Below are 230,686 nucleotides of genomic sequence, written 5' to 3' on the forward strand. Positions count from 1 at the left end.
CGGGACACCACCACCCCCCCGCCCACCCCCCGCCCGGTGCCCCGCAGCCACCGCCGGGGGCCGCGCCCCGGCCCCCCCCCGCGGGCGGCGTCCGGCGCGCGGTCGGTGGCGACCGCCGTCACTTGACCTTGCCGGCGGCGTCGGCGAGCGCCTTGACGTAGTCCTCCAGCACCCACGAGATCGCCAGCGGGGTCGGGTTCGCGGCCGTGCCGAGCGGCTTGGTCTCGGGCAGCAGGTAGACCGAGCCGCGCTCGACGGCGGGGATCTTCGACAGCAGCGGGTCGCCGCTGATCTTCTTCAGCAGCTTGTCGTCGCCGTACCCCACGATGACGTCCACGTCGTCGAACACGTCGATCTGCTCGGCGCTGCGGGTCAGGACGAACTTGTCGGTGCCCTTGGACGCCTCGGCGATGCTGCCCGGGGTCGTCATCCCGAGGTCGGTGAAGAACTGGGTGCGGGTGTCGTGCGTGGTGTAGAAGCCGATCTGGCTGACGTCGCTGGGGTCGACGTGCGTCAGGAACATGACCGACTTGCCCTTGAGCGCCGGGTGCTTGGCGACGGCCGCCGTGACATCGCCCTCGATGTCCTTGATGAGCTTCTCGCCCTCGTCGGCGAGGCCGATGGCCTTGCTGTTGATCCGGATGATCTCGCGCCACGGGGTGGCCCAGGGGGCGTCCGGGTAGGCGACGACGGGGGCGATCTGGCTGAGGGTGTCGTAGTCCTGCTTGGTCAGGCCCGAGTAGCCGGCGAGGATGACGTCCGGCTTGGTGTCGGCGACCGCCTCGAAGTCGATGCCGTCGTTCTCGTCGAACAGGACGGGCGTCTTGGCGCCCAGCTCCTTCAGGCGCTTGTCGACCCACGGCAGGACGCCGTCGCCGTTGTCGTCGCCGAAGTTCGCGGCGGCCATCCCGACCGGGACGACGCCGAGGGCCAGCGGCACCTCGTGGTTGGCCCAGTTGACCGTGGCCACCCGCTCCGGCTTCGCCTTGATGGTCGCGGTCCCGAGCGCATGCTCGATCGTCACCGGGAAGGCGCCCGACGCGCTGCCGCCCGCCTTCGCCTCCTGGGTCTCGGAGGAGTCACCGCATGCCATGAGGCCGCCGAGCAGGACGGCCAGTACGGCGATGACCCGGAGGCCATGTGGACGTTTCACTTCGTACTCCACTGTCAGAAATCCGCTGGTGCCGGGCCTCGCACGACCGGATCGCGGCTCTGCGTCCGTGGAGCGGTGCACCGTACTGCCAAGGCGAGCCTTGCTTAGGTAAGGCTTGCCTTGGTTGGACTGTAGGAGGAAGCACCGTCACGTCGCAATCGAGCGTTTGGGACGTCCGTTATCGAGATCGGGACATTTAGGGTGATTCACCGCATCCGGAACGCGCCGGGAGTGAGCCCCGTCGCCCGCCGGAAGGCCACCCCGAACGCGCTCACCGACCGGTACCCGACCTCCTCGGCGACGGCGTCGATCTCCCACCCGCGGCCGAGCAGCGCGACCGCGTGCTGGGCGCGGACCGCCGCGACCCAGCGCGCGAAACTGGTGCCCGTCTCGGCGTTGAAGGCGCGGGTGACCGTGCGCGCGCTCACGCCGAGCGCGGACGCCCAGTCCGCCAGCGTCCGCTGGTCGCCCGGGTCGGCGCGGACCGCGTCCGCGATCGGGCGCAGCAGCCCGGAGGCGGGCATGTGCACGAGCAGTTCGCGCGGGGACGGGGTGAGCACGTCCAGCACCATGGCCTCGGTCACCGTCCGCGAACCGGACGGCAGCCCGGGGTCGGCGAGCCGCTCCAGCAGCAGCCGGAGCAGCGGGGTGATCTCCACGGCGACCGGCGCCGCGGAGATCGAGGACGTCGCGCCGAAGCCGAAGAACCCGGCGCGGCACCGGGTGCCGGCGGTCGCCGAGCCGGAGTGGAGCGTGCCGGCGGGCATCCACAGGCCGAGCGCGGGCGTGACCGTCCAGACCCGCGACCCGACGACGGCGGTCGACGCGCCCCGCTCGTTCCAGAGCAGTTCGTGGAAGGGGTGGGAGTGCTCGTTCCAGGTGGTGTCGCGGCCGAAGTCCTCGCGCCAGCTCATGATCGCGAACGGCATCTCGACCGCGCCCGCCGCGAGCGCGGGCAGCGTGCGGGTCTCCCTGTCCATGGGGCTTCCGGGCCTCGTTCCCTCTCTTCGGTAAGGCTTACCTTATAGTTCGGCCATGCCCCCTACTGAGACGCGTACCTCCGAAACGCCCACGTCAGAGATGCGCACCGTGCGGACCGAGGCCGAACTGCGCGAGATCGTCCGGGAACCGTCCCAGCGCAGCTGGGACAAGGACATCGGCCGGATCGACGCGCACGCGCGCACCCTCATCGCGCACTCGCCGTTCGTGCTGGTGGCGACCTCGAACCCGGACGGGACCTGCGACGTCTCCCCCAAGGGCGACCCGGCCGGGTCGGTGCTCGTGCTGGACGACCACCGGCTGGCGATCGCCGACCGGCCCGGCAACCACCGGGTCGACGGCTTCCGCAACATCCTGCGCAACCCGCGGGTCGGGCTGCTGTTCCTCGTGCCGGGGATGAGCGAGACGCTGCGGGTGAACGGCCGCGCCGCACTCGTCTCGGAGGCGCCGTTCTTCGACGGCCTGACCGTCCAGGGCAAGCGGCCGCGGCTCGCGCTCCTCGTCGAGGTCGAGGAGCTGTACCTGCACTGCGCGAAGGCCCTGCTGCGCTCGTCGCTGTGGCGGCCCGAGACCTGGCCGGACCGCGGCGCCCTGCCCACGGCGGGCCAGGTCTTCAAGGACCACATCGGCATCGGGGCCTCCGCCGAGCAGATCGACGAGGACCTCGACCGGGACGCCGAGACGAACCGGTACTGAGCCGGGCCGGGTCTGAGCCCGGCCGGTGCTGAAGCCCGGTCAGGCGTCGAGTTCGCGGCCGAGCCGGTGCAGCCGCAGGGCCAGCTGCACCTCGAGCGTGTGGTCCGGGCTGCTCCAGTCGACGCCGAGGAGGCGCTTCACCCGGTCGAGGCGCTGCGTGACGGTGTTCGGGTGGATGTGCAGCCGCTTCGCGCTGGCGACGAGGCTCTGCCCGGTCGCGAAGTAGGTGTCGAGCGTCTCCATCAGCAGGGTCGACCGCTGCTCGTCGTGCCGGATGACCGGGCCCAGCGTCCGCAGCACGTACCGGGTCGCGGACGCGCCGTCGCCGAGGAGCAGCCCGGCGTACCCGAGGTCGTCGGCCGTGGCGGAGGCGCCCTCGCGTTCGAGCCGCAGCAGCGCCCGCGCGCAGGCCAGCGCCTCGGCGTAGGCGGCGGGCAGGTCGGCCGGGTCGTCCACCGGCCCGGCCGCGCCGACGGTCACCGGCGACCGCAGCCGCACGGTCATCGACCGGGACACCTGCCGCCCCGTCAGCGACGGGTCGTCGGAGGGGACGACCAGGACCGCCAGGCCGTCCCGCACGGTGCTCAGCCCGTCGCGGGCGGCGGCGAGGTCGGACGCCACGGACGCCAGGCCGCGCCGTTTCTCCGCGCGGATGTGCGCGACGACGACGGCATGCCGCTTCTGCGGCTGGTACCCGATCCGCAGCGCGCGCTCGGCGAGCGAGGTGTAGGTGCGGGCGTCGGGGGTGAGCAGGTCGTCCAGCAGCTCGCCGCGCACCCTGGCCTCCGCGGCGGCGAGGTTGCGGCCGAACAGCTGGAGCAGGGAGGCGACGACGGCGGCCCGTTCGAGCAGGCGCCGGTCCAGGTCGCCGACACCGGAGGACGTCGCCGGCGGCGCCCAGACCAGGGTGCCGAGGTTCTCGCTGCCGGCGACGAGGTCGGTGGCCCAGTACGTCCCGCCGGGCTCGCGGCCGGCGAGATCCGCGGCGGCGGACATGCCCTTCAGGACCTCCCCGGGCGCCCCCGGCGTCCATGCGACGGCCGTCCGGAACTCGTCGAAGATGGCGAGCACGCCGCCGAGCCTGCCGCCGGTCGCGGTCACGACCTCCTGCACGCCGCCGCCGCGCAGCACGATGTCCATGCTCTGGTCGTGCGCCGCGACGGCCCGCTCCTCCTCGACCGTGTGCCGCCTCAGCGCCTCGTTCGCCTGCCGCAGCGCCGCGAGCGCCCGCTCCTGGCGGTGCCGCAGCCGCGCCTGGTCCAGCGCGGACGCGGCCAGGGCGGCGAACGAGCCGAGCAGGGCGATGGCGTCGTGGGAGAACGGCCCCGGCGTGCGGTTGGAGGCGAACAGCACCCCGATGATCTTCCCGTTGCGCAGCGGCACGCCGACGATCGACACCTGCCGCTCCGCCCGGACCGAGGCGTCCACGGCGGGGTCGTGCGCGAGCCGCTCGTCGCCGAAGTAGTCGGGCGTCGAGAACGGCGTGCCGGTGGCGGCGACCCGCCCCCCGATGCCGACGCCGAACGGGATCCGGACGTCCTTCCAGGCGGAGGACGTCGCGCCGACCATCACCCGCATGCGGGTCGCGCGGTCCTCGTCGTCGTTGAGGCTCAGATAGGCCATGTCGCAGCCGAGCAGCCGCTGCGCCTGGCTCACGATCAGGGTCAGGATCGCCTCGGGGCCGCCGCGGTCCTCCGCCAGCTCCTTCGCGCACTCGACCAGCGCGCGCTGCTGCTCCTGGCGGGTGCGCTGCTTCTCCAGCAGGTCGCGCAGCCGGAGGGCGAGCGTGTGCTCGGCCTGCAGCTCCTCCAGCTCGGCGGGCGAGGCGGCGTCCGCCGCCATGCCGCGCAGGACGTCGTCGTAGTGCGGCAGCGGTGCCCCGTCGACGAGGAGCCGGAGATAGCCGTGCTCGTTCCCGTCGTGCTCGTCCCCGTCGTGCTCGTTCACACCGGGCTCGTTCACACCGTTCACACCGCCGTCGGCCCTTCTCCCTCGCGAGCCTTCTATAGTGAGTAAGCGCATAGTCATCGCTGCGGGCGCCCCTGTCAAGAGCGTCGACAGCATGCCCCCCGGACGCGAAGGAGGCGAGGATCGCCGATGGCCAGACGGCAGGCCCGGTTCACCGCACAGGACCTCGCGGACGACCCCCGGCTGCACGACCACTCCCCCGACCTGTGGCGGGAGGACCTCGGCGCGGTGCAGCGCGGCCTGCTGACGTCGGCGGTGCGCTGCTTCGCCGCGAACGGCTTCCACGCCACGACCACCCGCGACATCGCCGAGGGCGTGGGGCTGAGCCCGGCGGCCCTCTACGTCCACTTCCCGTCGAAGGAACTGGTCCTGTACGAGATCATCCGGGTCGGCCACGAGCGGGTCCTGGAGCACCTGCGGACGCCGGCCATCACGGCGGTGGAGGGTGCCGCGGACCGGCTGCGCGCCATCGTCTCGGCGTACACCGCCTGGCATGCCCGCCACCACGTGGCCGCCCGCGTCTGCCAGCTGGAGCTGACCGGCCTCACGGCCGAGCACTACGACGAGATCGTCGAGGTGCGCCGCCGGACCAACGCGTTCTTCCGCGACGCGGTCGCGCGGGGCGTCGCCGACGGGTCGTTCGCGCCGGTCGACGTCAACCGGGTCACGCGCGCGATGCTGTCGCTGAGCATCGACCTCGTCCGCTGGTACCGGCTCGACGGCCCGGACTCCCCGGAGCGGCTCGGCGAGTTCTACGCCGACCTCGCACTGAAGCTGGTCGCCCCGTGCACGGCCTGATGCAGGACCGGCCTCTCGACGTCTCGATGCTCATGCGCCGCGTCGAGCGGCTGTTCGCGCACAAGCGGGTCGTCACCGCGACGGCGGACGGCGAGGTCTCCGCGACCTGGCGGGAGGTCGCCGCGCGTGCGCGCCGGCTCACCGCCGCCCTCGACCTGCTCGGCGTCCCGCGCCACGCCCGCGTGGGGACGTTCGGCTGGAACTCCCAGCGCCACGTCGAGCTGTACCTCGCGGTGCCGAGCGGCGGTCGCGTGCTGCACACCCTCAACCACCGGCTGTTCGCGGACGAGCTGGCCTACATCCTCACCGACGCCGAGGACGACGTCCTGTTCGTCGACCGCTCCCTCATCGCGACCGTGTGGCCCCTGATGGAGCGGGCCCCGGCCGTGCGCCACATCGTGGTCATGGACGACGGCGGCAAGGACGAACCGCCCGACGACCCCCGGGTCATCGACTACGAGGCGCTGCTCGCGCAGGTCGCGGCCACCACGGAGTCCGCCCCGGTGGACGAGACCGACGCCGCGAGCCTCTGCTACACCTCGGGCACGACCGGCCGTCCCAAGGGCGTCCTGTACAGCCACCGGTCGATCGTCCTGCACGCGCTCATGCTGCTCGGCGCGGACACCTTCGCCATCAGCGAGCGCGACGTCGTGATGCCGATCGTGCCGATGTTCCACGTGAACGCGTGGGGGCTGCCCTACGCGGCGATGCTCGCCGGCGCCGACCTCGTCCTGCCCGGCCCGGCGATGAACCCGGCGGCGCTCGCCCGCCAGCTGTCGCGGCACCGGGTGACGTTCACGGCCGGGGTCCCGGCGATCTGGCGCTCGGTCCTGCCCCTGCTCCCGGAGGTCGACGTCGCGTCGCTGCGCATGGTCCTGTCGGGCGGCAGCCCGGTGCCGGACGCGCTGGCGCGGGCGTGGCGGGAGGCCGCCGGCGTCCCGCTGACCAGTTCGTGGGGCATGACCGAGACCAGCCCGGTGGTGGCCGCCTCCCGGCTCGGGACGGTGCACGACGGGCTCGACGCCGACGCCCGGCGCGCGATCCTCGCCAGCCCCGGCCCGTACCTCCCGCTCACCGAGCTGCGGCTGGTGGACGACGACGGGAACATCGTCGACCACGACGGCGCGACCCCCGGCGAGCTGCAGGTGGCGGGGCCGACGATCGCGTCCGGCTACTTCGGCGCCGACCCCGGCGGGGCGGGGTTCACCGAGGACGGCTGGCTGCGCACCGGCGACGTCGCGACCATCGACCGGTACGGCTACATCCGCATCGTCGACCGCACCAAGGACCTCGTGAAGTCCGGCGGCGAGTGGATCTCCTCCGGCGTCCTGGAGAACGAGATCATGGCGCACCCGTCCGTGGCCGAGGCGGCGGTCATCGGCGTACCGGACGACCGGTGGGGCGAGCGCCCGCTCGCCTGCGTCGTCCTCGCCCCCGGGGGCGGGCTCGATGAGGCGGGCCTGCGCGCGCACCTGACCGGCCGCGTCGCCTCCTGGTGGATCCCCGAGCGGATCTGGATCCTGCCGGAGATCCCGAAGACGGCGACCGGCAAGTTCTCCAAGGTGGCGCTCCGGGAGCGGTTCGCCGCCCTGCGCGCCGATGGCGGCATCTCACCCTGACCGGTTACGGTCGGTCATCCAGCACCCTGGGAGGGCATCATGGCTGCGACGGCGAGCACGGTGATCAGCGGCTTCCGCTTCCTGGAGGCGCCGCGCTGGCGTGACGGGCGCGTCTGGGTCTCCGACTTCTACACCCACGAGGTGGTCTCGGCGCGCGAGGACGGGTCCGGCCTCCGGGTCGAGGCCGAGGTCCCCGGGCAGCCGTCCGGGCTCGGCTGGCTGCCGGACGGCCGGCTGCTCGTCGTCTCCATGCGCGACCGCAGGATCCTGCGCCGGGAGCGGGACGGCACGCTCGCCGTCCACGCCGACCTGGGCGGGCACGCGACCGGCCACCTCAACGACATGGTGGTCGACGCCGAGGGGCGGGCCTACGTGGGCAACTTCGGGTTCGACCTGATGGCCGGCGCGCCGCTGGAGCCGGCCGCGCTGCACCGGGTCGATCCGGACGGGACGGTCACCGAGGTGGCGTCCGGCCTCTGGTTCCCCAACGGGAGCGCGATCACCGCGGGGAACGTCCTGCTGGTGAACGAGACGTTCGGCGACCGGGTCACCGCGTTCGACGTGTCCGGTGACGGGCGGCTCGTGAACCGGCGGGTGTGGGCCGAGTTCGGCCCGCTGCCGGCGGAGCGGTCCGTCGAGCGGATCCTGGCCGGGGTGTCGGTCGCCGGCGACGGCGGCTGCCTGGACGCCGAGGGCGGGTGGTGGATCGCCGACGCCCTCAACGGCCGGGTGATCCGGGTCGTCGAGGGCGGCGGCATCACCGACGAGGTCGGTCTCGGGACCGGCGTCTACGCCTGCGGGCTCGGCGGCTCCGACGGCCGGACGCTCTTCGCGTGTACCGCGCCCGACTTCGACGAGACGGCCCGCACGTCGGCCAGGGAGGGCGCGCTGGTCGCCGTCCCGGTCGCCGTCCCCGCGGCCTGAGCCCCGCCGGGCGGGGCGGCCCGCCGCCGGGCGGTCAGCAGGTGGCGGGCCGTCCCCCAGATGCCCCGGCGGAACAGCAGCACGATCACGATGAAGATCGAGCCGGTGACGATCCCCGTCTCCTGGAACCCGGCGGTCGCCAGGTAGTCCTGGAGCTGGACGACCAGGGCCGCGCCGATGGCCCCGCCCCACAGCGTGCCGATGCCGCCGAGGATCACCATCATCACGGCCTGCCCGGAGGTCGTCCAGTAGACGCCTTCGAGCGAGGCGAAGCCGTGGCCGATCGCGAACACGCCGCCGGCCAGCCCGGACAGCCCCGCCGACAGGACGAAGGCCAGCAGCCTGTACCGGTCGACAGGGTAGCCGAGCGCCCGGGCGCGGGCGGGGTTGTCGCGGATGGACACGAGCACCCGGCCGAACGGCGAGCGGACGATCCGCCAGGCGGCCAGCAGCCCGGCCAGCACGAACGGCAGGCCCGCGTAGTAGAAGTAGAACGGCTCGGACAGGTCGAGGCCGAACAGGTCGCGCGGGATGCCCTGCAGGCCGTTCTCGCCGCCCGTGGCGTCCCGCCACTGGTTGGCGATGAAGTACACCATCTGGGCGAAGGCCAGGGTGACCATGGCGAAGTAGATGCCGGTCAGCCGGACCGACAGGTAGCCGATCGGCAGCGCGAGCAGCGCCGCGAACGCCGCGCCGCCGAGGATCGCGACCGGGAACGGCAGGCCGCTGTGCAGCGCGATCAGACCGGTGCAGTAGGCCGACCCGCCCCAGAAGGCGGCGTGCCCGAACGACAGGAGCCCGGTGAAGCCGAGCAGCAGGTCGACGGCGGCGGCGAACAGCGCCCAGCAGGCGATGTCCATCGCGACCGGCGGGTAGACCAGCCAGGGCAGGGCGAGCGCGGCGACGAGCCCGGCCGTGAGGAGCAGCGGCCCGCTCCGGCCGGAGCGGGCCAGCCTGGACAGGATCACCGGAACGCCTCCTCGCGTCCGAACAGGCCGGCGGGCCGCCACAGCAGGACGGCGGCCATGAGGATGAACACCAGGGTCTGGGACAGCGACGGGATGTACAGGTTGCCCAGCGCCGACACCACTCCCACCGCGAAGCCCGCCGCGACCGAGCCGAACACGGAGCCGAGCCCGCCGATCACCACCACCGCGAAGACCGTGATGATGAGGTCGGAGCCCATCAGCGGGTTGACGGCCCGCATCGGCGCGGCGAGGACGCCGGCGAGCGCGGCGAGCGCGATCCCGAAGCCGAACACGGGGGTCACCCACCGCCCGACGTCGATGCCCAGCGCCCGGGTCAGCTCCGGGCGCTCGGTCGCCGCCCGGACGATCATGCCGACGCGGGTGCGGGTGAGGATCAGCCACACCGCCGCGCACACCACGGCCGAGACCGCCAGCACGAACACCTGGTAGGCGGGATAGGTGAACAGGCCCAGGTCGAACGTCCGGTCCAGCTGCGACGGCCGGGGGTACGGCTGGGAGTTGACCCCGTACTGCCGCTTCACCAGGTCCTGCAGGATGAGCGCCAGGCCGAAGGTGAACAGGAAGTTGTAGAGCGGGTCCAGCGGCGCGAGCCGCCGGACGAACAGCCGCTCCAGCACGATCCCGGCGGCGCCGAGCAGCGGCGGCACCAGGACCAGGGCCAGCCAGAAGTTCAGGCCGAACGAGTCGAGCGCGATGAAGGCGCCGAACGCGCCGAGCATGTAGAAGGCGCCGTGCGCGAGGTTGACCACGCCCAGCATCCCGAAGATGACGGACAGGCCGAGGGCGAGCAGGGCGTAGAACGCCCCGCCCACCAGCCCGTTGAACGCCTGCTGAAGCACGCCCGCCGCCTACAGGTCGCAGGCGGGGTCGGGCTGCGGCTGGAACGCCTCCGCAGCCGGGATGGTCTTCAGGACCTTGACGTAGTCCCAGTCCTCCTTGACCTCGCTCGCCGGCTTCACCTCGCCGAGGTAGGCGTCGTGCAGCAGCAGGTGGTCCTTCGCGCGGATGGTGGCGTTGCGGGCGAAGGCGTCGTCGAACTTGTAGCCCTCCAGCTGCTTCACCACGTCGTCGGACTTGTCGGTGCCGCCGCGCTGCACGGCCTCCAGGTACTGCAGGGCGGCCGAGTAGTTGCCGGCCATGTTCGAGGTTGGACGCTGCCCCGCCTTGGCCTGGAACTTGTCGGACCAGGCGCGGGCCTTCGCGTCGAGGTTCCAGTACCACATGTCGGTGTAGCGGGTCCCGGCCAGGGCGTCCGCGCCGAGCGAGTGGATGTCGGTGATGACCAGCAGCCCGACCGCCAGCCCCACGCCCTTGTCCTTGAGCTTGTACTCGTTGTACTGCTTCACCAGGTTGATCAGGTCACCGCCGGCGTGCATGGTGCCGATGACCTGCGGCTTGGGGTCGAGGTTGGGCGCCTTCAGCAGGAACGTGGAGAAGTTGTCGTTGGGGAACGGCGTCGGGTCGGTCTTGACGACGGTGCCGCCGGCCTCCTTGATCGCCGCGCTGAAGGTCTTCTGCATGTCCTGCCCGAACGCGTAGTCCGGGTAGATGATGTACCAGCTCTTCGCGCCGTCCTTGGTCACCTCGGCACCGGTGCCGTGCGCGAGCATGTAGCTGTTGTAGCCGTAGTGGAAGGTGTACTTGTTGCACTGCTTGCCCTCCATCTCGGTACTCGCGGCGCCGACGTCGATGAACACCTTCTTCTTGTTCTTGGCGATGGTGGCGACGGCGAACGCGGCGGACGAGGTGGGCACGTCCAGGATCACGTCGGCGTGCTGCCGGTCGTAGAGCTCCTGCGCCTTGGAGTTGGCGATCTCCGGCTTGTTCTGGTGGTCGGCGGAGAGCACCTCGATGTTCGTGCTGACCGCCTTGTCGCCGTACTTGGCCTTGAAGTCGGCGACCGCCATCTTCACCGCCTCGACCGTCTTGCGGCCGGAGGTGTCGGCGTAGATGCCCGACTGGTCGTTCAGCACCGCCAGGACGATCTTGTCGTCGCTGATCTTCCCTCCGCCGCCGCCCGGCCCGCCCCCGCACGCGGCCAGCAGCAGCCCCGCGGCGACCAGGCCACCGCTCCACCCCATCATTCTCATTCCGGCGTCTCCTTCGGTCTCCACGGTTCTTGGTTCCACGGGCTCGGCCCCCGTGGCGGTGCGAGGTCGTCAGATGCCGAGGTATTCGAGCAGCTCGTGCTCGCGTTCACGGACCTGGTCGTTGTCCAGCGCGTCGACGATCCGGCCCTCGGCGAGGAGGTAGTGGCGGTCGGCGACGGTCGCGGCGAAGTGGACGTTCTGCTCGATGAGCAGGACGGTCACCCCGGCCGCCTTGACCTCGCGGAGGATCGCGCCGATCTGCTGGACGATCAGCGGCGACAGGCCCTCGGTCGGCTCGTCGCACAGCAGCAGCCGGGCCCCCGTCCGCAGCACCCGGGCCAGGGCGAGCATCTGCTGCTCACCGCCCGACAGCTTCGTCCCGGGAAACCGGCGCCGTTCCCTGAGGCGAGGGAACGTTTCGTACACCCGGTCCAAAGACCACGGGTCCGGGCCCATGCGCGGCGGAAGCGTCAGGTTCTCCTCCACCGACAGCGTCGCGAAGATCCCGCGGTCGTCCGGGACGTAGCCGAGACCGCGGCGGGCACGCTTGTGCGAGCTCATCGCGGAGATGTCCGCGGCGGACAGCGAGACCGTGCCGGTCGTCCTGCCGTGCGCCGCGTGCAAGCCCATCAGGCAGCGCAGCAGCGTGGTCTTGCCGGCGCCGTTGCGGCCGACGAGCGTGACGATCTCGCCCTCGTCCACCCGCAGGGACACCTCGCGCAGGGCCTGCGCCTCGCCGTACCAGGCGGACAGCCCGTCAACGCGCAGCATGGGAGTCCCCCAGGTAGGCGGTGATGACGCGCGGGTCATGGCGGATCTCGGCGTAGGGGCCCTCGGCCAGCACCTTGCCGTGCTGCAGGACGGTCACCCGGTCGGCGAGGCTCGCGACCACGTTCATGTTGTGCTCGACCAGGACCACGGTGCGGCCGGCGCGGATCCCGCGGATCAGCTCGATGGTGCGCTCCACGTCCTCGACGCCCATGCCGGCGGTCGGCTCGTCCAGCAGCAGCACTCCGGGGTCGAGGGCCAGCGCGAGCGCCAGTTCGAGGGCGCGCTTGCTCCCGTACGACAGCGAGCCCGCCGGGACGTCGCCGTGGCCGGACAGCCCGACCTCGTCGAGCAGCTCCCCGGCGCGGGCGGCGAAGCGGGTCAGCGTCCGGTCCGAGCGCCAGAACCGCCAGCCGAGGCCGGTGCCGCTCGCCAGCGCCAGCTCCAGGTGCCGCAGCGGGGTCAGCTCGGCGAACAGGCTGGTGATCTGGAACGAGCGCGCCACCCCGAGGCGGGTGATCGCCTCGGGGCTGCGCCCGGCCAGCTCGCCGCGGCCCGCCAGCAGCACGCTGCCCGCGGTCGGCTTCAGGAAGCCGGTGAGCAGGTTGAACAGCGTCGTCTTGCCGGCGCCGTTCGGGCCCACCAGCGCGTGGACGCTGCCCTCCCCGATGTCGAGGTCCACGCCGTCCACGGCCCGGAAGCCGCGGAACTCCCGCACCAGGCCCCGTGCTCGGAGAACCGGGGCCTCCGGTATCAGCGCCGCCGGGATCGGCGCCTCCGGGACGGGAGACTTCGGGTCCGGGGCCTCCGGGGCGGATGCGCCCATGCGCCCTCCTCATGCGTTCATGCGGTGACCCGCGCCACACCGGGCCGCCGTGGTCGTGAACGCTAGGCGGCGGCCGCACCGGCGAACCAGGTGATCCGGCACATATTCGGGCCCCCGGCTATGAGGCGGCGCACACCGCAGGGGGCCGCCACCACTGGACGCGCGCGAAGAGTGTGCCCGGCGACGTGGCACCGCCCGCGACCGCTCGCGCAGCATGGCCTCTCGCACGGGGCGGACCGAGCCCCGTCCCCACCCCCGGAGGCCGCTTATGCCCTTTCTCCGCAGATCCTCCGTCCTCTCGGTCCTGCTGGGGTCGCTGCTGGCGGTCCCCCTGGTCGCGGTGGCCGGTGCGCCCGCGCAGGCGGACGGCCGCTGCGCCCGCATGGACCGGGTCCACGTCCCGGGAGCGGAACGGCAGGTCGCCGCCTGCCTGGACGACCTGACCACCGCCGGCACGGTCGCGTCCGGCCACACCGTCCAGGCTCAGTGGACGGGGCTGAACGCCGCCGCCACCCGGAACCCGAGCGGCGTGCCGGGGATCCAGATCGACGGCTACTTCCACGACACGTCGACGTTCAACACCACCCACGGCTGGAACCACGACGCGCAGTTCGTGATCCGGCTCCCGGAGAACTGGAACGGCGGCCTGGTGGTGTCCGGGGCACCGGGGACGCGCCTGCAGTACGCCAACGACTTCACCATCTCCGACTGGGTGCTGGCGAAGGGGTACGCGTTCGCCTCGACCGACAAGGGAAACAGCGGCAACACGTTCTACAAGGACGGCAGGCGCCCCGGCGACGCCATCGCCGAGTGGTACCGCCGGATGACCCAGCTCACCGTCGCCGCCAAGGTCGCGGTGGCCCGCCACTACCGCAGGCCGCTGCGCAGGACGTACGCGGCGGGCATCTCCAACGGGGGCCAGCTCGTGCGCTGGGCGCTGGAGAACCACCCCGAGCTGTACGACGGCGGCATCGACGCCGAAGGCACGTACTGGCCGCGGGACGACGCGAGCAACGCGCTCGTCTACCTGCCCGTCGCGCTGCGGAACTACCCCGAGTACGCGGCGACCGGCGACCCGAAGGCGCACGCCGCGATGCTGAAGGCCGGCTTCGCCCCCGGCTCGGAGTTCCTCTGGGACTTCAACTACACCGTCCTCTGGGACAACACGCAGCGCATCTACCGGGAGGAGGTCGACCCGGCCTACGACGGCGACCTTGAGGCGGGCATCCCGTACTGCGAGAGCGGGACGCCCGGCTGCGACACCGACTACAACTTCTATACGCGCCCGAGGAGCGTCCACCAGACGGTGAAGCGGCTGGGCATGACCGGCCGCATCGGCAAGCCGATGATCACCGTGCAGGGGACGCTGGACACCCTCCTGCCGATCAGGGTCCACGGCGACGCCTACGACCGGAAGATCCGGGAGCAGGGCAGGGGCTACCTGCACCGCTACTACCGGATCGAGGGCGCCTCCCACCTCGACCTCGAATACGACATGTTCCCGGACCGGATGCGGCCGCTGCTGCCCTGCATGCGGACGGCGTTCGACGACCTCGAACGCTGGACGGCCCCGCGCGGCGGCCACGCGCCGCCGCGCAGCACCACCGTCCCGCGCCAGACCACCGGCGACGTGGTCAACACCTGCTCCATCGGCTGACCGCAACGCCGCGTCCGGTCCTTGAGCCCCCCTGGCGGGTCACCGCCACTCACCGGCTTCCCGGTGGCCCGTCAGGGGACGCGGCCCTGCCGGTCCCGTCCGGCCAGTTCGTCGGCCTTCGCCCGGACGAGCCGCTGGACGATGACCGCCGACCGCGAAGGCCGCCCCTCCCGCCGCTGCGTCAGGCACAGGTGGACGGACGGCGCGTCGCGCAGCGGCAGCCAGACCAGGTCGGTGATGTCGGCCGAGGTCTCGAACCGGGCGAGCACGCCGAGCCCGGTGCCCTGCGCGACCATCACCTTCACCGTGCGCGCCGACATGGCCTGGACGACGACGTCCGGATCGGGCACGTACCGGTGCAGCGCCTCCCACAGGACCGTGCCCGCCCGCATCGTGACGATGGGCCAGGTCTCCAGGTCGCGCCAGTGGACGTCGTCGCGTCCCGCCAGCGGATGGTCGGTGCGCACGCAGATCCCGAGCGGGGCCGAGACGAGCGGGGTCCGGCGCAGCTCCGGCGCGGCCGGGCGGTCCGGCATCGTGACGACCCCGAAGTCCAGCGCGCCGTCGAGCACGGCGTCCTCGATGGCGGACGAGGCGCCCTCGCGGACGGTGAACCGCAGCCCCGGATGCCGCTCCCGCAGCCGCCCCACGACCGGCGCGATGATCGTCTCCGCGGTCACCGAGACCCCGCCGATCTGGACCCGGCCCCGGTAGGCGCCGCTGGACTCCATCGCCGCCTCGCGCACCGCGTCCTCCGCCGCGACGAGCCGGCCGAGCGGCTCGAGCAGGGCCTGGCCGGCCGGTGTCGGCCGCACGCCGTGCCGGCTGCGGGTCAGCAGGACGACGTCGAGCTCCTCCTCCAGCAGCGCGATCTGCTGCCCGATGGTCGGCTGGCTGACGCCGCACCGGCCGGCCGCCGCGCGCAGCGACCCGGTCTCGACGGCGGCCAGGAAGTACCGCGCCCGCTCCACACGCACCGGGCAACCATAAAGGAAAAACCTTTCACTGGTGAACGGCGCCCGCGTCTTCCCCGGCAGGCCGCGGACGGTGCATCTTGCCGTAGGCCGGACTTTCCGGCCCGCCCGACCATCGCCTATGAAAGGAATACCCGGTGCCCGACGGTCCGCTGAGCGGAGTGCGCGTCCTGGACGTGTCGACGATCCTGGCCGGTCCCCTGGCGTCCTCGCTGCTCGGCGAGTTCGGCGCCGAGATCATCAAGATCGAGCATCCGGCCGAGGGCGACCCGGCGCGCCGCTACCCGCCGCTGGACGGCGGCGAGTCGGTCACCTGGACGATGCTGGCCCGCGCCAAGCGCAGCGCCACGGTCGATCTGCACCACCCGGAGGCGGCCGGCCTGGTCGGCCGGCTGGCCGCGGCCGCCGACATCGTCGTGACGAACTTCCGGCCGGCGACGCTGCGCCGGTTCCGCATCGACTTCGACGACCTGCGGGCGTACCGGCCGGACCTGGTGATGGTCCACGTGAGCGCGTTCGGGCGCACCGGCCCCTACGCCGACCGTCCCGGCTTCGCCCGCGTCGCGGAGGCGTTCGCGGGCCTCACCTACCGCACCGGCGACCCGGACCGGCCGCCCGTCTTCGCCGGATACCCGGTCGCCGACGGCGTCACCGGCATCTACGCGGCGTTCGCGGCCATGCTCGCGCTGCGCCAGCGGGACCTCACCGGCGAGGCCCAGCTCGCCGACATCCCCCTCTACGAGCCGCTGCTGCGGATGATGGAGGACTTCGTCGTCGAGTACGGCGCGACCGGCGCGAGCCGCGAACGCCAGGGCAACCAGAACCCCCACATCAGCCCGAACAGCCTCTACCGCACCCGCGACGGCCGCTGGCTGGCGCTGCCCGCCTCGACCGAGCAGATGTGGCGACGCCTCGTCACGGTCATGGACGCCGCGGACCTCGCCGTCCACGACACCATGACGGCCCGGCTGGAGCACCGCGAGGAGATCGAGGCGCGCGTCGCCGCGTTCGTCGCGTCCCACGACCTCGAACCGCTGATGGCGCTGCTGCTCGACGCGGGGGTGGCGGCCGGGCCGGTGAACTCGGCCGCCGACATCTGCGCCGACCCGCACATCCGCGCCCGCGGATCGGTCGTGGAGGTGGTGGACGGGGGGACCGGCCGCCGGCGGCTGATGCAGGCCCCCGCCGGCCGCTTCTCCGGCTTCGACGCCACGATCGGCGGCACCGCCCCGGTCCTCGGCGAGCACACCGCCGAAGTACTGCGCGACCTGGCCGGGCTCACCGAACCCGAGATCAAGGAGCTACGCCACCGAGGAGTGGTCTAATGGCAACGCTGTCCATCTTCATCCTGGTCGCCCTCTTCGCGGCGACCCTGATCCCCGCGTTCGACCTCGGGCTCGGCGCCCTCGCCGCCGCGTTCCTCCTCGCCCTCGCCGCCGACGTGGCCACCGACGACGTGACGGGCTTCTTCCCCGCCGACTTCTTCGTGCTGATCGTCGGCGTGACGGCCCTGTTCGCCGTCGCGCACCTCAACGGGACCCTCGACTGGCTGCTCGACCTGCTGCTGCGGCTGGTCCGCGGCCGGCTGGTGCTGATCGTGCTCGTCCCGTTCGTGATCGGCGCCGTGCTCACCGCGGTCGGCACCCTGCCCGCCGCCGCGACGGCGATCGTCTCCCCGATCGCGCTGGGCTTCGCCGCCCGGTACCGGATCTCGCCGCTGATCGCCGCCGTCCTCGGCATCACCGGGATCATCAGCGGGCTGCTCTCGCCGCTGGCCGTCTACGGCGTCACGGCGCGGGAGATGAGCGAGAAGCAGGGCATCGGGCTGCCCGGCTCGGCCCCGCTGACCTTCCTGCTCGGCGGCCTGGTCACCGGGCTGGTCGTGTGCGCGGCCCTGCTGGCCGTCGGCACCCGCACCGGCGCGATCCCACCCGGCCGGATCACCACCGCCCCGGACGGCACCGCCCCGGACGGCCCGGCCCCGGACGGCACGGCCCCGGAGCCCCCGGGAGCGGCCGCCGTGGCCCCCACCGGCGGAACGGCGCCGGGCGGCACGGCGACGCTCGTCCCCACGGCACCGGCGGGAACGCAGGAGCAGCTCCGGGCCCGCGTCCTCACGATCGTCGCCCTGCTGGCGGTCGTCGTCCTCTCGGTCGGCTTCGATATGAACGTGGGCTACCTCGGCCTCACCGCCGCGCTGATCCTGCAGCTGGTGCTCCGGCTGCCGTCCGGCGACATCATCTCCCGGATCCCGTGGAACGTCGTCCTGCTGATCGGCGGTCTGCTGACCTACGTGGGCCTGATGCAGCACCTGGGCGCGTTCAAGAAGATCAGCGACCTGCTCAGCGTCGAGGGATCGCCCCTGCTCAGTCTCCTAGTGCTCTGCTACATCGCCGGCGTCACGTCCTTCGCCGCCAGCTCCATCGCGGTCTTCGTGACGACGATGCCGCTGCTCCCCCCGCTGGTCGCCGATGGCGTCTCCCCGGTAGGCGGCGTGCTGGCCCTCGCCCTCGCCTCCGTCCTGGTGGACATCAACCCGCTGGGCATCACCGGCGGCCTGATCCTCGGCGCCGCCGAACCCGCCGTCCGCCCCCGCCTGTTCCGCCAGCTCCTCATCTACGGCCTGATCTCGATCCCCGTAGCCCCCTTCCTCACCTGGCTCGCCTTCGGCTGGTGGTGAGGCCGCCGGGCTCAGACGCGGACGGGGAGGGTGGTGAGGCCGCGGACGATGGAGCCGGTGCGGTGGTGGCGCAGGTCGGCGGGCGGGACGGCGAGGGCCAGGTCGGGGAAGCGGGCCAGCAGGCCGCCGATGGCGATCTGGCCCTCCAGGCAGGCCAGTGGCGCGCCGAGGCAGAAGTGGAGGCCGTGGCCGAAGGCGACGTGCCGTTTGGGGGCGCGGGTCACATCGAGGCGGTCGGGGTCGTCGAACGCGGCGGGGTCGCGGTCGGCGGCGCCGAGCGCGACGTGTACCCAGGCGCCCTTGGGGACCGGGGTTCCGGCGATCTCCATGTCCGCCAGGGCGATGCGCTGGCTCGCCCGCTCCACCGGGCCGTCGTAGCGGAGCAGTTCCTCGATGGCGGACGGCAGCAGGTCGGGGCGCGTTCGCAGTAAATCGAGCTGGTCGGGGGCTTGGAGCAGCGCGAGGACGCCGTTGCCGATGAGGTTGACCGTGGTCTCGTGCCCGGCGATGAGGAGCAGCGCGATGCCGCTCAGGAGTTCGGGCTCGGTGAGGGCGGCATCGCCGTCGCGCGCCGCGATCAGGGCGCTGACCAGGTCGTCCTCGGGGCGGGCACGGCGTTCGGCGATGACCTCGACCAGGTAGTCGTTGAACTCGCGGGCCGCGTCGCGGCGGCGGGCGCGGGCCTCGGCGGTCAGCGCCGGGACGGTCAGCACCGCCGTCCAGGCGCGGAACCGGGCCCGGTCGGACGCCGGCACGCCGAGCAGCTCGCAGATGACCTGGACCGGGAGCGGGACGGCGAGATCCTCGATCAGGTCGGCGCCGCCGCGTGCCGCGATGCCGTCCAGCAGCCCGCCGGCGATCTCCTGGACGCGGGGCCGCAGCCGCTCGACGCGTCCGGCCGTGAACGCCTTGGCCATCAGCCCGCGCAGCCGGGTGTGGCCGGGCGGGTCCATGGCGAGCATCGTCCCGCCGAAGAACTGCTCGCCGTCGATGGGCACGGAGCTGTGCCCGACGTCCTTGGACAGGCGCGGATCGCTGAGCGCCGCGCGCCCGTGCTCATGGTCGACCACCAGGAAGGCCGTGACCCCGCGCGGGAAATCGATCGGATGGACCGGGCCCCGCTCGCGCAGTTCCGCGTACGCGGTGTACGGGTCCTCGCTGAACGTGCGGCTGAACAGGAATTCCAGCGGCAGCATCAAGGCGTCCTTCCCGACTGACCGCGCGGGTGGCCGATCGCATGATTGTAAGGGCGTGCCCCGTGCGGTTTCCGATCGGCTCGGTGGGAAGATGGGCGGCATGGGACAGGTCGTGGTCACCGCGGAGAAGACGCTCAGTGCGAGCCCGGAACGGGTGCTCGCCGCACTCGGCGATTACACCGGCGTGCGATCCCGCATGCTGACCGAGCACTTCAGCAAGTACGAGGTGCGCGAGGGCGGTCAGGGCGAGGGCACGGTCGTGCACTGGAAGCTGGCGGCCACCAGCAAGCGGGTGCGCGACTGCCTGTTCACCGTGAGCGCCCCCGGCAGCGACCGGCTGGTGGAGCGGGACGCCAACTCGTCCATGGTCACCACCTGGACGGTCACCCCGGCCGGTGAGGGCGCCCGTGTCCAGGTCCGGACGGCCTGGGACGGGGCGGGCGGCATCGGCGGCTTCTTCGAGCGGACGTTCGCCCCCAAGGGACTCCAACGCATCTACGACGCCCAGCTGGCGAAACTGGGTTCCGAACTGACCGCGTGACCGCCGTCGAGGACGGCGCGGTGCCCGCCGAGGGCTACCGGCGGCGCACCGCCCGCGTGCTGCTGGTGGACGACGCCGACCGCGTCCTGCTGTTCCGCTGGCCGCTCCGCGAGCCCGGCGCGGGCCACTGCTGGATCACGCCGGGCGGCGGCGTCGAGGAGGGCGAGACCCTGCGCGCGGCGGCGGCCCGCGAGCTGCGCGAGGAGACCGGCCTGCTCATCTCCCCGGACGCCCTCGGCCCGCGGGTCGCCGTGACCTCCGGCCACGCCGACCTCGGCTGGGCCAAGGGCCTGTTCCGGGACGACTTCTTCCTGCTCCGCACGGCCGCCTACGACATCGACACCACGGGCTTCACGCCCATCGAACGCGAACACGTCGGCGCCCACCGCTGGTGGCCGCTCGACGAACTGGCGCGCGCCGAAGAGCCGGTGTACCCGCTCACGCTGGCGCACCTGCTCACCGGCCTGCTCTCCGGCACCGTCCCCGCCGAACCCGTCCGGCTGCCCTGGCACCACTGAGCGGTCAGCGGCGGCCGCCGAACTCCCAGGGGTGGACTTCGATGGCGGCGTAGCGGTCCTCGGTCAGCAGGGCGCGGGCCGACCGCTCGTCGGGGGCGCGGAGCAGGGCCGCCGTGCCGAGCCAGGCGGTGCCGTCGTCGGACAGCAGCGGCCCGTACGCGATGAGGTCGTCCTCGCGGGGCGGGACGGCGGTGTCGGCGGGCTCGCCCGAGCCGAGCCCGAGGACGAGCCACCGGTCGCCGCCGGTCCGGCCGCCGGGGAAGTCCCACATGGTGCGGCCCAGCGCGTTGCGCCAGCGGCGCAGCAGGACGTCCCGGTACGCGCCGGCCTGATAGTTGGGCTCGTCGAAGGCGAACGCGCGGGCGGCGGCGGGGTCCGGCAGGTCGGCGATGTGCAGGCTGCCGGTGACGGTGTCGCCGTCGAACGTCGGACCGCGGGCGATCAGCTGCGCGTCATAGCGGTCCATGTAGGACCAGTGCTCCTCGCCCAGTTCTTCGCGCAGCGGCAGGGAGCCGGGCCGGTCGCGGTGATAGCAGAGGAACTCCATGGGCGCCCAGGTTAGAGGTCGTTGCCCGCGTAGGAGAGATTGAAGCTCTTGTTGACGAGCGGGAAGTCGGGGACGATCGCGCCGGTCAGCGCCACCGGGAGGGCCGGCCAGTTGAAGAAGGACGGGTCGACGATCTTCAGTCGGGTCAGCGTGCCGTCCGGAGCGAGTTCGACGCGGTGGACGATGGTGCCGCGCCAGCCCTCGACGATGCCGACGCCGGACGTCGGGGCGGTGGGGGCGGTCGGCGGCCAGGCGGTGACCAGGCCCGGGTTCATGGCGTAGGTCAGATCGCGGATGATCTCGATGGACGCGGCCGTCTCGCGGACACGGATCTGGAAGCGGGCCAGCACGTCGCCGGTCGTGGCGGTGGGGACGGTCAGGGCCGGGCGCAGGTCGGTGAACGGGTGGTCGCGGCGGGCGTCGGCGTCCAGGCCGCTGGCGCGGGCGGCCGGGCCGAGGACGCCGAGGTCGCGGGCGGCGTCGGCGGGCAGCGGCGCGGTGCCGGTGAAGCGGTCGGCGACGACGGTGTGGCCGAGGGCGAGTTCGGCGAGGTCGGCGATGTCCGCGCCGATGGCCGTGAGCGCGGCCGGGTCGGGCAGGGTGCGCAGGACGGCGCCGCCGAGGATGACGCCGCCGCGCAGCAGCCGGTGGCCGGTGACGCCCGCGTTGAGGCGCAGGAGCTGCTCGCGGACGCGGCCGAACTGGGCGTTGAGGACGGAGTGGCCGGCGTCGTTGCAGAGCGCGCCGAGGTCGGTGACGTGGTTGTAGAGGCGTTCGAGTTCCAGGAGCACGGCCCGCATCCGCTGCGCGCCGGGCGACACGACGCAGCCGGCGGCGTCCTCGACGGCGAGGCAGTAGGCGAGGGCGTGGCCGACGGTGGTGTCGCCGCTGACGCGTTCGGCCACCGGGAGCGCGTCGAGCGGCAGGCGCCCCTGGACCAGTTTCTCCAGGCCCTTGTGGACGAACCAGAGCCGCGCCTTCAGCTTGAGGATGCTCTCCCCGACGACGGAGAACCGGAAATGCCCCGGTTCGATCATGCCCGCGTGCACCGGCCCGACCGGGATCTCGTACACGCCGGGCCCGTCGACCTGGACGAACGGGTAGGGGCCCTCGGGGTCGCCGAACGGCGGCGGCGCCCCGGCGTCGGCGCGCATCGGGTACCAGCCGCGCGGCCAGTGGTGGTGCCGGACGAGCCGGCGCGGCAGCGGATGCCCGTCCGGGACGATCCCGTACAGGTCGCGCATCTCGCGTTCGAACCGCCCGGCGGGGAAGCTGAGCGCGGCCAGGCTCGGCACGTGCGGGGCGTCCCGGTCGAGGCGGACGTGCAGTTCGGTGCGGCGGTCGGTGTCCGGCGCGGTGAACAGGTAGACGACGCGGGGCCCGGCCGGGTCCTCGTGCGCGGCAGCCAGGGCGAGGCGGTGCCCGTCCGCCAGCAGCGCGGCGGCGTGCTCGGGCAGGCGGGCGGCGTCGGTGTCGATCACGGTGGTCATCAGTGTGCTCCGAGAACGGCGGAGGCGTCGAGCAGGAGGGTGTGCAGGGGCCACAGCGAGATGCCCAGCGCGGCGCACGCCAGCAGCCCGAGCAGCAGCCCGGTCGCCGCCGCGCGCGGGAGGCGGGGCGGGAACGTCGCGGCGCCGGGCCCGGTGCGCGGGCCGCCGAGCAGCATCCGGGCCGTCCCGGCGGCGACGGCGGCGGTGGCGACGAGCAGCAGGGCGAGCGCGGCGGCGACGGCCCAGCCGAGCCCGGCGGCGAATCCGGCGCGGAAGATGGCGATCTCGCTGGCGAACAGGCTGAACGGCGGGAGGCCGAGGAGGGCGAGCACGGCGGCGCCGAACGCGCCGCCGACCAGCGGCGACCGGGCCGCGAACCCGCGCACGGCGCCGATCCGGCTGCTGCCGGCGGCCTGCTGGATGTGCCCGGACGCGAGGAACGCGACCGACTTGGCGAGGCCGTGCCCGAGCACGTGCAGCAGGACGGCGGCCATCGCGAGCCTCGTCCCGATCGCGGCGCCGAGCGCGAGCAGGCCCATGTGCTCGATGCTGGAGTAGGCGAGCATCCGCTTGTAGTCGCGCTGGCCGAGCAGCAGCGCCGCCGCGAGCGCCAGCGAGGCCAGCGCGATCGTCAGCAGCAGCACCCGGACGAACCCGGTGCCGAGCGCCGCGTCCGCGATCACCTTGACGCGCAGCACGGCGTAGAAGGCGACCGACAGCAGCACGCCGGACATGAGCGCGGACACCGGTGCCGGGGCCTGGCTGTGGGCGTCGGGCAGCCAGGCGTGCAGCGGCGCCAGCCCGGCCTTCGCGCCGAACCCGAGGACGAGCAGCGCGACGGCGAGGCGCGTCACGTCCGGGTCGAGGCGCCCGGCGTGGGCGGCGAGTTCCGCCCAGTCCAGCGAGCCGGACGAGGGGACGTGGGCGTGCTGGGCGGCGAAGTGCAGCAGCGTGACGCCGAGGAACGCCAGCGCGATCCCCGCCGAGCAGATCACGACGTACTTCCAGGCGGCCTCCGTCGCGTTGCGGGTGCGGCGGTGCCCGACGAGGAACGCGGTGACGATCGTGGTGGCCTCGATCGCGACCCACAGCGTCCCGAGGCTCGCGGCCAGCACGGCGAGGGCCATCGCGGCGACGAACGCCTGGGTGAGGACGCCGTAGCGGCGCCGGTCGCGGTCGGAGGCGTCCGCGGCGGCCAGGTGGGCGGGGCTCGCGAGCATCGCGGGCAGCGCCACCGCGCCGATCACGATGAGCATGAACGCGCTGAGCGCGTCGGCGCGCAGCAGGCCGTCCAGCCCGGTGCGGGGGCCGGCGGCGGCCAGCGCGATCCCGGACGCGAGCACCCCGGCGGCGGCCGCGGCGCCCAGCCAGGGCGTCCCGCGCCGCCGGCCGAGGACGGCGGAGGCGGCGCAGGCCAGGAGCGGCACCCCGATCGGGGCGATCAGCAGCAGGCTCATCAGTCGCGCAACTCCCGCAGGTCGTCCAGGTCGGTGTCGCCGAAGGAGGCCCGCATCCGCGCGGTGAGGACCTGCAGCACCAGCACCGCGAGCAGCACGTCGAGGGAGACGCCCAGCTCCACGATGAGCGGCACCCCGGACGTGGTCAGGAACGCCACCGCGGTGATGCCGTTGTCCATCAGCAGGAACCCCACGATCTGGGACAGGGCCCGGCGCCGCGTCACCAGGACGAACATCCCGATGAGCACCACGGTCAGCGCGATCGGGACGGCGTGGGTCGCGGGCGAGGGGTCCAGCCGGACGACCGGGCGGGTGACCGCGTAGGCGAGCAGCCCGAGCAGCGCCGCGACCGTGAGCGAGGACGCCACGTTGACCAGCGGCTGCGTCTCCCGGCCCGGCCCGTCCCCGGCCATGGCGCGGCGCAGCAGCCACGGCAGGACGAGCACGCGCAGCACCCCGATCCCGGCGGCCAGCGCGACGACCTCGGCGTCCCTCTCGTGGACGCCGAGGACCGCGATGAGCATCGCCAGCGCGGCGCCCTGCAGCGCGAACAGCCGCACGATCGCGGCGAGGTCGCGGCGCCACAGCACCAGCACCCCCGCGAGCAGGAAGGCGCCGCAGGACACGTCGAGCAGCTGGACGTAGAGGGTGTGGTTCACGGCGCCACCAGGAAGAAGGAGGAGGCGACGGCGAACAACGCCAGCACGAACGAGCCGGCCAGCAGCTCCGGCACCCGGAACATGCGGAGCTTCGCCATGAAGACCTCGCCCGCGGCCAGCGCGGCGCCCGCGACCGCGACCTTGGCGGCGATCGCCGCGGCGCCGACCGGCAGCAGGGCGAGCGAGTCCCCGGCGATGCCCCACGGGACGAACAGGTTCGACAGCAGGGCGAGCAGCACCGTCAGCCGCATCGCCGACGCCCACTCGACCAGTGCGAGGTCGGGCCCCGCGTACTCCAGCACCATCGCCTCATGGATCATCGTCAGCTCCAGGTGCGTGGACGGGTTGTCCACCGGCATGCGGCCCGCCTCGGCGATGACGACGACCACGAGTGCCACGAGAGCGAGCAGGCTCGCGGGGAACACGACCTGCTGGGGGTCGTCCAGCGTGGAGCCGACGATCGCGCCGAGGTTCGTGGAGCCGACCCGCACCGACAGCGCGAACGTCGACAGCAGGATGGTCGGCTCCACCAGCGCGAGCACGACCATCTCGCGGCTCGCGCCCATGCCGCCGAACGCGGTGCCGGTGTCGAGCCCGGCGAGCGCGAGGGCGACGGTGCCGAGCGCGAGCAGCGCGGTCACGGCGAACAGGTCGGCGGCGCCGTCCAGCGGCGAGTGCGTGGTGACGATCGGGACCACGGCCGCGACCACGAGCGTCGTGCCCGCGAGGACGAGCGGCGCCGTCCGGAACAGCGGCCCGGTGCCGTGCGGGGTGATCGGCTCCTTGCGCAGGAGTTTGCGCAGGTCCCGCCAGGGCTGCAGGACGCCGGCGCCGGCCCGTCCCTCGGCCCTGGCGCGGATCTGCCGCATCAGCCCGACCAGCAGCGGCGCGCCCGCCGCGACGAGCACGACCTGCAGGGCCGTCCCGAGGATCCCGGTCACCGGATCACCGCCAGGGCGATCAGCAGGCCGGTGAAGGCGTAGAAGCCGTACCCGACGTAGCGGTGCACGCTGCCGTTGGCCAGGCCGCGCGCCGCCTCGCCCGCCCGCGCCGCCGCGGTGAGGACGGGCAGGTAGAGCCGGTGCTCGACCCGGTCGCCGATCCGCGTCCGGTAGGTCACGCTGTCCACGAGATAGGCCGACTCCTTCACCGGGGTGACGTCCAGGTCGGTCTCGGGGGCGAGCACGTCGTCGAACACGCGCTGGAGGGGTTCGGCGAACGAGGTCGCCGTGTACTCCATGCGCGGCGACATGGGGCCGGCGCCGCAGTCCCAGAGCCGGGCCCGGCGGCGGGCCGTCCGGCGCGTCGCGGCGGCGCGCGTCACGGCGAGCAGCCCGACGGCGGCGGCCAGCAGGCACGCGGCGATGAGCAGCGGCGACACGGTCCCGGACAGGCCGGCGAGGCGCAGGGTCACCGCCCCGGTCACGGCCTCCGGGCCCGGCACGGCGACGGCGACCGGCCGGGTGATCGCGGGCAGCACGAGGCCGGGCGAGAGCGCCAGGACGACGCAGCACGCGGCGGCCATGGCCATCCCGGCGAGCATCGGCGGCGGCGCCTCCCGGGCCCGCTCGGCCGCGGCGCTGCGCGCCCGCGCCAGGAACCCGACGCCGAACGCCTTCACGAACGTGGCGATCGCGAGGCCCGCCGACAGCGCCACGACGGCGACGGCGAGCGGCATCGTGACGGCCGTCGCCGTCCCGCCGGACGGGAGGGCGTGGACGAGGCTCTGCAGGAGCAGCCATTCGCTGACGAACGCGTTGCCGAGCGGGAGCGCGGACGCCATCAGCGCGCCGATCCCGAAGAGCGCCGTGGTGGCCGGCATCCGGGTGCGCAGGCCGCCGAGGGCGTCCAGGTCGCGGGTGCCGGTGGCGTGCAGGACCGATCCCGCCGCGAGGAAGAGCAGCGTCTTGAACCCGGCGTGGTTGACGACGTGCAGCAGGGCCGCGGTCAGCGCCAGCGCGGCGAGCGCGCCCGCGCCCGACACCGCGAACAGCCCGGACGCCCCCACGCCGACCAGGACCAGGCCCATGTTCTCGCAGGTCGAATAGGCCAGCAGCCGTTTGAGGTCGACCGCCACGGCCGCCTGGAGGATGCCGTAGAGGGCCGACGCGCCGCCCGCCGCGAGGACGAGCAGCCACCACCAGGCCGTCCCGCCGCCCAGCAGGTCGAACCCGACCCGGACGATCCCGTACACGCCGAGGTTCACCATCGCCGCGCTCATCAGCGCCGACACGTGGCTCGGCGCCTCCGGATGGGCGCGCGGCAGCCACACGTGCAGCGGGGCGATCCCGGCCTTGGACGCGAAACCGGCGAAGACCGCGAGGAACACGGCGGCGCTCCCCCATGCCGGGAGCCCGTCCGCCGCCGCGCGGAGCCGCTCGAACGACTCGCCGTGCGCGGCCGCCGCGAACCCGGCCAGCCCGGCGAGGATCACCAGCAGGCCGGCGTGCGTCATGACCGCGTACCACAGGCCCGCCGTCCGGACCTCGTCCCGGCTCCGGTGCTCGGCCACGACCAGCAGCAGCGACGCCAGCGCCATCAGCTCCCACGCCAGCAGGAACGTGCTCACGCTCGCCGCCGCCGGGACGAGCAGCATCGACGCCGCGAAGACCGGCGCCATCACCTGCGGGACGCGCCCGTCCAGGCCGCCGTGCCGGGTGTAGCCGACCCCGTAGACGGCCGCGCACACCACCACCGCTCCGGTGACGGCGAGGAAGAGGCCGCCGAGCGGGTCCAGGGCCAGCCGGACGCCCGCGAGCGGCAGCAGGTCCGGCAGCCGGACGCCCCACTCCGCGCCGCGCATCGCCGCGATCCCGGCGGCGGCGGCCGCCGCTCCCCCGGCCGCCGTCAGCGCCCCGGCCGCCACCCGCCGGGCCCGGCGCGGCAGGACGAGCCCGGCGAGCGCCGCGGCCAGGTTCAGCGCGAGGGCGGCGGAGAACGCGGCGGAGGTCATCGCCCCGACAATCCGCGCAGCGCCGCGACGATCGCCCCGGGCTCGGGCGGGCAGCCGGGGACCTCGACGTCCACCGGCACGACGTCGCCGACCGCGCCCGCGACCCCGTACGCCTCGGCGAAGACGCCGCAGTTCCGCGCGCAGTCGCCCAGCGCGACGACGACCTTCGGCGCGGGGACGGCCTCATGGGTGCGCCGGAGCGCCACCTCCATGTTGCGCGTGACCGGCCCGGTCACCAGGAGCGCGTCCGCGTGCCGGGGCGAGGCGACCAGCCGCACGCCGTACCGCTCCGCGTCGTACACGGGACCGAACGCCGAGGCGATCTCGACCTCGCAGCCGTTGCAGGAGCCCGCGTCGACGTGCCGGATCTGGACCGATCCGGCGAGGTCGCGGGCGTGCTCGGGAAGCGTCGGCTCGGGCGGCTCCGGCGCGTCCTCGGCGGCGCGGCCGGTCGTGCGGATCTTGCGGAACAGGTCTCTCACTCGGGTCCTCGGGGGGTCGGATACTGACATGCGCAATTGCCAATTTTAGCAACTCATAAGCGTGGAAAAGCCGCATGCGCGGGTGCGGCCGCTCAGCCCCGCCCGCGCCCGCCGCCGGACGGCCGCCCGGAGGCCCGCATCTCGTCCAGGAGCTCGGCCTGCCCGGACAGCACCCCGGTCAGGATCTCCCGCGCCACCGCGAGCAGCTCCGCGACGCGGGGGCTGGTCAGCGAGTAGACGACCGCCGCCCCCTCCTTGCGCGACGCGACGAGGCCCGCCCGGCGCAGCACGGCGAGCTGCTGCGACAGGTGCGCCGGCTCTATGCCCACCTCCGGCAGCATCTCCGCCACCGCGTGGTCGCGCTCGCTCAGCAGCTCCAGCACGCGGATCCGCGCGGGATGGCCCAGCGTCTTGAAGAACTCCGCCTTCAGCTTGTAGAGCGGCGTGCTCACCGCGCGCGCCCGCTCGCCGTCCGTGGCAGCATCGTCCCGGTACTCCTTCGCCGGATTGGCAACATTAGCAATTGCTAAGACTAGCAACTGCCGCACCGCGGCCGTCCGGCGCCCGCATCGACCACCTGGGCCTTCGCTCCGGAGTCGCCCGTTTACCGACGGTGCCCTGCGGAATGGTCCGCCACGGAAGCATGGGAGGCTGCCGTGGCCATCTACCAGTACCGCTGCGCGGAGTGCGGACCGTTCGACGTCGCCCGTCCGATCGGCACGGCCGGGGACGGCGAGCCCTGCGCGTCCTGCGGCCGGGAGGCGTTCCGCGTCTTCACCCCGCCGCTCGTCGCGCGCACGTCCCGGCCGCTCGGCCGGGCTCTCGGCGCTCAGGAGGCGAGCGCCCACGAGCCCCGCGTGGCCCGCCGGATCCCCGATGCCCCGCGCCGGCCCGCACCGCCCGCCGACCCCCGGCACGCGCGGCTTCCCCGCCCCTGACCCGGGACGGACACCAGCAGAAACCGGAGGAAGACATGCCCGATGTCGTGTTCAGCGTCGACCAGTCGAAGTCCATGCGCGACCAGCAGGTGCCCGGCCACAACCGGTGGCATCCCGACATCCCGCCGGCGGTCACGGTGCGGCCGGGGGCGCAGATCCGCGTCGAGTCGCGCGAGTGGATGGACGGGCAGGTCGGCAACAACGACTCCGCCAACGACATCCGGGACCTCGACCTCAATGTCAACCACATGCTGAGCGGGCCGATCGCGGTGGAGGGCGCCGAGCCCGGCGACCTGCTCATCGTGGACGTCCTCGACATCGGGCCCGTCCCCCAGGAGACGGGGAACATCGCCGGTCAGGGCTGGGGCTACACCGGCATCTTCGACCGGAACAACGGCGGCGGCTTCCTCACCGACTGGTTCCCCAACGCCTGCAAGGCCATCTGGGACTTCCACGGGCAGATGGCCTCGTCCCGGCACATTCCCGGTGTCCGGTTCACCGGCATCACGCATCCCGGGCTGTTCGGCACCGCGCCGTCCGCCGACATGCTGGGCCGCTGGAACGCCCGCGAGCAGGCGCTCATCGACACCGACCCCGGCCGGGTGCCGCCGCTCGCCCTGCCGCCCGAGCCGCGGGAGGTCCTCGCGGGGCCGCTCGGCGGCGCCGACCTGGAGCGCATCGGACGCGAGGGCGCCCGGACCGTCCCGCCGCGCGAGAACGGCGGGAACCAGGACATCAAGAACTTCAGCCGCGGTTCACGGGTGTTCATGCCCGTGTTCGTCCCGGGCGGGCTGCTGTCCACCGGCGACCTGCACTTCAGCCAGGGCGACGGCGAGATCACCTTCTGCGGCGCCATCGAGATGGGCGGGTTCATCGACCTGCACCTCGACCTGATCAAGGGCGGAATGGAGAAGTACGGGGTCACGACGAACCCCATCTTCATCCCCGGGAACGTCGAACCGCGCTACGACGAGTACATCTCCTTCATCGGCATCTCCGTCGACCACGCCAATGACACCAACCATTTCATCGACGCCACCCTCGCCTACCGGAACGCGTGCCTGAACGCCATCGAATACCTGAAGAAGTTCGGTTACACGGGCGAGCAGGCGTACCTGATCCTGTGCGCGGCGCCGATCGAGGGACGGGTCAGCGGCATCGTGGACGTTCCCAACGCCTGCTGCTCGCTCTACGTGCCGACCGCCATCTTCGACTTCGACGTCCGCCCCACCGCCGACGGCCCGCAGCGCGCGGACCGCGGCCAGTGCGCCGTCACGTCCTAGGAGGGCGTCTTTTTTCGCGGGCGCCCGGGGCCGGTTCGGGCCGCCAACTGGGGTGGTTGAGCGGCCGACGAGATGACGGCGCGCGCGGTCCCGTCAGGGGGTTGCGAGAGCGCGCCAGGCCGGTTACCGTTCAGTCGATTTATAGGAAAGTTTCCTATTAGAAAGTCGATCACATGCCGCGCCCGCCGCCACACCGCTGAGGAAGAGTACGCAGCACGACCCGCTCGGGGTTCGGGGGATTCCCGCTCAGTCCGCATCTCCTACCCGGGAGTGACCTTGCGAAGAACACTTCTTCCCGGCTTCCTCTTCACCGCCCTCTGCTCCCTCGTCCTCGCCCTGCTCGTCCCCGCGCCGGCCAGCGCCGCGTCGGTGACGGCGACGTTCACCAAGTCGTCCGACTGGGGTTCGGGCTACGAGGGCAAGTACACGATCAAGAACGAGACCGGTTCGGCGATCTCGTCCTGGAAGATCGAGTTCGACCTCCCGTCCGGCTCCTCCGTCGGGACGTACTGGGACGCGCTGCTCACCACGTCCGGGCAGCACGCCACGTTCGCCAACCGCAACTACAACGGGACCGTCGCCGCCGGCTCGTCCGTCTCGTTCGGCTTCATCGTCGGCGGCGCCGGGACGCCCCAGGGCTGCCTGCTCAACGGCGCGTCCTGCGACGGCGGGGGCGGCCCCACCGAACCCGGCACGCCGTCGGCGCCCGGTACCCCGACCGTGACCGGCCGTACGGACACGTCGCTGACGCTGTCGTGGTCCGCCGCGTCCGGCGGGCCCACCGGCTACCGCGTCTACGAGGGCTCCGCCGTCCGCGCGACCGTGTCCGGGACGAGCACCACGATCAGCGGCCTGACCAAGTGCTCGAACCACACCTACACGGTGAAGGCGTACAACGACGCCGGCGAGTCCGCCGCGAGCGCCTCGGTCTCGGCGACCACCACCGGCTGCACGACACCGCCCGTCTCCCGGCACGCCGCGCCCTACCTGTACCTGGGCTGGGGCAACCCACCGGACCCGACGACGGTCATGAACGCGACCGGCATCAAGTGGTTCACGATGGCGTTCATCCTGTCCGGCGGCGGCTGCACGCCGTCGTGGGACAGCCAGCGTCCGCTCAAGGGCGGCGTGGACGAGCAGGCGATCGCCAAGATCCGCGCGGCCGGCGGTGACGTCATGCCGTCCATCGGCGGCTGGTCGGGCAACAAGCTCGGCCCGAACTGCTCCTCGCCGCAGGCGCTCGCCGGCGCCTACCAGCAGGTCATCGACGCCTACGGCCTCAAGGCCATCGACGTCGACATCGAGAACAGCGACGAGTTCGAGAACGCGGCCGTGCAGGACCGCATCCTCGGCGCGCTGGAGATCATCGAGCAGAACAACCCCGGCATCCAGACGATCCTGACGATGCCGACCCTCAACACCGGACCGAACTACTGGGGCAAGCGCCTCATCGACCGCGCGGCCGAGCTCCAGGTCCCGGTGGACATCTTCTCGATCATGCCGTTCAACTTCGGCGGCGGCGCGGACATGTACGGCAGCACCGTGCAGGCGTCCGAGGGCCTCAAGACCGAGTTGATGTCGGCCTTCGGCTGGTCGGACGCCGTCGCCTACGCCCACATGGGCATCTCCGGCATGAACGGCCGCTCCGACCAGGGAGAGATCACGACCACGGCCATCTGGACGCAGATCCGCGACTGGGCCAAATCCCACGGCCTGGCCAGGTTCACGTTCTGGTCGGTCAACCGGGACCGCCCCGGTAGCGGCACCGACCAGACCGACTGGCAGTTCACCGAGATCGCCGCCGGCTTCTGACCCACTCCCTCCGCGGCCCGCGTCCCACCTCCCGGGGCGCGGGCCGCCCCATGCCCGCCGGGTCAGCCGACCCGGGGCAGCGGCGCTCCGGACGCGCCCGCGCGCTTCAGCGGCTCCCACCACCAGCGGTTCCCGGCGTACCACCGGACGGTCGCGGCCAGCCCGTGCTCGAAGTCGACGGCCGGGGCGTAGCCGAGCGCGCGCAGCTTCGCGTCCGACAGCGAGTAGCGCCGGTCGTGCCCCTTGCGGTCGGCCACATGCCGGACCCGGTCCCGGCCGTGGCCGAGCACCCCGAGGATCCGGTCGGCGAGTTCCAGGTTGGTCAGCTCCGCGGTGCCCGCGACGTTGTAGACCTCCCCCGGGACGCCGCGCTCGGCGACCAGCCGGATCGCGCGGCAGTGGTCGTCCACGTGGATCCAGTCGCGGACGTTGCGCCCGTCGCCGTACAGCGGCAGGTCGCGGCCGTCGAGGAGGTTGGTCGCGAACAGCGGGACGACCTTCTCCGGATGCTGGTGCGGCCCGTAGTTGTTGCCGCACCGGGTCACGCACACCGGCAGCCCGTGCGTCCGGCGGAAGGCGAGCGCGACCAGGTCGCCGCCGGCCTTCGCGGCGGAGTACGGCGAGTTCGGGTCCAGCGGGCTGCGCTCGTCCCACGATCCGGAGGCGATGCTCCCGTAGACCTCGTCGGTGGAGACGTGCACGACCTTGCCGACCCCGGCGTCCAGGCACGCCTGGAGCAGCGTCTGCGTGCCGAGGACGTTCGTGCGGACGAACTCCCCGGCGGACCGGATCGAGCGGTCCACATGCGACTCGGCCGCGAAGTTCACCACCAGGTCGTGGCCGGGGACGAGGCCGGCCAGCAGCGCGGCGTCGCAGATGTCCCCCCGGACGAACCGGAACCGCCCGGCGACGGAATCGAGATTGCGCAGATCACCCGCGTAGGTGAGCTTGTCGAGCACCGTCACGCCGGGGCGCGGCCCGGAGGCGTCCAGCCCGCCGGGGCCGCCCAGCAGAGACCGCACGTACTGCGACCCGATGAAGCCGGCGCCGCCGGTGACCAGGACCCGCATCCGAGCCGCCGTCAGACCCGGACCACTTCGAAGGCGATCGCGGGCACGCCCCCGAACCGCTCGCCGAAGCGCCGGGTCTTCCGCTCCAGGAACTCGCGGGCGTCGCCCATCGGATGCCCGGCGCCGAGGTGCGCCAGGTACTCGCGGTGCGCGTCCAGCGCGGCGACGCCCGCGTCGATCGTCCCGGTGACGTCGACGGCGTGGCCGGAGTACGGCGAGCCGCCGACCGCGACGAAGCGCACGCCCGGCCACGGCTCCAGCCCCCGGTCGAGGAGTTCGGGGAAGATCCACCGGTTGCCGGCGTCACCGGCGGCGTCCAGCGCGGCGATGCCGACGTTGCGGTGGTCCGGGGAGTTCCAGTCGCCGCCGCGCCACCGCTCGTGGTAGTTCAGCGTGACCAGGACGTCCGGGCGGTGGCGGCGGATCGCCGCGGCGATGTCGCGGCGCAGCGGCAGGCCGTACTCGACCATGCCGTCGCGGTGGTCCAGGAACTCGACGTCGTGCACGCCGACGATCTCGGCCGCCTTGATCTGCTCGGCCTCCCGGATCCGTCCCGCCTCCTCGGGCGGCACGGAGTCGATCCCCGCCTGGCCCCGGGTGGCGAGCAGGTAGGCGACCTCGCGGCCCGCCGCGGTCCACGCCGCGACCGCGCACGCGGGCCCGTACTCCAGATCGTCCGGGTGCGCCACGACGGCGAGCGCGCGCCGCCAGTCGCCGGGCATCGGAGCGTAGTCGTCGGCCATCCCTCACTCGTCCTCACTCGGTCGCCCGGACGGCGGCGTAGAGCATGCTCGTCGCGCAGCCGCGGGACCGCTTCGCATCGATCGTGCCGATCCCGTAGCCGATGGTCGCGACACCGGCGGCGGGGGCCAGTTCGGCCGGGCGGTAGAACATCGTCTCGAAGTAGGTGAACGACGCGTCCGGGTGATCGTAGTCGGTGCCGGTCATCAGCACCGTCCAGGCGCCCGCGTCGGCGATGAACATGCTGAACCCGAGCAGCCGGCCGGCCTTGCGCGCCTCGATGACCAGCAGGTCGTCCGCGCCGAAGTGGTCGCGCAGGTAGCGCAGCGAGAACGCCTCGCGCTCGGGGTCCGGGGAGCCGCCGTACTTGGCGATCAGGTTGCAGCGCAGCCGCAGCAGCTCGGGCTCGTCCGCGGCGATCTTCCGCTCGGTGACGGTGATGCCGCGCTCCCCGATCTCGCGCCGCTCCCGCCGGACGGACGTGCGCCGGTTCCTCGGCAGCGTGGCGAGGTACCCGTCGAAGTCGCTCCAGCGGACGTCCAGGTCGCACCGCTCGATCATCGGGACGAGGGTGAACCCGTGCGCGACGAGCGCGTCGACGAACTCCCCGTGGTCGGAGCGCAGGTACAGGCAGGCCGTGCTGCGGACGCCGTCGCGCCGCGACCAGCGGTCCAGCTCGGCGACGAACGCGTCGTTCGCGGCGCGGTCGCGGGCGTCCCGGCCGGCGGGGGCCGTCTCGTAGTTGGGGAACATCAGCAGGCAGCAGGGGAACAGCTCCGCCGGGTCCGCGCCCCGCCACGGGTGCGGGCCGTCCGGTGCCAGCGGGACGTCGGTGTCCGCCGACGCGCCGCTGAGCACCAGGTACGGATCGAACCGGGGGTGCTCGCCGGGCTCGGGCAGGACGCCCCCGCACAGGCCCACCGACAGCGCGCCCGCGCCGTCGTACAGCCCGAAGGTGCGCAGTCCGCCCGCGATCCGCTGCTCCGCCAGGTTGATCCACCGGGAGCTGAGCGTCGCCAGGACGTCGCCGGCCTGCTCGTCCCAGTCGTCCGGCAGTCCCTCCCGCACGGCGAAGCCGCCGCCCGCGGGCGGCGCGGCGTGCGCGGAGGATTCGGTGTCGGTCATCGGTGCCCCACCCGCTTCCCGGTGCGCCCGCGCCGTCAGCGGACGGGCCGGTAGTCCCGGTGGTCGGTCGCGCGTTCCCACACCGCCTCGAACGCCGCCGCGCACGCCTTCACCAGGGCCGGGTCGTCGCTCAGTTCGTGCGGGCCGTAGGAGCCGTCCCCGGCGAAGTGCGTGAACCGGACGAGGCGGTCGTCGAACACCCAGAAGTCGTTGCCCGGCAGCAGGAGGTCGGAGGCCAGCCGGCGGGGCAGCCAGCGGACCTTCTCCCCGCACGGCTCGTTGACGATCGTCGTCGTCTCGTACTCGTACTGGATGAAGTCGGTCACCGGCTCGGACACGATGCGGGCGCGCCGCCACTCCAGGCCCCGGCCGGCCGACTCGCCGACCAGCTTCACCCAGTCCCCGTGCCGGTCGTACTCGATCGGCTTGCCGGCCTGCCAGTCGACGTAGACCGGGCCCTTCGGCGTGTACATGTCGCGCATCTCCAGATGCACGGCCGAGGACCGGGTCTGGGCGATGAGTTCCTTGAACTCGGGGACATCCGTCATGGTTACCTCCGGGAGGCGGTCATCGGGTCATCGGTGCTCGGACGGCGGACCGGGCGGCTCGGGCGGCGGCTCGGACGGCGCCGCGGCGGCGCGGGCCGGGGACCTGCGCGCGGCCCGCAGCGCGCGGGCCACGGTCAGCGGCCGGAACAGCGCCGTGGGCGGCGCCATCAGGTGCTGGACGTCGAGGATCACCCGGTGCACGTCCGGCGAGACGTGGCTGGCCAGCATGATCTGCCGGACGTAGCGGTTGACCAGGCCGGTGCTCACCGGGCGCGGCCCGGCGGTCTCGGGGTACATGAAGTCGCTGCCGGTGGACATCTGCCACGGCACGTCGATGATCTTGCCGGCGGCCCGGTAGTAGTCGCGGGCCATCCCCGCCGGTGCGCCGCGGTGCCGGTCGAGGGCCCCGCCGAGTTCGATCGCCTCCAGCGCGGCGACCGTCATGCCCTGCCCGTAGAGCGGGTTGAAGCTGCAGATGGCGTCGCCGAGCGCGACATAGCCGGCGGGCAGCGTGCGCAGCCGCTCGAAGTACCGGCGGCGCGCCATCGGGTAGTGGAACTTGCGGGCGTCGGCGTCGTCCACCGGCTTCGCCGTGCCGACCAGCTCCGCCAGGTACGGGAAGGGCAGCGCGTCGGCGAACTCGGCGAAGCCGGCCGGGTCGACCGGCGCGTGGCGGCGGTGCCAGCCGCCGAGCGTGACCACCCAGCGGTCCCCCTCCACCGCGAACGCCGCGGCGGCCCGCTTGTCGTGCGGCGGCGTCGCGGAGCACAGGTAGAGCAGCGCGTCACCGGGAAGGTCGCCGGGTTCGCGGTGGTACAGCCGGGTCGTGTACCCGACGTCGATCTTGACGGTGACGGCGTCCGGGGCGGGGCAGCCGAACTCCGCCAGCCACGGGTCGCTCCGAGTGCCGCTGCGCCCGGTCGCGTCGACGACGAGATCGGCGGGGACGGTCTCGCCGCCGTGGAGTCCGACGCCGGTCACGTGTCCGGGCCGGCCGGTCAGCCCGGACGCGGAGGTCCGGTCGCGGATCTCCACGTTGGGCAGCGCGGCCACCCGCCGCCGGACGGCCGCCTCCAGGAACGCGCGGGTGAGGCTGGTGCCGAGCATTCCGCTCGGAAAGCGGACGCGCAGCCCTCCCATCTGATGGAACAGCAGGTCGTCACCGGGGTCGAAAGGAACGGCCCCGGCCCGGACCAGTTCGTCGAACAGGCCGGGGAAAAGCTCTTCCAGCGCCATTCGCCCGCGGATGAGGAGAGCGTGCGCGTGCGGGCTCTGCGGTACGCCGCGCCGGTCCTGCGCGCCGGTGGGCAGCCCGTCGCGGTCGACGACCGTCACGCGCTTATATCTGCGGGCGAGCACCTGGGCGGCCGCGAGTCCGCCCATGGAGGCGCCGATGACGACGGCGTGCCCACCGATGTTTCCCACGGCTTCTCCTCGGATTCCCGATGCCCCCGTATGGGGCGCACCCAGGTCGAGTCTGCGGTGGCCGGCGCCGATCGTCTTCTCCCGTGTTGCTCGATGCGCCGGCGGCCGCATTCACCGGGGAAAACCCGATTACTTGACGCCTCAATTACCTGAACACCGCGCTTGACGGGCCGTCGGGGCTCTGTTTCAATGTGGCTGAGTTGATCGTCTCGATGTAGATCCTGCGCCAGTGGGCCCGCGTTGGCCACCCGGGGGAACGGCCCCAGCGAGCACGTGTCGCCAAGCAGACGGAGAAAACGATGCGTTCTGAAATAGAACGCGTGGTCGAGGGAATCAGGGAACGTTACAACGAAGAACTGTCCCTCGACGACCTGGCCGAGATGGCGCGGCTGAGCCCGTTCCACATGGCCCGGCTGTTCCGGCAGGAGACGGGGCTGCCGCCGGTGCGCTTCCTCGCGACCGTCCGGCTCGAGCAGGCGAAGAAGCTCCTGCTGTCGACCCGGGAGAGCGTCGCCGACATCTCCTCCGACGTCGGGTACGCGAGCCTCGGGACCTTCACCACCCGGTTCACCCGGTCCGTGGGCGTGTCCCCCGGCCGGTACCGCCGGCTCGGCCTGCTCAACACCATCCACGGGTTCGTGCCCGCCGCCGACGACGCCGCCTACGCCTACGGCTCGATCTTCGGGAAGATCCGCCGGTGCGACGGGATGCCGGACGAGGAGGTGTTCATCGGCGCCTTCTCCGGGTCGCTGAACAACGACCGCCCCGTCCGCTGCTGCCGGGTGGAGAAGTCCACCGACCTCTGGTGCATCGGCAATGTGCCGATCGGAAAGTGGTTCATCGAGGGGGCCTCGCGCAGCGCCGGCAAGGGCGAGGACTCCGTCGTGATGGGAAGCGTGGGGCCGCTCTGGATCGGCGCGGGCACCGAGCTCCACGTCGAACTCGATCTGATCACCGCGCGGCGGGCGCGGCTGGCCGACAACAACCGCCGCCCCCTCGCCTTCGCCCTCCCCACCATCTTCACCCCCTGAAAGCCCGAACGTCACCCGGCGCCGGGGAACTCGCCCGTCTCGATCCACATCTCGATGCCCGGGCGCAGCGCCGCGTCGAAGTACTCGTAGCGGACGCCGAACGCGTTCGGCTCGGTGATGACCCAGTGCGGGACCGCGTCCTCCATCAGTCCGGGCCGGCCGCTCAGCCCGAGACCGCTGGCCATGACCGCGACATCGTTCTCACGCAGCAGCTTGACCCGGCCCGCCATGTCGTCCTCCCACACCCCGACGTGGTGGACGGGGCCGCCGGACGCGTCGCCGAAGACACTGCCCGGTAGCGCCTCGATGAACTCGTAGTACGGCGGCCCGTTCTTGGTGTAAACGACGCGAATGGACTCCTCGCCGGACCCGTCCGCCTTGGCGAATGTTATGGCCGCCGGTTTCGGAAAAGCCAATCCGTGCTGCCGGGTGAATTCAGCCATTGCGCGCTCCAGATCGGGCACGAGAACGCCGATATGGAAGTACGGGGAATCTTTCACGGCAGCTCCAATCGCGTGTCGGCGGTCCGGCACATGGGGCCCAATGTTGACGAGAAACGACCCGCTGTCAAGTGTTCGGGGAGCGCAATATCGGAGATGTCGGCGCACTGCGCGATGGGCAGAATTGCCGGTCAGGGGAACTGACGCGTGCCACTCGCCATTGGGCGGGAGCGGCCGGCCGGCCTCGGTTCGGAGGTATGGAGGATGTACCGATTCGCGGGAGACGCGGGGGCGGCGCAGGTCCCCGGCCCGGACGAGCCCGTCGCGGTCGTCGGGATCGCCTGCCGGCTCCCCCACGCCCCGGATCCGGAGTCGTTCTGGCGGCTCCTGGACCGCGGGGAGAGCGCGATCGGCGAGGCCCCCGCGGACCGTCCGGTCCCCGCCCGGACGGTCGGCGGGTTCATCGACGGGATCGACCGGTTCGACGCGGAGTTCTTCGAGATGTCGCCCCGCGAGGCGGCGGCGGCCGACCCGCAGCAGCGGCTCATGCTGGAGCTGGGCTGGGAGGCCCTGGAGGACGCGCGCATCGTCCCGGCGTCCCTGTCCGGCAGCCGCACGGGCGTGTTCGTCGGGGCGATGGCCGACGACTACGCCAAGCTGGCGGCGCGGTACGCGATCGGCCGCCACACGCTGACCGGCACGCACCGCGGCATCATCGCGAACCGGGTGTCGTACGCGCTGGGGCTGCGCGGCCCCAGCCTGGTCGTCGACACCGGCCAGTCGTCCTCGCTGCTCGCGGTGCACATGGCCTGCGAGAGCCTGCGCTCGGGCGAGTCCGAGCTGGCCCTGGCGGCCGGGGTCAACCTCACCATCACCCCGGAGAGCACCGTCACCGTCGCCGAGTTCGGCGGGCTGTCCCCGGACGGACGCTGCCACACCTTCGACGCGCGCGCGAACGGCTACGTCCGCGGCGAGGGCGGCGGCGCGGTGCTGCTCAAACCCCTCGCGCAGGCCCTCGACGACGGTGATTCCGTCTACTGCGTCATTCGCGGCGGCGCGTTCAACAACGACGGCGCGACGGAGGCGCTCACGGTTCCCAGCGCCCGCGCGCAGGAGGAGGTCGTGCGGCGCGCGTGCGCGCGGGCGGGCGTCGACCCGGCCGACGTCCAGTACGTGGAGCTGCACGGCACCGGCACGAAGGTCGGCGACCCGGTGGAGGCCGCCGCCCTGGGCGCCGCCCTGGGCACGGGACGCGCCCCGGACGCCCCGCTGCGGGTCGGCTCGGTGAAGACGAACATCGGCCACCTGGAAGGCGCCGCCGGCATAGCCGGCCTGCTCAAGCTGGCACTGAGCATCCGGCACAACCGGATCCCGGCCAGCCTCAACTTCGCCACCCCCAACCCCCGAATCGACTTCGCCGCCCTGCGCCTACGCGTCCAAGACCGCCCCGGCTCATGGCCCGGCAACACCCCCCGCCTCGCCGGCATCAGCTCCTTCGGCCTAGGCGGCACAAACTGCCACCTGATCCTCACCCCACCCCCCACCACAACAACCAGCGACGTAGTGCCCAGCGGCACGGCGGCCGACGACGTGACGGCAGGCGGGCCGGCGGCGGGCGGCACGGCGGCCGACGACGTGACGGTCGCGGCGGCAGGCGAGGTGACGGTCGGCGACGTTACGGCAAGCGGCGTGGTGGGTGACGGCGCGGCGGCGGGCGGGGCGGCGGGCGGGGGTTGGGGTGGGTTGGGGGTGGGGGTTCCGTGGGTTGTTTCGGGGCGGTCTGAGGAGGCGTTGCGGGGGCAGGGCGCGCGGTTGCGGGCGCGTGTTGTGGAGGGTGGCGGGGCGCGGTTGGAGGACGTTGGTTGGTCGCTCGCCACTACGCGGACGTCGTTCGAGCATCGGGCCGTTGTGCTTGCGGAGGACCTCGGGGGCGGCGTGCGCGGGCTCGATGCCCTTGCCGGGGGGCGGGACGCGGCGGGGGTGGTGCGGGGCGTAGCGGGCGAAGTGGGCGGGACCGTGTTCGTCTTCCCCGGTCAGGGCTCCCAGTGGGCCGGCATGGGACGCGAGCTCATGGACTCCTCCCCCGTCTTCCGCGCCCACGTCGAAGCCTGCGCCGCCGCGTTCGCGCCCTATCTCGACCACCCGCTGGAGGACGTCCTCCGCGACCCGGAGGCGGCGCCGCTGCTGGACCGCGACGACATGGTGCAGCCCGCCCTGTTCACCATGATGACGGGGCTGGCCCGGGTCTGGGAGTCGCTCGGCGTCCGGCCCGACGCCGTCGTCGGGCACTCGCAGGGCGAGATCGCCGCCGCCCACATCGCGGGGGCGCTGTCCCTGCCGGACGCGGTCCGCGTGGTCGCCGTCCGCGGCAGGGCGCTCGCGGGGCTCGCGGGCAGCGGCGGCATGGTGTCGGTGCGGCTGCCCCGGGACCGGGCGGAGGCGCTGGCGTCCCGCTGGGACGGGGCCCTGGTGCTCGCGGCGGTCAACGACGCGGAGACGACGCTCCTGTCGGGGGAGGCCGCGGCGGTCGAGGAGCTGCTCGCCGCCTGCGCGGCCGAGGACGTCCAGGCCCGCCGGATCCCGGTCGACTACGCCTCGCACTCCCCCGCCGTCGAGGCGGTGCGCGCGGAACTGCTCGGCGCGCTCGCCGGCATCGCCCCGCGCCCGCCGGAGATCCCGCTGTGCTCGGCGGTCGTCGGCGGGCCCCTGGACACCGAGCTGGACGCCGGCTACTGGTACCGCAACCTGCGGCGGCCGGTGCGGTTCGCGGCGGCGGTCGCCGCGCTCGCGGCGTCCGGGCATGAGACCTTCGTCGAGATGAGCCCGCGGCCGCAGCTGACGGCCGGTGTCCGGCAGGTGGCCGGGGACGCGGGCGCGCGGCGGCCGCTCGCCGTCGGTTCCCTGCGCAAGGACGGCGGCGCCTGGTCATCGCTGCTCCTGTCGCTGGCCGCCCTGTACGTGCACGGCGTCGACGTCCCGTGGGGCGACCTGCTCGCCGGACGCGAACCGCGCGGCATCGCGCTGCCGACCTACGCCTTCCAGCGGCGCCGCCACTGGCTCGCCGTGCCGGAGACCCGCGAGGCCGACCCTCCGCCCGCACCGGACATGGACGATCCGGCGGAGGACGGTGCGGGGGGCTCCCGGCTGGAGCGGCGGCTCGCCGGGCTCGGTGACGCGGCGCGCCGGAGGGAGTTGCTGGACGTCGTGCGGACCGCGGCGGCGGCCGTCCTGGGCCACACGGCGCCGGACGCGGTCAAGCCGGCCCGGACGTTCAAGCAGCTGGGCTTCGACTCGCTGACCGCGGTGGAGTTCCGCGAACGGCTCCGCGAGGCGACCGGCCTGCCACTGCCTCCGGGGCTGGTCTTCGACCATCCGACGCCGGCGGCCGTCGGCGACCATCTGCACGCCGTCGTCACCCGCTCCGGCGAGGGCAGCGGGCAGACCGCGCGGCGGACCGCCTCGGACGAGCCGGTCGCGGTGGTCGGGATCGGGTGCCGTTTCCCCGGCGGGATCGACTCCCCCGAGTCCCTGTGGCGGCTGGTCGCCGACGGCGTCGATGCCATCGGTGACTTCCCCACCGACCGGGGCTGGGATTTGGACGCCCTCTACCACCCCGACCCCGACCATCCCGGCACCAGCTACACCCGCCAAGGCGGCTTCCTCGACGACGCCGCGGGCTTCGACGCCGCCTTCTTCGGCATCTCCCCCCGCGAGGCCACCGCCATGGATCCCCAGCAACGTCTCCTCCTGGAAACCGCCTGGGAGGCCATCGAACGCGCCGGCATCGACCCCACCGTCCTGCGCGACACCACCACCGGCGTCTACACGGGTGTCACGTACGGGTACTACGGCACGAATCTGCACGAGGGGCCGCCGGAGGCCGAGGGGTACCTCCTCACGGGAGGCACCCCCAGCGTCGCGTCCGGTCGGATCGCCTACTCCCTGGGACTGCGCGGTCCCGCCATCACCATCGATACCGCGTGCTCCTCATCCCTCGTCGCCCTCCACCTGGCCTGTCAAGCCCTCCGCAACGGTGAATGCGACATGGCACTCGCGGGGGGCGCGACGGTGACGGCCACGCCTGGGCTGTTCGTCGAGCTGAGCCGGCAGCGGGGCCTCGCCGCGGACGGCCGCGCCAAGCCGTTCTCGGCGGACGCGGACGGCACGAGCTGGGGCGAGGGCGCCGGGATCGTGCTCATCGAGCGCCTCAGCGACGCCCAGGCCAACGGCCATCCCGTCCTGGCCGTCGTTCCAGGCTCGGCCATCAACCAGGACGGCGCCAGCAACGGCCTCACCGCACCCAACGGCCCCGCCCAGGAAAGCGTCATCCAAGCCGCCCTGGCCAACGCCGGACTCACCCCGGACGAGATCGACGCCATCGAAGCCCACGGCACCGGCACCACCCTCGGCGACCCCATCGAGGCCCAAGCCCTCCACAACGCCTACGGTCGCGACCGCGCCGCCGGGCATCCCCTTCACCTCGGCTCGCTCAAATCCAACATCGGCCACACCCAGTCCGCCGCGGGCATCGCCGGCCTGATCAAAATGATCATGGCCCTGCGGCACCGCCGGCTGCCCCCCACTCTCCACATCACCGAGCCCACACCCCACATCGACTGGGCCACCACACCCCTCGTCCCCACCACCGAATCCACCCCTTGGCCCACCACCGAACGACCCCGGCGCGCCGCCATCTCCTCCTTCGGCATCAGCGGCACCAACGCCCACCTCATCGTCCAGGAACCGCCGCCAACCCAGACCCGCGTCGAGGTTCCCGCGAACACGGGGCCCTGGCTCGTGTCCGGCGCGACACCTGACGCCATGCGCGCCCACGCTCGGCGGATCGCCGGGTTCGCGGCGGCCGGGCCGGACATCGCCGCAGCGGGCCGCACCCTGGCGCTGGGACGGGCGCAGCACGAGTACCGCGCGGCGGTCGTCGCGGAGAACCGGGACGAGCTCGTCGCGGGCCTCACCTCGATCGCGGACGGGACCGCGGCGGCCGGCGCCGTCACCGGCAGGGCGGGCGACGGCGGCACCGTGTTCGTCTTCCCCGGACAGGGCTCCCAGTGGCCCGGGATGGCCGACGGGCCGATGGCGCATTCGGCGGCGTTCCGGGAGAGCGCGCGGGCCTGCGACGAGGCGCTGCGGGACCATCTGGACTGGTCGGTCCTTGACGTGCTGCACCGCGAACCCGGGGCGCCGCCGCTCGACCGGGTCGACGTCGTGCAGCCGGTGCTGTTCACGATGATGGTGTCGCTCGCCGCGATGTGGCGCGCGCACGGCGTCCGGCCGGCGGCCGTGGTGGGCCACTCGCAGGGCGAGATCGCCGCGGCGTGCGTGGCGGGCGGGCTGGACCTCGGCGACGCGGCGCGGGTCGTGGCGCTGCGCAGCCGGGCGTGGCTGCGGCTCGCGGGCCGCGGCGGCATGGCGGCCGTCGCGCTGGGCGCCGGCGCGCTGCGCGACCGCCTGGAGCGGTGGGGCGACGCGCTGTCGGTCGCGGCGGTCAACGGCCCGGCCACGACCACCGTCGCGGGCGACCCCGCCGCGCTCGCCGAACTCGTCGCGGAGCTCAAGGCGGAGGGTGCCCGCGCCCGCGTCATCCCCGGCATCGACACGGCCGGGCACACCGCCCAGGTGGACGTCTTCCACGACCACCTGCTGGACGTCCTCGGCCCGGTGGCCCCCCGGTCCTGCGACGTGCCGTTCTACTCGACCGTCACCGGGGGCCTCCTCGACACCGCCGCGCTCGACGCCGCGTACTGGTACCGCAACATGCGCGAACCGGTGGAGCTGGAGCGCGCCACCCGGGCGATGCTCGACGCCGGGCACGACCTGTTCGTCGAGGTGGGCCCGCATCCGATGCTGGCGGCGTCGCTGGAGGAGACCGTCGCGGACGGCGGGACGGACGCCGCCGTGATCGGCACGCTGCGCCGGGACGAGGGCGGCGCGGCCCGGATCCTGTTCTCGCTCGCCGCCGCGCACGTGCACGGCGCACCGGTCGACTGGGCCACCGTGTTCCCCGGCGGGGGCGCGGCCCCGGCGCCACTGCCGACCTACCCGTTCCAGCACGAGCGGTACTGGATGGAGGCGGGGCAGCGGTCGGGCGACGTCGCCGGTGCGGGCCTGCGGGCCGCCGGCCATCCGCTGCTCGGCGCGGAGGTGGCGCCGGAGTGCGGCGGCCTCGTCCTCACCGGACGGCTGTCCGCGCGGACCGCCCCCCTCTCCGCCGACCGCACCCCGCACGGCGCCACGGTGCTGCCGCCGAGCGCGATCGCCGACATGGTCCTGCACGCCGGGGAGCGGGCCGGCGCGTCGTGTGTCGGCGAACTCGTCCTCGACACGCCGCTGGTCCTGCACCCCGGCCATGACCTGGACGTGCAGGTGATGGTGCGGGACGGCGACGGTTCCGGCCGCCGCCCGGTCACCGTCCGCGCCCGTCCCGCCGCCGACTCCGGCGACGCAGCCGGAGCGGGCTGGACGCGGCACGCCGCCGGCACTCTCATCGCGGACTCCGCCGCCGAACCGCCGTCCTCCGGGCTGGACGGCGCCTGGCCGCCGCCCGGCGGGACACCGGTCGCCCTGCCCGATCACGACGAGGGGCCGGCGCTGCAGGGGCTGCGCGGTCTCTGGCGGCTCGGCGACGACCTCTACGCCGACGTGGCACTACCGGACGACAGCGAGCGGGACGCCGCGGGCTGGGGCGTCCACCCGGCGCTGCCCGAGACGGCGCTGCGGGCCTTCGCGGCCGCCGCCCCCGGCGGCGAGGCCCGGCGCCCGGCGGGCTGGAGCGATCTGCGGCTGTACGCGTCGGGCGCCACGGCGGTGCGCGCCAGGCTCCGCCCCCGCGCACCGGACGAGGCCGAACTGACCCTGGCCGACCCCGCCGGCGGCATCGTGGCGACCGCCCGGTCCGTGCGGCTCCAGCCCGTTCCGGCCGAGGGCGCCGCGCCCGCGCCGGGCCGTCCCGAGCGGGATCTGTACCGGGTGGAATGGGTCCCCCCGGCCGTCCCGGCCCGCGCCCCGCACGGCCGCCGATGGGCCGTCATCGGCGATGCCGCGCTCGCGGGCGCGCTGGCCGCCGCGGGAGCGGGCGTCCGGCACCACCAGGACCTCGGCGCGCTGGCCGCCGACTCGGCGGCCGAACCGCCGGACATCGTCATCGCCCCCGTCTCCGGCGGCTCCGCCGACCCCGCCGCGGCGACGCACGACGCGGCCGTCGCCGCACTCCGGCTCGTCCGGACCTGGCTGGCCGGCGACCGGGCCGGCTCGGCACGGCTGGTGGTGCTCACCCGGGGCGCGGTCTCCGTGCATCCACTCGAAGACGTCCCCGACCTCGCCGGGGCCGCCGCGCGGGGCCTGGTCCGCGCCGCCCAGAGCGAGAACCCCGGGCGGATCACCCTGCTCGACGTCACCGGCGGCGCCGCCGGGTACGCGGCGATCCCCCGCGCCCTCTCCGGCGACGAGACCGAACTCGCCGTCCGCGGCGACCGGATCCTCGCGCCGCGCCTCGCGCGGGTGACCGCGGCGGAGAGCGCCCGGCCGGGCCGCCCCCTCGACCCGGACGGCACGGTGCTGATCACCGGCGGTACCGGAACGCTCGGCGGCCTGGTCGCCCGGCACCTCGTCACCCGGCACGGCGTCCGCCACCTGCTGCTGGCGAGCCGGCGCGGCCCGGCCGCCGAGGGGGCCGACGCGCTCCGCGCGGAGCTGGCCGCACTCGGCGCGGACGTGCGCGTCCACGCCTGCGACGCCGCCGACCCCGCCGCCCTCGCGGCCGTGCTGGCGGCCGTGCCGGCGGAGCATCCGCTGACCGGGGTCGTGCACGCCGCCGGGGTGCTGGACGACGGCACCGTCGAGAGCCTGACGGACGAGCAGGCGCACCGCGTGCTGAGGCCGAAGGCCGACGCCGCGTGGCACCTGCACCGGCTCACCGCGGACCGCGACCTGCCGGTGTTCGTCCTGTTCTCCTCGGTCGCCGGGGTGGCCGGCCTGCCCGGGCAGGCGAACTACGCCGCCGCGAACGCCTTCCTGGACGGCCTGGCCGCCCACCGGCGCGCCGCCGGGCTGTCCGCCACCAGCCTCGCCTGGGGGTACTGGGCGCAGCGGAGCGCGATGTCGCGCCACCTGAGCGAGCACGACGTCGCGCGGCTCGCCGGCGCGGGCATCCCGCCGCTGCCCACCGACCGGGCGCTGGAACTGCTCGACGCGTCCCTGGCCCGCACCGACTCCCTGCTCGTCCCCGTGCCGCTGGACGCGGGCGCGTTCGGCGGGTCCCTCGGCGACGGTCCGGTGCCGTCCCTCCTGCGCGGGCTGGTGCGCGCCCCGATGCGCCGCGCGGCGGCGGGCACGGCGGACGGCGGATCGCTGCAGCGGCGGCTGGCGGCGCTGCCCCCGCCGGAGCAGCGCAGCCTGCTGCTCGATCTCGTCCGCGGCCACGCCGCCGCCGTCCTCGGCCGCGCCGGGGCGGACGCGGTCCGGCCGGAGCGCCCGTTCAAGGAGGTCGGCTTCGACTCCCTCACCTCGGTGGAGCTGCGCAACCGGCTGAGCGCGGCGGCCGGGCTGCGCCTTCCCGCGACGCTCGTGTTCGACCACCCCACGCCGGACGCGATCGCGGCGTTCCTGCACCGGCGGATCGCGCCCGGGACAGGGCCCGGGGACCGGACGGCCCTCACCGAACTCGACCGGCTGGAGGCGGCACTGTCCACGGCGCTGTCCGCGGCGCGCCCGGACGGCCCGGACGGCGCGGACCTCCGGGCGGAGCTGTCCGCACGGCTGCGCGGCCTGCTGCGGCGGCTGGACGGCGACGACCTGCCAGCGGCGCCGAAGGACGATCTCACCGACACGATCATGGCGGCCTCCACCGAGGAGATCTTCGCCCTTCTCGACACCCGAACCCGTTGAGAGCCTCATGGACGGCTCGGCCGATCAGGCGGTCAGGAAATGACGAACGAAGAGAGACTTGCCCAGTACCTCAAGCAGGTGACGGTCGATCTGTACCAGGCCGAGAAGCGTCTGCACGAGGTCGAGGAGCGGGCCCGCGAGCCGATCGCGGTGGTCGGGATCGGATGCCGCTATCCCGGCGGGATCGACTCCCCCGAAACCCTGTGGCGGCTGGTCGCCGAGGGCGTCGACGCCATCGGCGACTTCCCCACCGACCGGGGCTGGGACCTCAACGCCCTCTACCACCCCGACCCCGATCACCCCGGCACCAGCTACACCCGCCAAGGCGGCTTCCTCCACGACGCCGCCGGCTTCGACGCCGCCTTCTTCGGCATCTCCCCCCGCGAAGCCACCGCCATGGACCCCCAGCAGCGCCTCCTCCTCGAAACGACCTGGGAGGCCATCGAACGCGCGGGCATCGACCCCGCCACCCTCCGCGACACCACCACCGGTGTCTACACGGGCCTGACGCACGACTACTACGGCCCGGCGTTCCACGAGGGACCGGAATCGGCGCAGGGCCACCTGCTGACCGGCAATTCCACGAGCGTCGCGTCCGGGCGGATCGCCTACACCCTCGGACTGCGCGGCCCCGCCATCACGATCGACACCGCGTGCTCCTCCTCGCTCGTCGCCCTCCACCTGGCCTGCCGAGCCCTCCGCAACGGTGAATGCGACATGGCACTCGCGGGAGGCGCGACGGTCATGCCGACGCCCGCCCTGTTCGTGGAGTTCAGCCGGCAGGGCGGGCTGGCCTCCGACGGCCGCAGCAAGTCGTTCTCGGCTGACGCGGACGGGACGAGCTGGGCCGAAGGCGCCGGGATCGTCCTCGTCGAACGCCTCAGCGACGCCCAAGCCAACGGCCACCCCGTCTGGGCCGTCATCCCCGGCTCCGCCATCAACCAGGACGGCGCCAGCAACGGCCTCACCGCACCCAACGGCCCCGCCCAGGAAAGCGTCATCCAGGCCGCTTTGGCCAACGCCGGACTCACTCCCGATGAGATCGACGCCATCGAAGCCCACGGCACCGGCACCACCCTCGGCGACCCCATCGAGGCCCAAGCCCTCCACAACACCTACGCCCCCAACCGCACTCGCCCACTTCACCTCGGCTCCATCAAATCCAACATCGGCCACCCGCAAGCCGCCGCGGGCATCGCCGGCCTCATCAAAATGATCATGGCCCTGCGCCACCGGCACCTGCCCCCCACCCTCCACATCACCGACCCGACACCCCACATCGACTGGGCCACCACACCCCTCACCCCCACCACCGAACCCACCCCCTGGCCCACCACCGACCAGCCCCGGCGCGCCGCCATCTCCTCGTTCGGCATCAGCGGCACCAACGCCCACCTCATCGTCCAGGAAGCTCCACCCGCCCAGCCCCGGGACGAGCCGCGCACCGACGCCCCCGACCTCGTGCCCCTGCCGCTCTCGGCCAGGAGTCCCGCCGCCCTGGGCGCGGTCGCGGAGCGGATGCACGCGCACATGGAGGACCGGCCGGACCAGCCGCTCGCCGACCTCGGCCTGTCCCTCGCCACGACCCGGGCGGCCCTGGAGCACCGCGCGGTGATCCTCGCCGGGAGCCGCACGGAACTCACCGCCGGTCTGCGCGCGCTGGCCACCGGTGCGGACGCGCCGGGCCTCGTCCGGGGCACTCCGGGGCCGCCCGCGAAGGTCGCGTTCATGTTCAGCGGCCAGGGCGCCCAGCGCCCCGGCGCGGGCCGGGAACTGTACGCCGGGTACCCGGTGTTCGCCGAGGCCCTCGACGCGGCGTGCGCGGAACTGGACCGGTACCTGGACCGGCCGCTGCGCGACCTGATGTTCGCCGAGCCCGGCTCGCCCGAAGCGGCGGCGCTCGACCGGACCGAGTACGCCCAGCCCGCGCTGTTCGCCCTCGAAACCGCCATCTACCGGCTGGTGCGCTCCTTCGGGGTGGTCCCGGACCAGCTGATCGGCCACTCGATCGGCGAGCTGACCGCGGCGCACGCCGCCGGGGTGCTGTCCCTGCCGGACGCGTGCACGCTCGTGGCCGCGCGGGCCCGGCTCATGCAGGCCGCCCCGGCGACCGGCGCGATGATCGCGATCGAGGCCGGCGAGGCGGAGCTGCGCGAGTGCATCGGCGACGACGGCCAGGCCGACATCGCCGCGGTCAACGCGCCCGCCGCCACGGTGATCTCCGGGGCCGACGACGTCGTGTCCAAGATCGCCACCTTCTGGCGGGCCGAGGGCCGCCGGACCACCCGCCTGCGGGTGAGCCACGCCTTCCACTCCCGCGACATGGACGGCGCCCTCGACGACTTCCGGCGGGTCGCCCGCACGGTGGCGTTCGCGCCGCCGCGGATCCCCGTCGTCTCCAACGTCACCGGCCGGCCGGCCACCGCCGAGCAGCTGTGCTCGCCCGGCTACTGGGCCGATCACCTGCGCGGCCCCGTCCGGTTCATGGACGGCGTCCGGCACCTGGCGGACGCCGGCGTCACGACCTACCTCGAACTCGGCCCCGACTCCACCCTCACCCCCCTCGCACACGCATGCCTGGCCGAGCGCGACACCGCCAAGGCCGACACCGCCGAGCCCGACACCACCGAGGCGGGCGGCGTCGTGGCTGTGCTTCGGGCGAAGCGGCCGGAGCGGCGCTCGCTGCTCGGCGCGCTCGCCGGGATCCATGTGCGCGGCGCGACCGTCCGGTGGCCGGAGTCCGCGTTCGGCGAGGGGGCGCGGCGGGTGGCCCTGCCGACCTATCCGTTCCGGCACCGGCGGCACTGGCTCGACACCGGCTCGTCCACCCGGCCCGGCGGCGCCGCGGGAGGCCACCCGCTCGCGGGCGCGCCGCTGGACCTCGCCGGGGAGGCCGGCCACTGGTCCGCCGGCACGCTCACCGGGGACGACCCCTGGTTCGCCTCCGGGCACCGGATCCTCGGAACCCCCGTCCTGCCCGCCTGCGCGATGGTCGAGTGGGCGCTGGCGGCGGCGCGGTCCGCGGCCGGTACCGCCGCACGGGAGTGGACGCTGGCCGGCGTCGCGTTCCGCCGCTTCCTGGCGCTTCCCGAAGGCCGCCGCGTGGACGTGCAGGCCCACGCCGAGCCCGGCGGGCAGACGCGCCGGGTGCGGTGTTTCGGCCGGCCCGCCGGCGGCTCCGCGGACTGGGCCGAGCACGCGACCGTCGAGGCCGCAGGGCCCGCGGTCGCCCCGCGCCCGGCGCGCACGGATCTGGAGGCCCTGCGGCACCGGCTGCCCGAGCAGGACACCCGGCCGATGTACGAGCAGTTCGGGCGGGCGGGGCTCGACTGCGGGCCGGAGTTCCGGGGCGTCCGGCGGCTGTGGTCCGACGGCGCCGAGGCGCTCGGCCTCGTCGAGGTCGCGGACGCCGCGCAGGACGAGGGAAGGTACACGCTGCATCCGGTCGTCCTGGACGCCTGCCTGCAGATCCTCGTCGCCTTCGCTCCCTACGGCGAGGTGCTGTGGGTGCCGTCCGCGCTCGACCGGATCAGCGTCCACGACCGGCTGCCGGGCCGCGTGTGGTGCCATGCGCGTCGCCGGGAGGTGACCGCCACCGAAGCGGTGCTCGACGCCCGGGTGCTGTCGGAGTCGGGGGAGACGCTCGCCGTCGTCGAGGGGATGCGGTACCGCGCGGTCGAGCGCGGCGCGCTGCCGGAACTGGTCGGGGCGCCGCCGCAGCGGTACGAGCTGGCCTGGCGGCCGGCCGACCCGTCCGGCGACCCGGAAAGGTCCGGGACGTGGCTCGTGTACGGCGCCGACCCGGCGCTCGCCGCCGACTGGCGGACGCAACTGGCCCGGTCGGGCGCGACCGCGATCGCGCTGAGCCCCGGTGGCGACGCGACCGGCGAGACCCGGCCCGTCGACCCGGATGCGGAGGACGACGTCCGGCGGGTGATGGAGGAGCTGCGCGAGGAGGGCGCCCGCGTCGTGGGCCTGATCCTGCACATGGGCCCGGGGGCACCGACCGGCCCGGACGACGACGCCGCCGTCGACACCGCCTACCGGCTCTCCCGCCACGGGCTCGCACTGCTCAAGCACTTCCTCGCCGTGCATGCCGCCGGGCGGCCCGAGGTCATCGTCTGCTCGACCGGCGCCGCCGCACCCCGGCTGGGGCAGGACGTCCCCGACCTGGGCCACACCGTGCTGACCGGCCTGGTCAAGGCCGTCGTCTGCGAGTACCCCGACCTCGCGTGCGTGCAGGCCGACCTGGACCCGGCGGCGGAGCCGCCGCCGCTGCGGTCCGTGCTCGGCCAGTCCGCCGGACTGGCCGGCTCCGGGCACCTGGCGCTGCGCGACGGCCGCTGGTACGAGGCGCGGCTGCGCGAGCACGAGCCGGCGGCGGAGGCGGAGGCGGCCGGCTCCCCGGCCGGCCCGGTGCCGGTGCGGCCGGACGCCGCCTACCTGATCACCGGCGGCCTCGGCGGCCTCGGCCTGGCGACCGCCGGATGGCTCGCCGACCGGGGCGCCCGCACTCTGCTGCTCGCCGGCCGGACCGTCCCCGAGGACGAGCCGCCGGCCGTCGCGGCGCTGCGCGCCCGCGGCGTGCGGGTCGAGATGCGCCGCGCCGACATGGCCGACGCCGCCGACGTCGCGGCACTGCTCGACCACGCGCGGCGGGAGCTGCCGCCGCTGCGCGGGATCGTGCACGCCGCCGGTGTGACGGCCGACGCGATCCTGCAGGACACCGGCTGGGACGCCGTCGCCGGCGCCCTCGGCCCGAAGGTGCGCGGCGCCTGGGAACTGCACCGGCGCACCGCCGGCCTCGACCTGGACTTCTTCGTGCTGTACTCGGCGTTCGCGTCGCTCATCGGGCTTCCGGGCGAGGCGGGGTACCTGGCCGCCAACGCGTTCCTGGACGGCTTCGCGGTGTTCCGCCGCCGGCACGGCCGCCCCGCCCTGGGCGTCAACTGGGGCGCTTGGGCCGGAGTCGGCATGGCGGCGCGCGCCGGTGCGCTCGGCAGGGCCCACGCGCTCGGGATCGGCGCGGTCACGCCCGGCCGGGCGCTCGCCGCGCTCGGCGCGCTGCCCGCCGCGGCGCCGCCCCAGGTGGGCCTGGCCGCCATGGACTGGCACCGCCACCTGACCGCGGTCCCCCGCCGCCTCCCGTACACGCTGCTGGCGGACGTGGCACCGGCGCAGGTCCCGGCGCCCGCGTCCCCGGCCGCGGACCCGGGGCACGTCCACGACCTGGCCGAACTCGCCGTCACCGACCCCGAGGAGGCGCGCGAGGTCCTGCTGGACGAGCTGCTGGACCGCGTCGCGGCGCTGCTCGGCCTGAGCGCGGACGAACGGGCGGAGCTGCGTCCGGGCTTCCGGCACCGCCGGCTGAACGAGCTCGGCTTCGACTCGCTCACCACCGTCCAGCTCCGCAACCGGCTGCTCGCCGACTTCTCCGCCGACGCGTCCCCCGACTTCCTGTTCGGCGGCGGCACGGCGCTGGAGGTCGTGGAGCTGATCTCCCGGCACCTCACCGCGATGTCGGTGCTCGCGACGGCCGACGACCTTCCGGACGGCGACGGCGAGACGGAGGTCCTCACGCTGTGAGCCTCCGCTCCCCCGTCCCACCGCCGGCGCCCGACGCACAAGGAGACACCCCCGTGAGCGAACGCGGCACCACGACCACCCCGCCCCTGCTGGCCGAGCTGGCGCGGGCCGGGATCAAGCTGAAGCTCGCCGGCGCGGACCGGCTGGAGGTCTCCGCGCCGCGCGGCCGGCTGTCCGGCGAGCTGCGCGGCCGGATCGAGCGGGACAAGCCGGAGCTGATCCGGTGGCTGTCCGGCCTGGACGCGGCGCGCCCCCCGGAGGACGAGCCGCCCGCGGTCGTCCACGACGCGGCGAACCTGTACGAGCCGTTCGCGCCCTCGGACCTGCAGATGTCGTTCCTCATCGGCAGCCGCGAAGGGGTGGAGCACCACGTGCGCCCCCACTCCTACCTGGAGTTCGAGGTCGGCGAGCTCGACCCCGGGCGCCTGCAGGCCGCGCTGGACGCCGAACTGGAGTACCAGCGCGACAACATCGTCGTCGTCCGGGACGACATGCGGCTGCAGACGGTGCGCGACCCGGGGCAGGCGCGGATCCAGGTGTACGACCTGCGCGGCCGTCCGGAGCCCGAGCAGCGCGCGCACGTGGACCGCGTCCGCGCGGAGCTGGAGCGCAAGGAGCCGCCGGCCGACCGCTGGCCCTGGCTGGAGATGCGGCTCACCCTGCTCGGCGAGGGCCGCGGCCTGCTGCACTACAACAACAACAACCTGTTCAACGACGCGCCGGGGACGCTGCGGTTCATCCAGACGGTCCTGCGGCGCTACGACCGCCCGGACGAGCCGCGCCCCCCGCTGGAGATCGCCTACCGGGACTGCGTGCTGGCGCTGGCCGACCTTGAGGAGTCGCCGTCCGGCCAGCGGTCCAGGAAGTACTGGCTGGACCGCGTCCCCGGGCTGCCGGGCGCGCCCGCGATCCCGCAGGCGGCGGGCGCCGACCCGCGCCGGCGGTCCCGGCTGCACCGCCGGGAGCTGCTGTTCCCCGCGGCGGTGTGGGGGGAGCTCAAGGCGCGGCTCGGCGCGCGGGGGCTGACAGCCACGACCGCGCTCACCGCCGTCCACGCGGAGGTGCTCGCGTACTGGAGCGGGTCCCGGCATTTCCTGCTGAACAACATGATCACCCATCGGCTGCCGCTGCACCCGCAGCTGAAGGAGCTGATCGGCAACTTCGCCTCGCTCTATCCGCTGGAGGTCGACTGGCGCCCCGACGAGCCCTTCCACGCGCGGGTGCGGCGGCTCCAGGCGCAGGTCCTGCGGGACGTCGAGCACGTCCACTGGAGCGGCGTGAAGGTCCTGCAGGCGCTGAACCGCGAGCACGGGACGCCCGGACGGGCCGTCTGCCCGTTCGCGGTGGGCAGCGCGCTGTTCGTCGGGCGCAGCGACCGGCCGGCCCACAGCACGCTGGAGACGCCCCAGACGACGCTGGACTGCGAGTTCTGGGAGCTGCCCGACGGCCGGCTGTGGGTGGTGTGGGACGTCATCGAGGAGATGTTCCCCGACGGGCTCATCGACGCGATGCAGGAGGGCTACCGCTCCATCGTGACGGCGCTAGCGCACGACCCCGCGGCGTGGGAGACCAGGGCGTTCCCGCTGCTGCCCGCCGGGCAGCGCGAGCGCCGGATGGAGCTGAACCGCTTCCGCGGCGGCATCCCGGTCGACCTCCTGCACGAGAACCTCGCCCGGGTCGCGGCCGACCGTCCGGACGCCACGGCGGTGGTCGCGGCCGGCACCACCCTCGGCTACGGGGAGCTGCACCGCCGGGCCGCGGGCGTCGCCGGGGCACTGCTCGGCGCCGGGGTGCGGCGCGGCGGCCTGGTGGCCGTCGCGCTGCCGAAGGGCTGGGAGCAGGTCGCCGCGGTGTTCGGCGTCCTGACGGCGGGCGCGGCGTACGTGCCGGTGGACCCGTCCTGGCCGGAGGACCGCATCCGGTACGTCCTGGCCGACACCGGCGCGCGCGCCGTGCTCACCACCGAGGAGCTGCGCGGGCGGATCGGCGGCCTGACCGGCGCCCCCGTCCTGCCGATCGGCGCGGACATCGCGGACGCCGCCCCCGCCGACCCGGTGCTGACGACCCGGGACCCCACGGACCTCGCCTACGTCATCTACACCTCCGGCTCCACCGGCCGCCCCAAGGGCGCGATGCTCGACCACTGCGGGCCGCTGAACACGATCCGGGACGTCAACGGGCGGTTCGGCATCGGCGCCGGCGACGTCCTGTTCGGGGTGTCGTCCCTCTGCTTCGACCTGTCGGTCTACGACGTGTTCGGGGCCGTCGAGGCGGGCGCCCGGCTGGTGCTGCCGCCGCCCGGACCTCCCGACCCCGCGTCCTGGCTCGACCTCGTCCGCGCGCAGGGCGTCACCGTGTGGAACTCCGTCCCGGCGCTCATGCAGTTGCTCGTCGAGGAGGCCGAAGCGGCCGGAGCGACGCTCCCGGCGCTCCGCACGGTGCTGCTCAGCGGGGACTGGATCCCGCTCGACCTGCCGGACCGGATCCGGCGGATCGCCCCCGGCGCCCAGGTGGTCGGCCTGGGCGGCGCGACGGAGGCCGCCATCTGGTCGATCTTCTTCCCGGTCGGCGAGGTCGCGCCCGACTGGGTCAGCATCCCCTACGGCAGGCCGCTGTCCCGCCAGACCTGGTACGTGCTGGACGCCTGCGGCCGGGACGCCCCCATCTGGACCGCCGGGGACCTCTACATCGGCGGCCTCGGCGTCGCCCGCGGCTACCTCAACGACCCCGCCAGGACGAACGCGGCGTTCGTCATCCATCCGCGCACCGGCGAACGGCTCTACCGGACGGGCGACCTCGGCCGGTACCTGCCCGGCGGGGACATCGAGTTCCTCGGCCGGTCCGACTTCCAGGTGAAGGTCCAGGGCTTCCGCGTCGAACCCGGCGAGATCGAGCACGCGCTGGCCGAGCATCCCTCGGTCGGGCGCGCCGTGGTGGTGGCGCACCGGTCCGGCTCCGGCAGCCGGCTCGCGGCGTTCGTGACGGGCGCGGACGGCAGTGCCGCCCCGGACGCCGGGGTCCTGCGCGACGCGCTCGCCGGACGCCTGCCCGCCTACATGGTGCCCGGCCGCATCACCGTGCTGGACCGGCTGCCGCTGACCGGCAACGGCAAGCTCGACCGGAGCGCGCTGGAGGCGGCCGGGTCCGCCGCCGAGCCCGCGGAGCGCGCGTACACGGCCGCCCGCACGGCGACGGAGCGGCGCCTGGTGGAGGTCTGGGAATCGGTCCTGGACACCGCGCCGATCGGCGTCGAGGACGACTTCTTCGACCTCGGCGGGCAGTCGTACACGGCGCTGCGGGTGATCGGGCAGATCACCCGCCGGACGGGCCGCCGGGTGCCGCTCGGCGTGCTGATGGAACGCCGCACGATCGCCGCGCTGGCCCGGTACATCGACGGCGGGGGCGGCTCCTGGTCGCCGCTCGTCCGGCTGCGGCGGGACCCCGAGCACGAGGCCCCGTGGTTCTTCGTCCACCCGGCCGGCGGGAACGTGCTGTGCTACGAGTCGCTCGCCGCGGCCTCGGACCGGCCCTTCCACGCCTTCCAGGCGCCCGGCCCGGCCACCGGCCAGGAGCCGCTCACCGGCGTCGCGGACCTGGCCGGGCTGTACGTGCGGGCACTGGCGGAGGCGCGGCCGGACGGCCCGTACCTGCTCGGCGGCTGGTCCTCCGGCGCGGTCATCGCGGCGGAGATGGCCCGCGTGCTGGAGCGGAGCGGCGCGCCCGTCGACCGGCTCGTGGTGGTCGACGCCCCCGCGCCCGTGACCGCGCGGCCGGTCGACGACGCCCGGCTGCTGCTGTGGTTCCTGGAGGACCTGGACGTCGGCCTCAACGCCACCGACGACCGGCTGCGGGAGCTCACCGCCCGTCCCGAGGACGAGCGGCTCGACCTCGCCCTCGGCTGGCTGGCGGACCTCGGCGCGCCCGGAACCCGGCTGGACGCGGCCGACCTCGCCGCGACCTTCGCGGTCTTCCGCGGCGTCGTCGGCGGCTGCAACGCCTACCGGTGCCCCGGCATCGGCGCCCGCGTCAGCGTCGTGCGGGCGCGGGACGGCCTGGTCGGGGAGTTCGCCGGGCACCCGCACGCGCAGGACCCCGACTGGGGGTGGTCGTCGCTGACCACCGGGACGGTGGACGTCACCGCGCTCCCCGGCACCCACCACACGCTGCTCACCGGCGCGTCCGCGGCGCGCGTCGCCGGCGTGCTCAACGACGTCCGGCCGTCCGGGTGACCGGCCCGCGACCCGAGGAGGCCCCCATGATGGCCCAGGAACTGCTCGTCGAGCTGAAGCGGCGCGGTATCAAGCTCCGCCTCACCGCCGGCGACCGCCTCGACGTCGTCGCGCCCGCCGGCTCGCTGACCCCGGAGCTGCGCGACGACCTGCGGCGGCGGCGCGACAACCTGATCGCCCTGCTGCGCGGCGTGGAGGCCGGCGCCGGCCCCGCCGCGCTCACGCCGCGGCCCGAGCTGCGGCACGAGCCGTTCCCGCTGACCGACATCCAGCACGCCTACTGGGTCGGCCGCAGCCCGGCGCTGGAACTCGGCGGGGTGTCCACGCACGTCTACTTCGAGCTGGACAGCGACGGGCTCGACCTGGACCGCGCGCAGGACGGCCTGCGCAAGGTCATCGACCGGCACGACATGCTGCGGGCCGTCATCGGCGCGGACGGCGTGCAACGCGTCCTGCCGGAGGTGCCGCCCTACGCCATCGCGACGGCGGACCTGCGCGGGCTTCCGGCGGCGGAGCGCGACGAGCGGCTGGCCGCGACCCGGCGGGAGATGGACCACCAGGTCCTCCCGGCCGACCGGTGGCCGCTGTTCGACATCCGGGCGTCGCGGATCGGCGCCGGCCGGGTGCGCCTGCACGTCGGCCTCGACACCCTGATCCTGGACGGGTACAGCCTCTACCTGCTGTTCCAGGACTGGCGCCGCTTCTACGAGGACCCCGGCTGGACCCCGGAGCCGCTCGCGGTCAGCTACCGCGACCACGTCCTGGCCGAGCAGGCCGAGCAGGACGGCCCCGCGTTCGCCCGGGCGCGCGACTACTGGCTGGACCGGCTGGCGGACCTGCCGGGCGCACCGGCGCTGCCGCTCGCGGCCCAGCCGTCCCGGCTGTCGCGGACCCGGTTCTCGCACCGGGGCGCCCGGATGGACGCCGCCGCGTGGCGGGCCGTCAAGCGGCGCGCCCAGCGGCACGGGCTCACCCCGTCCGCGGTGCTCATGACGGCCTACGCCGACGTGCTCCGGCACTGGTCCGACCAGCCGGACTTCACCCTCGACCTCACGCTGTTCAACCGTCCGCAGAGCCATCCGGAGATCGGCCGGCTCATCGGCGACTTCACGTCGGTGACGCTGCTCGCCGTCACGGCGCCGGAGCGGGACGAGCCGTTCGCCGGCCGCGCCCGGCTGCTGCAGGGCCGGCTGCTGCGCGATCTCGAACACTCCTCGTTCAGCGGCGTCCGGGTGATGCGCGAGCGCAACCGGCGGCTCGGCGGCGGCCCCGGCGCGAGCATGCCGGTGGTGTTCACCAGCGCCCTCGTCCTCGGCTCGCGGGCCGACGACCCGTCCGACGGCCTGCGCTTCTTCGGCGAGCAGGTGTACGGGATCACCCAGACCCCGCAGGTCTGGCTCGACCACCAGGTCAGCGAGGAGCAGGGCGATCTGATCTACAACTGGGACGCCGTCGAGGAGCTGTTCCCCGCCGGCCTGCTGGACGACATGTTCGGCGCCTACCGGGACCTGATCGAACGGCTCGCCCGGGACGAGGACGCGTGGGAGCGGCGCGGCGCGCCGATCGGGCTGCCCGCCGGGCAGGAGCGGGAGCGGGCCGAGGCCAACGCCACGGCCGTCGACCCGCCGGACCGCACGCTCTGCGACCTGGTGGAGGAGCAGGCCCGGCGGCGGCCGGACGCCCCGGCCGTGATCTGCGGGGACGCGACCGTGTCCTACCGGGAGGTGCTCGCGGACGCCTACCGGCTGGCGGGCCGGCTCCGCGCGCTCGGCGCCGGACGCGGCACGCTCGTGGCCGTCGTCCTGCCGAAGGGGGCCGAGCAGGTCGCCGCCGTGCTCGGCGTGACCCGGTCCGGCGCCGCGTACCTGCCCATCGACCCGCAGTGGCCGCAGGCCAGGCGCGAACAGCTCATCGACCTCGGGCGGGTGCGGGTCGTGCTGACCTCACCGCGGCTGCGCGACGAGCTGGCCTGGCCCTCCGGCGTCACCGTCGTGACCCCGGACGACCCGGAGACCCGCGCATGCGCCGCCGCGCCGCCCGACACCTCCCCCGCGCCCGGCGACCTCGCCTACGTCATCTTCACGTCGGGGTCGACGGGCACGCCGAAGGGCGTCATGATCGACCACCGCGGCGCGGTCAACACCGTCCTCGACATCAACCGCCGGTTCGCGGTCGGCCCGGACGACCGGGTCCTGGCGCTGTCCGCGCTGACCTTCGACCTGTCGGTCTACGACGTCTTCGGGATGCTGGCGGCCGGCGGCACCGTCGTCATGCCGTCGCCCGCCGGGCTGCACGACCCCGAGCACTGGTCCGCGCTCGCCGACCGCCACCGGGTCACGGTCTGGAACACCGTGCCGGCGCTGATGCAGGCGTGGACCGACGCGCCCGCCGCCACCGCCCCCGGCGCGCCCGCGCTGCGGCTGGTGCTGCTCAGCGGCGACTGGATCCCGGTGTCGCTGCCCGCCCTCGTCCGCGCCCGGCACGGTGCCGAACACGGTACCGGCCAGCACGGTACGCCCCGGATCGTGAGCCTGGGCGGCGCCACCGAGGCGTCGATCTGGTCGGTGTGGTACCCGATCGGCGAGGTCCCCCCGGAGTGGACCCGGATCCCCTACGGCAAGCCGCTGGACGGCCAGACGCTGCACGTGTACGGGCCCGGCTTCGTCCCGCGTCCCGTGTGGGCCGCCGGGGAGATCTACATCGGCGGGACGGGCGTCGCCCAGGGGTACTGGGCGGACCCGGACCGGACCGCCGCCCAGTTCGTGACCCACCCGCGGACCGGTGCGCGGCTGTACCGCACCGGCGACCGGGGCCGCTACCTGCCCGGCGGCGACATCGAGTTCCTCGGCCGGGAGGACCACCAGGTCAAGGTCAACGGCTACCGCATCGAGCTCGGCGAGATCGAGGCGGCGCTGCGCCGCCTGGACGGGGTCGGGGAGGCCCTGGTGATGGCCGCCGACAACCCGCGGACCGGCGGGCGGCAGCTCGTCGCGCACGTGCTGCCCGCACCCGGCGCGGCGCGGGAACCGGCCCCGGCGGCGCTGCGCGCGGCGCTCGACGAGCTCCTCCCGGCCTACCTGGTGCCGCGCCACTACGTGCGGATCGACGCCGTGCCGCTCAGCGCCAACGGCAAGGTCGACCGCGCCGCCCTCCCGCTGCCGTGGGACGACGGCGCGCCCGCGGCGCCTGCCGCGCCGCGCGGCGACCTGGAGCGGACGCTGCTCGGCATGTGGCACGACGCGCTCGGCCGGGACGACTTCGGCGTCGACGACAACTTCTTCGAGCTCGGCGGCGACTCCCTGCACGCCGTCCGCATCCTCACCCGCATCCGGCAGGACCTCCGCATCGAGCAGGAGGCCGAGGAGGACCTGGAGATGCTGTTCGACAACCCCACGATCGCCGAGCTCGCCACGACCCTGCGCGAGCGGACGGGGCGCTGACCGCGATGACGTGGACCACGTCCCGGGGATGGGACGACGTGATCGTCGGCGCCGGGTCCGCCGGCGCCGCGCTCGCCGCGCGGCTCTCCGAGCGCCCGGACCGCCGGGTGCTGCTGCTGGAGGCGGGGGTGGACCGGGCGTACCCGGAACGCGCCGCCGACGTGCCGCTGATGGACGGCTTCCACTGGGACTACTCGGCGCACATCGCGGGCCCCGGGGCCGGCCGCGAGTACCCCTACCGGGTCGGCCGGCTGGTGGGCGGTTCGTCCGCGGTGAACGGCGCGCTCGCGCTGCGCGGCCTGCCCGCCGACTTCGACTCCTGGGCGGCGGCGGGCAACCCCGACTGGGCGTGGGAGCGCGTGCTGCCGTTCTACGCGGCGCTGGAGGCCGACGCCGACTTCGGCGGCGGGCCCGGGCACGGCGCCGCGGGGCCGGTGCCCATCCGGCGCGACGCGGAGCTCGCACCGGTCGCGGCCGGGTTCCTGCGCGCCTGCGCCGCGCTGGGCCTGCCGGAGGTCGCCGACCTGAACGGCGCGGACACCGGAGCCGGCGCGGGCCGGATCCCCCGCAACGCGGTACACGGCCGGCGCATGTCGACGACCGAGGCCTACCTCGCGTCCGCGCGCGACCGGCCCAACCTGGCGGTGTGGCCGGGATGCCAGGTCGCCCGCGTCGTCGTCGAGGGCGGACGCGCCCGGGGCGTGGAGGTCGTCCAGGACGGCCGGGTCGCCACGGTCGGGTGCGACCGGGTGACCCTCTCGGCCGGCGCGATCGGCACACCGGCGATCCTGCAGCGCTCGGGCATCGGCCCGGCCGGCCGGCTGTCGGCCCTCGGCGTCCGCCCGGTCGCCGACCTCGCGGGGGTCGGCGCCGGCCTCGTCGACCACCCGTTCATCGCGCTGTGGGCCGAGGCCGCGGAGGGGGCGTGCCGTCCGGGCGACCCGCTGCACCAGGTGCTCGCCCGGCTGCCCGGCGCCGGCGGCGCGCCGGAGCTCAGCGTGACCCTGCTGAACAACGTCACCGACCTCGCCGTCCCGATGATCGGCGGGCTGCTGCGCGGCCGGACCGGGGTGTCGCTGTCGGCCGCGCTGCTGCGCCCGGAGTCGCGCGGCTCCGTCGCGCTGCGCGACGCCGATCCCGGCACGCCGCCGGTGATCGCGCTGCGGCTGGCGTCCGCGGACCGCGACGTCGAAGGACTGATGGCCGGCGTGCGGGCCGTCTGGTCGCTCGCCCGCGACGGCGCGCTCGCGCCGCTGCTGCGGCGGGTGTTCCTGTGGACGGCCCGGATGGTGGAGGACGAGGCGATGCTGCGCGCGTCCGTGCCCCGCTTCGTCTGCCCCTCCTGGCACCCGGCCGGGACCGCCCGGATGGGCCCCGCGCACGACGCCGGCGCCGTGGTCGACGAGCGGCTCCGCGTCCACGGCGTCGCGGACCTGCAGGTGGTGGACGCCTCCGTGATGCCCGCGATCCCGAGCGCCCCCACCAACCTCACCTGCATGATGCTCGCCGAAAGGGCGGCCGAATGGATGAAATGACCGTCACCCCGGCCCGAACCGCCAGGGCCGCCCGGCCCCGCGCCGCCGCGCCCGGAGCGTGGACGGTGACCTGGCGCCCCGCTCCGCGGGCGGCGACCCGGCTGTTCTGCCTGCCGCACACGGGCGCCGGCGCCGCCGCCTACCGGGACTGGGCCGCCCGCCTGCACCCGGACGTCGAGCTGGTCGCGGTCCGGCTGCCGGGCCGCGAGACCCGGTTCCGCGAGCGCCCCTACGCCCGGATGGACGACCTCGTCCCGGCGCTGCTGGACGCGCTCGCCCCGCTCCTGGACCGCCCGCACGCCTGGTTCGGGCACAGCATGGGCGCGCTGGTGGCCTACGAGGCGTGCCGCGCCCTCCGGGACCGGGGGGCGCCCGCGCCGGTGCGGCTGCTGGTGTCCGGCCGCCGCGCCCCGCACCTGCCCGAGCGCGACCGCCCGGTGCACGACGCGCCCGTCGCGGACCTGGTGGCACGGCTGGTGGAACTGGACGGGACGCCCCGCGAGGTCCTCGACGACCGGGCCGCGCTGACCTCCCTCCTGCCGATGCTGCGCGCGGACTTCGCGGTCGTGGAGACCTACGACCGGCGGCCGGCCGCACCGCTCACCGTGCCGATCTCGGTCCTCGGCGGGAACCGCGATCCGATGGCGACGGAGGCGGAGCTGCGCGCCTGGGAGCGGCACACCACCGGCGGATGCGACGTGCGGACGTTCGACGGCGCCCACTTCTTCCTGCACGAGGACAGCGAACCGGTCCTCGCCGCCATCGCCGCCGACCTGTCCCCGCGGCGTCCGCCCGCGCCGGCCGGGAGGCTGCGGTGACCGGCGCGCCGTTCCCGCTGACCGACCTGCAGGCCGGCTACCTGGTCGGCGCGACCCCGCTCATCGAGCTCGGCGGGTTCCGGCCGAACCTGTACACCGAGCTCGACGTCGCCGGGCTCGACCCGGCCCGTGCGGAGCGCGCGATCGACCTGCTCGTCCGCCGGCACGAGCACCTGCGGACGGTGATGCTCCCCGACGGGCGGCAGCAGGTGCTCGGCCCCGGCCGCGCCACCGCGTTCCGGCTCCCCGTCGCCGACCTCTCCGGGCTCCCCCCGGACCGGCAGGAGGAGGTCGTCCGCGAGACCCGGGAGCGCATGCTGGAGGAGGGACCCGACCCGACCGGCTGGCCGCTGTTCGAGGTCGTCGTCCACCGGATCCGGCCGCACCGGCACCGCGTCCAGTTCGCGATGAGCCTGCTGCTGCTCGACTCGGGCAGCACGCTGGCGCTCCAGCGGGAGCTGCTGCGGCTCTACCACGACCCGGACGCGGAGCTGCCCCCGGTCGAGCGCACCTTCCGCGAATGCGTGCTGGCGCGCGCCGCCCGGGAGGACACCGCGTCCTACCGGGAGCAGTGGCGGTACTGGGAGGAGCGTCTGGACTCCCTGCCCGGCCCGCCGCAGCCACCGCTGGCGCGCCGGCCCGCCGCGGTGTCGCCGGTGCGCCTCACCCGCCGCACGTGCGCCCTGTCTGCGGAGCAGTGGACGCGGCTGCGCGCGGCCTTCCGGCGGCACCGCGTCCTGCCGACCACCGCGCTGCTGCACGTGTTCGCCGAGACGCTCGGCGCGTGGTCGGCCGCCCCGCGGTTCTCCCTCAACGTCCTGCACCAGAACTGGGTGCTGCGCGACCCCGCGGCGGAGGGCGTCGTCGGGCAGTTCAGCGCCACGCTGCCGCTGGAGGTCGACCTGACCGCCGGCGCGGACTTCTGGGCGCGGGCGCGCACCCTCCAGGCCCGGCTCTGGACGGACCTGAAGAACGCCGACGTGACCGGCGTGCGGATCACCCGGGAGCTGGCCGCCCGGCGCGGCTGGACGTCCGGCGCCGCGATGCCGTACGTCTTCAACAGCATGCTGGCCTCCGGCGGCGGGCACGCGGCGCCCGCCGCCCGGCCCGCGTTCCGCCGCGTCACCACCGCCCTGCGCACGCCCCAGGTCCTGATCGACAACCAGGTGCTCGACGCCCCAGGCGGCGGTGTCGAATGCGTGTGGGACGTCGTCGACGAGGTGTACCCGCCCGGCCTGCCGGACGCCATGTTCGCGGCGTACCGGGCGATGCTGGAGACGCTCGCCGGGCCGGACGGCCACGCGGCCGTCCCGGACCCCGTGCCGGCGCGGCACCGTGCGCGCGTCGAGGAGCTGAACGCCCCGGCGCCCCCGCCCGCCGGCCGGCTGGAGGACGGCTTCCTGCGGAACGCGCACGCCGACCCGGACGCCGCCGCGGTCATCACCCCCGCGCGCACCCTGACCTACGGGCGGCTCGACGGCGTCTCCCGTGCCGTCACCGCCTGGCTCGCCGGCCGGGGCGTCGGGCCGGGCGACGTCGTCCCCGTCGTCATGGCCAAGGGCTGGGAGCAGGTCGCCGCGGTGCTGGGCGTGCTCCGGGCGGGCGCCGCCTACTGCCCGGTCGACGCGGGCCTGCCCGCCGACCGGATCCGGCACCTGGTCCGGGAGTGCTCGGCCCGCGCCGTGCTCGGCCAGTCGCACCGGCCGCCCGCCGGCCCCCTGGACGTTCCGGTACTGGACGTCGACGGGCTCGCGGATGCCGCCGGCCCGCCGGTCGCCGCGCGGACCGGGGACGGGGACCCGGCGTACGTGATCTACACGTCCGGTTCGACCGGGCGGCCCAAGGGCGTGGTGATCGAGCACCGCGCCGCGCTGAACACCGTCGCGGAGGTCAACCGGATCGCCGGGCTCGGGCCCGCCGACCGGGTCTTCGGCATCTCGTCGCTGAGCTTCGACCTGTCGGTGTGGGACGTGTTCGGCGCGCTCGCCGCCGGCGCTGCCGTGATCCTCCCGGACCCGACGCCGAGGCCCGACCCGGCGGGCTGGGCGGAGACCGCGCGGGCCCACGGCGCGACCGTGTGGAACTCGGTGCCGGCCCTGGCCGAGATGCTCGGCGAGGTCATGGAGGCGGGCGCCGGTCCCGGCCGGCCCCCGCTCCGGGCGTTCCTGCTCAGCGGCGACTGGGTACCGCCGGCGCTGCCGGACCGGCTGCGCCGGCTCTGGCCGGACGCGCGCGTCATCGCGATGGGCGGCGCGACGGAGGCGTCCATCTGGTCGAACGTGTACGAGGTCGGCCGGGTCGACCCGGCGTGGCGCGGCGTCCCGTACGGCAGGCCGCTGCGCGGCCAGAGCATGCGGATCCTCGACCACCGGATGGAGGTGCGCCCGCCCTGGGCGGCCGGCCGGATCTACATCGGCGGCGCCGGCCTCGCCCGCGGCTACGCCGGCGACGCGGCGCGCACCGCCGAGCGGTTCGTGCGGCATCCGCGCACCGGCGAGCGCCTCTACTGGACCGGCGACCTCGGCCGCTACCTGCCGGACGGCGACATCGAGTTCCTCGGCCGCGAGGACCGGCAGCTCAAGATCCACGGCTTCCGGGTGGAGCCCGGCGAGATCGAGTCGGCGATCCGCGGCCTTCCCGGCGTGCGCGAGTGCGCGGTCGGCGCCGTCGCCGGAGCGGGCGGCGCGCCGCGGCTGGTGGCGCTGGTGGTACCGGATGACGGCGGCACGGGCGAGGGCGGCACGGGCGACGTCGCGGCGATCACCCGCCGCCTGCGCGACCGGCTGCCCGGATACATGGTCCCTGGGCAGATCCGGCTGCTGGACCGGCTGCCGCTGTCGGCGAACGGGAAGGTCGACATCGCGCGGGCGCTCGCGACCGCGGCGCCCGCCGAGACCGCCGAGACAGCGGCGGCGGGCACGCCCGGCGACGCGCTCACCCGCCGGCTGACCGCGCTGTGGGAGGACGTCCTGCAGGTCCCGGAGGCCGGGCCCGACGGCGACTTCTTCGCGCTGGGCGGCAACTCGCTACTCGCCCTCCGCCTGGTCAACCGGGTCCGCGCGGAGCTGGGCGGCGACCCGCAGTTCGGGGCGATCTTCGAGGCGCCGACGCCGCGCACCCTCGCGGCGCGGCTGCGGGACGGCGCGCCACCGGAATGCGCCGTCACGCTGTCGTCCGGCGCGGGCACCGGGCTGTTCCTGTTCCATCCGGTCGGCGGATCCGTCCGGGCCTACTACGGCCTCGCCCGCCGGTGGCCCGGCCCGGTCCGCGCCTTCCAGAGCCGGGCGCTCGCGGGCGGCGACACCGAAGCACCCGACCTGGCGGCCATGGCCGCGGCCTACGGCGACGAACTGCTGCGGCACGACCCGCACGGGCCGTACATCCTCGGCGGCTGGTCGATGGGCGGCGTGCTGGCCCACGAGGTCGCCCGCCGGCTCGCGGCCGAGGGCCGCCGGGCAGCCGTCTTCATGATCGACAGCACCGTGCACTGCGACCGGCTGCCGGACACCGCCGCCGCCCGGCACCTGGAGTTCCTGCGCGACCTGGCCGGCGGGCGGACGCCCGGCACGGCGGACGCGGCACTGCCCAGCGCCGGCCCGGCCGAACTGGAGCGGACGGCCCGCGACATCGCCGTCGCGCACGGCCTGCTGCCGGCCGAGATCGACGTCCCCGGCTACGCACGGCTGGCCCGGACGCACGCCGGCAACCTGGCGCTGCTCGCCGCGCACCGGGTGGCGGCGTCGGACGTCCCGACGCTGCTGTTCGTCGCCGGGAAGGCCGGCCGCGCGGACCCGGTCCCGGCCTGGCGGGCGCTGTGCCCCGGCATCGCGGTGGAGGTCCTCCCCGCCGACCACCACTCGATCATGGACGACGAGCAGGTCGCGGGCATCGCCGACCGCGTCGCCGCGTGGCTGCCGGAGACCGCGGTCCCCCCGCCCGGCCGCCTCCGCTCAGCGGGGGACCCGACAGTACTCCCGGCGGTGTAGTCGTACCGCGGCTACACCGTGCCGGGCAGCCCCGAACCCTTCCCCTGCACGACGAGGACGGGCGATCGGGAGGCGAGCATCGAGCAAGAGCAACGAGACGAGGAGAACGGACCCATGACCGAGCAAGGAGAGGCCGCGCGGGCACTGCGCGGCGCGTTCACCGGCGCCGTCCACCTGCCGGGGGACGCCGGCTACGAGGAGATGCGGCTGCCCTGGAACCGCCGGATCGACCCGCACCCGGCCATCGTCGCCGAGGCGTCCGGCCCCGCGGACGTGCAGGCCGCGGTGCGGACGGCGCGGGAGCACGCGCTGTCCTTCGCCGTCCAGGCCACCGGGCACGGCAACCTGGCCCTCACCGACGGCGGGCTGCTCGTCCGTACCGCCGGGCTGTCGGGCGTCGAGGTCGACCCCGAGCGGGGCGTCGCGCGGGCCGGCACCGGCGCCCTGTGGTCGGACGTGATCGCCGCCGCGGCGCCGCACGGGCTGGCCCCGCTGTCGGGCACGCCCTGCGTCGGCGTGACCGGGTACACGCTCGGCGGCGGCATCGGCTGGCTGTCCCGCAAGTACGGGCTGGCCTGCGACAGCCTGCTGCGCGCCGACGTCGTGACGGCCGACGGCGAGCTGCGCACCGTGGACGCCGGGCAGCACCCCGACCTGTTCTGGGCGCTGCGCGGCGGCAGCGGCAACTTCGGCGTCGCGACGTCCCTGGAGTTCAAGCTCTACCCGGTCGGGCAGGTGTACGCGGGCACGTCCCTGCACCCGCTGGACCGCGCCCGGGAGACGCTCGCGCTGTACCGGGAGTGGGCGCGCGACGAGCCGGACGAGATGAACAGCGGCATCACGCTGATGAGCCTGCCGGACGTGCCGATGATCCCCGAGCCGATGCGCGGCAAGCAGTTCCTGTCGCTGCGCACCTTCCACGTCGGGACGGCGGACGAGGGCGAGCGGCTGTTCAAGCCGCTGCTGGACGCCGCCGGCCCGGTCCTCATGGGCGACTACGGGATGATGGACTTCGCGTCCGCGAGCCTGGCGATCGCCGGCCCGCCCCCGCCGCCCGTCCTCGCCCGCCAGCGGATCGAGCTGTGCCACGACCTGTCCGACGGCCTGCTCGACGTGATGCTGGACGCGATGTCGCCGGGCACGCCGCTGACGGCGATCGAGATCCGGCACTGGGGCGGCGCCATCGAGCACGCCGGGCCGGACGCCGGACCGGCCGGCCACCGCGACGTCCCCTACTCGGTCATCGCGACCGCGATGTACCCGCAGCCGGAGATGGACGCCTCCGTCGCCACCGCCATCGGCGGGCTGGCGGAGCGGTTCCGCCCGTTCTCCACCGGCGGCTCGTTCCTGAACTTCCTCGGCGACCCCACCAAGGCCGAGACCGCGTTCACCCCGGACAACTACGCGCGGCTCCGCGAGGTCAAGCGCGCCTGGGACCCGGACAACTTCTTCCGCGTCAACCACAACATCCCGCCCGCCTGATCGGCGCGGCACCGCATTTTCGGAGATGAACAACGCAATTCCCAAAGGGAGGATGGGGGTGAATATCACCGGTGCCGGAAGGGGCGCTCGATGAACGGTGGAAAAGCAGGCGCGAAAAAGCGGGCGCTCCAGATCGGCATCGGACTCGTCCTGGTATTCGGCGTGGCCGTGCACCTGTGGGTGAGCAAGCAGTTCGGCATGTGGCTGGTCATCATCGTGGCCGCGCTGCTGGTCCTGCACCTACCGGTGGCCATGTACATGCGCCGCTCCGTCCGCCGGCGCCGCGCCGCCGCGACCCGCCTGAGCCGCTAGGCGCTCAGGCGCGGTCGTGGCCGCCGACGACGGCCAGGACCGGGATGGCCAGCAGCACCGACGCCCCCGCCGCGGCGAAGGCCGGCGCGGGGGCGCCGTGGTAGAGGGGCAGCCAGATGATGGGCGCGAGCGCCGCGCCGGCGAAGCGGAACGCCGACACCGCCGACAGCGCCCCGCCCCGGTTGCCCGGCACGGCGCGGACGGTGAGGTTCTGCAGCGCGACGGTGAGCATGGACGCCGCGGCCCCGGCCGCCGTCCAGCACAGCGCGAGCGACCAGGCGGAGCCGGTCAGGCCGACCGACCCGACGAACACGGCCGCCACCACCGCCGCGACCGCGCCGCACGTCCGGGCGCCGAACCGCTGGTTGAGCCGGCCCCAGGCGGGTCCGAGCAGCAGGCCGGCGACCCCGAAGCCGAGCAGCGCGGCGCCGGTGAGGTCGGGCCCGGCGTGCAGGCTGTCGTTCAGGTAGAGGGCGACCATGAACGGCAGCGCCGCCGCGCCCAGGTAGGACACGAACGCGCCGCCGGCGAGCAGCCCCATGTCGCGGCCGAGCAGCGACCGCCAGGACGGGGCGACGACGCCGGGCCGCGGCCCCCCGGGCGGTGGCGCGAGGCTGAGCAGGCCCGCCACGGCCGCGACGATGAGGAACCCGATCCGCCACGAGGCGGCCGCCGCCAGCCCGCCGACGAACGGCGCGATCGACTGGCCGGCCGCCATCCAGCTGGAGATCACGCCGACCGACCGGCTGAGCCGCTCCCGCGAGACCAGGTCGGCGAGCCCGGCCACCAGCAGCGGCCCGGTGAAGGCGTTCGCGGCCCCCATGGCGGCGCGCGCCACCAGCAGCACCGCGAGGGACGGGGCGGCGGCGCAGGCCACCGCCCCGGCCGCGTACACGAGGTAGCCGATCCGGACGGTGCGGCGGCGGCCCCAGCGCTCGCCCAGCGTGCCGGACACGAGCTGGACGAGCGCGAACGGCACGAAGTAGGCGGTGATGGCCGCGGCGACGGCGCCGCTGGAGACGTGCAGGGACCGGCCGATCTGCGGGAGCATCGGCGCGATGACGCCGCCGCCGAGCGGGCCGAGCAGCGCCCCGGCGTACACCGCCCGCACGGCGATCCCGGACCCGGGCGCCGCCGGGTCCGCCGCGCGGGTCTTCACCGGAGCGCGCCCTCGCCCTCGCGCTCGCCGAGGTGGGCGAGGATCTCGTCGGCGGCGCGGGCCTTGCCGCCCGCCGCGCGGACGTGCGCCCGCATGTCCGCGACCCGGCCGGCCACGCCGTCGTCGCCGGCCAGGCCGAGCACGGCGGCCCGGATGTTGGCGGCGGTCTCCTCGCCGCGCGCGATCGCGCGGCCCACGCCGAACCCGGCCAGCTGCGCGGCGAGCCCGTCGGCGGCGGCGACCTGCGGCATCGCGACCACGGGGACGCCGGCGTGCAGCGAGTGCATCACGGTGCCGGTCCCGCCGGTGCAGACGGTGACGGCGGCGTGCCGCAGCACGGCCTGCAGCGGGATCCACTCGTGGATCTCGACGTTCGGCGGGACGGGCCCGATCTCGGCGGCGCCGGTGCCCGGCCCGGTGGTGAGCACGACGTGCCAGGGCAGGCCGGCGAACGCGTCGATGCAGGCGCGGAAGAGCTCCGGCTGCTGGTTGAAGCTGGTGCCGAGCGAGATCAGCGCGACCGGCGCGCCGCCGGCGGGCGGCGTCCAGTCCCCGTCGAGTTCGCGCTGCCGGAAGCACGGGCCGACGAAGACGAACTTGTCGTCGCTCGCCGCGTCGGTATAGCCGAATCTGCTCGGGTAGAACACGAGCTTGAGCGCCTCGGGGTCGCCGCGCAGCTGGTGGAACGCCGTCTCCGGGTCGACGCCGTTCATGTCGCCGAGCTTGCCCAGCTCCGTCTTCAGCTCCGCGTACTTCGCCGCGCCGATCGCGTCCGGGGTGACGTGGGAGCTGACGCAGCCGACCGGGAAGACCCGGACGGTGGGCCGGTTCCACCGGGCCGACAGCGCCTCCCCGACGAACCGCACGAAGCCGTCGTAGACCACGATGTCGGGGACGTCGTCCTGGAAGTGGGCGGCGAACATCCGGGTGGTCGCGAGGCCCTCGCGCGCTCCGCCGAGCAGGACGCGGGACAGCCAGTCGTCGACGCCGGGCGGGAAGTCCCGCTGCACGTCGATCGTCGACTCGTAGGTCAGCACGGCGGCGCCGGTCGAGGCGACCTCCTCCGCGTACGCCTCGGTCGCCGGATAGGTGACGCGGTGCCCGCGGCGGACGAGTTCCTCCACCACCGCGAGGGTCGGCATCAGGTGCCCGGCCGCGGGGATGTTGAAGAAGGCCAGATGTGCCATGGCTGCTCTCTCCTCTACTCGGCCTGTGGTTGATCCGGCCCGCCGCTACTCCGGCCGGCGACCGCGAATGGAGACGAACTGGTGGCCGCGGATGACGACCGCGGGGTCGTGCATGATGTCGTTGAGGAAGACGTCGACGTCCTCGGCGGGGACGCCCGACGCCTCGATCGCGTCCCGCTTCTGCAGGATGTTGTTGTGCAGGAGCTTGCAGCCGTGGTCGCCGCCGGTCCACGTCTCGGCGTGCCAGCGCGTCCGCACCGGGGTGAGCCCGGCCGCCAGCATGGTGGCGTGCACCTGCTCGCCCCAGTAGCCGTCGATGCCCTTGGCCTCCATGATGTCGTGGAAGCCGTCCACGACCCGCGTGAAGATGTCGCGCCTGGCCGCGTCCGGCATGGCGAGCGCGCGGGGCTCGGACCGGATGAACTCGCCGAGCAGCAGCCACCCGCCCGGCCGGAGGGCTTCGGCGAACCGGTGCACGACCTCCCGGCGGTTCGGCAGGTGGTGGGTCAGCAGCCGGGCGTGGACCAGGTCCCACGGCCCCTCCCCCGGCAGCGGCCGGTCCTCGCTCATGTCCCGGGTGTGGACGTCCACGTTGGGCAGCGAGGGCACCATGTGGACGTCCTGGTCGACGGCCGTGACCCGGCCTTCCGGGCCGACCCGCTCGGCCAGCATCCGGGTGACCGAGCCGCCCCCGGCGCCGAGGTCCATGCAGCGCCAGCCCTTCGCCACCCCGATCTCGTCGAGCTCGCCGCCGGTGAACGGGTCCAGGAACGCCTCCAGCGGCACGAGCTGGTCGGGGACGTTGTGGAAGACGTAGTCGGCCGTGTTCGTCATGGGGCTCCTCAGTGGCTCGTCGGTGCGGTGGCCCGGGGTCAGGGCCGGTAGCTGAACAGCTCGTTGTCCCGGTACACCTCGTCGCGCCGGTGCAGCGCCCGGATGGCGAGGTCCCGCGCCTTCGCGACGACCGGGTTGCGGGTGTGGCCGAGCCGGGCGATCAGCCGCGAATGGTGGACGATCTTGTTGGCGCGCTTCCCGCGCGCCCGCTGGTAGGCGCGCAGCGCGGCGGGCACCGGACCGCCCTCGGCGATGAGGTCCGCGAGCCGGGCGGCGTCCTCCAGCGCCATGTTGGCGCCCTGCCCGAGGACCGGGCCGATGGGGTGCGCGGCGTCGCCGAGGAGGGCGACCCGGCCGGAGTACCAGCGCTTGAGCGGGTCGCAGTCGTGGACGTCGGTCACGACGATGTCCGCCGGGGCGCACGACTTCACCGTCTCGGGCAGGGGGTCGGCCCAGCCGCCCCACAGCTCCAGCAGGTCGGCCTGCGCCACCGCGGCCGGCTTGGCGGGCCAGCTGCCCTCCGGTCCGTTGACGGTCGCCGTCCAGAACATCCGCTCGTCGTCGCACGCCTCCGCGAAGAAGTGGCCGCCGGGGCCGACGAGCACGAAGCCGTCGCCGTGCAGCGGCGGGCGCGGGGAGATGCCGCGCACCGAGGTGAACCCCAGGTACCGGGGACGGGCCGCGCCGGACACCGTCTCGCGCAGTACGGAGCGGACCCCGTCCGCGCCGACGACCAGGTCGCCGGTGACCTCGTCGCCGTCCGCCAGCCGCAGGACCGCGCGGTCGCCCACCGTCCCGGCGGAGGCGACGGCGCGGCCGTGGTGGATCGTGACGGTGCCCGCGCCGGGTTCGGCGGCGGCCTCGGCGAGCAGCCGGTGCAGGTCGGCGCGCAGGATGCCGACCAGCGGGACGTCCCACCGGCCGGAGAAGGCGAGCACGTCGCGGCTCTTCAGCAGCCGGCCCTCGGACGACATGATCGGCATGGCGTCCGCGTGCTGGTCGCTCGACCAGCCCGCGCCGCGCACGGCGGCCCCGAACCGCGCGCTGATGTGGTCGGCGGACTTGACGCCGTTGGGGGTCAGCTCGATGCCCGAACCGCGGTTGCCGTAGCCGTCGGCGCGCTCGAAGACGGTGCTGTCGATGCCGCGCTCGCGCAGCGCCACGGCGAGCGCCAGCCCGCCGATCCCGCCGCCCGCGATCAGCACTTCGATCGGCGTCATGCCGGCCCTCCTGTTCGCGGATCCACGCGGCGCTCCGGTACGTCCTCCCCATGATTCGAGGGCGGCCCGGCACTGTCTTCTCCGAGGTTGCTCGACTCCGAGATTGCGCACTTGTCTTTTCGCCGCGCTACTGCTGGAAACACCTGTTCTCGTTGTTTAACATCGCGACCACGGAGGAGCATGAAATGACGAATACGGCCAATTTCAGCAGTGCCGGAGAACAGTCGGCGGACACCTGGCGGGCGCTGCGCGTGACCGTCCCCGCGGACCGGCTGGAACCGCTGCTCACCACCGCGGTCGACGCCTGGGCGGCCGAGGCGCGCGGCACCGGCGGGCTCGGCGGCTGGTACTTCGAGCGGCCCGGCGCGGACGGCACCGTCCTGGACCTGCGGCTGCGCGGCGCGGGAGGGCACGCGATCGACGACCTGCGCCGCCGCGTCGCCGCGTTCGGCGCCGGCGCCCCCGGCGCGATCACGGTCGAGGAGCACGCCCCCGGACCGGATGCCGCCCGGTTCGGGGGCGTCCACGGCATGGCCGCGTGCGCGCCGCATCTCGCCGCCGCCGGTGCGCTCGCCGTCGAGACGCTCCGGGAGACCCCGTCGCCCGCGACGCGGCTGCTCGCGGCGGGCGAACTCCTGCTCGCGTCCGCGTGGGCGATGGGCGCCGACTGGCTCACCACCATCGGCTGGCTGCGCGGGTACACCTGCGGCCGGGCCCGGACCGCCGAGGCCGCGCGGGCGCGCGACGCGGCCGAGACGGCGTACTTCCGCGACGAGGCGACCTGGCGCCACCACCACGACCGGGTCCGCGCCGAGATCTCCGCGCCGAACTCCCGGGCCGGCGCGTGGTACGTCCCGCAGTGCGCCGCCTGGGCGGCGCTGCGGCGGCTGCACCGGGCGGGCCGCCTGGACGGGACGCCCGAGGCCGCCTTCCGGGCGCTGGCCCGGTCGGCGTGCAACCGGCTCGGCCTGACCCCGGAGGAGGAGATCCGGGTCGCGTGGCTCTGGTCGATGACGCTGGTCGCCCCCGGACCGCGGCGGCCCTTCTTCGCCGACACCGCGGCGTCCCCCGACCGGCGGCTGCACGAGGAGAGCAAGTACTTCGCCGACCGCCTGCCGGTCCAGGTCCCGGACATGGCGGCCGGGTCGGCCGGCGGCCGGCAGGACGTCGGAACGCCGCAGGAGGTCGTCCGGCTGCCGGAGCCAGCCGCGCCGGACGCGGCGGCGCCGCTGGAGGAGGTGCTGCTCGCCCGGCGCAGCGCCTACGGGCGCTATCGCGGGCCGTTCACCTCGGCCGAGCTAGGCACGCTGCTGTACTACTCCGCCGCCGAAACGGCGGGCAAGACGATGGCGGGGGCGGAGTCCGCCCAGCGGGTGCGGACCTATCCGAGCGGCGGCACCCGGTATCCGCTGCGGCTGCTGGCGTACTGCCACGACGTCGAGGGCCTGCGGCGCGGCATGTACCTGTACGACCCCGCCGCGCACGCGCTGGGCCGGCTCGTGGACGGCGACCTCTCCGCCGGCCTCATGCGGATGGCGCCCGCCACCGACCCGCGGGTGCCCTCGCCGCCCAAGGCGGGCGGCAACATCGACGCCGCGGACTGCCCGCTGTGGATCCTGATGGTCGCCGACCTGACCTACCAGCGCCGCCACTACGGGCTGCGCTCCTACCGGCTGGTGATGCAGGAGAGCGGGCACCTCGGGCAGAACATCGCGCTGGTCGCGACCTGGCTGGGCAAGGCGTCGGTCGGGCTGGGCGGGTTCTACGACGACACGGTGAACCAGGTGCTCGGCCTCGACGGCGTCAACTCCGCGGTGGTGTACGTCCACCTCGTGGGGACGGTGGAGCCGGACGCCTGAGCCGCCCGCCCCGAGCCGCCCGCCCGCTACCGGACGGCCTGGTCGTCCCCGCCGAGCTGCCGGACGAACTCGGTCAGCTCCATCTCGAAGAACGCCTCGGGGTCGCTGACCGCCCAGTCCATGTGGCCGAAGATCTCCATGGCGATGATGCCGTACAGCCGGGTCCACGCGGACAGGAAGGCGAACACGACGGGCAGCTCGATGCCGTCGCTCCCGGCCACGTAGTCGCCGAGCGAGGGCACCAGCCGGTGCCCCTGCGCCACGTCGGCGCGGGGGGCGCGCAGTTCGCCGCGCCGCCACAGCTCCGCGAACTCCTCCAGGAAGGCCACGCCGAGGCAGGCGGCCGCGCTGTCGCGCTCGGCCGGCTCGTCGGCCTCGCCGAGCCCGTGCACGGGCGGGCCGAGCATCAGCCCGAACTCCTGCCGGTGCGCCAGGCCCCAGCGCCGGAACGCCCGGGCCATCGCGGCGACCCGCGGGATCGGGTCGTCCCCGCCGGCCTCGCCGCGCGCCGCCTGGGTGACCCCGCCCACCTCCTCGAACAGGTCCACGCGCAGCGCCGCGACGAGCGCGTCGAGGCTCGGGTAGTAGCGGTACAGCGCGGAGGTCGTCATGCCCATCTCGCGGGAGATCGCGCGCAGCGACACCGCCGTCGGACCGCCCGCGACGAGCAGCCGCCGCGCGACGTCCTTGATCTCCGCGACGGCCTCCGCGCGCCGCCTCTCGCGCCAGGTCAGAGCTACCAAGTCAACCGCCCTCTACTTCGTGGAAGGCACTTGACATCAGCGTACAGCATAGAGAGAGTGAACATCATTCACTGTTAGTACGGTGTTGACGTTCGATGTAGCCTTTCACTTAGAGGTTCCATGTCACCAGCGGCCCGCGACGGGCGAAGAAGGAATCGAGGTGTCATGCCGTGACACGTACGGACGTGATCGACGACATCGGCCGCTCCCGCGACCCGGCCGGGGTGCCCGCGATCGAGATCCGCGGGCTGACCAAGGTGTACGGCGGCGCGGAGCAGAAGGCCGTCGACGACGTCTCGCTGTCGGTCCCGGCCGGCTCGGTGTTCGGGTTCCTCGGCCCGAACGGGGCCGGGAAGACCACCACCATCAAGGTCCTGGCCGGCCTGCTCTCGGCGACCGCCGGCGAGGCGCTGCTGAACGGCTTCGACGTCGCCCGCAGGCGGGCCGCGGCGATGGAGCAGTTCGGCGCCGTCCTCGAAGGCTCCCGCAACGTCTACTGGACGCTGTCGGCCATGCAGAACCTGGTCTACTTCGGCCGCCTGAAGGGCATGCGCACCGCCGCGGCGCGGGACCGGGCCGGCGAGCTGCTCACCGGCCTGGACCTGTGGGACCGCCGGGACGAGAAGGTCGGCGGGTACTCGCGCGGCATGCAGCAGAAGGTCGCGATCGCCGCGGCGCTCATGGCCGACCCGCCGATCGTCCTGCTGGACGAGCCGACGATCGGCCTCGACGTCGAGGCCACCCGCACGGTCAAGGAGTGGGTGCACGCGCTGGCCGCCGAGCAGGGCAAGACGATCCTGCTGACGACGCACCAGATGGACGTCGTCGAGCGGCTGTGCGACCGCGTCGCCGTCATCCGCAAGGGCAGGGTCATCACCGACCTGCCGACCGAGCAGCTGCTCGCCGGCGCCCGCCAGCGCGACCGGTACGAGATCACGATCGAGGGCGACGGCGCGGGCCTCGGCCTGCCCGACGGCTTCGTCCCCGAACCGGGCGAGGAGACCACGGTCATCACCGGGCGCCTCGACGACCCGCAGGACCTCTACCCACTGGTCGACCGGCTGCGCGCGCAGGGCGTCGTGCTGCGGTCGCTCGCCCAGGTCCAGCCGACCCTCGAAGACGTCTTCCTCGACCTGATCAAGGAGCGGCCCCATGGGTAGCGCCGTGTCCGCGGCGACCGCGCCCGTGCGGGCGCGGCCGAGGGCCCGCTGGCGGCTCACGCCCCGCACCGGGGCGGCCGTGCTGGGCGCCGAGGTCCGCAAGGGGCTGACCAACCAGATGGCCCACCCCATCGCGCACCTGGTGATGGTCGTCTTCACCGCGACGGTGTACCTCGGCCTCCAGTACGTCATGGGCCAGGGCCATCTCCAGCGCGACCTGCTCCCGCAGACGCTCATCGGCATCAGCGGCTACTGGCTCCTGCAGTTCGCGAGCATGGTGATGGTCGCCGACCTGGTGGCGGAGAAGCGCGGTGGCACGTTCGGCGCCGCGCAGATGGCGCCCGCGCCGCTGTGGCTCATCATGGCGGGCCGGCTGCTCACCGCGTCGATCATGGGGCTGGTGGTCGCCGTCGTCGCCACGCTGGTGCCGATGCTGGTCGCCCAGGTGACGATCCCGCTGGAGTGGGCCGCGCTCGTCCCCTACTCGCTGGTGCTGGTCAACGTGCTCGCGTTCACGTTCCTGCTGGCCGCGCTCGCGCTGAGCTCACCGATGATCGGCGTCCTCCAGACGATGCTGACCTCGATGGTGATCCTGCTGAACGGCGCGGTGCTGCCGCTGTCGTTCTTCCCCGACTGGCTGGCGGTGCTCGCCCGGCTGGTGCCGACCACGCTGGGCGTGGAGGCGACCACGAAGGTCCTCTTCGAGGACGAGTCGCTGGCCGACATCTGGTCGGACGGCACCCTGCCCTGGCTGCTCGCCTACACGGCCGCCCTGGCGCTGCTCGGCTGGTGGATCTTCGTCCGTAACCACCGCAGGGCGCTGGCCGAGGGCCGGCTCGGCCAGTACTGACACGCGGAGACGATCATGAGTACGCTCACCACGTCCACCCGGCCCGCCGCACCGGCCGCCCCGTCCCGCTCCCGCGCCGCCGTCTTCGTCAACGGCTTCGGCAACGAGGTCCACAAGGGCCTGCTCGGCCTGCGCGCCGAGTGGCGCGGAACCGCAGTCCAGATGGTGATGTTCGGGCTGTTCTACCTGCTCGTCGTCATGTTCATGGGGCGCGGCCAGATGCGCGCCGACCTGCTCGTCACCGGGCTGCTCGGCATGGTGCCGCTGACCTTCATCCACGAGCAGGTCAACCGGTCGTTCTGGAGCTACCTCGGCGACATCCAGTCCGGCACGCTGGAGCAGACCTACCTCACCGCGCTGCCCTCCTGGGTGGTCCTGCTCGGCCGCCAGGCGGCCTCGATCATCGGGGCGCTGCCGTACGCGCTCGCGGTCTTCGTGACCGGCCTCATCGCCGTCGAGGCCAACGGCGCCGACCTGCCGTTCGACGCGCAGGCGCTGGTGCCGATGGCCGCGATCGTCGTCGGCACGTGCGGCCTCGCGCTGATCCTCAGCGGGCTGACCCTGGTGTACAAGCGCGTCGAGGTCGCCACGCAGATCTCGATCGCGCTGTGGTTCGTCGCCGGCGGCACCTTCGTGCCGCTGGTGAACATGCCCGACTGGGCGGCGACGCTCAGCCGCACGTTCATCCCGATCGCGCCCGGCATCGAGGCGATGCGCGAGATCCTGCTGAAGGGCCGCTCGCTCACCACCCTGCAGGACGGCTGGGGCCTGGCCTGGCTGCTGATCCAGCCGGTGCTGCTGCTGCTCACCGGCATCGTGCTGTTCGTCGCGCTGGAGCGCCTGGCGAAGCGGCGCGGCACGCTCGGCCGCTACTGACCCCGCCCGCCCGCCTCCCGCACTGCGGGAGGCGGGCACGGAACCGCCCCGCCTCCCGGAGGAGACGGGGCGGTGCCGTGTCCGTGCCCTTTCCGTGCCGTGCCGTGTCCGGCCGGCTATCCGCGGGCCGTCCGGGGCGCCCGGCCGTACACCAGCCGCCGGATCAGGGCGTCGAGCGGACCGCGCCGCCCGGCCCGCTCCAGCAGCGAGGCGAGCGTGACGCCGGCGAGCCAGACACCGAGCGCGAACAGCGCCGCGCCGGTGGCGTGGATCTTGTCGCCGAGGTTCAGCGTGTAGCCGGCCAGGAACACCGTCAGCAGCGACGTCTGCAGGATGTAGCAGGTCAGCGAGCGGCGCCCCACCGCGGAGACCGCGCGGAACGCCGGGCCCGGCCGGCCGCCGCGCTCCTTGCGGCGGGCGCCGATCAGCCCGAACACCGCCACGTACGCCAGCCCGCCGAAGAAGCCGGTGATGATGTCGAGCGTGGTGATCAGCCCGGTGGTGAGGTCGCCCGGATCCCACAGCTGCGCGCCGACGAGCGCCACCGGGACCGCGCCCGCGGCCGAGACCGGCAGCCCGATCAGGGCCGCCCGCCGCAGCACCGCGCGGTGCCGGACGGGGTCGTCGAGGTAGCCGCGCCGCGCGGCGATGGCGCCGACGAGGATCGCCGGCAGGACGGGCCAGCCGATCATCACGTGGACGTCGGCGAACGGCGCCTCGTGCAGCCGGGTGAGGACCGCGTCGCCGTAGTCCCGCGCCCACAGCGTGCCGCGGAAGCTGTTGCCGTGCGGATCGTCGGCGACCGCGAGCGCGATCGACAGCAGCGTCGCCGCGACCACCGCGATCCCGGCGGTCACGGCCGCGGCGACGTGCAGCGTCCGTCCGCCGCGCACGATCACCCACCCGATCACGATCGCGGAGAGGCCGTACGGGCCGAGGATGTCGGAGGGGAAGATGAAGCAGAAGTGGACGTAGCCGAACAGCAGGAGGAACAGGCCGCGGCGGCGCAGCAGCCGCGACGCCTCCTTCGGCCGGGTGCCCGCGGCCAGCTGCCGCGCGACCATCATCGCCATGCCGTAGCCGAACAGCGCCGCGAACATCGGGTAGGCGCGGTCGTCCATGACGATGATGCCGGCGAAGGTGACCGCCCGGTCGAGCGCGGAGCCCCCGACCGGGTGGTTCATCAGCACGGAGTCGCCGGTCCGCACGTACAGCGAGGCGTGCGCGAGCGCGATCAGCAGCAGCATGAAGCCGCGCGCGACGTCGGGGGCGGCCGCGCGCTCGGTCGCGGTCACCGATCCCCGGCGCATGGTGCCGGGGGTCTCCGGCGTCTCCAGCGGTGTCGGTCGGACGGCCATCGCTACGACACCGCGTCCCGCGCGCCCGGCCCCTGCGGCGGCCGGCGGCGCCCGCGGAGGGACCTGCCGCCCAGCCCGGCGGCGCCGAGCAGGAGCGCCCCGCCGAACGCGCCGGCGTACAGCGGGCCGTGCGAGGCGCCGGGTCCGGCGGCCTCATCGGTGGCGGCCCGGCCGGTGGAGCCGGGCTTCAGCACGGCCGCGGCGGGCGCGGCGGCCGTGCCGCTCGGCGGCACCAGCGTGAGCGACGGCGCGGGGTGCGCCGGCTTGGGGTCGGAGTCGCTGGGGATCTCCACCCACGGGATGACCGTTCCGTCGGCGTAGGTCTGCACGGCCTTGAAGTACATGCGGTCGATCGTGGGCAGGTATCCGGCCAGGACCTTGAAGTCGTCGTACTGGTCGGGTCCGACGCCGTGCGAGCGGCCGCGGACGCTCCAGGTGACCGACCGGACGACCTCGCTCACCGTGCGGCCGCCGCCGACGTCGATCGGCGTGTCCAGCTTGACCTTGCGGATCCTGATCGACCAGTCCGGGTGCGGCTTGACCAGGACGTACGGCAGCGGGTGGGCCTCGGGGAAGGTCACCGTCAGCTTGACCGAGGTGTCGTCCCGTTCGGTGGGCATCCGGAACGCGATCTCGGTCATGCTGCCCTGGACGGCCTGCCCCGGGGTGACCACGACGTGCGCGGACGCCGGCAGCGCGCCGGCGGCCACCAGCGCGCCGAACCCGGTGGCCACCGTCAGCAGCCGGACAAGTGTGCGAAGCATCGTTCCTCCTTGGAAGCCGCGGTCTCGCGGATGGCCGCGCCTCTGGGCGCGGGGGTCGGGGGTCAGAGGGTCAGGGGCGGGGCGGTGGGCCGGTGCGGGGCCGCTACCGGCCCTTCGCGTCGAGTTCGCGGCACACGTCGTAGTCCGGGAGGACGCCCGCGGCCGCCGCCTCGGCGAGGGTGGGCGCCGCGCGGTCCCGGTCGGACAGGACCACCTCGGCGCCCGCGGGGATCGGCAGCCCCAGTGCTGGGTCCAGCGGCGACACGGCCAGCTCGTGCTCGGCGACGTAGCTCTCCGACATCAGGTACGACATCACCGTGTCGTCGGCGAGCGCGACGAACGCGTGCCCGACCCCGACGGGGAGGTACATGGCCCGGAAGTCCTCCTGGTCGAGGCGGGTCGCGTCCCACCGTCCGAACGTCGGCGACCCCACCCGGATGTCGACGACGATGTCGAGGGACTCGCCGCGCGCGCAGTACACGTACTTCGCCGAGCCGGGCGGCGTCACCGTGAAGTGCACGCCGCGCACCACGCCGCGCCTCGACCGGCTGTGGTTGGTCTGCGTCACCGGGAACAGCGGCCGTCCCACCGCCTCGGTGAAGGCGGCCTCCTGGAACGGGGAGACGAACAGTCCGCGGTCGTCGGGAAAGACGTCGGGTGTGAACTCCCACGCGCCGGTGACGGCCAGCCTGCGTGACTTCATGTCTCCTCCGGGGGGTGCGGGGTCAGACGGTGGCCAGGACCTCGCGCAGCGCGTCGATGACCCTGTCCTGGACGTCGCGCGGCAGCGACGGGTACATGGGAAGGGAGAAGATCTCGCCGGCGAGCGACTCGGTGACGGGCAGCGAGCCCTCGCGGTACCCGAGGTGGGCGAAGCCCGTCATCGTGTGGACCGGCCACGGGTAGCTGACGTTCAGCAGGATGTCGTGGGCCTTCAGCGCCTCGATGACGGCGTCGCGGCGCGGGTGGCGGACGACGTACAGGTAGTAGACGTGGTCGTTGCCGCCGGCGACCCGGGGCAGGACGAGGCCCGTGCCGGCGAGCCCCTCGGCGTAGCGCGCGGCGACCGCCCGGCGGCCCGCGATGTACTCCTCCAGCCGGGTGAGCTTGCGCCGCAGGATCTCCGCCTGGACCTCGTCGAGCCGGCTGTTGTGCCCGGGGGTCTCGACGACGTAGTACCGCTCCTCCATGCCGTAGTACCGCGCCCGGCGCAGCCGCCGCGCGACCTCCTCGTCGGAGGTGGTCACCGCGCCGCCGTCGCCGTACGCGCCGAGGACCTTGGTCGGGTAGAAGGAGAACGCGCCGGCGGCGCCGGTCGCACCGGCGATCCGGCCGTTGCGGCGGGCGCCGTGCGCCTGCGCGCAGTCCTCCAGGAGCACCAGGCCGTGCGCGGCGGCGAGCCGTTCCAGCGGCGCGAGGTCGACGCACTGCCCGTACAGGTGCACCGGCAGCAGGCAGCGGGTCCGCTCGGTGATCGCGGCGGCCACCTGGGCGGTGTCCATGAGGTAGGTGTCGGGGTCCACGTCGACGAACACCGGCCTGGCCCCCACGGCGTCGATCGCGACGACCGTGGGCGCGGCGGTGTTCGACACGGTGACGACCTCGTCGCCGGGCCCGACCCCGAGCGCCTGGAGCGCCAGCTTCAGGGCGTTGGTGCCGTTGTCGACGGACACGCAGTGCCCGGTGCCGTGGAAGGCCGCGAACTCCCGCTCGAACCCGCGCATGCTCTCGCCGAACACCAGCCGGCCCGACCTGAAGACGCCGTCGACGGCGTCCAGGATGTCCTTGCGCTCGTTCTCGTACTCGAGCCGATAGTCCCAGACCAGAGTGGTCACGGCCGCCCCGCCCTTTCGAGTGTGCCGACGAAGAGGCCCCTGCCGGACGGCGCGGCCTCGATGAACTCGGCCGCGAATCCGGCCGCGCGCAGCGCGCCCTCGTAGGCGGCGCGGGTGAACAGCCTGTGCGTGTACGTCTCGGTGAAGTGCCGGGCGCCGGCGGCGTCGGCGACGACGTAGTGGACGGTCATCAGCGAGGCGTCGGCCCCGTCCCGGGCCGTGTGCGACACCCGCGCGATCGTCCGGTGGTCGGGCTTGAGGACGTCCGCCGCGACGTACCCGTCCAGGAACGTCTCGGGGAACCACCAGGGGTCGATCACGGTGATCCCGCCCGGCTCCAGGTGCCGCGCGAAGCAGCGCAGCGTGGCGGCCAGCCCGGCGGCCGACTCCTGGTGCGCGATGGCGGTGAACAGGCAGGTCACCGCGCCGAACCGGCGGCCGAGGTCGAACCCGCGCATGTCCCCGAGGTGCAGCCCGGTGCCTGGGTTGCGCGCCCGCGCCACCTCCAGCATGGGCGCCGAGACGTCCACGCCCTCGACGTGGCCGAACGCCGCGCCGAAGTGGGCGAGGTGCGCCCCGGTCCCGCAGGCGACGTCGAGCAGGGACGCCGTGCCGGGACGGCGGGCCAGGATCACCTCGGTCACCTGCGCCGCCTCGGCGGCGTAGTCCTTGCCGCGCAGCGTGTAGACCGGGTCGTAGATCTCGGCGAAGTCCGGTCCGTACATCGAGGCGCCCTTTCGACGGTGGCCGGCGTCAGTGGTGGTCGACCCGTTCCGCGGCGAGGGCGGCGGCGGTGCGCTCCAGCGCCTCGCGCAGCGGGGTCCGCGGACGCCATCCGGTGGCCGCGTGGAACGGTGCGGGGTCGATGACGAGGTCGGCGAAGTCGGTCACCGGGGAGCCGGGCGGCGGATCGACGGACACGACGGGCACCGGGGGCAGGCCCCGGCGCGCGGCCACGATCGCGGCGACGGTGCGGAACACCTCGCCGAGCGGTTCCCCGCGTCCGGTGCCGATCGGCCAGTGCCGGCCGACGAGCCCGTCGGGACGGTCCAGGGCGGCGGCGAAGGCGTCCGCGATGTCGGCGACGTACACCAGGTCGCGCCGGACGGTGCCGTCGTGCCAGAGCGTGATCGGCTCGCCGTCGAGCGCGCGGCGCGTCATGGCGGCGACAACGCCGCGGTCGGGCACCGGCCCGTGCCCGAACACCGTCGGCAGCCGCAGGCTGATCCCGCGCAGGACGCCTTCGGCGGTGGCGCGCTCCAGCAGGTCCTCGGCCGCCAGTTTCTGCCGGTCGTACTCGGTGCGCGGGTGGTCCGGGTCGTCGCCGTCGATCGGCCGGTCGGGCGGCACGCCGATCTGCGACGCGGCGCCCGCGTACAGGACCAGCGGCGGCCGCCCGTCCGGTCCGGGGACGGCCGCGCCGTCGCGGACGGCCCGGACGAGGCTCGCCATCACCCCGACGTTGACCCGTTCGCTGTCCGGGTCCCGCTCCGCCGCGCGCCAGCCGCCCTCGTGCGTCACCAGGTGGACGACCGCCGCCGAGCCGGCGACGGCCCGGCCGACCGCGCCGGGAACGGTCAGGTCGGCGGTCGCGACCTCGACGTCGGCGGCCGGGTCGGCGGGCACGGCCGCGGCCGTCCGCGCCACCGCGCGCAGCCGGACGGGACGGCGGGCGAGCGCGGCGACGACGGCGGAGCCGACGAAGCCGGAGGCGCCGAGCACGGTGATCAGCGGCCGCGCGGGGCCGGCCTGCGGCGCCGTCATCGGTCCGCTCCCATCAGCAGGGCGTTGACGCAGGCCAGCACGCTGCGGGCCTGGACGTTGACGTAATGGCTGTGCGCCAGCAGCCGGGCGAGCTGGCCGAATGTCACCCAGCGGTGCCCGGGGGGCTCGGATCTTTCGTCGGTCTCCACGACGACGTGCCGGTGCAGCGAGTGCAGGAACCGGCCGCCCTCGTCGGAGAGCATCACGTCGGCGCGGATCCGCTCCGGCGGTGCCGCCGTCACCTCGTCGAGGAGGACCGGCCGCGCGCTCGCGGGGAGGTGGTCGTAGTTGCCGGGGGTGCACTGCACGGTCGGCGCCAGTTCGGCCACGTCCACCAGGCCGGGCTCGACGCGGAGGTTCATCAGCGCGTGCAGGACGCCGTCGATGCGGGTCACCAGCAGGGCGATCAGCCCGGGGCCGCGCGGCTCGATCATCGGCTGGTCCCAGCCGCCGACCTCGCGCCCCGACGCCTCCACCCGGACCCCGACGACGTCGAAGAACCGGCCGGTCTCGTGCGCGATCCGGTCCGGTCCGGCGCGCCAGCCCGCCAGCCCGCCGAGCGGGACCGGTTCGACGCGCACGCCGGCGCGGCTGCGCACCTGGGTGATCCAGCTCAGCAGGTCGCCGGTCGGGTGGACGCCGGCGGCCGTGTAGGAGCGGGCGAGCGCGGCGGTGAAGCCGTCCGGTGCGTCCCGCAGCCGTGCGACGGTGGCGCAGCGGTGCAGGGGAAGGCAGGCCAGGACGGTGCGCGCGTCCATGTTGACCAGGTCGTCGACGGCGAGGGCCCGGTGGACCTCGGCGGCGGGCATCCAGCGGAAGCCGTCCTCGGCGGCGACCTCGGCATCGTCCTCGACCCGCACGACCATGTTGCGGTTGCGCTTGCGGAGGTTCCACGCCCCCTGCTCGGACTGCCGGACGTCGACGACCACGCGGGCCGGGCCGGGATCGGTGAAGTGGCGCAGGTACGGCACGGGCCGGCCGCGGTGCACGCCGGTGAAGTTGCTCCGGGTCGCCTGGACCGTCGGCGCCAGCTGCACGCCGCCGCGGTTGCCCGGCTCGGCCTTCGCCTGCATCAGGAAGTGGAGGACCCCGTCGATCCGCTTGGCGAGGATGCCGAGGATGCCGACCTCGGGCTGGTCGATGATCGGCTGGTCCCAGCGCGGCACCGCCGCGTCCGGGATGTCGGCGCGCAGGCCCGCGACCCGGAAGAAGCCTCCGGTGCGGTGCACGATCGCGCCGGTCGCCGGGTCGGTGCCCCAATCGCGCAGTTTCGCCAGCGGGACGCGCTCGATGTTCGTATAAATGCGGCCGCGCACCGATTGCAGCCAATCACCGGGAACCGGAGAAACGATCGAATGGTCTGTCATGGCAGCTCTCGCTTCGGCCGATCGGCGACGTCCGGCGACGAATCCCCAGGGCCGGCGGCGGGCACCGCGGCGATCACCGCCGACAGTGAGCCACGTTCGCACAGGTAAAGGCGGTGCGGCGTCTCCCAAATTGCTCACTTTCGCCGCATGTTCGCCATCCGGCGGCCGCTCCTGCCAGACTTGGCGACTACCTTGACGCTATTTATCGCCGCGTGAAACTTTGTCAGTTCTACGACCTTTGGGAGGCAGCGATGTCGCAGACGGCGCGCCGGTCGCGGGCGGGCGGGAGCGAGGGTCCGGAGCCCGCCGCACACGGCCGTCCCTGGCTGTCGCTCACGGCCGTGGCGCTCGGCGTCATGACGGTCGGCCTCGACGCGACGGCGGTGACCCTCGCCAATCCGGCGATCGCCGCCGACCTGGGCGCCGACCTCACCGGGCTGCAGTGGGTGACCAACGGCTACCTGCTCGCGCTGGCCGTGGCGCTCATCCCGTCCGGCAAGGCGGCCGACCGGTTCGGCCGCAAGAAGATCTTCCTCGCCGGGGTGATCGGCTTCTTCCTCGCGTCACTGATGGTGGGCCTGTCCGGCAGCATCGGCATGGTCGTCTTCTGGCGGGTCGTGCAGGGCGTCGCCGGTGCGATGCTGCAGCCCGCCGGCCTCGCGATCATCCGGAATGCGTTCCCGCCGCACCGGCTCGCGACCGCCATCGGCATCTGGGGCGCGGCGGTCGGCGTCTCCACGGCGGGCGGCCCGATCATCGGCGGGCTGCTCGTCGAGCACATCGGCTGGGAGTGGGTGTTCTACGTGAACGTCCCGCTCGGCATCGCCGCCGCGCTGCTCGGCCTCGCCGTGATCCGCGAGTCCCGGGACGGCGAGTCCGGGACCTCGCTCGACCCGCCCGGCGTCCTGCTGCTGTCCGGCGCGCTGTTCGCCCTCGTGTTCGGCCTGATCAGGGCCGGTTCGCACGGGTTCGACGGGCGGCTGCCGCTGGCCTCGTTCGCGGCGTTCGCCGTGCTCGGCGCCGCGTTCCTGGCCCGCGAGTCCAGGACCGCGCAGCCGCTGCTGCCGCTGCGGCTGTTCCGCTCCCGGGCGCTGTCGGCCGCGACGGTCCTGATGATCGTGGGGATCTTCGGGCTGTTCGGCTCGATCTTCTTCGTCCAGCTCTACCTGCAGCAGGTCCGCGGCCTCGGCCCCATCGACGCGGGCGTGCACATCCTGCCGATGACCGGCATCTTCATCGTGTCCGCGCCGCTCGGCAGCCTGCTGGCCGAGCGGGCCGGCCCGCGGACGCCGCTGCTGATCGGAATGCTCTGCAACGCCGTCGCCCTCTACGGCCTGTCCAGGATGGGGATGGACGCCCCGTACGCGCACCAGTGGCCGTGGTACCTGCTGATCGGGTTCGCCTTCGGGCTCGTCCTGACGGCGGCCACCGACGCGATCGTCGGCAACGCCCCCGAGCAGCTCGCGGGCGTCGCGGGCGGCCTCCAGCAGACCGCCTTCCAGGTCGGCGGCATGCTCGGCACGTCCGTCCTCGGCGCGGTGGTCTCCATGCGGGTCGGCGACGTGCTGGTCGACCGGCTGACCGAGGCCGGGCTGGCGGCGCCGATGGCGCGGCAGCTGCTCGCCGCGAAGGAGTACGTCGCGCAGGGCGGCGCGCCGGCGCCGCCCGGCACCCCCGAGCCCGCCGCCCAGATGATCGCCACCGGCAGCCACCTCGCGTTCATGGACGGGTTCCATACGGCGATGCTGGTCGGCGCCCTCGTCTCGGTCGCCGGAACCCTCGTGGCACTGATCGTGCGCAAGGGCGGGAACAGCGTGCCCACGGGCGAGAACGTCCCCGCCAAGGGCCGCGAGGGAGCGCTGTGAAAGGTCTCGTGCTGTCCGGCGGAACGGGCTCCCGGCTGCGGCCGTTCAGCCATTCGATGGCCAAGCAGCTCATCCCGATGGCGAACAGGCCCGTGCTCGCGCACATCGTGGAGAACCTCCGCGCCATCGGGATCCGCCAGGTGGGCGTGGTCGTCGGCGACCGGGCGGACGAGATCGGCGCGGCCCTCGGGGACGGCTCGGCGCTGGGCGTGGAGATCACCTACATCCGCCAGGACGCGCCGCGGGGCCTGGCGGACTGCGTCAAGGTGGCGCGGGACTTCCTCGGCCCGGACGACTTCGTCGTCTACCTCGGCGACAACATGCTGCCCGACGGCATCGCGGCGGCCGCCGCGGAGTTCCGCGCGGGCGGGGCGGCCGCGCACCTGCTGGTCCGGCCGGTGGCCGACCCGCGGCAGTTCGGCGTCGCGGAGCTGGGCCCGGACCGCCGCGTCGTCCGGGTGACCGAGAAGCCGGACGTGCCGGCCAGCGACCTCGCCGTCCTCGGCGTGTACTTCTTCACCCCGGCCGTGCACCGGGCGGTGGCGGCGATCGGGCCGAGCCCGCGCGGCGAGCTGGAGATCACCGACGCGGTCCAGTGGCTGGTGGAGCACGGCGCCGACGTGCGCGCCGGCCGCTACACCGCCTTCCACGCCGACACCGGCACGGTCGAGGAGGCGCTGCGCTGCAACGCCGAGCTGCTGTCCCGGCTGGCGCCGCAGGCGGCGGGCAAGGTCGACGACGACAGCGAGCTCGTCGGCCCGGTCGTGATCGAGCCGGGCGCGCACGTCACCGGGTCCCGGATCACCGGCCCGGCGATCATCGGCGCCGGCACGGTGGTGGAGGACTCCGCCATCGGCCCCGGCACGTCCATCGGCGCCGGGTGCACGCTGGTGTCGGCGGAGCTGGAGGGCTGCATCGTGCTGGACGGCGCCACCATCACCGGGATCCGCGGCATCCGCGACTCCATCATCGGACGGGCCGCGTCGGTCGCGCCCGCCGAGGGCCACCACCGGCTGCTGGTGGGCGACCACGCCCATGTCCGGCTCGCCGTGGTCTGAGCGCGCGCGTCCGCCCGGCCCCCGCGTCGGCTACTGGCAGCCGGACCCGTCTGGCCCGTCCTCGTCGGGCCCGTCCTCGTCGGGCCCGTCCTCGTCGGGAACCGGCAGGTCGTGGGGGTCGTCGGCGGCGTCGAGGAACATCCGGCCCATGCTGGCCCGGCCGTAGGCGAAGGCGACGACCGCCACCTCCGCGAGGGACAGTTCGGCGAGGGCGAGCGCGGCGGACTCCGGGTCGCCGACATGGGCCACCAGCACCGCGGGGTCGCTCTCGGCGTCCACGCGCACGCCGAGCGTCTCGAACAGCAGCCGCTCCGCGCGGAACCGGTCGCCGGGGTCGCGCAGCCGGAGCCGGATCGCGTCCGAGCCCGAGTCGGCGCGCAGCTCCGCCGCGCTGCCCTCGGCGACGACGCGGCCGTGGTCGAGGACGGCGATCCGGTCGGCGAGCCCGCTGGCCTCGTCGAGGTACCGGGTGGCGAGCAGGACGGTCACGCCCTCCGCCGCGATGGTGCGGACGGCGTCCCAGACCCGCTGCCGGGCGGCGGAGCTCAGCCCGACGGTCGGCTCGTCCAGGAGCAGCAGGTCGGCGCCCGACACCAGGACGAGCGCGAGGTCCAGGCAGTGCAGCACGCGGGGCGAGCACTCGCCCGCCCTGCGGTCGGCCTTGTCCGCGCCGAAGGTGTCGAGGAACTCCGCCGCCCGCGCCCGCGACCCCGCGGAGCGGCCGGTCCGCCGGGTGAGGTTCTCCCGGACGGTGAGGTCCGCGTCGACCAGGTCCGCCTGCCCGGTCACCCCGGTGCGGGCGCGCACCCGGCCGGCGTCCCGGACGACGTCATGCCCGAAAACCAGCGCTCTGCCCGCACTGGGAGCCAATTGAGCAGCCAGGATTCGGAGCAATGTCGTTTTCCCGGCGCCCTCTCGTCCCAGCAGCCCATAGACCGCCCCTGGGCGCACATTGAGGTCCACGCCGTCGACCGCTCGCGCGGACCCGAATACCATCACCAGGCCTCGCGCCTGGACCGCCAAGTCCGAATGCGACTTCAAGTCCGGCTCCTCATTATTTCGACCACGCTCATGACCATCCTGACAGAAGGTGATAATCTCGGCGTCGTCTTTCGGACTACTGTTCTTCATCAACCCGGGATGCAAGGATCGGCGGTGTACCACGCAGGGAGTAGCAGCGTTTTCCTCTCGCCGTCGGAGGCGGGCGCGGCGGGTCGTGTCTAGAGTGCGCTCATGAGCATCCAGACGGGTCTGCGCCGGGCCGCTCCGGACGCCGCGCTCGCCGCCGGGGTGGCGGTCGTCGCGCTGTCGAGCGCCGCCATCGCCCCGCCCGGCCGGACGGCCCTCGACCTGCCCGGCTACCTCCTGCTCCTCGCCGGGCCGCTCGCCCTCGTCGCGTGCCGTCGCGCCCCGGTCCCGGCGCTGTGCGCCACCACCGCGTGCGTCCTCGCGTACCTGCTGCGCGGGTATCCGGGCGTCGCCGCCGCGCTCCCGGTGATGGTGGCGCTGGTGTTCGCGGTGCGCACCGGGCACCGGCGCAGCGCGCTGATCCCCGCCGCGGCCGTCGTCGCCGTGCTGGTCGCCGACATCGCCGTCATCGCCGGCCAGGACGTCCGCCAGGTCGTCGAGGACCGCTTCCTGCTCACCGGGTGGCTGGTGGCGAGCGGGATCCTCGGCGAGACGTTCCGGCAGTGGGAGGCCTACACCCGGCAGGTCGAGGAGCGCGCCGCCGAGGCCGAGCGCACCCGCGAGGAGGCCGCCCTGCGCCGGGCCGGCGAGGAGCGGCTGCGGATCGCCCGGGAACTGCACGACTCCCTCACCCACTGCATCTCGATCATCAAGGTGCAGGCCGGTGTCGCGATCCACCTCGCCCGCAAGCGGGGCGAGGACGTGCCGGAGGCGCTGCTGGCCGTCGAGGAGGCGGGCGCGGACGCCATGGCCGAGCTGCGCGCCACCCTGGAGGTGCTGCGCGACACCGGCGACGGGAACGGGGCCGAGAACGGCTCCGACCGGCTCGACCGGCTGGTCGAGCGCATCCGCGCGGCCGGCCTGCCCACCGAGCTGGCGATCACCGGTGCCGCGCGCCCGCTGCCCGGCGACCTCGACCGCGCGGTGTACCGCATCGTCCAGGAGGCGCTGACCAACGTCACGCGGCACGCCGGGCCCGCGACCGCCGTCGCCGCCATCGACTACGGCGCCGGGACGGTGACCGTGCGCGTCGACGACGACGGCCTCGGCGCGCCGGACTCGTCCTTCGAGCCGGGCGTGGGGCTGCGCGGCATGCGCGAGCGCGTCGCCGCGCTCGGCGGCGAGCTGCGCGCGGGGCCCGGCGCGGAGGGCGGCTTCTCGGTGCGCGCCGAGTTCCCCGTCCCGCCGCCGGACCCGCCGGCGGCCGGCCATCGCGGCGGCGCAGATCACGGGGCGGCCGATCACGGGGCGGCCGATCACGGGGCGGCCGATCACGAGGTGAAGGAGCGAGCGTGATCCGCGTACTTCTCGCCGACGACCAGATCCTCATCCGGGCGGGCTTCCGCGCGCTGCTGGAGGCCGAGGACGACATCGAGGTCGTCGCCGAGGCGGCGGACGGGCGGCGGGCGGTCGAGCTCGCGGTCGAGCACCTGCCCGACGTCGCCCTCGTCGACGTCCAGATGCCGGCGATGGACGGCATCGAGGCGACGCGGCGGATCGCCGGCGATCCCCGGCTGCCGGAGGTGCATGTCGTCATCCTGACGAACTACGGCCTGGACGAGTACGTCTACGACGCGCTCCGGGCCGGGGCGAGCGGGTTCCTCCTCAAGGACACCGAGCCGGCCGACCTGCTGCACGGCGTCCGGGTCGCCGCGCGGGGCGACGCGCTGCTGTCCCCCGCCATCACGCGCCGGCTCATCGGCGAGTTCGTCGCCCGCCGGCCGGGCGCCTGCCCCGCGGAGCTGGACGTCCTCACCAAGCGCGAGCGCGGGGTGGTGGCGATGGCCGCCCAGGGCCTGTCCAACGGCGAGATCGCGGCGCAGATGGTCATCAGCCCGGCCACCGCGAAGACCCACATCAGCCGGGCCATGTCCAAGCTCGGTGCCCGCGACCGCGCGCAACTCGTCGTGCTGGCCTACGAGACCGGGCTCGTGACGGCGCGGGGGCCGGGCCGTCCGCCGGCGGGGGAAGCCCCCGAGGCCGGCGCCGACGGCCGCTGAGGCGGCCGCGCCGCCGCGGCCGCCTCGTCCCGGGCGCGCGCGGATCGCGGCCGCCACGGACGGCTACGCCGGGACCGCTTCGACGATGGCCGGGGCGCCCGGCGCGAGCGGCACCACCCGTTCGAGCCGCAGCCCCGCCCGCTCGCACAGCCCGGCGAACTCCGCCTCGGTGCGCTCGCGCCCGCCGTAGGCGAGCATGACGAGGTCGAGGAACACCGGCAGGTCGGGGCCCGACCCCGGCGTCAGCACGAACTCCACGATCAGCAGCCGCGCGTGCGCGGGCATGGACTCCCGCACCGTGCGCAGGATCCGCACGGCGTTCTTGTCGTCCCAGTCGTGCAGGACGTGCTTGAGCAGGTAGCCGTCGGCGTCGGCGGGGACCGTCTCGAAGAAGTCGCCGCTCACCGTCTCGGACCGGTCCGCCAGCGCGGACAGGTACCGGCCGGAGCGTGCGATGACCTCCGCCCTGTCCTGCAGGACGCCGTGCAGGTGCGGGTGGGCGCCGAGCACGTCCGCGAGCAGGCTGCCCTCGCCGCCGCCGACGTCGGCGACGCGCTTCCAGGACGAGAAGTCGTAGGCCTGCGCGACCATCGGGTTGATCAGCGCGGAGAAGTTGGTCATCGCCGCGTCGAACGTCGACGCCGACTCCGGGCCGTGCTCGGTGAAGAAGTCGAACAGCCCCGTCCCCGAGGTCGGGTCGAACGCCGGGACCCCGTCCTTGATGACCTGCGGGAACGCCTTCCAGGTCTCCAGCATCCAGTCCTCGGCGAAGCACAGCACGAAGTCGCGGACGGTGCCGGGGACGCCGGTCCGCAGCGCCTCCGACAGCGGGGTGTTGGCGTAGGCGCCGTCGTCCTGCGCGCGGAACACCCCGATCGAGGCGAGCGCGCGCAGCAGGCGCTCCAGCGCGGCCGCGTCCATGCCGGTCGGGGCGGCGAGCGCGGCCGCGGTCCGGGGGCCGGCGGCGAGGTGGTCGGCGAGTTCCAGCCGGGCGGCGATATGCAGAGCGCGCGCCCGCCACATGCCGAACAGGATTTCAAGAATCGTTTGCGGCGGAGGCTGTTCCACGGTCACGCTCCTTCTTCCGGGGCCGATCCCGGCCGTGGTGGTCGTCTGCGGTAATTGTGCACGTGCCCGGCCCCGGGCGTATCTCTCAGATTGCTCGGCAATCTCGGCGATGACAGCGCGGCGGGGCGCGCCCATCGTTGGCTGTGCCGGCCATGGGCGATACGGAAGAGGCGTGAGTGAACATGCAGAATTTCCGCGAGGCGCTACTCGGCGATGTCGCACCGAAAGAACTGGCCGCGCTGCCGCTCCCGGATTCCCATCGGGCCCTCACCATTCACCGCGAGGAGATCGGCATATTCGACGGGCTGCCCACCGGGGAGCGGGATCCGCGGCGCACCCTGCACCTGGACGAGGTGCCGGTGCCGGAGCCGGACGTCGGCGAGGCCCTCGTCGCGGTCATGGCGAGCTCGGTCAACTACAACACCGTCTGGTCCTCGATCTTCGAGCCGGTGCCCACGTTCCTGTTCCTGGAGCGCTACGGCCGCAGGTCGCCGGCCGCCCGGCGGCACGACCTGCCGTACCACGTCCTCGGGTCGGACCTGGCGGGCGTCGTCCTGCGCGTCGGCCCGGGCGTGCAGCGCTGGCGGCCCGGGGACGTCGTGGTCGCGCACTGCCTGTCGGTCGAGCTGGAGAGCCCGCAGGGCCACGACGACACGATGCTCGACCCGGAGCAGCGCATCTGGGGCTACGAGACCAACTTCGGCGGGCTGGCGGAACTGGCGCTGGTCAAGGCGAACCAGCTGATGCCCAAGCCCGCGCACCTGACGTGGGAGGAGGCCGCCTCCCCCGGGCTGGTGCACTCCACCGCCTACCGGCAGCTCGTGTCGCGCAACGGCGCGAACCTGAAGCAGGGCGACATCGTGCTGATCTGGGGCGCCTGCGGCGGGCTCGGCTCGTACGCCGTGCAGCTCGCCCTCAACGGCGGCGCGATCCCCGTCTGCGTGGTGTCCTCGGCGGACAAGGCCGACCTGTGCCGCGCGATGGGCGCCGACCTCGTCATCGACCGCGCCGCCGAGGGTTTCCGCTTCTGGGACGGCGACGTCCCCGACAAGAAGGAATGGCGCAGGTTCAGGCAGCGCGTCCGGGAGCTGACCGGAGGCGAGGACCCCGACATCGTGTTCGAGCACCCGGGCCGGGAGACGTTCGGCGCGAGCGTCTTCACCGCGGCGCGCGGCGGCACGATCGTCACCTGCGCGTCCACGAGCGGGTACGAGCACCACTTCGACAACCGGTACCTGTGGATGCACCTGAAGAAGGTCGTCGGCACGCACTTCGCGAACTACCGGGAGGCGTGGGCGGCGAACCGCCTCGTCGGCCGGGGACTGATCCATCCGACGCTGTCGGCGGCCTTTCCGCTGGAGCAGGCCGCGGAGGCCGTGCGGATGGTGCACCAGAACCGGCACATCGGCAAGATCGGCGTGCGCTGCCTCGCCCCCCGGGACGGGATGGGGGTGAGCGATCCGGAGCTGCGGGACGGGGTCGCCGGCGAGATCGAGCTGTTCCGGCGGTGGACCGCCGGGCCGGCCGGGCGGCCCGGCGGGGCCGCGGCCACTCCCGGCCACGATTCCTTTCCAGCGTCCTAAATGCCGCCCCCCGGATTGTCCGCTACAGAATGCAACGGATGATCACGCTGCGCCACGATTCGCATTCGATCGGCATTGAGCAAGGACGAAGAAGACACAATTTGCCGGTTACGTAAGCATGGCATGGCACGGACACGGAAGGGGGCATCGTGGTGACCATCCGCGAGCAGCGGCAAATAACCGGCAAAAACCACAGGTCAGGCCATGCGGACCGACTTTGGCAGTGTATCGGCCTGCCGCTCTTTACGGCTCTTTGTTGATTTAACGGACCCGCCGAAATGGGACCGAAAATCGGCGGCGCAACTCATTCGCACCGTCACGAATCGCCGGTTCTTCTCCCGAACCACGCCAGCGGACTCCCGAAAGCGCTCGCCCCCGGCGCGTCGTGACCCCCCTGTTCACCAGGACCCACGTCCCCCCGCCCAGTCCCCCGCCGCCGCACCCGCCGCCCGCAGGGCCGGGGTGCCCCGGTGCCGGGCCGTGGCGGACGCCGACCTCCGCCACACCGTCCGGCGCCATCGACACCGGGAGCGCCACGCCGATGCATCTCTACCGGGAGCAGACATGGAACACCTGATCGAGCGCGCCGTGCTGGCGATCCACGAGCGGTACGGCGAACCGCTCCGCCTGGAGGAGCTCGCGCAGACGGCGATGCTGAGCAAGTACCACTTCCTCCGGGTGTTCCGCCGCGTGACCGGGGTGACGCCCGGCCGCTACCTCAGCGCCGTCCGCCTCCAGGAGGCCAAGCGGCTGCTGCTCACCACCTCGTTCAACGTCGCCCACATCTCCGCACAGGTCGGCTACAGCGGTACCGGGACGTTCACCCGCAGGTTCAGCGAGTCGGTCGGCATGTCGCCCACGCAGTACCGGCGGATGGGCCACAGCGGTGCGGCCGTCCGGCGGGAGACCGCCGCGCCGCACCCGCCGTCCAGGGCGCGCGGGGCGCTGGCCGGCACGATCGAGGTGGTCGAGCCGCCCCGGTCGCCGGTCTACGTCGGCGTGTTCGACAGCCCGATCCTGCAGGGCCGGCCGTCCGCCTGCGACCTGTTCGCCGCCCCCGGCCTGTTCCGGCTCCCCGCCATACCGGTGGGCACCTGGTACCTGCACGCGGTGGCGCACGGGGCGCATCCGCCGGTCACCCCCTACTGCGACCAGCCGCTGCTCGTCGACACGGTGGGGCCGATCGTGGTCCGGCCGAACCGGGAGCTGCGGCTCGACCTGACGATCCGGCCGCTCGACTGGACCCGTCCCCCGGTACTGCTCGCCCTGCCCGGCCTGGCCCCCGTCCCCAGCGCCGCCTGACCCCACCGGCCGGATCCTCCCCGTCCGGTGGGGCCGGCGCGGGGATCGTCAGCCGGCCAGGCCGGCGCCCTCGCCGCCGGTCGCCGCGCGGGCCCGCCCGGCGGCTCCGGCGACGTGGTCGGCGGCGACGAAACCGAACACCAGCGCGGGGCCGAGCGAGCAGCCGCCGCCCGGGTACACCCGGCCCATCACCGACGCCGACGTCGCGCCCGCCGCGTACAGGCCGCCGATCGGCGCGCCGTTCCGGGCGAGGACGCGGGCGTGCGCGTCGGTGAGCAGGCCGCCGCAGGTGCCGGCGTCGCCCGGGTACAGCTCGATGGCGTAGAACGGGGCCTTCTCGAGGGCGCCGAGGCACGGGTTGGGCTTGTGCGACCGGTCGCCGCCCGCCCGGTCGACCTCGCTGGCGCCGCGGGCGAAGTCCGCGTCGACGCCGGCGTCGGCCATCCGGTTGAACCGCTCGACGGTGCGGGCCAGCCCGTCCGCGTCGATGCCGCAGGCCCGCGCCAGCTCCTGCACCGTGCCGGCCTTCTTCAGGTAACCGCTGGTCAGCCACTCCTTCGGGGTCATCCGGGGCATGGCGTCACCGAACGGGTAGCGGTTGCGGTGCCGGGCGTCGAACACGATCCAGGACGGCACCGCGCCCCGCTCGTACATCCGCTGGCCGATCTCCATGTAGCTGCCCGCCTCGTTGCAGAACCGCTCGCCGCGCGCGTCGACCATGATCGAGAACGGGGTCATGCGCTCCCACAGCGGCGCCGAGGGCGTGCCGTCGGGCAGCAGCGTCGTCGGCGACCAGGTGGCCTCGTCCATCAGGTCGGTGGCGGCGCCGATCTCCATCGCGGCGCGGATCGCGTCGCCGGTGTCGTGGACGCTCACCGACGTCCAGTCCGCCGACGAGGGGTGCGGGCCGTACTCGCGGCGCATCCCCGCGTTGCGGGCGAACCCGCCCGCCGCGAGGAGCACCCCGTGCCGGGCGCGGACGGCGACGTCCGCGCCGCCGCGCGCCACCGTCGCACCGGTCACCGCGCCGTCCGCGACCATGAGCCCGGTGAGCGGGGCCTCCCGCCAGACGCGGACGCCGAGCCGCTGCGCGGCGAGCAGCAGCTGCCCGACGAGCGCCTGCCCGAGGCTGACCTTGCGCTGCCGGCGCAGCCTGCCGAGCACGGTCCGGCCGGCCACGGCGGCGAGCGCGCGCCGTCCCGCGCCGGTGGTCACGACGTACGGGACGTCCATGATCTCGCGCGCGTCCTTGATCAGGATCTGCATCTTGAATCCGACGTCCCGGCGCATCCAGGCGTCCCACTCGCCCAGCCGGCGGCGGTCGAAGATCTCCGCCATGATGCTGCGGCCGCGCACGTGGCCGCCGGGCAGCTCGGGATAGTAGTCGGGGTAGCCGTCGGAGTAGCTGAACGTGAGTCCCTGCCCGCGCAGGAAGTCCACGAGCCGCGGCCCCTCCCGGACGTAGGCCTCCTTGCGCGCGCGGGAGGCCGCGGGGCCCGGCTCGCCGACGCACGCGTCCAGGTAGGTCATGGACCGCTCGAACGAGTCGTCGGCCCCCGCCTCCTTGATCAGCGGGTTGTCCGGCAGCCAGATGGCGCCGCCGGACATCGCGGCGGTCCCGCCGAGGAACTCGCCCTTCTCCACGACGAGGACGTCGAGGCCGAGCGCCGCGGCCCGCACGGCCGCCGACAGGCCCGCCGCCCCGGACCCGATGACGACGAGGTCCGCGGTCGCGTTCTCCAAGGCTTGGTCTTGTTCCGGGTTCACCGGCCTGCTCCCCTCACGAGATGAAGTCGTACGCGGAATGGACGCGGTCGCCGGCCACCGCGTCCCGCCAGGTCGCGTACCGGCGCAACCCGTACAGCAGCGGCCGGTGCACGCCGACCCGGGTGACCGCGCGGATCCCGCCCATGATCACCGCGTGGTCGCCGACGACGCTGGCGTCGACGACCGCGCAGTCGGCGATGGTGTGCGCGGAGTTCGGCAGGTGCGGCCCGGCGGCGTGCTCCCCGAGCTCCCAGCCGATGTGCGCGAACCGGTCCGCGGCCCCGGAGGCGAACAGCTCCGCCGACGCCTCGGCCTCGTCGTGCAGCAGGTTGACCGCGAACAGGCCGCGCTCCCGGACGGCCCGCAGCGTCGGGCTGCCGCAGCGCAGGCAGACCAGCAGGATCGGCGGATCGAGCGACACGCTGCACAGCGACGTGCACGTCATGCCCCAGGGCCGGCCGTCGCCGTCCAGCGCCGTGACGATCGCGACGCCCGTCGGGAAGCCCGCCCACAGGGGCCGGATGTCGACGGGCCGCTCCACCTCGGCCGGGGCGGAATCCGGCCTGGCCTCGTGCTCCGACGTCATGATCGTTGTACCTCCTGCGGAAGGGCCTCCTGCGGACGGGCGGCCGCGGGCGTCCGGGCGAGCGCGCCGGCGGGGACGCCCGGGCGGTGCTCCAGCGAGCGCCGGATCTCCTGCCGGACCGCCGCCCCGAAGCGCGGGAAGGCGGCGCCGAGGAAGTGGAAGTGCGCCCCGGGGAACAGCAGCCGGCGGAAGGGACCCGTCGTCTCCCGCGCCCAGGGCGGCAGGGAGTCGGGCGGCGCCAGCGGATCGTCGGTCCCGCCGAACGCCGTCACCGGGGCGGTCAGCGGCGCCCGGCCCGGCACCGGGCGGTACGTCCCGAGTGCCCGCAGGTCGGCGCGGACCACGCGGAGGAACCGGTCGCGGAACTCCGGCACCTCGTCGATCCGGTCGGGGACGCTGCCGATGCGCGCCAGCTCCGCCATCAGCTCCCGGTCCGGCAGGTCCGGCCGGTCCAGCGCCGTCGGCACCGCCCGGCCCGGCGCGGGACGTGCGGACACCCCGACCCAGGCCAGGTCGACGCGGCCGGTCACGGCGCGGGCGGCCTCGGCGGCGACGGTGGCGCCGAGGCTGTGCCCGAGCAGCGCGATCGGCGGGCCGGCCCAGCCGAGGACGTCCGCGGCGGCGCCGGCGACGAGCCGCGCCATGTCCGGGACCGGGGGCGACCGGTGCCGCTTGCCCCGGCCGGGCAGGTCGACCAGGACCAGGTCCCAGGTGCGCGGCAGGCAGTGCAGGAGCGGGTAGTAGGCCGCGGCCGACCCGCCCGCGTGGTGGAACACCAGGAGCCGCAGCTCGGGGTCGCGCACCGGCCGCGGCCGCAGCACGCCGGCCGGCCCGCCCATCACGCCCGGCTCCCGGCCGGCGCCGCCGCCGTCTCGGCGATGTGGCCGGCGAGGCGGTCGACGAGTTCGGCCACCGGGATGTCGACGGGCACGTCCTCCGGCGGCACGCCCGTCTGGAAGTGCTCCTCGACCTTCGTCAGGTACAGGGTGAAGATGAACGAGTCGCCGCCCGCGTCGAGCAGGGACGCCTCCGGGTCGACGTCCTCCGGTGCGTCCAGGACGTCCTTCAGCACGGCCATCAGGTATGCCCGCATGCCGTCCCGGTCCTGCGGGTCCGGGCGCTCCGGCGAGGCGTCCGGCGCGGTGTCCGGCACGGCGGGCGCGCCGGTCGCGGTCGCCTCCGGCTCGTCGATCCAGAACCGGACGCGGCGGAACGGATGGGTCGGCAGGTCGCCGACCAGCCGCGCGCCCGGTGCGCGCAGCGCGTCCAGCCGCGGGTCGCCGCCGCTGGTGAACAGATCGGCGAGCGCGTCGGCGAACAGGTCCGGAGCGCTCTGCGGGGAGTCGCCCACCAGCGGCACCGAGCGGGCCGGGGCGCCGCGCCCGGACTCCCACTCCAGTCGCGCGGGCTCGGTGTCGCGCGACCCGTCGGACCGCGTCCGCACGCGCAGCCCCAGCCGGCCCAGGACGTGCGCGAGCCGCTCGGCCGGTGCGTCGGGCGCACCGTCGAGGGCCTCCGCCAGCTCCGGGAAGGCGTCGGTGAGGGCCGTGACCGCGTCGGCCAGCAGTCTGGTGTCCGCGTCGCCTCGGCGGAGCCGCAGCGTCAGCGAGCGCACCGGCGCCGTGGCGCCCGGGGCCGCCTCCGCGAGGCGCGCGGCGGCCTCCGCGGGCGTCGCGGCGGTCACCGCCAGGCGGTGGGCGAAGGCGGCCCGTCCCGCCCGCAGCGTGTGGCAGATGGACGGGAACTCCGCCGGATCGGCCTTCTCCAGCCGGGCGCGGACGGCCGCGGCGACGTCGGCCAGTGCCTCCGGGGTCTTCGCCGACAGCGTCAGCAGTTCCGGCCGCGTGCCCGCGGCCGGCGGCTCGGTCTCCTCGGGCTCGTACGCCTCCAGGACGGCGTGGACGTTGGTGCCGCTCATCCCGAACGAGTTGATGCCCGCGACGCGGCGGGGCAGCGAGCGCGGCCACGGCTGGTTGCGGCGCGGCACCGTGAAGTTCAGCCGCTCCCAGGGGATGTGCGGGTTGAGGTCGCCGTCCGCGTCGTCCACGGCGGCCGGGATCTCCGCGTGCCGGAGCATCAGCACGGTCTTCATCAGCGCCGCGATGCCCGACGCGGCCTCCATGTGGTTCAGCCGGGACTTCACGCTGCCGAGCGCCAGCGGCGTGCGCCGCCTCCGGATCGCGTCGCCGACGGCGCCGTCGAGCGCGCCGACCTCGACGGGGTCGCCGAGCACCGTCCCGGTGCCGTGCGCCTCGATCCAGCCGAGGTCGGACGGGTCGACGCCCGCGTCGGCGAGCGCCGCGCGGACGACCTCCCGCTGCGCGGGCCCGTTCGGCGCGGTCAGCCCGGACGCCGCGCCGTCGTGGTTGGCGGCGGTCCCCCGGACGACGGCGAGGATCGGGTGCCGCCCGCGCTCGGCGTCCGCCAGGCGCATCAGCACGACCGTCCCGACGCCCTCGGCCCGCCCGTAGCCGTCCGCCGACGCCAGGAACGATCTGGACCGCCCCGTCGGCGACACCGCCCGGGTCTGGCACAGCGACACCATGAGGTTCGCCGACAGCAGCAGGTTCGACCCGCACACGAGGGCGTACCGGCAGTCGCCGTTCCGCAGCCCGCGCACGGCGAGGTGCAGCGCGGTGAGCGAGGACGAGCACGCCGTGTCGACGCTCACCGCCGGGCCCGACAAGCCCATGACGTAGCCGATCCGCCCGGCGCCGAAGCACAGCCCGCCGCCCGTCGTGTAGTACGGGTCGATGCGGCTCCGCGTCGCGTCCTCCAGCCGCTCGCTGTACTCCGAGGCCATCATGCCCAGGTAGACGCCGGCGTTCAGCCGGTCGGAGCGGCGGACGGCGACGCCCGCCCGTTCCAGCGCCTCCCACGCGGTCTCCAGCAGCATCCGCTGCTGCGGGTCCAGCAGCTTCGCCTCCCGGTGGGAGATGCCGAAGAACTCCGCGTCGAAGTGCGCGATGTCGGACAGGAACCCGGCGCGGTCGACGTAGGAGCGGCCCGGCCTGCCCGCGACCGGGTCGTACACCGCGCGCAGACCGGGGCGGTCGGCGGGGATCTCCGACAGCGCCGTGCCCTCGCCGCGCAGGAAGTCCCAGTAGCCGTCGGGCGAGTCGATGTCGCGCGGGAACCGCAGGCCCATGCCCACCACGGCGATCGGTGCGCGCGCGGCCTCCTCCAGCTCCCGGATCCGTGCCCTCAGCCGCTTCGACAGCCGGAGCTGGTCCTCCAGCAGCCCGCGTATCTCCGGGGAGTCCACCATGTCCACTCTCATTTCCTCGGCTGCAGATCGGCCCGCACGGCCTCGATCAGCTCGTCGAACGACAGATCGGCGGGATCGGCCTCGGACGGCGCCCCGGGGACGTCGGCCTCGGTCTCGGCCCCCGTCTCGGCGTCCGGTGGGAACAGGAGGCCGGTGACGTGCGCGGCCAGCCGCTCCGCGGTGGGGTGGTCGAGCGCCACGGTGGCGTCCAGGTCCAGGCCGACCGCGTGCGACAGCCGGGTCCGCAGGTCGATCACCATGATCGAGTCCAGCCCGAGGTCGCCGAAGCCGAGCTCGCCGCCGGCCGGGGCCGGCGCGCCGAGTACCTCGGTCACCATGTCCTCCACCGCGTCGCGGAGCCGCTCCTCGCGGTCCTGCGGATCGGCGCCGGCGACGTCCTCGGCCAGCCACCCGCGCGGCCGCTCCGGCACCCGCGCGGCGGCCCGGGGACCGGCCGGACGTGCGAGCAGCGCGGCCCGGGGGTGGCCCGCCGCGCCGTCGAGGTAGCGGTCCGGGTCGAGGGCCACGGCCGCGAGCCGGGCGTGCCCGCCGTCGACCGCGAGCCACAGGAGCTCCTCGGCCTCCTCGTCGGACAGGGCGCGCACGCCGCCGCGGGCCGCCGCGCGCTCCGCCGCCGCGGACGCGGCCATGCCGCCCTTCGCGCGCGGGATCCACGCGCCCCAGTCGATGGCCGTCGCGGGGACGCCGGCCGCGCGCAGCGACTCGGCAAGGCCGCCGAGGTAGCCGTTCGCCGCCGCGTAGTTGGCCTGCCCGGCGGTGCCCAGCACGGCGGACGCGGAGGAGAAGAGCACGAACGCGTCCAGCTCGTGCCCCGCGAGCGCCGCCGCCAGGTTGGCGGCGCCACGGGCCTTCGCCGCGAACACCGTCTCGAACGACGCCTCCGTCAGGCCCTCGAACGCGTGGTCGTCACTGACCCCGGCCAGGTGCAGGACGGTGCGGAGCGGGAGGTCGCGCGCCGCCTCCGCCACCGCCCGCCGGCACGCCTGCGGCTCCGTCACGTCACCGTGCACGACGTGGACGCGGACACCGCGCGCGGTCAGCTCGTCGATGACCCGCCGCGCGGCCTCGTCGGGCGCCGACCGTCCCATCAGCGCGATCGACCGCACACCCCGCCCGGCGAGAAAGCCGGCGACACTGAGCCCGAGCGCACCAAGCCCACCCGTGACCAGCGCCGCACCCGTGGTGGGGGCTGGCGTAGCGAGGGGGCTGGATTGGCCGGCCGGGGTCAGGCGGGCCACCTGGACGTCTCCTGGTCCGATCTTCAGTCGGGTCTCGGGGATGTTCTCGTTGAGGGAGCGGGTCAGTGCGCCGGCGAGGGTGGCGTCGTCCCAGCCGGCGGCGAGTGTGATGCGCAGGAGCCGGCGGTCCGGCTGCTCGGCCTCCAGCGCGGCCAGCAGGCCGTACAGCGACTCGCGTACCGGTGCCGTGGCCTCGTCCTCCTCGCATAGGAGGGCGTACGGGACGTCGCGCGGGGCGGTGCGCAGTTGTTCGGTGAGGGCGAGGGCCGAAGCGAGGGCGTCGCCGGGCCCGGTGTCGGCCACCGCGAGGAAGCGGGCGTCTACGACGAGGTCGGGGACGGCGCCGTCCGCCATGTCCGCGACCCGGTGGCCGAGGGATTCGAGCTCTGCCCGTAGGCCGGCGGTGCGGCCGTCGGGGTCGGTGACCGCGACGTGCCATCGCTGTTCGGCCGCGTCGGCCGCCGGGGCCTCCCGCTCCGCCCACGTCAATGTGTACGCGTGGTCGGCGGACTCCCGCAGGGAGCGCTCGAGCAGTGCGCGAGGGGCGCGGCGGAACCGGAATCCGTCCACCGCGAGGACGGTCGCGCCGCCCCGGTAGAACAGGTGGAGGTCGGCGGCCTCGACGTGCGCGAGGTCGGCGGATCCCCGGTCGCGGCGGGTGGCCCGCACGTGCCCCCACAGTTCGCGGCCGGGCACGGGACGGCCGGGGAACGCCAGCCGCGCCGCCGCGAACGGGATGCCGAGCGCCGGCTGCTCGGCCGGGTCGCCGCCCGGCAGCCCGACCGCGAAGGCGACCGTGCTCTGCAGCACCGAGTCCAGCAGGCCCGGATGGATCTCGTAGCCGGCCGGGTCCTCGCTCGGCTCGGCGGGCTCGGCGTACCGGACGAGCGCCTCGTCGCCGCTGATCCAGATGTCGCGGATCCAGCGGAACGACGGGCCGAGATGGTAGCCGAGCGCCCACAGGTGCCGGTAGAAGTCGTCGCCGGACAGCCGGCGCTCCGCGCCCGCGACGAACGCGTCCGCGTCCGGCACGGGCCGGGCCTCGGTCCCGTCCGCCGGGACGATCCGCGCGGCGAGGTGCTCCTGCCAGCGGTCCCGGTCGGGGTCGACGAGGCTCTGCACGCTGACGGTGCGCGTCCCGTGGTCCTGCACCGCGTCGATGATCTGCATCTCGTACCGCTCGCCGTCCCGCAGCACGAGGGCGCGCGGGAAGTGCAGGTCCGCGAGGACGAGCGGGGACCCGTCCGCGCCGAGCGCCGACAGCACGGTCGCGGTCTGCGACGCCCCCGGCACCGACACGGTGCCGAAGAGGCGGTGGTCGGTGAGGTGCGCGGGGAAGGCGGTGCTGCGCTCGGTGGCGAAGACGCGGCCGCGCAGACCGGGCGAGCGCAGTTCGGTGCCCCAGGCCGCGGCGTGCAGTCCCGGGCCGGACGCCGCGTGTCCCGGGACGTCCGCCCAGTGCCGGGTGCGCGCGAACGGGTAGCGCGGGGCCGGTGGCCGGTCGCCGCCGTGCGGCGGGAGGATCCGGGCCCAGGTCAGGTCCTGGCCGAGCCGGTAGAGCGCCGCGGCGGCGGTGCGCATCGCGGCCCGGTCGCCCGACCGGCGGCGCAGCGAGGCGTGGGCGCCGCCGGACGGCGCCAGCCCGGCGGCCTTCACCAGGTTGGCGAGGGTCCGGTCGGGGCCGATCTCCAGGCAGGCGTCGACGCCGAGTTCGGCGAGCCGCCGCGCCCCGGCGTGGAACCGCACCGGGTCGCGGGCGTGCCGCGCCCAGTAGCCGGCGTCGTACGCGCCGGGGCCGGCGAGCCGGCCGGTCAGGTTCGAGATGATCGGCACCTGCGGGGCGCGCGTCTCCAGGCGCTCGGCGGCGGCGGTGAACTCCGCCAGCACCGGGTCGAGCAGCCGGGAGTGGAAGGCGTGCGACACGCTGAGCCGCCGGTGCCGGACGCCCCGCTCGGCCAGGCTCGCCACGAACGCGTCCGCCGCCGCCGGCGCGCCGGACACGACGACCGATTCGGGGCCGTTCACCGCGGCGAGGTCGAGGCCGTGGTCGGCGGCCCAGCCGGCGGCGTCGGTCTCGGCGGCGACGACGGACACCATCGCGCCGCGTTCGGTGCCCTGCATCAGCCGCGCCCGTTCGGCGATCAGCGTGAGCCCCGCCTCCAGGTCGAGGACGCCCGCGTGGATCGCCGCGGCGATCTCGCCGACGCTGTGCCCCATGACGACCGCCGGGGCGACGCCCCACGACTCCCAGAGGGCGGCGAGCGCGAGCTCCAGCGTGACCAGCGCGGGCTGCGTCACCCGGGTCTCGTCGATCGCCTTCGGGTCGTCGCCGTACAGCGCCAGCTCGGCCTGCGACGCGCCGAGCAGCGGTTCCAGGACGCGGTCGCAGCGGTCGAAGACGTCCCGGAAGACGGGCTCGGTCTCGTACAGCTCCCTGGCCATGCCGAGGTACTGGCTGCCCTGGCCGGCGAAGAGGAACGCGACGCGCGGGGAGCGGGGCGCGGGGTCCCGGGGGGCCGGTGCGCGCAGCGCGGCCAGTAGCGCGTCCCGGTCGGCGCCGAGCAGGGCGCGCCGGTACGGGAAGTGGGCGCGGCCGGTCGCCGCGACGGCGGCGAGCCCGCCGAGCTCGTCCTCGGTGGCGCTCTCCAGGCGCTCGGCCCAGGCGTCCGACAGCCGGGCGAGGCCGTCCGCGTCGGGCGCCGACAGCGGGACGAGGTAGGGGGCGCCGCCCGCCGCCGCGCCGGGGCCGGGCGGGGCGTCCGCCGGGTCGGCGAGGACGATGTGGGCGTTGGTCCCGGTGAACCCGAAACCGGACACGCCCGCGACGCGCGGCCGGTCGCCCCGCGGCCACGGCGCCGGCGCCGCGACGACCTCGACGTTCATGGCGGACCAGTCGACGTGCGGGTTCGGCTCCCGGAAGTGCAGGTTCGCGGGGATCACCCCGTCCCGCAGCGCGAGGACCGTCTTGATCAGCGCCACCGCGCCCGCCGCGGACTCGCAGTGCCCGACGTTGCTCTTCACCGAGCCGACGCGCAGCGGCTCGTCCGGCCGCCGCCCCTCACCGAGGACCCGCCACGCCGCGCCGATCTCGACCGGGTCGCCAAGGGAGGTCCCGGTGCCGTGCGCCTCCAAGTAGGACACCCGCGCGCCGGGCACGCCGGCGTCGGCGAGCGCCGTGCGGAGCATCGCCTCCTGCGCGGTGCCGCTCGGCGCGGTCAGGCCGGAGGAGGCGCCGTCCTGGTTGACGCCGCTGCCGAGGATCACCGCCAGCACCCGGTCGCCGTCGCGCCGGGCGTCGCTCAGCCGCTTGAGGACGAGCACGCCGCAGCCCTCCGCGCGGACGAACCCGTTCGCGTCGGCGGAGAAGGCCCGGCAGCGTCCGGTGGGGGACAGCATGTGGGCGCGGCTCACCGCCACCGTCGACATCGGGTCGAGGATGACGTTGACGCCGCCCGCGAGCACGGCGTCGGTCTCGCCGCCGCGCAGCGACCGGACGGCGAGGTGCACGGCCACCAGCGAGGACGAGCACGCGGTGTCCACCGCGACGGCCGGGCCGGCGAGGCCGAGCAGGTAGGCGATCCGGCCGGCGGCGGCGTTCAGCGCGGTGCCCGTGCTGTAGTAGGCGTCGATGTGCTCGGGGCCGCCGCGGGCGAGGACGCGCGCGTAGTCGCCGTAGCTCACCCCGGTGAAGACGCCGGTCCGCGTGCCGCGCAGGCCGTGCGGGCCGATGCCGGCGTCCTCCAGGGCGTGCCAGGCCGACTCCAGCAGCAGCCGCTGCTGCGGGTCGAGGTTGTCGGCCTCGCGGACCGGGATGTCGAAGAACGCGGCGTCGAAGCGGTCGATGTCGCGCAGGAAGCCGCCCTGGTCGGTGGTGATCCGGCCGGCCCGCCGGACGTCGCCGGTGAAGGACGCCGCGTCCCAGCGGTCCCGCGGCACGGTCGTGACGCCGTCCCCGCCGGTGCGCAGCAGGTCGCGCAGCTCCTCGACGGAGTCCGCGCCGGGGAACCGGCCGGCCATGCCGACGATCGCGATGGGCTCTCCCCCGGCGGCGGCGGCGTGCGGCACCGCCGCGCCCGTGGGCCGCGCCACCGGCAGCGGGGCGCCCCGCCCAGGCGCCTCCTCCAGCACACCGGTCGTGGGCCCGGCGACCGGCAGCGGGGTGCCCCACCCCGGCGGCTCCTCCGGCGCGCCGGTCGTGGGCCCGGCGGCCGGCGGCGGGGCGCCCCGGCCCGGCTGCTCTTGCGGCGGGGCGGTCGTGGGCCGCGCCAGGATGTGGGCCGCCAGCTCGGCGACGGTGGGGTGGTCGAAGACGTCCGCCGACTGCAGGTCCGTGCCGAACTCGGCGGACAGCCGGGCCACCAGGTCCAGCGCCATGATCGAGTCGACGCCGAGCTCGAAGAACCCGGTGTCGTCGGCCACCGCGGCGGGGTCGGCGTGGCCGAGCTGCTCGGCGACCAGCCTGCGCACGTGCGCGGTCGCGGCGGCGGGACGGCTGCGCTCCGGCAGCGCCGCCAGCTCCGCGAGCAGCGCCGATCCACCCGGTGCGGCGCCCGGCGCGGCGTCCGGTGCGCCGGGGACCATCCCGGTGTACAGGCCGCGCGGCCGCAGCCCCGACATGACCTCGGCGAAGCGGGGCGGGTCCAGCGGGCAGGCCAGCACGTGCCCGGCCGGTCCGGCCGCCCGGCCGGTCAGCGCGGCGCGGCCCTGCTCGGCGGTCAGCGCGCCGACCCCGATCCGGCCGTAGCGGCGCAGCGCCGCCTCGTCCGCCATCCCGGTGCCGGCCAGCGCCCACGGGCCGTAGGCGATGCTCGCCGCCGGCCGCCCGAGCGACAGCCGGTGCGCCGCGAGCGCGTCGAGCGCGCCGTTCGCGGCGGAGTAGGCGCCGTACCCCTCGGTTCCCCACACCGCCGAGACGGAGGAGACGAGGACGAAGAAGTCCAGCGGCCAGTCGCGGGCGGCCTCGTGCAGCCGCCACGCGCCGGCGAGCTTGCCGAGCAGCGCGGTCTCGAAGCCGGCGGTGTCCAGCCGGGCCAGCGGCAGCCGGTCGGCGCTCCCGGCGGCGTGCACGACGCCGCGGACCGGCGGCAGGCCCTGCAGGCCGGCGCAGGCCGCGGCGAGCGCGTCCGGGGTCTCGCAGCCGCCGCCCCGGTAGGCGATCCGAGCGCCGGCCTCGCGCAGCCCGGCGAGGAACGCGGCGTCGCCGGCGTCCAGCGCGTCCGGGTCCCGGCGGCCGATGAGCAGCAGGGAGCGGGCGCCGCGACGCACCAGGTCGGCGGTGATCTCCCGGCCGACCGCGCCCAGCCCGCCGGTGACGAGGTAGGTCGCGTCGTCCCGCACGGGCAGGTCCGGGACGTGGCCGGGGGCGGCGCGCAGCCGGGCCGCGCGCACCCGGCCGCCGCGCACGGCCGCCAGGTCCTCGATGACCGCCGGCGGGTTCGGGCCGGCCTGCGCGGCGACGAGGGCGAGCAGCGCCCGCGCGTCCCCGGCGCCCGGCTCCGCCGGCAGGTCGACGACCCCGCCCCAGGCACCGCCCGTCTCCAGCCCGAGCACCGGCGCCAGACCGTGCAGCGCCCCATGCGCGACCGAGACCACCTGGTCGTCGCCGTCGACGCGGCGGGCGGCACGGGTGACCAGAAAAACCCGCGCGCGCACCCCGCCCTCACCCCCGCCCGCCGCGCCCACCGCCACGGTCACACCAGAGCAGAGCACCGCAGCAGCAGCGGCCGGGCCAGCATCACCTGGGAAGGGCGTCGCCGTGGCGGTGTCGGGTGCCGCGGCCGGGTCAGGGTCACCCGGGAGGGGGGTCTTGGGGGCGAGGATTAGTACGGCTGGTTGGGAGGCTGGTCGGGTGGTCCAGAACTCGCGCCAGGTGTCTGCGTTCGTGGGCAGGTCGGCCTGCGTCCAGCCTGGTGGGACGTCGGTGGGGGCGGGGGCGAGGATCGTGCCGTCTCGTCCGTGCTCGGCGGCCTCTCGGGCCAGCAGGCCGAGCAGGTCGGCGTCGTCTCCCGCCAGGACGAGGGCGGCGGTGTCCAGCGGCGTCTCGTCCGGGTCGGCCGCGTCCCAGGCCAGCTCGTAGGCGGCGGGTGGGGGCGGTTCCGGCGTGTCGTGCGCGGGGGCGTGCCGGGTGCGCTGCCAGGGGTAGGGCGGCAGGTCGATGACGCGGCGGGGCAGGGTGTCGGGCGGGTCGGCGCCTTCGTCGTCCCCTGCGGACGGCTCACCGGTTGCGATGGCTCGCAGCGCGGTGGCGGCGGCGGCCGGGTCCGGTGCCGTGACCCGGGCGCGCACCTCGTGCCGGGTGCGCCCGTGCGTGGCCGTGTAGGCGAAGGCGGGGTAGTCGGCCGGGTCGAGGCCCTCGACCCGGTCGGCGTAGGAGCCGGCCAGCGCGCGCAGGGCCCCGGGGGTTTTGGCGGAGATCTCGAATTCGTCCACCCTGGCGGGTTCGGCTGCCGGGGCCTGTCCGGCGGGCGCGGCGAGGATCACGTGCGCGTTGGTCCCGCTCATGCCGAAGGAGCTGACGCCCGCGTACGCCCCGCTCGCCGGGTCGAGGCCGGCGAGTTCCGTGGGGACGGTGATCGCGGTGCCGGACAGGTCGATGCGGGGGTTCAGCGTCCGGAGGTGCACCACGGGCGGCGCCGCGCGGTGCCGCAGGCACAGGACGGCCTTGAGCAGCCCGGCGATGCCCGCCGCCGACTCCAGGTGCCCGAAGTTCGTCTTGACCGCGCCGACCGTGAGGGGCGCGCCGCCGCTGCGCCGCCCGATCGCGGTCGCGAGGGCCTCCATCTCGATCGGGTCGCCGAGGGAGGTGCCGGTGCCGTGCGCCTCGACGTAGCCGATGTCGGCCGGCTCGACGCCGGCGTCCGCCATCGCCCGCTCCAGCAGCGCCACCTGGGACAGCACGTTCGGCGCGGTGAACCCGCCGGACCGGCCGTCCTGGTTGACGGCCGAGCCGTGGATCACCGCGTGCACCCGGTCGCCGTCCCGCAGCGCGTGGTCGAGGCGCTTGAGGACGATCGCGCCGCACCCCTCGCCCCGGGTGAAGCCGTTGGCCCGCGCGTCGAACGCCTTGCACAGGCCGTCGGGCGCGAGGGAGCGGGTCTCCCGGACGAGCCGGGTCGACCGGGGCGACATGATCAGGTTCACCCCCGCGGCGATCGCCGTGCCGCACTCCCCCCGGCGCAGCGCCTGGACGGCCAGGTGGACCGCGACCAGCGAGGACGAGCAGGCCGTGTCGACCGCCATGGCCGGCCCGGTCAGCCCGAGGGTGTAGGCGATCCGCCCGGCGGCGAAGTTGTGGCCGTTGCCGGTGGTCCAGTACGCGTCCGGGTCCCCGGTCAGCCACTCCCGGTAGTCCTGCCACATGATGCCGAGGTAGAGGCCGGTCTCGGTGCGGGCGAGCACGTCGGCGGGCAGCGCCGCGTCCTCCAGGGCCTCCCACGTCACCTCCAGCAGGAGCCGGTGCTGGGGGTCCAGGCCGCGGGCCTCGCGGGGGCTGATGCCGAAGAACGCCGCGTCGAAGTCCAGGACCTCGTCCAGGAAGCCGCCGCGCTGCGGCAGCCCCGCCCATGCGCCGGCGAACGGCCCCATCCGCGCCGCCGGCATCGGGCGCACCGCGTCGCCGCCGGCGGCGAGCAGGTCCCAGTAGCCGCCGAGGCCGGCGATGCCGCCGGGCAGCCGCAGCCCCGCGCCGACGACCGCGATCGGCTGCCTGCCCTGCCGCTCCTCCAGCTGCTCCCGCAGCGACCGGATCGTCGCGAGCGCCCGCTTGAACGGGGTCTGCCGCGCGTCGTCCGGGGGGCTCATCTCGTCCATGCGTCCGGTTCCTCGTCGTGGTCGGGCGGTGCCTGCCGCGCCGGCGCGGCGGCCGGCGCGGGGCCGGACAGCCGTTCGCACAGCGCGCCGGCCAGCGCGGTCATCGTCGAGTAGGTCCACAGCAGGGTCGGCGAGAGCCGCAGGCCGAACGCCGACTCCAGGCGGTTGCGCAGTTCGAGGCTCATGAGCGAGTCCAGGCCGAGTGCCTTGAACGGGGTGCGGGGCTCCAGCCGGTCCGGTTCGGTGCGCAGCACCCGGGCGGCCAGTTCCCGCAGCTTCGCCTCGACCAGTTCCGCTCTGGCCTCGGGGGCGGCGTCGCGCACCAGGGCGCGGAACTCCCCGCCGGCGGTGCCGGCGTCGGCGCCGGTCCGGACGGCGGCGCGCAGCCTCTCCCAGCTCGGCAGCGCCGCCGTGTCCGGGTAGGCGTCGAACCACCGGCGCGGGTCGAGCGGCACGTATCCGATGACGGGCTCGTCCCGGCCGAGCATCCCGGCCAGCGCCGGCCACGCCTCCGCCACGGAGATCCCGCCCATGCCGCGCTCCTCCAGGCGGGCGCCGCGCTCCTCGCCGGCGGCGGCCAGGCCGATCCCGGTGAAGGGCCCCCACTGCACGCTGAGCGCGGGCAGTCCCCGCGCGCGGCGCGCCTCGGCGAGCGCGTCCAGGTAGGCGTTGCCGGCGGCGTAGGCCGCCTGGCCGGCGTTGCCGACGAGCGCGGCGGCCGAGGAGAACAGCACGAACAGGTCCAGGGGGTCGCCGGCGGTGGCCTCGTCGAGGTTGCGCGCCCCCGCGGCCTTCGGCGCGAGGACCCGGGCGAGCTGCCCGTCGGTCAGATTCTGGATCGTCGCGTCGTCGAGCAGCCCGGCGGCGTGCACGACGCCGCGCAGCGGCGGCAGGTCCTCGCGCAGCCTCTCCAGGCCGCGCCGCAGCGCGGCGGCGTCGGCGACGTCGCATCGCACGGTCTCGACGCGCGTCCCGCCCTCGCGGAGGCGGTCCAGCTGCTTGGCGGTGACGTCGTCGGGCGCCGACCGGCTCAGCAGCGCGACCGCGCCGGCGCCGCGGCCGGCGAGGAACGCCGCGAGCGACATGCCGAGCGCGCCGAGGCCGCCGGTGATCAGGTAGGTGCCGTCGGCGCGGAACCGGCCGCCGGGCATCGGCACCGCGGCGACGCGTCCGACGCCGTCCGGCTCGGTGAGGACGAACCGGCCGGGACGCTCGTTCCGCGCCATCTCGAACAGTGCGGGTCCGGCCTGCGCGAACGGGCGGCGGTGCACCGGCAGGGGGTCGAGCCGGCCGGCGGCGACGTGCTCCCACACGGTCCGCAGGATCTCGCCGAAGCGCGCGGGGTTGCGCCGGACGAGGCCGTTCGCGTCGGCCGCCGACAGCGTGATGCCCTTGGCGAACGCGGCGAGGCTGATGCTGCGGCCCTTCATGATGTCCTGCTTGCCGGCCTCGACGAACCGGCCGTCCGGCGCGAGGACGTCCAGGCCGGCGGGGATCGCCGCGCCGGGCAGGAAGTTGAGGACGACGTCGGCGCCGCGCCCGCCCGTCGCGGCCATGACCTCCTCGGCCCAGGACAGCCCGCGCGAGTCGAGGACGTCGTCGATCCCGAGGCCGCGCAGGTGGTCGCGCTTGGCGGCGCCGTCCGCGGTGGCGATCACCCGGGCGCCGAGGACCCGCGCGACGTGCACCGCCGCGAGGCCGATGGTGTCGGCGGCCGCGTGGATCAGGACGGTCTCCCCGGCGCCGAGCCGGCCGTGGTCGACGAGCGAGTACCAGGCCATCGCCATGACCAGCGGGAGCGCCGCGGCCTGCGCGTCGTCGAGGTGCTCGGGCACCGGCAGCGCCTGGGCCGCGCCGATCGTCACGTGCCCGGCGAGGGACCCGAAGGCGCAGGCGGCGACCCGGTCGCCGACCGCGGGCGTCCGCACGTCCGGCCCGGTGGCGACCACGCGGCCCGCGCACTCCCCGCCGAGCAGCGCGGCCTCGCCGGACAGCCCGCCGGGGAACGCCCCGGCGGCCTTGAGGACGTCGGTCGGGTTGACCGCGGCGGCGGTGACCTCGATCTCCACCTCGCCGGGTCCGGGCGGCCGCCGGGTCAGCGGGACGCAGTCCACGCCGCCGGGCGTGCCCGGCCGCAGCACGGCGACGCGGAACGGCTGCGGCGCCGTGCGGGCCGGCGGGAGCCCGGCGGCCCGGTCCGGCTCGCCCGCGGTGAGCCGGACGGCGAGCCGCCGCCCCGCGCGCAGCGCCACCTGGTCCTCGCCGGCGCCGCACAGGATCTCGGCGGCGCAGGACGCCGCCCAGTCCGGGTCGGCCGGGTCGACGTCGATGGCGCACGGCACCATCTCGCCGTGCTCACGGCGCAGCACACGGGCGTACCCCCAGTACAGCGCCCCACCGGGGTCCGGCGGAACAGCGGCGCCCGGCGGAACAGCAGCGTCCGGGCGAACGGCGGCGTCCGGGGAGACGACGACGTCCGAGGGAACAGCGGCCTCCGGCGGAACGGCGGCGTCCGGGGTCTGGGCGCGTTCGGTTACCACGGCGAGGCGCGGCGGGACGGCGAGGCCGGTGCAGGCGCGGACGAGCCGGGTGAGCCGGCCGAGGCCGCGGCGCTGGGCGTCGAGCCCGGCGTCCGCGCCCGGTGCGGCGAACACGATCCCGTCGGCCGGGAGCACGTCGCCGGCGCCGTCCGGCTCCGCGAGGTCGACGACCTCGGCGCCGGCGCGGGCCAGGGCGGCGCCGAGCGCCGCGCGGGACGCGGTGTCCCCGCAGACGATCCAGCGGCCCGGCGACTCCGGTGCCTTCCCGGGTGCCCGGTCGGTGACGTCGACCCATGCGGCGCGGTGCAGGCGCTCGGTGCCGGTCCCGTCCCGCGCCGCGCCCGGCAGCGGTGTCAGCGCGAGTCCCTCCATCACCAGCAGCGGCTCGCGCGCCGCGTCGAAGACGCGGACGTCCACCCGGTCGTCGGCGCCGCGCACCGCGTGCGCCCAGACCTCGGTGACGGGTTCGGCCAGGTCGCCGAGGACCCGGACCGCGCGGACCGCCGTCGGCAGCAGCGCTTCGTCCCCCTCGAACAGGGCGAGCGCCACCTGCAGGGCGCCGTCCCACAGGGCCGGGTGCAGTTCGTGCGGGCGGATGCCCGGCAGGAGGTGCCGCGCCAGCCGGACCTCGCCCGCCGCCTCGCTCCGCCCGGGGAGGGCGCGCACCGATCGGACGCCCTGGAACGCGGGCCCGTAGTCGAGCCCGCGCTCGGCGCACCGCCGGTAGAAGGCGGCCCCGTCGACGGCCTCCGCATCGCCGGCCCAGGACGGGAACTCCGGCGCCGGCTCGTCGCCGCCGTCCGCGAAGTACACCCGGCCGGTGGCGTTCACCGTCCAGGAGACGCCGCGCTCCGGCAGCGACAGCAGCCGGAAGCCACCGCCGCCCGCGACGTCGTCCCGCCACTCGGCGGTCACCCGGACCGGTTCGCCGCCGAGCGGCATCCCGGCGCCGAAGGCGACCTTCTCGATCCGGCGCGGCACCGCGCCGCTCCGCGCGCGGGCCGCGTTCACCGCGATGCCGAGCATGGCGGCGCCGGGCAGGACCGGCGCGCCGTGGACGCGGTGGTCGAGCAGCCACGGCAGGTCGTCGGTGGCGAGTTCCAGGGCGCCGTGCCAGGTGTCGGGCTCTCCGGGGGCCGGGACGAGCGACACCTCGAATCCGGTGACGGTCGCCCGGCCGCGCCGGCGGACCGGCGTCCAGTGGCTCTCCCCGTGCAGCGGGTGGCCGGGCGCGGCGGCGAAGCCGCGGCGGGGCAGCCCGCCGAAGGGTTCCAGGCCGGCGGTGTAGGCGCGTGCCAGCGCGAGCGCGAAGCTCGCCGGATCGCCCTCGTCGCGGCGCAGCGTCGGCAGCGCGGCGGGCGGCTCGGCGCGGCCGGCGGCGAGCTGCTCCAGCGCCGGGACCAGCACCGGATGCGGGCTCACCTCGACGACGTGGGTGACGCCGCCGTCGAACAGCGTGCTCATCGCGTCGGCGAACAGCACCGGGTTGCGCAGGTTCTCCGCCCAGTACGCCGCGTCCATCTCCGGGCCGTCCAGCCGCCGGCCGCGGACGGTCGACATCAGCTCGACGCGGCCCGCGCGGGGCGCGGCGGGGGCGAGGGCGGTGAGCAGGTCGTCGCGCAGCCCCGCCATCTGCGGGCTGTGCGAGCCGTAGTCGACGTTGACCAGCCGGCAGAACACGCCGTCGGCCTCCAGCAGCTCCTTGAGCATCAGCACGGAGTCCTCGTCGCCGGACAGGACGCACGACCGGGGCCCGTTGTGCACGGCCAGCGACACGCTCTCCTCGAAGCCGTCGAGGGCGCGCAGCGCGGCGTCCCGGTCCAGGTCGACCGCGAGCATGCGGCCCTTTCCCGAGGTGCGGCGGACGATGGCGCTGCGGCGCGCCATGACCAGGGCCCCGTCCTCGTAGGACAGGATCCCGGCGAGGGTCGCCGCGGTGATCTCGCCCTGGCTGTGGCCGAGGACGACGTCGGGTTCGACGCCGGCGGCGCGCCACAGCTCGGCCAGGCCCAGCGACATCGCCCACAGGATCGGCTGCAGCATGTCGATGCGGGTCGTCCACTCGTCCCCCGCCTCGCCGCGGAACACCGCGAGCGGGTCCCAGGAGACGTGCGGGCGCAGGGCGTCGGCGCAGCGGCGCACGACGTCGGCGAAGACGGGGCTGTCGCGGTAGAGGTCGCGGCCCATGCCGGCCCACTGCGAGCCCTGGCCGGGGAACACGAACGCCACCCTGCCCCGCGCGGTGGCCCGCGCGGTGACGAGGCCGGACGCGGCGGGCTCGTCCTGCCCGGCGGCCAGCGCGTCCAGGGCGGCGTGGACGCGGGCCCGGTCGTCGCCGAGCAGCGCGGCGCGGACGGGGAAGTGGTCGCGGCGCCAGGCGAGGGTGCCGGCCAGCGCCGCCAGGTCGTCCGCCGCCTCCGGCAGGTCGTCCCGCAGCATCGCGGCGCGTTCGGCGAGCACGGCCGGGGTCGTGGCGGAGACCGGCAGGAACGCGGGCAGGCCCAGCTCCGGGGTGGTCTCCGCCTCCTCGGCGGTGTCGCTCGCGGGCGGGCCGGTGATCACGACGTGCGCGTTCGTGCCTCCCCAGCCGAAGGAGCTGACGCCCAGGTAGACCGGGTCGGTGTCCGGCAGCCGCAGCGGCTCGCGGACGATCTCGACGTTGAGGTCGGCGAACGGGATGTCCGGGTTCGGCGTCTCGGCGTGCAGGCTCGGCGGCACCGTCCGGTGCCGCAGCGCCAGGATGATCTTGAACAGGCCGGCCAGCCCGGCGCACGCCTCCAGATGCCCGATGTTCGTCTTGATCGACCCGACCGGCAGCGGGCCGGTTGCGCGCCCCCGGCCGAGGACGGCGCCGATCGCGGCCGTCTCGATCGGGTCGCCCCGGCCGGTGCCGGTCGCGTGCGCCTCGACGTAGGCGAGCGCGTCCAGCGGGACGGCGCCGTCCCCGTAGGCCAGGCGCAGCAGATCCTCCTGGCCCGCCCGGCTCGGCGTGACGAGGCTGTCGCCGCCGCCGTCGTTGTTGACGGCCGTGCGGGCGATGACGCCGTGCACCCGGTCGCCGTCGCGCAGTGCGCTCTCCAGCGTCTTGACGTACAGGGCCGCGACGCCCTCACCGCGCACGAACCCGTTCGCGGACGCCGCGAACGACTTGGAGCGCCCGTCGGGCGACAGCCCGCCGAAGTGGGTCAGCCCGACGGTGACGTGCGGGTCCAGCATGAGGTTGCAGCCGCCCACGATCGCCGACTCGATCTCGCCGTCCCGCAGCGCCCGTGCCGCCAGGTGCAGCGCCACCAGCGAGGACGAGCAGCCCGTCTCGACGGTGAGGCTCGGCCCGCGCAGCCCGTAGAAGTACGACAGCCGCGCCGCGATCACGTCGAGGGCGTTGCCGACCAGGCTGTGCGGGGTGGCGCGGGCGCCGCGCTCGCGGCGGAGGATCTCGTAGTCGTGCCACGAGGCCCCGACGTAGACGCCGGTCCGGGTGCCGGCCAGGTCGGCGGCGCGCCGGCCGGCGTCCTCCAGCGCGAGCCAGCTCGTCTCCAGCAGCAGCCGCTGCTGCGGGTCGATGGCCGCCGCCTCGCGCGGGGACACGCCGAAGAAGCCGGCGTCGAACCGGTCCACCCCGTCGATGAACCCGCCGACCGCCTGGACCGGCCGCTCCGGGTCGAGCTGGGCGGAGGCGTCCCACCGGTCCGCCGGGACCGGCGCGATCGCGTCGCCGCGCCCCATCAGGAGCCGCCACAGGCTCTCGGTGTCGGGCGCGCCGGGGAACCGCCCCGCCATGCCGACGACGGCGATCAGGTCCGCGCCGTCCCGCGCCGCGTCCCGTGCTCCATCCGGTGCCGCGTCGCGTGCTGCGTCCCGTGCTGCGTCCATGCGCTGCCTCCGCGTCCTCGTTGGTGGCGCCATGTGCTCCGCCGTCTACTCCTTGACCCGCATCCGCACGAGGCCCTTGCTCGCCCGGATCATCCGCGGGCCGATCTGCGGGGGCGCCTCGCGGCGGCACCAGACCGCGTTCTTGGCCATCTTCATCGGCGACATGTTGAAGCAGCGGGTGTCGCGCTCGCCGAGCCGGAAGGACGGCGCGATGTAGTCGGCGTCCCGGATGCGCCCGAGGATCCGCCGCGCCACCTCGCCCGCATCGAGGGTGCCCGCCTCGACCTCGCGGCACAGTTCGCGGGTGGCGATACCGAGTTCGTTGAACCCGTCGCTGACGGGGAACGGCGACCCCGGCTGCTTGCTGTCCTCCAGCTCCAGGAAGACCTTGTCGTCGCCGCCCTTGATGTAGCGGTAGTAGGCGTCCTCCAGCATGACGTTGCCGAGCATCGTGCCGAGCATCCAGGTGCGGCACACCGCGTTCCACAGCTCGTAGTCGCCGAAGCCGACGAACGAGCTGTAGACGAGGTCGTCGTGGAAGTCGAACAGCCCCTGCTGCAGCGCCTCCAGGTGGGCGAAGCGCTCGTAGGACCAGTCGCCGTCGCGGGACGCCGCGATGAGCCGCCAGCCGAGGGCGTTGATGATCTCCAGCGTGTTGGTGAGGCCGCGGGAGTACAGCGCGTCGATGAACCCGGCGGCGTGCGAGGTGAGGCAGAACCGCTCGCCCACGACCTGCTTGGCCGAGTACTGCAACCGGCCCGTGGACACCCACGGCCGCACCGCCCTGGCGCCCTTGAACTGCTCCGCGATCTCCGGGAACCGCGCCAGGAAGTCGTCGAACTCCTGCTGCGGCGCCGCGTCGCCCTTGGGGAACACCCGCGGGTCGAGGGTCAGCCCGACGCTGCACAGCGGGTTCATCGAGCCGGGGTGGTTGTCGAACGGGATCACCCAGAGCCAGCCGCCCTCGAACACGTGGTGCAGGGTGCCGTTGTGCCACGGGTTCGGCTGGTCGTGGCGCCGGGCCGCCGGCACGTCGTCGAACGGCGTGACGCCGACCATGTGCGTGAACAGGCAGCGCGAGTGGGTGCGGGCGCGCGTCGGGGTCTCGCGCAGTTCGAGCTTCTCCGCCAGCGGGGAGCGGAAGCCGCTGCCGTCCACCACGTAGCTCGCGCGGAACTCCTCGCCCCGGTCGGTGCGCAGCACCGCGCCGGAGTCGGGGTCGATCTCGATGTCGGCGATGCGCGTGTTCAGCCGGGGGTGCGCGCCGTGCTTCACCGCGACGTGGAAGAGGTAGGCGTCCACGTCCTGCCGGAACAGGTGGCTCTCGGTGCGCAGCAGCGACGGGACGACCAGCTGGTTGATCCGCTCCGGGTCCTGCGCCCTGCCCTCCTCGTGGTAGACGAAGCCGAAGTTCTGCTTGCGGCCGCAGTTGCGGGACACCTCCGCCTGGACGCCCTTGAAGCTGGACATCGCCTTCAGCTCGGGGACCCCGTACCGCTCGGCGATGAGCCGCGTCATGCCCGAGGTGTAGGGGATCGTCGACTCCCCCACCGCGAACCGCGGGTGCGTGCCCGCGTCGAGGAGCAGCACCTTCACGCCGTTGCGGGCGAGCACCGCGCCGAGCATGCCGCCGGCCATGCCGCTGCCGAGGATCGCCACGTCGTACTGGTCGGCGGACGTCCGCGGGGTGTTGTTTGCCTGCAACTCCCTCACCTTCATTCCTGGTCTCGTGGGGCAACGGGTCGAACGGTCACGTCGGGGTCCGCGCCGCGGGTTCGGCCCCGGCCGCGGGCCGGGCCACCGGTGCCGCGGCCGGCCTCCGGTGGATCAGCGACAGCAGCGGGCCGGTCATCAGCGTTGTGAGGACGGCCATCGCCACCATCAGGGAGTAGAGCTCGCCGTCCAGCAGCCCCAGCTGGAGCCCGAGCCCGAGGATGATGAGTTCGGTCAGGCCCCGCGTGTTCATCAGCGCCGCGAGCGCGGCGGACTGCCGGGCGGGCAGCCGCTGGAGGCGCGCCCCGGCGTAGGTGCCGCCGAGCTTGCCGGCCACCGCCACCAGCAGGACGGCGGCGAACTGCCCGACGTCGCCGGCGTCCAGGCGGCTCAGGTCGACCTTCAGGCCGGCGGTCACGAAGTAGACGGGCAGCAGCAGCGCCGTCAGCCGGCCGACCCGGTCCTGCAGGTCGGCCCGCAGCGCCGTGGCGCCCTGGCGCGGCACCGCCAGCCCGAACAGGAAGGCGCCGAAGATGGGGTGGACGCCGATCGCCTCGGTCGCCGCCCCGGAGAGCAGCGCGCCCGCCAGCACCAGCGCGAACGTCCAGGCCGTCAGCGGCGCTCCGATGCCGCCGGGTGCCAGGACGCGGCGCAGGACCGGCCGCACCACCAGCAGCATCGCCGCCGCGAGGAGGACGATGAGCGGAACGCGCCAGGCCCCGCCGCGCCCGCCGACGCCCGCCTGGAGCACCGCGAAGGCGATCCAGGCGACCACGTCCACGATCGCGGCGGCCGCCAGCGCGATCCCGCCCAGCTCCGTCCTGATGAGGGACCGGTCGGCGAGGATCCGGGCGAGCACCGGGAAGGCGGTCACGGAGATCGCCAGCCCGACGAAGAGCGCGAACGCGCCCGTCGACTGCCGCGCGTGGCCGTCCAGGACGTACACCGCCAGGCCCGCCCCGAGCGCGAACGGGACGAGCACCGAGCCGAGCGCCGCGCCGGCCGCGACCCGCCCGCGGCCCCTGATCGTGGCGGGCTCGATCTCCAGCCCGACGAGGAACATGAACAGGGTGACGCCGACGGTGGCCATCGCCGCCAGCGGCCGCTCCACCGCCGCGGGGAACAGCGCGTCCGCGACCGCCCCGGGCAGCAGCGTCGGACCCAGCAGGATGCCCGCGATGATCTCGCCGACCACCGGCGGCTGCCCGAACCGGCCGGCGAGCGCGCCGAGGGCGCGGGCCAGCAGCACGATCAGTGCGAGGTCCACGAGCAGCAGCTGCACCTGGTGGCTGGTCAATTCCCGGCTCCGTCACGTCGTCGGTCCGCTGGTGGGGCGCCCGGGGCGGCGGCGCGGCGGCCGCCGCCCGGGGCGGGGTCAGGGCACCGGGGCGGTCAGCGAGTCCAGCTCGACCTCCTCGAGGTCGATCTTGAAGAGCTCGTGCTGGCCGCTCAGCCCGGAGATGAGCGTCACGAAGTCCTGCGACGGCTCGTTCTTCTTCTCCGGGTCGACGAGCTCCTGCGCGAGGCCGTAGTAGAACTCCTTGTGCCGGGTGCGGTCGTAGAACCGCTCGACGAACGTGCGGATCTCGTCGAAGAAGTTCTTGTAGGCCTCCGCGTAGCGCTTCATGGCCTCCTGCTCGATCGCCGGGTTGTCGAGCACCTTGTCGATGATCTTCGACAGCACGCTCGCGGCCAGCGTCGCGAGCGCCACCCCGGTGGAGAACAGCGGATCGACGAACGCGGCCGAGTCCCCGACCAGCACCCAGCCGTCGCCGTAGAACTGGTGGCCCGTGTAGGACCAGTCGCGGGCCGTGCGGAAACCGCTCGCCTGGCGCCCGTCCTTGAGGAGCTCCTTGAGCCGGGTCGTGCGCTCCCGTTCCAGGGTGAACAGCTCCTGGAGGGACTTGTCGGTCGCGCCGACCGACTCCGAGCGCGTCACGTAGCCGACGCTCATGGTGCCCTTCTCGATGGGGATGGCCCAGAACCAGCCGTCGTCCAGCCCCTCGATGAGGATGTTCGTCCACTCGTCGCCCGGCAGCCGGTGGCAGTTGTCGAAGTAGGTCCAGACCGCGACGTTCCGCAGGTCCTCGTGCCAGGTGACGTCGGCGTACTTGCGGCTGAGGATGCGCGCCTGCCCGGAGGCGTCCACGACGAGGGACCCGCGCGCCTCGCGCGGCTCGTCCATGCCGCGGATCTGGTACCGGACGCCGACGACGCGGCCGTCCTCGTTCTCGATGGTGTCCTTGACCGTGGCCTCCTCCATCACGAAGGCGCCGAGTTCGCGCGCGCGGTTCAGGATGAGGGCGTCCAGGTCGGCCCGGCGGGTGTGGTAGGCGTGGCTGAACTTGCCGCCCTTGATGAACGAGAAGTTCCAGGGGATCTTCTGGTTGCCCCAGACGAGGCTGCCGCCGTACTTGCGCTCGAAGCCCCGCTCGTCCATCAGGTCGGTCAGGCCCAGCTCGTCCATGGGCCGCATGACCGCGGGGATGAGCGACTCGCCGATGTGGTAGCGCGGGTGGCGCTCCTTCTCGAGGACGAGCACCCGGCGGCCGCGCTGGGCGAGCAGGCCCGCGGCGGTCGCGCCGGCGGGCCCGCCGCCGATGATGACGACGTCGAAGTCGTCGGGAATCCCGAAGAGAGTGGACGACATCCGTGACCTTCCCTTTCCGATCCGCTCGCGCCCGCCGTCGGCGGGACGCGTTGGGCCGGGCCCAGTCTGCGCAGGAGGGTCTGAAACCGATCTGTACGCCGTCTGAAGCGGCCGGTCAGCGCTCCTGCGGCTGGAGCATGTCGGCCACGGCGGGCCGGGTCCGGACGGCCCACGCGACGGCGGGGCGGCTGAGCGCCAGCGCCCCGAGGAAGACCGCGGTGAGCAGCAGCCACCCGGCCATGCCGAACCGGTCCGGCACCGCCGTCACGAGCGTCGGCCCCGCGACGAGGGCGACGGCGTCGCCGATGGCGAAGGCCCCGCCGTACTGGCCCTGCCGCGTCGCCGGGGCGAGCTCGTACCGCAGGCCCCAGCGGGCCGCCTCGCCCCAGATCTCCCCGAAGGTGAACAGCACGACCGCGGCGGCCAGGATGACGCCGGCGGTCCAGCCGGGGACCCCGTGCGAGAAGCCGGTGAGGACGCACGCTCCGGCGATCACCAGGAACGTCCAGCGCTGGAGCTTCGCCGCCCCCGGCACCGTGTCGGCGTCCCGGGCGACGTGCACCTGGAGGAACACGACGATGAGGGTGTTGATGAGCGTCAGCCACGCGGCGAGCGGCCGCGGCGCCGAGGTGTGCGTGACCAGCCACACCGGGACGCCGACGGCGACGATCGTCGGGCCGATGCGGGCCAGCCCCGCGACCTGCGCGACCAGCAGGTACGGCACGTCGCGCACCGCGCTCATGCGGTCCCCGCCGCGTCCCTCCGGCCGCACACCGGGGACGCGCGGCAGCCGCATGTACAGCGCGGACACGGCGACCATGGCGGCGGCGTTGCCGAAGAAGAGCGCCTGGTAGGCCGCCCGGTCGTCGACCGCGATCACGAGCCCGGCCGCGAGCGACGCCAGCGCGAACCCCCCGTTGAAGACGCTGCGCATGTACGCCGAGAGCCGCACCCTGCCGTCCCGTCCCATGACCCCCGCGACCAGGGCGCCGCGCGCGACGTGGCCGGTGTTCTCGGCGACGCCGAGGAGGGCCACCACGGCGAGGTAGGCCGGGAACGAGTCCGCGAACGCGGCCAGCGTGAGCATGACCGCCTTGCACAGGGCGAGCACGGCCGTCGTGCCGCGCGGCCCGAACCGGTCGGCGAGCTGCCCGACGGGCACTCCCAGCGGCAGCGCGAGGACCCCCGCGAGGGACAGCCCGATCCCCACCTGCCCGGGCGAGAGCCCGACCTTGTGGACGAAGTAGACGGCGCCACCGGTCATGTAGAGCCCGTTGCCGAGGCTGGCGACGGCGGTGCACAGCACCAGCAGCCGCCCGGGCCCGGGTTCGGGAAGGAGCCGCCGCAGCCGAGAATGCTTCACTGGTCGAACCTTTCGCTGTTCAGCCGCCCTGGTCAGGTGCGGCTTCGGGGGGTGCCGGCCCGCCGCCGGCGGCATGCGCGAACAGAGCGATCCGCCCGCCGAGGACGAGAGTGTTGACCTCGTCCCGCGACATGGGCTCCGCCGAGAGCAGGAGCACGGGAAGCCCGCTCGCATAACCCACCTCGTCCGCAACCCGCGTCCGCTCCCCCCGCCCACCCCCCACCCCAGCCGAAACCACAAGAAAGTCGACCCCACCCACCCCCGCACTCCGCGCCACTCCCACAAACTGCGCCAGTTCAGCTGGTCGGGGGGGTTCTGGGGGTGGTAGGAGGAGGCCTATTGCTGTGGCGCCGCGGGAGCGCAGGGTGCGGGTCAGTGGTGTCAGGTCGGGGGGTGGGCTTGTGATCAGGACGCAGCGGGGGGCTCGGTGGGGCAGGGGGGCGCCGGGGTGCACGATTGCGCATTGGCCGTGGCAGTCCGCTGTTGGGAGGCGGAGTGTGCGGGTGCCTTGGGCATCGTCCGTTACTTCGGCGTACCGGCCGGTGAGGTCTATGCCGCCGATTCTCAGCGGCAGGTCGGCTGGTTCGCCTTCGGCGGGGCCGGCGGCCAGGGTGCGCAGTGCGGCCGCGACGAAGTCGGGGTCGCGGGCGCGCAGGCGGTCGTAGGTGTTGGCGGTCCGGCGGCTCCGCAGCGCGAACACCGTCTGGTGCCCGCGCACCCGCTCGCGCCGGCTGAGCGTCTCGAACCAGTGGCGGCTCTCGGCCGCCTCCTCCTGCGCGGCCCGGATCACCGGGCGACGCGCCGCCTCGTAGGCGTCCAGCGCGTCCGACGGGTCCTCCGCCAGCGCGCGTGCGAGGCAGCGCGCGTCGTCGATGGCGAGGGCGGTGCCCGAACCGGTCGAGAAGTGCACCGTGTGCGCGGCATCGCCGGCGAGGACGACGCGGCCGCTGTGCCAGCGCTCGTTGACGATCGTGGTGAAGGCCCGCCACCCGCGCGTCTGGGCGTGCAGCGGCGCCCCGCCCAGTTCGTCCGCGAACAGTTCCGCCAGGAGTCCCTCGATCTCCGGGAGCGGACGGTCGAGCAGCCCCAGGCGGGCGAGGACGCCGGCGTCCGCCTCGACGATGAACGTGCTCACGTCAGGCCCGTGCGGGTAGGAGTGCACGATCAGCACCCCGCCGCACACCGGTTTGAGGACGAACGTCGGTTCGAGGGCGATCGGCGTGCTCATCCACAGGAAGCGGGTGCGGCCCTCGGACGAGCGGGTGCCGAAGTCGCCTTCCCGCGCGGTCCGCAGCCGGCTCCGCGCGCCGTCGGCCGCGACGACCAGGTCGTAGCCGCCGGGGTCGCGGGGGACGGTGCGCCGGACCGGGGTGACGTTGGGCAGACCGGACGCCAGGTTCCGCAGGTGGCCGTTGAACTCCCGCCGCGAGACCCCGAACATCCCGTACGCCCCGGACCACACCCGCTCGCCCGCCACGATGGTGAGCGTCCGGTCCCAGGTCGCCAGGGCGGAGCCGGGCAGGTCGAACACGCGCGGGTGGTCGGCCTTCACGCCGTCGGCGAAGTCCCAGGACAGCACGATGCCCGCGCCCGGCGGCGCGCCGCCCCGGTCGTAGAGGTCGATCGCGGTGCCGGGCCGCAGCCGGGACAGCTCCAGTGCGAACAGGGCCCCGGCGGCGCCGGCCCCGACCACCGCGACCCGGCCGGGCGGCCGGCGGCTCATCGCTCGGTACCGTCCCAGTGGAACCGCCGGCCGCGGGCGATCGCGGCGCCGCGCGAGACCGCCATCATCTCGCCGCTCGCGATCTTCATGATCGTCATGAACTCGGTGAAGTACGGCTCGGGGGCCGACACCAGCTCGCCCGCCCGCCGCATCAGCGCGAGCCAGCGCAGCCGCTGCTCCCGGGTGATCAGCCAGTGGCTGTGCGCCTGGTGCAGCCGCGGGTCCCACGCGGCCGTCAGGTCGTTGTCGCCGTACAGCTGGACGTAGTGCGCCGCGAGCCGCTCGGCCTGCCGGGGCCAGTCGTCGACGGGGAACAGCGGGGCCAGCACGTCGTCCGCGGCGACGAGTGCGTAGAACCGCTCGGCGAGGGTCGCGAAGAACTCCGCGCCGCCGATGCCCTGGTAGAAGTCGTCGACCTTGTCGTCGACCTGCGACCGGGTCATCTCCTCGCCCGGTTTCAGGCCCTGGTCCGCGACGAGAAGGATCTTTCCGTCATGCTTCGGCACTGGTGTGGTGGGCATGGGTCGCTCAACTCTCCTCGGCTCGTGGCGGGGGCTGCGGGCGGCGTGCGACGACGCGGGGGCGCCCCGAGTCGGGCTCACCGGCGACCCCGCGTCGTCCTCATGGAACGGTGTACCGATCGGTTCAGGCGCGGTCCCAGACCTCGAGCTCGTCCCAGACCTTGCGCTCGTCCCAGACGGTCAGCTCGTCCCAGACCTTGAGCTCGTCCCAGACGAGTTCGTCCCAGACGTCGAGCCGGTCCCAGACCCTGAGCTCGTCCCAGACCTTCAGCTCGTCCCAGACGCTGAGCTCGTCCCAGACCTTCCGGTCGGCCGTGGTGGCCTGCGGCATGGCAGTCTCCCTTCGCGTGGACAGCCTTCGTACATTCCACGAACCGGACGCGCCGCGGCTGTGATCCATGGCCGTATCAGGCCACCGCCCGCCGCGGCGGCAATCTCGGAGATGACACCCGCCGCGCCCGCTTGCCAGTCTTGATCAAGATCGTGCGACGCACTTCAGCGCCCCCTCGGCCCGAGAGGCGACGAACATGGGCGAGGAGAAGGATTTCAATGAGCTGTTCATAGAGATCAGGCCGGCCCTCTATGCGCATGTCATGAAATTGCTGGGCGACCGCCATGAGACCGAAGAAGTCGTGCAGGACGTCTACCTGAAGCTCGCCAGCGAGAAGTCCCGGCGAAACTTTGCCGCCCACCCCAACAGGATGGCCTACCTGCTGGTCACCGCGAAGAACATCATCCGCGACTCGTGGCGGCGCAGGCAGCGCATTTCCGCGGCATTGGCGCTGAGCCAGGAACGGGCCGAGCAGGTCCACGACGGCGGCCTGCGCGAATGCGAGGACCGCATGGTCGTCGCCTCCCTGCTGCGCGGCCTGACGGCCCGGGAGGCGGCCGCCATCCGGCTCGTGGACATCGAGAACCACTCGCTGGAAGAGGCCGGCCTGCTGCTCCGCGTCCACTGGGGGACGGTGCACCGCAACCGGCAGCGCGGCCTGCGCCGGCTGCGCGCCGCCCTCGGCCGCGACGACGGCCGGTCGCCGAACTGAACCGACCACGGCAATTTGGACGATGACACCCCGCCCCCGGCGGTTCAGTATTGGCCTTACCCGCAAAGAATCCGGTACCGGCGGCCCGACGGGCCCGGCCCCGGAATCGCACAGGCGCGGGCGAAAGGAGGCACGGGCCTTGTCTCATGCGCTGGAACCATTGCGACTCGAATTGCTGGGTCCGATGCGAATTTGGCGGAACGGGCGGGAACTGGAGATCGCGGCGCCGAAACAACGTGCCGTCCTCGGCCTGCTCGCACGCCGGGTGAACGATGTCGTGCGATTGAACGAGATCGTCGACGCCCTCTGGGCCGGCGACGTCCCGAAAACGGCGGTCAATTGCGTCCACACCTATATCGCCGGGTTGCGGAACGTGCTGGAGCCGAAGCGGAGCAGGCGCGCCTCCGGCGAGCTCATCATCTCCGCCGGCGGCGGCTACAGCCTGCGCATGCCCGCCGAGAACGTCGACGTGCAGCGGTTCCTGCGGCTGCACGAGCGGGCCCGGCGGCTGCGCGCCGAGGGCCGGCCGGACGCGGCGCTGGAGGCGTTCGGCGCGGCGCTCGGGCTGTGGCGCGGCGACGCGTACGCCGACGTCCCGGGGCCCTTCGCCGACCTGGAGCGCACCCATCTGACGGAGCTGCGGCTGGCGGCCGTCGAGGACTGGGCCGCCGAAATGCTGGCCGCCGGGCGGCATCCGGAGGTCACCGGTGCGCTGCCGGATCTCATCGCCAGGGAGCCGCTGCGCGAACGGCTCCGGTGGCTGCTGATGCTGGCGCTCTACCGGTGCGGCCGCCAGGCGGACGCCCTCGCCGTCTACCGCGAGACGCGGCGGCTGCTCAGCGAGGAACTCGGCATCGAGCCGGGCCTTGACCTGCGGCGGCTGCACGAGCAGATCCTGGCCGGCTGCCCCGACCTGATCCCCCGCCGTCCCGCCGGACCCGCGCCGGACGCCTCCCCGGCCGCGCGGGACGCCGCCAGGCCGGTACCGCCGCGCCCGGCCCAGCTGCCGCCGGACGTCCGCGGGTTCGTCGGCCGGGCCCGGGAGCAGGCACTGCTGCGGGACGTCCCGGACCCCGGGCGCGCACCCGACGGCCCCAGCACCACGCTGGTCGTGATCGACGGGGCCGCCGGGGTGGGCAAGACGGCACTGGCCGTGCACGTCGCGCACCGGCTCGCCGACCGCTACCCGCACGGCCAGCTCTTCCTCGACCTGTGCGCGTTCGACCCGGACCGCGACCCGCTCAGCGCCGCGGCGGCGCTGGCGTCGCTGCTGCGCGGGCTCGGCGTGGACGAGCGGCGGCTGCCCGCGCGCCTGGAGGACCGGACGGCGCTGTACCGGAGCCTGCTGCACAACCGCCGGATGCTGATCGTGCTCGACGACGCGTCCGACGCCGAGCAGGTGCGGCCGCTGATCCCCGGGGGTCCGGCGTGCGTGCTGGTGACGAGCCGGCGGCGGCAGGCCGGCCTCATCGCGCGGGACGGCGCGCACCGGGTCCGGCTGGCGCCGCTGGCGCCGCACGAGTCGGTGGAGCTGCTGGCCCGGCTGGCCGGCCCGCAGCGGCCGGCGGACGCGCGGCGGCTCGCCGAATTCTGCGGCCATGTGCCGCTGGCGCTGCGGATCGTCGCCGAGCGGCTCGCCGCCGACCCGACGATGACGCCGGCCGACCTCGCCGGCCGGTGCGCCGCCGGGCCGGGCCGGCTGGACCGGCTGGCGGTCGCCGGGGACGCCATGGCCGGCCTGCGCTCGATCCTCGCCGCGTCCTACCTGGAGCTGCCGCCGCAGGCGGCGCGGATGTTCCGGCTGCTCGGCCGCTACGACGGGCCGGTGATCACCACGTCCGGGGCGGCGGCGCTGGCGGGCGCCGGCCGGGTGCGCGCCGAGCAGCTGCTGGAGATCCTCGCCGCCAACCACCTGCTGGAGCCGGCCGGCCGGCACCGGTACCGCTTCCCGGCGCTGATCGGCGCGTACGCCGCCGAGTGCGCGCGGGAGGATCCGCGTACGATGATCCCGACGCGGTGGGACCGGCCCGCCGTGGCGGGCTGAGGACGGCGCGCCGGCGTCCCGCACGACCCGGGAGGTCCCGTGAGCGAGGGGCACATCGCCAACCGTCTCGCCGCGGAGTCGCTGGCGGCCGGTGATCCGACCGGCTGGTTCGAGCCGCTGTACGCCGCCGCGCGCGATGGCGGGACGACCGTCCCCTGGGACCGCGGCGCCCCGCAGGACCTGCTCGTCGGCTGGGCCCGGGAGCGCGGCGCCGCCGGGGCGGGCCGCCGCGCGGTCGTGGTCGGCTGCGGTCTCGGCGACGACGCGGAGTTCACCGCGGGCCTCGGTTTCGACACCGTCGCCTTCGACATCTCCGCCAGCGCGATCGAGCTGGCCCGGCGCCGCTTCCCCGGGTCGGACGTGCGGTACGTCCGCGCGGACCTGCTGGCCGCCCCGCCGGCCTGGTCCGGGGCGTTCGACCTGGTGATCGAGGTGCAGACCGTGCAGGCGCTGCCCGAACCGGACCGGAGCCGCGCGATCGCCGCGGTGGCCGGGCTCACCGCGCCGGGCGGCACCCTCCTGGTCGTCACGGCGGCCGGTGATGCGCAGGACCCGCGGAGCCCGGTGCCGCCGTGGCCGCTGGCCCGCGCCGAGATCGACGCGTTCGCGACCGGCGGCCTCGCCCCGGTGCGCGTCGAGGACGTCCGCGACGCCGCGGCCGGCCGGCGCCGCTGGCGGGCGGAGTTCCACCGCGCGGCGGCGCCGCCTCGCTAGCGCCGGTTGTGCGGGTAAGGGATCATGGCCGACATGGCCCGTTATCAGCGCGATGCCCAGCTTGAACCGTTTCCTCGTGGTCTGCTGGACGAGGTCGTCCGCGCGCTGATGAACGTGGCCGAGGAGGCACCCGTCACCGGGGCCGGCCTGGAGTTCGGGGGCGACGTCCTCGACGACCTGCGACTGCTGGAGGGCCGGCATCTCGCCGCCGGAGCCCGCTACCGGATCGCGTTCGAGGAGGTCTCGGGCGACCTGAGCGTCGCGGCGTGGGACAAGGCCGGTGAGACGCGGATCGACGTCACCACCGGTTCGGAGGGCCATACCGCCAATCTGCGTGTGGATCTACGCATGTCCGGCCAGCGCTTTCACGGCATCCGCATTACGGGTGACTATCAGGGGCCAAAGCCGTTTCGCTGGTTGCGGCGCGCGCGGTGGGAATGTGAAGTGCGGGCCGAGGAATGGTGGTCCCCGCTCGGTCCGAAGACGTCTCCCCTCTCGCTGCGCGTCGAGCATCCGCTCGCCTTCGTCGATCTGCGGGTAGCGCGCGGCAAGGACGCGAGCGGACGCTGGTCCGTCGATACCGCGGCGCGGTTCGGCGGACGTTCGTTGTTGCGTCCACTCGCGACCGTGGCGCTCGCCGTCATGCGGCGCCGCCTCCGGCGCACGCTGGACGAACGGATCGGCAAGGCCGTGTCCACATGGAACGCCGAGGTTCCCGGAATGGTCGAGCACGGTCTGCGGGAGCGGCTCGACTTCGAGCACCAGGTAACGCTCAAGGCCGTGTCTCGCGAATGGGCCGAGGCGTACACGACCGCACTCCATCGGGCGATCGAGGGGGCGCCCTTCGAGAAGGGCGGCCTCATAAGGAGTTCTGAAGGAGCCGTCAGTGTGCGGCTCCTCGAAGGCGAGCACATCGGGCCGGGTGCCCGTTACCGCATCGCACCCATTCCGGAGGACGGTGTCGAGCCGCTCGACGTGAACGTCGTGGCGTGGGACCTGGACGGGCCGAACCGCGTGGAGTTCAGCAGCCCGGAGGGCGCGCAGACGGGATGGGTCGCCATCGACAGCGCACGGGAGCCCACCGTTGTGCGTGCTGCGCTCGCCGGCACTCTCGGGGATCTCACGCAGGCGAACTGCGAAGGCGAGATGGATCTTGAGCGCTGGTGGGCGTCCGAAGATCCGGCCCTGACGGTGACCGCGGACAGCCCGCTGGGCGAGGCGGGCCTGACCATCACGAGGACGCCCGAAGGCACCGGAACGTGGACGGTGAACGTCGCCGCGACGGCCGAAGGCCGCGCGTGGACACGTCAACTGGTCGCGGTGGCCGGTCTCGTCGCCGCCGTCCCCCTGAGCCGTTCCTTCGAGGAGAAGGCCGACGCGGCCGCGTCGAGCTGGTCCGGCCTCATGGGCGGAGGGGAGGAGATCTCTCCCGAGGACGCCGCCGACGCCACTGTGCGGGCACTTCTCGACCACGGTTCACCGGACTGGACCGGCAGGCGCAAGCTGAGCCGGGTGGAGGCCGAGCTCTCGCGGCAGCTCGCGGATTTGGAAGCGCGCTCCGCGTAAGCCCCGCGACGTCGCCCCGCGTCGCATGACTGGCAACTTTCGCCCAACTCCAGGGCGTTTCACGGCGTTTCATGCTGATTTTTAGGCGGGCCCGCGCTGGTTCGGTGCCCAAGCTGGGGTGGTTGGCGAGGGGCCGGGAACGAGGGGTTGCCCAGGTCACGGTCGCTGGTTATCTTGCTCGCAAATAGATAGGAAACCTTCCTATCAAATAGCGGTCGTTCGGGGTTCGGGGGAATCCGCCAGCGTCGAAACCGAGGGAGTCAGCCCTTGCGCCCCCGCTCTGTTCTCAGCCTCCTCGCCGTCCTGCTCCTCGCCCTGCTCGTCCCGGCCACCGCGCATGCCGCCGCGGGCGCGTCCGCGGCGTTCACCAAGCCCTCCGACTGGGGCTCGGGCTGGGAGGGGCGGTTCACCCTCACCAACGGGACCTCCACCGCGATCAACGGATGGCGGGTCGAGTTCGACCTCCCGGCCGGCACGTCCGTCGGGTCCTACTGGGACGCCCTGCTCGCCAAGGACGGCCAGCACAGCACGTTCACCGACCGCGGTTACAACGCCGCCATCCCGGCGGGCGGCTCGGTCACGTTCGGTTTCCTCGGGAACGGTCCGGGGAGCCCGCAGAACTGCACGTTCAACGGCGAACCCTGCGCCGGCGGCCCCACCGATCCGGGCGGGCTCGGCGCACCGGGCACCCCGGCCGTCACCGGACGCACCGACACCTCGCTGACCCTGAAGTGGGAGCCCGCCGCCGGGACGCCGTCCGGATACCGCGTCTACGAGGGCTCGGCCGTCAAGGCGACCGTCACCGGCACCACCGCCACCATCGGCGGGCTCGCGAAGTGCGAGACGCACACCTACACGGTCAAGGCGTACGACGCCGAGGGCGAGTCGGCCGCCAGCGACGCCGCCACCGCGACGACCAGCGGATGCGCGACCGGGCCGCTCCCCCGGCACTTCCTGACCGGCTACTGGCACGACTTCGTGAACCCGGCGCAGGAGCTGAAGCTCTCCCAGGTACCGGACGAGTACGACCTGGTCGCGGTGGCGTTCGGCGAGTCGACGGCACGCGCCGGTGAGGTGACCTTCCGGGTCGACCCCGAACTGTCGACGGCGCTCGGCGGTTACACCGACGCCCAGTTCAAGGCCGACATCGCGGGTCTCCACGCCAAGGGCAAGAAGGTCATCCTGTCGGTCGGCGGCGAGAAGGGCGCCATCCGGGTCTCCGACGGCACCTCCGCGCAGCTCTTCGCGGACTCCGTCCACGGGCTGATGACCGAGTACGGGTTCGACGGCGTCGACATCGACCTCGAGAACGGACTGAACCCGACCTACATGGAGCAGGCGCTGCGCGCCCTCCGCGCCGAGGCCGGCGCCGGCCTGATCATCACGATGGCGCCGCAGACCCTCGACATGCAGTCCACCGGCGGGTCCTACTTCCAGCTCGCGCTGAAGATCAAGGACATCCTCACCGTCGTCCACATGCAGTACTACAACTCGGGCGCGATGCTCGGCTGCGACCAGAAGGTGTACGGGCAGGGGACGGTCGACTTCATGACCGCGCTGGCCTGCATCCAGCTGGAGGGCGGCCTGCGTCCCGACCAGGTGGCGCTGGGTCTGCCGGCCGGGCCGGGCGCGGCGGGCGGCGGTGTCGTGGCGCCGTCGGTGGTCAACAACGCACTCGACTGCCTGGCGAAGGGCACCGGGTGCGGGACGTTCAAGCCGTCCCGCACGTATCCCGACATCCGCGGCGCGATGACGTGGTCCATCAACTGGGACGTCACCAACGGCGGCGGCTTCGCGAGCACCGTCGGCGCCCACCTCGACACGCTGCCGTAGGAGGCCGGACATGAGGAAGATCTGGGTCCTCGCGGCGCTGGTCGCCGGGCTGCTGGTCGGGGTCACCGCCCCGGCGCAGGCGGCGAACATCCTGGCCAACGCCGGGTTCGAGAGCGGGTCGCTGAACCCGTGGGCATGCGACGGCGGCTCCGTCGTGGACACCCCGGCGAGGACGGGCGGCCACGCCCTCGCGGGCGGTGTCACGGCGGGCGGCACCGGGCAGTGCACGCAGACCGTGACGGTGCGCCCCAGCACGGCGTACACGCTCGAAGCCTGGGTGCGCGGCAACTACGTGTACCTCGGTGTAACCGGCGGATCGTCCACCTGGACGCCGTCCGCCACCGACTTCACCAAGCTGTCGGTCACGTTCACGACCGGCGCCGACCAGACGTCCGCGCAGATCTTCCTGCACGGCTGGTACGGCAACGGGACGTACTACGCGGACGACGTCGTCCTGGACGGCCCCGGCGATCCCGGCGATCCCGGCGGCGACCCGGAGCCCGGAGTGCCCGGTACGCCCGCGGCACCCCGGCTCGGCGCCGTCACCGACACCTCGGTCACGCTGAACTGGGGCCAGGCGTCGGGGACGGTCACCGGTTACCGCGTCTACGAGAACGACACCGTCAAGGCCACGGTGACCGGGACGAGCGCAACCGTCTCCAACCTCGCGAAGTGCAGCTCGCACACCTACACGGTCGCCGCCTACAACGACGCCGGCGAGTCGGCCAAGTCGCCGCCCGTCAGCGGACGGACGTCCGGCTGCGTCGACACCGGCCTCCCGAAGCACGCGCTCATCGGCTACCTGCACGCGAGCTTCGCCAACGGCTCCGGTTACGTGCGCATGGCGGACGTCCCCGACGCGTGGGACATCATCGACCTCGCGTTCGGCGAGCCGACGTCGCCCACGTCCGGTGACATCCGGTTCACCCGCTGCCCGGTGGCCGAATGCCCGAACGTGGAGAGCGACGAGGAGTTCGTCGCCGCGATCCGCGCGAAGCAGGCGCAGGGCAAGAAGGTGCTGATCTCGATCGGCGGCCAGAACGGCCAGGTGCAGCTCACGACGGCGGCCGCGCGGGACGCGTTCGTCCGCTCGGTCTCCGCGATCATCGACAGGTACGGGCTGGACGGCCTGGACGTCGACTTCGAGGGCCACTCCCTGTACCTCGAAGCGGGCGACACCGACTTCCGCAACCCGACCACCCCGGTCATCGTGAACCTGATCTCGGCGCTGAAGTCGCTGAAGGCGAAGTACGGCGCGAAGTTCGTCCTGACGATGGCGCCGGAGACGTTCTTCGTGCAGGTCGGGCACCAGTTCTACGGCGGTTCGAGCGCCGGCGACAACCGGACCGGCGCCTACCTCCCCGTCATCGACGCGCTGCGGGACGACCTGACCGTCCTGCACGTCCAGGACTACAACTCCGGCCCCGTGATGGGCCTGGACGGCCAGTACCACACCATGGGCGGCGCCGATTTCCACATCGCGATGACCGACATGGTGAAGGCCGGGTTCCCGGTCGCGAACACCGGTCGCACGTTCCCCGGGCTGCGTCCCGACCAGATCGGCATCGGCGTCCCCGCGGCGGTCAGCGCGGGCAACGGTTACACGCCGCCCGCCCAGGTGCAGCAGGCGGTCACATGCCTGGTGAAGGGCACCGGCTGCGGCGGTTACACGCTGCGCGGCGGGACGTCCCCGGACCTGCGCGGGCTCATGACGTGGTCGATCAACTGGGACCGCTACTACGGCTGGGAGTTCATGGACAGCCACGAGCCCTTCCTGAACGGCCTCCCCTAGCCATCCCGTCCCGGTACCCCCACCCCACCGGAGGAACAGACACATGAGATCCATCCGCTCGAAGGCCGCCGCGGTGGCGGTCACGGTGCCGGCCGCGGCCGCGCTGGTCGTGCTCGGCACCGCGACCGCCGCCAGCGCGCACGGCACGATGTCCGACCCGCCGAGCCGCGTCTACACCTGCTTCCTGGAGGACCCGGAGGCCCCGCAGTCGGACGCCTGCAAGGCGGCGGTCGCGGCCAGCGGCACCCAGGCGTTCTACGACTGGAACGAGGTGTCGCTGCTGAACGCCGGCGGACGGCACCGCGAGCTCATCCCGGACGGCCAGCTGTGCAGCGCGGGACGCGCCAAGTACCGGGGCCTGGACCTGCAGCGCGCCGACTGGCCCGCCACGCACATGGAGCCCGGCCGGCAGACGATCACCTACCACGCGACCGCGCCGCACTCGAACAGCAACTTCGAGTTCTACATCACCCGCGAGGGCTGGGACCCGACGCAGCCGCTGCACTGGGCCGACCTCGTCCCGCTGGCGTCGTTCACCCACCAGTACCCGACGACGTTCACCAAGTGGACGCTCGACATCCCGCCCCGGACGGGCCGCCACATCCTGTACTCGATCTGGCAGCGGGTCGTGGGCAGCGAGGAGGCGTTCTACACCTGCTCGGACGTTGACTTCGGCGGCTCCGGCACCCCGACCCCGACGCCCACGCCCACGCCGACCGACACCCCGACCCCGACGCCGACACCCACCCCGACCGAGACTCCCACCCCGACCCCGACCCCCACCCCGACCGAGCAGCCGGGCGGCACCTGGCAGGCCGGGACGGCCTACGCCGCCGGCGACCGGGTCACCTACAACGGCACGGCCTACGAGTGCCGCCAGGCGCACACGGCGATCGCCGGCTGGGAACCGCCGAACACGCCCGCGCTCTGGCAGCCGGCCTGAGCGGGACGCCATGAGACGCGGCATGTCGACGTACGGAGCGCTGGCGCTGCTCGCGGCGTGCGGGCTGCTGCTGGTCGTGCAGTGCGGGGCGGGCGGATCGTCGTCCGCCGGCCCCGCCCCCGCCGCGGCGCGCGGCGGGGCCGGGTTCAACGGCACCGACGTGATGTTCCTGCAGATGATGCTCCCGCATCAGGAGCAGGGCGTGGCGCTGGTCCGGCTGGCGAGGCGGCATCCCGTCCGGCCCGAGGTGCGGACGCTGGCCGCGGCGATCGAGACGACCGAGGTCGCCGAGGCGCGGCAGATGCAGGACCGGCTGCGCGGCTGGCGGCGGCCCCTGCGGGCGGACCCGGGCGCGCACGCCGCGCACGGCGGCATGCCGCAGACCACCGACGCCGAGTTGACGGCGCTGGGCAGGACGCGGCCCGACCGGTTCGAGCGCGCGTTCCTCAACCTGCTGATCGCCCACCAGGACGACGCCGTCCAGCTGGCGCGGCTGGAGACCGGCAAGGGCGAGGACGCCTGGACGAAGCGGCTCGCGCAGCGCGTCGAGAAGTCCCGCTCCGCCGAGATCGACCAGATGCTGGGGCTCCTCGGCGCCCCACCCCGGAACGAACTCCCCCAGAAATAGGTATCGGGTATGCGCAGATTAGTCGGAATTCTTCTTACCTTTGTGGTCGTCGCGGCGCTGGCCGTCGCGCCCGCGCGGGCGGCCGACCGGCTGACGGCGGTCTTCAGCCTGTCCGGAACGACCGGGAAGTACGTGGTCAGCAACCCGGGGACGGCCGCCGTCAGCGGCTGGAAACTGAAGTTCGACCTGCCGGCCGGTGTGACGGCGGGCAACCCGCAGAACGCCGCGCTGTCGCAGAACGGCACGACGGTGACGCTCACCCCGGCGTTCTACATCGACACGATCAAGGCGGGCGGCAGCACCGAGCCCTACAGCCCCACGTTCACGCTCAGCTCCGCCGCCCAGCCGGCGAACTGCACGCTGAACGGCGCGAACTGCGACGGGACCGGCGCGCCGCCGCCCACGCTCACCGGCGTCACCGCCGACTACACCGTCAGCGGAAGCCAGGCGACGTTCGTGGTCGCCAACCACACCTCCGCCGCGATCGACAACTGGACGATCGTGTTCGACCTGCCGTCCGGCGTGACCGCGAGCAACGCCTCCAACGGGTCGATCAGCCAGAGCGGCACGACCGTCACCCTCAGCCCGGCCTACTACAACGCCGCCATCGCCGCCGGGCGGACCACCGACCCCTACAGCCCGACGTTCACGGTCAGCCGCTCCGGCGCGGAGCCGACGAGCTGCCGGGTCAACGACGCCAACTGCGACGGGGCGGCGGACGTCCCGCCGAGCGCGCCCGCCGGGCTGAAGACGACGGTGAAGACGACCAAGACCGTGTCGCTGGCCTGGGACGCGGCCGAGGCGGGCAGCCTGCCGATCACCGCGTACGAGGTCTACAACGGCTCGGCCCTCGCGACGACCGTCCCGGAGACGAACGCCACCGTCACCGGCCTCACGCCCAACACCGAGTACACGTTCACGGTGAAGGCACGCGACCGAAAGGGAAACCTCTCGCCCGCCAGCGGCCCCGTCACGGTCAAGACGAACAACCCCGCCGATGACACGCAGGCGCCGTCCGTCCCGTCCGGGTTGCACAGCACCGGTAAGGACTCGGGCAGCGTGAAGCTCGCGTGGAGCGCCTCGTCCGACAACACCGGCGTCGCGAACTACGACGTGCTGGTGGACGGGAAGGTCGCCACGACCGCGACCGGCACGACCGCGACCGTCGCGGGCCTGTCACCGTCCACCGAGTACACGTTCACCGTCCGCGCCCGCGACCTGTACGACAACATGTCGGCGGCGAGCGCGGCGGTCAAGGTGACGACGGACGACGTGGTCGCGAACGGTTATGCCCGCGTCGGCTACTTCGTCCAGTGGGGCATCTACGGCCGCCAGTACTTCGTGAAGAACCTCGACACGACCGGCAACGCCGCACGCCTGACCCACATCAACTACGCGTTCGCGAACATCGACCCGACCAACCTCACCTGCCTGCAAGGCGTGACCAAGGGCACGACGTCCGACCCGCAGGACCCGAGCCAGGGCGACGGCGCGGGCGACGCCGAGGCCGACTACGGGCGCCCGTTCAGCGCCGCGCAGTCGGTGGACGGCGTCGGCGACACCGGCTGGGAGAAGCTGCGCGGCAACTTCAACCAGCTGAAGAAGCTGAAGGCCAAGTACCCGAAGCTGAAGGTGCTGATCTCCATCGGCGGCTGGACGTACTCCAAGTACTTCTCCGACGTCGCGAAGACGGACGCGTCCCGCAAGAAGTTCGTCGCGTCCTGCATCGACACCTACATCAAGGGCAACCTGCCCGACTACAACGGCGCGGGCGGGCCGGGCACGGCCGCCGGCATCTTCGACGGCATCGACCTCGACTGGGAGTGGCCGGGCGCCGAGGGGCACCCCGGCAACCACGTCAGCCCGGACGACAAGCACAACAACACGCTGCTCATCGAGGAGTTCCGCCGCCAGCTGGACGAGCTGACCACGTCGACCGGACAGCGCTACCTGCTGTCGGCGTTCACCCCCGCCGACCCGGCGAAGATCGAGGCCGGCTGGGAGCTGGCGGAGGTCGCCAAGTCCATGGACATCTTCAACATCCAGGGCTACGACTTCCACGGCGCGGGCAGCGACAACTCCTGGGAGCCCAACCGGACGGGCCACCAGGGCAACCTCTACACCGACACCGACGACCCGTACTCGTTCCACTTCAGCGTGGAGAACGCCGTCCAGCCGTATCTCGACGCCGGGGTCAACCCGCGCAAGCTCACGATCGGCCTCGCCTACTACGGGCGCGGCTGGCAGAACGTGGCGGACGGCGGCAAGAGCGGCGAATGGCAGCCCGCCAACGGCGCCGCCCCCGGCCAGTTCCAGGAGGAGGCCGGGACACGCGGTTACAGCAACCTCATCTCAAGCGTGCCGAACTGCAAGGTCGTCCATGACGAGCAGGCGGTCGCGACATCCTGCTACACCGGCGACAACGGCCAGTGGTGGAGTTTCGACGACGCCTGGTCCATCCAGAAGAAGACCGAATGGCTGCGGAGCAAGAACCTGCTCGGCGCCATGATCTGGGAGATGTCCGGCGACCCGGGCGTCCTGACGAAGGCCCTCGATGACGGCCTGAGCTGACGGCCGGGCCGACCGGCCCGACCGTTCCCGTCCCCGATCCCAGGGCCGGCGTCGCTGCCCCGCTCGCGGCGCCGGCCCTGTTCCATGCCTGCTGCTCAGGGGCTCTTCTGCGGAGCCGGGGCGGTGTCCCCGGGGGCGGTCTGCTGGTTGCCCTGCGGGTCGACCATGCTCTCGTTCGCCGCGCCGACCGAGGTGACGTCGGTGACCTTCCACTCGCCGCCCCGCCGGACGAGCTTCATGTCGAGGTACGACCCGCGGACCCGCCGGGTGCCGGCCGTGCTGTGCACCTCGGAGTCGACGACCACGACGGCCTTCGCCGTCCCCTCCTCGATCTTCTCCAGGTACACGGCCTGGACCTCGGCGGTCGCGTCCGCCTTCAGCTTGCTGATGACGCCCTCGAGCCCGCCGGTGAACGCCTCGTCATAGGTCTTGGCGAAGTCGTCCGACGCCAGGTCGAGGACGCGGTGCCGGGCGTCCTGAAGCTTGGTGTGGTCGTAGCTGAGCAGCGCCACCCCGAACTCGGCGGCACTGGCCCTGACCTCCTGCCGCTCCTGGTCCCGCTGCGCGGCCTGGTCGGCGGCATGCCACTGGAGGCCCGCCGTCACGGCCGACCCGACGATCGCCACCGCGACCGTCGCCCGCACCAGCCAGGACCTCACCGGCACGCCCCGCCACGCCCGCTGTCCCCCGCCCGCCTTCTCCGGGCCGCCGGCGACCTTGGCCGCGGACTTCGCCGAGACCTTCCGCGGCTCGTCCCCGGCCTCGGCGCCCACTTCGTCCTCGGCGTCGGGCTCGTCATCGGCTTCGGGCTCGGTCCGGGCCTTCGGGTCCTCGTCGGCCGGGGTCTCGGTCTTGGGGACGTCCTTGCGGGTGTCGGTCTTGCTCACGGGGTCCTCCAAGGACTATCGGGAACGGCGGCGCAGGGCGACGCGGAGGGTGTTGAGGACGGCGACGACGACGATGAGGCCGCCGAGCACCGGGGGCAGCAGGGGCAGCCAGCGCGCGGAGTCCGGGCGTTCCTCGCCGGCGTTCACCGGCCGCAGGTCGCCGTCCGGGGACGTGCCGGCGGGCTGCTCCGCACCGGGCTCGCCGGGGGTCGGCCTGACCTTGCCGCCGGCCTTGGCGGCCTGCTGGTTCAGGGGGCCGTTCGCCCCGCACAGGGTGATGTTCGGGATCTGCGGCTTGGGCGCCGGGGTCGTGTACTCGGTCGCCGCCTCGGCCGGGCCCGCCAGCGTGATGACCGGCGTGACCCGCAGGTACTTGCCGCTCGGGTCGTTCGCGGTGACGTCCGCGACGAGCGCCTGCAGCGTCGGGACGAGCCGCAGCACATGGTTGATCTTCTGCCGGGTGGCCGGGGTCATCAGCGGCGCGGTCGGCGTCGCGGCGGCGATGAGCAGGCAGTCCAGGCCGGGGCGCGCGTCCTGGAGGAGCCCGTGCAGGTTCTTCATCGCGCCCGGCCCCTGCGCCAGCACGGTGTCGAGATCGCGGCTCGACTGCCGGAGCGACGCGGTGAGCAGGGCGAGGTCGTTGACGCCGGACGCGATGTCGCCCCGGTGGGCGGTGAGCGTCGCGGTCAGCCGGGTGAGCTCGCCGGACAGCGCGTCCAGGGTGCCGGCGTCGGCGGCGAGGGTGCCGGTCAGCCGGTGCGCGTCGGAGATCATGTCGTGCAGGTCGTCGCCGCGCCCCCGCAGCCCGGTGGCCAGTTCGTGGACGAGCGTCCGCGTGTCGCGCGGGTCGATGGCGTCCAGGGTGCGGCTGACGCCGTCGAACAGCTGCTTGTAGTCGGTCGTCCCGGCGGTGCGGCTGATCGGGATGTGGTCGCCGGGGGCGAGCGTCTTGGTCCCGGGGGACGAGGACGCCGGCGCGGTCAGGTCGATGTACGGCTCGCCGATCGCGGACTTGCGCAGGACGCGCGCCCCGACGTCGGCCGGGACCCGGGCGTCCCGGTCGAGTTTCAGGCTGACGGCGACATGGTCGCCGCGCAGCCGCACGGACCCGACCTCGCCGACGCGGACGCCCAGGTGGGTGACCTCCAGGTCGCCGTGCAGGCCGGGTGAGGTCGCGAAGTCGGCGGTGACGGTGTAGGGCCGTTCGAGCGCGTCGATGTGGATCAGGCTGCGGACGGCCCAGACCATGAGGACGGCGCCGAGCGCGGCGAAGAAGACGAGGTTGACGGCGACGCGGGGAAATCTCATGGGCGCGGCCCCAGCAGTCCTTGGAGGTTCGTCCGCTTGGCGGCGGTGCCGCCCGCGGCGGTCGTGGCGGGGGTCTTCCCGGCGGTCTTCCCTGTGGTCACGGCGGCATTGGGGTACGGCAGGAAGCCCTTGATCCACATGAACATGAGCGCCTGGCCGCTGTAGGACACCGACGGGCCGTCCAGGAACTTCAGCACCGTCGCGGCGAGGGTCTTCAGCTCGTCGCGCCCGCGCAGCGCGGCGGCGAGCAGCTGGTCGGCCTGCTCGAGCAGGGTGCCGAGCCGGGCCGCGTGGCGCTGCTGCACCTTGGCGTTGACGGAGGTGGCGAGCTTGAGCAGCGCCTGGATGGTGCGTTTGAGGTTGTCCCGGTCGGCCTGCAGCCGCCGGGTGGCGAGCTCGATGTTGCCGGGCAGCGGTTCGAGGTTCTTCGCCCCCTTGTCCAGCGAGCGCCCGAGCCTGCCGAGGGAGTCGAGGGCGCGGCCGAGGTCGGTGCTGGCGGCGGCGTACTGGTCGCCGACCCTGCTCGCGCGCGCGATGAGCGTGTTGAGCTGCTCGCCCTTGCCGCCGACCGCGGTGGCGGACTCGGCGCTGATGGTGGCGATGTCCTGGCCGCCGAGCGCGGCGAGCAGCGGGCCGATCTTGTCGCTGATCTGCTCCAGGTCGGGCTGCACGCTGGTGTCGCCGATGGTGGCGCCGGCGGCCAGGAACGGGCCGGTGTCCAGGCGGTGCCCGGCGGGCAGGTCGAGCCGCACGTAGTTCTCGCCGAGCAGGGACGACTTGGCGATCGTCGCGGTGGTGCCGGCGGGGACCCGCTCGCGCAGCGACATGGTGACGCGGGCGCGGTAGCCGTCCAGCCGGATGCCGGTGACGCTGCCGACGCGGATGTCGGCGACCTGGACGCTGTGCCCGACGACGAGGCTCTGCACGTCGTCGAACGTGGCGTGCAGCGTCACGTCGCCGCGCGGGGCGCCGATCGTCTGCAGCGAGCAGCCCGCGGTCAGGACGCACACCAGGACGAGTGACACGAGCGCTTTCATCGACGCCCTCCCGGCGGCGGCTGGCAGCTGGCGAGCGCCGGCTCGCCCTTGAGGCACGGGACGTTCCCCCAGCCCATCGCGGTGAACAGCGGCTGGAGCCACTGCCGTACGGTGCCGTGGACGACGAGCCGGATGGTGGCGACGTGGTTGCGGCGGTCCCACGCCTTGATCGCGACGTCGGCGAACCGGCCGAGGCTGTCGATGGCCTGGGTGAGCCCGCCGACGTTGCCCTTGAGGCTCAGCACGATGTTGGACAGGTCCGCGACCGTGGACGGCAGCTTCTCCCGGTAGGCGGTGATCAGCACGTCGCTCTTGCGGATCGCCGCGGCGAGCCCGGCGACGAAGTCGCGCAACTGGGTGCGCTCCTCGGCGAGGCTGCGGCTGGTCGAGGAGAAGGACCGCAGCAGCTCCGACAGTTTGACGTCGCGCCCGTTGAGGTCGGCGGCCAGGGTGTGCAGCCCCTTCGCGAGCGAGGCGATCTTCTCGTCCTGCGCGGCGAGGTGGCCGGTCAGCTCGGAGGTGTTGTGCAGGGCGTCGTTGATGCCCGGGCCGCGGCCGCGCACCGACTCGGCGGCGCGGTGCATCGCGGGTCCGAGGGTGCCGGTGTCGATCGAGTCGTTGAGCTTGGCGAACGCGGCGAGCGCGTCGTCGATCTCCACCGGCAGCTCGGTGCGCTCCTTCGGGACGACCGCCCCGGCGGCGGCCTTCTTCATGCCCGGCTTCCACACCGGGTGCAGGGAGATGAACCGCTCGCCGAGCGCGTCGGACGAGTCGACGGCGGCGTGCACCCCGGCGGGGACGGGGACGGACCGCCTGACCTTGATCTCGACGCGGACGCGGTTGCGTTCGTCCTTGATGGAGGTGATGGTCCCGACGTCGGCGCCCATCACCTTCACCTGCGAGTCCTTGTAGAGGGAGGGCGCCTTCGCGAAGTACACCGTCATCGGGTAGGTCGGCCCGGAGCCGATCGCGCAGCCGCCGAGCGTCGCGGTCAGCGCCAGCGCGGTGACCGCCGCGGCGGGACGTCGCATCGCGGTGCCTCCTCCCATCGCCCTGCCGTCCCTCATCGCCGGGCCTCCTTCGGTGCGATGCGGGCGAGGTCGGCGAGGTCCTTCGGCGACAGCGGGCCGAGCCCGGTCGCGACGACGTCGAGCCACGGCCCCCGCCCGCCGGCGCCGGACATGCCGGACAGCGTGGGGCCCGCCCAGGCGAGCAGCTGGTTGAAGTCGCCGGTCGCCGGGCGGAGGGTGCCGAGGGTGCCGCGCAGGTCGGCGACGAGCGTCAGCAGTTTCGCCTGCCGGTCGTCGATGAGCCTGGTGATCGTCTTGACCGTCCGGTTGCCGCTGCCGAGGAAGGCCGACAGCTCGTTGCGGCGCTGGCGCAGCTCGTCCAGCATGACCTGGACGTTGCCGAGCAGCCGGATCAGTTCGTCGTCCTTGGCGCGCGCGAGCTTGAGGATGCGGTCGCCGCTGTCGAGCAGCTTCTTGATCTGCGGGTCGGCCTCGTTGACCGTCTCGGCGAGCTTCGCCAGGTTCGTCAGGGAGCGGCCGAGCCGGCCCTGGTCGTCGTCGCCGAGCCCGTTCAGCTCCGCCACGATCTTGTTGATCGACTTGGTGTCCAGCCTGGAGACGGTGCGGGTGGTGGCGTCCAGCACGTCGTTGATCGTCGTCGGCACCTGGGTCCGGTCGAGCGGGATGCGGCGCCGGTCCTCGGGCAGGTCGGCCAGGTGCGGGGAGGCGACCGGCCCGGACAGCCGCAGGTACCGCCCGCCGAGCACGTTCTCGACCTTGATCTCGGCGCGGGTGTTCGGGCCGAGGTCGACGTCGCCGTCGACCTTCCAGGCGACGACCACGTACCCCTTGCGGTGGTCGGGGTCGACGGAGCCGATCTCGCCGACCTGGACGCCCGCGACCCGCACCTCGTCGCCGGAGCGCAGGCCGCCCGTCGCGGCGAAGACCCCGGTGACGGTGTAGCGGTCCTTGAGCAGCCCGCGCGTCCCGACCAGGTACACGGCGGCGAGCAGCACGGCGAGCGTGCCCGCCGACACCAGCCCGACCGTGATCCGGTTGCGGTCGCGGAAGGATTTCAGCCCCATGTCTTCCCCCCGACCATCAGGTTCTCCAGCTCCTTCGACGTGTCGACCTTGGCGGAGCCCTCGCGCGGGCCCGGCAGCCGCGTCGGGTAGGGGCAGGGCGGCGCGGCCAGCGTCAGGCAGGGGATCGCCACCTCCCCGTACTGACCGTTGTCGAAGGCCGCGAAGATGTGCTGGAGCTTCGGCGCCACCGACTTCAGCACGTCCGCGAGGGTGCCGCTGTTGCGGTTCACCCCGGAGGTGAACGCGGTGAGCTTGTCCACGACCAGGCCGAGCTCGCGCTCGTTGCCCGCGAGCAGCGAGTCGGACGTCCGCGCGAGGGCGGCCAGCTGGACGAGGGTGCCGTCGATCAGCTTCCGGTTGCCGGCGAACGCGTCGCTGAGGCTGACGAGGTCGTCGACGGCGGAGCCGATCTGCTTGTCGCGGCGGGCGATGATCCCGGTGACGGTGGCGTAGTCGTCCAGCATCTGCTTCAGCGTGGCGCGCCGCTTGGCGATCGTCGTCGACAGCGTGTCGATGTCGGCGATCAGCCGGTCGATGTTCTGCGTGTTCCCGTCGAGCGCCTCGGCGAGCGACACCAGCACGGTGTTGACCTGTTTGGGGTCCAGGCTGCGGACGAGCGGCCCGAGCTGGTCCAGCAGGGCGCTGCTGTCGGCCGCCGCCCGGGTCTTGGTGATGTGCGCGCCGTCCCGCATCATCGCCGTGCTCCTGCCGGGCACGAGGTAGACGACGCGCTGCCCCATGGCGTCGCGCCAGCGGATCGCCGCCTCGCTGTCGGCGGGGACCTTGACCGTGTGGCGGACGGTGAAGTCGACGCGCGCCTTGCCGTCCACGACCTTGACCTCGTCGACGCGGCCGACCGGGGCGCCGGCGATCTTCACCTGGTCGCCCTCGCGCAGGCCGCTGGCGTCGTCGAAGGTCGCGGTCGCGTGCCAGCCGCCCGCCGTGTCCACCCGCGCGATCTGCATCCCGATGACCACGGTGAGCAGGCCGGTGACGGCGACGAACGACGTGAGCCGGACGACCAGGCCGATGCGGGCGCGCCGCAGCGCGTTGGACGCCATGTCACCGCCCTCCCTTCGCCGGCGCGCCGGTGCCGTAGGGCCCGCAGAGCCCGAGGATCAGCGCGCACGGGTCGGTCGGCAGCAGGCCCTGGGTGCGCATGTAGTTCTTGCCGCCGACGCCCTTCAGCGAGGTCAGCTCGCCGTAGAGCGGCAGCAGCTTGTTCCCGGTCCGAATGGTGTCGCCGAGCAGGCCGAGCTGGGAGTAGATGATGCGGGCGGTGCGCTCGGACGACCGGAACGCCTGGCCGAGCTGCCCGCCGCGCTTGTCGAAGCCGTGCGAGACCAGCAGCGACATGTCCGTCAGCCCGTCGGCGAACCCGGCCAGCCGGCCCTTGCCGCCGGCCGCCGCGCCGACCAGCGCGTTGGTGTCCCCGGCGATGCCCGTCAGCTCGTCGCCCTTGTCCTGCAGCGCGCCGGACAGGTCGGCGGCGTCGCCGACGAACGTGCGGGCGTTGCCGCGGTTCTTGTAGGCGACGTTCAGCAGGATGCCGGTCTGGTCGATGGTCTCGCGCAGCCGCGCGCCCTGCCCGTGCAGGCCGATCGCGACCGTGTGCACGATCGTCCCGGCCTCCTCCGCGTCGATGGCGCCGAGGCCGGCGTCGGCGCGGGCGAGCAGGTCCGACAGGTCGCTCGGGTCGGACGTGCGCGCGATCCGGGCACCGGACGCCAGGTAGGGGCCGGAGTCGGCGTGCGCGCCGGGGACCAGCGCGACGTACTTCGGGCCGAACGCCGACGCGGGCTCGATGGACGCGGTGACGGTGTCGGGCACCCGCGTCCCGGCGTCCAGCCGCAGGCTGATCCGGGCCCGGCCGCCGCCGGTCAGCGCCACGCCCGACACCGACCCGACGGTCACGCCGCGGATCTTCACGGGCGTGTTGGAGCCGAGGCCCTGCCCGGCGCGGCCGAACTCGGCGGTCAGCACCGTCCCGGGGTCCCGCCACGGCCGGGCGACCAGCACGTACAGCAGCCCGGCGGCGACGGCCAGCGTCACCGCGCTGATCAGCAGCCGGCGCGGCAGCGAGATCTCCTCGTTGATCATCCGGTCAGCCTCACGGTCGCGCCGTTGCCCCAGAACACATAGGACAGCAGCAGGTTCAGGGCGACGATCACGATGATGGACAGCCGGATCGCGCGGCCCGCCGCGCGGCCCACCCCGGCCGGTCCGCCGGTCGCGTAGTAGCCGTAGTAGCAGTGGATGGTGATCACCGAGAAGGCGAACACCGCGACCTTGATCGCGCTGTAGACGAGGTCGATGGTCGGCAGGTAGAGCCGGAAGTAGTAGTCGTAGACGCCGGGCGCGAGGTCGAAGAAGCTCGTGCTGATCAGCCGGGTCGCGAAGAAGCTGGCGAACAGCGCGATCAGGTAGAGCGGGACGAGCGCGATCAGCGCGGCGACGACGCGGGTGCACACCAGGTAGGCGAACGACCCGATGCCCATGACCTCCAGGGCGTCGATCTCCTCGGAGATGCGCATCGCGCCGAGTTCGGCGGTGAACGCCGACCCGCACTGCGCGGCGAGCGCGACCGCCGCGATCACCGGGGTGATCTCCCGGACGTTCGCGAACGACCCGACGAGGCCCATGAACGACTGCGCGCCGATCGACTGGAGGCCGGTGTAGCCCTGCAGGCCGACCTCGGTGCCGACGAAGAACGCCATCGTGAAGATCACGAAGATCATGCCGCCGCCGACGACGCTGGCGCCGACGCCCACCACCACGTCCGACACGTGCCGGGCGATGGTCTTGCTGTACTTGCGGCGCAGGACCAGGTCGCGGATCGAGTACAGCAGGATCCGGTAGACGAACACGGGCCACTGGGCGAGGTCGCCGGAGCGCTGCAGCGCGGCCGACCCGGCCTGGGCGGCGCGCGGCGCGATCCTCTCCATCACGGGAATGCCTGCCATCAGATCCTCGGGGGGAACGCGACGAAGTACACCGTCGTGATCACGTAGTTGAGGGCGAACACGAGCATGAACGCGACGACGATGGCGCGGTTGACGGCGCGGCCGACCCCGACCGGGCTGGCCGCGCAGTTCATCCCCATGTAGCAGGCGACCACGGCCGCGATCACCCCGAACAGCCAGGACTTCAGCAGGGTCACGATCAGGTCGGACGTCTGCAGCAGCGACACGGCGCCGTCGAAGTAGGCGCCGGGCGTGACGTCCTGGAGCAGCACGTTGAACACGAAGCCGCCGGCCGCCCCGGACACGATGACCAGCGAGGCGAGCAGCGTCGAGACGAGGCTCGCCGCCCACAGCCGGGGCGTGACGAGCCGGTGCACCGGGTTGACCGCCATCGCCTCCATCGCCGACAGTTCGTCCCGGATGCGGCGGGCGCCCATGTCGGCGGTCATCGCCGACCCGCCCGCCCCCGCGATGATCAGCGCGGCGGCGATCGGCGCGACCTCCCGGACCAGCCCGACCACGACGGCGCCGCCGGTCGCGGACTGGGCGCCGAGCTGCGCGGCGAGCTGCCCGACCTGGAGCGCGACGGTCGCGCCGAGCGGCAGCGACACGAGGATCACCGGGAGGGCCGTCACCCGGGCGAGGAACCACGCCTGCTCGGCGAACTCCCACGCCCAGGTCCGGACGTCCCACGTCCGGCGGACGGCCTCCAGCGCGATGACGAAGAGCTCGCCGACCTCGCCGAGCAGGCCGTGCACGCGGCGCGGCAGTTGGATGGCGGACAAGGGGTGTCACTTCCGTTCGGGTACGGGGGGACCGGCGGACCCCGCGTGCGTCTGGCGCGAAGACGTGGATCACGCGGGGGCCGCCGGGGCTCGGGGGCCCGAGGAGGCCGGGGCTACTGGTCGTCGAAGATGTGCGGCAGCCCCCGCCGGTAGCGGTCCTGGTCGAACTTCTCGGCGTCGTCGAACGCGGGCGCCACCCACAGGTCGGCGAGCGCGGCCTTGCCGCCGCTGTATCCGGCGGCGTCCAGGAGGGCGTTGGCGGCCATGCGCCCGCCCTCGTTGGCGGTCTCCATCGTGGACACGTACAGGTTCGTCCTCACCCAGTCGCCGGCGAGGAAGAAGTTCTCGATGCCGGTCTTCGCGGTCGGGCGCAGCTCGTACGCGCCGAGCGTCTGGATGAACAGCGGGTCCTCGTTGGCGACCTGCGGTGTCCCGGGGTTCTTGATGCCGGGGTCGAGGTACCAGGTGTGCAGCATGTCGTCGGTCAGGACGGGCGGTTTTCCGGGCTTGTTGAGGTGCGCCTTGATCTGCGCCCACGCCTCCTGGGCGATCTCCTCCGGCGTGCACTCCTTGGCGGTCTTCCCGTTGAACATGCCCGGCGAGTTCCAGTCGGAGATGATCGCCGAGAGGTTGTCCTTGACGGTGCCGTCGCCGTAGGTGGCGAAGTCCCGCTTCCAGAACTGCGCTTCGCTGATGGACGTGAGCGCCCAGGTGGAGTCCCAGTAGTTGACGTGGCCCGGGGTGATCGGCAGTTCCTCCTTGAGGAAGAACATCAGGCCGTTCATCCAGTCGTTGCCGAGCTTGGAAATGTCGTCCAGCGACGGGTCGGCGCGGCGCATCGCGGCGTTGACGAGCTTGTCCGCGCGCTCCAGGGGCACCGCCGACAGGAACCAGTCGGCCTCCACCGTGTGCCGGGCGCCGTTCGGGTCGCTGACGACCGCCGACGCGACCCTGCCGCCGGTGAGCTGGAACGACTCGGCGGCCCACCCGACCTTGAAGGTGACGCCGAGGGACGTCAGGTGCGCCACCCACGGGTCGATGAGCATCTCGCTGGTCGCGCCCGCGAGGACGCGGTCGACCGAGCCGCCGTCCTCGTTGCCGGCGCCGAGGACGCTCCACAGCGTCGCCTCGCCGACGAGGCCGATGGCGTGCGTGCTGGCCTGGTCGGACTTCATCGCGGCCAGGTTGCGGATCAGGCCGTCCGCGAGCAGCGTGTTGTACTCCTTGGAGCGCGTCCTCGTGCCGAGGTAGTCGGCCCAGGAGACGTGGTCCCACTGGCCGATCCGGCGCTCGTCGCAGCTCGTCACGTACATGACGCCCTTGCGGGCGAAGTGCGCGATCTCCGGCAGCGGGATCATGCCGAGCGACTGCAGCCCGCTGATCACCGTCGCGATGAGGGACTCGGGGGTCAGGAACGGCGGGGTGCCGTCGGGGATCGGCCACGGGAACGGGAACGGGACCGTCACGTCCGGGCGGCCCTGGCGGGCGCCGAGGTAGGTGGACGCGCGGGTCAGGTTGCCCCAGGCGCCCTGCTCGTTGCCGGCGAACGGGATGCGGCGCATCGAGTCCGGCAGGTTCTGGTAGAAGCCGGGGAAGAACCGGAAGCCGTGCTCGGCGGGCAGCGGGTCCCGGCCGCCCTTGGCCGAGCCGGGGACGCCGAACACGCGGGCCTTGCCGCCGAGCTGCCGGCGCTCGTAGAGCGTCACCTTGAAGCCGCGCTCGGCGAGCTCCAGCGCCGCGGTCAGGCCGGCGATGCCGCCGCCGAAGACCGCGACGTTCCGTCCGGCGGCCGCCGCCCGCCGCCGCACCGGGGCCTTCGGCTGCCGCGCGGACGCCTCGCCGCCGAGCGCTCCGGAGACCGCCGCGCCCGCGCCGACCGCCGCCACGCCGCCGAGGAACCGCCTGCGCGTCGGCTTGCCGTTCTCGGCCATGTGGTTCCTTCCCGTCTCAGGTTCCCCCCGGTGCACACGGCAGACTAGAACACTTATTGACGGGGTGGCAATAGCTTATTGGCGGTCCGCCAATAAGAGTTCGCGGGAGAGCCCGCGCGCAGCTCGCGCACGGACTCTAGCGGAGCGCCGTCACCAGCGGTCGAGGTGGAGCACCTCGTCCAGCGGGACGCGCGCGGCGGGACGGAACGTGTCGCCGGTGTAGTAGGCGGTCGGGAGGAGCGCGCCCTGCCGGACGTCCGCGGGCAGGCCGAGGATCTCCGCGACCTCCCGCTCGTACACCAGGTGCAGGGACGTCCAGGCGGTGCCGAGCCCGCGGGCGCGGGCGGCGAGCGCGTAGTTCCACGCGGCGGGCAGCAGCGAGCCCCACAGGCCGGCCTGGTTGCCGCCCGGCAGCCGCCCGCCCTCCACCCGCAGGCACGGGATCACCAGGACGGGCACGTCGCCCATGCGCTCGCCCAGGTAGGCGGCGCTGTCGCCGACGCGGCGCTGCACGTCGGCGCGCTCCGGGTCGTCCTTGTACAGGACGCCGGCCGACTCCTTGGAGGCGGCGTAGGCGGAGAACGCGCGCCGGTAGTGCTCGCCGATCGCGGCACGCTGCCCGGGATCGGTGACGACGATCCACTGCCAGCCCTGCCGGTTGCTGCCGCTCGGCGCCTGCAGCGCGATCTCCAGGCATTCGCGGACGAGGTCGATGGGCACGGGACGGTCGAGGTCGAGGCGCTTGCGCACGGTGCGGGTCGTGGTCAGCAGCTCGTCCGGGCCGAGTGGCAGTGTCGTCATGATCCCCATGGTGCCCCAGCGGCCCAGGGGGCACGCGCGCGTCAGCCGGTGTCGATGACGGGGTTGACGAACACCTCTTTGGCCTGCTGCGGCGTGAGGTCGGTGCGGCCGGTGAGGTCGTTGCGCGGGTCGGTGAACCGGAACCGGTAGCCGCGCGGCGGAAGGTGCCCGATCTCCCACCAGTTGCCGTCGAGGTCCTTCAGGTAGAACGAGTAGACGCCGTGCTGGCGGACGGGCTTGTTCAGCTCCTTGACGCCGTACTCGCCGGCCACCTCGGCGATCCGCCGGTACGCCTCGTCCACCTCCTCGTCGCTGCCGACGTCGAGGCCGTTGTGGTAGAGGAGCGGCATGTCGGGGCGGTCCGGCTTGGACTCGACGCACACGTAGGTGTGGTCGCCGCCGAGCCGGATGTAGAGCGCCGCCGTCATCGGCTGGACGACTTCCAGCCCGAGGATCTCCTCGTAGAAACGGCGGGTGGCCGTCACATCGGTGATCTTCAGCGTGCCGTGCGAAAGGAAGCGGGACTTGATCGCGGGTTCCTTGTCCGAGCGGTGCGTGATCGCGGGCATTGACCCTCCCATTCGGCGTCTGTCAGGGCGCCCCAACGGCACCGGTCTCCACCTATTTCACGGCAGATAGCCGTTTAAGGGAACCCTTGGGATTGATCGACTAGTCTGTCGGAATGGTTGCCACTTCGGGGGTTTCCTCCGCCTCGTCCAGGCTCGGGTGGCTCGACGCGCTGCGGGGCGGGGCGGCCCTGGCGGTGGCGCTGCACCACGCGAGCTACGTCTACCTCCCCTCGGTACGGGTCTGGCTGAAGGAGTGGTTCGATCCCGGCCTGTTCGGCGTGCTCGTCTTCTTCCTCGTCAGCGGATACATCGTGCCCGCCTCGCTGGAGCGGCGGGGCAGCGTGCGCGGGTTCTGGATCGGCCGCTTCTTCCGCATCTACCCGCTGCTCGTGGTGACGTCGCTGCTCGCGATCCTGCCGTTCCTGCTGGGCGTGCTCGGACTGCGCGCCGGGCTGGAGGAGTACTCCCCCGCGACCGCCGTCCTGGCGCACATGACGATGCTGCAGGACCTCCTGAACGTCCCGAACGCGATGAACGTGCTGTGGACGCTCTCCTACGAGATGGCCTTCTACCTGCTGATCGTCGCGCTGTTCGTGGTGGGCGGGCACCGCCGGTCGGCGCCGGCCGCCGTCGTCCTCACGGTGGTGGCCCTGGTCGCGGTCACCCTCACGGCGACCGGCCTGCTGACCGGCGCCCACGCGCCGTCCGCCCTGCTCTCCCGGACCGCCGGGACCGGCGCGGTCGTCGCGGTGACCGCGGCCGCCCTGCTGGTGGCGATCGCGGCGGCGGTGTCCCGGCACGCCGCGCCCCGGATCGCGGGCGGGCTCCTCGGCGGCCTCCTCGCCCTCGTGCTCGTCTCGGTGAACGGCCGGGTCGGCGCGTGGGAGGGCCTCATCATGATCGCGACCATGTTCGCCGGGACCGCCGTCCACCGCGCCGAGCGCGGCCAGATCACCTGGCGGGCGGGCGCCGCGGCGGGCGGCGTCGTCCTCGCGGGCGCGCTCGCCGCCGGGATCTGGCAGGCCGCCCCCTACGGCTGGAACGCCCAGCTGGTCTGGTGCGGCGCCGTGGTCGCGGCGGCCCTGACGTTCACGGCGGCGTGGCGGCTGCGGCACCGCCGCTTCCCCGCCTGGGCCACCGGCCTCGGCACCATCAGCTTCTCCCTGTACCTGCTGCACCCGCTGCTGCTGATGGTCGCGGCGCAGTTCCTCGGCACCTCCGGCCGCGAGGACGCGGTGGGCCTGACCGTCTTCCTCGTCGTCCTGGTAGCGACCAGTTGGGCGTCCCAACGCTGGATCGAAGCCCCCGCCCAACGCCTCGGCCGCCGCTTCACCCGGCCCCCCACCCGAAATGCCGCGCGTCAGCCCCAAGCCGTCACATCGTGAATTCACGGCTGTGCGCGGAATCGCCTTTCCACGCCGTCCGTATCACGGGTACAAGGGACTGGTGAGTGCGCGGCGGGCGGGGAATCCTTGGGGTGCCGAGACGATGGCGACGGGCATCGTGGCGGTGGGGCTGCATCTCGCGGGGTTCGCCTGGGCCGCACGGGTGCTGCTCGCGATCACGGCGGCGCTGTGGGTCGTCCTCGCGGTGACGTTCTGCGGGCAGTTCGGCGGCGGGCTCGCACGGTGGCGTGAGGAGACGTCCACGCCGGCCGCGCTGACCGCCGTGGCGGGGACGGGCGTGCTCGGCGACGGCGTCGCGATGATCGGCCGCCCGGTGGCCGCCGCGGTGCTGCTCGCGGTCACGGCGCTGCTGTGGGCCGCGCTGCTGCCGCGGGTCCTGCGGAACCTGCGGTGGCGGGTGCCGGGCGCCGCCTACATGGTGACGGTCGCGACGCAGGCGGTGGCGGTGCTCGCGGCGTCGCTGGCGGTGCGGCCGCACGCGCGCTGGCTGCTGTGGCCCGCCGGTGCGCTGCTCGCCCTGGGCCTCCTCCTCTACGTGCTGGTACTGACCCGGTTCGACTTCGCGGAACTGGCCGGCGGGGCCGGCGACCACTGGGTGGCGGGCGGCAGCCTGTCGATCTCCGCGCTGGCGTTCGCGAAGGTGACGCACGCGGCCGGGCCGGCGGCGCCGCTGGTGGCGGGGACGCTGGCCGTCCTCGCGGCGGCGCTCGCCTGGTACGCCGTGCTGGTGGTCTGCGAGGTCCTGTGCCCGCGCGCCGCCTATGACGGGCGCCGCTGGTCGACCGTGTTCCCGCTGGGGATGACGGCGGTGAGCGCGCTGACGGCCGGGCGCGCGTGCGACATCGCGTGGCTGTGGACGCTCGGCGAGGTCCTGCTGTGGCCGGCCGCCGTCGCCTGGCTGGTCGTCGCGGCCGGCGCGGTGCGTCACGCCTTCGCGTCCGCCTCGTCCTGAACGCCGTCGTCCTGACCGTCGTCGTCCTGGACGTCCCGGTGGGGGCGGGGCAGGAACGGGACGATGGCGATCCCGGCGGTGGTGATGACGGCGGCGACCAGGAACGCCGTCGAGTAGCCGTCCGCGAGGTCCGGGCCGGCGTGCGCGGCGGCCGTGCCGAGGACGGTCAGGCCGATGGCCCCGCCGATCGTCCGGGACGTGTTGACGACGCCCGCCACGGCGCCCGCCTCGGAGTCGTCCGCGCCGCTCGTCGCGACCTCCACCAGTGGTGTCATGAGGAGGCCGAAGCCGAGCGCCATGGTCGCGCCGGGGCCGAGGATGGAGCCGAGGAACGTTCCACCGGCGTCCAGGACGAGGCTCTGCCAGGCGAACCCGGCGGCGGCCAGCGCCCCGCCCACGCCGGCGAGGAGCCGCGCGTCCAGCCGGGCCATGATCATGGGCGCGAGCCGCGAGCCGATGATGATGCCGGCGGTGTGCGGCAGGAACGACAGGCCGGTCCGGACGGCGCTGTAGTGCAGGACGTTCTGCATGTAGAGCGACAGGAAGTACCAGAGCGCGAACCCCGCCATCGTCGTGACGAGGGTGGCGAGGTTGCCGACGGCGACGCTGCGCAGCCGGAACATCCGCAGCTGGATGAGCGGCTGCGGCGTCCGGGCCTCGACGGCGACGAACAGGCCGAGCAGCGCGAGCCCGGCGGCGAGCGGGATCAGCGACGTCCAGCCGTGGTCCTCGGTCTGCCCGATGCCGAAGGCGAGCAGGCTCACGCCCGCCGTGACGAGGACGGCGCCGGGCAGGTCGAGGCGGGCGCGTCCGGCGGCGCGGCCCTCGTCGCGCAGCCAGCGGGCGGCGACCACCGCGACGGCGGCACCGACCGGGACGTTGATCAGCAGGACCCAGCGCCAGCTCAGGTAGTCGGTCAGCAGCCCGCCGACGAGTCCGCCGGTCGCGCCGCCCGCCGTGCCGACGGCCGTCCACATCGCGATCGCCTTCGTCCGCGCCGGGCCCGCCGGGAACGTCGCGGTGACCAGCGACAGCGTGACCGGCGCGAGGACGGCGGCGCCGAGCCCCTGCACGGCGCGGGCGCCGATCAGCATGGCGCCGTCCTGCGCGAACCCGCCCGCGAGGCTCGCCGCGACGACCAGGACCAGGCCCGTCAGGAACACGCGCTTGCGCCCGTAGAGGTCGGCGGCGCGCCCGCCGAGCAGCAGGAACCCGGCGAACGTCAGCGAGTACGCGTTGACGACCCACTGCAGGCCGGTGGCGCCGAGCCCGAGCGCGTCGCGCATATGGGGCAGGGCGACGTTGACGACGGAGATGTCCAGGACGACGAGGAACTGGCCGATGGACGCGGCGAGCAGCGCGGCCCAGCCCGGCGTCCGCCCGGCCGGGCGTGCCGCGTTCCTGCCGGTGAGGTCGATTGCGGTCATATCCCTCATGTTGCCGTCCGGCCGGTTAGCCCGCCTCGGGCAACGGGACCAGACGATCACGTCCGATCGGCCTAGTCCCCCGCGTTTCGAAAGACCCACGAACGGCATCACCCGCATCGGGCGCGGCTTCGGGCCCCGCATGCGTGGCGTCGGGCCCCGGCACCAGGCACGGCGTCGGGCCCTGGCATCGGGCCCTGGCATCGGGCACGGCAACGTCTCGCTGCCTCGGGGTGGCGGGCATGGATGCGGGCGAAACGGAAAGAACGGACGCACGGCGGCGAGGCATGGGGGTTGCATGCACGGCCCTGAGGACGACGAGGAAGGGCTGCGGCGGCTGACCGGCGACGCCCGGACGGTCCGGCGGGTGTTCGAGGCGGCCCCGGCCGCCGTCGTCGGCCTGGAGGGGCCCGGCCACACGATCGTCGCGGCGAACGCCGCCTGGCGGGGACTGCTGCGCGGGGACGCGCTCATCGGCCGCGACGTCCGCGACCTCGTGCCCGGTGTCCTCGGGCAGCAGCTCGTCGGCGCCCTGGACCGCCCCTTCATCACCGGCGCCCCCGAGCTGATCACCGAATGGCGCGTCCAGCTCGACCCGGGCGAGGGCGCGGCCCCCGAGGACCTCTACATCGACTGCGTCATCGTGCCCCGCCGCACCCCCGACGGCACGGTGACCGGGCTCGTCGCGATCGTGCAGGACGTCACCGGGCGGGTCCGCGACCGGCAGGCCGCGCAGCGCCGCGCGGCCGAGGCCGAGCAGCGGTACGCGGAGGCCCGCGACGTCATCGGCGTCCTGCAGCGGCAGCTCCTCCCGCCGGGCCTGCCGATCCTGCCCGGCCTCGCGGTCGGCGGGAGCTACCTGCTCGCCGGCGCCGAGACCGCCGGGGGCGACTGGTTCGACGCGGTCCCGCTGCCGGACGGCCGCGCCGCCCTGGTCATCGGCGACGTCGTCGGGCACGGGGTCGCGGCGTCCGCGGCGATGGGCCAGCTCCGCGCCGTCATGCACGACCACCTCGACCACGTCGGCGACATCGCCGAGGCGCTCACCGCCGTCGACCGGCTCGCCGCCCGGCTCCCGGCGGCCCGCGCCGCGACGGTCTGCGTGGCGGCCGTCGACCCCGCCGACGGCCGGGTCTCCTACTGCACGGCCGGGCATCCGCCGCCGCTGCTCATCCCGTCCGGCGGCCACGCCCGCTACCTGCCCTCGTCCGGCGGCGGCCCGCTCGGCACCGGCTCGGCGTTCCCCCTGCTGGACGACCGGCTCGACGTCGGCGACCAGCTCCTCCTCTACAGCGACGGCATCATCGAGCGCCCCGGCCTCGACCTGCCCGCCAGCACCATCGAACTCGCCGAGGCCGCCACGGAGATCGCCGCCGGCCGCGCGCTCCGCGAGGACTGGCTCGCCACCGTCGACCGCCTCACCACGCAGACCCTCGAACTGCTCGTCCGGGTGACCGGCCACACCGACGACATCACCCTGCTGGCCGCCCAGCGCACCGCCCCGCCGCCGCCCCTCCACCTCGACCTGCGCGCGCAGCCCGCCGCGATCCCCACCGCCCGCAAAGCTCTCGACGCATGGCTGTACGACCTGGGCGCCCGCGCCGAGGACGTCGTCCTCCTCCGGCACGGCATCGGCGAACTGATCACCAACGCCGTCGAGCACGCCTACGGCCCGTCCGCCGGCGGCATCCGCCTGCACGCGCACTCCACGAGCCGCGGGACGGTCGAGATCGAGGTGTCCGACCGGGGACGCTGGCTGGAGCACCGCCACGACACCGACCGGGGCCGCGGCCTCGCCATGGCCAGCGACTTCGTCGACGAGCTGCGCGTCGACACCGGACCGTCCGGGACGACCGCGACCGTCCGGCACCGCCTGCTCCGCCCCACCCGCCTGCCGGCCTCCGACGACCTCGCCCCTGCGCCGCCCGCCCGCAACCCCCCGGAGCTCCTGCTGATCCTGGACCAGCCCTCCGCCGGCGCCCCGCGCATCCGGGTGGACGGCCCCGTCGACTCCGCCACCGCCGACCAGCTGCGCGAGGAACTCCAGCTCCGCACCCGCGGCGGCACCCGCCCCCTCACCGTCGACCTGACCGGCGTCACCCACCTGGCCAGCGCCGGCGTCGCCGTCCTCCACGAGGCCGGCACCCGCACCGCCGCCCCGGGCCGCCCCCTCCTCCTCTACGCCCCCGCGGGAACCCCGGCCCAGCACGTCCTCTCCACCGTCGCCCTCCCCCACACCACCACCAACCCCGGCTGACCGCGCATCAGCCCGCCGGCCCCGCGAACCGGCGGCGGCCCTTCCAGGCCGAGCCCTGCCGGACCGGGTTTCCGCCCGCGCCGCCCAGGACTGTCGGCCGGGCGGCGCGCCACCGGGGCGAGGTCGCCCGGACCGCGCAGGCGAGTTGGAACGGACGCCAACTCGCGGCCTTCTCCCCCTGCGCCCCGATCTCGCGGAGAGCCTTGGCGTCCTCGCCCTTGACCCGGGAGAGCTGCACGTCTCCCGGCTGTGGGAACAGCCCGCCGCCGTCCTCGCCCGCGCCGCGCTTCCGCACCTGTCGATGTCGTGTACAAGCTGCACAACCACACCCCGCCGACATTCTCGTCCCGTTCGAGGCCCTGGGAGCCTCCGCACGACCGATGTCGGCCATCCCTGGACCGTCTGCGACCGAAACGCCGAACAGCCGATTCGTTGAGAATTTCCGGCCGTGATCTGCGTCTCTGCATGAAATCTGACACACCCACAGGTGTACACATTTATGGACAGCGACTCCGAAAGCAGACACGTCCACGCCTGTCCGTTTCAGCAGGCACGGCGGCCGCGAGGCGAACCGCGTTCGGGTTCCGGCCTGCGCAGTACATCCGGAAACCTCGCTATTTGTGACCGGAATGAAGGTGAGTGTTCCCCCGCCGCGACCTTCCTTATGCGCGATAGCCCTGGAAGATTCGCGATTACCGTCCCATAATGAGGCCTGAATTAGGGACACGGGGCGGCCGCGACGGACTGGGAAGGTACAGCGACATGGATCCCGCGCTGGCAGGGCTCGCCGGCGCGGTCGCGGCGGCCCTCGTCGAGGCCATGACCACCGATTTCTGGAGCTCCACGAGAACGCGCCTGACCCGGATCGTCGGACGCGGCGCGCAACCCGCCGAGACCGACCTGTCCCGGGAACTGGAGGAGTCGGCGGGCAGGGTGAGCCGGCAGACGCCGCCGCAGCAGGCGGTCATGGCGGCCGAACAGGCGAGGTGGACGGCCATGCTGACGGCCTTCCTCGCCGAGCACGTGGACGCCTCGGCAGAGCTCCGGGATTTCGTCGGCCAGGTCCGGGCGTCGCTGCCGGACACCGACACCGTGCACGTCGTGCAGAACATCACGACCGGGCGGACCGCGTTCATCGCGGGCCGGGACCAGCACATATCCCTGACCTTGGACGACGATGGGTGAAGAGCTGGAACATCCGGTGCCCGCCCACCAGGTCTGGGCGAGACGCGACGCGTTCGTCGCGGCCCGCGACATCTATGTGACCGCGGTGCTGGGCAGATCGTCTCCCCCGTCCCCCGCCCACAGCGATGCCGTCGATCGCGACCGCCCTGTCTTCGTCCAGTACACGAATCCCGAAATCCTGGCGTGCTACGGCATCGACGCCGGTGAACGGCATGCGGCGCTCATGCTGACCCAGGCATTGGACGCCACACGGCTGGCCCTGCTCCTGACCGAGCGGCACCTCCTCATTCCCGCGTCCTACATCTTCGAGATTCCCTGGTATCCGATCTTCCTCGGGTGCCTGGAGCCGCTCGTGCGGGCGGGCGCCCTCCGCTATGTCGCCCCGGTACCCGACCTGGCGGACTACCGGGAGATGAAGGTTCACGAGTATCGCCAGGACCGGCACAACCCCTACCGTCGCGCCGAGTTGCGGGGAATCTGCGCCGATCCCGATTTCTCCTGGGCGCCTCGGCACGGCGGCGGAACGGCCGCCGGAATCGGCGAACTGTGGCGTGCGGCGCTGCGGCCCGGCGGTGAACTGCACGGCATCGCGCGCGGGACCGCGCACAGATGGCACCGGCCGCGCGGGCGCGCCGAACGGCTGCTCGCGAGAACTCCCGAACGGCTGGAAGGGCAGGCGTTCATCGCGCGGTTCGTGGAACACACGCTGCCCGTGCCCCTTTCTCCCGCCGAGAGCACGTCGCTCGCCTTCTTCCTTTCCCGCGCCTACCTGCGCAGCTACCTCCTCGACCTGGACGCCGCCATCCTGACGGATCTCCCCGCGGGGGACCTGGCCTGCGGCCTCGGCCACAGGTCGGCGGGCATGGCCGGCAGGCTCCCCTCCGCGCGGCGGCTGGACACGGTGCTGCACTGGCTCGGCATCGCGGATTTCGTCCACCGCATCGCCGCATGGGACGAACTGCTGCGACTGCGCTCCCTGCCCGGATTCGGACTCGTCATCGACCGGGCCTACAACGAATCCTCGCTGGACGCGTTGCGGATGGCCGTCCTGGCGGCACGCGGATCGCGAGGTTTCCGGCTCGCCGGCACCTATGCCGAAGCGAAGTCGAACGTGCAAGCCGTGGCCGGCGCCCTGGCCGGTCTCACCTTCACCGAAACGGCACCGTGGAGAGACGATCGATGACCATATCCATATATTGTTCCGGCTCCATCATGAAGGGCGTGGCGGACGAGAAGAAACTGTGCTGGTCCGATGTCGAGCGGCTGGAGGTCACCAAAGGCGCCGCACCGCACGAGGTCGTCTTCCTGAACCCGGACGACCCGATCACCGACCCGACCAACACCCTCGGGCAGTTCGGCCGCGACATGTACCAGGTGATGGTCGCGACGGCGGTCGTCGTGGACGCCCGGGAACGGCGCGGTATCGGCATCGGGGTGGAAATGACCGCCGCCACCCTCCTCGGTACACCGATCATCGTGGTGGCTCCGCGCAACTCCAAGTACCGGGCGGACGAGCTGGAATACCGCGGCGTCCTCGTCCGCGACTACGTCCACCCGCACGTGGCCGCACTGGCCTCGGCGGTCGTCGACGATTTCCTGACCGCCGGAGAACTACTTCCGGAAGTGGCGCCGCGAAAGGCTCGTGAGACGCCCCCGATACCCGGCTGGCTCGATGAGGCCATCACGGAGTACCGCGACAACGTCCTGCCCGGCGACCCGCCCATGCTGGCCGCTCTGGATCGCCTCAACGAGCCGTCGCTCACTCTGGGACGCTGACCGTGATCACCGAGCTGGAACGGAGCAGCGCGGAACGAATCGGGGACGGCGGCCCACGGCTCTATCTCGTCCACAACGACCCTCTTGAGGAACTGCTCTTCGACCGCAACCTCATGGGGGCCGAGTTCCGCCGGGCGTGCCTCCGTTCCAGCCGGTGTTTCATCGCCCATCTGGCCGACGAGTTGAGCCCTGACGAGACCGCGGAACTGGTGATCCTGAGCAAAGGCCTGACATACCAGCTCGCAGAGGCGGTATCGGCGGAGACGGGGCGCAACCTGCCCACCAACCTGATCGCGACGTCGCGGACGGCGGTCGCCCAGGGCACCGCCCGCATCGAGGTACCGTACTGCTGCTTCGAGGCGCCGGCCGAAACACTGCTCATCGGCGACACCGTCGCGTCCGGGGAAACCATCATCACCGCGCTGCGCCGTTTCCTGGACGTCCATCCGCTCCGGCGCGTCTTCGTCATCTCCTATGCGGGGACGCTCGTGGGCGCCATGAGAATCGCCGAGTTCTGTACCGGCCGAGGCATCGAGGCGACGTTCTTGTACGGTCTCGCGGCGTTCGGCCTGGGAGACAACGGCTTCGACCTGTCGTTCCTCCATCCCGAGACGGTCGCGCGGGCCCGCTACGCAGAGCGGGCCCGCGAGCAGTTCTCCGGGCGGCCGGTGTCGGCGGTCGGCTGGGACTTCGGCTCCCAGTCCATGGCCCCGCTCAAGTACCGGCACTTGACATGGGTCGAGTCGCAGATCTGGGACCTCTCCGGCGCCGACTGCCTCAATGTCGCCGAAGCCCCCGGCGACTGGTCGGAACTCGCCCACGAGCGGGCCGCCTTCGAGCACGCCCTTCTCACCGGCGGTCTCGGGGACGCGGGTTCCCCTCCTCTTACAGCCCGTTGACCCTTCGCCGCCGTTCGGAATGCCGCTGCTGAATGCGGCGCATGATCAGCCGCTTCGCCTCGCGCCGTTCGCGGCTGTTGCTCACCGGCCACTTGCGCTCGCACTCATGCGTCCTCCCCAGGGAAAACGATCAGTGCCGTGGAGGCTAGAAGCTGTGAACTCAATCTTCAAGGTTTTTTCGGAACGATCCGAGAGTCAACCGGCGAGTGTGCCGCGTTGGCGGACCAGGGGGAGGTAGACCTCGTCGACGATCTCGATGAGGACTTCGTCCGGGGCCGTGGGGACGCCGCGCACCACGAACTCGTTGCGGAGCAGGACGATCGCCACGGTCGCGACGCGGGGATGCAGCGCCTCCGGGGACGCTTCGCCGCGCGCCACGGCACGTCCGAGGATGCTCAGCCAGGAGGCCGCCACGGCATCGGCCGACTGGTCGGGTAGTTGCGCCATGAGTTCCGACGCCCCGCCGGCCGCCGCGATCAGATCGCGCAGGATCGAGCCGAGCGGCGAACTCCAGTGGCGGTTCGCCCGGCGGAGCTGCTCAAGGACGTCGGCCCGCAGATCGCCGGTGTCGGGCGGCTGGACGCTCTTGGCCAGCCGCCGGTAGGCGGCGATGCCGAGGGCCAGGCGGTTCGGCCAGCGGCGGTAGATCGCGTTCTTGTTGGTGCGGGCGCGCTCGGCGACCCGATCCATGGTCAGGCCCGCGAATCCCGACTCGGTGAGCTCCTCGACGGCGGCGTCGAGGAGCGCCTCCTCCAGCACGGCGCCACGGCGCCGCGTCTGCCCCTCGCCTCGTCGCTTCGTCGGATCGTCCGCCATGCCCTCGTCCCGTATTCGGTACCGTCCGTTCCTCGCCAAGGTTGGCGCCCCCCTTGCATAAGAGGCAACTAGGGTACGGTAAGTACCCTAACTCGAAGAGAGGACACCTCTGCATGCGCGCCAAGGGCATCACGTACGACACCGGCTTCATCCGCGACGGGCGGAACTCGCGCGAACGCTTCGATCCGGAACTGGCCGAACGCGAACTGCGCATCATCCGGGACGACCTTCACTGCAACGCGGTCCGTATCAGCGGCGGCGACCCCGACCGGCTGGAACTGGCCTCAACGCTCGCCGCCGACCTGGGCCTGGAGGTCTGGTTCTCGCCCTACCCGCTGGAACTGACCACCGAGGAGATGCTGGCGCTCTTCGCCGACTGCGCCGATCGCGCCGAACGGCTCCGGCAGCGGGGAGCGGAGGTCGTGTTCGTCACGGGCGCCGAGCTGAGCCTGATGAACAAAGGCTTCCTCCCCGGCGACTCCCTGGACGAGCGGGTCGGGCTCCTGAGTCGGCCGGAGCGGCTACGGGAGCTGATCACCGAGGTCAGTGGCCGCGTTAACGCCTTTCTCGGCGACGCGGTGAAGCTCGTCCGCGAACGCTTCGGTGGCCGGATCACCTACGCGGCCGTCCAACTCGACTTCATGGACTGGACGCCCTTCGACATCGTCTCCATGGACCTCTACCGCTCGGCCGACATCGCGGACCAGTTCACCGGAGGCGTCCGCGCACTGGTCGCGCAGGGCAAGCCGGTCGCGATCACCGAGTTCGGCTCCTCCTGCTTCCGCGGCGCCGGCGACGTGGGCGCCCGCGGCCTGGAGATCGTCGAGTACGACGAGGACACCGGCGCACCCGTCCGACTGAACGGCGAGTACGACCGCGACGAAGCCGGCCAGGCCGCGTACCTGAGCGAGCTACTGGACGTCTTCGAGGCCGAAGGCGTCGACAGCGCCTTCGTGTTCATCTTCGCCCTCTACGACCACCCGCACCGCCCCGGCGGTGATCCCCGCAACGACCTGGACCTGGCGAGCTACGGGATCGTCAAGGTCCTGGAAGACGGCCACGGCACCACCTACCCCGACATGCCCTGGGAGCCGAAGGCCGCCTTCACCACCGTCGCCGCCCACTACCGCTGACGCGCCCCCAACGGAGACGCCGCTGCGCCAGGCAGACGGCGCGTCCGGCGGGCCGGGCGGCACGGCGGTCGTCATGCCGTTCACTCTAGCGGCACGGCACGTGCCGTGTTGACAGGTTCCGGTCTGTGCGCCACGCTGACCATTGAACGGCACGGTCCGTGCCGTGCCATGGGCGCCGCGGTGCTGGACGGGCTGCCGCGGAGAAGCCCCCGCTCTCATGCGAAGGAGATCCCGATGGTCACGGAGATCCCGTCGAAACCGCCGCCGACATCAGGGTGCTCCGGCGCGGTGGCGCGGGAGCGCACTCGCATCGCCCTTGAGCTGCACGACACCGTCGCGCACCACATGTCCCTGACTCTCGTGCGGGCCGAGGCGGCGCTGCGGAGCGTCCCCGATCTGCCGGACGCGGCGAGGCAGGCGCTGGAGGCGGCGCGGGACGCCGCGTGCGCCGCGCTCACCGACACGCGCCGCATCGTCGGGCTGCTGCGCGCCGGCGACGCGGGCGCGCGGCAGCCCGGCCTCGACCGGCTCGGTGAGCTGGTCGGCGCCGCCCGTGGTGCGGGGCTGCTGGTGTCGAGCGCCGTCGTCGGAACGCCCCGCCCCCTGACCGGCGAGGTGGACCTGGCGGCGTTCCGGATCGTCCAGGAGTCGCTCAGCAACGCCACCCGGCACGCGCCGGGGGCGCATGTGACCGTCGAGGTCCGCTACGGGTCCGGCACGCTCAGGCTCTCGATCACCGACGACGGCACCCGAACCGCGGCCAGGGCTTCGCCCGGCGGCGGCCACGGCCTGGTCGGCATGCGCGAACGCGCCCGTGCGCTCGGCGGGACCGTCCAGGCGGGTCCGCAGGCGGGCTCGGGCTGGGCCGTCGTCGCCGAACTGCCGTGGGAGGAGCGCGTCCCCGGCTGCGGGCACCCGGCTCGGGGCGAGGGCCGCGCGGCAGCGCCCCGCCATCCGGGCGGACGGCGCCACCGGGCCGGTCACCGCGCCGCCGGACCGGCCGTGCGGGTCGTCCTCGCCGAGGGTCTGGTCCTCCTGCGGGAGGGGTTGGCCCACCTGCTGGAGGCGTCCGGGATCGAGGTCGTGGACGCCGTCGGCAACGGGCCGTCGCTGCTGCGGGCCCTGACCGCGCACCGTCCCGACGTGGCGGTGGTGGACGCCCGGCTCACGCCGGCGTTCACCGACGAGGGGCTGCGAGCCGCGCTGAAGGCCCGCGAGGAGATCCCCGGCCTACCCGTCCTGGTGCTGTCGCAGCACGTGGAGCAGTTCTCCGCGCGGGAGCTGCTGTCCGGCGGCAACGGCGGCATCGGCTACCTGCTCAAGCACCGGGTCTCGGACGTGAGCCAGCTCGTGGACGCGGTAAGGACGGTGGCCGCCGGGGGCACCGTGCTCGATCCGGACGTGGTCGCCCAGTTGCTGAGCCGGCACGCCCGCGAGGAACCGCTGCGGGGCCTCACACCACGCGAACGGGAGGTGCTCGGCCTGATGGCCGAGGGCCGCTCCAACGCCGCCATCGCGTCGGCGCTGTTCGTGACCGAGAAGGCGATCAGCAAGCACACCAACAACATCTTCGGGAAGCTCGGGCTGCCGCAGTCCGAGGACGCCAACCGGCGCGTGCTGGCGGTTCTGGCCTACCTCGACGCCGACCGTCCCGTCCCCCGCGGCCCCGCCGGCACCGAAGCGCCCACGAGAGGGCAGGTCACCCGCCCATGGACACCGAAACCGCGTAACCGGGCACCGATCCCGTCGGCCCCGTAGCGGGTTCGGCCACCACCCATCGCGCCGCGTATGAGCGGGTGGGTGGCCGCGTACTCGGTGCGCACTGCCGCGACCTGGACGATCTCGTCTCCTGCAGAATGGTCGGCATGCGCAGATCGGATCGTTGGGCGTTCGCCGTCCTAGGGATCGGCGTCGCGGCGACCCTGGGCGGCATTCAACTGGCGGGCATGCTGGACGACTCGTCCGCTCCCCTGGCGTCCGAGTCCGAGTTCTGCCCCGAGCGTCCCGGCGGCGGAGCACGGTCCGATACCCGTTATGTGGAGAGCGAGCCTTATCGAGGTGACGGCCCGCATCCGGTGGCGTTCAACCTGCGGTACGCCCGGGTCGGGACCGTGGACGTCCCCGAACAGTGGAAGCCTGGCCAGGACGGCGCTCCCCCCGGCCCCCAACTGGTCGCCTGCGTCTACCAGGACACCGCCGTTCCGCGGAAGGACATCCGCGAATGCCTGTACTCGCACTTCCTGGGCACTCCGGTCGACCCTGACCATGCGACGAAAGTCGCGCTGCTGAAGGCCGCGTACATCGTCCATCTGTACGAGGCCGAGACCGCCAAGCCGGTCGGCCGGATCGACGTACCGGGCGCCGAATCGTGCCCGGCGGTCTACAAGGCGGGCTCCGGCGGCGCCGTCTTCCAAGAACCCGATGCCAAGAAACTCCAGGCAGCCCTGCGCCCCTACATCGAGCGCCCCGTCGCCGCCTGACACGACGGGACGGTCAGCGGGCCGGGTCCCGCTTGACCTGCTCGATCAAACCGGCGAACTGCGCAACGGACAAGGTGAGGTGCCCCCCATCCGGATCCTTGCTGTCCCGCACGCCGATCCCAACCCCCGGCGAAAGACGCCCCAGCTCAACGCAGTCTTCGTCGTTGACCCCGCTGCTATGGGTGCTCTTCCGCCATTGGACGTTCATGTGTACTGCTCCAAGTACTGCTCGACAAGAACGCGCGAAGCATCCTCAGAGAGGGCCTTTGCGCCGATGCGGTCAAACCTAGCCCAAAGATCCCTCACCTCGCCGGGCGCCTCGATCAACCGCCCGCCGTACTGCGCACCCGCGTACGCGATGTCGCGGCGCTCCAAACTGATGATCTGGAAGGCACCGTCGAAGCCCTCGTGAGCACCCGCCGAAGGCTGGACGAAACGGATGATGACATGCGGGAGATCCATCATCTCTCGGAGGTGAGCGAGCTGTCCCTTCATGACCTCCGGGCCACCGACACAGGAGCGGAGGACTTCCTCCTCCAGGATGATGCAGAAGAACGGCGGCTCAGCCCGATCAAGTAGAACCTGCTGTCGAGCCAGACGCCTGGCCACGGTGTCATCGGCATCGCCTGGCGTCCCGGCCATGGCGAGGGCACGCATGTAGTCCTCGGTCTGGAACGGCCTGGGGATCGTTTTCCCGTGGTAAGCCCTGAATGCCCCTCCCCGCTCCTCATGGGGGACGAGCTGACGCCCCCAGTCCGGATCATGTGCGTTCCGGGCATACCAGAGCAAAAACTGCAAAAGCTCGCCCGTGCCGTATTTGCCGTCCAACTTTACAAGTTGGTCTTCCTGCGGGTGCTGCCGGACGGCCTCGATATTCGAAACAGTTGATCGAGTAACGCCAATGATCTTCCCGCACTGCGTGAGTGACAGACCTTCCTTTTCGCGAAGAAACCGCAGGTAGAAGGCCAGGAGATGCCACATAGAGATCTTGGGTTCGATGGGGTCACGGACGATCGGCATCAGGCCTCCTGTTTGGTCTTGTACATACGCACAAGAAAACCGTAGAGCCTCACGGTGATCCTTGCCATAGGAATTCGGAATCTCAGGCGAGGACGGGACGATGGCGATGACGGCGACCGCAGAGCCGGTTATGCCCCTTATGGGCACACCTTCCGCAGTGGGGCTAGCGCGCACCTTCACGGACGCACAAATCCGCAAATGGGACTATTCCCGCATTCTCGACAGCGCACTTCTCATCGTGTCGGAACTCGTCACCAACGCGGCCCGTCAGACGCCGGACGAGGAGATCCGTCTCCAGCTCAGCCGGGACGCCTTCGGGATCATCATCGCCGTCTGGGACGCCGACCACGAACTCCCCAAGGCCAAGCCGCTGAAGGAACTCACCCTCGACGACCTCGACCTGTCGGCGGAGGCGTTCGACGACAACGGCGGCTGGGGCCTGCACATCGTCCAGGCCATGTCCGCCAAATGCGGCGTCACCGCCGACCCGGCCGGCGGCAAGTGGATCTGGGCGCGCATGCACCCGTAGCGGGCTCTCCAACTCCACACGCAAGCCGCAGTTCAGACCTGACCCTCGACGGGAGGTAGCACGAAGATGGCCACCGACCACCTGACGGCCGCGAGCGGACGACGCCCGTTCCTGACCGCTCTCGATGAGGCCGTCCGCAAGCGCGGCGGAATGTCGTGCGGCATCGTCGCACGCAGCGGCACACCCGTCCTCTACGTGATCAACACCGAGTCACCCGGTAGGTTCACCGAGATCGGCGCCGACTTCATCGCCGGGACCTGGATGTTCACCTGGGCCCCCACCGGCGAACCGATCGGCACGCCCGACTCCCCCGCAGAGACCGCCGAGACGATCGCCCATGCCCTCGGAGCCCGTTCCTGATGGACGGCAAGTTCGCAGGGGTAGCGACTGCTCCGGAAGCTGCGCCGATGAGGCCGAAGACGGCAGCCGCCCTGGCAGCAGCCCCGAGGTTCGTGCCCACGAACGTCCACCGGGCCACCACGTCGTTGACCTGCGGCGTGTTGTTGTTATAAGCGCCCGCATAACAACAACACGCCGCAGGTGAATCGGTGCTCTAACGGGGCGGTATCCGGGAGATCGGGTGCCGCCCCGTTGACGTGCGGGGATGCGGGTTGACCTGCGGTTTCGGGTGCTCGGCGTCCGGTGCTGGCGTTGATCTTGTCTCACTGGTGCGCGCTGGTTGCCGCTGGTGCTCGCTGTTCGCGGGCCATCTGCGGGCCATGGCCCGGAACGGTTGTCGCTGGTTACGGGCCGTCTAGGGCGCGGTCTATGGCCTTGTTGGCGCGGGTCTCGCTGAGCTGGCGCTCTAGGGGGTTGGTGCCCCAATCGGTGACGGCGATAAGGACTGTGCCGCATTGGTCGGCGTCGCAGCGTGGATGCCGGGCGGCGGTGTCGAACGTGCGGACGGGGCGGTTCAACTTGCGTCCTGCTTGGCGTCCGGCGGCGCGTAGGCGGTCGCGCTCGTCGGGCGAGTGGTAGACGGTGCTGGTCTGCCCGGATCGCCTTAGCTGCTCGGCGATGACGGCGGCCAAGTCTTCGCTCATCGGGTCTGGTCCCTCCTGGCGTTCGTCTCCAGGATGGCGCGGTGCGGGTGCGGGTGCCAAGTAGTCGCGGTGGGGAGCGTGCCGGCGGCCGTCTCGCGCGCGGTGCGGTGGGTGCGTGGGGTGGTGGCGGCTGCCGGTCCAGCGGCGCGGGCTCGGGTGGGTGCCGGTGCGGCTCTTTCCGTGTGCTGGCCTGTGCTGTTGTGGGGAGCCGGGCGCGGGCTTGGGCGGGGCGGCGGGCTGCTAGCCTTCCGGGGCTCCGGGCGCCCTTGGGGGCTGCCCGATATCGGCCGGGGGCGGCCCGCCGGAGGGGTCCCCGCCCAAGCCCGTGCCCGGCGACCCTGCACCTACCTCGGCCCTGTGGGGGTCTGCATGGGTGCCCGCTGTGCCCGGTCTGCGCGACGGTGGCTTAGCGCGCTGACCGTGCCGCGCACGCTCTTGCGGGTAGAGCCCTACGCCGGAGGCGGGTCGTTGTAAGGGGTGGGGGTCGGGGTTGGTTGGGAACCCCTAAAGCGGCACCTTTGCGCGCCTGCTGGGGCGTTGAGCGGACACCGGGTGTCGGGGGCGGGTCCGGTGGGAGCGGGCCGTGCTGGGGGTTCGACGCAGTGGGCAGGGCGGCGGGACGCGGTCAAGGCGTCGGCGGGCCGAGCCAAGGCGGCCGAAGGTCGTCTTGGTCTCGTGCCCGCCCGAACGTCCGATGCCAACGATCCCGTCTGATCCTGGTCCATCCGGCCGGGGTGCCTCACGCGCGAAGGCGCGCGGCGGTGCGCCGCGCGCCTTGACCTACGTAGGGAAAATCCTCACACAGCAAAGCCCCAACCCAAGGGCCGGGGCTCGCTCGCAGAGGGGTCAGTGATCCAACTCGTTCCGCTTCACACGGGCAACCAACTCGGCGAAGCTGGTCGTTGAGACGGTGAGGTGACCAGCGTCCGCAGCCTTGCTGTCCCGGAGGCCAACAGCCCCGTTGAGCTGAGCAACCTCAACGCAGTCAGACTGAGTCGTGGTGCTGCCGCTACGGCTGGACTTCCTCCAGATAGTCATGAATACCGCTCCATCGTGTCTATGAGCAGGCGCAATGATGCGTCTTTGGGTAGGGCTACGTCCCCGATGAGGTCGTACCAAACCCGGTATGAGGGTATCTCAGTTGCATCTTGGACGAGTCGCCCACCGCCTGGGGCAAGCGTGTAGACCACATCGCCACCGTCCACGGTCATGATCTTGAACGAGCCGTCTCGACCGACATGGGCACCCACGTCCCTGGGGGCGATCCTCACCGTGATGTTGGGCTGACGAGCCAGCTCAACGAGGTGGGAGAGCTGTTCCCGCATGATCTCCGGCCCTCCGACGGGCTGCTCTAGGACACCTTGGTCCAAGATCACCCAGATTCGGGGCCTCGGCTTGCGCTGGAGACAGGTCTGACGGCCGAGCCGGGCGGCTCCCCCTTCTTCTACATCTTCGACACCGGACGCCTCGAACATCGCTCGGGCATAGCCTTCCGTCTGGAACAGGCCAGGGATCCAGCCGAGTTCCCATATCCGCAGGTGAGAAGCCTTGGCCTCGTGCTCCAAGTGAGTCTTGAACCATTCGACCTCATGGCCTGCCTTCGCGAAGTTGACCAAGCGCTGAAAGCGACCACCGGTGTTCCAAGCGGTGTCGAGCTTGATCGCGTGCGCGCTCTGAAGTTTGGTATCTCCTGATTCAACACGTGCGACTAGAGAACGATCTCGGTCGATGATTGCTCCAGCTTCAGCGAGCGAAAGGTTTCGGTCGTGACGGTGTCTACGCAGCTCAAATGCAATGTAGTCCCACAGGTTACCGTCCGGATCAAAGGGTGGATGTGCGCGCATGGTCACCTTCCGGCAGTCGCATTTGTTGAACTCTCCTAGCCAACGATAGGGGCTGAGGGCGACTCTAGCCATGGGTAGTCGAGCAGGAGGTGAGCCTGTTGAGCGTGGAAACCGACATCTCGAACCAGCTGGACATGACGTGTCTGGCGTCGCGGACGGCTCCGGGGCAGGTTCGGACGCTGGTGGAGTACCGGTTGGCCTCGTGGGGGCTGGCGCGGTTGTGCGATGACGTGCAGTTGATCGCTAGTGAGCTGGTGACGAACGCGGTGGAGCACACGCCGGACGACGCCGAGGTCCGGGTGATGTTCACGCGTGAGCCGGGCTCGGTGCTGTTGGCGGTGTGGGACTCCTCGGGTGCCCTGCCTGTGCGCAAGCGCGCGTTGGGGGCAGTGGCCGGTGACTCGACCCCGGACGCTGAGTCGCTGGAACCGGGCTATGACGACGGCACGGGGGGCCGTGGACTGCCGATTGTTGAGGCGCTAGCGGAAAAGTGCGGGGTGACCGAGACCGAGCCGCGCGGGAAATGGGTCTGGGCGAGGGTCAGCTTGAGCCCGCGTTGGAGCGGTGCCGGGGCGGGGGCGTGATGGGTGAGCCGTGGACGGTGATGAGTCTGAACACTCAGTACGGGGGCCGGTCTGACAGTGATGGGCGTCCGGTGGATCGGTGGGGGGCGATCGCGGACGTGATCGCGGCTGTTCGGCCTCATGTGCTGCTGGCGCAGGAGTTGGCGGGTTGGGGGCGTGACCCCCGGTTGCATGCGGCGGCGGAGCGGTCGTTGCAGTGGCGGGGCTGGCCGATGCGGTTCCTGGTGGCGCCGTCGCGGGTGGACAGTCACACGGCGGTGGCGTTTCAGCCGGAGGTGTTGTGCTGGCGTCATCATGAGACCAAGTACGCGCACCTGGCCGAGAACGGTTACGGGGTGGCGGTGCTGGCCGATGTGGATGCGGCCGAGGATGAGCCGGGGCTGACGGTGATCTCGGCGCATCTGACGGCGTACTCGGCGCAGGCTGCGGCGCAGGAGGCGCAGCGGATGGTGGCGCGGCTGCACCGGTACGGGGCGCGGGGTGTGCTGGGCGGGGACATCAACTATCTGCCGTTGGGTGATGCGGAGCCGGATTGGGCGGCGGCCGAGCCGTACAACCGCAGTGCCCGGTGTCTGCCGCGCTCGTCGCCGGGTGAGCCGTGGCGGGGGAACCGGGCGGTGGGTGAGGTGCTGGCGGCGGCTGGTCTGGTGGACGTGGCCGCGCATCTGGCCGAGACGGGCGGGCGGCCGGGGCTGCGCGCTGCGACCGGTGGCGGGGTGCGGGTGGACCAGTTCCACGTGACCGGCAACCTGCGGGATGCGCTGCTGGGTTACGAGCGGCTTGCGACCGCCAGTGACCATGACGCGATCGTGATGCGGCTCGATCCCGCGCGGGTGTGCGCCGCTCGGGCGTGGGTCTGAGAACCCGGAACCAGGGAACGCGGCGGCTCGCGTGCGCGGTGCCGTGGGCTGCCGCGTTCCGGTGATGGTGACAGTTCGGGAGAGGGAGCGCGGATGACGGACGTACCGGCGAATCGAGTTCAACGGGCGTTGGATGTGCAGTTGGAGCGGGCCGGGGAGGCGTCGCGGGTGATGAGCGGCGGCGCTGGTGGGCTGACCTTAGCTGAGGTCGGTGCGGCGCTGGAGTCGGTCGCGGACACGGCTGATCTGCTGTGGCAACTGCTCGGGCCGCTAGCGGATCGAGTGGAGGAGATCAGGGAGCGCGAGGTCACCGAACGGCGCGAGGGGTCCAGCATGGACCTGATGGAGCGGGCCTCGGTTCATGTGCTGCACGGGCGCGATGGGTTGTCGATCGCTCGGCATCTTCTCGGGCAGGGACGGGACGAACTACTGAAGGTGGAGCAGGGCGAGTGACCGAGGGCGGCCGATCAACGGGAAAGAACGTGATCGGCGGTATTGGGCGCTGAGGGTGTGAGCGGGGCGGGGCCGAGGTGGTGAAGGGCCGCGGCCCCGTTCCGTGGTTGCAGGGTCGGGGCCGGTCGAATGGCGTAGCCACCCCGTAGGGGCGACCGGTAGGGAGTTCAGCCGGCGCCGTTGCGCATTTCCAGCTAAGGCGTCGTCGGCGTGGGGGCCGCTGCCCGGCCGGGTCTGGGTGGTTCTCCATTAGCAGACCCGAAGTATGGCGCGCAATATTTATGGCCGGATCCGGTCATGGGTCATGTGTTGGGCGCTGCGGGAACGTGTTTTGTCAAGTGGTGCAGCGTAAGGGGTTGGGGTTATTTCCGCAAGGGTTCCGAGCAGATTGGCTGTACGGGGTCTGTTCGGGTGCGGGGGTGACCGGGGATGCGGGGACGGCAACAGGTTCGGGGCGTCGCGGCGGTAGCGGTTCCGGGAGCGGTTCGGGGCGGCGGTGCTGCGTCGGTCTGTGGGGCGGTTCGGGGCGGGGTGCTGGCGGGGATGCTGGCGCGGGTCGGTGACGCTGAGGCGTGGGGCGCGTGGTCGCGTCAGGTGGCGCACACGGGTCACTGTGCCCGGCCGGTGCGGGTGCGGGGCGGGGCGAGTGTGGTGGACCCGCGGACGGGTGAGGTGCGGGCGGAGTGGTCCAGCGTCGGCGAACCGGATGGAACGTTGTTGCTGGCGTGCGGGGATCGGCGGGCGGCGGTGTGTCCGTCGTGTGCGGAGACGTATCGGCGGGATACCTGGCAGTTGATCGCGGCGGGTCTGCGGGGGCGTGCGCCGCGTCTGGCGGGGCGGGTGGATGCGGTTCCGGCGTCGGTGGCGGGGCATCCGGCGGTGCTGGCGACGTTCACCGCGCCTTCGTTCGGGGCGGTGCACCGCGCCACGTCGGACGGTCCGTGCCGGGCGCGGGTGGGGGCGCTGGTGTGCCGTCATGCGGTGCGGGCGTGGTGCGACGCTCGTCATGACTCCGGTGATGCGGTGGTGGGGCGTCCGTTGTGCTGGGACTGCTACGACTACACCGGTCACGTGTTGTGGCATGCGGCGGTGCCGGAGTTGTGGCGCCGCACGGTGATCTACGTGTACCGGGCGTTGGCGCGGATCGCCTCCGAGCGTACGGGGGCGGCGGTGACGGTGCGGGCGGTCCGCGCACTGCTGCGGGTCTCGTACGTGAAGGTTGCGGAGTATCAGCGGCGCGGGGCGGTGCATCTGCACGCGGTGATCCGTCTCGACGGTGTGGACGGTGATGCGCGGTCGGCGGTGGTGGCTCCTCCGGACTGGGCGGACGCGGCGGCGCTGGAGGCGGCTATCAGGGACGCGGCCGGGCGGGTGGTCGTGCGGCTTCCGGATACCGGGGGCCGGGTCGGTGCGGGTGCGCGGTGGGGCGGCCAGTTGGACGTGTCGCCGGTGTCGGATCCGGCGCGGGCGGCGGCGTATCTGGCGAAGTACGCGACCAAGACGGCGGCGGACACGTTCGGGGGGCTGCCCGCGCGGCGGTTCTCGGCTCGTGCGGCGGGCCGGGTGCTGCGGCGGGTGGATAACCCGCACGTGGGGTTGCTGGTGTCGGAGTGCCTGCGGCTGGCGGGGCGGCCGGAGTGTGCGGGCCTGCGGCTGGCCGAACACGTGCACGGTTTGGGGTTCGGCGGGCACTTCGCGACCAAGAGCCGATGGTATTCGGTCACTCGGGCGACGCTGGGCGCGGTCCGGCGGGCGTGGCGGACGGAGCGGGCACGGGGCCGGGCTGACCGTGCGGGGTGGGCGGGGCCTGACCCGTGGGCGGCGGCCGAACAGGAGGCGGGGGCCGTGATGATGCGCGACTGGCGGTACGTGGGGTCGAGCTGGGCGCGTCTCGGTGACGCCGACCTGGCCGCGAGCCTGGCGCGGGACCATGCGGCGGCGCGGGCCTTCTCTGACATCGCGGTGGTGGCGCGGAGTGGGTGATCAGCGTGCGGGTGGCGGGGCGTGGTCGGGTCTGGGGGCGAGTTTGCGGGGTGGCGCTCGGGGTGCGGGGGCAGGGTCGCACGGCGGGGAGGCGCCGTGTAACGGCTCGTTGGGTTTGCGCGGGCCGTAATAGGCGGCGGGCGGCAGGTGCACGCGACGGCCCGCGCCCAAGGTGATCGGTCGGGGTGGTGGGCGGTCGCCGGCCGCAACCCCATGCATTCCAGTGATTTAAAGTCAAGGGCTGCATGCGGCAATTATGGGGCAGAAATTGGCCGTTACCGGTCGTTGGTCACCTGCTCTCGTGTCTGCATTTCGGTTGGCCCGTGGCTGGCCCGTAGCGGGAAATTCCGGGGTGGTTCCTGATGGCCTCCGTTGATGTTATGTCGGTCCGTGATGTGGCCTCTGAGCTGCATGTAGCGCGCTCTACGGTGTATCGGTGGCTCTCGACGGGGCGCGGCCCTAAAGCGTTCCGGCTCCCGAACAATGAGCTGAGAATTGTGCGCGCAGATTTTATAGAATGGCTTCATCGGCTCGGAACGGACGGAACGGAGTTGGTTCGGTGATCAAGGCCCAAGACGTTCAATTCTGGCAGATCCGCAAGCGCGCGAACAGGCGCAAGCCGTGGGAAGTGCGCTGGCGCGTGGATGCCGCGCAGTTCTCCCGGTCCTACCTGACCAAAGCACTCGGCGAGACCTACCGGGCGGGCCTGGTGGCGGCGGCCCGCAACGGTGAGGTGTTCAGCCTGGCGACCGGTGAACCGGTCTCCTGGGAGCGCAGCACCGAAACCTTCTACTCCCTGGCGCGCTCCTACGCTGCGATGCGGTGGGCCGACTCCCCGGCCAACTCCCGCAAGTGCACCGCTGACCAGCTCGTCCCGATCACGCTCGCGCTCCTCGACCCGCGCAAAGCCAAGCGCAACCGTCCCGCTGACGCGCTGCTCCGGCGCGCACTGCGCTCGTACGCGTTCATCCCTCCCACCTGGGAGCGGCCCGTACCCGATGACGTCGCCTCCGCGCTGGCGTGGCTGGCGGACGCCTCCCGTCCGCTGGCTGACCTGACCGACGCCGAGGTGATCCGGGACGGACTGTCGGCGCTGGCCCTGAACATCAACGGCAAGCGCGCGGCGGCCAAGACCCTCGCGCGGCGGCGCGGCGTCTGGCATACCTGCCTGGAATACGCGGTAGAACGCAAGCTCCTCGCGGTCAACCCGGTGACCGGGATCAAGATCAAGCGCGCCCGGATCACTGACGCCGTCGACCCGCGCGCGGTGCCCAACCTGGAACAGGCGCGGCGGCTGCTGGCGGCGGTGGCGGGCCTGACCAACGGCAAGGGGCGCGGCCCGCACATGGCGGCCTTCTTCGCCGTGCTCTACTACGCGGGACTTCGTCCCGCTGAGGCGCGACACCTGCGCGGCGATGACCTGACCCTGCCCGCCTCCGGCTGGGGGTCGGCCACCCTGTCGGGAAGCACTCCCGACGTGGGAGACAAGTGGACCGATGACGGCGGCCAGTACGACCGGCGCTCCCTCAAGCACCGTCCGGCCGGTGACGTGCGCGTGGTCCCACTGCCTCCCGTCCTGGTCGCGCTGCTGCGCGCACACCTGGAGCGGTGGGGGACGGCTCCTGACGGGCGGGTGTTCTTCGACACGGCGGCCGGTGCCGACCACGCGCCGATCACCAACGTGATGTACGGCGGGCTGTGGCGGCGGGCGCGGGGCCTCGCGCTGACCGACTCCGAGCACGCGGCGGGCCTGGCCAAGCGGCCCTACGACCTGCGGCACGGCTGCGCGTCCCTGCTGCTCAACTCCGGCGTTCCCGCAACCGAGATAGCGCGCCGACTGGGACACTCCCTAACGGTCCTGCTGTCCACATACGCGCACTGGTTCACCGGCATGGAAGAAGAAGCAAACCGGCTCATTGATGCTGCTCTGAGCGGCTCTGAGCCCTCCGCGAACGACTCCGACACCGACGGGCTATCCACGGGCCAAACCCCCGGCCCGGCGGACGCGTAGCCTCGTTTCCCCAGGTCAAAAGCCTAAAGAGACGAGACTACGCATTCACCGCAGGTCAACGCATCCGGTGAACCTTGGTGGCCACCGCACTAGCCCCCTCCGGGCGGACGGGCATTCCGAGCGCGGTACATGCCCGTCCGTCCGGAAGTTCAGTGCGGTTCGCCAGCGGCAACGCCACGCAAACTGCGCGGTCGGGACGCTCTGGGCCAGCCTGCGGGTCAGAGTGAGCCTGGGAGTGGGGGCAGTTTGGCTTCTATCGTGTAGTGGATTTCGACGTCGCGGTAGGTGACGTGTTCTTCCACCTCGTCGGGCAGGTTGGTTCGTGTGCTTCCGGAGGTGGATTCCACGGCGGCGTCGCCGGTGAACACCACCGAGTTTTCGGGGGCGGTGTTGAAGCGGAGTTCGTCGGCCTTCACGTCGGCCGCGAAGAGGATCTCCACCGGTGGCGTTTCATCGTGGTCCATGGTGATGCCTCCTCAGCCGGATGAGCGCGTGAGCACGCGGAGGAGGGCGCGTCCCAGGTCGCGCACGGACTCCTCGGTCTCGTGGAGAGCGTCCTGGAGTGTCGCGCCCTTTTCTTGCTCGTCGTCGTCGGCTTCGTTCGCCGTGCCCGGCTCGGTTTGCTCGTTGTCGCTCTCGGGCTTTCTGGAGTCTGCCTCAGGGGCTTTCGGCTCGTTTTCGGAGTCTGCGTCAGGCGCCTTGCCGTTAACGCTTTCGGAGGGCCCGCTCCCCGTCGCATCGCGGACGACACCGCCGGCTTCTCGCCCCACGCCACGGGCCGCGTCCCCAGTGCCCGTCCCCACGTCGCGGACGGCGCCACCGGCCCCCGTGCCCACGTCCTCGACGGCGTTCCCGGCTCCCGTGCCCACATCGCGGACAGCGCCACCGGCTCCCGTGCCAACGTCCCGTACGGCACCGCCAGCCCCCGTGCCCACGTCCTGGACGGCGTTCCCGGCTCCCGTGCCCACGTCGCGGACGGCGTTGCCGGCGCCCGCGCCGACGCTGTCGACTGCTCCGCCGGCGCCGCGACCCACGTCGCGGACGGCGCCGCCCGCCCCCGTCCCGATGTCGCGGACGGCGGTTCTCGTTCCGGCCCCGACGTCGCGCACCGCCGCCTCCACGCCGCGGCCGACGTGCTGGAGGATCTCCGGGTTGCGTTCGATCGTGGTGAGCAGACGGTCGACGATCACGGCCACGTTGTCGAGCCGGACGTCGAGGAGCGCCTGCGCCTCGACGCCCTTGATCCCCAGGTCGACCCGGCCGAGGACGACGTCCGCGCCCACGTTCAGCCGGAGCAGGTCGAGGACCTCGGCGGAGAGGGAGACGCGCGCCCGCAGGTCCTCGACCTCGAGCGTGATCTCGTCCACCTTGAGCTGCGGTACGTCGAGGTGGACGTCCGGTCCGTCGTTGCCCATCGGTACCCCCGCGCCTCGGTCGGGCGTCATTGTCCACTCACCTCGCTGCCCAGGCCCGGCGGGCGAAAACGTCAGCCATGGGCGCCCGCCTCCGCCCGGTCCCGGGACTCCTCCTTGACCGCGTCCTCGTGGGTCTTGACCACCTCGCCGTCGCGGATCTCGCCGCGCCAGCCCTCGATCTCCGCCTGGTTCAGCAGCGTCTGCGTCATCATGTGCCGCTTGACGTGCTTGAAGTCGAGGCGGAGGCGGCGGCCCTGGGCGCGCCAGAGGTTCGCGGTCTTCTCGACGAAGCCGTCCGGGTGGTATTCGGCCACGAGCAGCACGCGCGTCATGGTGGGCGCGAGTTCGTGGAAGGTCACGGCCCCGTCGACGTAGCCCTTGGCGCCCTTGGACTTCCAGACGATCCGCTCGTCCGGGACCTGCTCGGTGATCGTCGACTCCCAGTCGCGGTGCGAGAAGAAGATCCGGGCGCGCCAGTTGATCTTCTCGTCGGACTCCTGCTCCACGCTCTCCACCTTGCTGGTGAAGGTCGGGAAGTCGGCGAACTGAGTCCACTGGTCGTAGGCGACCCGCCGCGGCAGCCCGACGTCGAACTCTTCGACGATGGTGACCGCCTTGGCCTCGTCAGCGCCAGCGCCGCCTCCTCCGCCGCCGCCCACGGCGTTCTGCACCTTCTCCTTCGCCTTGTGCGGTGAGGCGCCCTGCACGAGTTTCTTGACGCCCGTCGCCGCCTTGATGCCGGTCGCCAGCTTGCCGCCGCCGCCCCCACCGTCGGTGTCGGCGGCGTCGGTGATCCGCTGCGCCATGCCCTCGATCCGGTCGCCGCTCTTTTGGAGCGTCCGCACCATGAGCGCCTGGCCGAGGTCCCGGACGGCGTCCTTGAGCTGCCCGACCGGGAGGTCCCTGGCCTTGTCGTTGCCGTTGCCGTTGCCTCCGGCGTCCGTTCCCGTCACGGCCACCACTTCGCTTCCTCGTTGAGGTCCTCTCTTCTCACCCAGCCCCTAGCCCGCGATAGCGGGACGAAACGAAAGATCTACTCGCCCTATGCGCGGCGGCGGCAAGTCGTCAGAAGGTGATGGCGACCTTGCCCCGGGCGTGGCCGGGCTCGATGTAGCGGAGCGCGTCGGGGATCTCGGCGAACGGGAACGTGCGGTCGATGACGGGTGTGAGCTGGTCCTTCTCCACGAGTTCCGCCAGGTGGCGGAGGTCCGCGGAGTTGGGTTTCCAGCTGACGGTCGCGATGCGCTGGCCGACGAACGGGGACGCGAGGGCGCCGCGGAGCTGCTGCGCGGCGGGGCCAAGCAGGCGGCCGCGGCCGGAGGCGATGCCGCCGACGAGCACGAGCGTCCCGCGCGAGGTCAGGGGGCGGCGCAGTCGGGCCAGTGACCGGTTGCCCACGATGTCCATGAGCAGGTCGTATCGTCCCTTCCGGTCGGTGAAGTCTTCGCGGGTGTAGTCGATGACGTCGTCCGCGCCCAGGGAACGGACGAGTTCGACGTTCCGGGTGCTGCACACGCCGGTGACCTCGGCTCCGAGCGCCTTGGCGAGTTGGACGGCGAACGTGCCGATCCCGCCGGACGCCCCGTTGACGAGGACCCGCTGCCCGGCGGCGATCTTCCCGGCGTCCCGCAGCCCCTGCAGCGCGGTGTGCGCGGCCATCGACACCGACGCCGCCTGCTCGAACGTGAGGCGGGCGGGCTTGGCGGCCAGCCTGTCCTGCGGGACGGCGACGGCCTCGGCGAACGAACCCAGCCGGACCTCGCCGAAGACCTCGTCCCCCGGACGGAAATCCGTGACGTCGTCGCCGACCCGCTCGACGACGCCGGCCAGATCGGCGCCGAGGATGAGGCCCCGCTTCGGGCGGCGCAGGCCGTTGGCGAGCCGCGCCAGTGCCGGGTCGGCGCGCACGTGCCGCCAGTCGTAGGGGTTGACGGACGCGGCCCGGACGCGCACGAGCACGTCGTCCCGGGCGACGGCGGGTTCGGCGACGTCCTTGAGGGTCATGACGTCGGGCGGGCCGTAGCGGTCCCAGGTCCAGGCTTTCATGGCGCCGTCCTTCCGGATGCGGGTGTCCCCGGCCGACGCGTCGTACGCCGTAAGGTTGTCATACGTCGTAAGGTAATCGTACGGCGTAAGGCAGTCAAGAGAGGATCGGGTGACGACGAAACGGGATGCCAGGCGGTCGTCGGGCTACAGGCCGGCGGCGCGGCGCCGCTCCAGCCCCTCCAGGATCAGATCCAGCGCGAACTCGAACTCGAACTGGTCGTCGCAGAAGCCGAGGGTGCCGTCCGGGTTGTCGTGGACGGCGTCCCCGAGCATTCCGGCGATGTTCGGGAACTGCTCGGCCATGCCCTCCGCCAGCGCGGCGCCCTCGGCGTTCGACGTCCCGGCGCCGTCCGCCCGGAAGAGCTCCTGGGTGAACCCGAGGGCGCGGCTGCCGAGGACGTGCAGCGCGCGGTGCGCCAGGTCGAAGGAGAACCCGCCCGCACGAAGCAGCGCGACGACCCCGTCGTAGTAGGCGATGAGGAACGGGCTCGTGCTGGAGCGGGACTCGAGCACCTGCGGGGCCCACGGGTGGCGCAGCAGAACGTCCCGGGCGGCGAGGATCCGGCTGCGCAGCGCCGCCTGCCAGTCCTCGTCCGGGGACGGCCCACCGGCCTTCTCCACCGCCGCCATGATCTCCCCGAGGATCACCTCGACGACACCGTCGAAGACGGCCTGCTTGTTGGCGACGTGGTGGTACAGCGACATCGCCTCGACCCCGACCTCCTGCGCCAACCGGCGCATGGTGAGGGAGTCGAGGCCGTCGCGGTCGGCGAGGCCCACGGCGGCACGCAGCACCCGCCTCCGGCTCAGCGGAATGCGCGGCTGCTCGGCCGGATCGTCGTCAACGTCGGTGGGTGTGATCATGGATGTTCCTCCCGACCACCCTACCCATACGCAGTAAGTCTCCCCCGCCCCTCAGGGGACGACGGTCACGGTCAGGCCGTCCACCCGGTAGGTGCCGGGCTGCGGCCGGATCGCCTCGGCGATGCCGTGGCAGACGGCGTCCGGGAGCGTGATCTCCAGGGCCTCGCCGGCACCGTTCCAGGTGACCTGCGGGCCCGGCAGCAGACCGACGGGACGGCCCGGACCGCGCAGGATCAGCGGGTTCCCATGCGGGACGCGCGCGGGCAGCACCCGAGTGAACTGCGGAACGTGCTGCACACCGATCTCCAGCACAACGCCATTGGACGTGTCGGCGCCGAGTTGGTGGAAGAACAGAAAGCCCGTGCCGGAGCCCTCACGCCGCGACCCTTCGTGAACCGTCCGCGCCACCCCGGGGACGTCCGCGAGCGACATCCGGTCCAGATTGGTCACCAGCGCCGGAAGATGCGACGAGATGGCACCGACGAGGCCCTCGACATGCCACGACTGGGCGGCGTGAAGCTCGTCGGTCGTGATGCCGACGAACTGCAGGAAGGCGACCTTCCCAAGCGAAGTGTCGGCACGGCCGAGTTCGGGATCGAGGACGAACGCGCCCGCGCGGATCGCCGATCCGGGACGGTCGGGATCCAGCGGATTCGGGAACTCGATGTAGTGCCCCGCCTCGAAGTCGTTACCGCTCTTCGCGACATACGACGCCAGATTCTCCAGGTGCCCCATCGCCCAGTTCGGCGCGGCCGTCTCCCCAGGTCGGCGCGGCACCCGCAGCGTGAACTCGTAGCCGCGCTCCTCGAACGGCGCGGTCAGCGCATATCCGATGAGATGCCAGTGCGGCACGGGTTCGTCCCGCGGATAGACGGCGATCGTGTTGGTGACGAACTGCCCCATCGGCATCGGCCCCATGGGCCGGTAGGGCATCTGCGCGTCCCACTCCAGTCGCTGCGCGTCCCCGTACCGTGCCTTGAGCACCCCGTCGATCGCGTTCCACCCGTCAACGTTCTGCATCCCGCTCCCTCTGGACGAACCACACGTCCCGTACAGACGCACGAAACCTGATCTTGGTTCACCCCTTCGCGACCGCCGCCGCGCGAAAGCAGCAGCGTCAATCGAGGAGGGACTCGGCCGCATCCATGACAGCGGCGCGGTGGATCCAGCGCTCCAACTGGTCGGTGTCGGTACAGCTCATAACGCGCTCGCGGATCTCCTCGGGAATGGTGATCCCGCGGGTCTCCAGCACGATCGCCAGCGCCGTGGCCATCCCCTCGGCGAACCCCTCACCGAAACCCTTGGCGCGATTGGTGCTGGCCATGCGCGACTGCCATTCGTAGTGCTCGAGGATCACGATCTCTTCCCGTAACGGTTGTGCGGGCATTGGACGGCCCCGCCCCCACGCACGAAGGACGGGGCCGGGACGAATCGTCAGTCGAGGAGGTCTTCCGCCTTGTCGATGTCGGCGGCGCGCTTCCCCCAGCGCTCGAGCTGGTCGGTGTCGGTGCAGCTCATCACGCGCTCACTAACAGCGTCAGGGATGGTGAGCCCGCGAGCCTCCAGCATGAGCAAGAGCATCTTCGCCTCGCCCTTGGCCTGACCCTTGGCCTCGCCGATGGCTTCACCCCTCGCCTCGCCGATGGCCTCGCCTTTGGCGATGTGGGACTTGGCGAAGTCGGACTGCCACTCGTATCCGGCGGTCTGCACGATCTCCTCCAGGAGCTTGCGGGCTGATTCGGAGAGCTGACTCACCAGGTAGTCATGGTACAGCTCAGCGGCTTGCTTGGTCTTTTCGTCCCTCGTCGGGGCGTCGATGGCGGCGGCCACACTGGCCAGGACGGCGTGGGCGTCCGGGCCGTCGGCATAGGCGGAGGCGGTGAAAACGGCCAGTTCGGGCAGTCGGCGGGCCTCGGCCGGATCGGTGACCGCCGGCAGCATCCCGGGGTGGACGGTCAGCGGCTTGAGCACCCATTCCGGGTGTCCCATGTCGATCGGCTGGGCGCAGGCGCGGGCGACGGACGGAGTAGGGCAGAAGACCAGCAGCGTCACCGGGCACTTGTGCCGATGGCGCAGGAGGGCCGTGTACGCGGGCCAGCTGAAGGTCTTCTCCTCGTCGTAGCGCAGTTGCGACTCCACAATGGTGCCGTGGCTGGGCTTCTTGGGGTCATCGAGGAGGACGGTGGCGTCGCAGCGCAACTCGGCCGGCCTCAGGTCCGCGAAGGACTCGGACGTGATCGTCGCGCTGTCGTCGTCCCCGGACATGTCCAGGCCGAAGACGGTCCGCAATATCGTCGGGACGAGGGTCGGTCGGCTGCGGACCATCGCCAGCGGCACCTCGTGTTCTGTGGACGGCATGGCGAGCAAACTACCGGTAATCGACTCGTCTCTGTGTGTTAAAGCGACTTGGTGCGCGGGTCATTTGACAATGTAGTCAAGGTGGGTCGTTTCCCTTGGTCACCGGCGGCACGGCGGGGCGCCCGCTTTGCCGGTTAGTGGCGAGTTGTGGGGCCAGGCAGAGGCTAGGTCTGTCAGTCGGTGACCTTCAGAATGCCGTGGGCGCCGGATTCTCCGTGCCGCATGTCATGGTCGACGAACGGGTAGTGGCCGGCCTCGGGGACGACCGTCTCGACGAAACCGCCCTGACCGGGCGCCAGGTCCAGGATCTGGGAGCCGCCCGGGTCTCCCTTGCGCAGCAGGTAGGCACCCTCCTTGTACACGGTGTCGAACTGCGCGCCGACGATATGGAACGCCGTACCGGTGGACGGGCCCGCGTCCACCACCCAGACGCGGACCCGGTCGCCGACACGGGCTGTCAGCGGGGCGTGGTCGTAGCCGGCGGCGGTGCCGTTGAACATCCACGCGTCCGGGCGGCCGTCGCGCATCTTGGCCACCTGCGCCTCTGAGCCCGGCTGCCCGAGGTACAGCTCGCCTTGGACGAGCACGTATTCGCGGTCCACCGACGGCAGGTCGGGCGGGTCGATGATGACCGCGCCGTACATGCCGTTGGCGATGTGCTGCAGCATCGGCATCGTCGAGCAGTGATACAACCACGCCCCCGCATGCTCGGCCTTGAACCGGTAGGTCAACCGCTCACCCGGCTGAATCGTGCGCATCGGCACATCCGGCGCCAGCGAACCCGCATGGAAATCGATCCCGTGGCCCATGGTGGTGTCGTTGACCAGGGTGATCACGAAGACATCGCCGATCTTGCCGCGCAGCACCGGAGCCGGCACCGTCCCACCGAACGTCCACATCGTCTGCCGCACCCCCGGCGCGACCTCCAACTCGCGGTCGGTCGCATGCAACTCCAGGCGATGCTCCTTGGCACCGGGCGCGGGCTTGAGCGCAGCGTCGTAAGGCTTCCACCCCGGCGACATCGGTGCTGTCAGGTCGAGCTGCCCGGTCCCCATCGCCTGATGGTCCATCGACGGCATCGCGGACGGCGTGTGCGTCCCATGCCCGCCCGACGTCGTCTTGATCTGCATCGTCATCCCGGCCGCGCGATGACCGGGCACCGTGCACCAGCCGTCGATCGTGTCCTTCACCGACGGCACCGTCAGCGTCGCCGACTCCCCCGCATCCAGCATCGGCGTCGCCTGACCCGACTCCAACCGCAGGTCATGCCGCATCGCATCCTTGTTGGTCACCCGCAACACCAACCGAGTCCCGGGCGCTGCCTCGATCGTCCCCGGACGGATGCGCATATTGGCCAGCGTCACCTCCACCACCCGCGTCCCCGACGCGGTGACCGTTTGCGAGGACGACGAGTTGCCGTTCCCCGCCGTCACCCCGACGGCCAGCGCGGTCAAAAGGACACCCGCGGTGATGCCCGCGATCACCGGGGACGGACGGTGAGACCGGAGGATCGTCGCGATCGCCAGGACGACGAACGCGGCCAGCGCGGCGAGGACGGCGATCCATGCCGCGCGCGAAGCCCATTCGGGCACCGGGAGCACGAGCAGTGGCACCGCGACGTTGATCAACGCCACCCGCACGACCCAGAAGCGTTCGATCAGCGCCGAGTTCGCCTTCAACGCGGCCGGTCCGCCGCCCATGACCACGGGCAGCAGGAACGTCAGTGCGCCCAGCAGCGTCTGCCCCACGAAGCCGACCAGCACCAGCGGAAGCAGCCCGGAGAGACTCTGCCGCGAGGCGTCCACGATCAGCGTGGTGGCGAACCAGGCCGTCCCCGCCGCGAGCATCCAGGACGCGGCCGTATGCGGGCGCCGCTGCCGCAGCACGCGGACGAACGGGACCAGCGCCAGCGCGGCGGCACCCGCGTACACCAGCAGGCCGCCCACGACGACCCATCGCAGCGACGCGAGCAGGCCGCCCACCGCGACCGCGAGCCCCGGCACGGCGAAGCGCAGCGACCAGCGGGCGATCCGGCCCGTGCCGTCCACCATCCGGGTGCGCAGGACGGTCGGCCACAGCGTGAACAGCGTGCCCAGCACAGCGAGCCCGACCCACCCGAAGATGTTGACCTGCGCGTGCGCGGCGTGCAGCCGCTCGTGCCATTCGGGCTGGATGCGACCGGACGCCATCAGCCCGCCCATCGTCCCGCCGGTGATCAGCGCCGCGCCCGCCCACAGATACCAGGCCACGACGTGCGCGAACCGTCCGCCCAAGGCGCCTCGGCCGCGCAGGGCGAGCACCGCGACATGCGCCGCAACGACCCCGACGACGGCCACCGCACCGCCGACCGCGAGCGCCGCGAACCCCTCAGAGACCCCGTACAGCACCGCGACGATCCCGGCGTTCAGCACGGCCAGCCGCGTCACCGGCCACCAGTCGGGCGGAGCCTGGACGCGCAGCAGCGCCGACGCGAAGTGCTCCGTCCACGTGACGATCGCGTTGGTGACCGCGCCCAGCAGGAACAGGTGGATCAGCAGCCACTGCGGCATCGGCAGGTCATGCCGGACGAGGGCGGCGGCGACGGTCAGCGCCAGCCAGACCAGCACGACGCCGTTCGCGAGCGCGTGCCACATCGACCGCGAGCGGCGCGGTGCCGGGGGCGGTCCGCCCACCTTCGGACGCACACCGAGCGACGTCATGTCGGTTCCTTTCCGGCCGAGCCGGGTGCGGGCCCTCCCGCGGGGCGGGACGGGGCTCGTTTGACCAGGCGCGACGCGGCTGCGGCGCAGGCGCCGAAGAGCAGCAGGGACACCTCGCCGAGCACTCCCCCGGTCGTCCGGGCGAGGGAGACGCCGGCCAGGTCGCCCACGACCCGCAGCACCAGCGACGCGTGCAGCAGCGCGAGCGGAACGTACAGGATCGGGTGGTACGGCAGCCGGACCCGCAGGACAGCGGGCAGGATCACCGGCGCGTGCCCGAACACCATCGAGATCACGAAGCCGAGGAACACCGCGTGCAGCGCGGCGTCGTAGAAGCCGGTCGCCGACGGGACGCCGGCGGCGAGCCAGATGGCGCCGGCGATGGCGAGCCAGGCGTATCCGGCGAGCAGGCACGCGGCGGCGAACCGCGGCAGGCCCTTGACGCGGATGGTGCGGCGCGCGACATCGTGGACGGCGAACCAGGCGGCGAGCGCGATCATGCCGAGGCCGGTGAGGCGCCAGCCCGGCTCCGGCCACCACACGGAGACGGCCGCGCCCGCGCCGAGCAGCCCCGCCGCGGCGACGAGCCCGTCGGCCGCGCGGCGTCCCAGGGAGGCGACCCGGGACAGTTCGAGGCGTTCGCCCGCGATCGTGAGGATGAGGAAGGCGGCGAGCCACGGGACGATGTCGCCGACCGTCCGGCCGCCGATCCACAGCATGCCGCCGATGTACCAGGCGGCGGCGCCCGCGAGCTGGACGGCGAGGTCGCGTCCCGTCCGGCGGCCGAGGACCGTGATGTAGATCGCGACGAGCCAGCCGCCGGCGGCGGTGAGCAGCAGCCGTCCGGGGAGGGCGAACCCGGCGGCGGTGATGAGGCCGCCGGCCGCGGCGAGCGCGGGGGACGCGTAGGCCCACGGGCGGCCGAGGGCGACGGCGCGTTCCAGGGAGATCAGCGTGCCGAGGAAGCCGAGGGCCATCAGCGGTCCGTGCTGCTGCGCGAACGACGTGCGCGGCAGCGGGACGGGGAGGTCCAGGAGGCTGAGGGCGCCCCAGAGGGCGACGAGCAGGGTCAGCAGCGCGCCGGCGAGCAGCGGGAGCCGGCGCGCCGCCAGCCGGGGCGCGGCCTGGGGGCGTTGGTCCCGTACCCCGGTGACCTTATTCTCCATGGCAGCTATTATAAATACAAGTAGTGTTGTGAAAAACAGGCCGGCACCGAGGAGTGCTTATGACCACATCGACCGCCAGCCCGCAGCAGGAGACGGTGCGGGCGATTCTCGACCATCACGAGCGGCTCGGCCGGACGATGTCCGACCACGCGCTCACCATCGCCCGCGCCGCCGACCAGCTCACCGCCCCCTACGACCGGCGCGACAAGCTCGTCGCGTTCTGCACGGACGAGGTCATCCCGCACGCGGTGGCCGAGGAGGGGACGCTCTACAAGGCGGCCGAGGACCTGCCGGAGGCGCGGCTGCTGCTGCGCGCGATGCTGCGCGAGCACGTCGCCCTGCGCGAGAAGGTCGCCGAGCTCGCGGCGGCGCGCACGCCGTCGGAGGCGGTCGGCGCGGCGGCTGCGGTCAACGCCCTGTTCCAGTCGCACCTGCACAAGGAGAACGACCTGATCCTGCCCGCGCTGGTGGACGCGGGCGTCGACCTCGGCGCGCTGCTGGACGGCATGCACGAGATCCTCGGCGCGGGCGCGGCGTCCCACGACGACGGCCACCAGTGCACCTGCGGCGGCCACGACGCCCACCCGGGCGTGCCGGGCGCGACCGCCGAGGTGGACGGCGGCGAACTCGACGTGCGGGTCCTCGCCCACGGGCAGCGGCACCAGCAGATCTTCGCGACGTTCCAGGCGTTGTCGGCGGGGACGGCGTTCGTCCTGGTCAACGACCACGACCCGAAGCCGCTCTACTACCAGTTCGCCGCCCAGTTCCCCGGCGAGTTCAGCTGGGACTACGAGGAGGCCGGCCCGGAGGTCTGGCGGGTCCGCATCGGGCGTCCCTGAGCCCTCCACGAGACCCACGAGACACGCCTGACGGCCGCGGCGCGGTGGCCGTCAGGCGTTTTTTCCGTCCCGTCGGGAGCCGCCGTCCTACTTCGGGTCGTAGGAGAGGTTCGGGGCCAGCCAGCGCTCGACCTCGGTGACGGGGAGGTCGCAGCGGGCGGCGTAGTCCTCGACCTGGTCCTTGCCGATGCGGCCGACCGTGAAGTAGCGGGACGCCGGGTGCGCGAAGATCAGCCCGCTGACGCTGGCGCCGGGCGACATCGCGTACGACTCGGTGAGCTTCACGCCGATCCGGCCGGCGTCCAGCAGGTCGAACAGGGTCCGCTTCAGGCTGTGGTCGGGGCTCGCCGGGTAGCCGAGCGCCGGGCGGATGCCGCGGAACCTCTCGGCGTGCAGGTCGGCCAGGTCGGGTTCGGAGCCGGGCTCGAACCAGGCGCGGCGGGCCTCCAGGTGGACGTACTCGGCGGACGCCTCGGCGAGCCGGTCCGCGAGGGCCTTGACCATGATGGCCTTGTAGTCGTCGTTCTCCTCCTCGAACTTCGCGGCGAGGTCCTCGGCGCCGAGGACCGTCACGGCGAAGCCGCCGAGGTGGTCGCCGGCCGGGGCGATGTAGTCGGCGAGGCACCGGTTCGGGCGGCCCTCCGGCTTCGACGTCTGCTGCCGCAGCATCGGGAAGCGCGGCCCGCCGTCCAGCAGGATGTCGTCGCCCTCGGAGTGCGCGGGCCAGAACCCGTAGGCGCCGCACGCCTCGAACGAGCCGTCCGCGATGATCTGGTCGAGCAGTTCGTTGCCCTCGTCGAACAGTTCGCGCGCGACGGGCTGGTCGAGGATCGCCGGGTACTTGCCCTTCAGCTCCCAGGCCAGGAAGAAGAACTGCCAGTCGATCATCTCGCGGATCGCGGTGAGGTCCGGCCGGACGATCCGGACGCCGGTGAAGTCGGGCGTCGGAAGGTCGGAGAAGTCGACCTGCTCCCGGTTCGCACGGGCCTGCTCGAAGGTGAGCATCGGGCGGCGCTGCTTCTTCTCGTGCTGCTCGCGGAGGCGGGCCTGCTCCTCGCGGTTGGCGGTGTCCAGCGCGGCGGCGCGGTCCTTGTCCAGGAGGTCGGAGACGACGCCGACGACCCGGGACGCGTCCAGGACGTGCACGGTCGTCGCGTCGTAGGCGGGCGCGATCTTCACGGCGGTGTGCTGCCGGGACGTGGTGGCGCCGCCGATCAGCAGCGGCAGCCGCATCCCGCGCCGCTCCATCTCGGCGGCGACGGAGACCATCTCGTCCAGCGACGGGGTGATCAGGCCGGACAGCCCGACGGCGTCGGCGTTCTCGGCGATCGCGGTGTCGAGGATCTTGGCGGCGGGGACCATCACGCCGAGGTCCACGACGTCGTAGTTGTTGCAGCCGAGGACGACGCCGACGATGTTCTTGCCGATGTCGTGCACGTCGCCCTTCACCGTCGCGAGGACGATCTTGCCCTGGCCGCGGTCCTCCTGGACGCGGCCGGCGCGCAGCGCCTCCTCCTTCTCCTTCTCCATGAAGGGCTCCAGGTAGGCGACGGAGCGCTTCATCGCGCGGGCGCTCTTCACCACCTGCGGCAGGAACATCTTCCCCGCCCCGAACAGGTCGCCGACGATCTTCATGCCGTCCATCAGCGGGCCCTCGATGACGTCGAGGGGACGGGCGGCCTTCTGCCGGGCCTCCTCGGTGTCGTCCTCGATGAAGTCGACGATGCCGTGGACGAGCGCGTGCGAGAGGCGCTGCTCGACCGGCGCGTCCCGCCAGGAGAGGTCGACCTCGCGGACGGTGCCCTTGCCCTTGACGTTCTCGGCGAACGACACGAGCCGGTCGGTGGCGTCCGGGCGGCGGTCGAACAGGACGTCCTCGACCAGTTCGAGCAGGTCGGCGGGGATGTCCTCGTAGACGGCGAGCTGCCCGGCGTTCACGATGCCCATGTCGAGCCCGGCGCGGACGGCGTGGAGCAGGAACGCCGAGTGCATCGCCTCGCGGACGACCTCGTTGCCCCGGAACGAGAACGACAGGTTGGAGATGCCGCCGCTGGTGCGGACGCCGGGGCAGCGCTCCTTGATGCGCGGCAGCGCGTCGATGAACGCCTTCGCGTACCCGTTGTGCTCCTCGATGCCGGTCGCGACGGCGAGGACGTTCGGGTCGAAGATGATGTCCTCGGCCGGGAACCCGGCCTGCTGCGTCAGCAGGTCGTAGGCGCGCCCGCAGATCTCGACCTTGCGGTCGGCGGTGTCGGCCTGGCCCGTCTCGTCAAACGCCATGACGACGACGCCGGCGCCGAAGTCGCGGACGCGGCGGGCCTGCTGGAGGAAGGGCTCCTCGCCCTCCTTCAGGGAGATCGAGTTGACGACGCCCTTGCCCTGGACGGTCTTGAGCCCGGCCTCCAGGACGCTCCACCGGGAGCTGTCCACCATGATCGGGATGCGGGCCACCTCGGGCTCGGTCGCGATCAGGTTCAGGAACGTGGTCATCTCCCGCTCGCTCTCGAGCAGGTCGGCGTCCATGTTGACGTCGAGGAGGTTCGCGCCGCCGCGCACCTGCTCCAGCGCCACGTCCACCGCGGCCTGGTGGTCGCCCGCCTCGATGAGCTTGCGGAACCGCTTGGAGCCGGTGACGTTCGTGCGCTCGCCGATCATGACGAAGCCGGTGTCGGGGCCGATCGCGAACGGCTCCAGGCCGCTGAACCGGCTCGCCTTCGCGGGCCGCGCGACCTCGCGCGGCGCCGTCCCGCGCACCGCCTCGGCGATCTTCGCGATGTGCGCGGGGCCCGTCCCGCAGCAGCCGCCGACCAGGTTGACCAGGCCCGACTCGGCGAAGTCGCGCAGCAGGCCGCTGGTCTCCTCGGGCGTCTCGTCGTAGCCGCCGAACGCGTTCGGCAGGCCCGCGTTCGGGTGGCTGGCGACGTAGGTGCCGGCGAGCCGCGCCAGGTCCTCCACGTGCGGGCGCATCTCCGCGGCGCCGAGGGAGCAGTTCACGCCGACGACCAGCGGCTCGGCGTGCTCGATCGAGCGCCAGAACGCCTCGACGGTCTGCCCGGACAGCGTCCGCCCGGACAGGTCGACGATCGTCACCGAGATCCACAGCGGCAACTCGGGCGCGACCTCGCGCGCGGCGGCGATCGCGGCCTTGGCGTTCAGCGTGTCGAAGATCGTCTCGATCAGCAGCAGGTCGACGCCGCCCTCGGCGAGCCCGGCCATCTGCTGCGCGTAGGCGTCCTTGACCTTGTCGAACGTGACGGCGCGGTAGGCCGGGTCCTCGACGCGGGGCGACAGCGACAGCGTCACGTTGAGGGGCCCGACGGAACCGGCGACGAACCGGCCCTCGTACTCGTCGGCCGCCTGCCGCGCGAGCCGCGCGCCCTGCACGTTCATCTCGTGGACGAGGCCCTCGAGGCCGTAGTCGGCCTGGCCGATGCTCGTCGCGGTGAACGTGTTGGTCGTGGTGATGTCGGCGCCGGCGTCCAGGTACTGCCGGTGGACGTCCAGGATCACGTCCGGCCGGGTCAGGTTCAGCAGGTCGGGGTCGCCGGTGACGTCCTTCTCGTGGTCGCCGCCGATGCGGTCGCCGCGGTAGTCCTCGGGGGTGAGCCCCGCGCCCTGGAGCATCGTGCCCCAGGCGCCGTCGAGCACCGCGATCCGCTCGTCCAGAAGCTCGCGGAGATTGGTGTGGGTCATCGGTTTTCGAGCACCTCCCAGTTCACGTGGGAGGCGCCCTTGCGTGGTCGGTGTACCGGGCCGAGCGTGGCGGGTTCTCACCCGTTGCAGCGCCTCTCGGCCCGTACCGAGAGGTTACCTTCCCGAGATCCGATGTGTCAGTCGCGTCCCACGATCCGGGCAGGACGAGGCCATGCGGGCACGACCGATCGCGCCATCGCCCGTGGTCACCAGCCGGCCGTCCATCGGCGCTCAGGGGCGCCATTCCGGCCGGTAGGCGGGGTGGGCGGCGTAGGGGAGGGCGAGGATGCGGAGGACCGGCTCGCGGGCGGCCTGGGCGGCCTCCAGTTCGGGGGTGCGGTGGCCCTGGGCGAGGATCCAGGCGTTCTTCTCGTAGTCGTCGACGATCCGGCGGCGGGCGGCCACCTCGGCGAGCGTGCGGGCCGGGTCGTGGCGGGCGATGTGCTCGGCGTAGGCGTCGTTCTCGGCCTTCGCGACGAAGGCGGGGTCGTCGGAGTCGGTGTTGACGGTCCCGGAGGGGGTGGCCTTCCAGGGGGCGGACGAGCAGTCGCGGGCGATCTGCTCGTCCCGGGCGAGCCGGGCGCGGAGGAACTCCACCAAGTCCATGGGGCCATCCTGCCCTCTGCGAGAGCGGGACGGCCCCATGGGAGTTGCGGGCACCGGGATCAGGCGGCGCAGTTGCCGGTGACGGGCTTGCCGGCGAACCGGTCGGTGAGGAAGGACATCGCGTCCGGTTCGCTCCAGAGCATGCCGGTGGCGTGCTCGGCGAACGTGTAGGTCTTCCAGGTCACGTTGGCGCCCTTCGCGCACCACGCCTTGTGCAGCGTGTCGGCCTGCGCGAACGGGATGATCTCGTCGTAGACGGCCTGCGTCTGCAGCACCGGGACGGACGGGGCGGTGGAGCCGAGCTTGTTGGCGTTGAGCCGCTGCTGCCACTCGGGGGTGTTCAGCGGGTCGCTCGTGGTGTAGTCGCTGATCTTCTTGAACAGCGTCCCGGCGAGCGTGCCGATGCCGTCGACGCTGACCAGGCAGAGGTGCTCGGCCTTTTGCAGCAGCTCGCGGCCCCTGTCGTTGAGGTACTTCGCCAGGTCGAGCTCGGGGTAGGCGGCGTCGTAGCCGACCGCCGCCATGAACATCAGCCCGACGAACGGCGAGCCGTCCAGGCCCTTGGCGACCGCGAGCAGGTCCGCGGGGACGCCGCCGGCGAAGGCGCCCTTGATGTCGAGTTCGGGGGCGTAGCCCTTGGCCAGTTCGGCGGCCCAGCCCGAGGACGTCCCGCCCTGCGAGTAGCCCCAGAGGCCGACCGGCGCGCCGCCGAGGCCCGCGTCCGGGAGGCGCTGCGCGGCCCGCGTCATGTTCAGGACGGCCTTGCCCTGGGAGCGGCCGACCTCGTAGGTGTGCTGGCCGGGTGTGCCGAGGCCCTCCATGTCGGTGACGGCGACGGCCCAGCCGCGGCTGAGGGCGTCGGCGACGAAGAACATCTCGTAGTCCATGCCCTGGGTGAGGGTGTAGGACGGCGCGCACGCGTCGCCGAGGCCGCGCGTCCCGACGGCGTAGGACACGAGCGGGCGCCTGCCCTGGCCCGTCCACGCCTTCGTCGGCACGAGCACCATGCCGGACACGGCGGTCGGCGCGCCCTGCGCCGTCTCCGACCGGTAGAGGACCTGCCAGGACTTGACGCCCTCGTACGGCGAGTGCCCGAGCGGGTCCATGGTGAACACGGCCGGACGCGACCGGATGACGTCGCCCGGCTGCCCGGCCGGGAGCGGGGCCGGGGGCGTGTAGAACGGATCCTGGCCCGGGGGTACGGGGTCCTGCGGTGCGGCGGCGGCGGTGCCCTGCAGGGTGGCCGCCGCCATGGCGATGCCGATGCAGGACGCCGCCACGGTGCGCAGCACCCGGCGGACGGTGATGGACATGGCGGGTAACCCTTCGTCGTCGCCTGCCGTCGGCGTGACGGCCACCCGACCGTAACGTAATTAGACACTTACTCCAATGAAGCTCGGGACACATCGCGGCGGCGGGTTTTGTGCCCGCTCGACAAAACCGGCCTCACCACCGCACGGGCAGCCGGGTGGGGCCCCTGACCAGGCTCGCCCTGCGCCACGGGACGTCCGCCGCCGGGACCGCGAGCGCCAGGCCGGGGAACCCGGCGAGCAGGACGGCCAGCGCCACCTCGGCCTCCAGCCGGGCGAGCCGCGCGCCGAGGCAGAAGTGCGCGCCCTGCCCGAAGGCGATGTGCGCGGGACCGTCCCGGGTCGCGTCGAAACGGTCGGGGTCGGGGAACATGCCGGGATCGCGGTTGGCCTCGGCGAGCAGCGGCAGCACCAGCTCGCCCGCGGCGACGCGGCCGGACGGCAGCTCGACGTCGGCCGCCGCGACCCGGGGCAGCGCGTACAGCGCGGGGGTGTCGTGCCGCAGCAGCTCCTCGACCAGCCCCTCGGTCGGTTCGAGACCGCGGAAGCGGTCCTCGGCGAGCAGCGTGAACACGCCCGAGGCGATGAGGTTCGCGGTCGTCTCGTGGCCCCCGGTGATCAGCGCGGTGACCAGGCTGACCAGTTCCGGCTCGGTGAGCGCGTCGGAGCCGTCCCGGGCGGCGATGAGGTCGTCGATGAGCGCCTCGCCCGGGTGCGCGCGGCGCTCGGCGAGCAGGCCGCGGACATGGTCGCGGAACTCGCGCCCCGCCGCGGCGCGCCCGCCCGCGTCCAGATCGGACGTGCTCAGCGCCGCGTCCGCCCAGCGGCGGTAGCGCTCGCGGTCGGCCGCCGGGACGCCGAGCAGCTCGCAGATCACCCGGACCGGCAGCGGGAACGCGAACCCGGCGACCAGGTCGGCCGGCGGGCCGTGCGCGGCCAGCTCACCGGCCAGCTCCCGGGTGATCTCGACGACGCGGGGGCGCCACCGGGCGATCCGGCGCGGGGCGAACGCGCCCGCGACGATGCGGCGGATGCGGGTGTGCTCCGGCGGGTCCATGTTGAGGATCAGGTGGGGGTCGTCGCTGATGTCGCCGCCGCTCACCATGCGGGCCGCAGGCGTCCCGCTCAGGTCGCGCTTGAACCGCGGGTCGGTCAGCACCCGCCGGACGTCCTCGTACCGGCGCGCGGTCCGCATGGTGGCGCCGCTCGGGAGGACGGTCTCGGGCAGCCCGTCGTCGGCGGTCATCGTGCCTCCTTGGTCCCGACTCCGCACAGGTAGTAGTCGCCGCCCGCCCCGATCGCCCCGGTGCCGGGTTCGGGTCGCCATTCGTCCAGGCGGACGAGGCCGGGCTCCAGGAGCGTCCAGCCGTCGAAGAAGGCGAGCAGGCGCTCGCGGGACCGGTGGGTCATGCCGGTGTTGGCGCGGCCGTAGACGCTGACGGAGTTCTCGGTCACCTCGTCGTCCCCGGTGATGTGGGAGACGACGATGTGGCTGCCGGGCGCGAGCGCGTCGCGCAGCGCGGCGACCGCCGCGTACGGGCCGTCGTCGTCGGCGAGGCAGTGCAGGACCGACAGCAGCATCAGCCCGACCGGCTCGCCGAGGTCGATGGCCGCGCGGAGCGCGCCGTCGCCGAGCAGCGCGCCGACGTCGCGCAGGTCGTGCCGGAGGACGGTGGTCGCGTCGTCGGAGGCCGTCAGCGCGCGGCCGTGCGCGACCACGACCGGGTCGTTGTCGACGTAGACGACCCGCGCGTCCGGGACCAGGGGCCGGACGGTCTCGTGGACGCTCCCCTGGGTCGGCAGCCCGGTGCCGATATCGAGGAACTGCCGGATGCCGGACGCGGCCAAGTGGCGTGCCGCCCGCTGCATGAAACGCCGATTGTGCCTGGCCAGGACGGGAGTGAAGGGCGCCGCGTGCAGAATCTTCTGGGCGGCTTCGCGGTCGACCGCGTAATTGTCCTTCCCGCCTAGGTAGTAGTCGTACATTCGCGCGACATTGGGTATCGCGGCGTTCGTCTCGTCCACGCGGGCTCCCTCGGTTCCGGTTGTGCATTATGCCGCGCGGCGAGTGGCGGGGGGAGGTCATTGGGCGGCCGCAGTCCGCCCTTTCCAGGCGCCGCCTCTTCCGGCGCGGTGGCGCCGCGCGGAGTCGACCGTCATGGCGGCGTACATGAGCGCGACGAGGGGCAGTCCGAGGGCGCGGAACGGTGACAGGCGATAGAAGCGGAGCATGGGGACGTAGCTGAGCGTCATGATCATCCAGGCGGCGGCCGAGAGGGCGAGCGGCACGGTGTCGCCCGTGACGGCGGCGGCGACCGTCACGGCGGGCGGCACCGCGTAGAGGAGCAGCAGGCCGAGGACGGTGCCCGCGAGCAGGACGGGCGAGTAGCGCAGCTGGTGGTAGGCGCTGCGGGCGATCATCATCCACAGGTCGGCGAGGCGGGGGTAGGGGCGGCGGCTGACGACGTCGCGGCCGAGGTCGAGGCGGCAGCGCCCGCCCGCGCGCTTGATGAGGCGGCCCATCGCCACGTCGTCGATCAGCGCGCCGCGGATCGCCGCGACGCCGCCGGCCCGGTCCAGGGCGGCGCGGCGGACGAGCATGCAGCCGCCGGCCGCCGCGGCCGTGCGGGTCCCGTCGCGGGTGACGCGGCGAAACGGATAGAGCTGCGCGAAGAAGTACACGAAGGCCGGAACGATCACTTTCTCCCAGCGCGTGCGGATGCTGAGCGTCGCCATCTGGGAGACGAGGTCGCGCCGCGCATTGACGGCTTCGCGGACGAGCCTTTTCACCGTTCCGGGCTCGTAGGCGATGTCGGCGTCGGTGAAGAGGAGGAAATCGGGATCACCGGCGGCGCGAACGCCCTCCGACATCGCCCACACTTTTCCCGCCCACCCCTCGGGGCGTTCCCTTGCGGATATCACGTGCCCGGTGAGCCGGGCGGCCGTTTCGGCGGTGCCGTCGCTGCTCCCGTCGTCGACCAGGACCACGCGGAACACGCCCGGATAGTCCTGCGCGAGCAGTGTCGGGAGGGTCTCGGGGAGGATGGCGGCCTCGTCGCGGGCGGGGACGACCGCCGCGACCTCCGGCCATGCGGGCGGATCGTCCTGCTCCGGCAGGCCGGGCCCGGTTCGCCAGAAGGCACCGTGGCCGAGGGCCAGGTACAGCCATCCGATGAGTGCCGCCGCCGCCAGAACGTCCACGATCACCACGCTTCGCAGCCTCGCACCGCGCCCGGCACCCGTCCACCGGCCGGGCCGGTGGGGCGGGAGGACGCTAGAGTCACGCGGGTGTACGACGTCCTATGGAAGGCCGCCGACAAGCTGCGGGGGGCGGTCGACGCGGCGCAGTACAAGGACTTCGTCCTCGGGCTGGTGTTCCTCAAGTACGTGTCCGACTCGTCCGGCGAAGGACCCTTTGTCGTACCGGACGGGGCGCGCTGGACGGATCTCACCGGGGACTCCGCCGACCTCGGCGACCTCGGCGAGCGCATCGACGCCGCCATGGACGCGGTGATGCGGGCCAACCCCTCGCTCGACGGCGCGCTCCCGCGGATCTTCGGCGGGGTCGACCAGCGGCGGCTCGGTGAGCTGGCCGCGCTGATCGGCGAGGTCCGTTTCGTCGGCAGGGCCGCGCGGGACGTGCTGGGCGAGGTCTACGAGTACTTCCTGGAGAAGTTCGCGCGGGCGGAGGGCAAACGCGGCGGCGAGTTCTATACGCCGCCGAGCGTGGTGCGGCTGCTCGTCGCGATTCTGGAGCCTTTCAAAGGGCGCGTGTACGACCCGTGCTGCGGTTCCGGGGGCATGTTCGTCCAGGCGGAGAAGTTCGTCCTGAGCCATCGGGGGCGGCTCGACGACATCGCGGTGTACGGGCAGGAGGCGAACGAGCGGACGTGGCGGCTCGCGAAGATGAATCTCGCCGTCCACGGGATCTCCGGCGACCTCCACCGTGCGGACACGTTCCACGCGGACGCCCATCCCGGCCTCCAGGCCGACTACGTCCTGGCCAATCCCCCGTTCAACATGTCGGACTGGTACCGCGACACAGGCGACCCGCGCTGGCGCTACGGCGTCCCGCCGGCCGGGAACGCCAATTTCGCCTGGATCCAGCACATCATCTCCAAGCTCGGGCCGGGCGGCCGCGCGGGCGTGGTGATGGCGAACGGCTCGATGTCGTCCCGGCAGTCGGGCGAGAACGGGATCCGCTCGGCGCTGGTGGAGGCGGGCCTGGTGTCCTGCGTGGTGGCGCTGCCGGACCGCCTTTTCCGCAGCACCCCGATTCCCGCCTGCCTCTGGTTCTTCGACCATTGCGCCGACGGCCGGATCCTCTTCGTCGACGCCCGCGACATGGGCACGATGGCCGATCGCACCGAACGGGTCCTGACCGAGGACGACGTCGCCCGGATCGCCGGCGCGTACCGCTCTTGGCGCGGCGACGGCTACTCGGACGTCCCGGGATTCTGCCGCTCGGCCGACCTGGACGAGATCAGGTCCCACGACCACGTCCTCACTCCGGGCCGGTACGTCGGGACCGCGCGCGGGCACCAGGACGACGAGCCCGCCGCCGCGAGGGTCGAGCGCCTCACCAGGGAACTCTTCGCGCATTTCGAGGAGTCGACGCGCCTCGACCAGGTCGTCCGGTCGGAACTGGGACGCCTGGATGGCTGATGGCTGACGTGGCCCTCGGCGAGATCGTCACCTTCACGAACGGCAGATCAGGCCCGGCCGAGGGCTCCGCCTACCGCACTTACGGCGCCAATGGCGTCATCGGCACGTCCGCTGGATTCAATGCCGCTCCGCACGCCACCGTCATCGGACGCGTCGGCACCTATTGCGGCGCCGTGCATTACAGCCCGGAACCGTGCTGGGTCACCGACAACGCCATCATCGCCACCCCTAAAGAGGGTGCGAACCCCCGCTACGTCTACTACCTCCTGAAGAGGCTGGCCCTGAACCGCTACCGCATCGGTTCCGGGCAGCCTCTCCTCACCCACGGGATCCTGAACCGCCTCACCACCACGCGCCTGACCCGGCGCGAGCAGGACGCGGCGGCGTCCGTCCTCGGCGCGCTCGACGACAAGATCGCGGTGAACGGCCGCATAGCCGCCTGCACCGACGAACTGGTCCGCGCCCGCTACGCGTCCACCGGTGCCGCGGCCTCCATAAGGATCGGCGAACTCGGAGAACTGGTCCGGTCGAACGTCCCCGCCACCCATATCGACCCCAGTGAGAACTACATCGCGCTGGAGCACATGCCGAAACGCCACATGTGGCTTTCGACCTGGATCGGCGCGTCCGGCGTCACCAGCGGGAAGAGGCGCTTCGCCTCCGGCGACATCCTCTTCGGCAAGCTGCGCCCCTCTTTCCACAAGGCCGGGCTGGCGTTCGTGGAGGGCGTCGCGTCGACGGACATCCTCGTCGTCCGCCCGAAGGATCCCGCGCACCGGGGCTGGCTGCTCGCGGCCCTGGCGAGCGACGCGGTGATCGCCCACGCGTCCGCCGTCGGCGACGGCACCCGGATGCCGCGGGCGAAATGGCCCGACATCGCCGCCTTCGAGATCCCGTGGCCCGGCGACGCCGCAGCCCGGACCTTCAACGAATTCGCCACCGCCCTGGCCGCGCGCGTGCAAGCCGCCACCGCCGAGACCAGAACCCTGGCGACCCTCCGCGACACGCTCCTTCCTCAGCTGATCCCGTGACGTCCCGCCGGGAACGGCGCCATCATCGAGGGATGGAATACCTGCTGAGCAACCGCCAGGTCGAGGCCGGTGAGCGGTTCGCGGCGATCTCGGAACTGTTCGACCGGTGGACGTTCCGGCACATGGACGACATCGGCGTCGGGGACGGCTGGCGGTGCTGGGAGGTCGGCGCGGGCGGGCCGTCCGTCCCGGCCTGGCTGGCGGAACGCGTCGGCGACGCCGGTCGCGTGCTGGCGACCGACATCGACACCTCGTGGCTCCGGGACGCGCCGGTCGACGTCCGGCAGCACGACATCGTCCGGGACGAGCCGCCCGAGGGCCCGTTCGACCTCGTCCACGCGCGCCTGGTCCTGGTCCATCTCGCCGACCGGGACGCGGCGCTGCGGACCATGGTCGAAAGCCTGCGTCCCGGCGGGTTCCTGCTCATCGAGGACGCCGATCCCGCGCTCCAGCCGCTGGCCTGCCCGGACGAGCGCGGGCCCGACGAACGGCTCGCCAACAGCGTCCGGCGGGGCTTCCGCGCACTGCTCGCCGAGCGGGGCGCCGACCTCGCCTACGGCCGCCGCCTCCCCCGGCTGCTGCGCGACGCGGGCCTGGCCGACGTCCGCGCGGACGCGTTCTCCCCGATCGCGGCGCCCGCCTGCGGGGTGCTGGAGGCCGCGACCATCCTGCAGGTCCGCGACCGCCTCATCGCCGGCGGCCACGCCACCGGCGGCGAGATCGACCACCTCCTCACCGCGATCGCCGAAGGCCGCCTGGACCTGACCTTGGCCCCGCTGATCTCCGCCTGGGGACGGGTTCCCGGCGAATAATGCTTTGCCGCCGGGAATGCCCGATCTTTAGCGTGGGCGTGAACAGCGTGTAGCTCAGCAGCAGAGCACCGGGCTCGGGCCCCGGAGGGCGCGGGGGCGGCACCCGCCACGCTGGCATGGACGAGGACCTGCGGGCGAACCCCGGATACGCCGCCGGACAACTGGCCAAGGCGCTCGTGACCGCGCGGTCGCACGAGGACGCGGAGATGCGGCGCCGGGCCGAGGACCGGCTGGGCCGCTGGTCGCGCGTGCTCTCCGGCATGAGCGACGGGACGCTGCGGATCGGTTCACGCACCCCGGTCGCCGGCCTGCCCGCCTGGGTGACGCCCGAGGTCGTCAAGGGCGGCTTCGCCACCGGCGCCCCGGCCGCGGGCGGCGACCTGACCGGCCCCGAACTCGACGCGACCCGGCGCGCCGGGCTCCCCGCCGACCGGCGGGCGCTGTTCGCGCACCACCTGACCGATGCCGGGCTGGCCGCCCTCGAGGCGCTGCTCGACAGCGGGCGGTACGAGATCGCCCTGCCCGAGGAGGCGGCGCTGCCGGCCGTCGCGTGGCTGCTGCGCGCCGGGGACCGGGCCGCGGCGCTGGACGTCCTGGAGAGCATCGGGCCGTTCGCCGGCACGCTGCGGTTCCTGCCGAGGCCCGCCGCGCGGCCGCCCGGCGACGCGTCCCTGGTCAGCCGGGAAACGGCCGGCGACGTGCGGCGGCGCCTCGCCGCACGGAGGCCCAACCGGGCGGTCGCCGCGATGAACGAGGCCCTCACGGTCTGGAACCCGTTCGCGGACGATCTGCTGGCGCACTGGCTGGAGACCGTCCAGGACGGCCGGATCCTCGCCACGGAGCCGGAAGGCTGGCGGGACCGGGGCACCGCGCTGCTCACCCGCTACACGGCCCTCGCGGCCGAGCACACCCTCTGCACGAAGCACCGCAAGCCGAAGGCGAACGCCGCCATCCTGCGGATGTCCCTCGCGGAGGTGCTCGCCGGGCGGCGGCCTTCCCCGCACCTCCGGCACGCCATCGACTCGATGGTCGCCAAGCGGGGCGCGCCCGGCGAGGCACGGCACGCCGCGCTGCGCGACCGGCAGGCCGCCGAGGCGGCGCGGCCCACCCACCACGCGCTGGCACAGGTCGTGATCGAGCGGCTGGACGCGGTGCCGCAGGACCGGGGCGTCCCGTCCACGGACCCGTTCACCGCGCCCGTCCCGGTCGGCGGCCGGGACGCCGAACTGCCCGACCGCCTCCGCACCATGGTGGACCGGGCACTGGAGGCACCGGTCACCGCACTCGCCGAGCGCGGGATCGTCCGGTCCGCGGAGGTGCTGGCGGACCTGGTGCCGCAACTGGTGGCGTCCACGACGGCGCTCTCCTATCCGGACCCGGCGCTGCGCACCCTGATGACGTCCGTCCACCGGGCGTTCCGCGACCGGCGGTCGCTGCTCCTGCTGAACCTGGAGCACCAGGTGCGGGTGGAGGAACTCCCCTGGGTGCGGGCCGTCCAGAAGTACCGGCGGACGGACGGCGCCGCGCGGGCGAACGCGCACACCGTGCTGACGCAACTCGGCGGCCTGACCCTGCACGCCTTTCCCGGAACGGTCATTCCTAACCCGATGACCAGCCAGCTCTCCGCACTCGCCCGGCAGGCGGGCGTCGGCGCTCCTTTCGTCGAGGAACTCGCCGCCGACATTTTCATGGGTACGTTCACGCGCAAATTCCTGGACGCGGCGAAACTGGCGGGCGAACTCCTCGACGGCACGCTTTACGCGCGCTACTACGGGATCGACTACGCGGCCGTCCACTCGATGCGCAAGGGCTTCGACAAGCTCTGCGCGAAGCGGGCCGGGAACCCGGGCAGCGGGCCGTGGGGCCGGGTCACCGCCAACGGAAAGGTGATCGAGCAGGCGCAGATCCTCACCACGCACAACCTGGCCACGCTCGTCCACCCGATCGGCGTCACAACGCTGGACGGCTGGGACGACCTCGCCCGGCGCTCGTTCGCCGTCACCTGCCGGCTGGTCCGGCGGATCCAGGGCAACCCCCGCCCGCTGCGCACGGTCAAGGACGCCGCCTACGCCTGGCGCCAGACCATCTTCTACCTGGCGCTGTGCGGCCTGAAGGAGCAGGTCGCCGTCATCGCCTGGATGCAGGACGAACTGGACAAGAGCCCGCCCCATGCCCTCCGGCGCCTCGACCCCGTCCTGGCGGGGCTGCGACACGTCCTGACCGGCGGCACCCTGGACAACGACTCACCCCCGCACACCCGCCGCCTCCTCGCCTGGTCCACGGACGGACACTGGATGACCGCCTGACCGCGATATTCGGTCTGCAGCATCAGCGAATTCGGCGATCCCTATTGATATCCCCCAAGGCCCTCGAAGGCCCAGGTAGACACTCCTGGGCCCGAAGATCTCGATGAAGGCGAGCCGACGGAAGGCTTCCTGTCGATCATCACGGTGGCCCCTCTCCGTAGTGGAGTGCGTGCGGAGAGCGACGAGGCGCTGGGTGGGGCAGGGGGGTTGCGTGCGCGCAAGGGTTCGTGACTGGGTTGGGCGGGGTGCGTCAGGCTGTGGGTTGCTCCACTCCACGTCCGACTTCGACTTGGCCTGAGAACACATGTTCGCTTACAGCCCGACACGGAGACGTGAAACCAACGCCGCCATGAACGCATCTGACGCGTGGGCCGGGGGGCCCGTGCTGGCACCCTCGCTGGAACTCGGGATCCCGTCCGCCTGGAACAACGGCAAGTCGTCCGGGCGGCTCATCGGGGAGATCGACCTCGCCGCGACGCCGCCGGCCGTGCGGCTCGCGCGCGGCTACGTCCGGGAGCTGGTCGGCCAGCACTTCGGCGCGGACCGGTCCGAGCTCGGCGACCTGGAGCTGCTGACCAGCGAGGCCATGACCAACTCGGTGGTGCACGCGCGGCCCCGCCGGGAGGGGACGATCGGCCTGGCCGTGCTGCACCTCGACCGGTACGTGCGGGTCGAGGTCACCGACGGCGGGCCGGCGCCGGAGCGGGCGCGGCCCGCCGACGAGCAGCTGCACGGGCGCGGCCTCACGCTGATGAAGGCGCTCGCCACCGACTTCGGCGTCCACCGCGGCAGGAACGGGACGTCCACGTTCTGGTTCGGGGTGGGCATCCGGGACGGGTGGCGGCTGCCGTGACACCGGTACCGCGGGCCGCCCAGGTGAGCGGGGGCCTCCTGGGCCGCACCGCCGTACCGGGGTGACCGGCCGCCATGCTCGCCGTCGCCGGTGACGGGACGGACACATCTTCGGATCGTCCGGCCCCGGTGTCCGGCGCTTCGCTAGGATCGAAGCGTCGACAATTGCCACATCGAGGGCGAGTGATGACAGCGGACGGTGCGCCGAAGTCTCTCTCCGACATCACCTCGGCCATGGGCCTGAACATGTCCGACGTGGCGGCCTTCTCCGGGCTCGACGAGAGCACGATCTTCCGGCTGTGGGACAACGCCGAATGGCTCGACCGGGTCAGCGGACGGTCGCTGCAGAGCCTCATGTCGTCCGTTCCGGGAATCGCCGAGTACTCGATGGCGCACGCCGTCCGGCGAAGGCGCGACGGGCTCGTCGGCGACCTGAACGGCGAAGGGCTCGCCGTCGACGTGGACGCCCTGGAGAACTCCACCGTCGCGCAGCAGCATCTGCTGAACGCGCTGGAGGCGGCCCTGCACATCGTGCGCGGGCAGGCGACGCAGAAGACGTCCTCGTTCATCGCCCGGTTCTGGGGGCGGGAGCAGGACCGGGCCCTCGAGGCGATCTACGCGACCGGCTCCGGCGGGCTCCTGAAGGACCCGCAGAGGCTCTTCGACGCCTCGGTCGACCTGGCGCCGCGGCTGAACCGCAAGTCGTACTCGTTCCATTCGATCCTGGCGCTCAACATCCTGACGCACCAGGTCAGCAAAGTGACCGGGGCGCTGGAGGCCGACCTCAGCTTCGAAGTCCCCGGACGGCAGAGCGCGTTCATGATGCGCGGCGTCGTGATGGGTTCCCTGATCGGCTCGAACGACCTCGAACTCGCCGAGCGGTACCGCAGGGAACTGGACGCCACGCCCGTGTACGCGGCCCTGGAGGAATGGTCGTTCCCCACCTACACCAGAGACGGCCGGATCAGCAGCGACTTCACCTTGCCGAGCTCCCTGTCGCTGCGCAACACGGCAACCGAGGTTCTGCGCGAGATAGCGGTCTACAACGACGCCTACCTGTACTACCTGGTGTCGACGTACATTCCGCTGGCGCTGAGACGCGACCCCGCGTTCGGCGGAAGGACCACCGAGTTGGTCCGGGCGCTGGAACTGCGCGGGGCCGACTGCCGGGACAGAACGATCAGACAGACCTGCAACACGCTGGTGCGGCGGCTCAAGGGCCTCGCCTGAACCCCGCGTGGCACGCACTGAGAAATGGGGAGCCGGTGGAGGACACGGCGCAAGCCATCACGAATTTGACGCGCGAAAGGTGGGAGGCCAACGCGCAGTACTGGGTCAAGGTCATCAGGGAGAACCGCGACCGGTACCGGACGGACCTGACCGACGCCGCCGTCCTGGACGCCGTCGGCCCCTGCGCCGGCCTCCGCGTCCTGGACGCCGGATGCGGTGAGGGCTACCTGTCCCGCAAGCTCGCCTCCCTGGGCGCGGACGTCACCGGTGTAGACGCCGCGCAGGGGCTGATCGACGCGGCCTCGTCCCATCCGTCGCCCGGGGCGGCGTTCGTCCGCGCCGGCGTCGAGGACCTGCCGCTGGACAGCGGCCGGTTCGACCTCGTCCTCTGCAACCACCTGTTCAGCCACCTGCAGGACCCGACCCGCGCGATCGGCGAGTTCGCGCGCGTGCTGAGGAGCGGCGGGCGGCTGGTCCTGCTGACGCTGCATCCGTGCTTCTACGTCGAGAACTCCGAGCAGGGCGCGATGAACAGCGTCCCGGCGGCGCAGTACTTCGCCTCGCGCGGCATCGACCAGCGGTTCCTGGTGGACGGCATGGAGTCCCCCTCGATGATCACGAGCTGGCTCCGGCCGCTGGAGTACTACGCTGGAACGCTCCGAGACTCCGGCTTCGTCATCGCCGACCTGCGCGAACCGCACCCGACGGAGGAGCAGCTGCGGGACGACCCGTGGTGGCGGAAGGGCTTCCCCACGGCGCTGTTCATGCTGCTGATCGCGGAGCGCCGCTAGGGTCGTCCCCATGGACCCCGAACTGGCCGAGCATCCGGACAGGCTCCGGTGGAACGCCAGGTACGGGGACGCTCCGGAGGTGTCGTCCGCCCATCCGCTGGCTGAGCGGGCACTGGCGCTGCCGCTGCCGCTGCCGGACGGCGGCGTGCTCGATCTCGCGTCCGGGCCGTCCGGCAGCGCGCTGCTCGCCGCCGCCGCCGGACGGCGCGTGACGGCCGTCGACATCTCCGAGACCGCCCTCGACCGGCTCGCCGCGGAGGCCCGGCGGCGCGGCCTCGGGTCGCTGGTCACGACCGTCCAGGCCGATCTCGGGCGCTGGCGCCCGGAAGCGCCCGGCTACGCGCTCGTCCTGTGCACCGGGTTCTGGGACCGCGCCGTGTTCGGGCGCGCGGCGGGAGCCGTCCTGCCCGGCGGCCTGCTGGGCTGGGAGGCGTTCACCGAGGACGCCCGCCGCGACCGCCCGCGGATGCCCGCCGAATGGTGCCTCGCGCCCGGCGAGCCCGCCTCGCTGCTCCCGGACGGCTTCACCGTCCTCGACCAGGCCGACGTCCCGTCCACCGGCAAGCGCCGCCTCCTGGCCCGCGCCGGCAATCAGTCGAGATCGACGACGACTGGGGCATGATCGGACGGCCCCTTGCCCTTGCGCGCCTCCCGGTCGACGTAGGCCGAACGCACCCGCCCGGCGAAGGCGTCGTTCCCGTAGACGAGGTCGATGCGCATGCCGAGGTTCTTGTGGAACATCCCGGCCCGGTAATCCCAGTAGGTATAAGGGTGCGGGCCCTTCATGGGGGTGGGGACGACGTCGTGGAGGCCCAGGTCACGAAGCTCGGCCAGCGCCTTGCGTTCGGCCGGGGTGACGTGGGTGGAGCCGACGAAGACAGACGGATCCCACACATCGTCGTCGGTAGGGGCCACGTTGTAGTCGCCGGTAGCGACCAGGGCCATCCCAGACGAGAGTTCGACGGCGAGCGCGTCGCGCAGGGCCGCGAACCATGCGAGCTTGTAGAGGTAGTGCGCCGACTCGGGAGTCCGGCCGTTCGGCGCGTACAGCGACCAGACCCTTATACCGCCGCACGTGGCGCCGATCGCACGGGCCTGCGGGGCGAGCAGGACGGGCTCGTTCAACTGCGTCTGCGCCTCCGCCTCGCCCTCATAGACGGGCTCGCCGGGGAAGCTCCTGGAGACGTCCTCAATCCCGACCCGCGAAAGAACCGCGACCCCGTTCCACCGCCCCTCGCCGTACTCGGCGACCTCATAACCGAGCTCCGCGACCTCGTCCGCCGGGAACCCGCCGGCGGCGGACTTGGTCTCCTGCAAGCACACGACGTCCGGCTCCGCCTCCTCCAGCCAGCCGAGAAGGCGCGGCAGCCGAGCCTTCACCGAGTTGACGTTCCACGTCGCAAGCCGCATCCCCCCACCCTGCCATCCGGAGGAAGATCAAAACGTCCCGCCCGGGATTCGGTGAGGGGCGTGCGGCGTCCCTGGGCCGGGTGGGAGGGACGCCGCGGCGGTCCTCAGGGAGCGCGTCTTGCGGCGGTCAGGGCGGCGGCGGCCAAGGGGAAGAGGGCTGCGACCGCCAGGATGCGGGAGGGGCTCAGCGATTCGGCGAGCGCTCCGGCGACGGCGGAGCCGGTCCCGCCGCCGATGAAGAGCGTCAGGTTGAGCAGGCCCATGCCCGCGCCGCGCTGCGGTGCCGGGAGCCGGGCCGACACGTCACCGGTGATCACGACCTGGGAGACGGCGAACGCGGCGAGGCAGAGCGATGCCGCGACGACCGGCGGCCACGGGCTGCTCTTCCCCGTCGCCGCCGCGGCCAGCGCGACGGCGGCGGCGAGCGCGGTGCCGGCCAGCAGCAGGCGGCCGCCCCGCGCGCCGAGCGCCCCGGCCCGCCGGGCCAGCGCCGCGCCGACCGCGGCGCCCGGCAGCAGCGCGGCGCCGATCGCGAGGACGCTCCAGCCGTGCTCTCCCGCCAGGATCTGCGGGACGAGGTACATCGCGGCGAAGAGCCCGCCGAAGACCCCTGCCCCGGTCACCGCCGAGGTCCGGTAGCCCGGGTCGCCGATGACCGGGTGCGGGACGAACCCGTCCGGCCGCCGCGCCACCCGCCGCGCCAGCGCACCGCCCGCGAGGACGAGCACCGCCGCGAGCACGGCGACGACCGGGACGCCGAGGTCGAGCGTCCCGGCCTGGATCAGCACGAGCATCGCGCTCACGGTCGCGGTCAGCGCGGCGGCCCCGGGGACGTCGACGGGCCTGCGCGACCCGGGGCGCAGCGCCAGCCCGAGGCAGAACGGGACCGCCGCCACCGACAGCACCGGCAGTACGACGGTGACACGCCAGCTCAGCCAGGTCGTCACCGCGCCCCCGGCCAGCGTCGCCGCGGACGCGAACACCGCCATGATCGCGCCGTATCCGGCGAGCACCCTCGGGCGCACGGCGGGCTCCACCCCCGCGAGGAGCGCGGCGCCGGCCGCGGCCGTCCCCCCGGACCCCGCCGCCAGGACGAGCCGCCCTGCCACCAGGACGCCGAGGCTCTGCGCCGCGGCGCACACGACCGCGCCGGCCACCAGCACCACCGCCGCGATCGGCAGCGCCGTCCGCACGCCCAGCGCGTCCGCCAGGCGGCCGAAGATCGCGGTGCCGACGCCGAGCGCCAGCGCGTGCGCGGTCAGCACCCAGGCGACCTGCGCGGGCCCGGCGTGCAGCGCCGTCGCGATCTCCGGCAGTGCCACGGCCGCCGCCGTCACGCCGAACACCGACGGCCCGAACAGCGCGCCGAGCCGCAGCGCCGCCGACGTCGGGCCGATGGGCGGCGTCGCGGTCGTCGGGTTCGCGGTCGCGGTCACTGGGGGTTCCGCGGTGACGGCCAGTGCTCGGTGTCCGCGAAGTGGACGTCGTAGCGGGCCTGTTCGGAGCGCAGTCCGTCGAACGGCTCCAGTCCGTGCTGGACGCGGGCCAGCCGCCGGAAGTAGCCGAAGCGCTCGACCCCCGGCGTGAGGACGGCCAGCAGGTCCGCGCCCGTACCGGCCGCCGCGCGAAAGGCGTGCGTCAGCCGCGGCGGGACGACGACCAGGCCGCCCGCCGCGACGGTCTCGACCCGGTCGCCGAGGAGGAACTCCATCGCCCCCTCCACGACGTAGAACAGCTCGGTGGACAGCGCGTGGTAGTGCGGCTTGGCGCCGTCGCGGCCCGGCCCCAGCGTGAGCCGGTTGGCGCCGAGCACGCCCGCGGTCCGGCTCGCGTCGGCGAGCAGGGTGAACGCCCCGCCCGCCGGAAGCTCGACGACCTCGGCGGTCTCCGGGGTGACAACGAGGGGATGCAACGACCTCACGCTCCTGTCGGAAATCGGGTTCTCCGTCCGACACCCATTCGAGTCGGGGAACAACCCGCGAACCACAGGCGCTTTGGAGCATCGATCATCACGGATCGAGATGAATCGGGGGCCGGGGTGGAGCTGCGCCAGCTGGAGTACTTCGTGGCGGTCGCCGAGGAGGCCGGGTTCGGCGCCGCCGCCGCGCGGATCGGCATCGTCCAGTCGGCGGTGAGCCAGCAGGTCCGCCGGCTCGAACGCGAGCTGGGCGTGCCGCTCTTCGACCGCACGACCCGGCGCGTCCGCCTGTCCGGCGCGGGCGAGCGGCTGCTGCCCGAGGCGCGTGCCGTCCTCGCAGCCGCGCGCCGCACCCGGCAGGTCGCCGCCGACGTCCGCGCGGGCGCCGACGGCGTCCTCCGGCTGGGCACCGTGCACGGCCCCGGCGACCGGGTCTACCGCGTCCTGAGCGAGCTGGCCGCCGTGGCGCCGCGCGTCCAGGTCCGGCCCCGGCGTCTGGCCCTGCCCGACCGGCTGTCCGCCGTCCGCTCCGGCGAACTCGACGCCGCCCTGGTCCGCGCGCTCGCCGACGCCCCCGGCCTCGAACTGCTCCCGGTCTGGACGGACCCGCTGTACGTCGCCCTGCCCGCCGCGCACCCCCTGGCGGACCGCCCCGCAGTCGACCTCGCCGATCTGGCGGACCTCCCCCTCCGCCTCGCCCCGCGCGAGGACAACCCGCCCTTCCACGACCTCATCACCGGCGCCTGCCGGACGGGCGGGATCGCGCCGCCGTCCGGCCCGCCCTTCACCACGTTCCAGGAGACCCTCACCGGCATCGGGGCGGGCACCCCGTCCTGGACCGTCTTCTACGAGGTGGCGGGCCTGCCCGACATTCCGCGCGTCACCGTCCGCCCCCTGACCGCCCCCACGATGACGACCTTCCTCGCGGTCACGCCGGGCCCGCCCCTCCCGGCCGTCCGCCACCTGCTGGAAGCCCTGATCCGGACCACCTGACCGGACCGCGGGGACGATGTCGTGGAGGCCGGGATCGCGGGCCTTCGTATACGGGCTCACCGGGGAAGCTCTTTGAGACGTCCTCAATGCCGACCCGTGAAAGAACCGCGTCCCCGTTCCACCGGCCCTCGCCGCGCACGGCGGCCGCATAGCCGAGTTCCGCGACCTCGGCGGACGGGTCGCCCCGCCATCGGGAGGGGTGAGTCATTCCCTCGGCGGGGATATCCTGGCGGCTTCTCCAGTCCCCTGCCAGAGGGCACCGCGAACCGCACGTGACCGGTAGATTGCGGGTCGGCCTCCTTTACACGGTTTTCACGCTGTGCTTAGCCCGGCCCTGGAAGGGTGGTCACGTTCGTGATGTCGTCTAACCCGGAGCAAGTGAGGAACCATGTCCGAGGATGACAAGCCCCGGGGCAAGCCGGCGGTCAAGGCGAAGGCGAAGATCCCGAACGCCCAGAGCATCCGCAGCCCCGAGTTCACCCCGCACGGCATCAGCGCGGGGCGCGGCAGCGGGCTCAACCGGCCGTCCGCCCCGTCCGCGCTGACCGCCAAGCAGGCGCGCAACCGGCGGCTGATGGTGATCGCCGGGATCGTGGTGGCCGCGCTGGCGATCACCGGCGGCGTGTACTGGTGGGTCAACCGCCCCGACCCGGTCATCGAGGTGACCGGGAAGTTCGCGTCCGAGCCGAAGGTCGAGATCCCCACCAAGCTCGCGCCGGCCCGGACGCTGAAGGTGACCACCCCGATCAAGGGGACCGGCCGCGCGCTCGCCGACGGCGACACCGCCTACGTCTCCTTCGCCACCTACAAGTGGGCGAAGGACAAGGACGAGGAGAACTCGCGCGTCAAGAGCACGAGCGAGAAGGTCAGCTCCACCTGGGAGCAGCAGGCCCAGCAGCCGGGCGGCCCGCGGCCCCTCGTCCTCGGCAAGAGCGGGCTGAAGGAGATCGACAAGAACCTGGTCGGCAAGACCGTCGGCAGCCGGATCGTGCTGCAGCTCCCGCCGTCCAAGGACCTCAGCCAGCTGAGCCCGCAGCAGATCACCGACAAGGACGCGGTGGTGTTCGTCATGGACATCCAGGCCGCCGTCCCGAAGGACCCGAAGCCCGAGGGCACCCCCCAGAAGCTCGACGACAAGAACCTGCCGAAGGTCGAGGACAAGGGCGCCAAGGAGCCCAAGATCACGATCCCGGACGCGGACGCGCCGGACAAGCTGCAGGTCAAGACCGTCGTCCAGGGCAACGGCCCCGCGCTCGCCAAGGGTGACGACGCGATCGTGAACTACGTCGGCAAGATCTGGAAGAGCGGCGACAAGTTCGACTCCAGCTGGGACAACAAGCAGCCGGTGAACTTCCCGATCGGCACCGGCGCGACGATCCCCGGCTTCGACAAGGGGCTGACCGGCGCGAAGGTCGGCAGCCGCGTCCTGCTCGTCCTGCCGCCCGCGGACGGCTACGGCAAGCAGGGCAGCCCGCCCAAGATCAAGGGCGACGACACCCTGGTGTTCGTCGTGGACATCCTCGCGAAGATCGAGAAGTGAGCCGGGCGCGGCACGGCCGCGCGGGCGGGATCGCCTGAGGACGAGGTGCGAGCGGCGGGGTTCCCGGTGGGGCCCCGCCGCTCGGCGTCGGCGGCATCGGCGGTGACGCCGGCGGCCTCCGCGGCGGCCTCGGCGGGTTTCGCGGAAAGTCGGTGTTGCGACGTCCGTCACGACAACCGGCGGGACGCATTGCCCGTCCTCTATTGAGAAGCCCCGGGGTTGCGCATTGGGCGGCCGGCGCACGTATCCCCTCGGGTATCGTCGGTAACGCATTATTCACGGGGGGCTTGTGAGCGACAGCGAAAAGGGCCCGGAGGACGACGCGTCCACCGGGTCCGCCGAGGTGGACCGCCAGGACACCGAGGCCGGGGAACCGGCCGGCACGGACCGCCCGGCGACCGGCACGCTGGCCGCGGAGACCGAAGAATCCGTCCAGGACGCCGAATTCCCGGACGGGGACGACAAATCACAGAACGGCGGCAAGGGCCGCGAAGCGCCGGACTCCGCCGGTGAATCCAGCACGGCGGATGAGCCGGACGAGCCCCGCGAGACGGGCGGGCCGGGCGACGTCGCAGATGAACCGGGGTCCGATGGTGTCGAAGCGCCGGGCACCGGAGATACCAAGACCATGCCCGCCGCCTCGTCCAAGCACGCTGGATCGCCGCCGTCCGGAAACGACGGCGGCGGAGGCAGCGGAGGCAGCGGCGGGGGGCGCGGCGGCGAGGGGCCCGGGAAGAAGCCGCGGAGCCGCCGGTCCCGGTTGCTGCGCCGGACGCTCTTCCTGCTGCTCGGGTTCGTCGCCTTCGTCATCGCCGCGTTCGGTGTCGCCTACCTCTTCACCCCGGTCCCGTCGCCACAGGAGAAGGCGATCGCGCAGGGGCCGACGTTCTACTACTCCGACGGCAAGACGCAGATCGCGAAGACCGGCATCAACCGGGACGCCGTGGACCTCGACCGCGTCCCGGAGAGCACCCGCAACGCGGTCATCGCCGCGGAGAACGGCAGCTTCTACGACGACCCGGGCGTCTCGGTGCAGGGCACGACGCGGGCGTTCTGGTCGACCGTGACCGGGCAGCAGCTGCAGGGCGGGTCGACGATCACGCAGCAGATGGTCCGCAACTACTACGGCGGCATCGGCAAGGAGCGCTCGGTCACCCGCAAGCTCAAAGAGATCATGGTCGCGCTGAAGGTCGACCGGGAGAAGCCCAAGGACTGGATCCTGGAGCAGTACCTCAACACGATCTACTTCGGGCGCAACGCCTACGGGGTGCAGGCCGCCGCGCACGCCTACTACGACAAGGACATCTCGCAGCTGACACCCGCCGAGGGCGCCTACCTCGCGGCGGCGATCCAGCAGCCGAGCAACTTCTCCGACCCGACCGGCGCGCAGCGCGCCCCCGCCGAGCAGCGCTGGCGCTCGGTCCTCGGGAACATGGTGCGGGACAAGTACCTGACGTCCGCCGACGCGGCGGCGATGACCTTCCCGGTCCCGGACAAGCAGAAGATCACCGACGTCCTCAAGGGCCAGAAGGGCTACATGGTCAACGTGGCCAAGAAGGAGCTCACCGAGCGCCGCGGCTACAGCGAGGACGAGATCAACCGCAGCGGGCTGAAGATCACCACGACGTTCGACAAGCGGCTGATGGACGCGATGAAGCGGGCCGTGACGCAGAACGCCCCGGACGGGATGAGCAAGAAGATCCGCACCGGGGCCGTGTCGGTCGACCCCGAGACCGGGCAGGTGCTCGCCTTCTACGGCGGCCGCGGCTACCTGGAGGAGGCGCTGAGCAGCGCGTTCGGCGACCACGCGCAGGCCGGGTCGGGGTTCAAGCCGATCGCGCTCGCCGCGGCGCTGAAGGACGGCCGGTCGCTCAGCAGCACCTACGACGGCAGCTCGCCGCAGACGTTCGCCGGGTCGTCCATCCACAACGACAGCAACGAGAGCTTCGGCATGGTGAACCTCGTCACCGCCACCGAGCACTCGATCAACACCGCCTACGTCAACCTCGGCCGGGACATCGGCAACGACAAGATCGCCGAGATGGCCGAGAAGATGGGCGTCTCCGCGTCGCAGATGACCAAGGACCAGCGCAACGCCGCCACGTTCCCGCTGGGGATCGTGTCGCTGCACCCCGTCCAGCAGGCGGGCGTGTACGCGACGTTCGCGTCCGAGGGCGTACACCGGACGCCGTTCGTGGTGAAGTCCGTCACCGACAACGAGAACCACAAGCGCACGTTCACCGAGAAGGGGAACCGGGCGCTGAGCGCGCAGAACGCGCGGGACGCGACCTACGCGATGCAGAAGGTCGTGCAGGGCGGTACCGGGACCAACGCGCAGCTCCCGGACGGCCGCGACGTCGCGGGCAAGACCGGCACGACCGACAAGGGCAAGGCGATCTGGTTCAACGGGTTCATCCCGCAGATGGCGACGTCGGTCGCGATGTTCCGCAGCGACGGCAAGCCGCTGGACATCCCCGGCTACGGCGCCTACGGCGGGCAACTGCCCGCGCAGATCTGGCGCACGTACATGACGGACGCCGTCGGCATCAAGGACTACGAGCCCGAGTCGTTCGGGTCGCCGTCGGAGCGGCCGGGCGGCGGCTACGGGCGGCCGACGGGGCCGAGCACGCCGGGCCGGACGGAGCCGCCGCGCACGGAGGGCCCGTCCGGGCCGCCACCGGACACCGAAGAACCGGACCTCCCGACCCCGCCGACCGATCTGCCGACCATCATCCAGCCGCCCGACGGCGGGGGCGGCGGCGGAGGCGGTGACGATCCCGGCGACGGCGGGGGCGACGGCGGAGGCGGCGGAGGCGGTGACGACGGCGGGGGCGGCACCGGTGGCGGCGGAGGCGCCCGCTCCGGCCCGAACGGCTGACCCCCCGCGCGGCCCCGTGTTCCGGGGCCGCGCGGGCGGCGGGCCTTCAGTCGCAGGCTTTGCCGATCGTGGCCGGTGTCTCCTTCATCACGGTGTTGAGCTGGGAGACGTCGCCGGTGCCGGCGGGGGCGGCGGCGGCGCGCAGCTTGTCCGCCTCTCCCTTCAGCGCCTTGGCCAGGGCGTCGTCGTCGGCCTTCTTCGCCAGCCCGTCCATGCGTCCCGCGAGCTGCTCGGTGGCCTGCCGCCACTGCGCGGGCTCGGCCGCCGGGATACTCCTGACCTGCGTGATGTACTGCTGGAACGCCTTCTTGGTGTCGGTGCACACCTGGTCCGAATTGCCGCTCAGGGCCCCGCACCCGCTCAGGGTGCCGAGCACCATCGCACCCCCGGCCAGCGCCAGAACCGCCCTGTACCGCATCGCACCCTCCCGCTTGATCCCCGATCGGACCCGCATATAATTCCGCACAAGGTCATGAGCGCCAGCGTCAAGCCCCGGCTTGCTGGCCGGCAACCCTTCGTCCGCGATGGGGTGCCCCGGGTGAGGACCTGGCCGGACGCGGCACCGCGTTCCGGCAAGCGCGGATCCCGATCTGTCCTCCGGGGTCCCTGGCCCGGAAGGTCCCGGTATGCCCACGCTGCTCGCCCGCTCCCCCCGCACGCCTGCTGTGACGCGCCCCGAGGGGGTCCGGGTTCGCCGGATCCCGCGCATTGTCGGGGCGGACGTCCCGGTTCCGCTGCGCGACGGCGGCCACGTCCCGTACGCCAACTTCGACTACGCCGCGAGCGCGCCCTGCCTGGAGGCGGTGCAGGAGGCCGTCACCCGCGCGCTGCCGTACTACAGCAGCGTCCACCGGGGTGCGGGGTACGCGTCCCAGGTGACGACCGGCGCGTACGAGGAGGCCCGGGAGACCGTCCGCTCGTTCGTCGGCGCGTGGCGGCGGTCGGCGGTCGTGTTCACGCGCAACACGACCGACTCCATGAACCTGCTGGCCCGCGCCGTGCCCGCCGGGACGAGCGTCGTCGTGTTCGAGACCGAGCACCACGCGTCCCTGCTGCCGTGGAGGCGCGCCGTCCGGCTCCCGGCGCCCGCCACCCCGGCCGAGGCGGTCTCCGCCGCCGACCGCGCGCTGGCGTCGTGCCCGATCGGGTCGCGGCTGCTCGTCGTCACCGCCGCGTCCAACGTCACCGGCGAGCTGTGGCCGATCGAGGAACTCGCGCGGGTCGCGCACCGCAACGGCGCCCGCATCGCGGTGGACGCGGCGCAACTCGTCCCGCACCGCCCGTTCGACATGACCGCGCTCGGCCTGGACTACGCCGCGTTCTCCGGCCACAAGCTGTACGCGCCGTTCGGCGCCGGCGTGCTCGCCGGGCGCGCCGACTGGCTGCGCGCCGCCGAGCCCTACCTGAAGGGCGGCGGGGCCAGCGCGTCGGTCGGCGCGACGACCCGGTGGGCGGCGGCCGCGGAGCAGCGGCACGAGGCGGGCTCGCCGAACGTCCTCGGCGCCGTCGCGCTGGCCGCCGCCTGCGACGCCCTCTCCGCCTCCTGGGCGGAGCTCGCCGCCCGCGAGGACGTTCTGGTCGAACGCCTCCGAACCGGGCTCTCCGCACTCCCGCACGTGCGGGACCTGTCGTTGTGGGGCGACCGGGCGCCGCGCGTCGGGATCGTGTCGTTCACCGTGGACGGCTGGAACGCGCGCGACGTGGCGCTTACCCTGTCGGAGGAGCACGGCATCGGCGTCCGGGACGGGCGGTTCTGCGCGCACCCCTTCGTCCGGCACCTGGCGGGCGGGGACACCGCCGTCCGCGCCAGTCTCGGCATCGGGACGAGCGAGGAGCACATCGACCGGCTGCTCACCGCCCTCGCCGGGCTGGCGGCACGCTGACCTGCGGACACCCGCCCGCGGGCAGGCGAATATGCTCTTTGGTCCTGTTCGCCCATGTAGCGTAGGCAGTCGCGCGGGGACGAGCACGGAGGAAACAGGGGGTGGCGACCGTGGCCGACGCGTGGCGACCCACGTCGGAGCTGGAACACCGACTGCAGGAGACCGTACGGGCCGGAGACCAGGAGAGCTACTTCCGCCTCCTCGCGGACAGCGAACTCGTCGTCCCCGTCCCGCCCGAACTGGTGGACGGCGTGCTCGCGAACGAGACGCAGCCGTCCTGGCCGACCCAGGAGGAGGACGGCCGCGTCCACGTCCTGGCCTACACGTCCGCGTCGGCGATGCGGGCGTGCCTCGGGCCGTCCTACCAGCACTTCATGACCGTCCGGTTCGGGGACATCGCGGAGACCTGGCCGGACGCCCGCTGGTGGCTCGCCATCGACGCGCCCGCCCACGGCGTCGGCGCGGTGCTGCCCATCGAGGCGCGGATGCCGGCCTGGTTCGTCCGCCAGGTCGCCGAGGGCGACGGCCGCCCGCCGCAGGTCGGCCGCGCGCCCGCCGCCTGGGAGGAGCTCCGCGACCAGCACCGCGACCTGCCCCGGCAGTCGCCCCGCCCCGAGTTCCAGCCCGCGAACGACGTCGAGCGCGAACTGCTGCGCGCCGCCGCCGGCAACGACCACGACCTGTTCCTGCAGACGCTCGCGGACACCGACGTCCTGCTGCCCGTCCCGGACGACATGGACTTCGCGCTGCGTCCCGGCCGGCCCGGATTCCCCTGGCAGACCCGCGAGGTCGACGGCTCCACGGTCGTGCCGGTGTTCACCTCCTCCGAACGCCTGCTCGAAGCCTCCGGCGCCGGCACCGAGTACATCAAGCTGCCGTTCACGGTCGCGCTGCGCTACTGGCCGAACCACGACTGGCTGCTCGCCATCAACTCCGGGTCCCCGGCCGGCGGCACCGTCCTCGCGCAGCAGCTCCCCGGCCTCGCCACCTGGGCCGACCAGCGCGCCGCCCAGCGCATGACGGACCACTTCGAACCGCAGAACGACGTCGAGCAGCGCCTCTTCGACGTGGCCCGGCGCCGCGACACCGACGCCTTCTACCAGACCCTGCTCGGCGCCCAGGTCCTGGTGTCCGCCGACACGGACACGCCGTGGGGCATCGTCCCCGGCGACGCCGACTTCCCGTGGCGGCCCGTCCCCATCCACGGGCGGACGTCGATCCAGGTGTTCACGTCCCTGAAGTGGATGAACGAGGCCATCGGCTCGTCCCGCTTCATCATGCCGAGCCTGCACGAGATGGCCGCCGCCTGGCCCGACGCCGACTGGACGCTCGTCCTCAACCCGGGCACCCCCATCGACGCCTCGATGACGGCGGACCAGCTCCGCACCCTCCGCGGCCCGGCGACCCCGCCGTCGGCGTCCACGCCCCCGCCTCCGGAGACCCCGGCGGTGCCGGTGGCGCCGGCCGTCCCACCGGAGGCGACGTCCGACAAGCCGGTGACGCCCGGCCGCCACTCGGCGCCGGCCACCGAGCACGAGTACGCGGCCCCCACCGCCGAAGACCCGGCCCGACATTCCGGCATCCCCGGCGAGGCGCCGCACTTGGCCGCCGCCGAGGGACCCGGCGCGCCGCTGGGCCCGGAGACCGGCCATCACACCGCACCGCCGCCCCTGGGCGCCACGGGCCCGCCGTCCACGCCCGCGAGCGAAGCTCCGCGCGGCGAAGGCCAGGAGTCGGCGGCTCCCGCCGAAGGCCCGCGCGGCGCCGCCCCGTCGCCCGCCGCCCCGAGCGGCCTGCCCCGCCGACACGCGGCCCCACCATCCGGCCACGTCCCGGGCGGCACCGCCACACCGCCCGACACCACAAGCCCGGACAGCGGCGGTCACGAACTGCCCAGCCGCACCGGCGAGACGCCGCACCACAGCCCCTACGCGTCCCGCATTCCGCAAGAGGGCACGCAGGACGTCACGGGCCCCGAGCGGGCCGCCGCCCCACACGAAGGCGTGGGCGGCGGACGCGGCCTTGAGGGAACCGGCACGGCTAGCACGGCCCCGGGTTCCGAGGCCGGCGGCACAGGCGCGCCCGAGTTGCCGCGTCCCGGCGAAACACCGCACAACGTTCCCGGCCTGGCCGGTGGACTCGGCACCGGTCCCTTGGACGGCTCCGGCCATCACGCGGGCACGCCACACGAGCGCCTCTCGGGTGACCCGGGCGCGTCCAGCACGCCGGGCCACATCGCCGAGGGACCGCACAGCGAGCACGGCCCTCCGAGCTTCCCGGGCCCGGCCGCTCCGGTGGAGAGCGCCCTACCCGGCACGACCAACGCACCCGGCGTCCCACCCGAAGGCGCACCGAATGCCCCGACCGGTGGCGCGCCCAGCAGCACTGATCCGGCCGGACGGCATGGCGAGCTTCCGCGGCAGGGCTTCGCAGGCGACGCTGCCGGCCCGTCCGGCGGACACATCGCCGAAGGACCCGGCACACCCAGCACCGCACCGAACCTCCCGGGCCCGATCAGCGGCACCACATCAGCGGGGGTCGGCGACATCGGCCGGCCCGGCACGTCGGACCCCACGAACGTCCCCGGCGGACCAAGCGAAGCCACACCCAACATCCCAAGCCAGGGCACCAGCGCGACCGGTCCTGCGGAGAGCGGCTACACCGGCCCACCCGGAATGTCCGACCCGACCAGCGTCCCCGGCGGGCCAAGCGAGGGCACATCTGACATCCCAGGCCAGGGCCACGCCACGACCGGTCCGGCGGAGAACGACTACACCGGCCGGCCCGGAGTATTCGATCCAACCAGCGCACCCGGCGGGCCGCGCGAAGACGCACCCGCTATCCCAGGCCAGGGCACCGGCGCGACCGGTCCTGCGGAGAGCGGGTACACCGGCCTGCCCGGCACGTCCGACCCGGCCAGCGCACCCGGCGGGCCGCGCGAAGGCGCACCCGCTATCCCAGGCCAGGGCACCGGCACGACTGGTCCTGCGGAGGGCGGCTACTCCGGCCTGCCCGGCACGTCCGATCTGGCCGGTGCACCCGACGGGCCACTGGCAGATGTATCCGACCTTCCGGGACTGGGCGGTGGCGCAGTCGGCCCGGTGGACGGTGGTAACGCCGACCGGGCTGGCGTGTCCGGCGTGCCGGGCGAAGGTGTACCGAGCATCCCGGGTCCGGGCGGCGACGCCGATTGGGCCGGTCCGCAGGAGGGCTTCGCCGGCGGACGTGATGTCGGGGCGGGTGGCGCGGGTGCGTCCGAGGTGCCCGGCATCGTTGGTGAGGCGGCGGGCGAGTTCGCGGCGCGTCCCGGCGGGGGGGCGCATGCCGAGCCTCCTGCGTCCGACATGTCCGGTGGGCGGCCTGCGGGTGACACGGCGCCCGGGTTGCGGGCCGCCGACGAGCCGGAACCGGCGTTCGAGCCCGGCAACCGGATCGACCAGGAGCTGCACGAGGCCGCATCGGACGGCGACTCGGACGCGTTCCTGCGAGTGCTGCTCAACGCGAACGTGCTCGTCCCGATTCCGGCCGAGGCGCCGCTCGAGGTGACGCCCATGCAGCGGGAGTTCCGCTGGGACGCGGCACTGCGGGGCGAGTCCGCCGTGCGGGTGTTCACGTCGCTGGTGCGGCTGCGCGAGGTGCTGCCCGAGGCACGGTTCGTGTACGCGGACTTCCGGCGCCTCATCGGCGCGTGGCCCCGGGACGACTGGGCGATGCTGCTCAACCCCGGGACGCGCATCGGGGCGTCCCTCGAAGGCGACCAGGTGCGGGCGCTCAGCGAGTGGGCGATGCGGGTCGGGCTGGTCCCGGCGCGGCCCGAGGTTCCGCTGCCGCCGCCGCGGCCGGAGCCCGAGGCGGTGCACCTGCCGTCCGACCCCGACGACCGCGTCTCGTCCCCGACGATCATGCAGAAGGTCGTCCCGCACGGGCATGTCGCCTGGTACCTGGAGCAGGGCTACGACCGGGTCGGCGGGTTCGTGCACTCGACCGCCGACGTCGCCGAACTCCAGACGCCCGGCCAGCTGTACGAGGCGCTGGGGATGCTGTACGACGGCTCCCCGTTCTCGCCCGCCGACGACGGCGTGTACGTCATCCGGTGGCCCGCCTACTGCCCTGACCTGTACCGGGTCCCCTTCGGCGGACGCGACGAGGCGGAGATGTCCTCGTGGGGCGACGCCGGCTGGGTCGTCGAGCGGCCGCCGTTCCTGGGCAGCGGGTTCGCGCCGGGGAGCGCCGGATCCATCCGCGAGTACAAGGTGGACAGCGTCCGGCTCCCGTACGGCGCGGAGATGTACTACCTCGGCCACGACCGTTCCGAGCGGTTCGTGGCGATGTACGACCCCGACCAGCTCGCCTGGCTCCGGCCGGAGGCGAGCACCGAGGGCTGGGACGGACGGACGGAGGCCGCGCAGTGATCCGGGACGGGTACGTCGCCCGCTGGCTCGGCCGCGACTTCGAGGCCGCGCCGGGCGCCGACGGCGAGGTCAGGCTGTACGCGCCCGGCCCGACGGACGGGTTCGAGGAGCTGCGGCCGGGGCGGTTCCGCCGCATCGTCCCCGCGTCCGAGATCGAGGACCTGCGGTACGTCCGGACGACCTGCCGCTGGCGCGGCGAGCGGTTCGTCATCGTCGGCGAGCATGAAACATGGCTGCGCGTCGAATACACGGGCGGGCAGGCCCCGGTCGCCGAAAATCTGGGGCTCGACCGCATCGACCAGGGCATCTGGCAGGCGTGGGCCCCCGGCACCGAGATCGAGGACGTCCGGGAAGAGATGATCTGACCCCCGACGGGGTTGATTTGGGCCGCGGATGCGTGTTCGCTTGACTGTCGAGGCGACCCCTCGGGCTGTGCATGTTGGACACGGACGCTCAACGGCGACGCGACGGAGGTGCGGCGGCAGTGATCTGCCGATCGGCGGTCAAACCGATGTTCATCGGTCTCGGCACAGCGGCCGTCCTCGCCGCCGGCGGCGCAACCGCCCTGGCCGCGACCGAAACCCCCGCCCCCTCCGAGTCCACCTCGGTATCACCCACCCCGACCGACTCCGATGCGGCGTCTCCCAGCACAAGTCCGACGACCACGCCTCCGCCGCCCGGCAAGCTAGAGGTGACCGTCTCCCCCATCGCCACCAAGGCGGACGCGGGCGAACGCATCCAGGTGAACACGCACGTCAGGGCCGTCGGCGGCGAAGTGACGGACATCAAGGTCGTGAAGATCGAGGTGACGCCCGCAGCGGCGAAGTTGGGCGGCGAGTGCCTGCCCCCCTTCAAACCGGCAGGTGGTTGCCTGGTCGGGAAGCTTGGAGACGGAAAGCGCGACACCGTCATCTCAACGGTGACCGTCGCCAAGGACATCAAGAAGACCGTCAAGGTCGAGTTCACCGTGACCATCAGCGCAACCGGCTTCGATGAGGCCGCCACCAAGCCGGTCACCATCACTTACGTTCCGAAAACGACTCCGAAGCCGACCAAGTCATCGCCTTCGCCCACTCCCACAAAGTCATCGGAGACGAGCACGAGTGGCGGCTCCAGTGGGTCGGGTTCCGGGGGCGGTTCGACGTCCGGTGGGACGAGCGGGTATGTGCCGCCGTCGCCCAACTCGTCGTTCGACTCCAGGGATCCGCAGGTGGCGCTGCCGCCCATTCAGGCGCCCAGCCCGTCGGTCGCGCCGAGTCCGGTGCCCGGGTCGGTGACGCCGCAGAGCCGGTTGCAGGGCAACAAGGCGCCCGTCGCGCAGGACATCACGTTCGAGCGAATGGCCAGCACGCAGATCGCGTGGCTGGCCGCGCTGCTGGTCGCGTTCTCGCTGCTCCTGACGCAACTGCGGCTCGGAAAGCGGCGCCTGCCGGCCGGCGCCGCCGCGGCCGCGAAGCGCGCGAAGGGATCGCACCGGCGCCCGCGCCGCGGCATGTTCGGCAAGTGAATCGCAGAGGGGCACTTAACCGCCTCTCCGCAGACGCCACGACATCAGCGAGATCAGCGGCAGCGCCCAGTCCGATGACCATTCGGTCTCGATCACGGTCACGGTCGCGCCCGGCGGTTCGGTCACCGTCATCACGCTGATCGAGCGGGCGGAGAACGTCGAAAGCACAGGGGCCGACCGGGCCGGGAAATGTGCGGCGAATTCACCGCTTTACGGAGCGTATTAATACCGGGTACTGGTCAGGTTCGGGTGAGGGCATAGCAGGCTATTGCTGCGGCGGCCACCACGTTCAGGGAGTCGACGCCGCGGGTCAGAGCCGTTTCGTTCATGGGGATGCGGACGCGGTGGTCGGCCTCGTGCAGCCAGCGGGACGAGAGGCCGTCACCCTCCGAGCCGAGGAGCAGGGCCCTCCGGTCGGCGGTCTTCACCTCGTCGATGGGCTCGGCGTCCGCGGACGGGGTCAGGGCGAGGAGCTGGAACCCCGCCTCGCGGATCGCGCCGAGGTCGTTGTGCCAGTCGGTCATGCGGGCGTACGGGAGGGCGAACACGGCGCCCATCGACACCTTGATCGAGCGGCGGTAGAGCGGGTCGGCGCAGCGGGGGGCGAGGACGGCGGCGTCCACGCCGAGGGCGGCCGCGCAGCGGAAGATCGCGCCGATGTTGGTGTGGTCGACGATGTCCTCGCAGATGACGATGCGGCGGGCGCCGGTGAGGACGGTGCCGAGCGGGGGCGGCGGGAGGCGTTCGAGGGACGCCAGGGCGCCGCGGTGCACCTGGAAACCGGTGATCGACTCCATGGTGGCGTCGTCCACGACGTAGACGGGGGCGTCCAGGCCGGACAGGACGTCGGCGAGCGGCTCGGCCCAGCGGCGCGCCATGAGAAGGGAGCGGACGGGGTGCCCGGCGGCGATCGCGCGGCGGATGACCTTCTCTCCCTCGGCGACGAACAGGCCGTGCTCCGCCTCCAGGCTCTTGCGGAGATTCACATCCCGGAGGCGCACGTAGTCTGTGAGGCGCGGGTCGGCGGGGTCCGGGACGGGGACGAGGTGGGCCATGTCCCCCAGTCTGCCGCCCGCCGCGGCCGGATTCGGTCGGCTTCGAACCGATGGCCGCGCCGATCCGTACCGCCGCGGTAGCAGTCCGTGACGGCCATGGGCAATGCCAGGTTCGTCGGGACATACGGTGATGACCTGCGTCATTATCAGTTTTGAGTTCTTTGTAACCTCTGGTTCGTACTACTACAGTGCCGGGGAACATCGACGGGTTTCTGGTGAATCGAGGGCAGGCCATGAGCGGACGTCATCGCAATGACTTCCCTGAGGGGACGGACGGCGGCTACGACCCGTCCCGGCCCGTCTTCGGCCCGGCCAACGACGGGTCGTCCGACTGGTTCGGCGGGCGGGACAGCCAGGGCCGGCCGCTCTCCCAGCCCCCGGCGGGGCCGCAGGGGGCGCCGCCCGGCGCGTCGGGCGAGACGCCGGAGTGGTTCACGCCGCGGCAGTCGTCCGAGGAGCCGGTCTACGGCTCCGGCGGCTTCGGCGGCGCGTCCGACGCGGGCGGCTACGGTCTTGGACGATCCGGCGGCTACCCGCAGGGCGGGCAGCGCTCCGGCGGATACCCGCAGGGTGAACAGCGCTCGGGCCCGTACCCGCAGGGTGAGCCGGGGTCCGGCGGATATCCGCAGGGCGAGCCGCGGCGGTCGTCCCCGCAGGGGCCCCCGTCCGAGTCGTCCCCGCTGGCCGGCACCGGATACAGCGAGTACGACTCGATCCGGAGTTCGGACGGCGGCCCGTCCGGGTTCTTCGGCGGCGGCTCCGGCGGCTCCGGCGGATCGGGGTCCGGCGGATCGGGCGGCTCCGGTGGCTACGGCGGCGGGTCCGGCGGCTATGACAGCGGTTCGGGCGGCTACGAGTACGGGCGCCGCAAGAAGAAGCGCAGCGCGACCGCGCTGATCGGCCCGATGGCGGGCGCCGTCGGGCTGGCGCTGCTGCTCGGCGTCGGCGTCTACGCGTTCGCCGAGAGCGGCGGCGGCTGCTCGGGCGACGACGCGATGAACCTGTCGGTCTCGGCGGCGCCGGACATCGCGCCCGCCGTGGAGAAGGCCGCCGGACGCTTCAACGACACCAAGCAGAAGGTCGACGGCAAGTGCGTCAAGGCGACGGTGAAGAAGGTCGAGTCGGCGGCCGTGACGCCGCTGCTGTCCGGACAGGCCGTCGCGGGCGGGTCGAACGAGCGCCCGGACGTGTGGATCCCCGACTCGTCCCTGTGGATCTCACTGGCCCAGGCCGACGCCGAGGGCGATGACAAGAGCGGCGTCATCTCGACCAAGACGTCCATCGCGAAGAGCCCGATCGTCGTCGGGCTGCCGCAGTCGCTCGCCGTGCAGCTGAAGAAGCAGGGCATCACCGCGAGCCCGTCCTGGGACAACCTGCTGAAGGCCGCCGGCGGCGTCGCGGGCGGCGCGGTGACGAAGAACCAGATGATCCCGGCGGGTTCGGTGCGGCTGGTCGTGCCCGACCCGATGAAGAACGCGGCGGGCATGGGCTCGCTCATGGTCACCAGCATGCTGCTGGCCAACGACCCGAACCGCGACTCGATCTTCACCGGCATCGTCCGGACGGTCCGCGAGAGCACCGTCCCCACGGTGGAGGCGGAGTTCTCGGCGTTCCGCAAGGGCCAGAGCGGCAAGAAGCCGATCTCGCTGTCGTCCGAGCAGGCGCTCTACCAGTACAACCGGACGAAGCCGGCGGAGCCCGCGGTGGCGCTGTACCCCATCGAGGGCACGCTGTCGATGGACTACCCGTTCACCGTCACCAGCAAGGACGACTCCAAGCAGAAGGCGGCCCGGCTGCTGGAGAAGGCGATGACCACCGAGGCCACCCGCAAGGACGTCCACGAGCTGGGCTTCCGCACCACCGACAGCAAGGCCCCGGCGGGCTTCACGCAAGCGGCCGGGGTGAGCCCCGCCAAGCCGCGGCAGCTGCCGCAGCCGAAGAGCGAGAGCGTCGTGAAGATCATGCAGGCGTGGTCGAAGCTGACGCTCGGCCTGCGCATGCTGACGCTGATCGACGTGTCCGGCTCCATGCTGGAGAAGGTCGGCCCGAACACCAACCGGCTGCAGGCCATCGCGCAGGTGTCGCAGGGCGGGCTCAGCATGATGTCCAACGACACCGAGCTCGGCCAGTGGCTGTTCTCCACGAAGATGAACGGCGACCTGCCGTACCGGGTCTCGGTGCCGATCGGCCCGCTCGGCGAGCGGATCGGGTCCACCACCCGGCGCGGGCGCGTCCTCGCGACGCTGAGCCAGATGAAGCCGAAGCCGAACGGCGACACCGGCCTGTACCGGACGATGCTGGCCGCCTACAAGAAGATGAACGAGACCTACAAGCCGGAGTTCGGCAACTCGATCCTGCTGCTCACGGACGGCAAGAACGACGACGACGGCGGCCCCACGCTGAAGGACACGCTGCAGCAGCTGAAGTCCATGCAGGACCCGAACAAGCCGATCCAGGTCAACATGATCGGGTTCGGCAAGGGCGTGGACCGCAACGAGCTGGAGCAGATCGCGGCGGCGACCAACGGCAACGTCCAGGTCGCGCAGACGCCGCAGGAGATCTCCAAGATCTTCCTCAAGATGCTGTCCCGCCGGATCGAGTGACCCGGTGATCGGCGGCCCGGCGATCGGCGGCCCAGGGCGCCGGTTGATCACCTTTCAGTGATCTTACCGACGCGTCAGGTAGTTCCTGATTTTTCCTGGCCAACGGTGTCAACCGGGCGCCGCAGTGGATCGTCAAACTGTGTGGAGGCCCGACGGGGAGCGGGGCCGTCGGGCCTCCGACCCGCTTTCCCCCCGGCCCGTGACGGGGACATGACCGCCGGGCGAACCGGCGGCGGGGAAGCGCACCGCTCCCCCTCCTCGATCTTCCGACCCGTCCCCGATGCCGCGGACGCGGAAGCCGAACACCTGCCCGCGGGAGGACATCCGTGTCCGGTTGGCCCAGTCTCGACCGCGCCGACGACGAACGCCTGGCCCGGTCGCTGGCCGCAGGCGATCCGAGCGCGCTCATCCAGGTGATGGATCGCTACGCGGCCCGCCTGTACGACTACTGCCATGCGCTGCTGCGCGACCAGGAGCAGGCGGCCGGAGCGCTCCACGACGCGCTCATCGCCGCCTACGCGCACGTGCCCGTGCTGCGCGAACCCGAGCGGTTCCGCGGCTGGCTGTACGCGCTCGTCCGCAACGAGTGCCGGCGGCGGCTGCGCGACCCCGACCGTCCCGCCGCGCGGCACGAGGCGCCCGAGGTCGAGGACGGCTTCCTGGACGAGGCCGAACTCGCCCGCCGGCAGGAGACCCGCCGGCTCGTGCACAGCGCCCTGTCGGCGCTGCGCGGGCGCGAGCGCGAGGCGCTCGACCTCATGCTGCGGCACGGCCTGGACACCTTCGAGGTCGGCGGCGTCCTCGGCCTCGGCGCGCAGGAGGCCGCGGACCTGACCGGCGCGGCCAAGACCCACCTCGACGAGGCGCTCGCCGCCGCCCACATCGCCCGCACGGATCGCGGCGAATGCCCCGCCATCGCGGCGATCGCGGACGACGGCGGCCGGCCGCTGCCGCCGCCGGTCGTGCGCAAACTCGTCCAGCATGTCGGGACGTGCCCGACGTGCGGCGCGCGGCGCGGCCGGGCGGTGCCCGCGGCGCGGCTGCTGCAGACGCTGCCGGTCGCGATGATGCCCACCGACCTGCGCGGGCACGTGATGGCCACCGCCACCGACGCCGCGCTCGCCTCGGACCTGTCCTACATCGCGCACCGCGCCGAGCCCCTGGACGAGTGGGGCTGGCCCTACACCGACGACGGGTCGCCGACGCAGGACGCCTCCGACGGACGCGGGCACCGCGCGCTCTGGCCGGCGCTCGCCGCCGCCGCGGCCGTCATCGTGATCGTGGCGGGGGCGTTCTACCTGATGTCGGGCGGCTCGCCCACCGGCGGGACGACCGCGCAGGACCCGTCGGGCGGAGCGTCGGCGTCGGTGGTCGACCCGTCCTCGCCGCCCGACTCCGAAGACCCCCTGGACTCCCCGACCCCCACGGAGAGCAACACCCCGAGCCCCACGCCCAGCTCGACTTCGCCGACGCCGACCCTGACTCCGTCCAAGACGCGCAAGCCGTCCACCCACTCCTCCGCCCCGCGCCCGACCCGGACCACGATGAGGCCCTCGGCGGGAACCCTGTCGGTGGGGTCCTGCACGGTGTCCGATTCCGGAGGGCAATGCGCCCTGGGCATCACCGCTCACGGGGGGCCTGTCACCTGGGCGGTCGTCGGGCATTCGGGCAATGTCAGCGCCGGTGGAAACGGCACCCTCGCGAAGGGCGGTTCCGCGAGCGTCACGGTCACGTTCACTGGACCGTGCACACCGGGCAGCTCCGGGACGGTGGTCTTCTCCCCGGGCGGCAAGTCGGGCACCGTCACCTGTGAGCCCCACGATAACGGATGATCAAGCGAGCGTGACCTAGATCACATTTGTGTGACCGGGTGGCCCTCGACTAGGACAGATGGCGACGAGGCGTACAGAATCGGTCACCCATATCCGTCTTTAAGGAGAAATCCCAGCAACTTGGTGGCAAGATCAGGCAACCAGAGTCGGCCGACACGCGTCGGGGCTCGCCGGGGGCACGATCACAACACCACCGAGATTCGACTGGGAGGGTTCCCGTGGCCGGTGAGCCAGGGCCCGGGCGGAACGACGACCAACGGCTGGCGGACTCGCTGCGAGCCGGGGACGTCATCGCCCTGACCGAGGTCTACGACACGTACGCGCCGTTCCTCTACGACTATTGCCACGGTCTGCTCCGCGACCGGGTGGAGGCGGCGGGCGCGCTCCGCAACGTCGTCATCGCGGCCCGCGAGCACGCGGGCCGGCTCACCGAGCCGGACCGGATGCGCGGCTGGCTCTACGCGATCGCCCGCAAGGAGTGCATGCGGCGCCGCGACAGCCCGAACCGGCACACCGGGCAGGCCGCGCCGGAGGCCGAGGACGAGCTGACCCCCGAGCAGCTCGCCCGCCGCGAGGAGCGGCGGCTGCTCGCGCACAGCGCGCTCGCCGCGCTCAACGGCCGGCAGCGCGAGGCGATCGACCTGTCGGTCCGGCACGAGCTGGACGAGGTCGACGTGTGCGGCGTCTTCGGGATCCCGCTGGAGGAGACGCTCGCGCTGGTCGAGAAGGCCCGCGAGGACCTCGCCGCCTCGCTGCGCGCGGCGCTGATCGCGCAGAACCACTGGAAGAGCTGCCCCAGCGTGGCGGCGCTGACCGAGTCGTGGCCGCTGTCGCCGCAGACGTCGACGTCGCTCGTCCGGCATGTGGCGAGCTGTCCGATCTGCCAGGTGCAGGAGACGCCGGACCTGCCCCCGGACCGGCTGCTGTCCGTCCTGCCGATCGCGGCGATCCCCGCGGACCTGCGGCTGGACGTGCTGACCGCCGCGACGGCCGAGGACCGCGCCGGCAACCGCCGCGCCATCGCCGCTTGGACCGAGCCATTCGACGAGTACGGCTGGCCGCTGCCCTACCAGCCGGCCGCCCCGCGCGGCCGCGACCGGGAGCCCCGGCACCGCGGCCCGGTGCTCGCCGGCGTCGCCGTGGCCGTCGGGCTGCTCGTGCTGTTCGTCGGCGGCTGGACCTGGCTGCACAGCGGCAGCGGGACGAACGCGGGGGCGAACGGTCCCGCGGTGCCCGGCGACAGCGCTTCCCCAGGCGACTCGGGCCTGCCGGAGCCGACACCGAGCGACCCGTCCCCGACGGTGACCTCGCCGTCCCCGAGCCAGTCCAAGTCGCCGTCGAAGTCGCCTTCGCCGTCCAAGAGCCCGTCGAAGACCCCGACGTCGAAGCCCCCGGCACCTCCGACCAGCGAGGCGCCGAAGCCGCCCAAGCCGGGCAGGCTGTCCGTGGACGGATGCAGGATGGGCAACGACGAGTCGTGCACCATCCGCATCACCGCCGTCGGCGGGGCGGTGAACTGGAGAGTCACGGACACGTCCGGCGAGTTGAGCGCGAGCGGAGGCGGTCGCCTGTCGTCGGGCGAGTCGGCGAACGTGACCGTGTCCCGGACGAACGTCGTCTGCTGGGGACGCAAGAGCGGGTCGGTCTCGTTCTCTCCCGGCGGCTCCGCTTCGGTCACCTACTGCTGACCGCACCCTCCGCCGGACGGGAACGCCCGTCCGGCGGGAGCGGGCGGGCTTAGGTGAGGGAGCCGGTGTCCAGGGTGCGGTGGGCGCGGCCCAGGAGGATGGGGACGCCGCCGCCGATCTGGTCGAACCCCTCCCCCACGGTCGCGTTCTGCAGGAAGCGGGCGTGGATGCCCTCCAGGATGACCGCGAGCTTGAAGCACGCGAACGCGACGTAGAAGTCGAGGTCGGCGAGGTCGAAGCCGGTCAGCGCGGCGTACTGGTCGGTGAACTCGCGGCGCGTGTAGAACCCGGGCGCCGAGGTGATCGTGGCGCCGACGGGGAGTTCCTCGGCGTCGGCGGCCTCGGACCAGTAGACGAGCGTCAGCCCGAGGTCGGAGAACGGGTCGCCGAGCGTCGACATCTCCCAGTCGACGACGGCGGCGATCTCGGGACGCGGCTCCAGCCGGGCGAGCGCGTTGTCGAGCCGGAAGTCGCCGTGGACGAGCCGGGCGGGGGCGTCCGCCGGCAGCCGCTCGGCGAGCCGCGCGACGAGCCGGTCGTACTCGGGCAGGTCGCGGGACGTCCCGGTGGCCCTGATCGCCTCCTGCGAGCTGTCCCACTGCTTGCCCCAGCGCTTGAGCTGGCGCTCCATGTAGCCGTTCGGGCGGCCGAAGTCGGCCAGCCCGACGGCGTCCACGTCCACGGTGTGGATCGCCGCGAGCGCCTCCACGAGCGCGCCGGAGAGGCCGCGTGCCTGCTCGGGGGTCATGTCCGCGGCGTCCTCGCGGGTGCGCAGGACGCGGCCGTCGACGAAGTCCATGAGGTAGAAGCGGGCGCCGATGACGTCCTCGTCGTCGCAGAACGCCAGCGTCGTCGGCACCGGCACGGCCGTCCCGCCGCCGAGCGCGGACAGCACCCGATACTCGCGGCCCATGTCGTGGGCCGTCGGGAGGACGTGGCCGAGCGGCGGCCTGCGCAGCACGACGCGGCGGCCGCCGTCCAGGGTGATCCCGTACGTGAGGTTCGAACGCCCGCCCGCGATCAGGTCGATCGCGGTGATCCGTCCCGATCCGGGCAGCTCGCGGGCCAGCCAGGACGCCAGGCGGGGGACGTCGATGCCGGGGACCCCGGCCGGAAGTTCTGCGTCAACGGTCATGACGCCCTATTAGAACGCGGCTCGGCCAGAGGGGTGAACCCCACCCCCGTACATGCGCCCTCACCTGCGCGCGGACGCTTATACACGGGATCCGTTGTCGTCCACTTCCGGCCGACTTGCAGGAAGGCTTCACCTGGCCTTCAGCATCGGGGCTGACCTGCACGAACACCGCGGAGCCAGGCCCTGCGCGACGACGGTCCCCACATCGCGGGGAGAAAAACCTGATGCCAGGTGGAATCTTTGGACACCCGGGGTACGCCTCTGCGACGACACCCGAGTACGCCGGGTTCTCTCCTGGCACGGGCGTCGACAGCCGTCATCCGGCCCATGAGACGGCAGGCTGGACTTATGAGTCTCGCTGGGCTAAGAGAAGAGGACTAGACCATTCGGGACTAGACCGCCCGATTGGGGGGGACGCACCGTGGCAGACGCATGGCTGCCGGGAGCCGGCCGCATGCCGGCACGACACGACGGCGGAGCGTTGCGGGGAGGTGCTCCCCGCGTCGTCTGGTGCGCCGGAGAGTACGATCCGCGCGCCGTTTCCGCACGCTCGGTGGCCGCCGACCTCGGCAAGGAGGACCGGCCGCCGCACCTGGTGTGGCATCCCGGCACCGGCGAGATCGTCCAACTCCTCCCGATCACCCGCGCGGCCCGGCTGCTCGGCGACCGCGTCGGCCGGGAGGGCCGCGTCTGCGCGCAGATCATGGTGGTCGGCCAGTCCCGGACCCCGTTCACCGGATCGCTGCTCACCGGGCTCGACGCGATCGTCCAGTGGCTGGACGCGTGGGGCGTCGCGCGCCGCTGGCCGGCCGGCCCCCCGCTGCCGTCGCCGCAGTCCTACCACGCGAGCCGCGGCCGCAAGGACTGGGCGCGCGGCGGGCACTACGGCGCGTCGCAGGTGCCGAAGCTCGACCGCCCCGACCCCGGCGGCATCGACATCCGGCGCATCACCGGGCCCGACACCCCGGTCGCGCCGATCCCGAAGCCGCGCGCCCCGAGCGTGCCCGGCGGGGCCCGGCTCCTGCCGCGCCCGCGCACGCCCGACCCCGTCCGCCCGGCGCAGGCCGACCCCCCGGCCCCGGCGCCACTGCGTCCCGCCGCCGAACCCGTACCGGTCGGCCAGTCCGCCATGTCCAACTGAAGAACGCCCCCCAACCGCCCGACCGCAGCAGAGCCGCCGGCGCGGCCGGGATGAGGCACGGCCGGGCCGGAGAGCGGCGGAGCCGCCGCGCAGCCGGGCCGGATCGGGCTAGTCGGCGAGGTTCCGGACGATCTCGCAGCCCTTGCGCAGTTCGGTCAGGGTCGCCGCGGAGCCGTAGCCGATCACCAGTCCCGACGCGGTCCTCGGCCCCATGTGGTGGCGTTCCAGGGTCTCCACGAGGACGCCGCGTTCGCCCGCCTCGACCGAGATGCGATGCGCGTCGGGTTCCAGGACGTCCACGACCAGGTGCAGGCCGGCCGTGTCGCCGCGCAGCCGCAGCCCGTCCAGCGCACGCACCACCACCTCCCGGCGGCGCGCGTACTCGCCGCGCATCCGGCGGACGTACCGGTCGAGATCACCGCGTTCCAGGAGGAGGCGCAGCGCGTCCTGCGGGACGACGGCGGTGCGGTCGTTCAACTGCTCCCTGCGCACCGCCACCTTCCCCACCAGGTCGGGACGCCCCGCGAGCCAGCCGACGCCCATGTCCGTGGTGAGGATCTTCGCCGTCGTGCCGAGGTAGACGACCACGTCCGGGTCGAGCCCGTACAGGGCGGGCAGGGGCGCCACGTCGAACCGGAACTCGCCGTCGTAGTCGTCCTCGGCGATGAGCGCTCCGTTGCGCCGCGCCCACGCCAGTAGGGCCTGCCGGCGCGGGACGGGCAGGACACCGCCCATCGGGTACTGGTGCGACGGTGTCGTGTAGACGAGGCGCAGATCGTCCGGGAGGGCTTCGACGACGATGCCGTGCTCGTCGACAGGGCACGGCACGAGTTCCGCACCACGTCCCCTCAGGACCGTGCGCGCCTTCCCGTAGCCGGGGTCCTCCACGCCTACGCGGTCCCCCGGGCGGAGCACGGTCGCGGCAAGGAGATCGAGCCCGTTCGTCGCTCCGCGCGTCACCAGGAGGCCGTCCAGAGGGACGCTCACACCGCGGCTGCGTCTGATGTAGCCGGCGAGTGCCTCACGCAAGCCCGGGAGACCGTGC

At 73.2% G+C, this 230,686-nt stretch carries 171 protein-coding genes, 1 tRNA gene, 3 pseudogenes and 2 riboswitches (1 of these 177 cut by a window edge); of the genes and pseudogenes, 81 read left to right on the forward strand and 94 right to left on the reverse strand.

What is annotated here, in order from left to right; translation table 11 throughout:
- Positions 1 to 118: 118 nt before the first annotated feature.
- Together ABZ806_RS00005 and ABZ806_RS00010 are read right to left on the reverse strand one after the other, a co-directional pair.
- Positions 119 to 1,153 (reverse strand): iron-siderophore ABC transporter substrate-binding protein, encoded by a 1,035-nt coding sequence (locus ABZ806_RS00005; protein ID WP_500214041.1) that lies wholly within the window; start codon positions 1,151 to 1,153, stop codon positions 119 to 121.
- 206 nt (positions 1,154 to 1,359) lie between these two features.
- The gene (locus ABZ806_RS00010) at positions 1,360 to 2,133 is read right to left on the reverse strand and encodes a helix-turn-helix transcriptional regulator (RefSeq protein ID WP_500214043.1); all 774 of its coding nucleotides are present in this window, start codon (positions 2,131 to 2,133) and stop codon (positions 1,360 to 1,362) included.
- Positions 2,134 to 2,188: 55 nt separating this feature from the next.
- Between ABZ806_RS00010 and ABZ806_RS00015 the strand changes: the two genes are divergently transcribed.
- Positions 2,189 to 2,848, forward strand: coding sequence for a pyridoxamine 5'-phosphate oxidase family protein (locus ABZ806_RS00015; RefSeq protein ID WP_500214045.1), 660 nt, complete (start codon positions 2,189 to 2,191; stop codon positions 2,846 to 2,848).
- A gap of 39 nt (positions 2,849 to 2,887) precedes the next feature.
- Here ABZ806_RS00015 and ABZ806_RS00020 read toward each other — a convergent pair whose 3' ends face one another.
- Positions 2,888 to 4,795: a helix-turn-helix domain-containing protein gene (locus ABZ806_RS00020; RefSeq protein ID WP_500214047.1), complete on the reverse strand. Its 1,908-nt coding sequence runs from the start codon at positions 4,793 to 4,795 to the stop codon at positions 2,888 to 2,890.
- 150 nt (positions 4,796 to 4,945) lie between these two features.
- Between ABZ806_RS00020 and ABZ806_RS00025 the strand changes: the two genes are divergently transcribed.
- Genes ABZ806_RS00025 through ABZ806_RS00035 form a run of 3 tightly spaced genes read left to right on the forward strand, consistent with a single transcriptional unit; the run spans position 4,946 to position 8,157 of the window.
- On the forward strand, positions 4,946 to 5,614 hold the full coding sequence (locus ABZ806_RS00025) for a TetR/AcrR family transcriptional regulator (protein ID WP_500214049.1): 669 nt from the start codon (positions 4,946 to 4,948) through the stop codon (positions 5,612 to 5,614).
- Complete coding sequence (locus tag ABZ806_RS00030) at positions 5,614 to 7,233, forward strand: long-chain fatty acid--CoA ligase (protein WP_500214051.1); 1,620 nt, start codon at positions 5,614 to 5,616, stop codon at positions 7,231 to 7,233. Before ABZ806_RS00025 ends, ABZ806_RS00030 begins: the two co-directional genes overlap by 1 nt.
- A gap of 39 nt (positions 7,234 to 7,272) precedes the next feature.
- A complete protein-coding gene (locus ABZ806_RS00035) occupies positions 7,273 to 8,157 on the forward strand; it encodes an SMP-30/gluconolactonase/LRE family protein (RefSeq protein ID WP_500214053.1) in 885 nt (294 codons plus the stop codon).
- 95 nt (positions 8,158 to 8,252) lie between these two features.
- On the opposite strand, the pseudogene ABZ806_RS00040 reads toward ABZ806_RS00035, so the two are convergent.
- The 5 genes and pseudogenes from ABZ806_RS00040 to ABZ806_RS00060 form a co-directional block, all read right to left on the reverse strand.
- A pseudogene (locus ABZ806_RS00040) lies at positions 8,253 to 9,017 on the reverse strand (branched-chain amino acid ABC transporter permease); the annotation flags it as partial.
- A gap of 104 nt (positions 9,018 to 9,121) precedes the next feature.
- A complete protein-coding gene (locus tag ABZ806_RS00045; protein WP_500214055.1) occupies positions 9,122 to 9,985 on the reverse strand; it encodes a branched-chain amino acid ABC transporter permease in 864 nt (287 codons plus the stop codon).
- Between the two features lie 9 nt (positions 9,986 to 9,994).
- On the reverse strand, positions 9,995 to 11,236 hold the full coding sequence (locus ABZ806_RS00050; protein WP_500214057.1) for an ABC transporter substrate-binding protein: 1,242 nt from the start codon (positions 11,234 to 11,236) through the stop codon (positions 9,995 to 9,997).
- 69 nt (positions 11,237 to 11,305) lie between these two features.
- Positions 11,306 to 12,007, reverse strand: a complete 702-nt coding sequence (locus ABZ806_RS00055; protein ID WP_500214059.1) for an ABC transporter ATP-binding protein — start codon at positions 12,005 to 12,007, stop codon at positions 11,306 to 11,308.
- Positions 11,994 to 12,830, reverse strand: coding sequence for an ABC transporter ATP-binding protein (locus tag ABZ806_RS00060; RefSeq protein WP_500214061.1), 837 nt, complete (start codon positions 12,828 to 12,830; stop codon positions 11,994 to 11,996). Before ABZ806_RS00060 ends, ABZ806_RS00055 begins: the two co-directional genes overlap by 14 nt.
- Before the next feature lie 268 nt (positions 12,831 to 13,098).
- Here ABZ806_RS00060 and ABZ806_RS00065 point away from each other — a divergent pair, with 268 nt between their 5' ends.
- Entirely contained in the window at positions 13,099 to 14,487 is a 1,389-nt protein-coding gene (locus ABZ806_RS00065; protein WP_500214063.1) for a tannase/feruloyl esterase family alpha/beta hydrolase, read from the forward strand.
- Positions 14,488 to 14,558: 71 nt separating this feature from the next.
- Here ABZ806_RS00065 and ABZ806_RS00070 read toward each other — a convergent pair whose 3' ends face one another.
- A complete protein-coding gene (locus ABZ806_RS00070) occupies positions 14,559 to 15,464 on the reverse strand; it encodes a LysR family transcriptional regulator (RefSeq protein WP_500214065.1) in 906 nt (301 codons plus the stop codon).
- Positions 15,465 to 15,598: 134 nt separating this feature from the next.
- On the opposite strand from ABZ806_RS00070, the gene ABZ806_RS00075 reads away from it, so the two are divergent.
- Together ABZ806_RS00075 and ABZ806_RS00080 are read left to right on the forward strand one after the other, a co-directional pair.
- A complete protein-coding gene (locus ABZ806_RS00075; RefSeq protein WP_500214067.1) occupies positions 15,599 to 16,786 on the forward strand; it encodes a CaiB/BaiF CoA transferase family protein in 1,188 nt (395 codons plus the stop codon).
- Entirely contained in the window at positions 16,786 to 18,141 is a 1,356-nt protein-coding gene (locus ABZ806_RS00080) for an SLC13 family permease (protein ID WP_500214069.1), read from the forward strand. The genes ABZ806_RS00075 and ABZ806_RS00080 overlap by 1 nt, the downstream gene beginning before the upstream one ends.
- 11 nt (positions 18,142 to 18,152) lie before the next feature.
- Here the strand turns inward: ABZ806_RS00080 and ABZ806_RS00085 are convergent, their stop codons facing one another.
- Positions 18,153 to 19,337 carry a cytochrome P450 family protein gene (locus tag ABZ806_RS00085; protein ID WP_500214071.1) on the reverse strand — a complete coding sequence of 395 codons (1,185 nt, stop codon included), beginning with the start codon at positions 19,335 to 19,337 and terminating at the stop codon, positions 18,153 to 18,155.
- A gap of 100 nt (positions 19,338 to 19,437) precedes the next feature.
- Between ABZ806_RS00085 and ABZ806_RS00090 the strand changes: the two genes are divergently transcribed.
- Positions 19,438 to 19,878 carry an SRPBCC family protein gene (locus tag ABZ806_RS00090; RefSeq protein WP_500214073.1) on the forward strand — a complete coding sequence of 147 codons (441 nt, stop codon included), beginning with the start codon at positions 19,438 to 19,440 and terminating at the stop codon, positions 19,876 to 19,878.
- Positions 19,875 to 20,396, forward strand: a complete 522-nt coding sequence (locus ABZ806_RS00095; RefSeq protein ID WP_500214074.1) for an NUDIX hydrolase — start codon at positions 19,875 to 19,877, stop codon at positions 20,394 to 20,396. Before ABZ806_RS00090 ends, ABZ806_RS00095 begins: the two co-directional genes overlap by 4 nt.
- A 4-nt stretch (positions 20,397 to 20,400) precedes the next feature.
- On the opposite strand, the gene ABZ806_RS00100 is transcribed toward ABZ806_RS00095, so the two are convergent.
- The 8 genes from ABZ806_RS00100 to ABZ806_RS00135 form a co-directional block, all read right to left on the reverse strand.
- A complete protein-coding gene (locus tag ABZ806_RS00100; protein WP_500214076.1) occupies positions 20,401 to 20,943 on the reverse strand; it encodes a YciI family protein in 543 nt (180 codons plus the stop codon).
- Between the two features lie 11 nt (positions 20,944 to 20,954).
- Positions 20,955 to 22,433, reverse strand: a complete 1,479-nt coding sequence (locus ABZ806_RS00105; RefSeq protein ID WP_500214078.1) for a hydrogenase large subunit — start codon at positions 22,431 to 22,433, stop codon at positions 20,955 to 20,957.
- A complete protein-coding gene (locus ABZ806_RS00110; protein ID WP_500214080.1) occupies positions 22,433 to 23,890 on the reverse strand; it encodes a proton-conducting transporter transmembrane domain-containing protein in 1,458 nt (485 codons plus the stop codon). The genes ABZ806_RS00105 and ABZ806_RS00110 overlap by 1 nt, the downstream gene beginning before the upstream one ends.
- Entirely contained in the window at positions 23,890 to 24,549 is a 660-nt protein-coding gene (locus ABZ806_RS00115) for a hypothetical protein (RefSeq protein WP_500214082.1), read from the reverse strand. Before ABZ806_RS00115 ends, ABZ806_RS00110 begins: the two co-directional genes overlap by 1 nt.
- The gene (locus ABZ806_RS00120; protein WP_500214084.1) at positions 24,546 to 25,490 is read right to left on the reverse strand and encodes a respiratory chain complex I subunit 1 family protein; all 945 of its coding nucleotides are present in this window, start codon (positions 25,488 to 25,490) and stop codon (positions 24,546 to 24,548) included. Before ABZ806_RS00120 ends, ABZ806_RS00115 begins: the two co-directional genes overlap by 4 nt.
- A complete protein-coding gene (locus ABZ806_RS00125; protein WP_500214086.1) occupies positions 25,487 to 27,502 on the reverse strand; it encodes a proton-conducting transporter transmembrane domain-containing protein in 2,016 nt (671 codons plus the stop codon). Before ABZ806_RS00125 ends, ABZ806_RS00120 begins: the two co-directional genes overlap by 4 nt.
- Complete coding sequence (locus tag ABZ806_RS00130; RefSeq protein WP_500214088.1) at positions 27,499 to 27,984, reverse strand: NADH-quinone oxidoreductase subunit B family protein; 486 nt, start codon at positions 27,982 to 27,984, stop codon at positions 27,499 to 27,501. The genes ABZ806_RS00125 and ABZ806_RS00130 overlap by 4 nt, the downstream gene beginning before the upstream one ends.
- Positions 27,985 to 28,076: 92 nt before the next feature.
- Entirely contained in the window at positions 28,077 to 28,436 is a 360-nt protein-coding gene (locus ABZ806_RS00135) for an ArsR/SmtB family transcription factor (RefSeq protein ID WP_500214090.1), read from the reverse strand.
- A 204-nt stretch (positions 28,437 to 28,640) separates the two neighbouring features.
- Here ABZ806_RS00135 and ABZ806_RS00140 point away from each other — a divergent pair, with 204 nt between their 5' ends.
- The 3 genes from ABZ806_RS00140 to ABZ806_RS00150 all read left to right on the forward strand — a co-directional run bounded on the left by ABZ806_RS00140 (position 28,641) and on the right by ABZ806_RS00150 (position 32,017).
- Positions 28,641 to 28,922, forward strand: a complete 282-nt coding sequence (locus ABZ806_RS00140; protein ID WP_500214092.1) for an FmdB family zinc ribbon protein — start codon at positions 28,641 to 28,643, stop codon at positions 28,920 to 28,922.
- A 35-nt stretch (positions 28,923 to 28,957) separates the two neighbouring features.
- Positions 28,958 to 30,205, forward strand: a complete 1,248-nt coding sequence (fmdA, locus tag ABZ806_RS00145; RefSeq protein ID WP_500214094.1) for a formamidase — start codon at positions 28,958 to 28,960, stop codon at positions 30,203 to 30,205.
- 276 nt (positions 30,206 to 30,481) lie between these two features.
- A complete protein-coding gene (locus ABZ806_RS00150; RefSeq protein ID WP_500214096.1) occupies positions 30,482 to 32,017 on the forward strand; it encodes a cellulose binding domain-containing protein in 1,536 nt (511 codons plus the stop codon).
- A gap of 62 nt (positions 32,018 to 32,079) precedes the next feature.
- Here ABZ806_RS00150 and rfbB read toward each other — a convergent pair whose 3' ends face one another.
- Genes rfbB through ABZ806_RS00175 form a run of 5 tightly spaced genes read right to left on the reverse strand, consistent with a single transcriptional unit; the run spans position 32,080 to position 36,926 of the window.
- Positions 32,080 to 33,087, reverse strand: a complete 1,008-nt coding sequence (rfbB, locus tag ABZ806_RS00155) for a dTDP-glucose 4,6-dehydratase (protein ID WP_500214098.1) — start codon at positions 33,085 to 33,087, stop codon at positions 32,080 to 32,082.
- Between the two features lie 11 nt (positions 33,088 to 33,098).
- Positions 33,099 to 33,830, reverse strand: coding sequence for a PIG-L deacetylase family protein (locus tag ABZ806_RS00160; RefSeq protein ID WP_500214100.1), 732 nt, complete (start codon positions 33,828 to 33,830; stop codon positions 33,099 to 33,101).
- A 13-nt stretch (positions 33,831 to 33,843) separates the two neighbouring features.
- A complete protein-coding gene (locus tag ABZ806_RS00165) occupies positions 33,844 to 34,953 on the reverse strand; it encodes a GNAT family N-acetyltransferase (protein WP_500214102.1) in 1,110 nt (369 codons plus the stop codon).
- A gap of 35 nt (positions 34,954 to 34,988) precedes the next feature.
- Positions 34,989 to 35,501 (reverse strand): DUF6879 family protein, encoded by a 513-nt coding sequence (locus tag ABZ806_RS00170; protein WP_500214104.1) that lies wholly within the window; start codon positions 35,499 to 35,501, stop codon positions 34,989 to 34,991.
- A 27-nt stretch (positions 35,502 to 35,528) separates the two neighbouring features.
- Entirely contained in the window at positions 35,529 to 36,926 is a 1,398-nt protein-coding gene (locus ABZ806_RS00175) for an FAD-dependent oxidoreductase (RefSeq protein WP_500214106.1), read from the reverse strand.
- Positions 36,927 to 37,225: 299 nt separating this feature from the next.
- Here ABZ806_RS00175 and ABZ806_RS00180 point away from each other — a divergent pair, with 299 nt between their 5' ends.
- Entirely contained in the window at positions 37,226 to 37,957 is a 732-nt protein-coding gene (locus ABZ806_RS00180; protein WP_500214108.1) for a helix-turn-helix domain-containing protein, read from the forward strand.
- Positions 37,958 to 37,968: 11 nt separating this feature from the next.
- Here the strand turns inward: ABZ806_RS00180 and ABZ806_RS00185 are convergent, their stop codons facing one another.
- On the reverse strand, positions 37,969 to 38,754 hold the full coding sequence (locus ABZ806_RS00185; protein WP_500214109.1) for a VOC family protein: 786 nt from the start codon (positions 38,752 to 38,754) through the stop codon (positions 37,969 to 37,971).
- Between ABZ806_RS00185 and ABZ806_RS00190 the strand changes: the two genes are divergently transcribed.
- From ABZ806_RS00190 to ABZ806_RS00230, 9 genes are all read left to right on the forward strand, one after another.
- On the forward strand, positions 38,662 to 47,298 hold the full coding sequence (locus ABZ806_RS00190; protein ID WP_500214112.1) for a type I polyketide synthase: 8,637 nt from the start codon (positions 38,662 to 38,664) through the stop codon (positions 47,296 to 47,298). The two genes, ABZ806_RS00185 and ABZ806_RS00190, sit on opposite strands and share 93 nt — an antisense overlap.
- A gap of 39 nt (positions 47,299 to 47,337) precedes the next feature.
- Positions 47,338 to 52,884, forward strand: a complete 5,547-nt coding sequence (locus ABZ806_RS00195) for a type I polyketide synthase (protein WP_500214114.1) — start codon at positions 47,338 to 47,340, stop codon at positions 52,882 to 52,884.
- Between the two features lie 53 nt (positions 52,885 to 52,937).
- Positions 52,938 to 57,113, forward strand: a complete 4,176-nt coding sequence (locus ABZ806_RS00200) for a non-ribosomal peptide synthetase (protein ID WP_500214116.1) — start codon at positions 52,938 to 52,940, stop codon at positions 57,111 to 57,113.
- A gap of 26 nt (positions 57,114 to 57,139) precedes the next feature.
- Positions 57,140 to 60,553, forward strand: coding sequence for a non-ribosomal peptide synthetase (locus tag ABZ806_RS00205; RefSeq protein ID WP_500214118.1), 3,414 nt, complete (start codon positions 57,140 to 57,142; stop codon positions 60,551 to 60,553).
- Positions 60,554 to 60,558: 5 nt separating this feature from the next.
- The gene (locus ABZ806_RS00210) at positions 60,559 to 62,088 is read left to right on the forward strand and encodes a GMC family oxidoreductase (RefSeq protein WP_500214120.1); all 1,530 of its coding nucleotides are present in this window, start codon (positions 60,559 to 60,561) and stop codon (positions 62,086 to 62,088) included.
- Positions 62,085 to 62,906 carry a thioesterase II family protein gene (locus ABZ806_RS00215; RefSeq protein ID WP_500214122.1) on the forward strand — a complete coding sequence of 274 codons (822 nt, stop codon included), beginning with the start codon at positions 62,085 to 62,087 and terminating at the stop codon, positions 62,904 to 62,906. Before ABZ806_RS00210 ends, ABZ806_RS00215 begins: the two co-directional genes overlap by 4 nt.
- Positions 62,903 to 66,892, forward strand: coding sequence for a non-ribosomal peptide synthetase (locus ABZ806_RS00220; protein WP_500214124.1), 3,990 nt, complete (start codon positions 62,903 to 62,905; stop codon positions 66,890 to 66,892). Before ABZ806_RS00215 ends, ABZ806_RS00220 begins: the two co-directional genes overlap by 4 nt.
- Before the next feature lie 114 nt (positions 66,893 to 67,006).
- Positions 67,007 to 68,374, forward strand: a complete 1,368-nt coding sequence (locus ABZ806_RS00225) for an FAD-binding oxidoreductase (RefSeq protein WP_500214126.1) — start codon at positions 67,007 to 67,009, stop codon at positions 68,372 to 68,374.
- 90 nt (positions 68,375 to 68,464) lie between these two features.
- Positions 68,465 to 68,686, forward strand: coding sequence for a hypothetical protein (locus tag ABZ806_RS00230; protein WP_500214128.1), 222 nt, complete (start codon positions 68,465 to 68,467; stop codon positions 68,684 to 68,686).
- A gap of 4 nt (positions 68,687 to 68,690) precedes the next feature.
- Here the strand turns inward: ABZ806_RS00230 and ABZ806_RS00235 are convergent, their stop codons facing one another.
- The 4 genes and pseudogenes from ABZ806_RS00235 to ABZ806_RS00250 form a co-directional block, all read right to left on the reverse strand.
- Entirely contained in the window at positions 68,691 to 69,845 is a 1,155-nt protein-coding gene (locus tag ABZ806_RS00235) for an MFS transporter (protein ID WP_500214130.1), read from the reverse strand.
- Positions 69,842 to 70,954 (reverse strand): annotated as a pseudogene (locus ABZ806_RS00240) (macrolide family glycosyltransferase); the annotation flags it as partial. The pseudogene ABZ806_RS00240 and the gene ABZ806_RS00235, both read right to left, overlap by 4 nt.
- 123 nt (positions 70,955 to 71,077) lie before the next feature.
- Positions 71,078 to 71,866, reverse strand: a complete 789-nt coding sequence (locus ABZ806_RS00245) for a class I SAM-dependent methyltransferase (RefSeq protein WP_500214132.1) — start codon at positions 71,864 to 71,866, stop codon at positions 71,078 to 71,080.
- 38 nt (positions 71,867 to 71,904) lie between these two features.
- Positions 71,905 to 73,086, reverse strand: coding sequence for an FAD-dependent monooxygenase (locus tag ABZ806_RS00250; RefSeq protein WP_500214134.1), 1,182 nt, complete (start codon positions 73,084 to 73,086; stop codon positions 71,905 to 71,907).
- 185 nt (positions 73,087 to 73,271) lie between these two features.
- Between ABZ806_RS00250 and ABZ806_RS00255 the strand changes: the two genes are divergently transcribed.
- Positions 73,272 to 74,945 carry a SagB family peptide dehydrogenase gene (locus ABZ806_RS00255; protein ID WP_500214136.1) on the forward strand — a complete coding sequence of 558 codons (1,674 nt, stop codon included), beginning with the start codon at positions 73,272 to 73,274 and terminating at the stop codon, positions 74,943 to 74,945.
- A 26-nt stretch (positions 74,946 to 74,971) separates the two neighbouring features.
- On the opposite strand, the gene ABZ806_RS00260 is transcribed toward ABZ806_RS00255, so the two are convergent.
- Positions 74,972 to 75,688: a TetR/AcrR family transcriptional regulator gene (locus tag ABZ806_RS00260; RefSeq protein WP_500214138.1), complete on the reverse strand. Its 717-nt coding sequence runs from the start codon at positions 75,686 to 75,688 to the stop codon at positions 74,972 to 74,974.
- 170 nt (positions 75,689 to 75,858) lie between these two features.
- Here ABZ806_RS00260 and ABZ806_RS00265 point away from each other — a divergent pair, with 170 nt between their 5' ends.
- The 3 genes from ABZ806_RS00265 to ABZ806_RS00275 are packed head-to-tail and all read left to right on the forward strand — an operon-like array spanning position 75,859 to position 78,574.
- Positions 75,859 to 76,848: an ABC transporter ATP-binding protein gene (locus tag ABZ806_RS00265; protein WP_500214140.1), complete on the forward strand. Its 990-nt coding sequence runs from the start codon at positions 75,859 to 75,861 to the stop codon at positions 76,846 to 76,848.
- Positions 76,841 to 77,698, forward strand: coding sequence for an ABC transporter permease (locus ABZ806_RS00270; RefSeq protein ID WP_500214142.1), 858 nt, complete (start codon positions 76,841 to 76,843; stop codon positions 77,696 to 77,698). Before ABZ806_RS00265 ends, ABZ806_RS00270 begins: the two co-directional genes overlap by 8 nt.
- 15 nt (positions 77,699 to 77,713) lie before the next feature.
- Positions 77,714 to 78,574 carry an ABC transporter permease gene (locus ABZ806_RS00275; RefSeq protein ID WP_500214144.1) on the forward strand — a complete coding sequence of 287 codons (861 nt, stop codon included), beginning with the start codon at positions 77,714 to 77,716 and terminating at the stop codon, positions 78,572 to 78,574.
- Between the two features lie 116 nt (positions 78,575 to 78,690).
- Here ABZ806_RS00275 and ABZ806_RS00280 read toward each other — a convergent pair whose 3' ends face one another.
- The 7 genes from ABZ806_RS00280 to ABZ806_RS00310 all read right to left on the reverse strand — a co-directional run bounded on the left by ABZ806_RS00280 (position 78,691) and on the right by ABZ806_RS00310 (position 85,662).
- Positions 78,691 to 79,932, reverse strand: a complete 1,242-nt coding sequence (locus tag ABZ806_RS00280) for a DUF418 domain-containing protein (protein WP_500214146.1) — start codon at positions 79,930 to 79,932, stop codon at positions 78,691 to 78,693.
- Positions 79,933 to 79,934: 2 nt separating this feature from the next.
- Complete coding sequence (locus ABZ806_RS00285; RefSeq protein ID WP_500214148.1) at positions 79,935 to 80,696, reverse strand: YcnI family copper-binding membrane protein; 762 nt, start codon at positions 80,694 to 80,696, stop codon at positions 79,935 to 79,937.
- Positions 80,697 to 80,799: 103 nt separating this feature from the next.
- Positions 80,800 to 81,399, reverse strand: a complete 600-nt coding sequence (locus ABZ806_RS00290) for a dTDP-4-dehydrorhamnose 3,5-epimerase family protein (RefSeq protein WP_500214150.1) — start codon at positions 81,397 to 81,399, stop codon at positions 80,800 to 80,802.
- Positions 81,400 to 81,421: 22 nt separating this feature from the next.
- A complete protein-coding gene (locus tag ABZ806_RS00295) occupies positions 81,422 to 82,531 on the reverse strand; it encodes a DegT/DnrJ/EryC1/StrS family aminotransferase (protein ID WP_500214152.1) in 1,110 nt (369 codons plus the stop codon).
- Complete coding sequence (locus ABZ806_RS00300; RefSeq protein WP_500214154.1) at positions 82,528 to 83,256, reverse strand: class I SAM-dependent DNA methyltransferase; 729 nt, start codon at positions 83,254 to 83,256, stop codon at positions 82,528 to 82,530. Before ABZ806_RS00300 ends, ABZ806_RS00295 begins: the two co-directional genes overlap by 4 nt.
- Positions 83,257 to 83,284: 28 nt before the next feature.
- A complete protein-coding gene (locus ABZ806_RS00305) occupies positions 83,285 to 84,295 on the reverse strand; it encodes an SDR family oxidoreductase (protein WP_500214156.1) in 1,011 nt (336 codons plus the stop codon).
- Positions 84,292 to 85,662, reverse strand: coding sequence for an NDP-hexose 2,3-dehydratase family protein (locus ABZ806_RS00310; RefSeq protein ID WP_500214157.1), 1,371 nt, complete (start codon positions 85,660 to 85,662; stop codon positions 84,292 to 84,294). The genes ABZ806_RS00305 and ABZ806_RS00310 overlap by 4 nt, the downstream gene beginning before the upstream one ends.
- Positions 85,663 to 85,913: 251 nt before the next feature.
- On the opposite strand from ABZ806_RS00310, the gene ABZ806_RS00315 reads away from it, so the two are divergent.
- Both ABZ806_RS00315 and ABZ806_RS00320 read left to right on the forward strand, forming a co-directional pair.
- On the forward strand, positions 85,914 to 87,527 hold the full coding sequence (locus ABZ806_RS00315) for a DHA2 family efflux MFS transporter permease subunit (RefSeq protein WP_500214159.1): 1,614 nt from the start codon (positions 85,914 to 85,916) through the stop codon (positions 87,525 to 87,527).
- Positions 87,524 to 88,585: a glucose-1-phosphate thymidylyltransferase gene (locus ABZ806_RS00320; RefSeq protein ID WP_500214160.1), complete on the forward strand. Its 1,062-nt coding sequence runs from the start codon at positions 87,524 to 87,526 to the stop codon at positions 88,583 to 88,585. The genes ABZ806_RS00315 and ABZ806_RS00320 overlap by 4 nt, the downstream gene beginning before the upstream one ends.
- Before the next feature lie 30 nt (positions 88,586 to 88,615).
- Here the strand turns inward: ABZ806_RS00320 and ABZ806_RS00325 are convergent, their stop codons facing one another.
- On the reverse strand, positions 88,616 to 89,581 hold the full coding sequence (locus tag ABZ806_RS00325) for an ABC transporter ATP-binding protein (protein WP_500214162.1): 966 nt from the start codon (positions 89,579 to 89,581) through the stop codon (positions 88,616 to 88,618).
- 237 nt (positions 89,582 to 89,818) lie between these two features.
- Here ABZ806_RS00325 and ABZ806_RS00330 point away from each other — a divergent pair, with 237 nt between their 5' ends.
- Complete coding sequence (locus ABZ806_RS00330) at positions 89,819 to 91,069, forward strand: sensor histidine kinase (protein ID WP_500214164.1); 1,251 nt, start codon at positions 89,819 to 89,821, stop codon at positions 91,067 to 91,069.
- Positions 91,066 to 91,773 (forward strand): response regulator, encoded by a 708-nt coding sequence (locus tag ABZ806_RS00335; protein WP_500214165.1) that lies wholly within the window; start codon positions 91,066 to 91,068, stop codon positions 91,771 to 91,773. Before ABZ806_RS00330 ends, ABZ806_RS00335 begins: the two co-directional genes overlap by 4 nt.
- A 63-nt stretch (positions 91,774 to 91,836) precedes the next feature.
- On the opposite strand, the gene ABZ806_RS00340 is transcribed toward ABZ806_RS00335, so the two are convergent.
- Positions 91,837 to 92,841: a methyltransferase gene (locus ABZ806_RS00340; RefSeq protein ID WP_500214167.1), complete on the reverse strand. Its 1,005-nt coding sequence runs from the start codon at positions 92,839 to 92,841 to the stop codon at positions 91,837 to 91,839.
- 182 nt (positions 92,842 to 93,023) lie between these two features.
- Between ABZ806_RS00340 and ccrA the strand changes: the two genes are divergently transcribed.
- Positions 93,024 to 94,424 carry a crotonyl-CoA carboxylase/reductase gene (gene ccrA / locus ABZ806_RS00345; RefSeq protein WP_500214458.1) on the forward strand — a complete coding sequence of 467 codons (1,401 nt, stop codon included), beginning with the start codon at positions 93,024 to 93,026 and terminating at the stop codon, positions 94,422 to 94,424.
- A 564-nt stretch (positions 94,425 to 94,988) separates the two neighbouring features.
- A complete protein-coding gene (locus tag ABZ806_RS00350) occupies positions 94,989 to 95,726 on the forward strand; it encodes a helix-turn-helix domain-containing protein (protein ID WP_500214169.1) in 738 nt (245 codons plus the stop codon).
- Positions 95,727 to 95,774: 48 nt separating this feature from the next.
- Here ABZ806_RS00350 and ABZ806_RS00355 read toward each other — a convergent pair whose 3' ends face one another.
- From ABZ806_RS00355 to ABZ806_RS00415, 13 genes are all read right to left on the reverse strand, one after another.
- The gene (locus ABZ806_RS00355) at positions 95,775 to 97,493 is read right to left on the reverse strand and encodes an FAD-dependent oxidoreductase (RefSeq protein WP_500214171.1); all 1,719 of its coding nucleotides are present in this window, start codon (positions 97,491 to 97,493) and stop codon (positions 95,775 to 95,777) included.
- A gap of 13 nt (positions 97,494 to 97,506) precedes the next feature.
- Positions 97,507 to 98,079, reverse strand: coding sequence for a flavin reductase family protein (locus tag ABZ806_RS00360; RefSeq protein ID WP_500214173.1), 573 nt, complete (start codon positions 98,077 to 98,079; stop codon positions 97,507 to 97,509).
- Positions 98,076 to 98,918 (reverse strand): thioesterase II family protein, encoded by an 843-nt coding sequence (locus tag ABZ806_RS00365; protein ID WP_500214460.1) that lies wholly within the window; start codon positions 98,916 to 98,918, stop codon positions 98,076 to 98,078. The genes ABZ806_RS00360 and ABZ806_RS00365 overlap by 4 nt, the downstream gene beginning before the upstream one ends.
- A complete protein-coding gene (locus ABZ806_RS00370) occupies positions 98,918 to 101,347 on the reverse strand; it encodes a beta-ketoacyl synthase N-terminal-like domain-containing protein (protein WP_500214175.1) in 2,430 nt (809 codons plus the stop codon). The genes ABZ806_RS00365 and ABZ806_RS00370 overlap by 1 nt, the downstream gene beginning before the upstream one ends.
- Before the next feature lie 8 nt (positions 101,348 to 101,355).
- Entirely contained in the window at positions 101,356 to 110,415 is a 9,060-nt protein-coding gene (locus tag ABZ806_RS00375; protein ID WP_500214177.1) for an SDR family NAD(P)-dependent oxidoreductase, read from the reverse strand.
- Positions 110,403 to 116,828 (reverse strand): SDR family NAD(P)-dependent oxidoreductase, encoded by a 6,426-nt coding sequence (locus tag ABZ806_RS00380; protein WP_500214179.1) that lies wholly within the window; start codon positions 116,826 to 116,828, stop codon positions 110,403 to 110,405. Before ABZ806_RS00380 ends, ABZ806_RS00375 begins: the two co-directional genes overlap by 13 nt.
- A gap of 45 nt (positions 116,829 to 116,873) precedes the next feature.
- Positions 116,874 to 118,541: an NAD(P)/FAD-dependent oxidoreductase gene (locus ABZ806_RS00385; protein ID WP_500214181.1), complete on the reverse strand. Its 1,668-nt coding sequence runs from the start codon at positions 118,539 to 118,541 to the stop codon at positions 116,874 to 116,876.
- 37 nt (positions 118,542 to 118,578) lie between these two features.
- Complete coding sequence (locus tag ABZ806_RS00390) at positions 118,579 to 119,838, reverse strand: cation:proton antiporter domain-containing protein (protein ID WP_500214183.1); 1,260 nt, start codon at positions 119,836 to 119,838, stop codon at positions 118,579 to 118,581.
- A gap of 78 nt (positions 119,839 to 119,916) precedes the next feature.
- Positions 119,917 to 121,191 (reverse strand): NAD(P)/FAD-dependent oxidoreductase, encoded by a 1,275-nt coding sequence (locus tag ABZ806_RS00395; protein ID WP_500214185.1) that lies wholly within the window; start codon positions 121,189 to 121,191, stop codon positions 119,917 to 119,919.
- Positions 121,192 to 121,306: 115 nt separating this feature from the next.
- On the reverse strand, positions 121,307 to 122,554 hold the full coding sequence (locus ABZ806_RS00400; RefSeq protein ID WP_500214187.1) for an MFS transporter: 1,248 nt from the start codon (positions 122,552 to 122,554) through the stop codon (positions 121,307 to 121,309).
- A 19-nt stretch (positions 122,555 to 122,573) separates the two neighbouring features.
- Positions 122,574 to 124,277, reverse strand: a complete 1,704-nt coding sequence (locus ABZ806_RS00405) for an FAD-dependent monooxygenase (protein ID WP_500214189.1) — start codon at positions 124,275 to 124,277, stop codon at positions 122,574 to 122,576.
- Entirely contained in the window at positions 124,274 to 124,798 is a 525-nt protein-coding gene (locus ABZ806_RS00410) for a truncated hemoglobin (protein ID WP_500214191.1), read from the reverse strand. Before ABZ806_RS00410 ends, ABZ806_RS00405 begins: the two co-directional genes overlap by 4 nt.
- Positions 124,799 to 124,922: 124 nt before the next feature.
- Complete coding sequence (locus ABZ806_RS00415; RefSeq protein WP_500214193.1) at positions 124,923 to 125,129, reverse strand: hypothetical protein; 207 nt, start codon at positions 125,127 to 125,129, stop codon at positions 124,923 to 124,925.
- Positions 125,130 to 125,325: 196 nt separating this feature from the next.
- Here ABZ806_RS00415 and ABZ806_RS00420 point away from each other — a divergent pair, with 196 nt between their 5' ends.
- From ABZ806_RS00420 to ABZ806_RS00460, 9 genes are all read left to right on the forward strand, one after another.
- Positions 125,326 to 125,841 carry an RNA polymerase sigma factor gene (locus ABZ806_RS00420; protein WP_500214195.1) on the forward strand — a complete coding sequence of 172 codons (516 nt, stop codon included), beginning with the start codon at positions 125,326 to 125,328 and terminating at the stop codon, positions 125,839 to 125,841.
- A gap of 184 nt (positions 125,842 to 126,025) precedes the next feature.
- Positions 126,026 to 127,885 (forward strand): AfsR/SARP family transcriptional regulator, encoded by a 1,860-nt coding sequence (locus ABZ806_RS00425; RefSeq protein WP_500214197.1) that lies wholly within the window; start codon positions 126,026 to 126,028, stop codon positions 127,883 to 127,885.
- Positions 127,886 to 127,924: 39 nt separating this feature from the next.
- The gene (locus ABZ806_RS00430; protein WP_500214199.1) at positions 127,925 to 128,599 is read left to right on the forward strand and encodes a class I SAM-dependent methyltransferase; all 675 of its coding nucleotides are present in this window, start codon (positions 127,925 to 127,927) and stop codon (positions 128,597 to 128,599) included.
- A 24-nt stretch (positions 128,600 to 128,623) separates the two neighbouring features.
- Positions 128,624 to 130,165: a hypothetical protein gene (locus ABZ806_RS00435; RefSeq protein ID WP_500214201.1), complete on the forward strand. Its 1,542-nt coding sequence runs from the start codon at positions 128,624 to 128,626 to the stop codon at positions 130,163 to 130,165.
- Between the two features lie 267 nt (positions 130,166 to 130,432).
- The gene (locus ABZ806_RS00440) at positions 130,433 to 131,998 is read left to right on the forward strand and encodes a chitinase (protein WP_500214203.1); all 1,566 of its coding nucleotides are present in this window, start codon (positions 130,433 to 130,435) and stop codon (positions 131,996 to 131,998) included.
- Positions 131,999 to 132,008: 10 nt separating this feature from the next.
- The gene (locus ABZ806_RS00445) at positions 132,009 to 133,790 is read left to right on the forward strand and encodes a chitinase (RefSeq protein ID WP_500214204.1); all 1,782 of its coding nucleotides are present in this window, start codon (positions 132,009 to 132,011) and stop codon (positions 133,788 to 133,790) included.
- A gap of 43 nt (positions 133,791 to 133,833) precedes the next feature.
- Positions 133,834 to 134,733, forward strand: coding sequence for a lytic polysaccharide monooxygenase auxiliary activity family 9 protein (locus ABZ806_RS00450; RefSeq protein WP_500214205.1), 900 nt, complete (start codon positions 133,834 to 133,836; stop codon positions 134,731 to 134,733).
- A 22-nt stretch (positions 134,734 to 134,755) separates the two neighbouring features.
- A complete protein-coding gene (locus ABZ806_RS00455; RefSeq protein ID WP_500214207.1) occupies positions 134,756 to 135,361 on the forward strand; it encodes a DUF305 domain-containing protein in 606 nt (201 codons plus the stop codon).
- 42 nt (positions 135,362 to 135,403) lie between these two features.
- Entirely contained in the window at positions 135,404 to 137,932 is a 2,529-nt protein-coding gene (locus ABZ806_RS00460; protein WP_500214209.1) for a glycosyl hydrolase family 18 protein, read from the forward strand.
- Positions 137,933 to 138,027: 95 nt separating this feature from the next.
- Here ABZ806_RS00460 and ABZ806_RS00465 read toward each other — a convergent pair whose 3' ends face one another.
- From ABZ806_RS00465 to ABZ806_RS00520, 12 genes are all read right to left on the reverse strand, one after another.
- A complete protein-coding gene (locus tag ABZ806_RS00465) occupies positions 138,028 to 138,819 on the reverse strand; it encodes an Rv1363c family protein (RefSeq protein ID WP_500214211.1) in 792 nt (263 codons plus the stop codon).
- Positions 138,820 to 138,834: 15 nt separating this feature from the next.
- Positions 138,835 to 140,127: an MCE family protein gene (locus tag ABZ806_RS00470; RefSeq protein WP_500214213.1), complete on the reverse strand. Its 1,293-nt coding sequence runs from the start codon at positions 140,125 to 140,127 to the stop codon at positions 138,835 to 138,837.
- Positions 140,124 to 141,164, reverse strand: a complete 1,041-nt coding sequence (locus ABZ806_RS00475) for an MlaD family protein (protein ID WP_500214215.1) — start codon at positions 141,162 to 141,164, stop codon at positions 140,124 to 140,126. Before ABZ806_RS00475 ends, ABZ806_RS00470 begins: the two co-directional genes overlap by 4 nt.
- A complete protein-coding gene (locus ABZ806_RS00480; protein WP_500214216.1) occupies positions 141,161 to 142,231 on the reverse strand; it encodes an MCE family protein in 1,071 nt (356 codons plus the stop codon). The genes ABZ806_RS00475 and ABZ806_RS00480 overlap by 4 nt, the downstream gene beginning before the upstream one ends.
- Positions 142,228 to 143,259, reverse strand: a complete 1,032-nt coding sequence (locus ABZ806_RS00485; RefSeq protein WP_500214217.1) for an MCE family protein — start codon at positions 143,257 to 143,259, stop codon at positions 142,228 to 142,230. The genes ABZ806_RS00480 and ABZ806_RS00485 overlap by 4 nt, the downstream gene beginning before the upstream one ends.
- On the reverse strand, positions 143,250 to 144,320 hold the full coding sequence (locus ABZ806_RS00490; RefSeq protein WP_500214219.1) for an MCE family protein: 1,071 nt from the start codon (positions 144,318 to 144,320) through the stop codon (positions 143,250 to 143,252). The genes ABZ806_RS00485 and ABZ806_RS00490 overlap by 10 nt, the downstream gene beginning before the upstream one ends.
- A gap of 1 nt (position 144,321) precedes the next feature.
- On the reverse strand, positions 144,322 to 145,359 hold the full coding sequence (locus ABZ806_RS00495) for an MlaD family protein (protein ID WP_500214221.1): 1,038 nt from the start codon (positions 145,357 to 145,359) through the stop codon (positions 144,322 to 144,324).
- A complete protein-coding gene (locus ABZ806_RS00500; RefSeq protein WP_500214223.1) occupies positions 145,356 to 146,222 on the reverse strand; it encodes an ABC transporter permease in 867 nt (288 codons plus the stop codon). The genes ABZ806_RS00495 and ABZ806_RS00500 overlap by 4 nt, the downstream gene beginning before the upstream one ends.
- Positions 146,222 to 147,007: an MlaE family ABC transporter permease gene (locus ABZ806_RS00505; RefSeq protein ID WP_500214225.1), complete on the reverse strand. Its 786-nt coding sequence runs from the start codon at positions 147,005 to 147,007 to the stop codon at positions 146,222 to 146,224. Before ABZ806_RS00505 ends, ABZ806_RS00500 begins: the two co-directional genes overlap by 1 nt.
- Before the next feature lie 113 nt (positions 147,008 to 147,120).
- Entirely contained in the window at positions 147,121 to 148,938 is a 1,818-nt protein-coding gene (locus tag ABZ806_RS00510; RefSeq protein ID WP_500214227.1) for a hydroxysqualene dehydroxylase, read from the reverse strand.
- A 150-nt stretch (positions 148,939 to 149,088) separates the two neighbouring features.
- Positions 149,089 to 149,739, reverse strand: a complete 651-nt coding sequence (locus tag ABZ806_RS00515) for a nitroreductase family protein (RefSeq protein ID WP_500214229.1) — start codon at positions 149,737 to 149,739, stop codon at positions 149,089 to 149,091.
- Positions 149,740 to 149,780: 41 nt separating this feature from the next.
- Positions 149,781 to 150,308, reverse strand: a complete 528-nt coding sequence (locus tag ABZ806_RS00520; protein ID WP_500214231.1) for a VOC family protein — start codon at positions 150,306 to 150,308, stop codon at positions 149,781 to 149,783.
- A 113-nt stretch (positions 150,309 to 150,421) separates the two neighbouring features.
- Between ABZ806_RS00520 and ABZ806_RS00525 the strand changes: the two genes are divergently transcribed.
- Positions 150,422 to 151,693: an acyltransferase family protein gene (locus ABZ806_RS00525; RefSeq protein ID WP_500214233.1), complete on the forward strand. Its 1,272-nt coding sequence runs from the start codon at positions 150,422 to 150,424 to the stop codon at positions 151,691 to 151,693.
- Between the two features lie 61 nt (positions 151,694 to 151,754).
- The gene (locus tag ABZ806_RS00530) at positions 151,755 to 152,666 is read left to right on the forward strand and encodes an SLAC1 family transporter (protein ID WP_500214235.1); all 912 of its coding nucleotides are present in this window, start codon (positions 151,755 to 151,757) and stop codon (positions 152,664 to 152,666) included.
- Here ABZ806_RS00530 and ABZ806_RS00535 read toward each other — a convergent pair.
- Positions 152,639 to 154,093: an MFS transporter gene (locus ABZ806_RS00535; RefSeq protein WP_500214237.1), complete on the reverse strand. Its 1,455-nt coding sequence runs from the start codon at positions 154,091 to 154,093 to the stop codon at positions 152,639 to 152,641. The genes ABZ806_RS00530 and ABZ806_RS00535 overlap by 28 nt on opposite strands.
- Before the next feature lie 295 nt (positions 154,094 to 154,388).
- Here ABZ806_RS00535 and ABZ806_RS00540 point away from each other — a divergent pair, with 295 nt between their 5' ends.
- Positions 154,389 to 156,347, forward strand: a complete 1,959-nt coding sequence (locus ABZ806_RS00540) for a SpoIIE family protein phosphatase (protein ID WP_500214239.1) — start codon at positions 154,389 to 154,391, stop codon at positions 156,345 to 156,347.
- A gap of 7 nt (positions 156,348 to 156,354) precedes the next feature.
- On the opposite strand, the gene ABZ806_RS00545 is transcribed toward ABZ806_RS00540, so the two are convergent.
- Positions 156,355 to 156,642 carry a hypothetical protein gene (locus tag ABZ806_RS00545; protein WP_500214241.1) on the reverse strand — a complete coding sequence of 96 codons (288 nt, stop codon included), beginning with the start codon at positions 156,640 to 156,642 and terminating at the stop codon, positions 156,355 to 156,357.
- A 467-nt stretch (positions 156,643 to 157,109) separates the two neighbouring features.
- On the opposite strand from ABZ806_RS00545, the gene ABZ806_RS00550 reads away from it, so the two are divergent.
- From ABZ806_RS00550 to ABZ806_RS00565, 4 genes are read left to right on the forward strand one after another with little or no spacing between them, the layout of a single operon-like run.
- Positions 157,110 to 157,532, forward strand: coding sequence for a hypothetical protein (locus ABZ806_RS00550; protein ID WP_500214243.1), 423 nt, complete (start codon positions 157,110 to 157,112; stop codon positions 157,530 to 157,532).
- Positions 157,525 to 158,715 (forward strand): hypothetical protein, encoded by a 1,191-nt coding sequence (locus ABZ806_RS00555; protein ID WP_500214245.1) that lies wholly within the window; start codon positions 157,525 to 157,527, stop codon positions 158,713 to 158,715. Before ABZ806_RS00550 ends, ABZ806_RS00555 begins: the two co-directional genes overlap by 8 nt.
- A gap of 38 nt (positions 158,716 to 158,753) precedes the next feature.
- Positions 158,754 to 159,308: a hypothetical protein gene (locus tag ABZ806_RS00560; RefSeq protein ID WP_500214247.1), complete on the forward strand. Its 555-nt coding sequence runs from the start codon at positions 158,754 to 158,756 to the stop codon at positions 159,306 to 159,308.
- 2 nt (positions 159,309 to 159,310) lie between these two features.
- On the forward strand, positions 159,311 to 160,207 hold the full coding sequence (locus ABZ806_RS00565) for a hypothetical protein (RefSeq protein ID WP_500214249.1): 897 nt from the start codon (positions 159,311 to 159,313) through the stop codon (positions 160,205 to 160,207).
- A 195-nt stretch (positions 160,208 to 160,402) separates the two neighbouring features.
- Here ABZ806_RS00565 and ABZ806_RS00570 read toward each other — a convergent pair whose 3' ends face one another.
- Positions 160,403 to 161,023, reverse strand: coding sequence for a TetR/AcrR family transcriptional regulator (locus ABZ806_RS00570; protein WP_500214251.1), 621 nt, complete (start codon positions 161,021 to 161,023; stop codon positions 160,403 to 160,405).
- A gap of 113 nt (positions 161,024 to 161,136) precedes the next feature.
- On the opposite strand from ABZ806_RS00570, the gene ABZ806_RS00575 reads away from it, so the two are divergent.
- From ABZ806_RS00575 to ABZ806_RS00590, 4 genes and pseudogenes are all read left to right on the forward strand, one after another.
- Positions 161,137 to 162,156 (forward strand): glycoside hydrolase family 113 protein, encoded by a 1,020-nt coding sequence (locus tag ABZ806_RS00575; protein ID WP_500214252.1) that lies wholly within the window; start codon positions 161,137 to 161,139, stop codon positions 162,154 to 162,156.
- 234 nt (positions 162,157 to 162,390) lie between these two features.
- Positions 162,391 to 163,032: pseudogene (locus tag ABZ806_RS00580) on the forward strand (sensor histidine kinase); the annotation flags it as partial.
- Positions 163,033 to 163,158: 126 nt separating this feature from the next.
- Positions 163,159 to 163,914, forward strand: coding sequence for a LuxR C-terminal-related transcriptional regulator (locus tag ABZ806_RS00585; RefSeq protein WP_500214462.1), 756 nt, complete (start codon positions 163,159 to 163,161; stop codon positions 163,912 to 163,914).
- Between the two features lie 107 nt (positions 163,915 to 164,021).
- Positions 164,022 to 164,636, forward strand: coding sequence for a hypothetical protein (locus ABZ806_RS00590; RefSeq protein ID WP_500214255.1), 615 nt, complete (start codon positions 164,022 to 164,024; stop codon positions 164,634 to 164,636).
- 13 nt (positions 164,637 to 164,649) lie between these two features.
- Here the strand turns inward: ABZ806_RS00590 and ABZ806_RS00595 are convergent, their stop codons facing one another.
- Both ABZ806_RS00595 and ABZ806_RS00600 read right to left on the reverse strand, forming a co-directional pair.
- Positions 164,650 to 164,844, reverse strand: a complete 195-nt coding sequence (locus ABZ806_RS00595; protein ID WP_500214257.1) for a DUF397 domain-containing protein — start codon at positions 164,842 to 164,844, stop codon at positions 164,650 to 164,652.
- Positions 164,841 to 165,656 carry a helix-turn-helix domain-containing protein gene (locus tag ABZ806_RS00600; protein WP_500214259.1) on the reverse strand — a complete coding sequence of 272 codons (816 nt, stop codon included), beginning with the start codon at positions 165,654 to 165,656 and terminating at the stop codon, positions 164,841 to 164,843. The genes ABZ806_RS00595 and ABZ806_RS00600 overlap by 4 nt, the downstream gene beginning before the upstream one ends.
- 139 nt (positions 165,657 to 165,795) lie before the next feature.
- On the opposite strand from ABZ806_RS00600, the gene ABZ806_RS00605 reads away from it, so the two are divergent.
- A complete protein-coding gene (locus ABZ806_RS00605) occupies positions 165,796 to 166,185 on the forward strand; it encodes an ATP-binding protein (protein ID WP_500214464.1) in 390 nt (129 codons plus the stop codon).
- Positions 166,186 to 166,251: 66 nt separating this feature from the next.
- Positions 166,252 to 166,545: a hypothetical protein gene (locus ABZ806_RS00610; protein ID WP_500214261.1), complete on the forward strand. Its 294-nt coding sequence runs from the start codon at positions 166,252 to 166,254 to the stop codon at positions 166,543 to 166,545.
- Positions 166,546 to 166,928: 383 nt separating this feature from the next.
- On the opposite strand, the gene ABZ806_RS00615 is transcribed toward ABZ806_RS00610, so the two are convergent.
- The 3 genes from ABZ806_RS00615 to ABZ806_RS00625 all read right to left on the reverse strand — a co-directional run bounded on the left by ABZ806_RS00615 (position 166,929) and on the right by ABZ806_RS00625 (position 169,072).
- A complete protein-coding gene (locus ABZ806_RS00615) occupies positions 166,929 to 167,228 on the reverse strand; it encodes a hypothetical protein (RefSeq protein ID WP_500214262.1) in 300 nt (99 codons plus the stop codon).
- An 846-nt stretch (positions 167,229 to 168,074) separates the two neighbouring features.
- On the reverse strand, positions 168,075 to 168,266 hold the full coding sequence (locus ABZ806_RS00620) for a DUF397 domain-containing protein (protein WP_500214264.1): 192 nt from the start codon (positions 168,264 to 168,266) through the stop codon (positions 168,075 to 168,077).
- Complete coding sequence (locus tag ABZ806_RS00625; RefSeq protein ID WP_500214266.1) at positions 168,263 to 169,072, reverse strand: helix-turn-helix domain-containing protein; 810 nt, start codon at positions 169,070 to 169,072, stop codon at positions 168,263 to 168,265. The genes ABZ806_RS00620 and ABZ806_RS00625 overlap by 4 nt, the downstream gene beginning before the upstream one ends.
- Positions 169,073 to 169,176: 104 nt before the next feature.
- Between ABZ806_RS00625 and ABZ806_RS00630 the strand changes: the two genes are divergently transcribed.
- From ABZ806_RS00630 to ABZ806_RS00655, 6 genes are all read left to right on the forward strand, one after another.
- A complete protein-coding gene (locus tag ABZ806_RS00630; RefSeq protein ID WP_500214268.1) occupies positions 169,177 to 169,656 on the forward strand; it encodes an ATP-binding protein in 480 nt (159 codons plus the stop codon).
- Between the two features lie 212 nt (positions 169,657 to 169,868).
- Entirely contained in the window at positions 169,869 to 170,516 is a 648-nt protein-coding gene (locus ABZ806_RS00635) for a hypothetical protein (protein ID WP_500214270.1), read from the forward strand.
- A gap of 93 nt (positions 170,517 to 170,609) precedes the next feature.
- The gene (locus ABZ806_RS00640) at positions 170,610 to 170,969 is read left to right on the forward strand and encodes a hypothetical protein (RefSeq protein ID WP_500214272.1); all 360 of its coding nucleotides are present in this window, start codon (positions 170,610 to 170,612) and stop codon (positions 170,967 to 170,969) included.
- Between the two features lie 543 nt (positions 170,970 to 171,512).
- The gene (locus ABZ806_RS00645; RefSeq protein ID WP_500214274.1) at positions 171,513 to 172,952 is read left to right on the forward strand and encodes a replication initiator; all 1,440 of its coding nucleotides are present in this window, start codon (positions 171,513 to 171,515) and stop codon (positions 172,950 to 172,952) included.
- Positions 172,953 to 173,332: 380 nt separating this feature from the next.
- Positions 173,333 to 173,515: a helix-turn-helix transcriptional regulator gene (locus ABZ806_RS00650; RefSeq protein WP_500214466.1), complete on the forward strand. Its 183-nt coding sequence runs from the start codon at positions 173,333 to 173,335 to the stop codon at positions 173,513 to 173,515.
- Positions 173,512 to 174,963, forward strand: a complete 1,452-nt coding sequence (locus tag ABZ806_RS00655; RefSeq protein WP_500214277.1) for a tyrosine-type recombinase/integrase — start codon at positions 173,512 to 173,514, stop codon at positions 174,961 to 174,963. Before ABZ806_RS00650 ends, ABZ806_RS00655 begins: the two co-directional genes overlap by 4 nt.
- A 218-nt stretch (positions 174,964 to 175,181) precedes the next feature.
- Here ABZ806_RS00655 and ABZ806_RS00660 read toward each other — a convergent pair whose 3' ends face one another.
- From ABZ806_RS00660 to ABZ806_RS00705, 10 genes are all read right to left on the reverse strand, one after another.
- A complete protein-coding gene (locus ABZ806_RS00660; protein ID WP_500214279.1) occupies positions 175,182 to 175,427 on the reverse strand; it encodes a hypothetical protein in 246 nt (81 codons plus the stop codon).
- A 12-nt stretch (positions 175,428 to 175,439) separates the two neighbouring features.
- Positions 175,440 to 176,378 carry a hypothetical protein gene (locus tag ABZ806_RS00665; protein ID WP_500214281.1) on the reverse strand — a complete coding sequence of 313 codons (939 nt, stop codon included), beginning with the start codon at positions 176,376 to 176,378 and terminating at the stop codon, positions 175,440 to 175,442.
- 71 nt (positions 176,379 to 176,449) lie between these two features.
- Complete coding sequence (locus ABZ806_RS00670; protein WP_500214283.1) at positions 176,450 to 177,340, reverse strand: SRPBCC family protein; 891 nt, start codon at positions 177,338 to 177,340, stop codon at positions 176,450 to 176,452.
- Positions 177,341 to 177,443: 103 nt separating this feature from the next.
- The gene (locus ABZ806_RS00675) at positions 177,444 to 178,424 is read right to left on the reverse strand and encodes an NAD(P)-dependent alcohol dehydrogenase (protein ID WP_500214285.1); all 981 of its coding nucleotides are present in this window, start codon (positions 178,422 to 178,424) and stop codon (positions 177,444 to 177,446) included.
- 144 nt (positions 178,425 to 178,568) lie between these two features.
- The gene (locus ABZ806_RS00680; RefSeq protein WP_500214287.1) at positions 178,569 to 179,288 is read right to left on the reverse strand and encodes a TetR/AcrR family transcriptional regulator C-terminal domain-containing protein; all 720 of its coding nucleotides are present in this window, start codon (positions 179,286 to 179,288) and stop codon (positions 178,569 to 178,571) included.
- A gap of 51 nt (positions 179,289 to 179,339) precedes the next feature.
- Positions 179,340 to 180,308, reverse strand: a complete 969-nt coding sequence (locus ABZ806_RS00685; protein WP_500214289.1) for a suppressor of fused domain protein — start codon at positions 180,306 to 180,308, stop codon at positions 179,340 to 179,342.
- A gap of 97 nt (positions 180,309 to 180,405) precedes the next feature.
- Positions 180,406 to 180,645 (reverse strand): hypothetical protein, encoded by a 240-nt coding sequence (locus ABZ806_RS00690; protein WP_500214290.1) that lies wholly within the window; start codon positions 180,643 to 180,645, stop codon positions 180,406 to 180,408.
- Between the two features lie 77 nt (positions 180,646 to 180,722).
- On the reverse strand, positions 180,723 to 181,646 hold the full coding sequence (locus ABZ806_RS00695) for a hypothetical protein (protein ID WP_500214291.1): 924 nt from the start codon (positions 181,644 to 181,646) through the stop codon (positions 180,723 to 180,725).
- Positions 181,647 to 181,819: 173 nt separating this feature from the next.
- On the reverse strand, positions 181,820 to 184,345 hold the full coding sequence (locus ABZ806_RS00700) for a multicopper oxidase domain-containing protein (RefSeq protein WP_500214293.1): 2,526 nt from the start codon (positions 184,343 to 184,345) through the stop codon (positions 181,820 to 181,822).
- Complete coding sequence (locus ABZ806_RS00705; protein WP_500214296.1) at positions 184,342 to 185,511, reverse strand: DUF8744 domain-containing protein; 1,170 nt, start codon at positions 185,509 to 185,511, stop codon at positions 184,342 to 184,344. Before ABZ806_RS00705 ends, ABZ806_RS00700 begins: the two co-directional genes overlap by 4 nt.
- 59 nt (positions 185,512 to 185,570) lie before the next feature.
- Between ABZ806_RS00705 and ABZ806_RS00710 the strand changes: the two genes are divergently transcribed.
- Positions 185,571 to 186,350, forward strand: coding sequence for a DUF2249 domain-containing protein (locus ABZ806_RS00710; RefSeq protein WP_500214298.1), 780 nt, complete (start codon positions 185,571 to 185,573; stop codon positions 186,348 to 186,350).
- Positions 186,351 to 186,437: 87 nt separating this feature from the next.
- Here the strand turns inward: ABZ806_RS00710 and metH are convergent, their stop codons facing one another.
- The 6 genes from metH to ABZ806_RS00740 form a co-directional block, all read right to left on the reverse strand.
- The gene (gene metH, locus ABZ806_RS00715) at positions 186,438 to 190,043 is read right to left on the reverse strand and encodes a methionine synthase (protein WP_500214299.1); all 3,606 of its coding nucleotides are present in this window, start codon (positions 190,041 to 190,043) and stop codon (positions 186,438 to 186,440) included.
- Positions 190,044 to 190,067: 24 nt separating this feature from the next.
- Positions 190,068 to 190,147: riboswitch (S-adenosyl-L-homocysteine riboswitch) on the reverse strand.
- Between the two features lie 127 nt (positions 190,148 to 190,274).
- Entirely contained in the window at positions 190,275 to 190,649 is a 375-nt protein-coding gene (locus tag ABZ806_RS00720) for a DUF6221 family protein (protein ID WP_500214300.1), read from the reverse strand.
- A gap of 59 nt (positions 190,650 to 190,708) precedes the next feature.
- On the reverse strand, positions 190,709 to 191,962 hold the full coding sequence (locus tag ABZ806_RS00725) for a lipase family protein (RefSeq protein ID WP_500214303.1): 1,254 nt from the start codon (positions 191,960 to 191,962) through the stop codon (positions 190,709 to 190,711).
- Between the two features lie 133 nt (positions 191,963 to 192,095).
- Complete coding sequence (locus ABZ806_RS00730; protein ID WP_500214305.1) at positions 192,096 to 193,205, reverse strand: cytochrome P450; 1,110 nt, start codon at positions 193,203 to 193,205, stop codon at positions 192,096 to 192,098.
- Entirely contained in the window at positions 193,202 to 193,984 is a 783-nt protein-coding gene (locus ABZ806_RS00735; protein ID WP_500214307.1) for an SAM-dependent methyltransferase, read from the reverse strand. Before ABZ806_RS00735 ends, ABZ806_RS00730 begins: the two co-directional genes overlap by 4 nt.
- Positions 193,985 to 194,041: 57 nt before the next feature.
- Positions 194,042 to 195,169 (reverse strand): glycosyltransferase, encoded by a 1,128-nt coding sequence (locus ABZ806_RS00740; RefSeq protein ID WP_500214308.1) that lies wholly within the window; start codon positions 195,167 to 195,169, stop codon positions 194,042 to 194,044.
- Positions 195,170 to 195,247: 78 nt separating this feature from the next.
- On the opposite strand from ABZ806_RS00740, the gene ABZ806_RS00745 reads away from it, so the two are divergent.
- From ABZ806_RS00745 to ABZ806_RS00785, 9 genes are all read left to right on the forward strand, one after another.
- Positions 195,248 to 196,624, forward strand: a complete 1,377-nt coding sequence (locus ABZ806_RS00745; protein WP_500214310.1) for a type I restriction-modification system subunit M — start codon at positions 195,248 to 195,250, stop codon at positions 196,622 to 196,624.
- Positions 196,624 to 197,655 carry a restriction endonuclease subunit S gene (locus ABZ806_RS00750; RefSeq protein WP_500214312.1) on the forward strand — a complete coding sequence of 344 codons (1,032 nt, stop codon included), beginning with the start codon at positions 196,624 to 196,626 and terminating at the stop codon, positions 197,653 to 197,655. The genes ABZ806_RS00745 and ABZ806_RS00750 overlap by 1 nt, the downstream gene beginning before the upstream one ends.
- Before the next feature lie 32 nt (positions 197,656 to 197,687).
- Positions 197,688 to 198,467 (forward strand): class I SAM-dependent methyltransferase, encoded by a 780-nt coding sequence (locus tag ABZ806_RS00755; RefSeq protein ID WP_500214313.1) that lies wholly within the window; start codon positions 197,688 to 197,690, stop codon positions 198,465 to 198,467.
- Between the two features lie 43 nt (positions 198,468 to 198,510).
- Positions 198,511 to 198,582: transfer RNA gene (locus ABZ806_RS00760), tRNA-Pro, on the forward strand.
- 1 nt (position 198,583) lies between these two features.
- Positions 198,584 to 200,773: a transcriptional regulator gene (locus tag ABZ806_RS00765; protein ID WP_500214315.1), complete on the forward strand. Its 2,190-nt coding sequence runs from the start codon at positions 198,584 to 198,586 to the stop codon at positions 200,771 to 200,773.
- A 349-nt stretch (positions 200,774 to 201,122) separates the two neighbouring features.
- Positions 201,123 to 201,626: an ATP-binding protein gene (locus ABZ806_RS00770; RefSeq protein WP_500214316.1), complete on the forward strand. Its 504-nt coding sequence runs from the start codon at positions 201,123 to 201,125 to the stop codon at positions 201,624 to 201,626.
- A 185-nt stretch (positions 201,627 to 201,811) separates the two neighbouring features.
- The gene (locus tag ABZ806_RS00775) at positions 201,812 to 202,855 is read left to right on the forward strand and encodes a hypothetical protein (protein WP_500214318.1); all 1,044 of its coding nucleotides are present in this window, start codon (positions 201,812 to 201,814) and stop codon (positions 202,853 to 202,855) included.
- Between the two features lie 65 nt (positions 202,856 to 202,920).
- Positions 202,921 to 203,646, forward strand: coding sequence for a class I SAM-dependent methyltransferase (locus ABZ806_RS00780; protein WP_500214319.1), 726 nt, complete (start codon positions 202,921 to 202,923; stop codon positions 203,644 to 203,646).
- 10 nt (positions 203,647 to 203,656) lie between these two features.
- Entirely contained in the window at positions 203,657 to 204,268 is a 612-nt protein-coding gene (locus ABZ806_RS00785; protein ID WP_500214321.1) for a methyltransferase domain-containing protein, read from the forward strand.
- Here the strand turns inward: ABZ806_RS00785 and ABZ806_RS00790 are convergent.
- From ABZ806_RS00790 to ABZ806_RS00800, 3 genes are all read right to left on the reverse strand, one after another.
- Positions 204,238 to 205,056 carry an exodeoxyribonuclease III gene (locus tag ABZ806_RS00790; RefSeq protein ID WP_500214323.1) on the reverse strand — a complete coding sequence of 273 codons (819 nt, stop codon included), beginning with the start codon at positions 205,054 to 205,056 and terminating at the stop codon, positions 204,238 to 204,240. The two genes, ABZ806_RS00785 and ABZ806_RS00790, sit on opposite strands and share 31 nt — an antisense overlap.
- A gap of 104 nt (positions 205,057 to 205,160) precedes the next feature.
- Positions 205,161 to 206,492 carry an MFS transporter gene (locus ABZ806_RS00795; protein WP_500214325.1) on the reverse strand — a complete coding sequence of 444 codons (1,332 nt, stop codon included), beginning with the start codon at positions 206,490 to 206,492 and terminating at the stop codon, positions 205,161 to 205,163.
- Positions 206,489 to 206,977: a cupin domain-containing protein gene (locus tag ABZ806_RS00800; RefSeq protein WP_500214327.1), complete on the reverse strand. Its 489-nt coding sequence runs from the start codon at positions 206,975 to 206,977 to the stop codon at positions 206,489 to 206,491. Before ABZ806_RS00800 ends, ABZ806_RS00795 begins: the two co-directional genes overlap by 4 nt.
- A 117-nt stretch (positions 206,978 to 207,094) precedes the next feature.
- On the opposite strand from ABZ806_RS00800, the gene ABZ806_RS00805 reads away from it, so the two are divergent.
- From ABZ806_RS00805 to ABZ806_RS00815, 3 genes are all read left to right on the forward strand, one after another.
- A complete protein-coding gene (locus ABZ806_RS00805) occupies positions 207,095 to 207,967 on the forward strand; it encodes a LysR family transcriptional regulator (RefSeq protein ID WP_500214329.1) in 873 nt (290 codons plus the stop codon).
- Positions 207,968 to 208,355: 388 nt separating this feature from the next.
- Entirely contained in the window at positions 208,356 to 209,507 is a 1,152-nt protein-coding gene (locus ABZ806_RS00810) for an FKBP-type peptidyl-prolyl cis-trans isomerase (RefSeq protein ID WP_500214331.1), read from the forward strand.
- Positions 209,508 to 209,796: 289 nt separating this feature from the next.
- Positions 209,797 to 212,385, forward strand: a complete 2,589-nt coding sequence (locus tag ABZ806_RS00815) for a transglycosylase domain-containing protein (protein ID WP_500214333.1) — start codon at positions 209,797 to 209,799, stop codon at positions 212,383 to 212,385.
- Positions 212,386 to 212,431: 46 nt separating this feature from the next.
- On the opposite strand, the gene ABZ806_RS00820 is transcribed toward ABZ806_RS00815, so the two are convergent.
- On the reverse strand, positions 212,432 to 212,803 hold the full coding sequence (locus ABZ806_RS00820; RefSeq protein WP_500214335.1) for a DUF8711 family protein: 372 nt from the start codon (positions 212,801 to 212,803) through the stop codon (positions 212,432 to 212,434).
- A gap of 50 nt (positions 212,804 to 212,853) precedes the next feature.
- Positions 212,854 to 212,970, forward strand: a riboswitch (SAM riboswitch).
- 41 nt (positions 212,971 to 213,011) lie between these two features.
- On the opposite strand from ABZ806_RS00820, the gene ABZ806_RS00825 reads away from it, so the two are divergent.
- The 4 genes from ABZ806_RS00825 to ABZ806_RS00840 all read left to right on the forward strand — a co-directional run bounded on the left by ABZ806_RS00825 (position 213,012) and on the right by ABZ806_RS00840 (position 220,187).
- Positions 213,012 to 214,268: an aminotransferase class V-fold PLP-dependent enzyme gene (locus ABZ806_RS00825; protein WP_500214337.1), complete on the forward strand. Its 1,257-nt coding sequence runs from the start codon at positions 213,012 to 213,014 to the stop codon at positions 214,266 to 214,268.
- A gap of 101 nt (positions 214,269 to 214,369) precedes the next feature.
- Positions 214,370 to 218,680 carry an SseB family protein gene (locus tag ABZ806_RS00830; protein WP_500214339.1) on the forward strand — a complete coding sequence of 1,437 codons (4,311 nt, stop codon included), beginning with the start codon at positions 214,370 to 214,372 and terminating at the stop codon, positions 218,678 to 218,680.
- Positions 218,677 to 219,045: a UCP033725 family protein gene (locus ABZ806_RS00835; RefSeq protein WP_500214341.1), complete on the forward strand. Its 369-nt coding sequence runs from the start codon at positions 218,677 to 218,679 to the stop codon at positions 219,043 to 219,045. The genes ABZ806_RS00830 and ABZ806_RS00835 overlap by 4 nt, the downstream gene beginning before the upstream one ends.
- Before the next feature lie 119 nt (positions 219,046 to 219,164).
- Positions 219,165 to 220,187: a hypothetical protein gene (locus tag ABZ806_RS00840; protein WP_500214343.1), complete on the forward strand. Its 1,023-nt coding sequence runs from the start codon at positions 219,165 to 219,167 to the stop codon at positions 220,185 to 220,187.
- 239 nt (positions 220,188 to 220,426) lie between these two features.
- On the opposite strand, the gene ABZ806_RS00845 is transcribed toward ABZ806_RS00840, so the two are convergent.
- The gene (locus ABZ806_RS00845) at positions 220,427 to 221,242 is read right to left on the reverse strand and encodes a TrmH family RNA methyltransferase (protein WP_500214345.1); all 816 of its coding nucleotides are present in this window, start codon (positions 221,240 to 221,242) and stop codon (positions 220,427 to 220,429) included.
- Between the two features lie 233 nt (positions 221,243 to 221,475).
- Here ABZ806_RS00845 and ABZ806_RS00850 point away from each other — a divergent pair, with 233 nt between their 5' ends.
- From ABZ806_RS00850 to ABZ806_RS00860, 3 genes are all read left to right on the forward strand, one after another.
- Complete coding sequence (locus ABZ806_RS00850) at positions 221,476 to 223,845, forward strand: substrate-binding domain-containing protein (RefSeq protein WP_500214347.1); 2,370 nt, start codon at positions 221,476 to 221,478, stop codon at positions 223,843 to 223,845.
- Positions 223,846 to 224,171: 326 nt separating this feature from the next.
- Positions 224,172 to 225,677, forward strand: a complete 1,506-nt coding sequence (locus ABZ806_RS00855) for an RNA polymerase sigma factor (RefSeq protein ID WP_500214349.1) — start codon at positions 224,172 to 224,174, stop codon at positions 225,675 to 225,677.
- A gap of 218 nt (positions 225,678 to 225,895) precedes the next feature.
- Positions 225,896 to 227,365, forward strand: coding sequence for an RNA polymerase sigma factor (locus ABZ806_RS00860; RefSeq protein ID WP_500214351.1), 1,470 nt, complete (start codon positions 225,896 to 225,898; stop codon positions 227,363 to 227,365).
- A gap of 49 nt (positions 227,366 to 227,414) precedes the next feature.
- Here ABZ806_RS00860 and ABZ806_RS00865 read toward each other — a convergent pair whose 3' ends face one another.
- Complete coding sequence (locus tag ABZ806_RS00865) at positions 227,415 to 228,500, reverse strand: phosphotransferase family protein (RefSeq protein WP_500214353.1); 1,086 nt, start codon at positions 228,498 to 228,500, stop codon at positions 227,415 to 227,417.
- A 454-nt stretch (positions 228,501 to 228,954) separates the two neighbouring features.
- Here ABZ806_RS00865 and ABZ806_RS00870 point away from each other — a divergent pair, with 454 nt between their 5' ends.
- Complete coding sequence (locus ABZ806_RS00870) at positions 228,955 to 229,641, forward strand: hypothetical protein (protein ID WP_500214355.1); 687 nt, start codon at positions 228,955 to 228,957, stop codon at positions 229,639 to 229,641.
- A gap of 108 nt (positions 229,642 to 229,749) precedes the next feature.
- Here the strand turns inward: ABZ806_RS00870 and pdxR are convergent, their stop codons facing one another.
- On the reverse strand, positions 229,750 to 230,686 hold the 3' portion of the coding sequence (pdxR, locus tag ABZ806_RS00875; protein ID WP_500214356.1) for a MocR-like pyridoxine biosynthesis transcription factor PdxR. It continues 431 nt past the right edge of the window; only the last 937 of its 1,368 coding nucleotides appear in the window; its start codon lies beyond the right edge, outside the window — the gene reads right to left on this strand; it ends in the stop codon at positions 229,750 to 229,752.

This window comes from Spirillospora sp. NPDC047418, assembly GCF_040643275.1.
Lineage (GTDB): Bacteria > Actinomycetota > Actinomycetes > Streptosporangiales > Streptosporangiaceae > Spirillospora.

What these genes read in the sequence shown, in the direction of transcription:
- ABZ806_RS00180 (WP_500214108.1), top strand. Translation starts at nt 37,226, where the DNA reads ATGCGTTCTGAAATAGAACGCGTGGTCGAGGGAATCAGGGAACGTTAC.
- ABZ806_RS00610 (WP_500214261.1), top strand. Translation starts at nt 166,252, where the DNA reads ATGGCCACCGACCACCTGACGGCCGCGAGCGGACGACGCCCGTTCCTG.
- ABZ806_RS00255 (WP_500214136.1), top strand. Translation starts at nt 73,272, where the DNA reads ATGACGAATACGGCCAATTTCAGCAGTGCCGGAGAACAGTCGGCGGAC.
- ABZ806_RS00675 (WP_500214285.1), bottom strand. Translation starts at nt 178,424, where the DNA reads ATGAAAGCCTGGACCTGGGACCGCTACGGCCCGCCCGACGTCATGACC.
- ABZ806_RS00755 (WP_500214313.1), top strand. Translation starts at nt 197,688, where the DNA reads ATGGAATACCTGCTGAGCAACCGCCAGGTCGAGGCCGGTGAGCGGTTC.
- ABZ806_RS00850 (WP_500214347.1), top strand. Translation starts at nt 221,476, where the DNA reads ATGAGCGGACGTCATCGCAATGACTTCCCTGAGGGGACGGACGGCGGC.
- ABZ806_RS00225 (WP_500214126.1), top strand. Translation starts at nt 67,007, where the DNA reads ATGACCGAGCAAGGAGAGGCCGCGCGGGCACTGCGCGGCGCGTTCACC.
- ABZ806_RS00435 (WP_500214201.1), top strand. Translation starts at nt 128,624, where the DNA reads ATGGCCGACATGGCCCGTTATCAGCGCGATGCCCAGCTTGAACCGTTT.
- ABZ806_RS00165 (WP_500214102.1), bottom strand. Translation starts at nt 34,953, where the DNA reads ATGACCGACACCGAATCCTCCGCGCACGCCGCGCCGCCCGCGGGCGGC.
- ABZ806_RS00360 (WP_500214173.1), bottom strand. Translation starts at nt 98,079, where the DNA reads ATGACGTCGGAGCACGAGGCCAGGCCGGATTCCGCCCCGGCCGAGGTG.
- ABZ806_RS00205 (WP_500214118.1), top strand. Translation starts at nt 57,140, where the DNA reads ATGATGGCCCAGGAACTGCTCGTCGAGCTGAAGCGGCGCGGTATCAAG.
- ABZ806_RS00555 (WP_500214245.1), top strand. Translation starts at nt 157,525, where the DNA reads ATGGGTGAAGAGCTGGAACATCCGGTGCCCGCCCACCAGGTCTGGGCG.
- ABZ806_RS00315 (WP_500214159.1), top strand. Translation starts at nt 85,914, where the DNA reads ATGTCGCAGACGGCGCGCCGGTCGCGGGCGGGCGGGAGCGAGGGTCCG.
- ABZ806_RS00710 (WP_500214298.1), top strand. Translation starts at nt 185,571, where the DNA reads ATGACCACATCGACCGCCAGCCCGCAGCAGGAGACGGTGCGGGCGATT.
- ABZ806_RS00015 (WP_500214045.1), top strand. Translation starts at nt 2,189, where the DNA reads ATGCCCCCTACTGAGACGCGTACCTCCGAAACGCCCACGTCAGAGATG.
- ABZ806_RS00590 (WP_500214255.1), top strand. Translation starts at nt 164,022, where the DNA reads ATGCGCAGATCGGATCGTTGGGCGTTCGCCGTCCTAGGGATCGGCGTC.
- ABZ806_RS00810 (WP_500214331.1), top strand. Translation starts at nt 208,356, where the DNA reads ATGTCCGAGGATGACAAGCCCCGGGGCAAGCCGGCGGTCAAGGCGAAG.
- ABZ806_RS00870 (WP_500214355.1), top strand. Translation starts at nt 228,955, where the DNA reads ATGCCGGCACGACACGACGGCGGAGCGTTGCGGGGAGGTGCTCCCCGC.
- ABZ806_RS00050 (WP_500214057.1), bottom strand. Translation starts at nt 11,236, where the DNA reads ATGAGAATGATGGGGTGGAGCGGTGGCCTGGTCGCCGCGGGGCTGCTG.
- ABZ806_RS00705 (WP_500214296.1), bottom strand. Translation starts at nt 185,511, where the DNA reads ATGGAGAATAAGGTCACCGGGGTACGGGACCAACGCCCCCAGGCCGCG.
- ABZ806_RS00605 (WP_500214464.1), top strand. Translation starts at nt 165,796, where the DNA reads ATGGGCACACCTTCCGCAGTGGGGCTAGCGCGCACCTTCACGGACGCA.
- ABZ806_RS00640 (WP_500214272.1), top strand. Translation starts at nt 170,610, where the DNA reads ATGACGGACGTACCGGCGAATCGAGTTCAACGGGCGTTGGATGTGCAG.
- ABZ806_RS00370 (WP_500214175.1), bottom strand. Translation starts at nt 101,347, where the DNA reads ATGGTGGACTCCCCGGAGATACGCGGGCTGCTGGAGGACCAGCTCCGG.
- ABZ806_RS00280 (WP_500214146.1), bottom strand. Translation starts at nt 79,932, where the DNA reads ATGGCCGTCCGACCGACACCGCTGGAGACGCCGGAGACCCCCGGCACC.
- ABZ806_RS00515 (WP_500214229.1), bottom strand. Translation starts at nt 149,739, where the DNA reads ATGACGACACTGCCACTCGGCCCGGACGAGCTGCTGACCACGACCCGC.
- ABZ806_RS00405 (WP_500214189.1), bottom strand. Translation starts at nt 124,277, where the DNA reads ATGAGCCGCCGGCCGCCCGGCCGGGTCGCGGTGGTCGGGGCCGGCGCC.
- metH (WP_500214299.1), bottom strand. Translation starts at nt 190,043, where the DNA reads ATGACCCACACCAATCTCCGCGAGCTTCTGGACGAGCGGATCGCGGTG.
- ABZ806_RS00275 (WP_500214144.1), top strand. Translation starts at nt 77,714, where the DNA reads ATGAGTACGCTCACCACGTCCACCCGGCCCGCCGCACCGGCCGCCCCG.
- ABZ806_RS00410 (WP_500214191.1), bottom strand. Translation starts at nt 124,798, where the DNA reads ATGCCCACCACACCAGTGCCGAAGCATGACGGAAAGATCCTTCTCGTC.
- ABZ806_RS00490 (WP_500214219.1), bottom strand. Translation starts at nt 144,320, where the DNA reads ATGGCGTCCAACGCGCTGCGGCGCGCCCGCATCGGCCTGGTCGTCCGG.
- ABZ806_RS00285 (WP_500214148.1), bottom strand. Translation starts at nt 80,696, where the DNA reads ATGCTTCGCACACTTGTCCGGCTGCTGACGGTGGCCACCGGGTTCGGC.
- ABZ806_RS00660 (WP_500214279.1), bottom strand. Translation starts at nt 175,427, where the DNA reads ATGGACCACGATGAAACGCCACCGGTGGAGATCCTCTTCGCGGCCGAC.
- ABZ806_RS00775 (WP_500214318.1), top strand. Translation starts at nt 201,812, where the DNA reads ATGACAGCGGACGGTGCGCCGAAGTCTCTCTCCGACATCACCTCGGCC.
- ABZ806_RS00680 (WP_500214287.1), bottom strand. Translation starts at nt 179,288, where the DNA reads ATGATCACACCCACCGACGTTGACGACGATCCGGCCGAGCAGCCGCGC.
- ABZ806_RS00540 (WP_500214239.1), top strand. Translation starts at nt 154,389, where the DNA reads ATGCACGGCCCTGAGGACGACGAGGAAGGGCTGCGGCGGCTGACCGGC.
- ABZ806_RS00645 (WP_500214274.1), top strand. Translation starts at nt 171,513, where the DNA reads ATGCTGGCGCGGGTCGGTGACGCTGAGGCGTGGGGCGCGTGGTCGCGT.
- ABZ806_RS00415 (WP_500214193.1), bottom strand. Translation starts at nt 125,129, where the DNA reads ATGCCGCAGGCCACCACGGCCGACCGGAAGGTCTGGGACGAGCTCAGC.
- ABZ806_RS00245 (WP_500214132.1), bottom strand. Translation starts at nt 71,866, where the DNA reads ATGACGAACACGGCCGACTACGTCTTCCACAACGTCCCCGACCAGCTC.
- fmdA (WP_500214094.1), top strand. Translation starts at nt 28,958, where the DNA reads ATGCCCGATGTCGTGTTCAGCGTCGACCAGTCGAAGTCCATGCGCGAC.
- ABZ806_RS00785 (WP_500214321.1), top strand. Translation starts at nt 203,657, where the DNA reads ATGGACCCCGAACTGGCCGAGCATCCGGACAGGCTCCGGTGGAACGCC.
- ABZ806_RS00845 (WP_500214345.1), bottom strand. Translation starts at nt 221,242, where the DNA reads ATGGCCCACCTCGTCCCCGTCCCGGACCCCGCCGACCCGCGCCTCACA.
- ABZ806_RS00445 (WP_500214204.1), top strand. Translation starts at nt 132,009, where the DNA reads ATGAGGAAGATCTGGGTCCTCGCGGCGCTGGTCGCCGGGCTGCTGGTC.
- ABZ806_RS00470 (WP_500214213.1), bottom strand. Translation starts at nt 140,127, where the DNA reads ATGAGATTTCCCCGCGTCGCCGTCAACCTCGTCTTCTTCGCCGCGCTC.
- ABZ806_RS00170 (WP_500214104.1), bottom strand. Translation starts at nt 35,501, where the DNA reads ATGACGGATGTCCCCGAGTTCAAGGAACTCATCGCCCAGACCCGGTCC.
- ABZ806_RS00770 (WP_500214316.1), top strand. Translation starts at nt 201,123, where the DNA reads ATGAACGCATCTGACGCGTGGGCCGGGGGGCCCGTGCTGGCACCCTCG.
- ABZ806_RS00700 (WP_500214293.1), bottom strand. Translation starts at nt 184,345, where the DNA reads ATGACGTCGCTCGGTGTGCGTCCGAAGGTGGGCGGACCGCCCCCGGCA.
- ABZ806_RS00210 (WP_500214120.1), top strand. Translation starts at nt 60,559, where the DNA reads ATGACGTGGACCACGTCCCGGGGATGGGACGACGTGATCGTCGGCGCC.
- ABZ806_RS00305 (WP_500214156.1), bottom strand. Translation starts at nt 84,295, where the DNA reads ATGACGGCGCCGCAGGCCGGCCCCGCGCGGCCGCTGATCACCGTGCTC.
- ABZ806_RS00750 (WP_500214312.1), top strand. Translation starts at nt 196,624, where the DNA reads ATGGCTGACGTGGCCCTCGGCGAGATCGTCACCTTCACGAACGGCAGA.
- ABZ806_RS00510 (WP_500214227.1), bottom strand. Translation starts at nt 148,938, where the DNA reads ATGGCCGAGAACGGCAAGCCGACGCGCAGGCGGTTCCTCGGCGGCGTG.
- ABZ806_RS00300 (WP_500214154.1), bottom strand. Translation starts at nt 83,256, where the DNA reads ATGTACGGACCGGACTTCGCCGAGATCTACGACCCGGTCTACACGCTG.
- ABZ806_RS00665 (WP_500214281.1), bottom strand. Translation starts at nt 176,378, where the DNA reads ATGGGCAACGACGGACCGGACGTCCACCTCGACGTACCGCAGCTCAAG.
- rfbB (WP_500214098.1), bottom strand. Translation starts at nt 33,087, where the DNA reads ATGCGGGTCCTGGTCACCGGCGGCGCCGGCTTCATCGGGTCGCAGTAC.
- ABZ806_RS00160 (WP_500214100.1), bottom strand. Translation starts at nt 33,830, where the DNA reads ATGGCCGACGACTACGCTCCGATGCCCGGCGACTGGCGGCGCGCGCTC.
- ABZ806_RS00595 (WP_500214257.1), bottom strand. Translation starts at nt 164,844, where the DNA reads ATGAACGTCCAATGGCGGAAGAGCACCCATAGCAGCGGGGTCAACGAC.
- ABZ806_RS00820 (WP_500214335.1), bottom strand. Translation starts at nt 212,803, where the DNA reads ATGCGGTACAGGGCGGTTCTGGCGCTGGCCGGGGGTGCGATGGTGCTC.
- ABZ806_RS00065 (WP_500214063.1), top strand. Translation starts at nt 13,099, where the DNA reads ATGCCCTTTCTCCGCAGATCCTCCGTCCTCTCGGTCCTGCTGGGGTCG.
- ABZ806_RS00055 (WP_500214059.1), bottom strand. Translation starts at nt 12,007, where the DNA reads ATGCTGCGCGTTGACGGGCTGTCCGCCTGGTACGGCGAGGCGCAGGCC.
- ABZ806_RS00325 (WP_500214162.1), bottom strand. Translation starts at nt 89,581, where the DNA reads ATGGTATTCGGGTCCGCGCGAGCGGTCGACGGCGTGGACCTCAATGTG.
- ABZ806_RS00080 (WP_500214069.1), top strand. Translation starts at nt 16,786, where the DNA reads ATGGCAACGCTGTCCATCTTCATCCTGGTCGCCCTCTTCGCGGCGACC.
- ABZ806_RS00290 (WP_500214150.1), bottom strand. Translation starts at nt 81,399, where the DNA reads ATGAAGTCACGCAGGCTGGCCGTCACCGGCGCGTGGGAGTTCACACCC.
- ABZ806_RS00620 (WP_500214264.1), bottom strand. Translation starts at nt 168,266, where the DNA reads ATGACTATCTGGAGGAAGTCCAGCCGTAGCGGCAGCACCACGACTCAG.
- ABZ806_RS00060 (WP_500214061.1), bottom strand. Translation starts at nt 12,830, where the DNA reads ATGGGCGCATCCGCCCCGGAGGCCCCGGACCCGAAGTCTCCCGTCCCG.
- ABZ806_RS00600 (WP_500214259.1), bottom strand. Translation starts at nt 165,656, where the DNA reads ATGCCGATCGTCCGTGACCCCATCGAACCCAAGATCTCTATGTGGCAT.
- ABZ806_RS00455 (WP_500214207.1), top strand. Translation starts at nt 134,756, where the DNA reads ATGTCGACGTACGGAGCGCTGGCGCTGCTCGCGGCGTGCGGGCTGCTG.
- ABZ806_RS00480 (WP_500214216.1), bottom strand. Translation starts at nt 142,231, where the DNA reads ATGAGGGACGGCAGGGCGATGGGAGGAGGCACCGCGATGCGACGTCCC.
- ABZ806_RS00790 (WP_500214323.1), bottom strand. Translation starts at nt 205,056, where the DNA reads ATGCGGCTTGCGACGTGGAACGTCAACTCGGTGAAGGCTCGGCTGCCG.
- ABZ806_RS00025 (WP_500214049.1), top strand. Translation starts at nt 4,946, where the DNA reads ATGGCCAGACGGCAGGCCCGGTTCACCGCACAGGACCTCGCGGACGAC.
- ABZ806_RS00825 (WP_500214337.1), top strand. Translation starts at nt 213,012, where the DNA reads ATGCCCACGCTGCTCGCCCGCTCCCCCCGCACGCCTGCTGTGACGCGC.
- ABZ806_RS00730 (WP_500214305.1), bottom strand. Translation starts at nt 193,205, where the DNA reads ATGACCGCCGACGACGGGCTGCCCGAGACCGTCCTCCCGAGCGGCGCC.
- ABZ806_RS00685 (WP_500214289.1), bottom strand. Translation starts at nt 180,308, where the DNA reads ATGCAGAACGTTGACGGGTGGAACGCGATCGACGGGGTGCTCAAGGCA.
- ABZ806_RS00765 (WP_500214315.1), top strand. Translation starts at nt 198,584, where the DNA reads ATGGACGAGGACCTGCGGGCGAACCCCGGATACGCCGCCGGACAACTG.
- ABZ806_RS00635 (WP_500214270.1), top strand. Translation starts at nt 169,869, where the DNA reads ATGCGGTTCCTGGTGGCGCCGTCGCGGGTGGACAGTCACACGGCGGTG.
- ABZ806_RS00500 (WP_500214223.1), bottom strand. Translation starts at nt 146,222, where the DNA reads ATGGCAGGCATTCCCGTGATGGAGAGGATCGCGCCGCGCGCCGCCCAG.
- ABZ806_RS00310 (WP_500214157.1), bottom strand. Translation starts at nt 85,662, where the DNA reads ATGACAGACCATTCGATCGTTTCTCCGGTTCCCGGTGATTGGCTGCAA.
- ABZ806_RS00035 (WP_500214053.1), top strand. Translation starts at nt 7,273, where the DNA reads ATGGCTGCGACGGCGAGCACGGTGATCAGCGGCTTCCGCTTCCTGGAG.
- ABZ806_RS00395 (WP_500214185.1), bottom strand. Translation starts at nt 121,191, where the DNA reads ATGTCGTCCACTCTCTTCGGGATTCCCGACGACTTCGACGTCGTCATC.
- ABZ806_RS00375 (WP_500214177.1), bottom strand. Translation starts at nt 110,415, where the DNA reads ATGGACGAGATGAGCCCCCCGGACGACGCGCGGCAGACCCCGTTCAAG.
- ABZ806_RS00380 (WP_500214179.1), bottom strand. Translation starts at nt 116,828, where the DNA reads ATGGACGCAGCACGGGACGCAGCACGCGACGCGGCACCGGATGGAGCA.
- ABZ806_RS00230 (WP_500214128.1), top strand. Translation starts at nt 68,465, where the DNA reads ATGAACGGTGGAAAAGCAGGCGCGAAAAAGCGGGCGCTCCAGATCGGC.
- ABZ806_RS00330 (WP_500214164.1), top strand. Translation starts at nt 89,819, where the DNA reads ATGAGCATCCAGACGGGTCTGCGCCGGGCCGCTCCGGACGCCGCGCTC.
- ABZ806_RS00615 (WP_500214262.1), bottom strand. Translation starts at nt 167,228, where the DNA reads ATGAGCGAAGACTTGGCCGCCGTCATCGCCGAGCAGCTAAGGCGATCC.
- ABZ806_RS00695 (WP_500214291.1), bottom strand. Translation starts at nt 181,646, where the DNA reads ATGCCGTCCACAGAACACGAGGTGCCGCTGGCGATGGTCCGCAGCCGA.
- ABZ806_RS00725 (WP_500214303.1), bottom strand. Translation starts at nt 191,962, where the DNA reads ATGTCCATCACCGTCCGCCGGGTGCTGCGCACCGTGGCGGCGTCCTGC.
- ABZ806_RS00215 (WP_500214122.1), top strand. Translation starts at nt 62,085, where the DNA reads ATGACCGTCACCCCGGCCCGAACCGCCAGGGCCGCCCGGCCCCGCGCC.
- ABZ806_RS00425 (WP_500214197.1), top strand. Translation starts at nt 126,026, where the DNA reads ATGCGAATTTGGCGGAACGGGCGGGAACTGGAGATCGCGGCGCCGAAA.
- ABZ806_RS00450 (WP_500214205.1), top strand. Translation starts at nt 133,834, where the DNA reads ATGAGATCCATCCGCTCGAAGGCCGCCGCGGTGGCGGTCACGGTGCCG.
- ABZ806_RS00365 (WP_500214460.1), bottom strand. Translation starts at nt 98,918, where the DNA reads ATGGGCGGGCCGGCCGGCGTGCTGCGGCCGCGGCCGGTGCGCGACCCC.
- ABZ806_RS00195 (WP_500214114.1), top strand. Translation starts at nt 47,338, where the DNA reads ATGACGAACGAAGAGAGACTTGCCCAGTACCTCAAGCAGGTGACGGTC.
- ABZ806_RS00420 (WP_500214195.1), top strand. Translation starts at nt 125,326, where the DNA reads ATGGGCGAGGAGAAGGATTTCAATGAGCTGTTCATAGAGATCAGGCCG.
- ABZ806_RS00650 (WP_500214466.1), top strand. Translation starts at nt 173,333, where the DNA reads ATGTCGGTCCGTGATGTGGCCTCTGAGCTGCATGTAGCGCGCTCTACG.
- ABZ806_RS00090 (WP_500214073.1), top strand. Translation starts at nt 19,438, where the DNA reads ATGGGACAGGTCGTGGTCACCGCGGAGAAGACGCTCAGTGCGAGCCCG.
- ABZ806_RS00105 (WP_500214078.1), bottom strand. Translation starts at nt 22,433, where the DNA reads ATGACCACCGTGATCGACACCGACGCCGCCCGCCTGCCCGAGCACGCC.
- ABZ806_RS00485 (WP_500214217.1), bottom strand. Translation starts at nt 143,259, where the DNA reads ATGGGGCTGAAATCCTTCCGCGACCGCAACCGGATCACGGTCGGGCTG.
- ccrA (WP_500214458.1), top strand. Translation starts at nt 93,024, where the DNA reads ATGCAGAATTTCCGCGAGGCGCTACTCGGCGATGTCGCACCGAAAGAA.
- ABZ806_RS00030 (WP_500214051.1), top strand. Translation starts at nt 5,614, where the DNA reads ATGCAGGACCGGCCTCTCGACGTCTCGATGCTCATGCGCCGCGTCGAG.
- ABZ806_RS00570 (WP_500214251.1), bottom strand. Translation starts at nt 161,023, where the DNA reads ATGGCGGACGATCCGACGAAGCGACGAGGCGAGGGGCAGACGCGGCGC.
- ABZ806_RS00190 (WP_500214112.1), top strand. Translation starts at nt 38,662, where the DNA reads ATGTACCGATTCGCGGGAGACGCGGGGGCGGCGCAGGTCCCCGGCCCG.
- ABZ806_RS00625 (WP_500214266.1), bottom strand. Translation starts at nt 169,072, where the DNA reads ATGCGCGCACATCCACCCTTTGATCCGGACGGTAACCTGTGGGACTAC.
- ABZ806_RS00525 (WP_500214233.1), top strand. Translation starts at nt 150,422, where the DNA reads ATGGTTGCCACTTCGGGGGTTTCCTCCGCCTCGTCCAGGCTCGGGTGG.
- ABZ806_RS00085 (WP_500214071.1), bottom strand. Translation starts at nt 19,337, where the DNA reads ATGCTGCCGCTGGAATTCCTGTTCAGCCGCACGTTCAGCGAGGACCCG.
- ABZ806_RS00575 (WP_500214252.1), top strand. Translation starts at nt 161,137, where the DNA reads ATGCGCGCCAAGGGCATCACGTACGACACCGGCTTCATCCGCGACGGG.
- ABZ806_RS00720 (WP_500214300.1), bottom strand. Translation starts at nt 190,649, where the DNA reads ATGGACTTGGTGGAGTTCCTCCGCGCCCGGCTCGCCCGGGACGAGCAG.
- ABZ806_RS00010 (WP_500214043.1), bottom strand. Translation starts at nt 2,133, where the DNA reads ATGGACAGGGAGACCCGCACGCTGCCCGCGCTCGCGGCGGGCGCGGTC.
- ABZ806_RS00495 (WP_500214221.1), bottom strand. Translation starts at nt 145,359, where the DNA reads ATGATCAACGAGGAGATCTCGCTGCCGCGCCGGCTGCTGATCAGCGCG.
- ABZ806_RS00125 (WP_500214086.1), bottom strand. Translation starts at nt 27,502, where the DNA reads ATGACCTCCGCCGCGTTCTCCGCCGCCCTCGCGCTGAACCTGGCCGCG.
- ABZ806_RS00100 (WP_500214076.1), bottom strand. Translation starts at nt 20,943, where the DNA reads ATGGAGTTCCTCTGCTATCACCGCGACCGGCCCGGCTCCCTGCCGCTG.
- ABZ806_RS00520 (WP_500214231.1), bottom strand. Translation starts at nt 150,308, where the DNA reads ATGCCCGCGATCACGCACCGCTCGGACAAGGAACCCGCGATCAAGTCC.
- ABZ806_RS00250 (WP_500214134.1), bottom strand. Translation starts at nt 73,086, where the DNA reads ATGACGCCGATCGAAGTGCTGATCGCGGGCGGCGGGATCGGCGGGCTG.
- ABZ806_RS00535 (WP_500214237.1), bottom strand. Translation starts at nt 154,093, where the DNA reads ATGACCGCAATCGACCTCACCGGCAGGAACGCGGCACGCCCGGCCGGG.
- ABZ806_RS00475 (WP_500214215.1), bottom strand. Translation starts at nt 141,164, where the DNA reads ATGAAAGCGCTCGTGTCACTCGTCCTGGTGTGCGTCCTGACCGCGGGC.
- ABZ806_RS00110 (WP_500214080.1), bottom strand. Translation starts at nt 23,890, where the DNA reads ATGAGCCTGCTGCTGATCGCCCCGATCGGGGTGCCGCTCCTGGCCTGC.
- ABZ806_RS00550 (WP_500214243.1), top strand. Translation starts at nt 157,110, where the DNA reads ATGGATCCCGCGCTGGCAGGGCTCGCCGGCGCGGTCGCGGCGGCCCTC.
- ABZ806_RS00270 (WP_500214142.1), top strand. Translation starts at nt 76,841, where the DNA reads ATGGGTAGCGCCGTGTCCGCGGCGACCGCGCCCGTGCGGGCGCGGCCG.
- ABZ806_RS00350 (WP_500214169.1), top strand. Translation starts at nt 94,989, where the DNA reads ATGGAACACCTGATCGAGCGCGCCGTGCTGGCGATCCACGAGCGGTAC.
- ABZ806_RS00865 (WP_500214353.1), bottom strand. Translation starts at nt 228,500, where the DNA reads ATGACCGTTGACGCAGAACTTCCGGCCGGGGTCCCCGGCATCGACGTC.